The sequence below is a fragment of the Limnohabitans sp. Jir61 genome (assembly GCF_003063545.1).
GTDB lineage: Bacteria > Pseudomonadota > Gammaproteobacteria > Burkholderiales > Burkholderiaceae_C > Limnohabitans.
This window is the reverse complement of sequence record NZ_NESD01000004.1, coordinates 1-230,686: the sequence shown is the minus strand read 5'-3', so window position 1 is coordinate 230,686 and position 230,686 is coordinate 1. Positions and strand designations below refer to the sequence as shown.

At 53.1% G+C, this 230,686-nt stretch carries 211 protein-coding genes, 4 tRNA genes, 1 other RNA gene and 3 pseudogenes (1 of these 219 cut by a window edge); 98 read left to right on the top strand and 121 right to left on the bottom strand.

Features of this window, described 5'->3' with window-relative positions; genetic code table 11:
- Together B9Z35_RS12460 and arfB are read left to right on the top strand one after the other, a co-directional pair.
- On the top strand, positions 1–820 hold the 3' portion of the coding sequence (locus B9Z35_RS12460) for an AEC family transporter (protein ID WP_108284025.1). It extends 131 nt beyond the left edge of the window; only the last 820 of its 951 coding nucleotides appear in the window; its start codon lies off the left edge, out of view; its stop codon occupies positions 818–820.
- A gap of 6 nt (positions 821–826) precedes the next feature.
- Complete coding sequence (gene arfB, locus B9Z35_RS12455) at positions 827–1,216, top strand: alternative ribosome rescue aminoacyl-tRNA hydrolase ArfB (RefSeq protein ID WP_108284024.1); 390 nt, start codon at positions 827–829, stop codon at positions 1,214–1,216.
- A 13-nt stretch (positions 1,217–1,229) separates the two neighbouring features.
- Here arfB and B9Z35_RS12450 read toward each other — a convergent pair whose 3' ends face one another.
- Together B9Z35_RS12450 and selD are read right to left on the bottom strand one after the other, a co-directional pair.
- Positions 1,230–1,571, bottom strand: coding sequence for a zinc ribbon domain-containing protein YjdM (locus tag B9Z35_RS12450; RefSeq protein ID WP_108284023.1), 342 nt, complete (start codon positions 1,569–1,571; stop codon positions 1,230–1,232).
- Between the two features lie 46 nt (positions 1,572–1,617).
- Positions 1,618–2,679: a selenide, water dikinase SelD gene (selD, locus tag B9Z35_RS12445; RefSeq protein WP_108284022.1), complete on the bottom strand. Its 1,062-nt coding sequence runs from the start codon at positions 2,677–2,679 to the stop codon at positions 1,618–1,620.
- Positions 2,680–2,878: 199 nt separating this feature from the next.
- On the opposite strand from selD, the gene B9Z35_RS12440 reads away from it, so the two are divergent.
- On the top strand, positions 2,879–4,711 hold the full coding sequence (locus B9Z35_RS12440) for a M14 family zinc carboxypeptidase (RefSeq protein WP_158268152.1): 1,833 nt from the start codon (positions 2,879–2,881) through the stop codon (positions 4,709–4,711).
- 35 nt (positions 4,712–4,746) lie between these two features.
- Here B9Z35_RS12440 and B9Z35_RS12435 read toward each other — a convergent pair whose 3' ends face one another.
- The 7 genes from B9Z35_RS12435 to B9Z35_RS12410 form a co-directional block, all read right to left on the bottom strand.
- Positions 4,747–5,322 (bottom strand): NTP transferase domain-containing protein, encoded by a 576-nt coding sequence (locus tag B9Z35_RS12435; RefSeq protein WP_108284020.1) that lies wholly within the window; start codon positions 5,320–5,322, stop codon positions 4,747–4,749.
- Complete coding sequence (locus tag B9Z35_RS12430; RefSeq protein WP_108284019.1) at positions 5,319–6,308, bottom strand: XdhC family protein; 990 nt, start codon at positions 6,306–6,308, stop codon at positions 5,319–5,321. The genes B9Z35_RS12435 and B9Z35_RS12430 overlap by 4 nt, the downstream gene beginning before the upstream one ends.
- Positions 6,309–6,316: 8 nt before the next feature.
- Positions 6,317–8,467, bottom strand: a complete 2,151-nt coding sequence (locus B9Z35_RS12425; RefSeq protein WP_108284018.1) for a xanthine dehydrogenase family protein molybdopterin-binding subunit — start codon at positions 8,465–8,467, stop codon at positions 6,317–6,319.
- Positions 8,468–8,484: 17 nt separating this feature from the next.
- A complete protein-coding gene (locus B9Z35_RS12420) occupies positions 8,485–8,949 on the bottom strand; it encodes a (2Fe-2S)-binding protein (RefSeq protein WP_108284017.1) in 465 nt (154 codons plus the stop codon).
- A 145-nt stretch (positions 8,950–9,094) separates the two neighbouring features.
- A complete protein-coding gene (locus B9Z35_RS13055; RefSeq protein WP_233246577.1) occupies positions 9,095–9,415 on the bottom strand; it encodes a molybdopterin cofactor-binding domain-containing protein in 321 nt (106 codons plus the stop codon).
- Positions 9,412–11,337 carry a molybdopterin cofactor-binding domain-containing protein gene (locus B9Z35_RS12415; protein ID WP_199219826.1) on the bottom strand — a complete coding sequence of 642 codons (1,926 nt, stop codon included), beginning with the start codon at positions 11,335–11,337 and terminating at the stop codon, positions 9,412–9,414. Before B9Z35_RS12415 ends, B9Z35_RS13055 begins: the two co-directional genes overlap by 4 nt.
- A gap of 2 nt (positions 11,338–11,339) precedes the next feature.
- Positions 11,340–11,795: a (2Fe-2S)-binding protein gene (locus B9Z35_RS12410; protein ID WP_108284085.1), complete on the bottom strand. Its 456-nt coding sequence runs from the start codon at positions 11,793–11,795 to the stop codon at positions 11,340–11,342.
- A 195-nt stretch (positions 11,796–11,990) separates the two neighbouring features.
- On the opposite strand from B9Z35_RS12410, the gene B9Z35_RS12405 reads away from it, so the two are divergent.
- The gene (locus B9Z35_RS12405) at positions 11,991–13,190 is read left to right on the top strand and encodes an alpha/beta fold hydrolase (protein WP_158268151.1); all 1,200 of its coding nucleotides are present in this window, start codon (positions 11,991–11,993) and stop codon (positions 13,188–13,190) included.
- Positions 13,191–13,197: 7 nt separating this feature from the next.
- Here the strand turns inward: B9Z35_RS12405 and B9Z35_RS12400 are convergent, their stop codons facing one another.
- Positions 13,198–14,094 carry a LysR family transcriptional regulator gene (locus B9Z35_RS12400; protein WP_108284015.1) on the bottom strand — a complete coding sequence of 299 codons (897 nt, stop codon included), beginning with the start codon at positions 14,092–14,094 and terminating at the stop codon, positions 13,198–13,200.
- Between the two features lie 94 nt (positions 14,095–14,188).
- On the opposite strand from B9Z35_RS12400, the gene B9Z35_RS12395 reads away from it, so the two are divergent.
- From B9Z35_RS12395 to B9Z35_RS12355, 9 genes are all read left to right on the top strand, one after another.
- Positions 14,189–14,986: an SDR family NAD(P)-dependent oxidoreductase gene (locus B9Z35_RS12395; RefSeq protein WP_108284014.1), complete on the top strand. Its 798-nt coding sequence runs from the start codon at positions 14,189–14,191 to the stop codon at positions 14,984–14,986.
- A 103-nt stretch (positions 14,987–15,089) separates the two neighbouring features.
- Positions 15,090–15,974, top strand: coding sequence for a tripartite tricarboxylate transporter substrate binding protein (locus B9Z35_RS12390; RefSeq protein WP_233246576.1), 885 nt, complete (start codon positions 15,090–15,092; stop codon positions 15,972–15,974).
- On the top strand, positions 15,971–16,498 hold the full coding sequence (locus B9Z35_RS12385; protein ID WP_199219825.1) for a carboxymuconolactone decarboxylase family protein: 528 nt from the start codon (positions 15,971–15,973) through the stop codon (positions 16,496–16,498). Before B9Z35_RS12390 ends, B9Z35_RS12385 begins: the two co-directional genes overlap by 4 nt.
- A 10-nt stretch (positions 16,499–16,508) precedes the next feature.
- Complete coding sequence (locus tag B9Z35_RS12380) at positions 16,509–17,006, top strand: DUF4286 family protein (RefSeq protein WP_146178997.1); 498 nt, start codon at positions 16,509–16,511, stop codon at positions 17,004–17,006.
- A gap of 8 nt (positions 17,007–17,014) precedes the next feature.
- Positions 17,015–17,731, top strand: coding sequence for a 3-oxoacid CoA-transferase subunit A (locus B9Z35_RS12375; protein ID WP_108284011.1), 717 nt, complete (start codon positions 17,015–17,017; stop codon positions 17,729–17,731).
- A gap of 8 nt (positions 17,732–17,739) precedes the next feature.
- Complete coding sequence (locus B9Z35_RS12370) at positions 17,740–18,396, top strand: 3-oxoacid CoA-transferase subunit B (protein WP_108284010.1); 657 nt, start codon at positions 17,740–17,742, stop codon at positions 18,394–18,396.
- 2 nt (positions 18,397–18,398) lie between these two features.
- On the top strand, positions 18,399–19,292 hold the full coding sequence (locus B9Z35_RS12365) for an amidohydrolase (protein ID WP_108284009.1): 894 nt from the start codon (positions 18,399–18,401) through the stop codon (positions 19,290–19,292).
- Between the two features lie 147 nt (positions 19,293–19,439).
- Positions 19,440–19,940 (top strand): (2Fe-2S)-binding protein, encoded by a 501-nt coding sequence (locus B9Z35_RS12360; RefSeq protein ID WP_108284008.1) that lies wholly within the window; start codon positions 19,440–19,442, stop codon positions 19,938–19,940.
- Between the two features lie 9 nt (positions 19,941–19,949).
- Positions 19,950–22,148, top strand: a complete 2,199-nt coding sequence (locus tag B9Z35_RS12355; protein WP_108284007.1) for a xanthine dehydrogenase family protein molybdopterin-binding subunit — start codon at positions 19,950–19,952, stop codon at positions 22,146–22,148.
- A 53-nt stretch (positions 22,149–22,201) separates the two neighbouring features.
- On the opposite strand, the gene soxA is transcribed toward B9Z35_RS12355, so the two are convergent.
- The 5 genes from soxA to B9Z35_RS12330 form a co-directional block, all read right to left on the bottom strand.
- On the bottom strand, positions 22,202–22,969 hold the full coding sequence (gene soxA, locus B9Z35_RS12350; RefSeq protein ID WP_108284006.1) for a sulfur oxidation c-type cytochrome SoxA: 768 nt from the start codon (positions 22,967–22,969) through the stop codon (positions 22,202–22,204).
- A gap of 5 nt (positions 22,970–22,974) precedes the next feature.
- Positions 22,975–23,313 carry a thiosulfate oxidation carrier complex protein SoxZ gene (locus tag B9Z35_RS12345; protein ID WP_108284005.1) on the bottom strand — a complete coding sequence of 113 codons (339 nt, stop codon included), beginning with the start codon at positions 23,311–23,313 and terminating at the stop codon, positions 22,975–22,977.
- A 4-nt stretch (positions 23,314–23,317) separates the two neighbouring features.
- Positions 23,318–23,707, bottom strand: coding sequence for a thiosulfate oxidation carrier protein SoxY (locus B9Z35_RS12340; RefSeq protein WP_158268150.1), 390 nt, complete (start codon positions 23,705–23,707; stop codon positions 23,318–23,320).
- Between the two features lie 74 nt (positions 23,708–23,781).
- Positions 23,782–24,186 (bottom strand): c-type cytochrome, encoded by a 405-nt coding sequence (locus tag B9Z35_RS12335; RefSeq protein ID WP_158268149.1) that lies wholly within the window; start codon positions 24,184–24,186, stop codon positions 23,782–23,784.
- A gap of 25 nt (positions 24,187–24,211) precedes the next feature.
- On the bottom strand, positions 24,212–25,207 hold the full coding sequence (locus B9Z35_RS12330; protein ID WP_108284002.1) for a tripartite tricarboxylate transporter substrate binding protein: 996 nt from the start codon (positions 25,205–25,207) through the stop codon (positions 24,212–24,214).
- Positions 25,208–25,340: 133 nt separating this feature from the next.
- Between B9Z35_RS12330 and B9Z35_RS12325 the strand changes: the two genes are divergently transcribed.
- Genes B9Z35_RS12325 through B9Z35_RS12310 form a run of 4 tightly spaced genes read left to right on the top strand, consistent with a single transcriptional unit; the run spans position 25,341 to position 29,173 of the window.
- Entirely contained in the window at positions 25,341–26,186 is an 846-nt protein-coding gene (locus B9Z35_RS12325; RefSeq protein ID WP_158268148.1) for an oxaloacetate decarboxylase, read from the top strand.
- A gap of 16 nt (positions 26,187–26,202) precedes the next feature.
- Entirely contained in the window at positions 26,203–27,597 is a 1,395-nt protein-coding gene (locus B9Z35_RS12320; RefSeq protein WP_108284000.1) for a 3-isopropylmalate dehydratase large subunit, read from the top strand.
- Positions 27,594–28,193, top strand: a complete 600-nt coding sequence (gene leuD, locus B9Z35_RS12315; RefSeq protein ID WP_108283999.1) for a 3-isopropylmalate dehydratase small subunit — start codon at positions 27,594–27,596, stop codon at positions 28,191–28,193. The genes B9Z35_RS12320 and leuD overlap by 4 nt, the downstream gene beginning before the upstream one ends.
- Positions 28,190–29,173 (top strand): tripartite tricarboxylate transporter substrate binding protein, encoded by a 984-nt coding sequence (locus tag B9Z35_RS12310; protein WP_108283998.1) that lies wholly within the window; start codon positions 28,190–28,192, stop codon positions 29,171–29,173. Before leuD ends, B9Z35_RS12310 begins: the two co-directional genes overlap by 4 nt.
- A 67-nt stretch (positions 29,174–29,240) precedes the next feature.
- Here the strand turns inward: B9Z35_RS12310 and B9Z35_RS12305 are convergent.
- The 10 genes from B9Z35_RS12305 to B9Z35_RS12260 form a co-directional block, all read right to left on the bottom strand.
- Positions 29,241–29,316: transfer RNA gene (locus tag B9Z35_RS12305), tRNA-Asn, on the bottom strand.
- Positions 29,317–29,594: 278 nt separating this feature from the next.
- Entirely contained in the window at positions 29,595–31,799 is a 2,205-nt protein-coding gene (locus B9Z35_RS12300) for a TonB-dependent siderophore receptor (protein WP_108283997.1), read from the bottom strand.
- A 237-nt stretch (positions 31,800–32,036) separates the two neighbouring features.
- Positions 32,037–33,080 (bottom strand): NAD(P)/FAD-dependent oxidoreductase, encoded by a 1,044-nt coding sequence (locus B9Z35_RS12295; RefSeq protein ID WP_108283996.1) that lies wholly within the window; start codon positions 33,078–33,080, stop codon positions 32,037–32,039.
- Positions 33,081–33,110: 30 nt separating this feature from the next.
- Positions 33,111–33,437 (bottom strand): ferredoxin FdxA, encoded by a 327-nt coding sequence (gene fdxA, locus B9Z35_RS12290; protein ID WP_108283995.1) that lies wholly within the window; start codon positions 33,435–33,437, stop codon positions 33,111–33,113.
- A 99-nt stretch (positions 33,438–33,536) separates the two neighbouring features.
- Positions 33,537–34,823: a sulfate adenylyltransferase subunit 1 gene (locus B9Z35_RS12285; protein WP_108283994.1), complete on the bottom strand. Its 1,287-nt coding sequence runs from the start codon at positions 34,821–34,823 to the stop codon at positions 33,537–33,539.
- A gap of 13 nt (positions 34,824–34,836) precedes the next feature.
- A complete protein-coding gene (gene cysD / locus B9Z35_RS12280; protein WP_108284083.1) occupies positions 34,837–35,766 on the bottom strand; it encodes a sulfate adenylyltransferase subunit CysD in 930 nt (309 codons plus the stop codon).
- An 88-nt stretch (positions 35,767–35,854) separates the two neighbouring features.
- Entirely contained in the window at positions 35,855–36,619 is a 765-nt protein-coding gene (locus tag B9Z35_RS12275; RefSeq protein ID WP_108283993.1) for a phosphoadenylyl-sulfate reductase, read from the bottom strand.
- A gap of 13 nt (positions 36,620–36,632) precedes the next feature.
- Entirely contained in the window at positions 36,633–37,004 is a 372-nt protein-coding gene (locus tag B9Z35_RS12270; RefSeq protein WP_108283992.1) for a DUF934 domain-containing protein, read from the bottom strand.
- A 25-nt stretch (positions 37,005–37,029) separates the two neighbouring features.
- Positions 37,030–38,829 (bottom strand): nitrite/sulfite reductase, encoded by a 1,800-nt coding sequence (locus B9Z35_RS12265; protein ID WP_108283991.1) that lies wholly within the window; start codon positions 38,827–38,829, stop codon positions 37,030–37,032.
- A gap of 21 nt (positions 38,830–38,850) precedes the next feature.
- A complete protein-coding gene (locus B9Z35_RS12260) occupies positions 38,851–39,642 on the bottom strand; it encodes a sulfite exporter TauE/SafE family protein (RefSeq protein ID WP_108283990.1) in 792 nt (263 codons plus the stop codon).
- A 230-nt stretch (positions 39,643–39,872) separates the two neighbouring features.
- On the opposite strand from B9Z35_RS12260, the gene B9Z35_RS12255 reads away from it, so the two are divergent.
- Entirely contained in the window at positions 39,873–42,104 is a 2,232-nt protein-coding gene (locus B9Z35_RS12255) for an NADP-dependent isocitrate dehydrogenase (RefSeq protein ID WP_108283989.1), read from the top strand.
- A gap of 21 nt (positions 42,105–42,125) precedes the next feature.
- Here the strand turns inward: B9Z35_RS12255 and B9Z35_RS12250 are convergent, their stop codons facing one another.
- The 7 genes from B9Z35_RS12250 to B9Z35_RS12220 are packed head-to-tail and all read right to left on the bottom strand — an operon-like array spanning position 42,126 to position 46,915.
- Entirely contained in the window at positions 42,126–43,745 is a 1,620-nt protein-coding gene (locus B9Z35_RS12250; protein WP_233246575.1) for a cryptochrome/photolyase family protein, read from the bottom strand.
- Entirely contained in the window at positions 43,711–43,875 is a 165-nt protein-coding gene (locus B9Z35_RS12245; protein ID WP_108283988.1) for a DUF2256 domain-containing protein, read from the bottom strand. The genes B9Z35_RS12250 and B9Z35_RS12245 overlap by 35 nt, the downstream gene beginning before the upstream one ends.
- Positions 43,876–43,899: 24 nt before the next feature.
- Entirely contained in the window at positions 43,900–44,445 is a 546-nt protein-coding gene (locus B9Z35_RS12240; RefSeq protein WP_108284081.1) for a DUF3833 domain-containing protein, read from the bottom strand.
- Positions 44,445–44,969, bottom strand: a complete 525-nt coding sequence (locus B9Z35_RS12235; RefSeq protein WP_108283987.1) for a DUF2878 domain-containing protein — start codon at positions 44,967–44,969, stop codon at positions 44,445–44,447. The genes B9Z35_RS12240 and B9Z35_RS12235 overlap by 1 nt, the downstream gene beginning before the upstream one ends.
- A 51-nt stretch (positions 44,970–45,020) precedes the next feature.
- Complete coding sequence (gene arsB, locus B9Z35_RS12230; protein WP_108283986.1) at positions 45,021–46,040, bottom strand: ACR3 family arsenite efflux transporter; 1,020 nt, start codon at positions 46,038–46,040, stop codon at positions 45,021–45,023.
- A complete protein-coding gene (locus B9Z35_RS12225; RefSeq protein WP_108283985.1) occupies positions 46,037–46,549 on the bottom strand; it encodes an arsenate reductase ArsC in 513 nt (170 codons plus the stop codon). Before B9Z35_RS12225 ends, arsB begins: the two co-directional genes overlap by 4 nt.
- 24 nt (positions 46,550–46,573) lie before the next feature.
- The gene (locus B9Z35_RS12220) at positions 46,574–46,915 is read right to left on the bottom strand and encodes a helix-turn-helix transcriptional regulator (RefSeq protein WP_108283984.1); all 342 of its coding nucleotides are present in this window, start codon (positions 46,913–46,915) and stop codon (positions 46,574–46,576) included.
- A 106-nt stretch (positions 46,916–47,021) separates the two neighbouring features.
- On the opposite strand from B9Z35_RS12220, the gene pstS reads away from it, so the two are divergent.
- From pstS to phoR, 7 genes are all read left to right on the top strand, one after another.
- Complete coding sequence (gene pstS / locus B9Z35_RS12215) at positions 47,022–48,053, top strand: phosphate ABC transporter substrate-binding protein PstS (protein WP_108283983.1); 1,032 nt, start codon at positions 47,022–47,024, stop codon at positions 48,051–48,053.
- 95 nt (positions 48,054–48,148) lie between these two features.
- Positions 48,149–49,141: a phosphate ABC transporter permease subunit PstC gene (gene pstC / locus B9Z35_RS12210; protein WP_199219824.1), complete on the top strand. Its 993-nt coding sequence runs from the start codon at positions 48,149–48,151 to the stop codon at positions 49,139–49,141.
- A gap of 10 nt (positions 49,142–49,151) precedes the next feature.
- Positions 49,152–50,006 carry a phosphate ABC transporter permease PstA gene (gene pstA / locus B9Z35_RS12205; RefSeq protein ID WP_108283981.1) on the top strand — a complete coding sequence of 285 codons (855 nt, stop codon included), beginning with the start codon at positions 49,152–49,154 and terminating at the stop codon, positions 50,004–50,006.
- Between the two features lie 20 nt (positions 50,007–50,026).
- Positions 50,027–50,803, top strand: a complete 777-nt coding sequence (pstB, locus tag B9Z35_RS12200; RefSeq protein ID WP_108283980.1) for a phosphate ABC transporter ATP-binding protein PstB — start codon at positions 50,027–50,029, stop codon at positions 50,801–50,803.
- 12 nt (positions 50,804–50,815) lie between these two features.
- On the top strand, positions 50,816–51,517 hold the full coding sequence (gene phoU / locus B9Z35_RS12195; protein ID WP_108283979.1) for a phosphate signaling complex protein PhoU: 702 nt from the start codon (positions 50,816–50,818) through the stop codon (positions 51,515–51,517).
- A gap of 17 nt (positions 51,518–51,534) precedes the next feature.
- A complete protein-coding gene (phoB, locus tag B9Z35_RS12190) occupies positions 51,535–52,221 on the top strand; it encodes a phosphate regulon transcriptional regulator PhoB (protein WP_108283978.1) in 687 nt (228 codons plus the stop codon).
- Between the two features lie 85 nt (positions 52,222–52,306).
- Positions 52,307–53,587, top strand: a complete 1,281-nt coding sequence (gene phoR / locus B9Z35_RS12185; protein WP_233246574.1) for a phosphate regulon sensor histidine kinase PhoR — start codon at positions 52,307–52,309, stop codon at positions 53,585–53,587.
- 222 nt (positions 53,588–53,809) lie between these two features.
- Here phoR and B9Z35_RS12180 read toward each other — a convergent pair whose 3' ends face one another.
- The 3 genes from B9Z35_RS12180 to ppk2 form a co-directional block, all read right to left on the bottom strand.
- Positions 53,810–55,114: a CorA family divalent cation transporter gene (locus B9Z35_RS12180; RefSeq protein ID WP_108283977.1), complete on the bottom strand. Its 1,305-nt coding sequence runs from the start codon at positions 55,112–55,114 to the stop codon at positions 53,810–53,812.
- Positions 55,115–55,241: 127 nt separating this feature from the next.
- Positions 55,242–55,637, bottom strand: coding sequence for a diacylglycerol kinase (locus tag B9Z35_RS12175; RefSeq protein WP_108283976.1), 396 nt, complete (start codon positions 55,635–55,637; stop codon positions 55,242–55,244).
- Positions 55,638–55,686: 49 nt separating this feature from the next.
- Positions 55,687–56,568 carry a polyphosphate kinase 2 gene (ppk2, locus tag B9Z35_RS12170; protein WP_108284079.1) on the bottom strand — a complete coding sequence of 294 codons (882 nt, stop codon included), beginning with the start codon at positions 56,566–56,568 and terminating at the stop codon, positions 55,687–55,689.
- Positions 56,569–56,805: 237 nt separating this feature from the next.
- Between ppk2 and B9Z35_RS12165 the strand changes: the two genes are divergently transcribed.
- Genes B9Z35_RS12165 through B9Z35_RS12155 form a run of 3 tightly spaced genes read left to right on the top strand, consistent with a single transcriptional unit; the run spans position 56,806 to position 60,407 of the window.
- A complete protein-coding gene (locus tag B9Z35_RS12165; protein WP_108283975.1) occupies positions 56,806–57,573 on the top strand; it encodes a TRAP transporter TatT component family protein in 768 nt (255 codons plus the stop codon).
- A gap of 9 nt (positions 57,574–57,582) precedes the next feature.
- The gene (gene dctP / locus B9Z35_RS12160; protein WP_108283974.1) at positions 57,583–58,605 is read left to right on the top strand and encodes a TRAP transporter substrate-binding protein DctP; all 1,023 of its coding nucleotides are present in this window, start codon (positions 57,583–57,585) and stop codon (positions 58,603–58,605) included.
- Entirely contained in the window at positions 58,605–60,407 is a 1,803-nt protein-coding gene (locus B9Z35_RS12155; RefSeq protein WP_108283973.1) for a TRAP transporter large permease subunit, read from the top strand. The genes dctP and B9Z35_RS12155 overlap by 1 nt, the downstream gene beginning before the upstream one ends.
- On the opposite strand, the gene B9Z35_RS12150 is transcribed toward B9Z35_RS12155, so the two are convergent.
- Positions 60,397–61,140, bottom strand: coding sequence for a 1-acyl-sn-glycerol-3-phosphate acyltransferase (locus tag B9Z35_RS12150; RefSeq protein WP_108283972.1), 744 nt, complete (start codon positions 61,138–61,140; stop codon positions 60,397–60,399). The two genes, B9Z35_RS12155 and B9Z35_RS12150, sit on opposite strands and share 11 nt — an antisense overlap.
- A gap of 142 nt (positions 61,141–61,282) precedes the next feature.
- On the opposite strand from B9Z35_RS12150, the gene B9Z35_RS12145 reads away from it, so the two are divergent.
- The 6 genes from B9Z35_RS12145 to lplT all read left to right on the top strand — a co-directional run bounded on the left by B9Z35_RS12145 (position 61,283) and on the right by lplT (position 67,123).
- Entirely contained in the window at positions 61,283–62,131 is an 849-nt protein-coding gene (locus tag B9Z35_RS12145) for a GNAT family N-acetyltransferase (protein WP_108283971.1), read from the top strand.
- On the top strand, positions 62,131–62,901 hold the full coding sequence (locus B9Z35_RS12140) for a UDP-2,3-diacylglucosamine diphosphatase (RefSeq protein WP_108283970.1): 771 nt from the start codon (positions 62,131–62,133) through the stop codon (positions 62,899–62,901). Before B9Z35_RS12145 ends, B9Z35_RS12140 begins: the two co-directional genes overlap by 1 nt.
- Positions 62,898–63,965 carry a glycosyltransferase family 1 protein gene (locus tag B9Z35_RS12135; RefSeq protein ID WP_108283969.1) on the top strand — a complete coding sequence of 356 codons (1,068 nt, stop codon included), beginning with the start codon at positions 62,898–62,900 and terminating at the stop codon, positions 63,963–63,965. The genes B9Z35_RS12140 and B9Z35_RS12135 overlap by 4 nt, the downstream gene beginning before the upstream one ends.
- A 74-nt stretch (positions 63,966–64,039) precedes the next feature.
- A complete protein-coding gene (locus B9Z35_RS12130; RefSeq protein WP_108283968.1) occupies positions 64,040–64,345 on the top strand; it encodes a hypothetical protein in 306 nt (101 codons plus the stop codon).
- A gap of 128 nt (positions 64,346–64,473) precedes the next feature.
- Positions 64,474–65,895 (top strand): UDP-glucose/GDP-mannose dehydrogenase family protein, encoded by a 1,422-nt coding sequence (locus tag B9Z35_RS12125; protein WP_108283967.1) that lies wholly within the window; start codon positions 64,474–64,476, stop codon positions 65,893–65,895.
- Positions 65,888–67,123, top strand: coding sequence for a lysophospholipid transporter LplT (gene lplT, locus B9Z35_RS12120; protein WP_108283966.1), 1,236 nt, complete (start codon positions 65,888–65,890; stop codon positions 67,121–67,123). Before B9Z35_RS12125 ends, lplT begins: the two co-directional genes overlap by 8 nt.
- A gap of 39 nt (positions 67,124–67,162) precedes the next feature.
- Here the strand turns inward: lplT and B9Z35_RS12115 are convergent, their stop codons facing one another.
- On the bottom strand, positions 67,163–68,356 hold the full coding sequence (locus B9Z35_RS12115) for a glycosyltransferase family 1 protein (protein WP_108284078.1): 1,194 nt from the start codon (positions 68,354–68,356) through the stop codon (positions 67,163–67,165).
- A gap of 150 nt (positions 68,357–68,506) precedes the next feature.
- Here B9Z35_RS12115 and B9Z35_RS12110 point away from each other — a divergent pair, with 150 nt between their 5' ends.
- Complete coding sequence (locus B9Z35_RS12110) at positions 68,507–69,121, top strand: hypothetical protein (RefSeq protein ID WP_108283965.1); 615 nt, start codon at positions 68,507–68,509, stop codon at positions 69,119–69,121.
- A gap of 54 nt (positions 69,122–69,175) precedes the next feature.
- Here B9Z35_RS12110 and B9Z35_RS12105 read toward each other — a convergent pair whose 3' ends face one another.
- Positions 69,176–70,807, bottom strand: a complete 1,632-nt coding sequence (locus B9Z35_RS12105; protein WP_233246573.1) for an aminotransferase class III-fold pyridoxal phosphate-dependent enzyme — start codon at positions 70,805–70,807, stop codon at positions 69,176–69,178.
- A 53-nt stretch (positions 70,808–70,860) separates the two neighbouring features.
- On the opposite strand from B9Z35_RS12105, the gene asd reads away from it, so the two are divergent.
- From asd to B9Z35_RS12085, 4 genes are all read left to right on the top strand, one after another.
- A complete protein-coding gene (gene asd, locus B9Z35_RS12100) occupies positions 70,861–71,739 on the top strand; it encodes an archaetidylserine decarboxylase (protein ID WP_233246572.1) in 879 nt (292 codons plus the stop codon).
- 113 nt (positions 71,740–71,852) lie between these two features.
- Positions 71,853–72,233: an MAPEG family protein gene (locus B9Z35_RS12095; protein WP_108283963.1), complete on the top strand. Its 381-nt coding sequence runs from the start codon at positions 71,853–71,855 to the stop codon at positions 72,231–72,233.
- Positions 72,234–72,315: 82 nt separating this feature from the next.
- Positions 72,316–74,445 carry a polyphosphate kinase 1 gene (gene ppk1 / locus B9Z35_RS12090; protein WP_108283962.1) on the top strand — a complete coding sequence of 710 codons (2,130 nt, stop codon included), beginning with the start codon at positions 72,316–72,318 and terminating at the stop codon, positions 74,443–74,445.
- Between the two features lie 7 nt (positions 74,446–74,452).
- On the top strand, positions 74,453–74,953 hold the full coding sequence (locus tag B9Z35_RS12085; RefSeq protein WP_108283961.1) for a histidine phosphatase family protein: 501 nt from the start codon (positions 74,453–74,455) through the stop codon (positions 74,951–74,953).
- Here the strand turns inward: B9Z35_RS12085 and B9Z35_RS12080 are convergent.
- Both B9Z35_RS12080 and ppx read right to left on the bottom strand, forming a co-directional pair.
- On the bottom strand, positions 74,922–75,404 hold the full coding sequence (locus tag B9Z35_RS12080) for a hypothetical protein (RefSeq protein WP_108283960.1): 483 nt from the start codon (positions 75,402–75,404) through the stop codon (positions 74,922–74,924). The two genes, B9Z35_RS12085 and B9Z35_RS12080, sit on opposite strands and share 32 nt — an antisense overlap.
- Before the next feature lie 74 nt (positions 75,405–75,478).
- Positions 75,479–76,984, bottom strand: a complete 1,506-nt coding sequence (ppx, locus tag B9Z35_RS12075; RefSeq protein ID WP_108283959.1) for an exopolyphosphatase — start codon at positions 76,982–76,984, stop codon at positions 75,479–75,481.
- A 93-nt stretch (positions 76,985–77,077) separates the two neighbouring features.
- Here ppx and B9Z35_RS12070 point away from each other — a divergent pair, with 93 nt between their 5' ends.
- Together B9Z35_RS12070 and B9Z35_RS12065 are read left to right on the top strand one after the other, a co-directional pair.
- Complete coding sequence (locus B9Z35_RS12070) at positions 77,078–78,652, top strand: alkaline phosphatase (RefSeq protein WP_108284076.1); 1,575 nt, start codon at positions 77,078–77,080, stop codon at positions 78,650–78,652.
- A gap of 2 nt (positions 78,653–78,654) precedes the next feature.
- Positions 78,655–79,410 (top strand): hypothetical protein, encoded by a 756-nt coding sequence (locus B9Z35_RS12065; RefSeq protein ID WP_108283958.1) that lies wholly within the window; start codon positions 78,655–78,657, stop codon positions 79,408–79,410.
- Positions 79,411–79,428: 18 nt separating this feature from the next.
- Here the strand turns inward: B9Z35_RS12065 and B9Z35_RS12060 are convergent, their stop codons facing one another.
- The 6 genes and pseudogenes from B9Z35_RS12060 to B9Z35_RS13050 form a co-directional block, all read right to left on the bottom strand.
- Positions 79,429–80,754, bottom strand: a complete 1,326-nt coding sequence (locus B9Z35_RS12060) for a leucine-rich repeat-containing protein kinase family protein (protein WP_108283957.1) — start codon at positions 80,752–80,754, stop codon at positions 79,429–79,431.
- A gap of 2 nt (positions 80,755–80,756) precedes the next feature.
- Entirely contained in the window at positions 80,757–82,133 is a 1,377-nt protein-coding gene (gene chrA / locus B9Z35_RS12055; RefSeq protein ID WP_108284075.1) for a chromate efflux transporter, read from the bottom strand.
- A 49-nt stretch (positions 82,134–82,182) separates the two neighbouring features.
- Entirely contained in the window at positions 82,183–83,760 is a 1,578-nt protein-coding gene (gene mnmC / locus B9Z35_RS12050; protein WP_108283956.1) for an FAD-dependent 5-carboxymethylaminomethyl-2-thiouridine(34) oxidoreductase MnmC, read from the bottom strand.
- Positions 83,761–83,766: 6 nt separating this feature from the next.
- Complete coding sequence (locus B9Z35_RS12045; RefSeq protein ID WP_108283955.1) at positions 83,767–84,039, bottom strand: oxidative damage protection protein; 273 nt, start codon at positions 84,037–84,039, stop codon at positions 83,767–83,769.
- Positions 84,040–84,094: 55 nt separating this feature from the next.
- Positions 84,095–85,711 (bottom strand): rhodanese-like domain-containing protein, encoded by a 1,617-nt coding sequence (locus B9Z35_RS12040; protein WP_199219831.1) that lies wholly within the window; start codon positions 85,709–85,711, stop codon positions 84,095–84,097.
- Positions 85,712–85,804: 93 nt separating this feature from the next.
- Positions 85,805–86,287 (bottom strand): annotated as a pseudogene (locus B9Z35_RS13050) (cysteine dioxygenase); the annotation flags it as partial.
- A gap of 140 nt (positions 86,288–86,427) precedes the next feature.
- Between B9Z35_RS13050 and B9Z35_RS12035 the strand changes: the two are divergent.
- Positions 86,428–86,961 (top strand): disulfide bond formation protein B, encoded by a 534-nt coding sequence (locus B9Z35_RS12035; RefSeq protein ID WP_233246584.1) that lies wholly within the window; start codon positions 86,428–86,430, stop codon positions 86,959–86,961.
- Positions 86,962–86,993: 32 nt separating this feature from the next.
- Here B9Z35_RS12035 and argA read toward each other — a convergent pair whose 3' ends face one another.
- Entirely contained in the window at positions 86,994–88,340 is a 1,347-nt protein-coding gene (gene argA / locus B9Z35_RS12030) for an amino-acid N-acetyltransferase (RefSeq protein ID WP_108283952.1), read from the bottom strand.
- Between the two features lie 134 nt (positions 88,341–88,474).
- Here argA and hrpA point away from each other — a divergent pair, with 134 nt between their 5' ends.
- On the top strand, positions 88,475–92,449 hold the full coding sequence (gene hrpA / locus B9Z35_RS12025) for an ATP-dependent RNA helicase HrpA (protein WP_370444133.1): 3,975 nt from the start codon (positions 88,475–88,477) through the stop codon (positions 92,447–92,449).
- Between the two features lies 1 nt (position 92,450).
- On the opposite strand, the gene B9Z35_RS12020 is transcribed toward hrpA, so the two are convergent.
- The 6 genes from B9Z35_RS12020 to lptF form a co-directional block, all read right to left on the bottom strand.
- Positions 92,451–93,077 (bottom strand): ParA family protein, encoded by a 627-nt coding sequence (locus B9Z35_RS12020; protein ID WP_108284073.1) that lies wholly within the window; start codon positions 93,075–93,077, stop codon positions 92,451–92,453.
- A gap of 10 nt (positions 93,078–93,087) precedes the next feature.
- Entirely contained in the window at positions 93,088–94,251 is a 1,164-nt protein-coding gene (locus B9Z35_RS12015) for a pyridoxal phosphate-dependent aminotransferase (RefSeq protein WP_108283951.1), read from the bottom strand.
- Positions 94,252–94,259: 8 nt separating this feature from the next.
- Positions 94,260–95,201, bottom strand: a complete 942-nt coding sequence (locus B9Z35_RS12010; protein ID WP_108283950.1) for a CysB family HTH-type transcriptional regulator — start codon at positions 95,199–95,201, stop codon at positions 94,260–94,262.
- A gap of 100 nt (positions 95,202–95,301) precedes the next feature.
- Positions 95,302–95,676, bottom strand: coding sequence for a sirohydrochlorin chelatase (locus B9Z35_RS12005; protein WP_108283949.1), 375 nt, complete (start codon positions 95,674–95,676; stop codon positions 95,302–95,304).
- A gap of 6 nt (positions 95,677–95,682) precedes the next feature.
- Positions 95,683–96,783 carry an LPS export ABC transporter permease LptG gene (lptG, locus tag B9Z35_RS12000; protein WP_108283948.1) on the bottom strand — a complete coding sequence of 367 codons (1,101 nt, stop codon included), beginning with the start codon at positions 96,781–96,783 and terminating at the stop codon, positions 95,683–95,685.
- Positions 96,780–97,877, bottom strand: a complete 1,098-nt coding sequence (lptF, locus tag B9Z35_RS11995) for an LPS export ABC transporter permease LptF (protein WP_108283947.1) — start codon at positions 97,875–97,877, stop codon at positions 96,780–96,782. The genes lptG and lptF overlap by 4 nt, the downstream gene beginning before the upstream one ends.
- Before the next feature lie 24 nt (positions 97,878–97,901).
- On the opposite strand from lptF, the gene B9Z35_RS11990 reads away from it, so the two are divergent.
- The 6 genes from B9Z35_RS11990 (at position 97,902) to B9Z35_RS11970 (ending at position 103,254) form a co-directional block, all read left to right on the top strand.
- Positions 97,902–99,395 (top strand): leucyl aminopeptidase, encoded by a 1,494-nt coding sequence (locus tag B9Z35_RS11990; protein WP_108283946.1) that lies wholly within the window; start codon positions 97,902–97,904, stop codon positions 99,393–99,395.
- 8 nt (positions 99,396–99,403) lie between these two features.
- Positions 99,404–99,850: a DNA polymerase III subunit chi gene (locus B9Z35_RS11985; protein ID WP_108283945.1), complete on the top strand. Its 447-nt coding sequence runs from the start codon at positions 99,404–99,406 to the stop codon at positions 99,848–99,850.
- A gap of 39 nt (positions 99,851–99,889) precedes the next feature.
- A complete protein-coding gene (locus tag B9Z35_RS11980; RefSeq protein ID WP_108283944.1) occupies positions 99,890–101,032 on the top strand; it encodes a branched-chain amino acid ABC transporter substrate-binding protein in 1,143 nt (380 codons plus the stop codon).
- A gap of 185 nt (positions 101,033–101,217) precedes the next feature.
- Entirely contained in the window at positions 101,218–101,409 is a 192-nt protein-coding gene (locus B9Z35_RS12935) for a hypothetical protein (RefSeq protein ID WP_146178996.1), read from the top strand.
- Between the two features lie 166 nt (positions 101,410–101,575).
- The gene (locus B9Z35_RS11975) at positions 101,576–102,619 is read left to right on the top strand and encodes a rod shape-determining protein (protein ID WP_233246571.1); all 1,044 of its coding nucleotides are present in this window, start codon (positions 101,576–101,578) and stop codon (positions 102,617–102,619) included.
- A gap of 50 nt (positions 102,620–102,669) precedes the next feature.
- The gene (locus tag B9Z35_RS11970) at positions 102,670–103,254 is read left to right on the top strand and encodes a hypothetical protein (RefSeq protein WP_146178995.1); all 585 of its coding nucleotides are present in this window, start codon (positions 102,670–102,672) and stop codon (positions 103,252–103,254) included.
- Between the two features lie 2 nt (positions 103,255–103,256).
- On the opposite strand, the gene B9Z35_RS11965 is transcribed toward B9Z35_RS11970, so the two are convergent.
- The 5 genes from B9Z35_RS11965 to B9Z35_RS11945 form a co-directional block, all read right to left on the bottom strand.
- Positions 103,257–103,937 carry a DUF1345 domain-containing protein gene (locus B9Z35_RS11965; RefSeq protein ID WP_108283942.1) on the bottom strand — a complete coding sequence of 227 codons (681 nt, stop codon included), beginning with the start codon at positions 103,935–103,937 and terminating at the stop codon, positions 103,257–103,259.
- A gap of 4 nt (positions 103,938–103,941) precedes the next feature.
- Positions 103,942–104,397 carry a RidA family protein gene (locus B9Z35_RS11960; protein ID WP_108283941.1) on the bottom strand — a complete coding sequence of 152 codons (456 nt, stop codon included), beginning with the start codon at positions 104,395–104,397 and terminating at the stop codon, positions 103,942–103,944.
- Between the two features lie 63 nt (positions 104,398–104,460).
- On the bottom strand, positions 104,461–105,426 hold the full coding sequence (locus B9Z35_RS11955) for a transglutaminase family protein (protein ID WP_108283940.1): 966 nt from the start codon (positions 105,424–105,426) through the stop codon (positions 104,461–104,463).
- A 2-nt stretch (positions 105,427–105,428) separates the two neighbouring features.
- Entirely contained in the window at positions 105,429–108,056 is a 2,628-nt protein-coding gene (locus tag B9Z35_RS11950; protein ID WP_199219830.1) for a circularly permuted type 2 ATP-grasp protein, read from the bottom strand.
- Between the two features lie 276 nt (positions 108,057–108,332).
- On the bottom strand, positions 108,333–111,827 hold the full coding sequence (locus tag B9Z35_RS11945) for a DUF2126 domain-containing protein (RefSeq protein ID WP_108283939.1): 3,495 nt from the start codon (positions 111,825–111,827) through the stop codon (positions 108,333–108,335).
- Between the two features lie 113 nt (positions 111,828–111,940).
- Between B9Z35_RS11945 and B9Z35_RS11940 the strand changes: the two genes are divergently transcribed.
- From B9Z35_RS11940 to B9Z35_RS11920, 6 genes are all read left to right on the top strand, one after another.
- A complete protein-coding gene (locus B9Z35_RS11940; RefSeq protein WP_108283938.1) occupies positions 111,941–112,402 on the top strand; it encodes a surface-adhesin E family protein in 462 nt (153 codons plus the stop codon).
- A 67-nt stretch (positions 112,403–112,469) separates the two neighbouring features.
- A complete protein-coding gene (locus tag B9Z35_RS11935) occupies positions 112,470–114,548 on the top strand; it encodes a DNA internalization-related competence protein ComEC/Rec2 (protein WP_370444132.1) in 2,079 nt (692 codons plus the stop codon).
- Entirely contained in the window at positions 114,508–115,059 is a 552-nt protein-coding gene (locus B9Z35_RS13170) for a ComEC/Rec2 family competence protein (RefSeq protein ID WP_370444131.1), read from the top strand. The genes B9Z35_RS11935 and B9Z35_RS13170 overlap by 41 nt, the downstream gene beginning before the upstream one ends.
- Before the next feature lie 44 nt (positions 115,060–115,103).
- On the top strand, positions 115,104–116,549 hold the full coding sequence (locus B9Z35_RS11930; RefSeq protein ID WP_108283937.1) for a circularly permuted type 2 ATP-grasp protein: 1,446 nt from the start codon (positions 115,104–115,106) through the stop codon (positions 116,547–116,549).
- A 2-nt stretch (positions 116,550–116,551) separates the two neighbouring features.
- Positions 116,552–117,505, top strand: coding sequence for an alpha-E domain-containing protein (locus tag B9Z35_RS11925; RefSeq protein WP_108283936.1), 954 nt, complete (start codon positions 116,552–116,554; stop codon positions 117,503–117,505).
- An 84-nt stretch (positions 117,506–117,589) separates the two neighbouring features.
- Complete coding sequence (locus B9Z35_RS11920; protein WP_108283935.1) at positions 117,590–119,464, top strand: caspase domain-containing protein; 1,875 nt, start codon at positions 117,590–117,592, stop codon at positions 119,462–119,464.
- Between the two features lie 68 nt (positions 119,465–119,532).
- Here B9Z35_RS11920 and rho read toward each other — a convergent pair whose 3' ends face one another.
- Entirely contained in the window at positions 119,533–120,795 is a 1,263-nt protein-coding gene (gene rho, locus B9Z35_RS11915; protein ID WP_108283934.1) for a transcription termination factor Rho, read from the bottom strand.
- 207 nt (positions 120,796–121,002) lie between these two features.
- Positions 121,003–121,335 (bottom strand): thioredoxin TrxA, encoded by a 333-nt coding sequence (gene trxA / locus B9Z35_RS11910; protein WP_108283933.1) that lies wholly within the window; start codon positions 121,333–121,335, stop codon positions 121,003–121,005.
- Here trxA and B9Z35_RS11905 point away from each other — a divergent pair.
- Entirely contained in the window at positions 121,310–122,059 is a 750-nt protein-coding gene (locus B9Z35_RS11905; protein ID WP_108283932.1) for a DsbA family oxidoreductase, read from the top strand. The two genes, trxA and B9Z35_RS11905, sit on opposite strands and share 26 nt — an antisense overlap.
- Here the strand turns inward: B9Z35_RS11905 and B9Z35_RS11900 are convergent.
- Positions 122,056–122,907, bottom strand: a complete 852-nt coding sequence (locus B9Z35_RS11900; RefSeq protein WP_108283931.1) for a formate/nitrite transporter family protein — start codon at positions 122,905–122,907, stop codon at positions 122,056–122,058. The genes B9Z35_RS11905 and B9Z35_RS11900 overlap by 4 nt on opposite strands.
- Positions 122,908–122,992: 85 nt before the next feature.
- Between B9Z35_RS11900 and B9Z35_RS11895 the strand changes: the two genes are divergently transcribed.
- Entirely contained in the window at positions 122,993–123,292 is a 300-nt protein-coding gene (locus B9Z35_RS11895; protein WP_146178994.1) for a hypothetical protein, read from the top strand.
- Here the strand turns inward: B9Z35_RS11895 and B9Z35_RS11890 are convergent.
- From B9Z35_RS11890 to B9Z35_RS11870, 5 genes are all read right to left on the bottom strand, one after another.
- Positions 123,270–123,857 carry a hypothetical protein gene (locus tag B9Z35_RS11890; RefSeq protein ID WP_108283929.1) on the bottom strand — a complete coding sequence of 196 codons (588 nt, stop codon included), beginning with the start codon at positions 123,855–123,857 and terminating at the stop codon, positions 123,270–123,272. The two genes, B9Z35_RS11895 and B9Z35_RS11890, sit on opposite strands and share 23 nt — an antisense overlap.
- An 86-nt stretch (positions 123,858–123,943) precedes the next feature.
- Positions 123,944–124,942 (bottom strand): heme A synthase, encoded by a 999-nt coding sequence (locus tag B9Z35_RS11885; protein ID WP_108283928.1) that lies wholly within the window; start codon positions 124,940–124,942, stop codon positions 123,944–123,946.
- Between the two features lie 93 nt (positions 124,943–125,035).
- On the bottom strand, positions 125,036–125,467 hold the full coding sequence (locus B9Z35_RS11880) for a hypothetical protein (RefSeq protein ID WP_108283927.1): 432 nt from the start codon (positions 125,465–125,467) through the stop codon (positions 125,036–125,038).
- Position 125,468: 1 nt separating this feature from the next.
- Positions 125,469–126,164 carry a hypothetical protein gene (locus tag B9Z35_RS11875; protein WP_108283926.1) on the bottom strand — a complete coding sequence of 232 codons (696 nt, stop codon included), beginning with the start codon at positions 126,162–126,164 and terminating at the stop codon, positions 125,469–125,471.
- The gene (locus tag B9Z35_RS11870) at positions 126,139–126,912 is read right to left on the bottom strand and encodes an SURF1 family protein (protein ID WP_108283925.1); all 774 of its coding nucleotides are present in this window, start codon (positions 126,910–126,912) and stop codon (positions 126,139–126,141) included. Before B9Z35_RS11870 ends, B9Z35_RS11875 begins: the two co-directional genes overlap by 26 nt.
- 49 nt (positions 126,913–126,961) lie before the next feature.
- Between B9Z35_RS11870 and B9Z35_RS11865 the strand changes: the two genes are divergently transcribed.
- The gene (locus B9Z35_RS11865) at positions 126,962–127,186 is read left to right on the top strand and encodes a twin transmembrane helix small protein (protein WP_199219821.1); all 225 of its coding nucleotides are present in this window, start codon (positions 126,962–126,964) and stop codon (positions 127,184–127,186) included.
- A 63-nt stretch (positions 127,187–127,249) separates the two neighbouring features.
- On the opposite strand, the gene B9Z35_RS11860 is transcribed toward B9Z35_RS11865, so the two are convergent.
- The 7 genes and pseudogenes from B9Z35_RS11860 to B9Z35_RS11835 all read right to left on the bottom strand — a co-directional run bounded on the left by B9Z35_RS11860 (position 127,250) and on the right by B9Z35_RS11835 (position 132,266).
- Positions 127,250–128,134 (bottom strand): cytochrome c oxidase subunit 3, encoded by an 885-nt coding sequence (locus tag B9Z35_RS11860; RefSeq protein ID WP_108283923.1) that lies wholly within the window; start codon positions 128,132–128,134, stop codon positions 127,250–127,252.
- Positions 128,135–128,153: 19 nt separating this feature from the next.
- Positions 128,154–128,363 carry a DUF2970 domain-containing protein gene (locus B9Z35_RS11855; protein ID WP_108283922.1) on the bottom strand — a complete coding sequence of 70 codons (210 nt, stop codon included), beginning with the start codon at positions 128,361–128,363 and terminating at the stop codon, positions 128,154–128,156.
- Positions 128,353–128,952, bottom strand: coding sequence for a cytochrome c oxidase assembly protein (locus B9Z35_RS11850; RefSeq protein ID WP_108283921.1), 600 nt, complete (start codon positions 128,950–128,952; stop codon positions 128,353–128,355). Before B9Z35_RS11850 ends, B9Z35_RS11855 begins: the two co-directional genes overlap by 11 nt.
- Positions 128,949–129,065 carry a cytochrome oxidase small assembly protein gene (locus B9Z35_RS13120; protein ID WP_370444130.1) on the bottom strand — a complete coding sequence of 39 codons (117 nt, stop codon included), beginning with the start codon at positions 129,063–129,065 and terminating at the stop codon, positions 128,949–128,951. The genes B9Z35_RS11850 and B9Z35_RS13120 overlap by 4 nt, the downstream gene beginning before the upstream one ends.
- A 10-nt stretch (positions 129,066–129,075) precedes the next feature.
- Entirely contained in the window at positions 129,076–130,704 is a 1,629-nt protein-coding gene (gene ctaD / locus B9Z35_RS11845) for a cytochrome c oxidase subunit I (protein WP_108283920.1), read from the bottom strand.
- 68 nt (positions 130,705–130,772) lie between these two features.
- A pseudogene (gene coxB / locus B9Z35_RS11840) lies at positions 130,773–131,612 on the bottom strand (cytochrome c oxidase subunit II); the annotation flags it as partial.
- Positions 131,613–131,651: 39 nt separating this feature from the next.
- Positions 131,652–132,266: a cytochrome c gene (locus B9Z35_RS11835; RefSeq protein WP_233246568.1), complete on the bottom strand. Its 615-nt coding sequence runs from the start codon at positions 132,264–132,266 to the stop codon at positions 131,652–131,654.
- 154 nt (positions 132,267–132,420) lie between these two features.
- On the opposite strand from B9Z35_RS11835, the gene cyoE reads away from it, so the two are divergent.
- Positions 132,421–133,305, top strand: coding sequence for a heme o synthase (gene cyoE / locus B9Z35_RS11830; protein WP_108283917.1), 885 nt, complete (start codon positions 132,421–132,423; stop codon positions 133,303–133,305).
- A 1-nt stretch (position 133,306) separates the two neighbouring features.
- Here cyoE and B9Z35_RS11825 read toward each other — a convergent pair whose 3' ends face one another.
- The 3 genes from B9Z35_RS11825 to ffs all read right to left on the bottom strand — a co-directional run bounded on the left by B9Z35_RS11825 (position 133,307) and on the right by ffs (position 134,323).
- On the bottom strand, positions 133,307–133,552 hold the full coding sequence (locus B9Z35_RS11825; protein ID WP_146178993.1) for a hypothetical protein: 246 nt from the start codon (positions 133,550–133,552) through the stop codon (positions 133,307–133,309).
- A 175-nt stretch (positions 133,553–133,727) separates the two neighbouring features.
- Positions 133,728–134,117 carry a hypothetical protein gene (locus tag B9Z35_RS11820; RefSeq protein ID WP_146178992.1) on the bottom strand — a complete coding sequence of 130 codons (390 nt, stop codon included), beginning with the start codon at positions 134,115–134,117 and terminating at the stop codon, positions 133,728–133,730.
- A gap of 109 nt (positions 134,118–134,226) precedes the next feature.
- An RNA gene (gene ffs, locus B9Z35_RS11815) (signal recognition particle sRNA small type) lies at positions 134,227–134,323 on the bottom strand.
- A 35-nt stretch (positions 134,324–134,358) separates the two neighbouring features.
- Between ffs and dnaX the strand changes: the two genes are divergently transcribed.
- Genes dnaX through recR form a run of 3 tightly spaced genes read left to right on the top strand, consistent with a single transcriptional unit; the run spans position 134,359 to position 137,273 of the window.
- Positions 134,359–136,311: a DNA polymerase III subunit gamma/tau gene (dnaX, locus tag B9Z35_RS11810; RefSeq protein WP_108283914.1), complete on the top strand. Its 1,953-nt coding sequence runs from the start codon at positions 134,359–134,361 to the stop codon at positions 136,309–136,311.
- Positions 136,312–136,352: 41 nt separating this feature from the next.
- Positions 136,353–136,676: a YbaB/EbfC family nucleoid-associated protein gene (locus B9Z35_RS11805; RefSeq protein ID WP_108283913.1), complete on the top strand. Its 324-nt coding sequence runs from the start codon at positions 136,353–136,355 to the stop codon at positions 136,674–136,676.
- Complete coding sequence (gene recR, locus B9Z35_RS11800) at positions 136,677–137,273, top strand: recombination mediator RecR (protein ID WP_108283912.1); 597 nt, start codon at positions 136,677–136,679, stop codon at positions 137,271–137,273.
- Positions 137,274–137,279: 6 nt separating this feature from the next.
- Here recR and B9Z35_RS11795 read toward each other — a convergent pair whose 3' ends face one another.
- Both B9Z35_RS11795 and gloB read right to left on the bottom strand, forming a co-directional pair.
- Positions 137,280–138,614, bottom strand: a complete 1,335-nt coding sequence (locus B9Z35_RS11795; protein WP_108283911.1) for a transglycosylase SLT domain-containing protein — start codon at positions 138,612–138,614, stop codon at positions 137,280–137,282.
- The gene (gloB, locus tag B9Z35_RS11790) at positions 138,611–139,393 is read right to left on the bottom strand and encodes a hydroxyacylglutathione hydrolase (protein WP_108283910.1); all 783 of its coding nucleotides are present in this window, start codon (positions 139,391–139,393) and stop codon (positions 138,611–138,613) included. The genes B9Z35_RS11795 and gloB overlap by 4 nt, the downstream gene beginning before the upstream one ends.
- On the opposite strand from gloB, the gene B9Z35_RS11785 reads away from it, so the two are divergent.
- The 4 genes from B9Z35_RS11785 (at position 139,392) to B9Z35_RS11770 (ending at position 145,027) form a co-directional block, all read left to right on the top strand.
- Complete coding sequence (locus B9Z35_RS11785) at positions 139,392–140,156, top strand: class I SAM-dependent methyltransferase (protein ID WP_199219820.1); 765 nt, start codon at positions 139,392–139,394, stop codon at positions 140,154–140,156. The two genes, gloB and B9Z35_RS11785, sit on opposite strands and share 2 nt — an antisense overlap.
- A complete protein-coding gene (gene rnhA / locus B9Z35_RS11780; RefSeq protein ID WP_108283909.1) occupies positions 140,153–140,605 on the top strand; it encodes a ribonuclease HI in 453 nt (150 codons plus the stop codon). Before B9Z35_RS11785 ends, rnhA begins: the two co-directional genes overlap by 4 nt.
- A 130-nt stretch (positions 140,606–140,735) precedes the next feature.
- Positions 140,736–141,932 carry an efflux RND transporter periplasmic adaptor subunit gene (locus B9Z35_RS11775; protein WP_108283908.1) on the top strand — a complete coding sequence of 399 codons (1,197 nt, stop codon included), beginning with the start codon at positions 140,736–140,738 and terminating at the stop codon, positions 141,930–141,932.
- Entirely contained in the window at positions 141,929–145,027 is a 3,099-nt protein-coding gene (locus B9Z35_RS11770; RefSeq protein ID WP_108283907.1) for an efflux RND transporter permease subunit, read from the top strand. Before B9Z35_RS11775 ends, B9Z35_RS11770 begins: the two co-directional genes overlap by 4 nt.
- Positions 145,028–145,046: 19 nt before the next feature.
- On the opposite strand, the gene glp is transcribed toward B9Z35_RS11770, so the two are convergent.
- From glp to moaA, 3 genes are read right to left on the bottom strand one after another with little or no spacing between them, the layout of a single operon-like run.
- A complete protein-coding gene (gene glp, locus B9Z35_RS11765; protein ID WP_108283906.1) occupies positions 145,047–146,330 on the bottom strand; it encodes a gephyrin-like molybdotransferase Glp in 1,284 nt (427 codons plus the stop codon).
- Complete coding sequence (gene mobA, locus B9Z35_RS11760) at positions 146,327–146,965, bottom strand: molybdenum cofactor guanylyltransferase MobA (protein ID WP_108283905.1); 639 nt, start codon at positions 146,963–146,965, stop codon at positions 146,327–146,329. Before mobA ends, glp begins: the two co-directional genes overlap by 4 nt.
- A gap of 38 nt (positions 146,966–147,003) precedes the next feature.
- Positions 147,004–148,179, bottom strand: coding sequence for a GTP 3',8-cyclase MoaA (gene moaA / locus B9Z35_RS11755; protein WP_108283904.1), 1,176 nt, complete (start codon positions 148,177–148,179; stop codon positions 147,004–147,006).
- Positions 148,180–148,302: 123 nt separating this feature from the next.
- Between moaA and B9Z35_RS11750 the strand changes: the two genes are divergently transcribed.
- Positions 148,303–148,446, top strand: coding sequence for a DUF3149 domain-containing protein (locus B9Z35_RS11750; protein WP_108283903.1), 144 nt, complete (start codon positions 148,303–148,305; stop codon positions 148,444–148,446).
- Positions 148,447–148,540: 94 nt separating this feature from the next.
- On the top strand, positions 148,541–149,068 hold the full coding sequence (gene ppa / locus B9Z35_RS11745) for an inorganic diphosphatase (protein WP_104797324.1): 528 nt from the start codon (positions 148,541–148,543) through the stop codon (positions 149,066–149,068).
- 42 nt (positions 149,069–149,110) lie between these two features.
- Here ppa and B9Z35_RS11740 read toward each other — a convergent pair whose 3' ends face one another.
- Positions 149,111–150,286 carry a GNAT family N-acetyltransferase gene (locus B9Z35_RS11740; RefSeq protein WP_108284069.1) on the bottom strand — a complete coding sequence of 392 codons (1,176 nt, stop codon included), beginning with the start codon at positions 150,284–150,286 and terminating at the stop codon, positions 149,111–149,113.
- A gap of 45 nt (positions 150,287–150,331) precedes the next feature.
- Here B9Z35_RS11740 and B9Z35_RS11735 point away from each other — a divergent pair, with 45 nt between their 5' ends.
- Positions 150,332–152,062, top strand: coding sequence for an NAD+ synthase (locus tag B9Z35_RS11735; protein ID WP_108284068.1), 1,731 nt, complete (start codon positions 150,332–150,334; stop codon positions 152,060–152,062).
- 37 nt (positions 152,063–152,099) lie between these two features.
- On the top strand, positions 152,100–152,438 hold the full coding sequence (locus B9Z35_RS11730) for a P-II family nitrogen regulator (RefSeq protein WP_108283902.1): 339 nt from the start codon (positions 152,100–152,102) through the stop codon (positions 152,436–152,438).
- Positions 152,439–152,512: 74 nt separating this feature from the next.
- Here the strand turns inward: B9Z35_RS11730 and B9Z35_RS11725 are convergent, their stop codons facing one another.
- Genes B9Z35_RS11725 through B9Z35_RS11700 form a run of 6 tightly spaced genes read right to left on the bottom strand, consistent with a single transcriptional unit; the run spans position 152,513 to position 155,687 of the window.
- A complete protein-coding gene (locus B9Z35_RS11725; protein ID WP_108283901.1) occupies positions 152,513–153,103 on the bottom strand; it encodes a TIGR00730 family Rossman fold protein in 591 nt (196 codons plus the stop codon).
- The gene (locus B9Z35_RS11720; RefSeq protein ID WP_108283900.1) at positions 153,100–153,483 is read right to left on the bottom strand and encodes a diacylglycerol kinase; all 384 of its coding nucleotides are present in this window, start codon (positions 153,481–153,483) and stop codon (positions 153,100–153,102) included. Before B9Z35_RS11720 ends, B9Z35_RS11725 begins: the two co-directional genes overlap by 4 nt.
- A gap of 10 nt (positions 153,484–153,493) precedes the next feature.
- On the bottom strand, positions 153,494–154,015 hold the full coding sequence (locus tag B9Z35_RS11715) for an RDD family protein (RefSeq protein WP_108283899.1): 522 nt from the start codon (positions 154,013–154,015) through the stop codon (positions 153,494–153,496).
- Entirely contained in the window at positions 154,012–154,677 is a 666-nt protein-coding gene (locus tag B9Z35_RS11710; protein WP_108283898.1) for a DUF3106 domain-containing protein, read from the bottom strand. Before B9Z35_RS11710 ends, B9Z35_RS11715 begins: the two co-directional genes overlap by 4 nt.
- A gap of 6 nt (positions 154,678–154,683) precedes the next feature.
- Positions 154,684–155,124 (bottom strand): DUF3619 family protein, encoded by a 441-nt coding sequence (locus B9Z35_RS11705; protein ID WP_108283897.1) that lies wholly within the window; start codon positions 155,122–155,124, stop codon positions 154,684–154,686.
- Complete coding sequence (locus tag B9Z35_RS11700) at positions 155,121–155,687, bottom strand: RNA polymerase sigma factor (protein ID WP_108283896.1); 567 nt, start codon at positions 155,685–155,687, stop codon at positions 155,121–155,123. The genes B9Z35_RS11705 and B9Z35_RS11700 overlap by 4 nt, the downstream gene beginning before the upstream one ends.
- Positions 155,688–155,946: 259 nt before the next feature.
- Here B9Z35_RS11700 and B9Z35_RS11695 point away from each other — a divergent pair, with 259 nt between their 5' ends.
- The 6 genes from B9Z35_RS11695 (at position 155,947) to B9Z35_RS11670 (ending at position 163,024) form a co-directional block, all read left to right on the top strand.
- Positions 155,947–157,719 (top strand): acetolactate synthase 3 catalytic subunit, encoded by a 1,773-nt coding sequence (locus B9Z35_RS11695; RefSeq protein WP_108283895.1) that lies wholly within the window; start codon positions 155,947–155,949, stop codon positions 157,717–157,719.
- 17 nt (positions 157,720–157,736) lie between these two features.
- Positions 157,737–158,228: an acetolactate synthase small subunit gene (gene ilvN / locus B9Z35_RS11690; RefSeq protein WP_104797333.1), complete on the top strand. Its 492-nt coding sequence runs from the start codon at positions 157,737–157,739 to the stop codon at positions 158,226–158,228.
- A 38-nt stretch (positions 158,229–158,266) separates the two neighbouring features.
- Positions 158,267–159,283, top strand: a complete 1,017-nt coding sequence (gene ilvC / locus B9Z35_RS11685) for a ketol-acid reductoisomerase (RefSeq protein ID WP_108283894.1) — start codon at positions 158,267–158,269, stop codon at positions 159,281–159,283.
- A 106-nt stretch (positions 159,284–159,389) separates the two neighbouring features.
- Positions 159,390–160,193 (top strand): CDP-diacylglycerol--serine O-phosphatidyltransferase, encoded by an 804-nt coding sequence (gene pssA / locus B9Z35_RS11680; protein ID WP_108283893.1) that lies wholly within the window; start codon positions 159,390–159,392, stop codon positions 160,191–160,193.
- A 207-nt stretch (positions 160,194–160,400) separates the two neighbouring features.
- Positions 160,401–161,939, top strand: a complete 1,539-nt coding sequence (locus B9Z35_RS11675) for a 2-isopropylmalate synthase (protein ID WP_108283892.1) — start codon at positions 160,401–160,403, stop codon at positions 161,937–161,939.
- A 119-nt stretch (positions 161,940–162,058) separates the two neighbouring features.
- On the top strand, positions 162,059–163,024 hold the full coding sequence (locus tag B9Z35_RS11670; protein ID WP_233246567.1) for a serine hydrolase: 966 nt from the start codon (positions 162,059–162,061) through the stop codon (positions 163,022–163,024).
- A 51-nt stretch (positions 163,025–163,075) separates the two neighbouring features.
- Here the strand turns inward: B9Z35_RS11670 and B9Z35_RS11665 are convergent, their stop codons facing one another.
- The 3 genes from B9Z35_RS11665 to aat are packed head-to-tail and all read right to left on the bottom strand — an operon-like array spanning position 163,076 to position 165,369.
- On the bottom strand, positions 163,076–163,855 hold the full coding sequence (locus tag B9Z35_RS11665; RefSeq protein ID WP_108283890.1) for an IclR family transcriptional regulator: 780 nt from the start codon (positions 163,853–163,855) through the stop codon (positions 163,076–163,078).
- Between the two features lie 27 nt (positions 163,856–163,882).
- Complete coding sequence (locus tag B9Z35_RS11660; protein WP_108283889.1) at positions 163,883–164,611, bottom strand: arginyltransferase; 729 nt, start codon at positions 164,609–164,611, stop codon at positions 163,883–163,885.
- Entirely contained in the window at positions 164,608–165,369 is a 762-nt protein-coding gene (aat, locus tag B9Z35_RS11655; protein WP_108283888.1) for a leucyl/phenylalanyl-tRNA--protein transferase, read from the bottom strand. Before aat ends, B9Z35_RS11660 begins: the two co-directional genes overlap by 4 nt.
- A 187-nt stretch (positions 165,370–165,556) precedes the next feature.
- Here aat and B9Z35_RS11650 point away from each other — a divergent pair, with 187 nt between their 5' ends.
- Together B9Z35_RS11650 and B9Z35_RS11645 are read left to right on the top strand one after the other, a co-directional pair.
- The gene (locus tag B9Z35_RS11650) at positions 165,557–166,492 is read left to right on the top strand and encodes a M23 family metallopeptidase (protein ID WP_108283887.1); all 936 of its coding nucleotides are present in this window, start codon (positions 165,557–165,559) and stop codon (positions 166,490–166,492) included.
- A 15-nt stretch (positions 166,493–166,507) separates the two neighbouring features.
- Positions 166,508–166,951 (top strand): polymer-forming cytoskeletal protein, encoded by a 444-nt coding sequence (locus B9Z35_RS11645; protein WP_108283886.1) that lies wholly within the window; start codon positions 166,508–166,510, stop codon positions 166,949–166,951.
- A 62-nt stretch (positions 166,952–167,013) separates the two neighbouring features.
- Here B9Z35_RS11645 and B9Z35_RS11640 read toward each other — a convergent pair.
- Positions 167,014–167,104 (bottom strand) — tRNA-Ser (locus tag B9Z35_RS11640).
- 79 nt (positions 167,105–167,183) lie between these two features.
- Here B9Z35_RS11640 and B9Z35_RS11635 point away from each other — a divergent pair.
- Positions 167,184–169,448, top strand: a complete 2,265-nt coding sequence (locus tag B9Z35_RS11635; protein WP_108283885.1) for an arginine/lysine/ornithine decarboxylase — start codon at positions 167,184–167,186, stop codon at positions 169,446–169,448.
- A 15-nt stretch (positions 169,449–169,463) separates the two neighbouring features.
- Here B9Z35_RS11635 and B9Z35_RS11630 read toward each other — a convergent pair whose 3' ends face one another.
- Together B9Z35_RS11630 and fabI are read right to left on the bottom strand one after the other, a co-directional pair.
- Positions 169,464–170,321, bottom strand: coding sequence for a DNA ligase (locus B9Z35_RS11630; protein ID WP_108283884.1), 858 nt, complete (start codon positions 170,319–170,321; stop codon positions 169,464–169,466).
- A 62-nt stretch (positions 170,322–170,383) separates the two neighbouring features.
- Positions 170,384–171,196 (bottom strand): enoyl-ACP reductase FabI, encoded by an 813-nt coding sequence (fabI, locus tag B9Z35_RS11625; RefSeq protein ID WP_108283883.1) that lies wholly within the window; start codon positions 171,194–171,196, stop codon positions 170,384–170,386.
- A gap of 36 nt (positions 171,197–171,232) precedes the next feature.
- Between fabI and B9Z35_RS11620 the strand changes: the two genes are divergently transcribed.
- The 11 genes from B9Z35_RS11620 to B9Z35_RS11570 all read left to right on the top strand — a co-directional run bounded on the left by B9Z35_RS11620 (position 171,233) and on the right by B9Z35_RS11570 (position 186,339).
- On the top strand, positions 171,233–173,095 hold the full coding sequence (locus B9Z35_RS11620; RefSeq protein WP_108283882.1) for an extracellular solute-binding protein: 1,863 nt from the start codon (positions 171,233–171,235) through the stop codon (positions 173,093–173,095).
- Positions 173,092–174,126: a microcin C ABC transporter permease YejB gene (locus B9Z35_RS11615; protein ID WP_108283881.1), complete on the top strand. Its 1,035-nt coding sequence runs from the start codon at positions 173,092–173,094 to the stop codon at positions 174,124–174,126. Before B9Z35_RS11620 ends, B9Z35_RS11615 begins: the two co-directional genes overlap by 4 nt.
- Positions 174,092–175,153, top strand: coding sequence for an ABC transporter permease (locus B9Z35_RS11610; protein WP_108283880.1), 1,062 nt, complete (start codon positions 174,092–174,094; stop codon positions 175,151–175,153). The genes B9Z35_RS11615 and B9Z35_RS11610 overlap by 35 nt, the downstream gene beginning before the upstream one ends.
- The gene (locus tag B9Z35_RS11605; RefSeq protein WP_108283879.1) at positions 175,150–176,784 is read left to right on the top strand and encodes an ABC transporter ATP-binding protein; all 1,635 of its coding nucleotides are present in this window, start codon (positions 175,150–175,152) and stop codon (positions 176,782–176,784) included. The genes B9Z35_RS11610 and B9Z35_RS11605 overlap by 4 nt, the downstream gene beginning before the upstream one ends.
- A gap of 136 nt (positions 176,785–176,920) precedes the next feature.
- Positions 176,921–177,481, top strand: coding sequence for a ribosome maturation factor RimP (rimP, locus tag B9Z35_RS11600; RefSeq protein WP_108283878.1), 561 nt, complete (start codon positions 176,921–176,923; stop codon positions 177,479–177,481).
- A gap of 28 nt (positions 177,482–177,509) precedes the next feature.
- Positions 177,510–178,994 carry a transcription termination factor NusA gene (nusA, locus tag B9Z35_RS11595; protein WP_108283877.1) on the top strand — a complete coding sequence of 495 codons (1,485 nt, stop codon included), beginning with the start codon at positions 177,510–177,512 and terminating at the stop codon, positions 178,992–178,994.
- A gap of 24 nt (positions 178,995–179,018) precedes the next feature.
- On the top strand, positions 179,019–181,856 hold the full coding sequence (infB, locus tag B9Z35_RS11590; RefSeq protein ID WP_108283876.1) for a translation initiation factor IF-2: 2,838 nt from the start codon (positions 179,019–179,021) through the stop codon (positions 181,854–181,856).
- A 19-nt stretch (positions 181,857–181,875) separates the two neighbouring features.
- Entirely contained in the window at positions 181,876–182,247 is a 372-nt protein-coding gene (gene rbfA, locus B9Z35_RS11585) for a 30S ribosome-binding factor RbfA (RefSeq protein ID WP_108283875.1), read from the top strand.
- A 2-nt stretch (positions 182,248–182,249) separates the two neighbouring features.
- Entirely contained in the window at positions 182,250–183,230 is a 981-nt protein-coding gene (gene truB / locus B9Z35_RS11580; protein WP_108283874.1) for a tRNA pseudouridine(55) synthase TruB, read from the top strand.
- 14 nt (positions 183,231–183,244) lie between these two features.
- Positions 183,245–185,062, top strand: coding sequence for a translational GTPase TypA (gene typA / locus B9Z35_RS11575; protein ID WP_108283873.1), 1,818 nt, complete (start codon positions 183,245–183,247; stop codon positions 185,060–185,062).
- A 143-nt stretch (positions 185,063–185,205) separates the two neighbouring features.
- Entirely contained in the window at positions 185,206–186,339 is a 1,134-nt protein-coding gene (locus B9Z35_RS11570) for an enoyl-CoA hydratase/isomerase family protein (RefSeq protein ID WP_108283872.1), read from the top strand.
- A 42-nt stretch (positions 186,340–186,381) separates the two neighbouring features.
- On the opposite strand, the gene B9Z35_RS11565 is transcribed toward B9Z35_RS11570, so the two are convergent.
- The 6 genes from B9Z35_RS11565 to B9Z35_RS11540 are packed head-to-tail and all read right to left on the bottom strand — an operon-like array spanning position 186,382 to position 192,696.
- Positions 186,382–187,299: a CoA transferase gene (locus tag B9Z35_RS11565; RefSeq protein WP_108283871.1), complete on the bottom strand. Its 918-nt coding sequence runs from the start codon at positions 187,297–187,299 to the stop codon at positions 186,382–186,384.
- A 7-nt stretch (positions 187,300–187,306) separates the two neighbouring features.
- Positions 187,307–188,098, bottom strand: a complete 792-nt coding sequence (gene modA / locus B9Z35_RS11560; protein WP_108283870.1) for a molybdate ABC transporter substrate-binding protein — start codon at positions 188,096–188,098, stop codon at positions 187,307–187,309.
- A gap of 21 nt (positions 188,099–188,119) precedes the next feature.
- On the bottom strand, positions 188,120–189,094 hold the full coding sequence (locus B9Z35_RS11555) for a tripartite tricarboxylate transporter substrate binding protein (RefSeq protein ID WP_108283869.1): 975 nt from the start codon (positions 189,092–189,094) through the stop codon (positions 188,120–188,122).
- A gap of 16 nt (positions 189,095–189,110) precedes the next feature.
- Positions 189,111–190,283, bottom strand: coding sequence for a tricarballylate utilization 4Fe-4S protein TcuB (tcuB, locus tag B9Z35_RS11550; RefSeq protein ID WP_108283868.1), 1,173 nt, complete (start codon positions 190,281–190,283; stop codon positions 189,111–189,113).
- On the bottom strand, positions 190,270–191,712 hold the full coding sequence (gene tcuA / locus B9Z35_RS11545; RefSeq protein ID WP_304481760.1) for an FAD-dependent tricarballylate dehydrogenase TcuA: 1,443 nt from the start codon (positions 191,710–191,712) through the stop codon (positions 190,270–190,272). Before tcuA ends, tcuB begins: the two co-directional genes overlap by 14 nt.
- Before the next feature lie 54 nt (positions 191,713–191,766).
- Entirely contained in the window at positions 191,767–192,696 is a 930-nt protein-coding gene (locus tag B9Z35_RS11540; RefSeq protein ID WP_108283866.1) for a LysR family transcriptional regulator, read from the bottom strand.
- Between the two features lie 86 nt (positions 192,697–192,782).
- Between B9Z35_RS11540 and B9Z35_RS11535 the strand changes: the two genes are divergently transcribed.
- Both B9Z35_RS11535 and B9Z35_RS11530 read left to right on the top strand, forming a co-directional pair.
- Positions 192,783–192,859: transfer RNA gene (locus tag B9Z35_RS11535), tRNA-Pro, on the top strand.
- A gap of 43 nt (positions 192,860–192,902) precedes the next feature.
- A tRNA-Arg gene (locus B9Z35_RS11530) sits at positions 192,903–192,979 on the top strand.
- Positions 192,980–192,995: 16 nt separating this feature from the next.
- On the opposite strand, the gene B9Z35_RS11525 is transcribed toward B9Z35_RS11530, so the two are convergent.
- Both B9Z35_RS11525 and B9Z35_RS11520 read right to left on the bottom strand, forming a co-directional pair.
- Positions 192,996–193,976, bottom strand: a complete 981-nt coding sequence (locus B9Z35_RS11525) for a hypothetical protein (protein WP_108283865.1) — start codon at positions 193,974–193,976, stop codon at positions 192,996–192,998.
- A 98-nt stretch (positions 193,977–194,074) separates the two neighbouring features.
- Complete coding sequence (locus tag B9Z35_RS11520; protein WP_146178991.1) at positions 194,075–194,635, bottom strand: hypothetical protein; 561 nt, start codon at positions 194,633–194,635, stop codon at positions 194,075–194,077.
- Between the two features lie 102 nt (positions 194,636–194,737).
- On the opposite strand from B9Z35_RS11520, the gene B9Z35_RS11515 reads away from it, so the two are divergent.
- Complete coding sequence (locus B9Z35_RS11515) at positions 194,738–196,000, top strand: VCBS repeat-containing protein (protein WP_108283863.1); 1,263 nt, start codon at positions 194,738–194,740, stop codon at positions 195,998–196,000.
- Here the strand turns inward: B9Z35_RS11515 and B9Z35_RS11510 are convergent.
- The 9 genes and pseudogenes from B9Z35_RS11510 to lexA form a co-directional block, all read right to left on the bottom strand.
- Positions 195,997–196,701, bottom strand: a complete 705-nt coding sequence (locus B9Z35_RS11510) for a glutathione binding-like protein (protein WP_108283862.1) — start codon at positions 196,699–196,701, stop codon at positions 195,997–195,999. The two genes, B9Z35_RS11515 and B9Z35_RS11510, sit on opposite strands and share 4 nt — an antisense overlap.
- A gap of 9 nt (positions 196,702–196,710) precedes the next feature.
- Positions 196,711–197,973 carry an acyl-CoA dehydrogenase family protein gene (locus B9Z35_RS11505; protein ID WP_108283861.1) on the bottom strand — a complete coding sequence of 421 codons (1,263 nt, stop codon included), beginning with the start codon at positions 197,971–197,973 and terminating at the stop codon, positions 196,711–196,713.
- 26 nt (positions 197,974–197,999) lie between these two features.
- The gene (locus B9Z35_RS11500; RefSeq protein ID WP_108283860.1) at positions 198,000–199,082 is read right to left on the bottom strand and encodes a phosphotransferase; all 1,083 of its coding nucleotides are present in this window, start codon (positions 199,080–199,082) and stop codon (positions 198,000–198,002) included.
- Positions 199,083–199,095: 13 nt separating this feature from the next.
- On the bottom strand, positions 199,096–199,815 hold the full coding sequence (locus B9Z35_RS11495; RefSeq protein WP_108283859.1) for a Crp/Fnr family transcriptional regulator: 720 nt from the start codon (positions 199,813–199,815) through the stop codon (positions 199,096–199,098).
- Between the two features lie 79 nt (positions 199,816–199,894).
- The gene (locus tag B9Z35_RS11490) at positions 199,895–200,674 is read right to left on the bottom strand and encodes an oxepin-CoA hydrolase, alternative type (RefSeq protein ID WP_108283858.1); all 780 of its coding nucleotides are present in this window, start codon (positions 200,672–200,674) and stop codon (positions 199,895–199,897) included.
- Positions 200,675–200,680: 6 nt separating this feature from the next.
- Positions 200,681–201,613 (bottom strand): annotated as a pseudogene (locus tag B9Z35_RS11485) (3-hydroxyacyl-CoA dehydrogenase family protein); the annotation flags it as partial.
- 52 nt (positions 201,614–201,665) lie between these two features.
- Positions 201,666–202,673 (bottom strand): D-2-hydroxyacid dehydrogenase family protein, encoded by a 1,008-nt coding sequence (locus tag B9Z35_RS11480; protein ID WP_108283856.1) that lies wholly within the window; start codon positions 202,671–202,673, stop codon positions 201,666–201,668.
- Between the two features lie 61 nt (positions 202,674–202,734).
- Positions 202,735–202,971 carry a hypothetical protein gene (locus B9Z35_RS11475; protein WP_108283855.1) on the bottom strand — a complete coding sequence of 79 codons (237 nt, stop codon included), beginning with the start codon at positions 202,969–202,971 and terminating at the stop codon, positions 202,735–202,737.
- 15 nt (positions 202,972–202,986) lie between these two features.
- On the bottom strand, positions 202,987–203,643 hold the full coding sequence (gene lexA / locus B9Z35_RS11470; RefSeq protein WP_104797367.1) for a transcriptional repressor LexA: 657 nt from the start codon (positions 203,641–203,643) through the stop codon (positions 202,987–202,989).
- 95 nt (positions 203,644–203,738) lie between these two features.
- Between lexA and B9Z35_RS11465 the strand changes: the two genes are divergently transcribed.
- The gene (locus B9Z35_RS11465; RefSeq protein WP_108283854.1) at positions 203,739–204,644 is read left to right on the top strand and encodes an asparaginase; all 906 of its coding nucleotides are present in this window, start codon (positions 203,739–203,741) and stop codon (positions 204,642–204,644) included.
- Between the two features lie 77 nt (positions 204,645–204,721).
- Here the strand turns inward: B9Z35_RS11465 and adk are convergent, their stop codons facing one another.
- The 6 genes from adk to B9Z35_RS11435 form a co-directional block, all read right to left on the bottom strand.
- Complete coding sequence (adk, locus tag B9Z35_RS11460; RefSeq protein ID WP_108283853.1) at positions 204,722–205,378, bottom strand: adenylate kinase; 657 nt, start codon at positions 205,376–205,378, stop codon at positions 204,722–204,724.
- Between the two features lie 75 nt (positions 205,379–205,453).
- Positions 205,454–206,197, bottom strand: coding sequence for a 3-deoxy-manno-octulosonate cytidylyltransferase (kdsB, locus tag B9Z35_RS11455; protein ID WP_108283852.1), 744 nt, complete (start codon positions 206,195–206,197; stop codon positions 205,454–205,456).
- On the bottom strand, positions 206,198–206,380 hold the full coding sequence (locus tag B9Z35_RS11450; RefSeq protein ID WP_108283851.1) for a Trm112 family protein: 183 nt from the start codon (positions 206,378–206,380) through the stop codon (positions 206,198–206,200). It lies immediately after the preceding gene.
- Positions 206,361–207,449: a tetraacyldisaccharide 4'-kinase gene (gene lpxK / locus B9Z35_RS11445; RefSeq protein ID WP_108283850.1), complete on the bottom strand. Its 1,089-nt coding sequence runs from the start codon at positions 207,447–207,449 to the stop codon at positions 206,361–206,363. Before lpxK ends, B9Z35_RS11450 begins: the two co-directional genes overlap by 20 nt.
- 5 nt (positions 207,450–207,454) lie before the next feature.
- A complete protein-coding gene (locus tag B9Z35_RS11440; protein ID WP_199219819.1) occupies positions 207,455–207,880 on the bottom strand; it encodes a biopolymer transporter ExbD in 426 nt (141 codons plus the stop codon).
- Between the two features lie 18 nt (positions 207,881–207,898).
- Positions 207,899–208,525: a MotA/TolQ/ExbB proton channel family protein gene (locus tag B9Z35_RS11435; RefSeq protein WP_108284067.1), complete on the bottom strand. Its 627-nt coding sequence runs from the start codon at positions 208,523–208,525 to the stop codon at positions 207,899–207,901.
- A 254-nt stretch (positions 208,526–208,779) separates the two neighbouring features.
- On the opposite strand from B9Z35_RS11435, the gene xseA reads away from it, so the two are divergent.
- Together xseA and B9Z35_RS11425 are read left to right on the top strand one after the other, a co-directional pair.
- Positions 208,780–210,063 (top strand): exodeoxyribonuclease VII large subunit, encoded by a 1,284-nt coding sequence (xseA, locus tag B9Z35_RS11430; protein ID WP_108283848.1) that lies wholly within the window; start codon positions 208,780–208,782, stop codon positions 210,061–210,063.
- Positions 210,064–210,098: 35 nt separating this feature from the next.
- Entirely contained in the window at positions 210,099–210,680 is a 582-nt protein-coding gene (locus B9Z35_RS11425) for a Fe-Mn family superoxide dismutase (RefSeq protein ID WP_108283847.1), read from the top strand.
- An 87-nt stretch (positions 210,681–210,767) separates the two neighbouring features.
- Here the strand turns inward: B9Z35_RS11425 and B9Z35_RS11420 are convergent, their stop codons facing one another.
- Positions 210,768–211,211 (bottom strand): DUF192 domain-containing protein, encoded by a 444-nt coding sequence (locus tag B9Z35_RS11420; protein WP_108283846.1) that lies wholly within the window; start codon positions 211,209–211,211, stop codon positions 210,768–210,770.
- A 117-nt stretch (positions 211,212–211,328) separates the two neighbouring features.
- On the opposite strand from B9Z35_RS11420, the gene icd reads away from it, so the two are divergent.
- The gene (gene icd / locus B9Z35_RS11415; RefSeq protein ID WP_108283845.1) at positions 211,329–212,585 is read left to right on the top strand and encodes an NADP-dependent isocitrate dehydrogenase; all 1,257 of its coding nucleotides are present in this window, start codon (positions 211,329–211,331) and stop codon (positions 212,583–212,585) included.
- 5 nt (positions 212,586–212,590) lie between these two features.
- Here icd and B9Z35_RS11410 read toward each other — a convergent pair whose 3' ends face one another.
- The 3 genes from B9Z35_RS11410 to B9Z35_RS11400 are packed head-to-tail and all read right to left on the bottom strand — an operon-like array spanning position 212,591 to position 215,556.
- Entirely contained in the window at positions 212,591–213,241 is a 651-nt protein-coding gene (locus B9Z35_RS11410) for a response regulator transcription factor (RefSeq protein ID WP_108283844.1), read from the bottom strand.
- Positions 213,242–213,248: 7 nt separating this feature from the next.
- Positions 213,249–214,814, bottom strand: coding sequence for a sensor histidine kinase (locus B9Z35_RS11405; RefSeq protein ID WP_108283843.1), 1,566 nt, complete (start codon positions 214,812–214,814; stop codon positions 213,249–213,251).
- A 19-nt stretch (positions 214,815–214,833) separates the two neighbouring features.
- Positions 214,834–215,556 carry a hypothetical protein gene (locus B9Z35_RS11400; protein ID WP_146178990.1) on the bottom strand — a complete coding sequence of 241 codons (723 nt, stop codon included), beginning with the start codon at positions 215,554–215,556 and terminating at the stop codon, positions 214,834–214,836.
- Positions 215,557–215,894: 338 nt separating this feature from the next.
- Here B9Z35_RS11400 and B9Z35_RS11395 point away from each other — a divergent pair.
- Positions 215,895–230,686, top strand: a 14,792-nt coding sequence (locus B9Z35_RS11395; RefSeq protein ID WP_146178989.1) for a hypothetical protein, incomplete at its 3' end; no start/stop codon positions are given.

Genomic DNA, 230,686 nt, shown 5'->3' with positions numbered 1-230,686 from the left:
GCCTGCGATGTTGTTCAATGCGCTGTCACAACGCAATTTTGCTGAAGTGATGAATCTTGATTACCTCTTGGCCTATGGTCTAGGTTCGTTGTGTGCCTTTGCGATTGGCTTTGGAGCTTGGCGATGGATGAAAAAAAAGTCATTGGCTGAGAGCGCCATGGTGGCCATGGGTGTGTGCTCTTCCAACAGTGGTTACATGGGCTACCCAATTTTGTTGCAGTTCCTCGGCCCCGCTGCAGGTGTTGGGTTTGCATTGACCTTGTTGGTGGAAAACTTATTGACGATCCCTCTTGCGCTAGCTATTGCTGACAGTGGCGAAGGCAAGCACTTGTCGTGGCAGCAGCTGGTGATGCAAAGCTTGATGCGATTGGCCAAGATGCCCTTGATGCAAGCCATGGCGCTGGGCTTTGGTTGCTCGTTGTTGAATTGGCATTTGCCCGAAGTTTTATCAAAAACCATCAATTTGTTTGCAGCTTCCGCTGCGGCCATCGCTTTGTTTGTGAATGGCGGCTCGTTGGTTGGTTTGCGTATTGCTGGCATGTGGCAAAAAGTTCGTTGGGTCGCAGTGGGCAAACTGGTGCTGCATCCTTTGTCTGTAGGTTTGATGTTGCTGGTGGTCGGGCCGATGCCGGCGAGCTTGAAAGTTTCAGCTGTCTTGTTAGCTAGCATGCCCATGCTCGGTATTTATCCATTGCTAGCGCAACGACACGGCCAAGAAGGCTTTTGTGCCGCAGCCCTGTTAGTGACAACTGTGGCATCGTTCTTCAGCATCAGTCTTATTTTGTGGGCTATGGGCGAGTTGCCAGGCTGGCACGTTTAAGCGTGTATGCAAATCAAAGAATCCGAAGTTGAGGTAACTGCCATCCGCGCGCAAGGTGCGGGTGGGCAAAACGTCAATAAGGTGTCTAGCGCCATTCATCTTCGCTTTGATGTCATGGCGTCTTCGTTGCCCGAGGGTGTGAAAGAACGCTTGCTGTGTTTGGCAGATCACCGCATTACCCAAGAGGGCGTGGTAGTTATCAAGTCGCAAGAGCATCGCAGTCAAGACATGAACCGTATCGAAGCATTTGCGCGTTTGCATGATCTAGTGCAAAGCGTGGCTAAGCCACCCAAGAAGCGCAAACCTACCAAGCCCACTTATGCGTCGAAGCTACGCCGTTTAGACAGCAAAAAAAAGACCTCGGCGATTAAGTCGAACCGAGGTCGGGTACTTTAAAAGCGGCGCTTTTTTAGGCTTTGCGCAAGAAGCAAGCTTTGAGCATGTAATTACCCACATCCATTTTGCAATCCACCTCGTGGTCGCCACCGACCAAACGAATGCTCTTGACCTTAGTGCCCATTTTCAGCGTGGTGGATGAGCCTTTGACTTTGAGATCTTTGATGAGCACCACGGCATCTCCGTCCTTGAGCACTGTGCCGTTAGCGTCTTTTACTACGGCTTCGTCTTCGTCATCTGCTGCGGCACTCGCCACCATCGGCCACTCATGCGCGCAATCGGCGCACACATAGTTGTCACCATCTTGATAGGTATTTTCTTGGGCACATTGGGGGCAGGCTGGAATGGTGGACATGGTGTTCGTTTTCTTTGAAAGATGAGCAGTGTAGTTTTGAAGGGTTTCAGCGAACTTGCAGCTTGATGTCGTCGGCCGCCGCCGCCGAGATTTCGCCCACTTCACAGGCTTGTTCGAAACCGTGTTGATGAAACACCGTCAGCACCTCAGCCACAGTTTCTGGTGTGCAGGCCACCAGTAAGCCACCGCTGGTTTGCGGGTCGCTCAGCAGTGCTTGGTCGATGGCGTTCAGTGAGGAAGCCATTTCAATCTCGTTGCCATAGGCTGACCAGTTGCGGCTCGATGCACCTGTGAGAAGGCCTTGCTGGGCGAGCTCGCGTACGCCGTGCAACAAAGGTACTTGGCTCATGTTGAGTTGCACAGTGAGCTGGCATCCGCGAGCCATCTCAAGCGCGTGGCCTGCCAAGCCAAAGCCTGTTACGTCGGTCATGGCGTGCACACCTGTCAAAGCCGACAGTGCTGCGCCTGGTGTGTTGAGCTTGGTAGTGTTGGCAATCATTTGTGCGTAACCCTCGGGGCTAAGCGCATTTTTTTTCAGCGCCGCAGACAACACGCCCACGCCCAGTGGCTTGCCCAAAATCAAACGGTCGCCCACACGTGCATCAGCATTGCGTTTGATGCGTTTGGGGTGCACGAGGCCCAATACCACTAGGCCGTAAATCGGTTCCACTGAGTCAATTGTGTGGCCGCCTGCGATGGGAATGCCTGCCTCCCGGCAAACGCTTTGGCCACCGTCCAAAATTTTGCCAATCGTCTCGGCCGACAGTACGTTGATGGGCATGCCAACCAAAGCCAAGGCCATGATGGGCGTGCCACCCATGGCGTACACATCGCTAATCGCGTTGGTGGCAGCGATACGACCAAAATCAAATGGGTCATCCACAATGGGCATGAAGAAGTCTGTCGTAGCAATCAGCGCTTGCTCGTCGTTAAGCTGGTACACCGCCGCATCATCTGCGGTTTCAATGCCCACCAGCAACTGAGGCGGGATGGGCATGGCACTGGTGCTTTTGAGAATCTCGCTCAGCACGCCCGGCGCAATCTTGCAGCCGCAGCCACCGCCGTGTGAGAGGCTGGTGAGACGAGGTGCTGACGAAGGTGTATTCATAACCAAAGTATCCTTTTGTATGTCAGGATGTTAACGGTTTGTCACTTCATGAAGTTTGTAACGCGGACGTAAAGCGCGCAACTGGCCAATCAGACTGGATAGACTTATCCACTTATCCACTTATACACAGAGTGAAGTGCATACCGTAATGGCTGGGTTAATGAATCAAAGAAATTTTTTGTACTGCCTGCTCGCTTTGATGGCGATAACCTTTGATGCATTCGCGCAGACAAAGTCTGATGGCGCTGAGTTATTGCTGGCTGAGAGTAGTCAATTCCGTCGTACTGGTTCATATGCCGAGGTCGAGGCTGTATGCCAAAACTTGGCAAAAAAATACTCTGAATTTGTGCGTTGCCTGACCATTGGCAACACAGCAGAGGGGCGTCCAATTGTGGCTTTGGCCGTGAGTCGCACGGGCGCATTGACGCCTGTGCAAGCCAAGCGTGCAGGTATTCCCGTGGTGCTCGCCATCGGCGGTACGCACGCGGGAGAAATAGATGGCAAAGATGCAGGTTTGATTTTGATTCGTGACATGCTTAAGAAATCACCTGCTAAGGATCCGCTAAAGCATCAAGTATTTTTGTTTGTGCCTGTTTTCAATGTAGATGGTCATGAGCGACCGAGCCCATTCAATCGTCCCAATCAAAATGGGCCAAGCCTGCAAGGCGAGCGCGTGACGGCGCAGCGCATCAACCTCAACCGTGACTGGATGCTCGGTCAAACCTCAGAGATGAATGCGATGCTGCAGTTCATTTCGCAGTGGGACCCTTTGGTGACATTGGATTTGCATGTGACAGACGGTGTTCGTTTCCGTCACGATGTGTCGTTGTCCATGTCCCCGATGTTTGGCGCAGATGACGTGCTTCAAGAAGTGTCTGACAAATTTTCTGTGGACATGATTGAACGCATTCAAGCCAAGGGCCACCACCCCTTGGATTTCACGCCTGTGCTGTTGGACTTTGAAAATCCACGCGCAGGCATCATGCGCGATGCCGATGCACCGCGTTTCTCGCATGTGTATGCGGTGCTGCGCAATCGAATTGGGGTGTTGGTGGAGGACCATGCATGGGATCCCTACGCACACCGCGTGCAAACCAGCAAAGATGTGTTGTCCGCTGCCCTTGAATTGGTGGCTTCACAAGGCAAGCATTTATTAAAGGTTGCCCAACAGGCCGATGACAACATCGAAAAAATGCACAGTGAAGTGGTTGCACTCGATTGGCAAAATATGTTGGAGTTGGGCTTGGATATACCAACGGGTCAAGCCGAACTGTTGGGGTATGAATACACCACCCATGCAAGCGCGCCAGTGGTAGGTGGTCGGCACATCACGTATCACATTGACCAACCTGTTGTTTGGCATACGCCGGTCTATAGCGACATTCAACCTGTGAATGAAGCCATTGTGAATTTGCCCCTTGGTGGTTACATCATTCCTGTAGGGTGGACTTCGGTGGTGTTGCCCTATTTGCAAAAGCATGGTGTCACTTACCATGTCCTGCAGCAATCAATCAAGGGCTTGGCGGTGGAAGAGCTGCATGTCGATGAAGACAGCATCAGCTTTGAAACACGTACCTTTCAGGGGCGCATTCGTACCAGCTTGACTGGCGATTGGCTCCGTACCCAAATGGATATTGCGCAGGGCTCGATTTATGTGCCGATTCGCCAAGCACGTGCGTTGCTTGCTGCGCATTTGCTTGAACCTGTGTCGCCAGACTCTTTGTCACGCTGGGGTCTGTTTAATACAGCCTATGAGATTACGGATCACATCTCTAATCACCGCCAATTGCAAATTGCGCAATGGATGTTTGGGCAGGATAAGAAAATCCGTGAGGGCTATGGCGCAAGCTTGCACCGTAAGCTGCCTGATTTGAAGAAGGAATACCAGACCCGCATGGACAGGGATGATCGCTTCAGAGAAGATCCAGAGCAGCGTATGGATTTTTGGATTCGTCAAATCCCGTACCACGACCCTACGTTCAACAAATATCCCATTATCCGTACCGACCGTTTGATCGCTGTTCAACCTTGATCGTGCTCGCTAGCAAGGCACAGACGCATCACAACTTATCGAGTTCGACCCAATTGAAAATGTGGATTCTGCATGTGTGCTCGGGCTTCTTCTAAAAGTTCAAGCGTATCTACGTCACAAACAACGCCTTGATCTTCCACTTCTAAAGCTAGATAGGTGTGTGCAGCGACGACTGAACGTGCGCCTTCGTCGCCCCTGAGTTGAACCAATGCATCCTTGAAGGACGCTTGAAAACCAACAGGATGGCCTTTTTTTCCTCGATAGTAGGGGACGACGATTGAATGAGCCGCCAAAGCCTCAGCGACTTTGTGCAAAGTCTGTGGCTGAATCAGTGGCAAGTCTGCAGGCAAGATCAACCAACCCTTTGCGCTGAGCGTTGCCTGGATGCCGCATGCAATGCTGTCAGCCATGCCAGGGTTCGCGAGGTGTTGGATATGTTCGCGTTCAACTGTATGAAAAGGTAAACCACTTGCGTGCACGGCCGCGAGTACATGGTCCCGCACACGTCGGCCGCATAAGTCGGCATTGAGCTTGTCTTCGTGTGCCCCTGAAGCAATAAATCTCTCACCTTTGCCTGCGGCGAGTACGATGACTGTTGGTAAAAGGATCAAGCTTTTTCGCAGGAAGATGCTGTAGATAAAGGCGCTATCGCTGCTGCATTTTTCACTTCAATGATTTGCGCAACGATGGAGACCGCAATTTCAGCAGGTGTTTTCGCGCCAATTGCCAAACCCACAGGGCCATGCAAACGCTCAAGTGCCTCAGCACTGAGGTCAAAGTGTTCCATCAAACGCTGCTTGCGGGTGGCTTGGTTGCGACGCGAGCCTAAGGCACCCACATAAAACGCGTCAGAATTCAAGGCCTCCATCAAGGCCATGTCATCCAGTTTGGAGTCGTGCGTTAGCGCTACGACGGCAGTGTGCGCATCGGGTTTGAGTTCAAGCACCACATCATCGGGCATGCCCATGACTCGGGTCACTCCTTCGAGTCCAAGCGTGGCTGCGTATTCTTCGCGTGGGTCACACACCAGCACTTCAAAGTCCAGCAGCTTGGCCATGTGCGCCACGGCTTGGCTGAGCTGGCCTGCGCCAATCAGCAACAAGCGCCAGCGTGGGCCAAACAAAGTGGTGAGCGTGATGCCATCGAATACCAACGCATCGGTGCGCGCGGCTTCGCGTAGCGTGACCTCGCCGGTGGAGAGCTTGACCGTGCGCGCCACCAATTGGTGTGACGAGGTGCGTTGCAACACCTCTTCAATCCACGCCACATCTTTGACAGGCTCTTGCACCAAACGCAAGGTACCGCCACAGGGCAAGCCAAAGCGTACGGCTTCTTCCTTGCTCACGCCATAAGCCACCATGGAGGGATGCGAGAGCGCGTCGTATTCACCAGCTTTAATGCGGGCAATCAAGTCGTCTTCCACACAACCACCCGACACCGAACCGCTGACCACGCCATCGTCTCGCACCGCGAGCAAAGCCCCGGGTGGGCGTGGGGCGCTGCCCCACGTTTCCACCACCGTGACCAAGGTGACGCGCCGCCCAGCTTGACGCCAAGCCAGCACGTCACCCAACACACGCAGGTCTAAGCTCTCCATGGCAGGCCTTAAGCGACGGCGGTTTGTTTGAGCGCCTCAGCCGTGATGGGCAACCGACGCACACGTTTACCTGTGAGCTTAGCCACAGCGTTAGCAATAGCAGGAGCGACCACCGCTGTGGCTGGCTCGCCGATACCGCCGGGCTTCTCTGTGCTCTTGACCAACACGATGTCAATCTTGGGCGCCTCGTTCATACGCACGGGCTGGAAGTTGTGATAGTTGGTCTCTTGCACACGGCCATTGGTCATGGTGATTTGGTGCTTGAGCGCCGCGCCCATGCCAAAGATGATGCTGGATTGCAACTGGGCTTCCACTGTGTCGGGGTTGACCATATGGCCCAAGTCAGCCGCCACTGTCACGCGATGCACTTGCACCTCGCCGCTGTCGTTCAGGCTCACCTCAGCCACTTGAGCCATGTAGGTGTCGTAGCCTTCCATCAGCGCAATACCCAAGGCACGGCCTTTGGCCAATGGCTTGCCCCAGCCTGCTTTGTCAGCAGCCAACTTGAGCACATTGGCAAAGCGTGGCTTACCGGCGAGCAAGCTCATGCGGTATTCGTAAGGGTCTTTGCCTGCGGCTTTGGCCAACTCGTCCATAAAGCTCTCGTTGGCAAAGGCGTTCATGTTGTGGCTCACGGCACGCCAGTAGCCGACGCGAATCCCGGTGTCATGAATCACCAAGTCGTGTTGGGTGTTGGCAATGTTGTAGCCCGTCACCGCGGCTTCGGCCATGAAAGGATCCATCGTGTCTTTGGGTAAACCAAAAGCGCGTTGCGTCACTGACTGAGAAGCGACTTTGAAGTGCATCGCCACAGGCTTGCCTGATGCATCCAAACCGGCCTTGATTTGGTTCACACCAACTGGACGGTAGAAGTCGTGCGTCATGTCGTCTTCGCGGGTCCACAGCAATTTGACGGGCTTGTTCACAGCCTTGGAGATTTGCGCAGCTTGCACGATGAAGTCGAGCTCCAAACGTCGACCAAAGCCACCGCCCAAGAAGGTGGTTTGCAGTGTGACGTCTTCAGGCTTCAAGCCCAAAGCGCCAGCCACGGCACCTTGTGCGCCTTGTTGGAACTGGGTAGGGCCAATCAGCAAAGCCTTGTTGCCTTGCACATGGGCCGTGAAGTTCATGGGTTCCAGTGGGGCGTGCGCTTGCATCGGAATAACGTATTCAGCTTCCAGCACTTTGGCCGCGCCTTTGAGTGCTGCCGCCACATCACCTTGGGGCTTGGTAATTTCCAACACCTTGCCAGTTTTCAAAGCTTGGCGTGTGCCATCAATCACGCTGGCATCGCTCAAGGCTGCGCCTGCACCCTCGTCCCACTGAATGCTCAGCAGGTCGCGTGCCTTCTTAGCTTGCCACCAGCTGCTGGCCACCACGGCCACGCCGTCGTTGATTTGCACCACGTCAATCACGCCAGCAGAAGCTTTCGCTTTTGCGCCGTCAAAGCTCTTGACCTTGCCGCCAATCACGGGGCATTGAGCCAGCGAGGCGTACACCATGCCTGGCAATTTCACGTCAATGCCAAACTCTGCTGTGCCGTTGACTTTGGCGGGCGTGTCCACGCGCTTGGTGCGCTTGCCAACGATTTTGAAATCTTTAGGGTCTTTGATGGGGGGCTTCTCAGGCACAGGCATGCGTGCTGCAGCTTCGGCCAACTCGCCATAGGTGGACTTTAAGCCCTTAGGACCATAAACCATGCCTTTGTCGGCACGGACCAAATCACGATCCACTGTCCATCGAGCCGCAGCCGCCGTGATCAGCATTTCGCGAACTTGTGCACCCGCCACGCGCAGCTTTAGCCAGCCCTCACGCACAGACGTTGACCCACCTGTGAGTTGCCCGCCCAACAATGCGTTGATGTAGATCTCACCAGGAGGTGCAGCAGCCACTTTGATTTGACTGATGTCCACGTTGAGCTCTTCGGCAATCAACATAGGCATAGAGGTGTAAACACCTTGGCCCATTTCAGAACGAGCAGACAGCAAGGTGATGACGTTGTTGTCGGCAATGTGCACCCAAGCGTTAGGCGTGTGCACTGTACCTGCGGCCATGGCTTCGCCAGGCGTGCCGGGCAGGTTAAAACCGAGCATCAAGCCGCCAGTGACGGCAGCAGATGTTTTGAGGAATGAGCGACGTGATGTTTGTGTGTGTGTCATGGTGTGTCTCCGGCGATTCAAGCTTTGCGCATCATGGCAGCGGCATCTTTGACGGCAGCGCGCACACGGACATAAGTGCCACAGCGGCAGAGGTTGGCGCTCATAGCTTGGTCAATTTCAGCGTCGCTGGGGTTCTTGTTTTTGGCGAGCAATGCAGCAGCGCTCATCAACTGGCCCGATTGACAGTAGCCGCACTGAGGCACATCGTGCTTGATCCACGCCACTTGCAGTGGGTGGCTGTTGTCTTTGGAGAGGCTTTCAACCGTGGCGACCTTCTTGCCAGCGACGCTAGAGAGCGGCGTTTGGCATGATCGCGTCGGTTGTCCATCCACGTGCACCGTGCAAGCGCCGCATAACGCCGCACCGCAACCAAACTTGGTTCCGGTGAGGCCTAACTCATCACGAATCACCCATAACAAAGGCGTGTCTGTTTCGGCGTTGGCCTTGGCGGCTTTGCCGTTGATTGAAAAGTCAACAGTCATCGATGTCTCCAATAAATTGAAATGAAATTTGGCTTTAGCTTACTTGCAGTTTGTGTACTATAAAGGTCGGTGGAATCATCTATGAAAAAATTTGCATAAGTGTCTTTACTAGCACTCGCCTGCTAATTTTTAGAGTGAAAACAATTTAGGCTTTGTTTTTGTCCTCCAAGCCTTGCTTCACGCGTTCAGGTGTCAGTGGAAGTCTGCGAAAGCGAACGCTTGTCGCATCGAATACCGCATTCGCCAATGCGGCGCTGGTTGGCCCTTGAGAGGCCTCGCCTGTGCCCAAGAAGGGCATACCGGTCCGATTGACCAAAACCACATCGACGGGTGGAATCTCTGAGAAGGTGAGGATTGGGTAGCTGCTCCAGTCGGTTGACAAAATTTGCGTGTCGTCGAACTTGACTTCTTCTTTGAGAGACCAACTGAGTGACTGAATTAAGCCGCCTTCAATTTGATTGCTCACGCCATCAGGGTTAACGATATGGCCTGAGTCAGCGGCTGCCACCGCGCGCAAGACCCGGATGCACCGTTGCGAGGGTTGACTTCGACTTCTAAGGCCACTGCACAATACCCCGCGATATTTTTGTAACGGGCAAAACCGATGCCACGTCCGCGGTTTGGTGTTTTTTTCCAGCTGACCCAGCCAAACTTTTCAGCGGCCTTTTGTAAGACATCTCGAGCACGTTCATCTTTTAAATAACGTAAACGGTAGGTGAGTGGGTCTGTGTTGGCAGCGAATGCCAATTCATCCATGAAGGACTCAATGGCAAAGACATTGGCATACGCACCTAAGCCGCGTGTGGAAGATACACGCACCGGCATATCGGTGATGAAATGAGTCAATACCTTGTGTCCTGCAAAGTCATACAAAGCAATGCCGTTGCGGTCAGCGGCGTAATTTGGGGGGCCACCGTTGGTGGGTACGGGCTGTGTGAATGGTTTCTCTAAATAGCGCGCCGACAGCAAATTGCCGGGCTCTCCGCCAGGACGCGTGCCGTGCGGCGTAGACCAAATTTGTAGATCCCAATCCAGCACGTTGCCGTTGGCATCGACGCCAGCTTTGGTTTGAATGACCATGGCTGAACCATATGGTTCCCATTTGTGTTCTTGTTCACGTGTGTATTGCAAGCGCACAGGTTGACCTGGCACTGTCATGGCCAACAGCGCGGCATCAGCTGCTGCGTCATCAGCCATGTTGTGTCCATAGCAGCCGGCACCTTGCATGTGTTGGCATCGTACTTTGCTGGGCTCTAGTCCCAGCATCTTGGCGATGGCGGTGCTTGTTTCAAACACAGACTGACTGTGTGTTTGGATTAGCATGACACCATCAGCTCCCATCGTGGCGATGGCGGCTGACGTGCCGATAGATGCATGCATGTGATAGGGCCGATAGTAAGTTGCTTCAATTGTTTTGGCAGCAGTTTCAGTGCTGGCGCGGGGCTGCACTTTCGTCTCAATGATGCGGTTGGGTTTTGTCTTGCGCAACCAATCAAATATTCCTTCATGCCTAGGGAGTTTTTTTTCAACCTCCCATTTGGTCGATGCATTCAAAGCGTTGGCTGCGGCAAGGGCTTGTTCTTCGCGTTTTGCGATTACCCCAAGAAAACTGCCGTTGCGTACCACCTTGACCACTCCAGGCATTTTTTGTGCAGAAGCCAGATTGACGGCCACAAGCTTGGCTGCATACGTAGGTGGTCGCACCAAGTGACCGTAAAGCATGCCGATTGGTCGATATTCTTGAAGAAATTTGGATTCCCCCAATATCTTGGGTGTCAGGTCAAGACGATGAATGGGTTGACCAATGTATTGGTGTTGGTTGGCAGGTTTGGGTTTGACAGTGCCCGTGGCGTCTCTGTCGAGTGATTCGCCGAGTATCAAGTCCCAATAGGTGATGCTCTGGCCGTTGTTGCTTGAGATCTTGCCGTCTTGAACCGATAAATTGGTCATGGGTTGATTGAGCTTTTCAGTCGCTAGGCCAAGCAATATGGCGCGCACCTCAGCAGATGCAGACTGCACCGCAGTGGCGCAATAAGGCATAGAAAAGGAACCAGCCGTAACCCCTTCGTTAGGCACCAAGGCGGTATCGCCAGAAATAATATGGACCCGTTTGATATCTATATCTAACTCGTCAGCGCAAATTTGCGACACGGCAGTCAATATGCCTTGACCCAATTCAACCTTACCAACCAATAGCGTCACAGTTTGATTGGCGTTGATGCGCAGCCATGCACTGAGCTTGCGGTTGGTTTGCAAATCTCCAGGTAATCGCGGTTTTGAGTCGGTGGCCTGTGAAAACGCGTTGTCGAGTGGAATGGCAAAAGCTAGCGATAGGTAACTACTGGCCTTGAGAAAAGTGCGGCGGTTGGTTGGCATGGATGCAAACATGATCACAACTCCTTCGCGGCACGAAGCACTGCACGAACAATGCGATTGTGTGCGCCGCATCGGCATAAATTGCCATCGAGCGCAGTACGGACCTCCGAATCAGTCGGACTGGGATTGCGATCAAGCAGGGCTTGAGCTTGAATGATCATGCCTGAGGTGCAGTAGCCGCATTGAGCTGCCTGTTCGTCGATGAACGCTTGTTGTAAAAGGCTGGGTTGATCGCCATTTTTCATTCCAACCAGTGTGATGACGTCTCGTCCAGCGACTGCGGAGACGGGCGCCACACATGATTTGACGGGGTTGCCATCGATCAGCACCAAACAAGCGCTGCACTGGGCTTTTCCGCAACCAAACTTGCAGCCATTGATTTGAAAATCGTTCGCTAAGACGTTCAAAAGTGGCGTTGCGTGTGAGACGTTACTTCGGACTGTTTGGCCATTGAGTTTGAACTGAACCATGCGTTGCTCCTGCAAATTGGTGTGATCATCGTATCGGTCGTGGCCAGCGAATGGAGTCACCTGAGCTACAGCTAAACAAAGATAAAGACGTGACACCTAGGTGTCAGTTTTTTCTCGCATTGGCGGGATTTACCCCTAGCTATTCGAGCTTGACTTGGATAAGGTGCAGACTAATTCAACCTAATGGGGAGCGCGATGCGAAAATTTTTAACCGCCATATCATTTGCATTGACCGTTCTTAGTGTGACGGCGCAAGCGCAGCTGACAGAGAGAACCATCGACGAAATCAAAGCCGAGTCGATGGCGCGCGCGCAACGTGGCGCTTATCCTCTTGGTGGTCTTGACCCCAAAGATGTGGCACAAGCATTGAGTTTGATTCATACACGCGACCGTGATGAATGGGCCAAAGGTTGGAGCCAAGTCGCTGAAAATTACATGGCTCAGGGCCGTAAGTCGGCAACGCCTCAAGAGGCAGCCGTTTTTTATAAAAAAGCTTGGCGTCTGTATTACTTTGCCCAGTGGCCTGTGCCGAATAGCAAAGGTAAACAACTTGCCTATGACGATGCAGTCAAAGCGTATCTGAAATACGCAGAGGCTATGAATCCGCCAATGGAGGTGGTAAAGATTCCGTTTGAAGGAAAAACGATCACGGGTTATTTACGCTTTCCTTCAGGCGCATCAGGGCAAAAGTTCCCCATGATTTTGGCAATCAGTGGTTTGGATAGTCGCAAAGAAACCGTGGCGGACAGCTATGAACAAATTCTTTCGCAAGGTGTAGGTTTCCTTGCCGTGGATAGTCCTGGTACGGGGCAGGCGCCTATCAAGGTGAGTGCGAATGCGGAGCGCATGTTTTCCAAAGTGTTGGATTATTTGAATGCACATCCTCGCGTTGACTCAAAACGAATTGTTGTATCGGGTGTGAGCTTTGGTGGTTATTGGGCTGCAAAATTGGCCATCACGGAAAAAGAACGGTTGCTTGGTTCTGTTGCTCAATCTCCACCTGTGGATGAGTTCTTCTCTGAGAAGTTTTTGCGTGAAGGCACAATGGGAAATCGAGAGTATTTGTTTGACTTAGCGCCAGCTTTCATCAATGTGTTTGAAGGCGCCCATACTGTGGATGACTTGGCGCGCTTGATGCCCGCCATGTCGTTGAAAGCTCAAAATTTATTGAGCAAGCCCACAACGCCTATGTTGGTGGTGACGGGCGTGAGAGACACGCAAGTGCCTATTTCAGATATCGAACTTTTGATGCGCTCGGGCGACGTTCCCAAAGAGTCTTGGATCAATCCATTGGGTGGACATTTAGGGCGAGAGCCTAAGGGCTGGACTGATCCGGTGATTTTTTCAAAAGTCATCATTCCCTGGGAATTGAGGTTAATTGCTCAATCACGGTAAATACTTTTCAGTTTTGATTTGGCATACCTAAGTCAAGTTCTCGCAATAGTTGGATGGTTTCTAGCGTCAAGCGATTGATTGGGCGAGCAGCAGGAATTGCCAATATCAATTGGTTCCACATGGCAGGTGGGCCAATGGGTGCAAAGGTGACATTTCGGCTCTTGCTACTGAGATGAAGTGCTCCTTCCGGAAGGATTGAGCATGCCATTGATGTTTCTACGAGTGCGAGAGCTGAATGCACAGCACCAACTTCAGCCACGATATTCAAGTCAATTTTTCTCGGTAGTAAAACAGCATCTACAAGGTTTCGAATTGGATTAGGGCTACTGGGTAGGACCATAGGAAACTCTTTGAGCATCTGAAGACTGACTTGTTTGGGCAGCTTGGTCGCGCTTGGAGCGACCAAAATCAAGCGCTCTCGCAGCAACGTTTCATACTTCAGCAGAGGCGTGGTTGGTGGATCAAACAACAAACCAACATCAATACGTCCATTGATCAGACTATCTCTCAATGACAAGCTCAATCCCTCTACGACAGAAATCAGTGCATTGGGCAGTTTCTTTCGAAAATGCTTGATCAGAGGCACACATAATTCCATGGCTAACCGATGGGGCAGCCCGACCACGACTTTGCCAGTCGGGTCATTTCGCATTTCTTTGATTTGAAATTTAGCTTGTTCGGCTGAATTCAGCATGACTTTGGCGTGCGACAGCAGGGCGGCGCCCGCTTCTGTGATGGAAACGCCGCGCCCTGTGCGTTCTAAAAGACGGTGCCCAAGCTCGGCTTCCAGTAGTGCGATTTGACGACTTAAGCTGGGCTGCGCTAAGTTAAGTGAAATGGCCGCTTTGCTGAAGCTGCCGCGTTCTACCACCGTGACGAAATATTCCAACTGCTTAAGATCCATAGCTAAAAGATATATCTGATATAGAAGCTATGTAGTTTAACTTTATGAGTAAATGCAACACACTTGACTCATACAACTTTTTTCTTGGGAATTCATGACTCGTTTCAATTCAAAAGTCGCCATCGTCACGGGCGCGGGATGTGTCGGATCCGGATGGGGTAATGGTCGTGCAATAGCTGTGCGCTTGGCGCAAGAAGGCGCAAAGGTGTTTGCTGTGGACCGTGACCCCGAGCGCTTAGCAGAGACGCTGGCGCTTGCGGGTGATGACAGTCGTTCGATTCAAGCCTATGCATGTGATGTCACCAACTCGCAGAGTATTCAGGAGATGGTGCAAGCTTGCTTGGATCAGTTTGGCACGATTGACATCCTGATCAACAACGTGGGGGGCTCTGCTGCAGGTGGGCCTGTGGAAATGAGTGAAGACGTTTGGGATTCTCAAATCAATGTAAATTTGAAGAGTGTTTTCTTGACTTGCAAATATGTATTGCCCACCATGATTGCGAAGCAAAGTGGGGCAATTGTCAATGTGGCTTCCACTTCAGGTACGCGATGGACGGGGAGTGCTCAAGTTGCCTATGCTGCGACCAAGGCGGGCGTCATTCAATTGTCTAAAGTCGTGGCTGTGCAACATGCACCCATGGGCATCCGTGTGAACACAGTAGTACCAGGCCAGTTGCACACGCCCATGGTTGAAGTGCGTTTGGCCAAACAGCGGACGGGGGGTGATGTGGATGCATTGCTTGCTTCACGTGTTAAGCGTATTCCCCTTGGTTTTATGGGAGACGGTCGAGATACTGCGAATGCAGTACTTTTCTTGGCAAGTGATGAAGCCCGATTCATCACTGGCACTGAAATCGTGGTGGACGGCGGTATGACCGCGCGGTGTGATTAAATAAATTCAGCGGAGACAAACTATGAAAAAAAGATCACTACTTTTGGCGATTTGTGCCTTGTTCGCAAGCACTTGGGCTCTTGGACAATCATCCAATAAACCTGTGCGAATCATTGTGGCTTTTGCACCGGGTGGCCCCGTGGATGCAATGGCGCGCACGATTTCTGAACCATTGGGGCGGAGCTTAGGTCGTACGGTCATCGTTGAAAACAAGCCCGGAGCCAGCGGGGCTATTGGCGCGAACGAGGTGCTCAAGGCAGAAGCTGACGGCAGCACCTTGTGGCTAACCAGTGTGGGTGCTGCTGCCATCAATCCGGCTTTGTATCCCAAGCTGTCTTACAACATGCAAAAAGACTTTGTTCCAGTTTCATTAGTAGCCAATAACAACGAGGTTTTTGTAGCCAATGTGAATCATGCATCAAAGGATGCTGCTGAGTTCATGGCGGTGGCAAGATCTAAAAAAGACCCAGTGCCGATTGGCTCATCAGGCAAAGGCAGCATTCCGCATCTGGCACTCTTGCAGTTGGAGCAATCGACAGGGGTTGACCTATTGCATGTGCCGTACAACGGAATGGCACCTGCATTGAATGATTTGTTGGGTGGTCAAGTGGCTGGTTTTTTTGCAGATGTGCCAGCGGTGATGGCGCAACTTAAAGGGGGGCGCTTGAAGGCTTTGGGCATGGCATCGGCCAAGCGCCATCCACTCCTGCCGGATGTCAAAACATTTGAAGAACAGGGCTTTAAGTCAGTTGATACCAACAATTGGTACGGACTGTTTGCCTCCGCCAAGACGTCTCCCGAAGTACTGAAAGCTTTGAACAAAGCAGTGCAACAAGCTGTGGCAGATCCAGTGGCCAACGCAAAAATGACGCAGTCGGGGGCTGAGCCTAAATCGTCTTCGCCTGAGGAGTTGGGTGTAATGCTTAAGGTAGATACGGATAAATGGGCGCAGCTCATCAAATCGCGCAACATCACGGGTGACGAATGAGTTCCGATCACATCCGTGTTCCTTTGGTTGTTCAAGGAACTAGGCCTGAACTGAAGGACATCGAAGCCCGCATCCTTCAAGAGCGTGGCCGCATTTCGCTGCTTTACCAAGTGCTACTCAACAGTGCACCCATAGCAAAAGGCTGGGAAAGCATGTTGACGGCCGTGCGCAATCGAACCGCAGTCCCTGCGAATTTACGCGAGTTAATGATTTTGCGTGTAGCAGTGCTTAACAAGGCTAGTTTTGAATTTGAAGCACACATCCCGCACGCTCTAAAGGCAGGCGTTGCACAAGAAAAAATTGATGACATCAAGCAACTTGAGCTTTCAGATCGTTTCAGCCCACAAGAAAAGTTAATTCTCAAGATGACTGATCACATGACGCGTGACATTGAAGTGCCATCGGATGTGATGGCTGAAGTCACTCGCCAATACGATGCAAGTCTTGTGGTGGAGCTTGTCGCTACCGTTGCTGCATACAACATGGTTTCTCGTTTTTTGATAGCACTCAATATTGTTCATTGATTGGATTTCGATGTCTGCGGTTTACTTACTCACTTGTTCTGACGATCAACCTGTACAAATCGATACAGATTTAAATGCAAAACCTCTGACTTGGTGGAAATCCGTTAATGCAGAAGCTTGGCGTTGCTATTTCGAAGGCGTCAAGCCCGTATTCAGTGAGTGCACTGAGCTCAAGTTGTTAAGTCATTTGAATGGTGCAAGCCACCAAGAGCTCGGCGGTTTTCATTACGTCGTTGAAACAGATGTATCCGAAGCAAATGATGAGGAATTTAACGCTTGGTATGACACAGAGCATTTGCCAGGTTTAGCGAAAGTCCCTGGGGCCATCAGCGCCAAGCGATTGATTCGTTTGAGCGGCGGCCCGCGATACATTGCTTGCTATGACTTGGTTTCACCTGCGGTGATGGAGAGTGAAGCATGGCTATCCATTCGCCACACTGCGTGGAGTTCTCGGATTCGCCCTATGTTTTTTAATACAACGCGTACACTTTTTGTTCGGCATGCATAGGCTATTTAATGATTAATAAAATTGCAGATTCGGTGTCGATCGCGCTCAATGGCGTGCAGGATGGATCGACTGTTTTGATCGGTGGATTTGGTACAGCGGGTATTCCTAACGAGCTGATTCAGGGGTTGATCGATCACGGCGCACGTGACCTCACCGTGGTGAACAACAACGCAGGCAATGGCGATACAGGGTTGGCGGCATTGTTGAATACGGGTCGCGTCAGGAAAATTATTTGTAGTTTTCCACGGCAAGCTGATTCGCATGTGTTTGATGCTTTGTATCGCAGCAAAAAGATCGAACTTGAGCTGGTGCCTCAAGGTAACTTGGCCGAGCGTATCCGTGCCGCAGGTGCCGGTGTCGGGGCTTTCTTTACGCCAACGGGTTACGGCACGGAAATGGCATTGAATGCTGACGGCAGTGCAAAAGAAACGCGATTGATTGATGGGAAACATCATGTTTTGGAATACCCCATCCATGGTGATTTGGCACTCATCAAAGCTGAAGCGGGAGACCGTTGGGGCAATTTAATTTATAGAAAAGCAGCGCGTAATTTCGGCCCCATCATGGCCATGGCCGCCAAGCGAACGGTTGCCTCTGTTCACGAAATTGTTGAACTCGGCCAACTTGACCCAGAGGCGGTTGTGACGCCGGGCATATTTGTCAGTCATGTCGTTCGAATCGAGCATAAAGCGACGTTGGGTGGCGGCTTTAAGAAAGCTGTCTAAGGAAATATATGAGTGCAATCAAGCGTCGAAGCAAAGAAGAATTGGCACGCCGTGTGGCAATGGATATTCCTGAGGGTGCTTATGTCAATTTGGGCATAGGTCAACCCACACTCGTCGCGAACTTCATTCCGAAGGAGCGCGAAGTCATTTTGCAGAGTGAAAACGGCATCTTGGGCATGGGGCCAGCCCCTGCTTCTGGAGATGAAGATTTTGATTTGATCAATGCCGGGAAACAACCGGTGACCTTGTTAAACGGTGGTGCATTTTTTCACCATGCAGACAGTTTTGCGATGATGCGCGGCGGCCATTTAGACATCTGTGTCTTGGGCGCCTTTCAGGTTTCAGCCACAGGCGACTTGGCTAATTGGAGCACGGGGGAGAAGGGGGCAATCCCAGCAGTTGGCGGTGCGATGGATTTGGCCGTTGGCGCCAAACAGACTTGGGTCATGATGGATTTAATGACCAAGACTGGGGATAGCAAGCTGGTTGCTACTTGTACTTATCCTTTGACCGGTGTTGCATGCGTGAGCCGTATCTATTCAGATTTGGCGACTCTGTCTTGCGGCTCAGGAGGTTTGACGTTGATTGATCTTGTGGAAGGCCTTGATGTGGCAAGTCTTTCGACGCTCATAGGTTTGCCAATACATGTCCATGAGCGAGTGTGAACATGACTCTCATAGCCAATGAAACTGTTGTTCAAACATTTTTGGATGAACCAACGCAGCCCTGTTTGATCTTGCCCTTAAATACATGTGACAGCCATGTCCATGTGTTTGGCCCGAGATCGCGCTTTGCATATTCGCCGCTGCGCAAAAATACGCCAGCTGAAGCGCCCAAAGAAAAATTGTTTGCTTTGCATAAGAAACTGGGCATTCGGCGTTGCGTCATAGTTCAATCAATGATTCATGGCAACGACAACTCTGTGGTTGAAGATGCAATTGCCGCTGGCGGCGGTGACTACCTAGGTGTTGCCTTGACCAAGGTAGATGTTTCAGACCAAGAGTTACAACGATTAGCGAGTCGTGGCTTTCGTGCTGTTCGCTTTAACTTCATGGCCCATCTTGATGGCGGGCATGATGTTCGAGATGTGATTAAGCTAACTCCTCGTTTGGCTGCGGTGGGCATGCATTTGCAAGTGCACTTTGAAAGTGCGTTGATTCATAGTGTGGGCCAGCAGTTGCTGCAAAGTGCTGTTCCTGTAGTAATTGATCACATGGGTCGCGTAGATGCCACCAAGGGAGAGTCGCATGAAGACTTTCAGGCATTGATGAGGTTACTTGATCACCCCAAGGTTTATGTCAAAGTCAGTGGCATTGACCGAATAGAGGCCACCTCTCGCGCTGGCAGTGGTTACCCGATGGGAACGCAACTTGCTGCGCGGCTGGTTGAGTGTTTCCCTGAGCAATGTTTATGGGGCTTGGATTGGCCGCACCCCAATCACACACACATTCCAGATGATGGTGAATTGGTCGATGCGCTCATGAAAATCGCTCCCACCAAATCTTTGTTAGACGGTTTGCTGGTCAGAAATCCTCAATTGCTGTATCGCTTCCCAGAATAATGGGTGGTATGTGTCGCCAACATGCCAGACTTTGCGTTTTCATCAATGCGCAATTTCTTGATTTTCTATAAAGTGATTAACGCTTTACGTCAATAAGCCTGAGTTGCGAATCTCCTTGGGCTTACATATCACTCAAGGAGACAAGTTATGAAAATCAATGTGAATGGTGCTGTGCGTCAAGTCGATGCGGAGCCGCAAATGCCCTTGCTGTGGGCATTACGTGAAGTGTTGGGATTGACGGGCACCAAATATGGCTGCGGTGTGGCGCAATGTGGTGCATGCACGGTTCACCTGAATGGGCAGCCTGCGCGTTCTTGCTCCATTCCAGTGTCTGCTGTTGGGGAGATGAAAGTCATCACCATTGAAGGCTTATCTAAGAATGCCACGCATGCGGTGCAAAAAGCGTGGGCCGAGTTGGACGTGCCACAGTGCGGTTATTGCCAATCGGGGCAAGTCATGGCCGCAGCGGCTTTGTTGGCGCGCATCCCAAAGCCCACAGATGCAGACATTGATGAGGCGATGAGCAATATTTGTCGATGTGGCACCTACCAGCGTATTCGTGATGCCATCCATGTAGCTGCGGGTCAAATGAAATTAGGGGACGTCTTGGCGTCCTATGAGTCCGTCGATCACAACGCACAAGCCTAAGGACACACCATGACCGGCACCTCCACATTGAATACTTCACGTCGCCAATTCTTGGTGAGTTCTGCAGCCGTTGGCAGCGGTTTAGCTCTTGGCTTGAGCTTTGCGCCTGACGTTTTGGCGCAAGCCGCATACACCACTTTGACGCCCAACGAAATCAACATCTGGGTGGTGGTCAAGCCCGATGACACCGTGGTCATTCGCATTGCGCGATCAGAAATGGGCCAAGGCACACGCACAGGCCTTGCGCAGTTGGTGGCTGAAGAGCTGGATTGCGATTGGTCCAAAGTCACCACAGAAATGCCAACCCCTGGCCAAAGTCTTGCGCGCAAGCGTGCTTGGGGTGATATGTCTACAGGTGGTAGCCGTGGCATTCGCACCTCCCACGATTACGTTCGTCGCGGCGGTGCTGCCGCACGCATGATGCTCATGCAAGCAGCGGCCAATCGTTGGAATGTACCGATGGCTGAGGTCATGGCCAAAGAGGGTGTCATCACACATGCTCTTTCTGGGCGCACGCTGAGCTACGGCAAGGTAGCGGATGACGCTGCGAAATTGACAGCACCCGATCCAACCAAGATCACGCTCAAAAAACCAAGTCAGTGGCGCATTGCTGGCAAGTCTATGCGTCGCTTGGACACCGCCGATAAAGTGGATGGCCGAAAAACGTTCAGCATTGATTTGCAACTGCCGGGTATGCTCAATGCCGCAGTGATGCAAAGTCCGGTGTTTGGCGGCAAGTTGGTCAGCTACGACGAAAGCAAGATCGCCAAGATGCGTGGTGTCAAAGGCGTGGTCAAGATCAACGACAGCACCTTGGCCGTGGTGGCTGATACTTTTTGGCGTGCCAAGACCGCGTTGGCTGAACTGCCGGTGGTCTGGGACGATGGTGTGAACGGTGATAAATCAAGCGCCACCATTGATGCCATGCTGCGCGAAGGTCTGACAGCCACTGGTGATTTTTGGCAACGCAAAGAAGGCGATGCTCCAGCAGCCATTGCACAAGCCACCAAAAAAGTTGAGGCTATCTACACCAGCCCCTTTTTGGCTCACGCCACCATGGAACCCATGAATTGCACGGTGCGCATCACCGGCAACCGCGCTGAAGCCTGGGTGCCGACGCAGAGTGCAGAGGGCTCGCTGGCTGCGCTGGCTGAGGCCACAGGTTTTCCTTTGACGCAGTGTGATGTGTACAAGATGGACTTAGGTGGCGGTTTAGGTCGACGCGGTGGTCATCAAGAGTATGTCGATCAGGCTGCGCAAGTGGCCAAGAAGTTTCCAGGCAAGCCCATCAAGCTGGTCTGGAGCCGTGAAGAAGACATGACGCACGACTTTTACCGCCCCATCTCCATGGCCAAGATGTCTGCTGGCATTGACGAAAAAGGCAATATGACTGCGTTTCATGTGCGCGTGTCAGGTCAATCACTCAATGCGTTGTTGGCACCCATGGCCATTAAGAATAACAAAGACACACGTCAAATGCAGGGCTTTTGGGAAGAGGCGGGTGATGCTCAATTGGGCTACACCTTCCCCAATTTGCTGACTGAATACGTGATGCGAAACACCCACGTGCCCGTGGGACCTTGGCGTGGTGTGAACACCAATCAAAACGGCATTTATATGGAGTGCTTTTTGGAAGAGTGCGCACGCGCTGCGGGCAAAGACTCGCTGGAGTTTCGCCGCGCGCTGATGAAGAACCACCCTAAGCATTTGGGCGTGCTCAACGCTGCGGCTGAAGCTGGTGATTGGGGTAAGCCTTTGCCACCGGGAGTGTATCGAGGTATTGCGCAATTCATGGGTTACGCCAGTTACTCGGCTGCGACGGCAGAGGTGTCGGTCTCATCCAAGGGCGAGGTCAAAATCCACCGTATGGTGTTTGCCTTGAATTCAGGTCATGTGGTCAACCCCGCGCAAGTGCGTGCCCAGATCGAGGGCTCTGTGGTGATGGGCTTGTCGGGCGTCTTCTTGGGTGAAAACACGGTGGAAAAAGGGCGTATGAAAGAGCGTAACTTTGACACCTATCCACTCATGCGTCTCAAAGAAACCCCCAAGGTCGAAACTGTCTTGGTCCCCACTGGCGACTTTTGGGGCGGTGTGGGCGAACCCACCATTTGCGTGGTGGGTCCAGCCGTGCTCAACGCGATATATGCAGCGACAGGCAAGCCTCAGCGCGATTTGCCGCTGCGCAAACATGGCTTAACTTTGGTGTAAAGCTGATGGGCAGCAAGGTCTGAAATAGGCCTTGTTTGCGTTGCGTTTTTTATTTATCGCCGTATCGAGGGGCCGTCGAGTGGCATGCCCTGAGCGCGCACCTTGAGGTAGAGCTCGAGTTGTCGCAAGGGCGGACTACCAGGGGAAGGTAGGGTCGCTTGTACACCTGAATAACAGGCGCGCAAGCGACGGTCAATCGAGCCCATGTTTTGCCAATTCAACCGGTAGATCGGGAAGCCTGAAGGATGTCCTGGGCTCACCACCTCTGCACGCAGGTTTGCACCGACTTTGCCATCATGGCAATGTACGCAGGCCAAGTTCAGCCGACCTATGCGTGTGATGTAGAGCTGCGCACCTTGGGCCAACTCATCTTCCCAGCGTTTCAAGCTAGCCTGATCACTGGGCGCTTGCGCGTGAATGGGCTGCCCCTTCGCTACGCTGTGGAGTAGGGCGCTCAGGGATAAGGTGTCATCGTCTTCCAACCCCTTAGGGACTTGGCCGACGCGCTGGCGACAAGCATTGATTTGATCTTCTAGATTTACCAAGCGAGTTGTGGCGTTGCGTGTGATTAAACGCGGGTGTTCAGCGGCCGAGGTGCGTAAGCTCTCTGGCGCATGGTGGCAATTTTCACAACTGGTTCGCCATAAGGTTTGGCCTTTTTCAATCCACAGTGTGATGGGGTTGACATCGGCGTCTTGCTGCATGGCTTGCAGTTGTGGGGTTAAAAATTTGTTGCCACTAATCAGGTTTTCAGCATGCAACGATTGCCCCAGGCTGATAACCAAAGTCAGCACACTTTGCCAGAAATATCTAAGTGGCATGACGATCAGCGGTAAAGCAGTGGACGACGCATTTCACCAGTCCGACCTTGGTCATCAGCCCAGCTAACCACCATATCGCCTGCAAGGGGCGGGAGTGTGAATGAAAAAAAGAACATGGGGTTGGCTGCCATGCCAGTGCCTAACTCAGCTTCAAAAACCAATGTGTCGCCCATATGAACTTTGACGAATTGCAATATGTCTTTAGGAACTTGCACGCCAGAGCTATCGTGTCGAAAACCCGTTTCCATCACGTGTCCAAGTAATAAACGCACTTCAATCTCTGAGTCAGGACGCACTGGTCCAGAGAGGGACAGACGAACAGGAATGTCAAGTTTTTGTGCCATCTGTTCAGGTCTCGTCAAAACAAGCGGTGGCAGTTACCACGGTGTGTGCCGAGCGACCCAAGCTTTTGCCATCGCTGAGTCGAGCTAAAACCCATACTTCCTGAGTGGTTGCGAGTCGAATGCGGGTGCTGAATGTCAAACGAGATTGGGCTTGTCCCAGCTTGAACTTCAAAATGACTCGGTTTGGATTCTCTGGTGCAATGATTTCAAAGCTGATCAACTTCTTACCAGTAGGTGCTAGTAGCGTGAACTGCAAAGGAATGGCATTGCTGTTGTCTGCCAAAGGTGGCAGGGTGACGTCAATGCCAGTGCCAGATAAACCACGAGCCATCAGTTCGGCCTGTGAATTCAGCTCTGGTGCGCCCCATGCATGTGACGCACCGCAAAGGCTCATGGCTCCCACCCCCATGTGTGCGAAACAAGAGCGACGATCTAAAGTGGGCTGGCAGGGCTTCATGACGAGTCACTTTAGCGCAAAGTGGCTAAGGCTGCTGTCACCTTTTCTACTTCATCTAGGCTGAGCATGGGGCGTGAAGGGCTGGCTTGCGTCGTACCTTCTAAGGTGCCAAAGGGTGGCATCAGTGTGTTGGGTTTTAGTTGACGCGCATCGATGACCCATTGACGAAGTTGTGCCACGTTGTAACGATTGGCCACCCCGTCAAGCGTTGGGCCAAAGTCACCTTGCTTTCCAGCTGCGCCGTCTATCCCTTTGGCATCTTGCAAGACAGTGATTTGATGGCAGGTCACACAGTTGCCTTGCTGTCGATTGGCCATGATGCGAAAGCCTGGTTCAGCTTCTATCACTGCTTGTGCGTTGCATGTACTGGCTAGAAAACCGATGCAGAGTGCGATATTTTTTTGAATGTGCTTCATGTACATAGTTGCTGGCAGTGATTAATTACTTGTCTTTTTCAAATCCAATGAGCTTGGCAGTAGAAAGAATTTGTTCTCTTTCTTTTTTCAGGCTTGCAGCAAAGTCTGATGAAGTGCCAAACACAGGATCAATACCACCTGTGATGATTCGATCTTTGGTTGCAGGATTGCGCCTAGCCTCATTGGCAAGGCTTTGAGCGATTTTTTCAACCAAGGCGGGATTCATCTTTGCCGGACCAAATAATCCGTACCAAGTGGTGATGGATGCACCGGGGAAACCCAGCTCAGTCATGGTGGGTACATCTGGAAGCTGTGCAAACCGATGCGGTGTTGTAACAGCCAGCGGGATGAGGCGACCTGACTTGATGTGTTGCATGACAGCTGGAGGGGTGGAGTGTCCTAATTGAACGCGCCCAGCCAAAAGGTCTATCACCGCAGGCCCACTGCCCTTGTAAGGGATGTGGGTGAGTTTGACACCTGCTTTGCTCGCGAACATCTCCATGGCAATATGAGTCAGCCCCCCGCTTCCCCCTGAACCGTAATTCATTTCGTTAGGATGGTCTTTGGCATAGGCGATCAGCTGGGTCGCCGAGCGAATACCTGTTTGGTTGTTCGTCAGTAAAACAAGAGGCGTTGAAGCAAGAAGAGAGATCGGGGTGAAGTCCTTGGCTTGATCAAACTGGTATTTTTGTAGGAGTGTGGCGTCAATGAATTGAGAAACGCTCATAAAAGCCAAGGTGTAGCCGTCAGGTGGCGCTGCGTACAGTGCATCAAGGCCGAGCATGCCTGATGCGCCGGGCTTGTTGTCTGGAATCACGGATTGTTTCCAAGCTTCATTTGCAATTTGTGCAAAGATACGAGCCGATGTATCAGTCCCTGCGCCCGGGGATGTTGGAATGATCCAACGAACCGGCTTTTTCGGATAGTCGCCGACAGTATCTGCTGATGCAAATGGGCCTATGGCGTAAAGCATTGCCAACAGTACCAGTTGAATCATCTGCTTTAATTTTGAGTAATTCATGTGTTGTCCTTTTTGGGACTGCTTGAATGAGCAAATCCGTATAACCTTGTATCAATGTAGCCAGGATTAACCAAAATGCAAGTCTACGGAGTCACCTATGTCGCACCCAAATCACGCTGAGCTTTTGAGATCCATGCTGAATCAACGGCGACTGGTTCGTATGCCTTGTGCTTACGACGGTCTGTCTGCAAGGATCGCTCAAAGTGTGGGTTTTCCTGTCGTCGCTTTTTCAGGTAACGCGGTCTCTGCAAGTTTGCTTGGGTTGCCGGATATCGGTGTGTTGACCATGACAGAAAACCTAGAGCATGCAGGTAGGATTGCACGCAGCTTGAAGATCCCGATGATTTGCGATGCTGATACAGGCTACGGCGGCGTCATGAATGTGATGCGTACAGTGCGCGAGTTCGAAGCGGCTGGCGTTGCAGGCATCCACATTGAAGATCAAGTCACGCCCAAGCGATGTGGTTTGCTTCCTCAAGGAATTCCTGTTCTGAGCGAAGAAGACACAGTCCAAAAAATCATGGCAGCTGTTCATGCGCGCCAAGACCCTAATTTCGTGATCATTGCGCGAACCGATGCGAAGTCAATGCACGGTTTGAAAGATGCAGCCCATCGCGCCCACGCTTATGCCAAAGCTGGTGCAGATGCGGTCATTGTCATGGGTGCAAATACGGCTGAAGAACTGCGTTACGTTACTGATATTGCCCAAGCACCCTTGGTCGTAGTGGTGCAGGAAACAGGTCCAACTGCCGAGCTGACAGATGAAACTTTAGAGTCTGTCGGCTGTGTTTTTGCTTTGCATGCGGGCACAGCGCGTTATGCCGTCGTTAAAGCTTTGAAGGATTCATTTCAAGCACTTCGTCAAGATTCTCATACGCGCTCCGTTCGCGATCGCATGGCAACTTTTGATGAGTACAACCAAGTTTTAGGCATGGATGAATGGCTGGAGCTTGAACGTCAATTCGCTATGAAGGCTTGATGCATAACGGAGATTTATGGGATTGACATTATTTGAGAAAATTTGGGATAGCCATCTCGTTGGAGTCAGGGAAGATGGACGCGAATTGTTGTACATCGATCGACATGTCGTTCATGATCTGCATGCACCGCATGCGTTTAAAGAATTAGCGAGACAAAACCGTCAGGTCCGGCGCAAAGACCTCACTGTCGTCGTACAAGACCATACGGTTGCGACACGTAGCGATATTGCAATCGCATCGGAAAACATGCAAGCAACACAACAGGCTTGCAATGATCACGAGGTGGTTTTGATTGATCACCGTGGTCCGCAGCATGGCATCAGCCATATCATTTCGGTAGAGCAGGGGTGGGCACAGCCAGGAAAAACACTTGCTTGTCCTGATAGCCATGCCTCCACAGTTGGGGCTCTGGGGTGCTTGGCTTTTGGGTGCGGCACCACGGAGTTGGTTCATATTCTGGCGACTCAAACGATGGCTTTGGTTAAGCCCCAACAAATGCGAGTTTTGTTGACAGGTCATCTTCGCCCTGGTGTGAATGCCAAAGATGTAGCGTTGCATTTAATTCGAACATTGGGTGTTACTGCGGGCCGAGGTTATGCAGTCGAGTATTCAGGGCCTGTCATTCACGACATGGATTTAGAGGGGCGCATGACCCTGTGCAACATGACGATTGAGTGGGGTGGCAGAACATGCTTGATTGCACCTGACGCAAAAACAGTGGCGTGGTACGAAGCTCAAGGGCTTGACATTTCGGATGATGTTTTGAGATGTGTGATTGAACAGTCTGGACAGTTGCAATCTGATCCTGATGCAAGATTTGACGCTGAAGTCACCCTGGACTGCTCGGCTGTTCAACCTCAAATTACTTGGGGGACGGACCCATCACAAACCGTGAATATTCACGAAGAAATTCCGTTACCCCAGAACCTAGATGCGGATCAGAAGATGCGCTTGACCCAAGCATTGGACTACATGGGGTTGGAGGCCGGACAGACCTTAAAAGGATTGCCTGTGCAGCGTGTATTCATTGGTTCGTGCACCAATGCAAGGCTCTCCGATTTACGCGAAGCCGCACGTGTGGTTCAAAATCGTCATGTCGCTGACAACGTTGTGGCACTTGTGGTGCCGGGCTCATCAAAGATCAAAGCACAAGCAGAAGCAGAAGGCATTGATCGTGTTTTTATCAATGCAGGTTTTCAGTGGCATTCGTCCGGCTGTTCTATGTGCGCAGGTGCAAACGGCGAAGTAGGTCTGGCTGGTGAGCGTTGCGTGGCTACGAGCAATCGTAATTTTGAAAATCGTCAAGGTCGAGGTGTTCGAACTCATCTTGCTAGCCCAGCAACTGCAGCAGCAAGTGCGATTGCAGGATGCATCGTAGACGCTGAAAATTTAAAGGATCTACTCGCATGACGCCATTTATTGAAGTCTCAGGCGTTGCGATTCCCATGCCTGTTGATGATGTCAACACGGATCAAATCATCCCTTCAAAATACCTCAAAGACCTTCATGCAGATCTCGCCGAAGGGCTATTGGCTTTTCAAAGACGCCGCCCAGATGGCACCATTATCAAAGAATTTGTTCTAGAGCGCGCTCAGTTTAAGCGCGCGCCTATTTTGGTGGTGGGCTCGAATTTCGGCTGTGGAAGTTCTCGGGAGCACGCTGTTTGGGCTATTCAGGCATTTGGAATTCGCTGCGTGATAGGGCACAAATTGGCCGAATTTTTTATTGAAAACTGCTTTAAAAACGGCATATTGCCAATCGAGCTAGACGCGGATCAGCACCATCGACTGATGCATGAGGTGATTCGTGTCGATGGGCATTCAGCAGTACATGTCGATCTTCGTAATTGTCAAATTCATGGACCAAGCGATATGGTCACTGAATTTGAAATCAATTTGCAGCAACGTCGCATATTGCTTGAAGGTTTGGATGAAATCACCATGACCCTGCAGCACCTCACGCAGATTGAGCAATGGGAAAGCCATCATCAAGGCGTTCGCGTATGAAATCAAATGTTTCATCTGTCAAACGACTGGGGCGCAATTTTGCGGCGGCGTTGCTGCACTTTGTATTTGCATCTGTCGGCTCAGCTCAAGACTTTCCTAAGCACGCTTTAACGATGGTTGTGCCATTTTCTGTGGGAGGTGGGACTGACAGCATTGCGCGTGACATGGCTAAGCTCATGTCCGATCGTTTAGGGCAACCTGTGGTGATTGAGAACCGAGGTGGGGCAGGTGGCGCCCTAGGTGCAGATTTCGTGGCCAAAGCAAAGGCCGACGGGCACACCTTATTGTTTGCGACCTCCACTTTTGCAACCAATGCTGCGATTTCATTGCGGTTGCCGTATGACCCCATCAAAGATTTTTCACCCATTGCCATGATTGGTCGTGGCCCCTTGCTGATTGTTGGCTCTCGCCAATTGGGGGCTAGAACTTTGTCCGAGTTAATCACGCTTGGAAAGACAAAACCTGAAGGGTTGAACTATTGCTCTGCTGGCGAAGGCAGCATCAACCATTTGGCTGGAGAACTGTTCAGTCAGAAAACGGGCTTATCGATGACGCATGTGCCTTTCAAAGGGAGTGGCCCTGCAACCATCGAACTGCTAGCAGGGCGTGTGGATATGTTTGTTGCCACAGTACCCACGATCTTGACGCACGTGCATGAGAGTAAATTGCCAGTGTTGGCCGTCACTGGCGCGAAGCGATCTCCGTTATTTCCAGATGTGCCGACAATGGCGCAAGCAGGTGTTCCAGGGTTTGAGGTTACAACATGGTGGGGCATATTGGCCCCCGCGCGCACATCACCTCAAGTTATCGAAATGCTCAATCGCGTGATCAATGATGCAGCGTCATCGGAGACGATCAAAGCCCGTTTGGAGCGTGAAGGTGCTGACTCCATTCGGATGACTTCAGCAGGTTTTACCAAGGAGTTAACCCATGAGCTCAAAACATGGCAGGCGATCGCCAAGACTGCCAATTTGCATTAACCATCAAATCTTGAAGAACAAATGCGGCAAAAGAAAAACCCCCTGTATTGCTACAGGGGGTTTTATTTGGCTCCTCAACCTGGGCTCGAACCAGGGACCTACGGATTAACAGTCCGGCGCTCTACCAACTGAGCTATTGAGGAATATTGGGTGAGTAGAACACAGCTGTGTTCTGCAACGAGCAAAAGTATACCAAAAAAAACCTTACTTTTAGATGGCCCAGTTAAGCTTTTTCTGACCTGCGGAAAGTCTTGTTTCTTACTGCCTTAGTCAATGTTTATAGATTCTGGTGCAGGCTTCAATCCGGCTTCTGAAATGACTTTTGCAGCGCTTGGCGAGCCTAGAAAACCGATCAAAGATGCTGCTATCTCTGCTTGATGGGAGCTTGAAGTCACAGCTCCAGAAAAGCTAAATCATTGCGTTAAAGTCGGAATTGAACCATTGCGCGAATTGTTCGAGGTGCACCTGGGTAAAGATAATAATGTGCATACTGTTTGGGTGATTCACGCCAGTAGCGTTTGTCAGCGACGTTGTCTATACCCATTGTCCAAGTGGATGCCATATTGTTGAATTTAGTGTCGTAATGGGCAATGGCGTCAAGCGTCGTCCAAGCTGGAAGTTGAATGCTGCCATCCTCCGTAACGCGACGCTCGCCTTCATGTGACATACGAATACCTGTGCGCAGGCCAGGAACAGTGCTGTAGCGATATTCTGCTATTCCCCTGAGCACAAACTTAGGAACATTCAAAGGTGTTGATCCAACCGTTTCAGGGCTCTGCTGAACGCCTGAAATTTTGGCATTCATCCACTGCATTTGTGCACCAAGTTTCCATTGTGCAGCTTGCCATTTGGCGCCTAAGTCGAGACCTTGGTGAGTTTCTGTGCCATCTACGTATCGTGTGTTGAAGTTGCCCGCTAAATTGAAAATGTCATGTGTAAAGGGTCGGGATATTTCAAAAACTGCAACATTCCATTCGAGCTGATTAAGGGGCGGAATATTGCGTAAACCGACCTCGGTTTGGCGACTCCTACCAATACCGAGTTGGGCACCTGCAGTCGCCTCGTAACTAGCGTTATTTGGTGTTACAAACTGCTCAACACCGTGTCCGTGTGACGCATAAATCATCAGGCCATTCTGGCGTGTAGATGCGCCAATCCAAGGTACGTTAATGCTTCCACTGAAACTTTTGGGATTTGGATAACGGTTTGAGTAAGGCCAAGCGGCATTTGGGTCTGGGGCAGCGTTTTGAATGCTACTTCTGTCATAAGACACATGTCGCATGCCAGCCCAAAGGGAAGTTGCATCTGTCAAATGAACGCGGTCTTTTAAGCTGAGTTCAGTGGAATATTCGTTTCTGTTTGTATTAGGTGTGACGTATTTCGGCTCTGGCGAGACAGTGAATGGCGTAAAGACATTACCCTGACCGCTTGTGATCAAGTTATACGATTGTGTTGGTGGCATGCGATCAAGTTGTCTTTGGCGTGAAATACCAAACGTCAAATCATGGCGCATGCCGTTTAAAGTGCTTTGTCCGTTCAATTCGGTTTGAATGACGTCCATGAGTCGTCGTTCGTTTTCACTGCGGAAATCGTACAGGTCAAAACTACCATTCGTGGCATACCTGTCGCAAACGCCCGTTGTAAGTAAACAATCTGCACCTAAACCAAATACCAAACGATCATCTGTTTTCAATCGCTGAACACCATATTGTGAAGTCCACTGCCAACCTGCAGCCAGTTCTTGGCGTAGTCGAATAGATCCTGTCATTGCCTCGAAGATGGCCGGTTGACTCCAGGATTGACGTGTCAGGTTAATGCGTGGATCTACGGTTCCAGGAAGGTTGTAACTTGACTGATCACCGAGCAAGCTATATCCGTTGATACCCACTTGTTCACGATGTGACTGCTCGAATTCAATATCCAGTACGGTTCCAGGTTTTAAACGCCAATCGATAGCAAGTGCCACCAAATCTCTTTTACCGTTTGCGTTTTTAATGTACGGGTCTAAGTCTTCATGTGCCAGATTGAAACGATATCCAAACTCTGATATTTCACCAAAACGTCCACCTAAATCTGCCGCGATCAAGCGATTGTTGCCTTGGCTGATACCTGACGTGACATTGCGAATCTGTTGTTCAGCGCTTGTAGGAGCACGCTTGACCACATAGTTCACCAAGCCGCCTGGCGAGCTTGTGCCGGCCTGAATGCCGCTGGTGCCTTTAAGTAGCTCAATGCGCTCTTTGTTTTCCATGGGAATCATAGTTTCTGCGCTGATCGGCATACCTTCGCGACGGTAGTTGTAACGGTTGTCAAGTGAGAAGCCCCGCACGCTTAGCATGTCCCAGTAGGCAGGCGAGTTGTAACTGTCGCTAACAGATGCATCTAAATGCAAGGCATCGCTAGTGCGTTGCGCCCCTATATCTTGCAGAGTAGCACTGCTGAAGGTGGTGGTCGAAAAAGGCAGTTCTTGCGCAGGCACATCCCCAAAGCCGGACACGCGAGCAGGCAACTTGTCGGTGATGGTGATTTCAGTTGGGTTTTGTTGTGCCCAGGCGTTAGATGCGATGCAGATGGCCACAGCCGCAGAAATGCGAGTGGCTTTGAAAAATGGCGAATGGTTTGCCATGACGTTTCCTTCAACGTGATGGCAGGTCGGCTGACTTTGTAACGAGTGAATGCTCTTATGAGTGAAGAGCCTCGTAATAAGACCAAGCTTCCCTGCGCGAGGATTACCTCAAGTCCTTGCGGACTTTGAGACCCGCTTTAGGCGGGTCTCAACAGGTTCAAAGGGACTTTCTCAGTCGAAGTCGGTGACGGCTTCAACACCCCTAGCGAATGCGTTATTGCTAACGCGATGTGTATTTTATGCGAGTCCGAGCAGGCGATGCAGTTCAGTGGACGTTGTCGTGTATTGCAACAAGGTCTTTCGAGTGGGGTGCACGATGGCAGCCGCACCAAAGGCGGCGAGGGTGGCTTCGTGAAAGCCACACAAGATGAGTTTTTTCTTGCCTGGGTAGGTGTTGATGTCGCCCACGGCAAAGATGCCTGGCACATCGGTGGCAAAGGTTTCGGTGTTGACCACCAGTTGCTTGCGTTCTATCGCCAAGCCCCAGGTGGTGATGGGCCCGAGTTTGGGGGAGAGGCCCAAGAACGCCAACACATGCTGTGCTGTGCGCTCGATGGTTTGACCTTCGGGTGTAGCCACTTGCAAGGCGTGCAGCTGATGAGCCGTGCTTAGCAAAGCAGTGGGCTGCCCAATTTGCAGTTGCAACTTGCCACTTGCCACCGCATCACGCATGGCTTGCAACAGCATAGGCTCGGCGGTGAACACATCGCGGCGGTGCATCAGAGTCACGCTTTTCGGTGGCTGTGCTTCGAGTGTGAGTTTCAACGCGGTTGCGACGGCCGAATCTTCGCCACCCATCACCACCACATCTTGGCCCGCAAAACGCGAGGCATCGCCCAAGCGGTAATGCACATGCGTGCCTTCGAGTTCTGCTGCGCCTTCGACGGACAGTTTGCGCGCTTGAAATGCGCCCACACCCGCTGCAATGACCAGCACTTTGCAAACAAAGTGCAGGCCTGTGGAGGTGCGAACAGAGAGATGCCCATTGTCGAGTTGTTCGACTTCGGTCACTTCTTGGTTGAGATGAAACGTGGGTGCAAAGGGTTTGATTTGCGTTTGCAGCTGCGCCACCAATTCACGGCCCGTGCACACAGGGATGCCGGGAATGTCGTAAATGGGTTTGTCTGCGTACAGCTCAACGCATTGACCGCCGACGTGGGGCAGTGCGTCAATGATGTGGCTGCGAATGTCTTGTAGCCCAAGCTGGAAAGCTTGAAACAGGCCCACTGGGCCTGCGCCCACGATGACGGCGTCAGTATGAATCGTGGTTGCCGAAACCATATGTGCCGTTATGGGCTGTGTGCGCAGTGCTTAGCGCTTGAGTTCGGCGAGCTTGCCGGTTTTGTCTTTCCATGCATCCGCATCGGCCATAGGTGCTTTGCGCTTAGTGATGCTTGGCCAGCCGATGAGCGACAACTCAGCGTTGAGCTTGGTCATGTGCTCTTGGCCTTCTGGCACGTCTTCTTCTGCGTAGATGGCGTTCACAGGGCACTCGGGGATACACACCGCACAGTCGATGCACTCGTCTGGGTCGATGGTGAGGAAGTTAGGGCCTTCGCGGAAGCAGTCGACGGGACAAACGTCCACACAGTCGGTGTACTTACATTGGATACAGGCTTCGGTGACTACGTGCGTCATGTCAATTCAATCGATGGGTAAAAAAGAGGGGCAACAGCGCTCTGCCGTTGCCCAAGCCTTTGATTTTAAACGGGAATCAATTCAGGGCTTTGAGTCGGCTTAGTTCACCAACACTGCGCCCGAGGTTTTGTGCGTGGCCGTGTCCACCAACACCAGTGCGCCCAAGATGCGCGATTGGCTGAAAGGCAGTGTGACCAAAGGCTCTTGCAGGGCCAAAGTGACGTGGCCAATTGCGTTGGGAGCCAGCTCGGTGGCTTCTTCTTCGGCCAAAGTATTGACGTTCAGGCGGTGCACCACACGTTGCACTTTGGCTTTCACCCAACGGTGGCCATGCAATGCCCAGTACAGGCGGCCAGCCACCAAGGGTTCGTCGTCCATCCACGCGATGGTGGTGTTGAGCTGGCGTTGGCCTTCAGGGCTTCCTTCAGCAGCCAGCAACCAGTCGCCGCGTGAGACGTCCACTTCGCGGTCCAGCACGATGCCAGCGCTGTGGCCTGCGGCTTTGTTTTGTGGCTCGCGTGTGGCCGACAATACCTGCGAGACCACAGCCGTTTGGCCGCTAGGGAACACTTTGATGGTTTGGCCTGGCTCGATGCTGCCTGTGGCCACTCGGCCCCAGAACACGCGGCGGCCTTGGGTGGTCACGCCAGAGTCGTGGAATTTTTCCACCCATTGCACGGGGAAGCTGAACGCCACCTCGGTTTCGGCAGGCGTGTTGGGCAACTCTTCCAAAATGCTCAAAAGACTAGGGCCCGTATAGCCGCACCAGTCGGTTTGGTCATTGTTTTCGGTAGTCACCACGTTCCAGCCTTTGAGGGCGGACACAGGCACCATGGCCGTGATGGCGATGCCCGCTTCTTTGGCAAATTTGCGCAAAGCAGCTTCGATGTTTTTGTACGCCAGTGCAGGGTCTTCCACCGCATCGAGCTTGTTGATGGCAAACACGATGGAGGGCACGCGCAGCATGTTGACCAGCAACGAGTGGCGGCGGGTTTGTGGCAGTAATTCGAGTGCTGGATTTTTCCAGTCCAGCTTGATGGCATCGACCAACACCACAGCCGCATCAGCGCTAGAAGCAGCGGTCACCATGTTGCGGGTGTATTGCTCGTGGCCGGGCGCGTCACCAATGATGAACTTGCGTGCTTCGGTGTTGAAGTAGCGGTAAGCCACGTCAATCGTGATGCCTTGCTCGCGCTCGGCACTCAAGCCGTCAGTCAACAAAGCGAGGTCGGTTTCGCCCGAGCGTTGCACGCCGGCCAAGTGGTCTTGCAACACTGCTTTGGTGTCAACCAGCAAGCGGCCAATTAGCGTGCTCTTGCCGTCGTCGACGGAGCCGCAGGTGATGAACTTGAGTGCGTTTTGGTTAGTTGTATTTGTTGTCGTCATCAAATTCACCGTCTTAAAAATAGCCGTCTTTTTTGCGCTTCTCCATCGAAGCCTCAGATGTTTTGTCATCCATGCGTGTGGCACCGCGCTCGCTCACGTCTGCGGCCAACGTTTCGATGACGATTTGCTCAGGGGTGGCCGCATCGCTTTCAACGGGGCATGTGCAGGTGATGTCACCCACGGTGCGGAAACGCACGTCGCGAATCACTACCTTCTCACCGTCTTTGGGGGGTGTGAGTTCGGTCACAGGCACCAACAGACCACGGCGGTCCACCACTTCGCGTTTGTGCGTGTAGTAGATCGATGGCAGCGCGATGTTTTCGCGGGCGATGTATTGCCACACGTCAAGCTCGGTCCAGTTGGAGATGGGGAACACGCGAAAGTGTTCGCCGGGTTGCAACTTGTGGTTGAACAGGGTCCACAACTCAGGGCGTTGTGCTTTAGGCTGCCATTGGCCAAAGCTGTCGCGGTGGCTGAAGATGCGTTCTTTGGCGCGAGCTTTTTCTTCGTCACGGCGTGCGCCGCCAATGAGTGCGTCAAATCGGAATTCTTCGATCGCTTCGAGCAAGGTGACCGATTGGTGCACGTTGCGACTCTCACCGGGGTGAGCCAAACGCACCGTGCCTTTTTTCATCGAGTCTTCCACGCTACGCACGATCAACTCAGCACCGAGTTCTTTCGCGCGTGAGTCGCGGAAGTCGGTGACTTCCTTGAAGTTGTGGCCGGTGTCGATCATCAACAGTGGGTAGGGGATTCGGCCAGCTCCGAAAGCCTTCTCGGCGCACTTGAGCATGACGAGCGAATCTTTGCCGCCCGAGAACAACAGGGTGGGGCGCTCGAAGGCGGCGGCGACTTCGCGCAAGATGAAGATGGTTTCTTCTTCCAGAGCATCGAGGTGGGTGTTGCTTAAGTGGTGCAACTCGTTTTTGGTTGTAGCGTTCATAATTTTTTCTTCAATCAATTCGTCTTAGTTCCGGTTCACTTCGCTTTCAGCGAAATGAACCTGCACTGAAGCAGTGACTCGCGAGCTATCACTCGCCGTGCGGTTTGACATGCAAACCGCACTCTTTCAGGTCGCTGCTTTCCCACCACCAGCGACCCGCGCGGAACTCTTCGCCCAAGCTGATGGCGCGTGTGCAAGGGGCACAGCCCACGCTGGGAAAAAACTGGTCGTGCAGTGGGTTGTAGTCCACGTGGTTGGTGGCGATGTAGTGCCACACATCGCCCCAGGTCCACTTGGCCAAGGGGGTGAACTTGCTTAAGTTTTTGGTGGCCACTTCGCTGTCATCTTGCAACGGCACATCAGCGCGAGCAGTGGATTGCTCTTGGCGCAAACCGGTGATCCAAGCGCGTTGACCTTTGAGGGCGCGGGCGAGCGGTTCCATCTTGCGAATGCCGCAGCATGCTTTGCGCAGCTCGATGCTTTTGTACATCGCGTCTTGGCCTTCGGTGCGCACAAACTGGATGACCGATTCATGCGCAGGGCGATACACGTGGATGGGGGCGCGTGAGGTGGCCTCGGTGCGTTCGAGCAAAGCCAAAGTCTCGGTGTGCAGTGCGCCGGTTTCGAGCACGAACACAGGAATGTTGAGCTTCAAGCTGTTGATGAGGTGGGTGATCACCACGTCCTCAGCGCCAAGGCTAGAGGCTTGGGTGACAGGCGTGAAGTCTGCCGCTGCGCGTTGCAGCAAGGCTTGAGTTTCAGACAGCTTGGCTGCGAAGTCATCGCTGGCGCGGGCATTCAAGGTGGTGGCCTTGGATTGGCCGTTGGCAGATAGGAATGAACTGGTGCTCATGATGCTTGCCTGCTTAGCCCACGCGGGCAAATTTGGGTTCTGCGGTGACGGCATCGCCTTGGTAGAAAGCTTTGTAGTGCGTCAACAGTTTTTCGCCGTGTGCGGCGTCTTGGTCGTCACGCAGCACGGCACTTGAGAAACCACTGCGTTGCATCTGCAGCAGTTGGTCAATCAACACATCGCCGTGGGCGCGGATGTCGCCGCTAAAGCCACGGCGGCGCAGCACAAAAGCTTGGCTGAAAGCGCGGCCATCGGTGAACTTGGGGAAGTTCAGATCGATGCGCTCCAAGCCTTCGAGGTCGAGGGTTTGCACGTCCACGTCGTTGGCCAAAGCGCGTGCGTTGGTGCCGTCGGATGTGTGTTGGGTGATGATTTGCAGGCTCATGGTTCTTCTCGTATCGGGTTCTGGCTTAGGCAGCACGTGCGGTGGTGTTACGGGCCGAATTGGCCGCGGCTTTGAAGACATCAAAGCCCACGCGGTTCAGCGTGCGTGCAAAGGTCTCGTGGCCTTCGCGCTTGTCGCGGTAGGTGTCCAGCACGGCTTCCACCACGTCCACCACTTCGGCGGCTGCGAACGATGGGCCAACCACTTTGCCAGCTTTGGATGGACCGCTCAAGAATGAACCGTCCGAGCCACCGAGGGTGACTTGGTACCACTCTTGGCCGTCTTTATCCACGCCCAAGATGCCGATGTGGCCGCTGTGGTGGTGGCCGCAAGAGTTGATGCAACCGCTGATGTGTAAGTCAATCTCGCCCAAGTCAAACAACTCGTCGAGGTCTTGGTAACGCTCGGTGATAGCAGCAGCGATGGGCAACGAACGAGCATTGGCCAACGCGCAGTAGTCGCCGCCGGGGCAGGCGATCATGTCGGTTAACAAATGCACATTGGCACGGGCAAAGCCTGCGGCTTTGGCGGCTTGGTACAGCTCAGCCAATTGGTCAATGCGCACCCAAGGCAACACCAAGTTTTGGTCGTGGTTCACGCGCACTTCGCCTGAGCTGAATTTCTCGGCCAAGTCAGCGGCAATCGCCAGTTGGTCGGCAGTTGCATCGCCCGGGGCTTGGCCCAAACGTTTGAACGACAGGGTGACCACGCGCAGGCCAGGGTTCTGGTGGCTGGTCACGTTTTGTTGCAACCAACGGGTGAATTCTTTGTCGGCCTTGGCTTGTGCCAATAAGGCTTGTTCGGCTTTTTCTTGGGCTTCATCAGACACCACGTCTACAGGTGGCGACACAAAGCAGGCACTCACGCGGTCGAGTTCAGTTTGCGGGATGGTGTGGTGTGCACCGCTTTCCAAGATGCGGTCAAACTCTTCGTTGACTTCGTCAAAGTAGCGTTGGCCTTCGGCCTTGACCAAAATTTTGATACGCGCTTTGTAGATGTTGTCGCGACGACCCCAGTTGTTGTACACACGCACCACAGCTTCGAGGTAGTTGATGATGTGGTTCCATGGCAAGAACTCACGAATCACTTGGCCTGTCATGGGCGTTCTGCCCATGCCGCCGCCCACGTAAATCTTGAAGCCTACTTGGCCTTCGTCATCACGCAGCAAACGCAGGCCAATGTCGTGCCACTCGATGGCTGCGCGGTCTTCAGTTGCCCCAGTGATGGCGATTTTGAATTTGCGAGGCAGGTAAGCAAACTCGGGGTGCAAGGTGCTCCACTGGCGCAGCATTTCGGCGTAAGGGCGTGGGTCGACGTCTTCGTCCACCGCAATGCCGGCGCGTTCGTCGCTGGTGATGTTGCGAATGCAGTTGCCGCTGGTTTGAATGCCGTGCAGGTTGACGCTGGCCAACAAGTCCATCACGTCAGCACTTTTTTCAAGTGGAATCCAGTTGAACTGCACGTTTTGACGGGTGGTGAAGTGGCCGCAATTCGTCACAAGCTTGGGAGCATCAATTGGAACTGCAGCCGTGGCACTGATCTTGTCTTGGGTGGTTTGTGCCGTGGCGAGCACCTCAGGCTTGGGCGTGTCGTAGTCGCGCGCGATTTGTGACAAAACGCGCAGTTGTGCGCTATTCAATTCGCCGTAGGGCACAGCCACGCGCAACATAGGGGCGTAACGTTGGACATACCAGCCGTTTTGCAAACGCAAGGGGCGGAACTCGTCATCGCCCAATTTGCCAGCCAAATTGCGTTCGAGCTGATCGCGGTACTGAGCGGAACGGGCTTTGACGAATTCTGAATCGAAGGGAGTGTATTGGTACATCTAAATACTCAAGCTAAAAAATTAAGCAAAAACCAGTTTGCTGCCAGCCCATGCCAGCAACACAGAAAGAATGGAACGAATCACGCGCTCAGGCGTTTTGTGCATCAGGCGTGAACCGAGCCAAATACCGGGCAATGAGCCGGTCAACAACAAGCCCAGCAAGGACCAATCAACCGAGCCCAAAGAGGCGTGGCCCAAGCCCGCCACCATGGTCAGCGGCACGGCATACGCAATATCAGCTGCCACGATGCGTAACAAAGGCAGTTGGGGATACAGGATCATAAGCACCGTCACGCCAATGGCGCCTGCACCCACCGAGGTGAGGGTCACCAAGATACCAATGGCCGCCCCAAACAAGACAGGCAGTGACCAGTGGCGGGGCTGGGTGGCCTCAAACAGGTTTTCTTCGGCCAGCACCACCGGCGCTTGTTTGCCGCGAATAACCTTAAACAGCATGGCGCTGGCGGTCAGCAGTAGGGCAACGCCCAAGGTGAGCGTCATCACCTTTTGCACGGCAGCGTCAGACGGGCCAATGTTGTGCAACACCCAAAGTGTGGCCCCAGCCGCAGGGATGCTGCCAGCGCACAAGGAAATGACGACACGCCAAGGCACGATGCGTTGACGCGCAAAGCTGAACGTGCCGCCTGCCTTGGTGAAGGCGGCAAACAGCAAATCGGTGCCTACGGCCATGTAGGGCTTGACGCCAAAGAAGAAAATCAAAATGGGCGTCATCAGTGAGCCGCCACCGACCCCGGTCAAGCCGACGACCAAGCCCACAAAGAAACCCGCGAATACGAAACCAAAATCTTGCATGGCGTGGACTGTAGGTGTTCTTTATGCCAAAACAAACGATTTGTTTGTTCTACATATATGCCAAATTGGAATAAGGGTTTTTCTCAGGCCTGGGTCGTAAGCAAAGCGCAGGGGCGGGTCGGCTAAAGTGGTGTGGATAATGTTGGCTTTTGAGCCAGCGGTTAACCGCCGCAAAACTCAAGAAAACAGTATTTCTTTCACCCTATCCAAATAAAGAATGAGACCGAGCAATGGCTGCTGAAAAATCCCAAATCGTTTACACCCTGACTGACGAAGCCCCCTTGTTGGCAACAGCTTCGTTCCTGCCCATCATCCGTACATTTGCTGCTCCAGCTGGCATTGACGTGGTGTCTAGCGATATCTCTGTGGCTGCCCGTATCTTGGGTGAGTTCTCGGACATGTTGCCCGAAGCCCAACGTGTGACGCACAACCTGTCTGAATTGGGCAAACTGACTTTGAAGCCAGAAGCCAACATCATCAAGTTGCCAAACATCAGCGCCTCTGTGGGCCAGCTGACAGCCGCCATCAAAGAATTGCAAGCCAAAGGCTATGCATTGCCTGATTACCCAGAAGCCCCAACCACTGACGAAGACAAAGCCATCAAGGCTCGTTACGGCAAGTGCATCGGCAGCTCTGTGAACCCCGTTTTGCGCGAAGGTAACTCTGACCGCCGCGCCCCTCGCGCTGTGAAAGAGTTCGCTCGCAAGAATCCACACAGCATGGCTGAGTGGAGCCAAGCTTCTCGTTCACACGTGTCGCACATGCACCATGGCGACTTCTACCACGGCGAAAAATCCATCACCTTGGACAAAGCCCGTGACGTGAAGATGGAGCTCATCACCAAGAGCGGCAAAGCCGTGGTGTTGAAGCCAAAAGTCTCTTTGCTCGACCGTGAAGTCATCGACAGCATGTTCATGAGCAAGAAAGCCTTGGAAGAGTTCTACGCCAAGGAAATCGAAGACGCACACAAAACTGGCGTGATGTTCTCCTTGCACGTGAAAGCCACCATGATGAAGGTGTCTCACCCCATCGTGTTCGGCCACTGCGTCAAGATCTTCTACAAAGAAGCGTTCGAAAAACACGCCAAGACTTTCAAAGAACTCGGTGTGAACGTTAACAACGGCATGGCCGATCTGTACAGCAAGATCACAGCGTTGCCACAAAGCCAACAAGACGAAATCAAGCGTGACTTGCATGCTTGCCACGAGCACCGTCCAGAGTTGGCCATGGTTGACTCTGCCAAAGGCATCACCAACTTCCACTCACCTAACGATGTGATCGTCGATGCATCCATGCCCGCCATGATTCGCAACGGCGGCAAGATGTGGGGCGCTGATGGCCGCTTGAAAGACGTGAAGGCTGTGATGCCCGAATCGACTTTTGCCCGTATCTACCAAGAGATGATCAACTTCTGTAAGTGGCACGGCAACTTCGATCCCAAAACGATGGGCACTGTGCCTAACGTGGGTTTGATGGCTCAGCAAGCTGAAGAATACGGCTCACACGACAAAACTTTCGAAATCACCGAAGACGGCGTGGCCAACATCACCGACCTGGAGACAGGCGAAGTCTTGCTCAGCCAAGACGTGGAAGCTGGCGACATCTGGCGCATGTGCCAAGTGAAAGACGCCGCCATCCGCGATTGGGTGAAATTGGCTGTGACACGTGCCCGCAACTCTGGCATGCCCGTGGTGTTCTGGTTGGACTCTTACCGTCCACACGAAGCCCAATTGATCCGCAAAGTGAAGATGTACTTGCACGAGCACGACATCAATGGTTTGGACATCCAAATCATGAGCCAAGTGCGTGCGATGCGTTACACCCTCGAGCGCGTGGTGCGCGGTTTGGACACCATCAGCGCAACAGGCAACATCTTGCGCGACTACTTGACCGATTTGTTCCCGATCATGGAGTTGGGTACCTCGGCCAAGATGTTGTCTGTGGTGCCTTTGATGGCCGGTGGCGGCATGTACGAAACTGGCGCGGGCGGTTCTGCACCTAAGCACGTGCAACAGTTGGTGGAAGAAAACCACTTGCGTTGGGATTCACTGGGTGAGTTCTTGGCCTTGGCTGTGTCATTCGAAGACATGGGCTTGAAAAACAACAACGCCAAAGCGGTGGTGTTAGCTAAGACTTTGGATGCAGCGACCGGCAAATTGTTGGACACCAACAAAAACCCATCGCCCAAAACAGGTCAGCTCGACAACCGTGGCAGCCAGTTCTACTTGGCCATGTACTGGGCCCAAGAGTTGGCAGCGCAAACCGAAGACAAAGACTTGGCTGCCAAGTTCGCTCCTTTGGCTAAGAGTTTGACTGAGAACGAGAAGAAGATCGTGGACGAGCTCAATGCCGTTCAAGGCAAGCCAGTGGACATCGGCGGTTACTACCTGCCAGATGCCAAGAAGCTCGAAGCTGTGATGCGTCCAAGCGCCACGTTCAACGCAGCATTGGCTAGCGTCTAAGCCTTCCAGTCGCTTGACGACTCAGAGCCCTTCAAGCCGCAAGGCTTGGGGGGCTTTTTTATGGGCATGAAGTTGTGCACGATGTGTTTGTGCTTGCGTGGTAATCGCTTCGCGCTGTTCGGGTGAGAGCCGGTTGAGGTTCTTCAGTTGCATCAACATGCGCGGGTTTTTAGCCAGCATGTCGGCGTGTCGGCCTAGGTAATCCCAATACAGCGTCGTGAACGGGCAGGCGGTCTCGCCCGTGGATTCGGCAGGGTTGAAGCGGCAGCCTTTGCAATGGTTGCTCATGCGGTCGATGTATTTGCCACTGGCGACATAGGGCTTGCTGGCCATCAGGCCGCCATCGGCGAACTGGCTCATACCGAGCGTGTTGGGTAGCTCTACCCATTCCACCGCATCCGCATACACGCCCAAGTACCACTGGTGCACTTGTTTCGGCGCCACGCCCAGTAGCAAGGCGTAAAGGCCGGTCACCATCAAGCGTTGAATGTGGTGTGCATAGCCGTGTTGCAGGGTTTGCGTGATGGCATCGCGCAAGCAGGCCATGTCGGTGTTGCCGGTCCAGTAAAACTCGGGCAGCGGTTCGTGCGCTTGTTGGGCGTTACCCTCAGCGTACTCGGGCATGTGCGTCCAATAAATGCCACGCACGTATTCACGCCAACCCAAGATTTGCCGCACAAAACCTTCGACAGCTTCTAGTGGGGCATGGCCCTTGTGAAACGCTGCCTCGGCCGCAGCCAACACCTCGCGTGGGTTGATCAGCTTCAAGTTCAAAGCGCATGAAAGCTGCGAGTGATAGAGCCACACTTCGCCTTCCCACATCGCATCTTGGTAAAGCCCAAAGCTGGGCAAGCGGTGTGTGATGAATTCATCCAAGGCCACCAGCGCTTGTGCACGCGTGACGGGCCAACCAAACTGCGCGATCGATCCGGGGTGGTGAGCCAGCTTGTCGTTGACCAAACGCATCACGTCTTGGGTGATGGCATCGGGTGCGACGCGTGTGGGTGGGGGCAACATGCCGGGCCCTTGTTTGCCAAAGCTACCCCGGTTGTCAGCATCAAAGTTCCATTGGCCGCCTATGGGTTTTTTGCCTTCCATCAAGATGCCATTTTTCTGGCGCAGCTCTCGGTAGAAATACTCCAAACGCAACTGCTTGCGGTCTTTGGCATGATCTGCAAAGTCGCGCACAGTACTGAAAAAGTGCGTGTCGTCACGAATCTCTAGCGGAACATCATGTTGCTTGGCCACAGAGCGCAAACTTTGCAACACTCGCCAGTCCCCAGGTGCTGTCATGACAAGTTGTTGAGGTCGTATTTGAGCAATGGCTTTGCTCAGTTCACCAGCCAAAGTGCCTGTGTTGTTCGGGTCATCAAGTTGGCTGTAAATCAGCGGCCAACCGCGCGCTTTGAGTTGCTCAGCAAAGTGCCGCATGGCACTTAAGAAAACAGTGGTGCGTTGTTTCGATGATGGGATGTGTGTGGACTCTTCCGTTACCTCGGCCATCCATAGGGTATCGTGCTCGGCGTTGAAATCGCTCAGTCCTGTTGCATCATCGTTGAGTTGGTCGCCAAGGATGAGTATGAGGCGTTTGGGGGTGGGCATGGTTTTATGCCAGCCCAGCTTTGTTTTTGCGGCACGCATCTGAACAGTACAGGACCTGATCCCAATTCTTCGCCCAAGCTTTGCGCCACGTCATGTCCCGCCCACACGCTTTGCAGGGTTTGCTAGGCAGGCTCTGTTTGTTGCCTTTGAATGTTTTGGTGTTGCTCATGGTGCGCAAAGTTTGTGAAGACGTTTAAGCTCTGCGCGTGAACGACAAGGTGACATCGCCCAGATGCACACCCAGCTTGGTCATGCGAGCTTTGTTGAGCATCATGCGGTCATTCATCAGATACATCCAGTCATCCATCTGAACATTGAGGATGCTGCCGTCGACGGGCAGTGCGAGGGTGTATCGCCAGTTGAATGCATTGCCTTTGGTTTGACCTTCAGCCGTGCCCACCACATCGCCTGCAGTGCCCACATAGTTACCGTTACCTTTGTCAGTGAGTTTCCAGATGCGCTTTTCTTTAGTTCCGTCAGAGTAGACAAAGTCTTCGTCCAAGATGCCTTGGTCGTTTTGCCATTGGCATTTCATCTCCACAGTAAAACGCTTCACCACTTTGCCGTTGCGGTCAGTGAAGATGCCCCAAGCATCGACCACACCATTGAAGTAGGTGCGCAAGTCGAGCGCGGGTTTTTGGCCTGCATAGTCCTCAACGGTTGGACTGGCACAGCCACTCAAATTGGCAGCCATTGCCGTGCTGGCCATGCCGCTGAGTAAAAGCATTCGACGGTTCATCATGGTTGACCTTTGGTGTGTGTGAAGAGTTGTTGGGCCATGTAGACCAAGAAGGGCAGTGCAATCATCCAAACCAATGCGAGTGCTGCGGTGTGAATGAAGGAGCCGTCAAAGTAGGCGGCACCCAGTTGCGCACCAGCATAGTAGGTCAGCGGCCCAAACACCAGCCCAGCCAATGCTGAGAGCCACAAGGGTTTTGTTTGCAAGAAAGATAACGATGCATTCAAGGTCATCGCAAACAAGACCCAAAGCAACCAAAGCCAAAACGGGCTGAAGAAGGCCAGTGACCAGCCGTAAAAGTCAATGACAGATGCGGCTTGCAAAACGGTGTCAATGGCCACGCCTATTGCTAACGCCACGGCTGCAAGTTTGATTTCTTGCGATGGTTTTGGGGCGTATGCCGTATGCAGGCCAGCCAGCGTCAGTCCATAGAGCAGGGCCGGTATTTCCAGCCCATGTCCTAAGCCTGCGATGCAGGCCCACCAAGCGGTTTGAAATCCAAGGGCATTCAGAAAAAGACGCATATCTCATTCTAAAAACTCAGGGCAACCTTTGGACTTCGATGGTCATTGCGCTTATTTGTGCTCGTACCAGCCTTTGCTGCGGTTCACCACGTTCACCACGAGCAGCATCACCGGCACTTCAATGAGTACGCCCACGACTGTGGCCAGTGCAGCTCCCGACTCAAAGCCAAAGAGGCTGATGGCAGCAGCCACCGCCAGTTCAAAGAAGTTGGAAGCACCAATCAAGGCAGAAGGGCAGGCCACGCTGTGCGCCTCGCCCAACGCACGGTTGAGCAAGTAAGCCAAAGCAGAATTGAACAACACCTGAATCAGGATAGGCACGGCAAGCAGGGCAATGACCAAAGGCTGTTTCAAAATCGCTTCGCCTTGAAATGCGAACAACAACACCAGCGTGGCGAGCAACGCTGTGATTGACCAAGGGCCAATGCGTGCCATGACGGCTTCAAATTTAGCCTCGCCTTGAGCGAGCAAAGCTTTGCGAATCAACTGCGCCAACACCACGGGCACGATGATGTACAAAACCACCGAGGTGATGAGCGTGTCCCAAGGCACGATGATGGCCGAGAGGCAGAGTAAGAACGCCACCAGCGGCGCAAATGCCACCATCATGATGGCGTCATTCAACGCCACTTGCGAGAGCGTGAACAAAGGGTGGCCGTTGGTCAGGCGGCTCCACACAAACACCATCGCCGTGCAGGGCGCAGCAGCTAGCAAAATGAGGCCTGCGATGTAGCTGTCAATTTGCTCAGCAGGCAATAGCGGCGCAAACAAATAGCGAATAAAAAACCAGCCCAACAATGCCATCGAAAACGGCTTGACCAACCAGTTCACAAACAACGTGATGCCAATGCCTTTGATGTGCTGACGCACTTCGTGTAGCGCGCCAAAGTCCACTTTCACCAGCATGGGAATGATCATCACCCAAATCAGCAAGCCCACAGGCAAGTTGACTTGTGCGTATTCCATGCTGCCAATGGCTTGAAACAGTTCAGGCTGCCATTGGCCTAGCGCTATGCCCACGACGATGCACAGGCCTACCCACGCGGTCAGGTAGCGTTCAAAGAAGTTCATGCGTGGCTCCCGCTCAGCTCTTTGGCTGTGTGTTGCAACATGGTTTTTTGCAGCTTGTCTGCAGGCAAGTCCACCAACAGTTGCAAGCGCTTGTGAATCAGGTGCAAGGTCGCGCGAAAAGCTTCTAGTCGATCTTCATCACTGCCCTCTATCGCAGATGGGTCGGCATAGCCCCAATGCGCGGTGGCGGGCTGGCCTGGCCAATAGGGGCACACCTCGCCCGCCGCGTTGTCGCACACGGTGATGACCAAGTCCATGTGCGGTGCATCGGGCTTGGCAAACTCGTCCCAGCTTTTGCTGCTGAGGTACGAGGTGTCAATGCCAGCGGCTTTCAGCACTTGCAGTCCCAGTGGGTTGGGTTGTTGGTTTTCGCGCGGGCTGCTGCCAGCAGAGAAAGCTTTGAAGCGTGTGCCGCTCGCGCCTGAAGCCATGTGGTTGAGCAAAGCTTCAGACAAGATGCTGCGCGCTGAATTGTGTGTGCACAAAAAGAGAACGTTGAGTGTGGTCATGTGAAGTCTCGTGAGGTCAATGAATCAGCAGCAAGCTTTTACGGTTTCTGGCACCACTGCGCACGATTGGCCTTGGCAGCAGTCTTGGGTCAGGTAGGTGAGCAAATCGTTCATGCGAGCGAACTCGGCTCGGTAAATCAAGTTGCGGCCACTGGCCTCGGCGCTCACCAAACCAGCGTGGCTGAGTGCTTTGAGGTGAAACGACAAAGCGCTGGGCGCAATTTGCAACAAGGCGGCGAGGGTACTGGGGGTCAAACCCTCGGCACCGGCCACCACCAAGGCGCGGAAGGCACGTAAGCGTTGGCTTTGTGCCAGCGCGGCTAAGGCTTCGACGACTTGCGATTCAGAGTGGTTGTTTTGGCTCATATTTCAATGATACTTGAATCGTTGAAATAAAACTGTCATATGTGTCACAGTACCGTCACAATGGCTAGATAAAGTCACATCTGTTCTAACCAATTGAAGGAATCTCATGAACACGAAGCGCACTTTCATCAAATCTGTGGCCGCTGCTGCTATGGCAACTTTGGCGATGGGTTCTGCATTCGCGGCTGACATCACAGGTGCCGGCGCGACATTCCCTTTCCCTATGTACGCCAAGTGGGCTGAGGGCTACAAAGCTGCCACCGGCAATGGCTTGAATTACCAATCCATCGGTTCATCTGGTGGTATTCGTCAAATTAAGGCCAAGACCGTGACGTTCGGTGCCACTGACGCGCCTCTGTCTGGTGAAGATCTCGAAAAAGAAGGCTTGGTCCAGTTTCCCGCCATCATCGGCGGCACAGTGCCTGTGGTGAACTTGGAAGGCTTCAAGCCAGGCGAATTGCGCATCACTGGCCCCGTGTTGGCCGACATGTTCTTGGGCAAGATCACCAAGTGGAACGACGCCAAAATCGCCGCTTTGAACCCAGGCAAAAAATTGCCTGAGCAAGAAATCACCATCGTTCACCGCGCTGATGGTTCTGGCACCACCTTTAACTTCACCGACTACCTCACTGCTGTGAGCAAGGACTGGTCTGACAAAGTGGGCAAGGGCGCTGCTGTCAAGTGGCCCGCTGCTTCTTCTGTGGGTGGCAAGGGCAACGAAGGTGTTGCTGCCAACGTGAACCGCGTCAAAGGCGCATTGGGTTACGTGGAATACGCCTACGTTAAAAAGAACAACATGACTTACATGCAGTTGCAAAACGCCGATGGCAAGTATGTGGCACCTGATGATTTGACATTTGCTGCTGCAGCCGCAGGCGCTGATTGGATGAGCGTTCCAGGTATGGGCGTATCCATGGTCAATGCCAAAGGTGCTACCAGCTGGCCCATCAGCACGGCTTCATTCATCTTGATGTACAAGCAACCCACAGACAAAGCGGCAGCAGCTGAAGCCATCAAGTTCTTTGACTGGGCTTTCTTGAATGGCAAAAAGATGGCGCAAGACCTCGACTACGTGGCCTTGCCTGATGCATTGACCACACAAATCCGCGCCAAAGTGTGGACACAAATTCAAAAGTAATTTGAATGAATCAAAAATTCCGTCGGCCCTATGTAGCGTGCCGACGGATTTTTAGTTTTAAAAAGCAAGGTGTTCCAATGAGTTTAGGGTCTGTCATGAGCACAACCAATCTATCGCAGCATGAAACCAGCCAAGTCGTCAGCAACGACATGGTGGCCATTGCCAAGAAGCAGCGCGTGCAAGACTTCTTTTTCCACCGCATCACACAAGCGTTTTCTTTGTTGGTGTTGGTGGCCTTGTTGGGCATCATTCTTTCGTTGTTTGTGAATGCATGGCCAACGTTCCAACGCTTTGGCTTTAACTTTTTGTGGCACATCGAGTGGGACATCATCAACGAAGACTTTGGCGCTGCCATTGCCATCGTGGGTACCGTGTCGAGTGCCAGCATTGCTTTGCTAATCGCCGTGCCACTGGCCTTTGGCGTGGCTGTGTTTTTGACCGAGACCTGTCCTGTGTGGCTGCGTCGCCCGCTGGGCACAGCCATTGAATTGTTGGCTGCTGTGCCATCCATCATTTATGGCATGTTTGGTTTGTTTGTTTTCGCGCCTTTGTTTGCCGACTACGTTCAAATGCCCTTGCAACAAGTGTTAGGCGGCATGCCTTTGGTAGGTTTCTTGTTTGGTGGCGCGACCAATGGCATGGGCATTTTGGCGGCAGGTGTTGTGCTGGCTTTCATGGTGCTGCCATTTGTGGCAGCGGTGATGCGTGATGTGTTTGAAATCACGCCTGCCATCTTGCGTGAGTCTGCGTATGGTTTGGGTTGCACCACATGGGAAGTGGTGCGCCAAGTGGTGTTGCCCTACACACAAAAAGGTGTGATCGGCGGCATCATGCTGGGTCTAGGTCGCGCCTTGGGTGAAACCATGGCGGTGACCTTTGTGATTGGCAATGCCAACCGCATGCCCACCTCGTTGTTCTCACCCGGCACCTCTATTGCGTCAGTGCTAGCCAATGAATTTGGCGAGGCCGAGGCCTTGCATTTCTCCACCTTGTTTGCTCTGGGCTTCTTGCTGTTCGTCATCACCTTTGTGGTGTTGGCCTTGGCTAAGAACATGATTCAGCGCGCCGAAAAAGCCAAAGGCAACTAAGAGGTTATCTATGGAAATGAACCAACAGCTCTACACCAAGCGTCGCATCACCAGCATGCTGGGTTTGGCGTTCTCTATGTCTGCCATGGCCATCGGCTTGGCCGTGTTGCTCTGGATTTTGTATGTCTTGTTCTCCAATGGTTTGTCTGCCTTGGATGCCAACTTGCTCACCCACGACACGCCTGCACCAGGCACCGAAGGCGGTGGCTTGCGCAATGCGATCGTGGGCAGCTTGATGATTGTGGGCTTGACCGTGTTGGTGTCTACCCCCGTGGGCATCTTGGCCGGTATCTACCTCACCGAATACGGTGATGAAAGCAAAACTGCCGAGCTCACACGCTTTGTAACAGACATCATGTTGTCCGCACCTTCGATCGTGCTGGGCTTGTTTGTGTATGCCATCGCAGTGGCCACGGTGGGTAACTTCTCTGGCTACGCGGGTAGCTTGGCTTTGTCACTCATTGCCGTGCCCGTGATCATGCGAACCACCGAAAACATGTTGCGCTTGGTGCCTGGCAGCTTGCGCGAAGCAGCTTTTGCCCTTGGCGCCCCACGTTGGAAGGTGTCTACCTTCATCACCTTGCGTGCGGCCAAGAGTGGTGTGATGACGGGTTTGTTGTTGGCAGTGGCCCGTATCAGTGGTGAGACCGCACCTTTGCTCTTCACCGCCTTGAACAACCAGTTCTTCAGCACCAACATGGGCGCGCCCATGGCCAATTTGCCTGTCGTGATCTTCCAATTTGCCATGAGCCCCTATGAAAACTGGGTGCGTCTGGCTTGGGCTGGTGCACTCTTGATTACTTTGACCGTGCTCGCGCTCAACATCTTGGCTCGTGTGTTCTTCCGCGATAAAGCCGGCTCCTAATTTCACAGTGGAATTCAAAAATGTCTGAAACAACACCAGCAACAAAAAACGCCTTGGAAGTTCGTGACCTGAACTTCTTCTACGGCAAGTTCCAAGGCCTGCGTAACGTCACCATGGACATTGCCGAGCGCAAGGTCACTGCGTTCATCGGACCATCGGGTTGTGGCAAGTCCACCTTGTTGCGCACCTTGAACCGCATGTACAGCTTGTATCCAGGCCAGCGTGCAGAGGGCGAAATCAACTTCTACGGCCAAAACATTTTGGATCCCAAGCAAGACTTGAACTTGCTGCGCGCCCGCATCGGCATGGTGTTTCAAAAGCCCACCCCGTTCCCCATGACGATTTACGACAACATCGCTTTTGGCGTTCGCCTGTATGAAGACCTCAGCCGCACCGAGATGGATGAGCGGGTGGAGTGGGCCTTGACCAAGGCAGCGTTGTGGACCGAAGTCAAAGACAAACTCGGCCAAAACGGCTTGTCACTCTCCGGTGGTCAGCAGCAACGTTTGTGCATTGCACGCAGCGTGGCAGTGAAGCCCTCTGTGTTGCTGTTGGATGAACCCACCTCAGCGTTGGACCCTATCTCTACAGGCAAGGTGGAAGAGTTGGTGCACGAGCTCAAGGCCGACTACACCATCGCCATCGTGACCCACAACATGCAACAAGCTGCACGTTGTAGCGACTACACCGCTTACATGTATTTGGGCGAATTGGTGGAGTTTGGCGAAACAGAGCAAATCTTCTTCAAGCCCAAGCAAACCGCCACAGAAGACTACATCACAGGCCGTTTCGGCTAATAGGAGAACACCATGCCAGATAAACACCTGTCCTCACAGTTTGATTCCGATCTCAACAACATCTCCTCACACGTGATGGAGTTGGGCGGTTTGGTCGAATCACAAATTCGCCAAGCAGTCTATGCCTTGTCTCAGTTCAGCCCAGAAGCCGCTGACGATGTGCTCGTCACGGAAAACAAAGTCAACTCCTTTGAAGTTGAAATTGACCGCGAAATCGCCTCCGTCATTGGTCGTCGCCAACCGACAGCACGTGACTTGCGCTTGCTCATGGCCATGTCCAAAACCACAGCCAACTTGGAGCGTGTGGGTGACGAGGCTGCCAAGATTGCCCGCATGGTCAAGTCCATCATCGAAAGCTCAGCACCACGCTCATTGCCTTCGGGAGATTTGCGTGTGTCGGCTGAAATGGCCTCAGGTTTGTTGCGCAAAGCGCTTGATTCATTTGCGCGTTTGGATGTACCCATGGCTGTGACCATTTTGCGTGAAGACGATGCGATTGACAAAGAGTTCGACGGTTTTGTGCGCAAGCTCATCACATACATGATGGAAGACCCACGCACCATCTCGGCCAGCTTGGATTTGTTGTTTGTGGCCAAAGCCATCGAGCGCATTGGTGATCATTCCAAAAACATTGCTGAGTTTGTCATCTACATCGTCAAGGGTGAAGACGTACGTCACACCCCCTTGGCGGATGTTGAGTCATCCATGGGCTAATTGAAGGTATTTCAAAAATGAAAGTTGCACGCGTCTTGGTGGTTGAAGATGAGTCGGCGATTGCTGAACTCATTGCGATCAATTTGCGACACAACGGCATGCTGCCCTTGCTGGCATCCGATGGCGTTGCAGCTCAAAAGCACATCGACGAAGTGCTACCTGATGTGATCTTGTTGGATTGGATGTTGCCTGGTCAAAGTGGCATTGAGTTGGCACGTCGTTGGCGTGCGGATCCACGTACCAAGACCACGCCGATTCTCATGCTCACCGCTCGCGGCGACGAGCCAGACAAAATTGCTGGCTTGGATGCGGGTGCGGATGACTACATCACCAAACCTTTCTCCACGCAAGAGTTGTTAGCCCGTATTCGCGCAGTGCTGCGCCGCCGTGCGCCTGAGCAAGCCAGTGATGTGGTCACCATCGGTGCTTTGAAGCTGGATGGCTCAACACACCGTGTGAGCTTCAACGACCAAGGCATCAAATTGGGCCCCACAGAATTCAAGCTGCTCAACTATTTGATGCACCACGCCGAACGCGTGCACAGCCGTAGCCAGTTGCTTGACCGTGTATGGGGTGACCATGTGTTCATTGAAGAGCGCACGGTGGATGTGCATGTCAAACGCCTGCGCGAGGCCTTGGGCGATGCGGGAAGCATGGTAGAAACTGTTCGTGGCGTAGGATACAGAATCACCCACCAGTCCTAAATCACGTAAGGTTCATGTGATTAGTCGATTTCTTTCTTTTTTCTCTCTGCTAGCGTTTGGCGCCGCGATTGGTTTTTCGTGGGCCGTGATCAGCGACAGGCAACCTCCATCGCTTTACTTGTTGAGTGGTGCGCTATTGGCAGGCTTGGCTTGGGCCTTAGTCGATGCTTGGCGGGGTTACCGTGTGCGCTCATGGTTGCGCCACGGTGATTTAGGTTTGGCACCTCACATGTCGGGTTGGTGGGGCATTGTTTTAGATCGTGCACGCAAGCTTTTGCGTGAGCGTGAGCGGACCATTGCAGCCAGTGAGCAGCGCTTGAAAGATTTTTTGTTGGCCATTCAAACCTCACCCAATGGTGTGGTGATGTTAGATGCGCGATCGCAAATCGAATGGTGTAACAAAACTGCTGCATCGCATTTAGGTATTCATCCAGAACGAGATGTGATGCAACGTGTCGGTAATTTGTTGCGTGATCCTGTATTTACGGAATACATGGCAGTGGAGCAGCCGATTGAGCCTGTGGTGATTGCAGGCCACAAAAACCGCATTGAACGACCTGTTCGTATTTCGTTGCAGCGCCATCGCTATGGTGAGGGTAAGCAACTTTTGCTCACGCGTGACGTCACATTGATTGAGCAAGCAGAAGCCATGCGCCGTGATTTTGTGGCCAATGTTTCCCATGAAATACGTACGCCATTGACGGTCATGTCCGGTTTTGTGGAGACTCTGCAAACTCTCGATTTGAATGAAGAAGAAAAAAAACGCTATTTAGGCCTGATGGCTGTGCAAGCTGAACGTATGCAAGGCTTGGTTGAAGACTTATTAACGTTGTCTCGTTTAGAGGGAAGTCCTATCCCTAGCGTTTTGAGTACGTTGCCGTTGAAGCAATTGATTGACTCTTGCGAACAAGAGGCAAAAGGTTTGTCAAACACCATCACACATGGCGTGAATCCTCATGCCATTCAATTCAAGGTAGAGCCCACACTTAGCGCGGCAACTTTGATGGGTGAATCGCGAGAATTGCAAAGTGCCTTGTCAAACTTGGTGAGCAACGCAGTTCGTTACACGCCTGGGGGTGGAAGTATTAACGTATCGGTTGATCAAGGTATCGATGGCAGCTTATTGATCGATGTGCGAGATACGGGGGCAGGCATAGCCGCAGAACACTTGCCACGTTTGACTGAACGTTTTTATCGGGTCGACAGAAGTCGCTCGCGTGAGTCTGGTGGTACGGGTCTTGGTCTAGCCATTGTTAAACATGTGATGCAACGTCATGGTGGAAGCCTCTCCATTACCAGTGAGCTGGGTCATGGCTCGTGCTTTAGATTGATTTTCCCAGCCAATCGTTGGCACGCCAACCACTAACTCTGCACGGGTACGGCGCGGCAATCACCACAGAAAAAATGGTTGGCATTTAAGAAGCGTCGAAATGACCCTGTAGATCTTGGCTTGTGTTTGCTGCATTTGATGCAACTCATCATTTCACCTGTTCTTCCTGTGCCCTCGAAGGGAGAACCGTTTTTCTTGCTGCTATAGCGCAAGCCGTCGGATTTAATTTGCGTTGTTTCGTGTTTATGGTGGCTCATATCAGGCACTTAAAGTTTTTCTGAGACGTTTTTTTTCTGCATGCTTTAAAAGCACATAGGTGATTAATCCAATGAATGCAGATCCAACAACAAATCCACCATAGGCCACTGGCCATGGCGTTCCCTCGGTCATCATGGAGAACTCAGACATGCCACCCACACCCGCCAAAATATTGATAGGCATGAACACCACGCTGAAGACGGTGAGTTGATTCACGCGCTTGTTTTGGTTGATGTTGATGAAACCAATCGTCGCATCCATCAAGAAATTGATCTTGTCGAACAAGAAGGCTGTGTGGCTGTTTAAAGAATCGATGTTGCGAAGAATTTGCTTCGAATCTGATATTTGATCTTGTGTAAGCAAACGCCCGCGCATCAAGAAACTCAGGGCGCGTTGAGTATCCAAGATGTTGCTTCGGATTCGACCATTTTGATCTTCCTCTTCTGCAATGTCTGCCAAGATGCCAGCAGCTTCTTGGTCAGTGATGGCTTCACTCAAGACGTGACGGCCAACAACACCTAATTTGGCGTAGATGTTTTCTAGTGAATCAGCTGATACTTCTACATCAGCGCCATAAAGGTCGAGTAAGAGATCTACGCAATCTGTGACATAACCTGGCTGTGTCAATGCGCGACGACGTTGATGCCTAAATACCGATAGTTCTTCATTTCTTAGAGAAAACAAAATGCCGCCATGCAAAATAAATGCGACTGGAATACTTTTAGATTTGCCTTCGCGATCTAGCAGGAAGTTTGAATGCAGATGAATGTCGTCGTTTTCTTCGACATGAAAACGTGCACTGACCTCTAGGTCGGTAGCTTCAATCGGATCAGGTAGTTCAACACCAAAATGCGAACCTACAAAAATACGTTCGGCTTTTGACGAATTGATCAAGTCCACCCAAATTGGTTTAGCACCTTCTAAGTCTTTACGGCCTGCAATGGGTATATTTTTTAAGCGCCCGTCTACCAGCTCATAAACGTTAATCTTGCTCGATTCAAAGTCTGGCTGCCTTTCGCCAGCGATCGCGATACGACGTTCATCGGAGATCTCCCACAGCACGTCGTTTTCTCTTTCATTTGGAATCTTGCTCCATAACTTCAGGGCATCATCCAAGGGGAGGGCGTCTAAATAGCTTCCTAATTCGGTAGCGCTTTGTTTGGCAATGAAGTTGTGCAATTCTGCGTCGTGCTGTTTTTGTAAAAGAGTTTCTACAAAATCGTGTTTGTGCATTTGCTGACTATGAACCATGCCATCGACTAATTTTTGCTTGTTCAACATTTCGATCAAATTTTTAAGAGACATGGATTGGCCAAACTGTCGACGCTAGTTGAATATTAAAAAATTAATGATGCACTACCTTTTTGTAATTTATTAAATTTTTATGACTGGCGTGTGACGGCACACACATATTTCACACGAGATATCAGGGTTAGATATGTTGTGAGAACTTAATGATCAGCGCGGATAGCCAAATTCCCATGCATAACAAAATGCTCAGCAAGACTGCTGCGCTGCCTAAATCTTTGCAACGTTTAGAAAGATCGTGCCACTGTGGGCCAACACGATCGATGGCGGACTCGAGGCCCGTGTTTAAGAGTTCAACAATCAACACAAAAATGACCGATCCAGAAAGAAGTGAAATCTCAATCCAGTTGTTGCCTAAACAAAACGACAACGGAATCAAAGCGAACGCTAGGTATGCCTCTTGTTTGAAGGCAGTTTCATGCATGGCTGCTTGCAAGCCCTGCAATGAGTATCCAAAAGCATGAATAACTCGGTTGAGTCCAGTTCTTTGCTTTTGTAGGTTTTCATGAATTTCATTCATCGCATACAACTATAAGTATGGTTTATGACGTTGTTATGAAATAGCCATCTCAATAGTGTTCTGGCACGATCATGTCATCTGGCACTGGGTGGCGAATGTAATCAGGATTGCGAACCCGCTTGGGTAGTTGAACTTCTGGGTGTTCAATCTCGTGGTATTCGAAATGGTTCAGCAAGTGATGAATACAGTTGAGGCGCGCACTTTTTTTATCGACTGCTTGCACCACCCACCAAGGCGCTTCTGGAATGTGTGTGCGCTCAATCATGGTTTCTTTAGCCACGGTGTAGTCTTCCCAGCGACGACGGCTTTCTAAGTCCATTGGGCTGAGTTTCCATTGCTTGAGCGGATCGTGAATGCGACCCAAGAAGCGGGCGTGTTGCTCATCATCTGTGATCGAGAACCAATACTTGATCAGAGTGATGCCGCTACGCGCCAACATTTTTTCAAACTCGGGCACGGTGCGGAAAAATTCTTCGTATTCGTCGTCATTACAAAACCCCATGACGCGTTCCACACCTGCGCGGTTGTACCAACTGCGGTCAAACAACACAATTTCACCCGCTGCAGGCAAATGCGCTACGTAGCGCTGGAAATACCATTGTGTGCGTTCACGGTCATTCGGTGCTGGTAAGGCTGCAACGCGGCACACGCGTGGATTGAGGCGTTGTGTGATGCGCTTGATCACGCCACCTTTGCCTGCCGCATCACGACCTTCAAACAAGATCACTACTTTTTGTTTGGTAGCGACCACCCAGTCTTGCAACTTAACCAACTCGCCTTGCAAGCGCAGCAGTTCACGAAAGTATTTGACGCGATCGGTGTTGTCACCATCTTCGTCAATCGACATTTCTAACTCTTCATCCAGCGTATCTAGGATGTCATCGCGTAGGCGTTGAATTTGCTCTTCGTTGAGTTTGTGTTGATCTGTCATGGTCATTCCCTTTGGCATGAATCATCGTGTTGGACTGTTTCAACTTGATGACGGATGTCACTGAATATTCACATTACCCACTTATATTTTTTGAATTCCTTGGACTAGATACTCTCAAGAGGTGTTCTTATTACTTATCGTTTTGTTTCCTGTTTGGCACTTCTGGTTGTCTTGTCTGGTTGCGCCGTTCGTCCATTTGTGATCGATCAAACGGCTCAGGCTTTGTCAGGGCAGGGGATGTCAAGTGAAGATGATTTGCAACTTGCACGTGAGGCCAGTGCTTTTTATTTGAAATTTTCAGAGTCGGTACTCAAAGAAACGCCAGGTCATCTGAAGTTGGCTGAATCGGTATCAGCAGGTTTTGTGCAATATGCCTATGCCTTCGTGGCGTTTGATGCAGAAAAGATAGATGGCAAAAATCCAAAGGCTGCAGCTGAAATGCGTGAACGCGCTGCTCGCTTGTATGCGCGCGCGCATCGTCACGCCATGACGTCTCTCGAAAAAAGCGCACCCGGATTTAGCGAGGCTTTGAAGCAGGCCGATAGCAAGAAGCATCCCAAACTTCAAGCTAATCAAGTACCACTGGCTTATTGGGCGGCAGCATCCTTGGGCGGTTGGATATCCATGTCCAAGGATGACCCAGATTTAGTCGCTGACTTGCCGTTGTCTATGCGCTTGGCCGAACTTGCATGGCAAGTTCAACCCGATTACGGTCAAGGTGCTTTGGCTAGTCTGATGGGCACCTTAGAGGGTGCAAAAGTGGGTGGTTCTCGTCAAAAAGCGCAAGCCTACTTCGATCAAGCGATTGCGCTTGGAGATGGCCGCGAAGCAGGGCCATTTGTGGCCAAGGCAGAAGGTGTGGCCTTGCCAGCAGAGGATCGAAAGCAGTTTGAGTTGTTGCTCAAGCAAGCTATTGACATCAGTCAAAAGCATCGCAGTTTGCAAAACGAAGTGATGCGCGAGCGTGCGCAGTGGTTGCTCTCATCCGTAGATGAACTTTTTTGAAAGCATTGAATGTCTAAATTTTTGAAATCATGTTTGCAAGTGTGCGTGGGACTGGGTTTGTTGTGTGCTCAGACAGCGTCTTGGTCTGCGGACAAACAATTACGCTTTGGCACTTTGGCTCCAAAGAACTCGCTTTATCACCGTCAACTCATGGAGATTGGTGAGGCTTGGCGCACCGCACAAGGAGGCGCATCGAAGTTTGTGGTGTATCCAGATGGCAGCCAAGGCGGTGAGACCGAGATGGCACGTCGGATGCGCATTGGTCAATTGCAAGGTGCTTTACTTTCAGTGGTGGGTTTGCGTGAAATTGAGCCCTCTATTGCTGCATTGCAATCTATGCCCTTGTTGTTTAAGTCGTGGGAGGAGGTGGACTACGTTCGCGAAAAAATGCGTCCTGCGATGGAGAAAAAATTCCTAGATAAAGGTTTTGTGGTTTTGGCATGGGGCGATGCAGGTTGGGTGCGCTTCTTTTCCAAAGAGCCTGCCTTCAAACCAGATGACTATCAAAAGATGAAGTTTTTTGCATGGGGAGGCGAAGCCGACCAGCAAGAGATCATGAAGAGCATGGGCTATACACCTGTGCCACTAGAAACCAGCGATATCCTGCCATCCGTGCAAACCGGCATGATCAATGTGGTGCCATCTACGCCTTACTTTGCCTTGGCCAGTCAGATTTACACCATGTCGCCAAATATGTTGGAAATCAACTGGGCGCCCATTGTTGGCGCTTTGGTAGTGACCAAAAAGTCTTGGGACGAAATGACACCTGAAACGCAAGTTGCCGTACGTGCAGCCAGCGACAAAGCAGGCGTACAAATTCGTATCAAAGCCCGCCAAGAAGTTGAAGAGGCTGTAGAGGCCATGAAAAAACGCGGTTTGGTGGTGAATAAGCCTAACGCAGAACAAATGCGCGCATGGAACGACTTGGCTGACAAACTCTACCCACGTATTCGCGGCACATTGGTGCCCGCTGATACCTTTGATGAGGTGTTCCGTCACCTCAAGGCTTATCGCACAGGTAAGGGTAAGTGATGGGGCGTTTTCTCAAAGGCTTGATGCAGGCCGATACATCGTTGGCCTCGCTCGCACTGGTCTTCATGGCCTTGATTCCGTTGGTCGAAATTTTGTCACGTCCCATGATGGGTAAAGGCATTGAAAACGCCCCAGTGGTGGTCCAGCATTTGGGTTTGCTCATGGCTATGGCAGGTGCCATAGCAGCGGAGCGTTTTGGTCATCTCACCAGCTTGGGTGTTTTGGTGCCTCGCTTTTATGCTGTGGGGCAGTATGGCGCTGCAGTAGTGTGTGGTGTGTTGACCTGGGCGAGTGGACAACTGGTGCTCAGCGAAATGTCTGCTGAACAAATGCTGGCTTACGGCATGCCTGTGTGGTGGTTTGAAGCTGCCATGCCGATTGGCTTTGCATGCTTAGCGATGAAGCTAGGTGCGCGATGCGCACAACATATAGGCGTCAAGTTAGCGTGTGCTGTGACCGCTCCTATGTTGGGTATGTGGTTGGCCTTTAGATTTGATGGTGAAGCTTTGCCGCTGTTGCCTTGGGTCTTGGTTTTGGCATTGCTGTTGTCTTTTGGTGCCCCCATATTTGCCGTGTTAGGTGGTCTTGCTTTGGCCTTGTTTTGGCAAGAAGGCTTGCCGCTGGCTTCGATTGCCTTGTCGCATTACCAAATCACGGTCAACCCATCATTACCTGCGTTGCCCTTGTTCACCTTGGCTGGTTTGATTTTTGCAGGCACCGGCGCTGCGAAGCGTTTGGGTGCTGTATTTGTGGCCTTGTTCGGTGGTGGCAAAACTGGCACTGTGATCGCTGCAACTGTTCTGTGCTCTTGTTTTACTGCATTCACGGGTGGCAGCGGTGTGACGATTTTGGCCTTGGGCGGTTTGCTATTGCCTTTGCTGCAAGGCGTGGGCTATCCAGACCGTAAAGGCATCAGCTTGGTGACCAGTGCCAGTGCCTTGGGCGTGTTGTTGGCCCCATCAGTGCCACTCATCATGTACGCCATCATTGCGCGTGTACCCATCAACACCATGTTCATGGCAGGGGTGGTCCCCGCTGTGGTCATGGTGGTGTGTTTATTGATCTTTGGTGGCTATTTACGCCATGACAAAGCTGAGCAGGTGCCGCAAGCAAAGCCCTCATTCAGCAAGACGGCGCTGCGTGATGCCGCGTGGCACGCCAAATGGGAGCTGTTGGCACCTGTAGTGGCCATTGGGTCGCTCGGCAGTGGGTTTGCCACGCCAACGGAAAGCGCAGCACTTACCGCCATTTACGCTGTTGCGACCCAAGCCTTTGCGCATCGAGAATTAGATGCCAAAAAATTGGGTGAGTGTTTGTCACAGTGCGCCCAAATCATTGGTGGTGTGATGTTGATCTTGGGGATGGCTTTGGGATTGACCAACTACTTGGTTGATGCGGGCATCCCAGACTTGGCGACCGAATGGGTGCAAAGCGTCACGCAAAATAAATGGGTGTTCTTGCTGGCCTTGAACGTGTTCTTATTTGCTGCTGGTGCATTGATGGAAATCTATGCGGCCATTGTTGTGTTGGTGCCGTTGTTATTGCCACTTGCCACGAGCTATGGCATTGATCCTGTGCACTTTGGCATCATCTTTTTGGCGAATATGGAGATGGGATTTTTATGCCCTCCCGCAGGCATGAACATTTACTTTGCATCAGCCGTGTTCAAGCAACCCATACGCACCGTGGCAGCTTCGGTTGCTCCAGCTTTGGTCGCTATTTTTGTGGGCACCTTATTAATTTCGTGGCTACCAATACTCGCCACAGGTTTGCCCAGTTTGGTAGCGTCTTTTATGCGTTGAGCAGTTCAAGCTGGCTGCTGACGCTGCGATGAGACAAATGCGCCAAGGTCCTGCGTGAATGGCCGAGCGGCGATAGCAATTCACCAGCGTGCACCTTGGCATGAATACCCGTTGATGTCATCACTTGGTGCAATGATTGAACGAAACCAATTTCACCAATGAAAGCAGCCTTCAAACATAAATCACCAGTTTGAGGGTTGGTGTAACGAATCGCTAATGGTTGTACCTGAATGTGATGATTGATGGCCGCTTCAAATAAGTTGGCATGAAACAAGCTGACGGTGCTGCCTTCGCTGCTGGTGCCTTCAGGAAAACCTGCAACGCAGTAGCCGTTGTGTAGCGCACTCGATAAATCATCCACCATGCGTCGTGCCGAGCTAGGTGAGCCACGATCAACAAACACCACGCCGCACCCTGTGGCAATGCTGCCAACGATAGGCCAACTTCGCACCTCTGACTTCGCGACAAAGATGCTGGGCTGAATGGATTGAATGATCAACGCATCAACCCATGACACATGATTTGCCACCAACATGAGAGGCGAGGGCGATGTTTCGATTTGGGTGAGGGATGTTTCGTAAGTCACTCGTATGCCAAGAATTTCTAATGTGTGTCGAGACCACATTTTGATTTCTTCGAGTTTTCGCTCGCGGCTCAAGCGAGGAAATTTGATCCACAAAATCCAGAAGGCGCGGCCAAAGGCGTGTACGAGTCGTAGGTATTTGATCAGCATGATTGGCTAAGAAGGATAGAGGTGGTGTGTGACAAATTGGTGAAGGTTTTGCGTAATTTGTCACGAATATTTCATGCAATCTTCGCGGTTAATTCACATGCATTGATAAGAATTCTCGGCATTGATTCACTAAGGACCGACCATGAAAGAACTGCCAAACCCAACCATGCCTTTGTCGTTCATCGATGTACCTCGGGGGTCGCTTCATCGAAACGATCTTGACAATCAAAAAGTTTCTGTCTCCTTGCAAAAAACTGAAAGTCGCCCAGCCCTGATCGTTGAATGGGCCAAGCACCAAGACGAAGTACGGGAAGCACAGCGTCTACGCTATGACGTGTTTGCCACTGAAATGGGGGCACGTTTGAAAGACAGCATTCCAGGACATGACATCGATTTGTTTGATGACTTCTGTGAGCACTTGGTCATTCGCGACGATGTGACAGAGCAAGTCATCGGTACCTATCGCGTGTTGACACCGGCTCAAGCCAAACGCATTGGCAGTACCTATTCAGACTTGGAATTTGATCTGACCCGTTTGCGCCAATATCGCGAACGTATGGTTGAGTTGGGTCGCAGCTGCGTGCACCCTGAGCACCGCCACGGCGGCGTCATCATGGCCTTGTGGGGCGCACTGGCTGAGTTCATGGTGCGTAACAAGCTGGATGTGATGATCGGCTGTGCCAGTATCCCGATGCTGCACCAAGGTGTTGTCAGTGGTGAAGTGGCGGCCAGTATTTGGCACCAACTCAAGAAAACACATTTGGCTGGCATTGAAAACCAAGTCACGCCGCGTCTGGCTTTGCCCGTGGAGCAGTGGGAAGTGAACCCTGCGTTTGAGCCGCCTGCATTGATCAAAGGTTATTTGCGCTTAGGCGCAAAAGTGCTGGGTGCTCCTGCATGGGATCCCGACTTCAACACGGCTGACCTGCCCATGCTGATGAAGATCAATGACATGCCACCGCGTTACCGCAAACACTTCTTGGGTGCTTGATGCATTACAGAGCCATCTTCATTTCTGACCTGCATTTGGGTACTCCCGGCTGTCAAGCTGACGCTTTGTTGGACTTTTTGAAAGAGCACACCAGCGACTACTTGTACCTTGTAGGCGACATCATCGATGGTTGGCAATTACGTCGTCGTTGGTATTGGCCGCAAGCGCACAACGATGTGATTCAAAAATTGTTGCGTAAAGCACGCAAAGGCACACGTGTGATTTATGTGCCTGGCAACCACGATGAGTTTGCGCGTCACTTCTTAGACCACCATTTTGGGGGGATTGAAGTGGTAGATCAAGCTGTTCACAAAACTGCGGATGGTCGTCAGTTGTGGGTGATTCATGGCGACTATTTTGATGCCGTAGTGCAGCAAGCGAAATGGCTTGCCTATGTGGGTGACTATTTGTATGAGTTCACACTCAAGCTCAACCGCTACCTAAACAACATGCGTGGTCGTTTGGGTTTGCCTTATTGGTCTTTGTCTGCTTACCTCAAGCACAAGGTAAAGAAAGCGCTGAACTACGTCACTGACTTTGAGAATGCCGTGGCGCACGAAGCTGCGAAGCATGGTTATCAAGGTGTGGTGTGTGGCCACATTCATCGAGCAGAAATTCGCGATGTGAATGGCGTGTTGTATTGCAACGATGGTGATTGGGTAGAGAGTCGCAGTGCCTTGGTAGAAAACGAACAAGGTGAGTTGTCTTTGCTGTACTGGCAAACCGACCCCATCGTTGTAGAAAAACCAGAACTGGCAAAAGTAGCATGAAAATTGCACTGATCACAGACGCGTGGCGTCCTCAAATCAATGGTGTTGTGACCACTTTGGTTGAGCTGGTGGATCAGCTCAATGCCAAAGGTCATCTGGTGGAAGTGATTCATCCAGACCTGTTTAAAACACGTCCTTGTCCTGGTTATGCAGGCATTGATTTGGCCGTGAAGCCTTATTCGCAGTTGGCAAAACAGTTAGATGCGTTTCAACCTGATGTGATTCATGTGGCGACCGAGGGGCCATTAGGCTGGGCTGCACGCAAATATTGTTTGAAATATGAATTGCCGTTCACAACGGCATTTCATACGCGATTTCCTGAAGTACTCAAAGCGGCCTTGCACATTCCACTGTGGATTGGCTATGCGATATTTCGTCACTTTCACAAACCTTCGGCTGGCGTGATGGTGCCGACGCAAGGTGTGATGCGCTTGCTCGATGGTTGGGGCTTTAAAAATTTACGCAGTTGGACGCATGGTGTCGACATGCATTTGTTTGGCTATGCTGAAACTGTCACAAATCATCCGGATTTAGATGATTTGCCTCGCCCCATTGCTTTGTATGTTGGGCGTGTGTCCTATGAAAAAAATATTGATAGCTTTTTAGCTATGCCCTGGCACGGCAGCAAAGTGGTGTGTGGTGTTGGGCCACTCGAAAATGAGCTAAGAGACAAGTTTCACCATGTTCGCTGGTTGGGGGTGTTGCCTCGTGATGAATTAGCCCGTGTTTATGCGAGTGCCGATGTGTTCACTTTCCCGAGTCGCAATGAAACCTTTGGCTTGGTGATGCTCGAGGCGATGGCATGCGGTACACCTGTGGCTGCCTATCCAGTAGATGGTCCGCTTGAAGTTTTGCGGCCAGATGCAGAGTATCCGCATCACCGCAAAGGGGGCGTACTCCATGAAGACTTGGCTTATGCGAGTCTGGAAGCAGTGAAAATTTCTCGCTCAGAAGCACGAGCACAAGCGTTGACATTCAGTTGGGACGAATCAACGCGATTGTTCGAGCAACACTTGGTGCCAATTGAGCGTGCGATTCAAATAGGCGAAGAGGTTCATCCTTGAGTGCGCTGCATTTTTTATCCAATAGCCTCAGTGATCCAAGTTTTGAGGCCTACATGCGAGATACACATCGCTTCATGGATTACCTTGATGTCAAGGATGATTTGTTACCGAAATTGATTGAATCATTCAAAGAGTTCTCTAGCCTGCGTCACATACGATTCAACTGCAGCAATCGGTTCGAGGGAAGATACCCGGCCATTCGTATTCAATGCCCAGTCGGTTTTGTGCCTGATGTCATTGCAATCGAATTTCCGCACCGTCACGAGTCTTTCATCGTTAGGTTTGCCGAACAAGAAACGACAATTCAAGGGCTTGAAAATTTAGCCATGCATTTGCGCGTGATACTGACCATGGGTCTTGCACATTGGCAACCAACTTAGATTTATTTTTATAAATACTGATGACTCTTAGAGTCATTTTTTTTGCCTGAACGTCATTGAATTGACTTTTTTTCTTCTTATTCCTTTCATCATCTTCTGTAACGATGACCGCATTCAGGAGGAAATTTATGCGAGTCACAGTCATCGGTTCAGGTTATGTGGGTTTGGTCACAGGCGCTTGTTTGTCTGATCTTGGTTTCAAAGTGGTATGTCTTGACAAAGACGAAAACAAAGTCAAGATGTTGCAAGAGGGTGAGGTGCCTATCTATGAGCCGGGCTTGAAAGAACTTCTCTCACGCAACCGCTTGGATGGCAGAATTCGTTTCACTTCCGATGCGCAAGATGCGATAGATCACGGCGATATTTTGTTCATCGCAGTAGGTACTCCTGCACAAGAAGATGGCTCGGCCGATTTGGGTCATGTTCTGTCCGTCGCTGCCATGATTGGGCGTAACCTCAAAGATTTCAAACTCATTGTGAACAAATCAACTGTTCCCGTGGGCACGGCTGATCGGGTCCGTGATGCTGTCAAGCACGAGTTAATGCAACGAGGCATGGCAACAGAAATGTTTGATGTGGTGTCTAACCCAGAGTTCTTGAAAGAAGGCGCTGCGATTGACGACTTCATGCGCCCTGATCGAATCGTGGTGGGTGTCGATGCTGGTATTCATCATGAAAAAAGCCAGCGCATGATGGGTGACTTGTATGCCAGTTTTAACCGTCATCATTCGCGCACAGTTTGGATGGATGTGCGCAGTGCTGAACTCACCAAGTACGCAGCCAATGCTATGTTGGCCACACGTATTTCATTCATGAATGAAATTGCCAACTTAGCGGATGCCTTAGGTGCTGATGTAGATCAAATTCGTCGCGGCATAGGTGCTGACAAGCGCATTGGTTACAGTTTTTTATATGCAGGTTGTGGGTACGGTGGTAGCTGCTTTCCAAAAGACACACAAGCCTTGGTCAGTACGGCCATGGCGCATGGCCAGGAAATGCAAGTGGTTGCAGCAACTGAGCAAGTCAATGAGCGTCAAAAGACGTTGCTGGTTGATCGTTTGGTCGCGCGTTTAGGTAAGGATCTCACCGGTCGAAAAATTGCGATTTGGGGTTTGGCATTTAAACCCAATACCGATGACATGCGTGAAGCACCTAGCCGCGCGGTGATCAAAAGCTTGCTGCAGCATGGTGCCAAAGTCACAGCTTATGACCCTGTTGCAGGCCACGAGGCCATGGCTGCACTCAAGATCGATTTCGAAGGCCAAGAAGCACTGTTGAAGAATTTCACGCTTGTTGCCCATGACATGGATGCGTTGAAGGGCGTCGATGCTTTGTTGATCCTGACAGAGTGGAAGAATTTCCATAACCCAGATTTCCAAGCCATGAAGCTCAGCATGCGTACGCCGTACATCTTGGATGGTCGTAACTTGTATAACCCAGATGCTTTGGCAGACCTTGGCATCGCCTATCAAGGCATTGGCCGTCGCAACGAACTGATCAACCTCGCGGTAGATCCGATTTCTGAAAACGTGTTATCGCTGGATGCCTAAGGGTTTTTATTTCCTCATTGGTGCTCAGTTTGCTTCGGCACTTGCGGACAATGCACTGCTCATTTTAGGAATCTTTTTTTTAAAAGAGCAGGGATACCCTGGTTGGTGGGCACCACTGTTGAAGTTCTCTTTGACCTTGGCATATGTTGTTCTGGCATCTGTGGTGGGGCCTGTGGCCGATGCATTTCAAAAAAACCGTTTGATGGCCTATATGAATGCGCTCAAGATTTTGGGCGTGTTCGTCTTGTTGTCTGGCTTGCATCCTGTTTTTGCTTTTGCACTGATTGGTCTGGGTGCATCGGTGTATGCGCCTTCTAAATATGGGTTGGTCACAGAGTCAGTGCCACCGAGGTTGTTAGTTCGTGCAAATGCATGGCTTGAGGTCTCGGTAGTGCTCTCGGTAATTTTTGGCATTGCGTTAGGCGGTGCTTTGACAGGCTTGACCGAGGCTGGCACTTTGAAAGAGCTGACATTTGTTTTGTCATCGGTTGCATCCTTTGGGGTGCAGACTGAGACGCTCCCAGCATTGGTTGCGATCGTGGGTGTTTATGTAACGGCAGCAGTGCTGAACTTTGGGTTAAAGCCCATGGGTCAAAACGTGCGGCTATCACCCCTGTCATTGCACGCCATGAAGTTCACAACATTTTGGAAATCGAACCGTAAACTATGGCGAGACCCACTGGGTGGTGTGTCTTTGTATGTCACCACTCTGTATTGGGGGGTAGGCGCAGTGATGCAGTTTGCTGTTCTAGTGTGGGCCCAGCAAACACTTGGCATGACATTGAAAACTGGAGCTTACCTTCAAGCTTTGGTTGCAGTAGGCGTGATCGCAGGGGCTTTTTTCGCAGGCAGAAATTTCAAACTGCATTCAGCCCGTCAAGCGTTACCTTGGGGTTTGCTACTCGCGGTTTTGTTACCAGTGATCGTGATGGTCACTGACCTGTGGGTAGCAGTGCTGTTATTGCTGTGTATTGGCGTGTCGGGCGGCATGCTGCTTGTGCCCATGAATGCCTTGCTTCAACACCGTGGCATGCAAGTGCTCAGTGCAGGACGATCCATTGCTGTGCAAGGTTTTAATGAAAACTTGTGCGTGTTGTTGATGCTGACCGCCTACACCACCTTATTGGCTTTTGGGGTGCCCTTGGGCTTCATCATGCTGTTGGTGGCGACGTTGCTGGTGGCAGGCATTGCACCCTTGTGCCTGTTACTGTGGCGACAATTTCGATGATCTCAACACAGCATCCGTTGATGCTCTGTTGACTTCGGTTCAGTTCAGTTCAATGGCACGTTGAAAGATGGTTTCTACTTGGCAGGCAATTTCGTCCCAGCCTAAGTGTTCAATGCTGCTGCGGGTGTATTCGCGTGCTTGCTTCAGAATTGATGAATTTTTCGTGATTTCTAAGGCGCATTGGATGTAGCCTTGGCGATCATCGCAATGAGCCAGCCATCCATTGGTGTTATGCGTGATGAATTCACCTGCAGCTGCACAATCAAATGCCAGAACAGGCGTTGCACATGCCAGTGACTCCAGTGTGACGTTGCCAAAGGTTTCTGTCAGACTGGGAAAGAGTAAAAGGTCTGCACTGGCGTAGAGCGTGGCCAGTTGTTCGTGTGTACACATACCGACAAACAATGCATCGGGGCATTTGACTTCTGTGCTAGCGCGCATAGGGCCATCACCTGCAAAAACCATCTTTACATCACGACCTGCAGCTTTGAGTGCTTGGTAAGTTTGGATGCTCAGGTCTAGGTTCTTCTCGGCTGCTAAGCGCCCAACCGACAACAGCACCATGGTTTCGGGTTTGACGTGCCAGCTTTGACGCATGACGTCGCTGCGCTTATTGGGATGAAAGAGTTGTGTGTCGATACCGCGTGCCACCACTTTCAGGTTTTTAAAGCCCATGCCTTCGAGCTGATTTTTCATCTCAGTGGTGGGCACCATGGTGAATGCTGTGCGGTTGTGAAACTTGCGCAAATAAGCCACGATGGGTTTGGTCAACCACCCCACACCATAGTGTTGGCAATAGCTGTGAAAGTTGGTTCTGAAATCTGATGTGACTGGCAAGCGAAGCACGTGTGCAGCTTGCAAGGCAGACCAGCTCAGTGGTCCTTCGGTAGCGATATGTACCAAATCGGGGCGCCGCGTGCTCCATGCTTTGATGAGTGCTTTTTTGCTAGGTAGACCTAGCTTGAGTTGCGGATATCTTGGGATCGGTAAGCCACGCAACAGTAACTCAGTCCAGTTTGTTTCTTCAAGCCCCTCATCTTGTTTGTTTTGACGCGGACGAATGAGCTGAATCGAATGGTGACGATTGCCTAAATGATGAATAAGTTTAGACAGCGTGACGGCCACTCCGTTGACTTCTGGAGGCCATGTTTCTGTCACAACCGCAATCCTTAGCGATTGGTGCGCAGGTTCAAAATGTTCAACGGTGATGTCTGTGTTGCTGAGTGCTTCCATGGTTGACATGGTGTCGCTTGAATTTAACAACTTGATGACAAATTGAATTTTGATGGTTTTATTTCAAGCGCGTTTCTTTTTTGTTTTGTCACTAATTTTTAACATCCTGCACTCATGATTGCAATGTTTTGAAACACATGAGGAAACAACGTGAAAAACTTTTTAGAAGCATTGCGTATTCAACGTTGGGATGACCATCGCTACTACCACCACTGCCGTATCAATCAATCATTGCATTTGCTCAGTGCCATTTGCTTTTTGATTTCCTATGCGCTGTTGTTTGTCAACCCAGCATGGGCGGCCTTATTGGCATGGATGGTGTCGATGGTGGCGCGTCAATCCGGTCATTTCTTTTTTGAACCTTTGGGCTACGACCATGTGAACGAAGCCAGTAATGAATTTAAAGAAGAAATCAAAGTGGGCTATAACTTGCGTCGCAAAGTGGTGTTGTTGAGCCTGTGGGTGTTGTTGCCTTTGGTGATCTACTATTTCCCAGGTATGTTGGACGTAGTCCCCACGCATGAAACTTGGGTGGAGTTTTCAGAGGCTGTTGGCTACTCTTGGTTGGCTTTGGGGGTAGGTGGTTTGATTTTTCGTACCGTTCACTTGTGCTTCATCAAGGATGTGCAAACGGGCTTGGTGTGGATGACCAAAATCTTGACCGATCCATTCCATGACGTGTACCTGTATCACAAAGCACCGCTTCAGCTGCTGCGTGGTCAGCGTTTTGACGAAGAGTTCTTGAAGGCCGGTCACTCAGCCTAAACAGAACTCCACAAATAAGAGCGTTCAGGTTTGAAAGCCTGAACGCTTTTTGCTTTAACGGAAGAAAGTTTCCTTCAAGATGCTGCGTCGGATGCTCTTGTTGGTGAGCTCGGGTGCGTGCCACCACCATCCGTCGTGCTTCATTTGTGTAGCAGCCAATACAAAGCGTTGTAAGACAGCTTCAAAGTCGGCATCGCTGTAGTTCAAACTGAAGATCATGCGTCCTGTGCCTACCCAGCTCAATGCCAAACCTTGAATCCGCAGGTAGTACTGCAGCATCCAGTTGTAGCGACTTGGCTGTGTGTAAAACACGGTCCAAACACTTGACATATTGGCAGCTTGAACTGGCAGATCGTTAGCTTTCATTGTGTCGTTGAACAACTTGCAGCGTGCGTTCCAGCGCTCATCGTTACCTTCGTACATCGCTTTGATCTCCGGGGTATCCAGTTGATCCAAGAAGGCCGACATGGCACCCATCACGGCAGGGTGTTCTTTGAAGGTGCCACGAGCGAAGCAAATGTCAGCAGGGCGGTTTGCGTGAAAGCGGTGCATCCATTCTTTTTTCCCGCACACCACACCCACTGGAAAACCGCCCCCCAGTGTTTTGCCGTAAGTCACCAGATCGGCTTTCACGCCGAAATATTCTTGCGCACCGCCTTGGGCCAAACGGAAGCCTAAAAACACTTCATCAAAAATCAACACCACACCGTTGTCGGTGCAGGCTTGGCGTAATTTATGTAGCCACTCGGTGTAAGCCGCACGGTCATAGGCGGCTTTGCGGCTGCTGTCGACCAGGGTGGTGTCACCGGGGGCGTTGACGTTAGGGTGCAGGGCTTGGAGTGGGTTGACCAACACGCATGCAATGTCTTTGCGGGTGCGAATCACCTCTAGGCTGCGCTCGCTCATGTCGCTCAGCGTATAGGTTTCGCGTGGAGGCATGGGGTTGCCTGGACCTGGTTGGACGTCTTCCCACCAACCGTGATACGCGCCACAAAAACGTACCAAGTTTTTACGTTTGGTGTGGTAGCGCGCTAAGCGTACAGCTTGCATCACAGCCTCAGTGCCTGACATGTGGAAGGACACCTCGTCCATCCCAGAAATCTTTTTTAGTCGCTCAGCATTGCTTGCGACGCAAGGGTGATAGACCCCTAGCGTAGGCCCTAGGCTTTGTGTTTTGGCCATCCCTTCAGACATTGTTTTTTTGTAAAAGTCTGCGCCAAACACGTTTACGCCATAGGAGCCGGTAAGGTCGTAGAACGATTGGCCATCCAAGTCGGTCACGTGCACGCCAGCAGCTGACTGCAAGAACGAACCTACCTTGAGGTGTTCTTGCACCAAGGGGCTGAATTGGAACGGTACACGGTAGGCAGCAATGAATTGCATGTCCGTGATGGTTTCTCTTGCCGCTGCGCTGGCTTGAATGCTTAGTGGGTGACGTGCTTTAAGCACTTCTGCAATTTTAAAAAACGCGTCACGACGTGAATTTTGTATCTCAAAAGGTGCGTTGTCACATTTAAAGAACATTTGCTCATCAAAATGGTAGCCGGGTAACAAGCGAGCCAAACGTTTGGCCATGCGTGAGTGCCCTGCCAGTGAGCGGTGTTTGGCGCGAGAAAGTTGAAGTCGTCGATAGACAGATGGCGCCAACGTAGCCAATGCGCCCAAACTCATCCAAGTGGTGTTCACAGTCTGTTTCCTTGTGTAAGAGATGCTCCTTTGTATTTAAATTAAGTGACAAGATGATGAAGATTCGAAGCAAGTTTCAAACATGGCTCTTACAAGAAGACCTGAACTTTTTATTGACCAACCGTATTCCGCGTATCACGCTCACGCGATTTATGGGATGGTGGAGCCAGTTGCGTCATCCCTGGATCGTCAAGGGGTCGATTGCCGTATGGCGTTGGTTCAGTGATTTGGATTTGAGTGAATCCAAGCAGCAAAGCTTTGGCAGCTTGCATGAGTGCTTCACACGAGAACTTCGCCCTGGCTTGCGTCCCATCGACACCAATCCAGATGTACTGAGTTCACCATGCGACTGCATCGTGGGTGCGTGCGGTGAAATTCGTGATGGCATGGTCTTCCAAGCCAAGGGCTTTCCATACACCTTACAAAGCCTTTTGAGCTCGTCTGAATTGACTAAGAGTTGGCCCAGCTTGCTAGAGGGCGGTACGTTTGTCACCATGCGCTTGACCAGTAGCATGTACCACCGTTTTCACGCTCCCTGTGATGCACACCTGAGCCATGTGACCTACATCTCGGGTGATACGTGGAACGTCAACCCCATTGCCTTGACGCGAGTGAAAGAGTTGTTTTGTAAAAACGAGCGCGCTGTTTTGCAAATGCAAACGCCAGAGGGTTTTCCATTTTTGATCGTGCCCGTGGCCGCGGTGCTGGTGGCTAGCATGCGCTTCCATGCGGTGGATGTGATGCTGAACTTACGTTACAAAGGCCCCAACGAAATTGCCTGTGATGCTGATTACGTCAAAGGTCAAGAGATGGGGTGGTTTGAGCATGGCTCCACCATTTTGTTGTTTGTGCCACGTGGTTATGAATTAGCCAACTCCATTGAGTCGGGCAAGATTATTCGGATGGGAGAAGCGTTACTTCAGAGGCATTGAAATTTTCACGTGTGTTGATTTTTTTCAGCGCAGTATTCGTGGGTAGTGCTGATTCACAACTTGGTCACAAATTTTGGTTCAACTCGCAATTATTTAGTTGTTGTGGGGGATATATGTTGATCGTTACCGCTGTTTTTTCGGGCTTGCTGAGTTTATTCTTCATCAGACTTTCGTTAAAGGTCATCCAACTCCGAAAATTGCATCAAATCTCTTTTGGGTCTGGCGGTGTAAATGAATTGGAAAGCGCCATTCAGGCACACGCTAACTTTGTGGAATATGTGCCACTGTGTTTGCTGCTCATGGCATCGTTAGAACTTAATGGTGTGCCACTGATTTTGGTTGCTTTGCTTGGATGCCCTGTTGTGATTGGGCGATATGTGCATGCCAAGGGAATGCAGTTCACATTTTTTGCTTTGGCTACGTTGGCCTTGTCAAACATCATATGGATGGCGTATATGTTTGTTGCATCCGCGCAATTTGCCGCTATTCATTGATGAATCGCAAGATTGTCATAAATGTCACGTATTTGTCACGAAAAGTTGACACACTATCATCACAATTAGATAGGTATCGCATATGACAACAGGGACACAAGCGAAGGAACAGCTCGCACAGAAGAATCAAAAGACGCAATGGCTGGATCGCGACCAAAGCCTCTTGGCATTCAACGCGCGTGTGCTGGATTGGGCCAAGCGTCCCGAGGTTCCGCTGTTAGAGCGTTTGCGCTACCTGTGCATCGTGTCATCCAACTTGGATGAGTTCTTTGAAGTGCGTGCAGCCTTGTACGCCAGCCTAGACAAGCCACTCGCGCCATTGGATGCAGCAGGCATGCTTGCACAAGACTCGTTGAGCAAAGTGGCGCATGCCTTGGTGGAAGAGCAATATGCGCTTTACAACGATGTATTGATGCCGGCGTTTGCCAAAGAAGGTGTGCGCATCTTGTCGCACAGCGAGCGTAACTTAGCCCAGCATCAATGGGTCAAGTCATTCTTTGAACGCGAAGTGCGCCCCTTGCTCTTGCCGGTAGGGCTTGACCCAGCTCATCCATTCCCGCAAGTGGCTAACAAGTCGCTTAACTTCATTGTTCGCATGTCGGGCAAAGATGCATTTGGACGCGACAACGAAATCGCGATTGTCAAAGTGCCACGTAGCTTGCCGCGGTTGATTGCGCTGCCCGAAAAGCTCTGTGGCAAACGCCAGTTGTTCGTGTCGATCTCCAGTGTGATTCGCGCGCATTTGAAAGACTTGTTCCCAGGTCGAGATGTGGGGCAGTTTTCGCAGTTCCGTGTGACGCGCCACTCTGACTTGTCGGTAGACGAAGAAGACGTGAAGAACTTGCGTACCGCCTTGCGCCAAGGTTTGGTACATCGCAACTACGGACAAGCCGTTCGCCTAGAGGTGTCGTCGGGTTGTTCTGAATATCTGTCAGAGTTTTTGCTGAAGCAGTTTGAGTTGCCCACCTCGGCCCTGTACCGTGTGCATGGCCCTGTGAACTTGGTGCGTTTGAACCAACTCATTGATTTGGTGGACAACCCCAAGTGGTTGTTCCCCCGTTACACCGCCAGCTATCCTGAGCAGATGGTGACGAACGGTTCCATCTTCGAGCGCTTGCAAGCTGGCGATGTACTGATTCACCAGCCCTATGAGAGTTTTGATGGGGTGTTGTCATTCTTGCGCGAAGCTGTGCGCGACCCACATGTGTTGGCGATTAAGCAAACCATTTATCGCACGGGTGCAGATTCGTCCTTGATGGAGCTGCTGCGTGAAGCGGTGCAGCGTGGCAAAGAGGTAACGGTGGTGGTCGAGCTCAAAGCGCGTTTTGACGAGGAAGCCAACATCAACTGGGCTGAGAAGCTGGAATACATTGGCGCCCAAGTGGTGTACGGGGTGGTGGGTTTGAAGACCCACGCCAAGATGCTGCTGGTATCACGCAGGGAAGGGCGCAGCATTCGCCGCTATGCGCATTTGTCCACGGGCAACTACAACCCGCGCACGGCCAAGCTCTATACCGATTTGAGCCACATCACCTGCGACCCCAAGATCACGCAAGACGCAGACAATGTGTTTAACTTGTTGGCGAATCAAAGCAAGATTCCACGCTTGAACAAGATGATGATTGCGCCATTCCACTTGCAGCGTAGCCTGATCGACAAGGTCGAAAAAACAGCCCTTGCCGCCAAGCAAGGCGTGGCAGGTCGCATCATCTTGAAGATGAACACGCTCACGGATGAGAAGCTCATGGAAGCGTTGGTGCAAGCTGGGCAGGCGGGAGTACAGATTGATTTGATCATTCGCGGTGCTTGCATGTTGCCCGCGCAGCGTGCGGGCTTGACCGACAACATCCGCGTGCGCTCCATCATTGGCCGGTTCTTAGAACACTCGCGTGTGTTTTATTTCCGATCTGGCAACGACGAATCTTTGTATTTGTCGAGTGCTGACTGGATGAATCGCAATATGCTGCGCCGAGTTGAGTTGGCGTGGCCGATAGAAGATGCCGCTTTGCGTCAGCGCATCATCGATGAGTGCTTGGTGGCCTATTTGCAAGACGACTTAGATGCGTGGGTGATGGATGCCAATGGCCAATACACCCGGGCGCAACCAGCCAAGCCTAAGCGCACATCGGCCAAAGCCCGCGCATTGACAACGCCTGTGCAAGCGCATGGCGCACAAGCTGCGCTCATGGCGTTGCACGCTGCCAAGATGTGAGGTTCACATGGATTTGATTTTGTGGCGACATGCGGAGGCCGAAGTTGCACCAGAAGGTGGCGATGATTTATCACGCGAGCTGACCAAGAAGGGTGAACGTCAGGCGGCTCGGATGGCCGCTTGGTTAGACCGCCATTTGCCTGAAGGTGCGCGTGTGCTGGTGAGTCCGGCCGCTCGCACTCAGCAAACGGTGGCGCCTTTAGCACGCAAATTCAAACTGCGCGATGAACTGGTGCCTGAGACATCTGTTGAAGATGTGCTGACATTGCTGAAGTGGGATCCTGAGGCTGGACCTCAATTGAAAGGATCCGTATTGCTGGTAGGACATCAGCCTTACTTGGGTCAGCTGGTGGCCAAGCTGCTGGGTATGAAAGAGGACGCATGCCCTGTGCGCAAGGGCAGCGTGTGGTGGCTGCGCACCCGAGTACGCGACGGCCAAGTGCAAACTGTATTGCTGACCGTCGCGAATCCAGAACTTACTTCGAGTTCTTGGGACGACCGGTCTTGATGGTCGGTACGTTGCTCAAGGCAGCTTTGAACTGAATATCGCTCATGGCAGCGAGGGCTTTGACACCTGCACGTAGCAATTCGCTTTTCTTGATCGACTGACCGAGCTTGCCAGCGCGAACCTTGAGTGCGTCGATAACGACGTATTCGTCCTTAGGAATGGTGAAGCTGTCGCGCACGAGCTTTGGCTTTTTCACTTTCGCAGGCTTAGCAACTTTGACAGGCTTGGCCACCTGGGTGGTCACTGGTTTCACGGCAGCTTTTTTGACTGCAGTTTTTCTCACAGACTTGGTTGCTGCTTTTTTTACAACTGGCTTTTTAGCGGCTGGTTTGACTGCGGTGGTTTTCTTGACGGCTGGCTTTTTGACAGCTGGTTTTTTAGCGGCTGCGCGTTTGGTGGCAGGGGCTTTGGCGGTGGTACGAGTGGTGGTCTTTTTTGCAGTTGCGTTCACTTGATGGTTCCTTTTTTATTGAAATGAATAAACAGTTTATATTGTTTAAATCAAATTACCAACTGTCATATATGTCATGGATTTGTCACGAATTCGAATGACCACGGCGATTTTTGCCATGATGCAGCTTCGAGTTTGAGCAGATGGGTGGACTGTGGAAATGCATTCACCCACGCCCCATTGGCGGTGAGGGTGATGCGTTGCTTGTGCTCATCGCAGCGCAGTGCCAGCACTTCATGCTCTGGATCTTTGCGTGCGTGGCAAAGAATCAAGCTCAGGCGCAAGGCCATGAGCATTTTGGCAAAGTCGTTTTCTTCTAATTCAATCTCAAGCTTCTTGAGCTTGCCGCGCTGTCCCAGTACCAGCAAGCCTAAGCGGTGCAGCTCGGGCATGCTGAAGCCTACGAGGTCAGCATTGTCCAAAATATAGGCGCCATGCTTGTGGTAATCGCTGTGTGAAATGGCCACGCCCACTTCGTGTAGCTGCGCCGCCCAATTCAATTTACGACGCAGGCGTGCGAGGTGCGTGTCATCTTCTTTGGTGTCGGGGTGCATGGCGTCGAGCCAATGCAGCGCCACTTCGCTTACCCGATGGGCTTGCTGCGCATCGACGGCAAACTTCACGGCCAAGCGTTGCACGGACAGGTCGCGCGTGTCGGTGCTGTGGTCTTCACGTTCAACCATTTCAAACAACACGCCGTGGCGCAACGCACCTTGCGCAACATGCAAGGTGTCGATTTTCAGCAAGCTCATCAGCGCACGCAAAATGCTCACGCCACCACCAATCACTGCACGGCGATCGTCTTTCAAGCCCTCAAGTTGTACACGGCTTGCGTTACCCGAGCGGATGAGGCATTTCATCAGCCAGTTCAAACCGTCCATGGTGATTTCGCCTTCAGGAAAACCTGCAAAGGCCAAAATTTCCGCCACGGCACCCACAGTGCCTGAAGCGCCATAAGCTTTTTTCCAATGGGTGCGAGGGTATGCCGTGATGGCTTCTTCCAACACCGCTTGTGCAGCAATTTCTGCACGATAAAACGTTTGTTCTGAAAATTCGCCTGCGGGAAAGTACTTCATCGACCACGCCACGCTGCCCACGCGGAACGAGGCAGTTTCGGTGGCCTCTAAGCCTTGGCCCAACACCAGTTCGGTGGAGCGGCCACCAATGTCGATGACTAAACGCTTGTCGTTGTCGCTGGGTAGAAGGTGGGCCACGCCTTGGTAAATCAAACGAGCCTCTTCGGTGCCTGCAATCACCTCGATGGGGAAACCCAAAATTTCGCAGCCACGCTTGACGAACGCATCACGGTTTTTGGCTTCGCGCAAGGTTTGGGTGGCGACCACACGCACTTGCGACTTTTTGAAACCTGCCAAACGTTCGGCAAAGCGAGCCAAGCATTCCCAGCCCCGCTGCATGGCTTCAGGGGTGAGGTTGCGATCGGCGTCGAGGCCGTTGCCTTGGCGAACTGTTTCTTTCAGGTAGGCTACGCGTTGAATTTGCCCGTGGTCGTAGCGACCGATTTCAAGGCGAAAGCTGTTGGAGCCCAGGTCAATCGCTGCCAGGAGTGTGCCGTGTTTCATAAAAACAATAATATCGTTTTTTCGTGACAAATATGTGTCACATCCTTGTCATTCAAGATCAGCAAAATCAGCCACTTTGTGAAAGGACTCCCCATGAATCGCTTCTACGTTTCTGCTGTTTCGCTGGCTGTGAGCCTGCTTGTCCACGTCTCTGCACACGCGCAGGTCGCGCCGGTGGTGCAAGGGCCTGAAGCTGTGGCGGATTGGTTCCATGCAGGGCAGTCTTTTGTTCAGCAGGGCAAGGCATTGCACGACAACAACCGCCGTGCCAAAAACGTGATTTTGTTTGTGGGCGACGGCATGGGTATCAGCACCATCACAGCCGCCCGCATCTTAGAAGGCCAACTCAAGAACAAACCGGGCGAGGAAAACCGTTTGTCCTTTGATCGTTTCCCTTACACCGCGTTTTCAAAAACCTATTCGTGGGACCAACAAACCTCCGACTCCGCGCCGACGATGACCGCCATTGCCACGGGCTACAAAGCACGTGAAGGCATGCTGTCGGTCAACCACACCACGTCCCGTGGCGAATGCAATGCAGCGGTGATTGAATCTAAAAAAGTGCGGAGCGTGTTGGAGCATGCGGCTGACATGGGCAAGTCCACGGGCATCGTGTCAACAGCACGCATCACACACGCCACACCTGCGGCTTTGTATGCCCACACCGCCATGCGTGATTGGGAGGCTGATTCCAACTTGCCCAAGACCGACATCAACACCGGGGCACCTTGCCAAGGGGCAGACCACGCTGTGAAAGACATTGCCCGTCAAATGATTGAGGTGTCGCCCCAAGTGCGCAAAAGCATGAAGGTGGCCTTGGGCGGTGGCCGCACATACTTCATGCCCAACTCGGTGATGGACCCCGAATATCCCAAAGACAAAGGTCGTCGTTTAGATGGCCGCGATTTGACGCAAGAGTGGGTGACTTCGCGCAGCCCTTATGGCCGTGCAGCCTATGCTTGGAACAAAGCACAGTTTGATGCGTTTGAACTCGCGAACAACAGCTACTTGCTGGGTTTGTTCGAGCCCTCGCATGCGCAATACGAAGCCGACCGCGCCAATGACCCAGCTGGCGAGCCCTCATTGACTGAGATGACCGACAAAGCCCTGCGCGTGTTGATGAAAGACCCCAAGGGCTTCTTCTTGCACGTTGAGGGTGGCCGCATTGACCACGCTCACCACGCAGGCAATGCCCACCGTGCCTTGGTGGACACCATTGAGTTTTCGAATGCCATTCAGCGCACGGTGGATGTGTTGAAAGCTGCGGGCACCTTGGAAGACACGCTCATCATCGTCACCGCTGACCACAGCCACACCTTCACCATTGCGGGTTACCCCAGTCGAGGCAACAACATCTTGGGCTTGGTGCGTGAAGTGCCGGCCAAAGACGGCGCGCCTTTGAAAAACAGCTTGGACACGAATGGCCGCCCGTTCACCACCTTGGGCTATGCCAACGGACCGGGTGTGCGTGCAGGTGGACGCCCAGACTTAACGAATGTGGACACCACCGATGTGAACTTCTTGCAAGAGGCGGTCGTGCCTTTGGCCTCAGAAACCCATGCAGGTGAAGATGTGGCAATTTACGCACGTGGCCCCAAAGCCCATTTGGTGCGGGGCTCGATGGAGCAAAACTGGATCTTCCATGTGATGATGGAAGCGTTGAAGTAATCTTGAAAACACGTCCATTTCAATTTTTGCTGGTGTTTGCTGCGGCGGGTTTGCTTGCCACCGCCGCATTTGCACACGAGGCTGCCGCTAGGGCTGTTCTGGTGGTGAATGCATCGACAGAAGCTGCGCCAATGGCAGCACGCTATGTGGTGACCATCGAGCGCGCATCTTCAGGTCAGCGCCGCGACAAGCCCCAAAGTCACACCTGGTACTTCTACAGAGATGCAGAGCGCGTGGCCTTGCTCAAAGGCAATATGGACGAGGTGTGGTACCGGGATGCACACGACCGCATCAGCTTTGAGCGTGTGTTTCATGATGATGCGCGTGTGGTCGGCTACAGCACTGGCGAGTTGGCCACGTTGCAGGTGAATGCCGATTGGGCCGCGCTCTCTCGCTTTGTGGATCCGGCAGAACTGGCGCAACTCAAGTTGGTGTCCAAGCAGGGTAGGGGGCGTGAAGCCCAATGGCATTTGCGTGGACGCGTTGGCAAAGAACAGTTGAACGTGGTTTGGTTGCCAGCGCTTGAATTGCCGCAGCGATTGACACGCCATGTCGCAGGTGCATCCACTGTGCAGATGCAACTGGTGGCAACGGCCAAAAGCCCTCAGCCTGATTGGCCAGTGGTGGGCGAGAAGTCAGCCAACTACTTGCACATAGATGCTGCTGACTTTGGGGACATGGACTATGACCCTGTGGTGCGCAAGTCCGAGGCCTTGGACATGCGTTTAGGCTGGCGTGCCTCGCACAAGCACGATTGATGCGCTGATTTGAAGCACTTAAGCTTGAAGCGCCTTTAGTGCGTCCCACACTTGCGCCAAGCGAGGGCGCTGAGCTGGCTCATCACCCATGCACGCTTGTGCGAGTTGGGTCAAGGCGTGGTGGAGATGTGCTTCGTGCGCTGTGGCATCACATTGGGTCGCCAATTCCTCTAGCAAGCAACCCAATGCACGCACTTCGAGTTGTTCTAAACCTTTTGCCTGTGCAGTGTTGTTCACATCGAAAAATGCGGCTGCACCAAAGTCGCTCAGCAGTGCATCTCCCTCAGCCGTGTGCAAGATGTTGTGCGCATACAAGTCACCATGCAAGATGCCGCGTGCATGCAAGTGCCAAGTGGCCGATGCCATGCCACGCGCGATGCGCAGCGTCGTGGGCCAGTCAAAGCGTTTGTCTTGTGCGTACACATCGCGTGTGCAACTCTCTAGGCTTGGGGGGCTGGCGAGGTTGGCAAACTCTGGCGCAATCAAGGGCATGACCAAAGCTTGTTGGTTGTCGGGATGATCGCTCACACGTGCGAGGGCCGACACCAAATGTGGATGCGCACCCGCATGCATACAAGCTGCCATTTCGCAGTCGGGCAAGCCGTCGCTGGTGACGGCTCCTTTGAATAGTTTGACAGCCACCGCTTGCTCGCCTGAGTCTGTATGCAGCACGGCTTGGCGAATCACGCCCGATGCGCCTTCGCCAAGTTGATGCTGTAGTTGCAAGCGTTGCCATGCCAAGCGTGGCGTCGGTGCGTTGGCCAAGGCCTGTGCCTCGAGGTCGTGTGTAAATGGGTTGCCCGCAAACGCCAGCCAAGTGAGGCGTGGCATGTGCAGCAGCCACTGGGGCAACTCGGTGAGTTGGTTAGCCGAAATGCGCAGCAGCTCTAGTCGAGTGCAGTGGGCCAGTTCAGGTGGCAAGCTGCGCAGCTGATTGCCAGCCAGCATGAGCTTTTGCATGTGGGTGCATTGCCCAATTTCAGTGGGCAGTGATGTGAGTGCGTTGTCGGTCAAGATGAGCCAGCGCAACAGCGGTGGCAAAGCCCTAGGCGACACATGCGTGATGCGGTTGGCTTTGAAACCCACCATGCTCAGCTGTTGGCATTGGCCCAAAACTTCAGGCAATTCAGTGAACGGGTTGTCCGAACAAAAAATCACGCGCAGCTTGTGTAAACGTGGCAAGTCATCGGGCAGGGCGCTGAGTTGGTTGCCCGATAAATCTAAGATTTCTAACGAGTCGGCAAGGTCAAAAATTTCGCGTGGAAATTCGGTCAAGCCACAGCGCAGTTGTAAGCGTGTAATGCCTGCCAGTTCGCCGCTTCGCAGTTGTTCAAGGGTGTGCATTTTTAAAGAGGAATGAGTTTGACAGTCAGGCCCACCAAAGCGCACAAGCCAATGACTTCCATCACACTGCGTTTGAATTTGAAAAGCATCAGTGTTGCACCTGTTGCAATGAGTGCCGAACGCACATCAAACGCGCCTGCAAAACCCTCGGGCCACAACAGGTGATAACCAAAGAACAAGGCGAGGTTGAGCACCACGCCCACCACGGCTGCTGTGATGGCGGTGAGTGGGGCTGTGAATTTGAGGTTGCGGTGTGTGCTCTCGACCAAGGGGCCGCCTGCCAAGATGAAAATGAACGAGGGTAAGAACGTGAACCACGTCACAAGGCACGCGGCCAGTGCGCCTGCAGCGAACAAACTCTCTGTGCCCAAAAGCGCTTTGACATAGCCACCAATGAACGCCACAAACGCCACCACCATGATGAGTGGACCAGGCGTGGTTTCGCCCAAAGCCAAACCGTCCATCATTTGCGTGGGTGTGACCCAGCCAAACTGGCTGACTGCACCTTGGTACACATAGGGCAGCACGGCATACGCGCCACCGAAGGTGAGCAAGGCCGCTTTGGTGAAGAACCAACCCATATGTGTGAAGCTGTGATCCCAGCCAAACACCACACACAACACGCCCATGGGCACAGCCCACAACACGGCACCGGCCAACAACACCTGCGCTAAGCCTGCGTAACTGAAGTGTGCGTGTGCAGGTGTGGGCGTGTGGTCGTCAATTAATGCAGGGCCATACGAAGCGTTGGAAGCACCATGCCCACCACCGGTTTGAAAGGTGTGAGGCGACACGCGGCCACCCACATAACCCACGGCAGCCGCCACACCCACGATGAGCGGGAAGGGCACATCGAGTGCAAAGATGGCCACAAACGATGCCGCGGCGATGGCCCACAAAACGTTGTTCTTCAATGCACGTGAACCAATGCGATGTGCCGCTTGCACCACGATGGCCGTGACGGCAGGCTTGATGCCAAAGAACAAGCCAGCAATCCACGGTACATCACCAAATGCGATGTACATCCACGACAGTGCAATGAGGATGGCCAGAGATGGCAACACAAACAGTGCACCCGCCACCACACCGCCCCAGCGCTTGTGCATGAGCCAACCGATGTAGGTCACTAACTGTTGTGCTTCAGGACCTGGCAACACCATGCAGTAGTTGAGCGCGTGCAAGAAGCGTTGCTCAGACAACCAACGGCGGCGCTCCACCAGCTCTTGATGCAGGATGGCAATTTGCCCCGCAGGCCCGCCAAAGCTGATGAAGCCGAGCTTGAGCCAAAACCAAAAGGCTTCTGTCATGCTCACAGCATTAGGTGCTACTTGTGTAGTTACATCCTCTGTTGCCAGTGCGTTGTGTGAAGTTTGAGTCATGTCTCTGGTGCGCTTTGGGTGCGTCGTTGTGTGTGTGCAATGCGTCAGTTCAAGCTTTTGGCTTGAACCGCGTGGCATCTAAAAATTTAGCCAATCGTGCTTCGATGGGCAGCGGCTCGCCATGCCATTGTGCGGCCAGCAATTCACCGCACAACAGACCCAACGTCAAACCACGAGAGCCCATGGCTGCATTCATGTACAAGCCTTCGGGTGCGTTGGGCACGCGGCCCGTCATGGGCAAGCGGTCGTGCACGCCGCAGCGCACACCGGCCCAGCCGTGCACGCGTGGTGCGTCTGTGCCCACAGTGGCAAACAAGGGCGCAAGTGCGCTCGCTGTTTCTGGCTCTAATGCTTTCAAGCGTTCTAAGTTTTCGGCATGGTCGACATCGAGCAAACGGGCATCACCATTGATGCGGTCATAGGTTGCTCCTGTGTACCAAGCAGGACCGTCGGGTGATGTGATGTTGTGTACAAAGCTGCCATTGCCGTTCACCGGTGTGGCGGGCATGTGTGCGCCCTTAGGCACATCGGCCATCAAGCCCCAAGAAATTTGCCCGCGCAGTGGGTTGATGCGCGGGGCGCTGCCGTCTTCTGTGGCGGTGGCGATGAGTGCCGCAGAGCCAGGGCCAGCGGCCAAGACCATGCGCGATGATTCAGCCAGTACCTTACCGTTTTGAAGTGCTTGCCATGTTGAAGCGCTTGCTTTTTCAGCGTGTGTGATGCATTTCAGCGTATCAATCTTCGCATGACCTTGCCAACGAATATTGGGGTGGTTGAGTAAGGCACGTATCAACTGCACCGGTCGTAGCCATGCGCCGCGTGGGTGCCAATAGGCGTCATCTGGTGCAGGCGGTGGTGCTTTGCGTGTCCAGTCGTACGCGGTGTGGGTGAGTTCGTTCAGCCAACTCAGTGGTACGCCACCTCGCCGTGTTTTGCCAGGCAGACGGCGCTCGCGCACGCCTGTGCAGCCCCAGTCCAACCCTTCGGTCAGCAACAAGCGCATCGTTTGCTCCATGAAGCGCAAGCCTGCGCGAGAGAGGCGCGACACGCCACTGTCGTCGTGCGAGGTGTGCGGCGCGACCACACCCACAGGCAAGCCTGATGCACCCGATGCGGGTTCGTTTCCGGCTTCGAGTACCGTCACTTGCCAGCCGCGTTCTGCGAGTGCACGTGCCGTACCTGCGCCTGCAATGCCTGAACCAATGATGGTCACGGTGCGCTCATCCAAACCAGGTGCATCCATCGGTGTGACGCACGGACCGGTTGGGTGCGCACGCATCACATCGGCAAACTCGGGCCAATCAATAGGTTCGCCAACGCATAGGGTGAGGACTACACGGTAGTCGCCATGTAAAGCAAACCGCAATCGGTGCATGCCGGGTAACAAGCCCCAGCATTGCTCAGCCAGTTGTTGGGCATGAGGAATGAGTTCGGGGTGTGAGGCCGCGGCGCTCAGCAGCGCTTCTACTTGCAACGGCTGCGTTGTATGCGCCACCACTTGTAAGTGGGTAGGGCGTGCATCATCATCCGCCCAGTCGTGCCACAGACGAAGAAAAGCCAGCTCGTCAAAGCTGGCTTGGGTGTGGCACCAGCTGCTGTAGCCGTGCCATGCGTGCTGTCCCGTCACGCAGGTTTATGCATTGGGAGGTACGTAGCCTTGCACGGCGTCAGCACCGTCACCAAAGAAATGTTTTTCCATTTGACGCTTGAGGTATTCACGGGCGCGGAGGTCAGCCAAGTTCAAACGGTTTTCGTTGACCAGCATGGTTTGTTGCTTGATCCAATCAGCCCAGGCTTGCTTGCTGACGCTTTCCCAAATGCGCTTGCCCAACTCGCCTGGGTACGGTGGCAAATCGAGGCCCTCTGCTTCGGTGCCGAGTTTGATGCATTGAACGGTGCGTGACATGTGTTGAGCTTCTCTGAAATGAGGGTTAATAACTAAAACAAGACTGTAGCAATTTTTAAATCACCTTGAAGTGGTGTGTGCCATCGCGTGCGAGCTGTTCGACCAAACCAAATTCCCAGTCGAGGTAGCCTTGCATGGCTTCTACGGGGTTGTTAGTGCCTTCATAGGGGCGGCGATAACGGTCCACGCGTTCCACCGCCATTTGGTGGTCGCCAGTTTGCAGCTTGCCACCTGCGGCCAGCCAAGCGGCGTTGCCGCCTTCTAGCCAAACCACCTCGATGCCTGCTTTGACGGCAGCTTGCACTTCGGGCACAGCAAAGCGAGACACGCCGCCGTTTTGGCAGGTGAGTACATAGCGGTGGCCTTTGTGCGCGGCAGTGAGCGAGTCTTTGAGCTGCGTGCGCAGCACCCACCATGCACTGTGGATGTGGCCTTGTATGTATTGCGCGCTGGTGCTGAAGTCGAGCACCACGGTGTGACTGTTGCGGTCGGCCAGCCAAGCTTTGACTTTGCCCACATCAACGGCGGGCACTTTGCCTTGCGGTTCGGGCAAGCGCAAAGGCGGCACGTCTGTGTGTTTGAAGTCTTCAGCGGTGAGGCCTGCTACCACATAAACCTCCCAGCCCATTTGGGCCAGCCATGAGGCACTCATGTTGGCGCGTGTGCCATCTGTGTCGCACAGCACCAAGCGCGCGCCGCGCACGGCGGCTTGGTGGTCTGTCTCTTGCACCAGCTGGCCGCCGGGAGCGCTGCGTGCACCGGCCACATGGCCTGCTGCATATTCTTGAGGGGTACGCACATCAAAGAAATAGGTGGTGCGTGTGTTGTCGGCCAGCCAAGTGTTGAGCTCATCCATGCGTACGCGCTTCACACCGGCGCGCGTGGCAACGGCAAACGCGCTGGCGGCGGCTTTGGTGCGGGTGGCATCGTCCACTTCTGGAAAATGTTCTTTCGCACCTTTGATCAGTTCTTGACCTGCAAGAGTCCAGCCAATCGTGCCATTGCGCAAGGCGCTCACAGGGTTGGGGATGCCGGAGTTGATGAGTGACTGCGTACCAATGATGCTGCGTGTACGGCCTGCGCAGTTGACGATGATGCGTGTGGTGGCACTCGGTGCCAATGCACGTGCGCGCAACACCAGTTCTGCGCCTGGCACGCTGATGCCGCTGGGAATGCTCATGGTTTGGTATTCGTCAAAACGGCGTGCATCCATCACGACCACATCTGCTTTTGAGTCGATGAGAGCTTTGACTTCTTGTGCTGACAGCGAGGGCGTGTGACGCTTGGACTCGACCAACTCACCAAATGATTTGCTGGGCACGTTGACATCGCGAAACACTTCGCCGCCCGCGTCTTGCCAACCTTGAAGGCCACCAGCGAGCAAATGCACGTTGGTGTAGCCCATACGCTTGAGGGTGCGGGCAGCGGGCAGGGCGAGGTTATCGCCATTGAATGATGTGCCGTACACCACGATGAAGGTGTCGAGGCGAGGGATGCGTGTCCATGCATCGGCTTCAATGCGGCCCAATGGCAAGTTGGCTGCAAACAGCGGATGGCACTGGGCGAAGGGGTCTTCTTCACGCACGTCGAGGATGGCGATTTCTTGGCGTTGCAAGAGGGTTTCGCGAATGCGGGCGTAAGCGGCGAGGGGGAATTCAAGTGGGGCTTCCACCTTGGCATTGCTGTAGCCAGAAATGAAATCTTTCACCGTGCCATCTTCATGGAACACATGACGGCTGACCTTGCCAATGTTCGCACCGTACACATGCACGCTAATGGAGACTTGGTCGCTATACGCGTTCCATACGCGGTGCACATCACCAATGGTCGGCGACACGGCCTCTACGTCGCCTGCTTCAAGTCGGCTTTGTTCTCCGTTTGGCTGCCACTGACCTTGTGGCGTTTTAGCAAAGTGCTGGCACAGCTCAGCACCGCGCAGCATGCCAATCATGCCCCACACGGTGTGGTCGTGAATCGGGGTGGCTTGGCCTGGGCCCCATACAAAGCTCACTACCGAAAAACGGTCATCGGGGTCGGCATAGAGCAAGAACTGTTGGTAACGCTCGGGGTTGGGCTGGGCGTATTCTTCAGGCAGCCAATCGTCTTGTGCCACCAGTTCGGCCAGAAGCGGTTTGCCACTCGCCAAAATGGCGGCTTCGTCGCTGGTGCCTTTGAGCAAGGCATCGAGCTGGGTGACGAAGTTGTGTAAACGAGGCGTGTCTGCGAGCGGTGGTGTACGTAAAGTCATGGCTTGTCTCTGGTTTTTTGGCTTTTAGGCCAATGTCGTCATTGTTTCACAGCGACAATCGAACTCAGCCCCTTTGGAGACATTTTGTGCTTGTAAATCTTTTGGATCATCCCCGCCGTATTTGGCTGTTCATCTTGCTGATGTGTGCTGGCCTGTTGTCGTTTGGCATGTATTTGCAGCATGTGGTGGGCTTGGTTCCTTGCCCCATGTGCATTGTGCAGCGCTACGCCATGGTGCTGATGGCGTTGGTGGCGGTGATGGGTGCTGGGTTGCCTGGTCGTAAAACCGCGCTGATTGCAGGCAGCTGGCTGGTGTTGTTGGCCGGTGGTGGTGCGTATGTGGCGGCTCGCCAAACATGGCTGCAGTGGTACCCGCCTGAAGTGGTGTCGTGTGGCCGCGACTTTTACGGCATGATTGAAACCTTCCCGCTGCAACGCGCCATTCCCATGATTTTCAAAGGTGGTGGCGATTGCTCAAAAGTGGACTGGACTTTCTTAGGCGGGTCGATTGCCAATTGGTCGTTTGTGGCGTTTGTCGGCTTGGGTTTGTTGGCTTTGGCGACGGTGGTGCGTGTGTTGCAAAAGCCCGTGTCGGACGATGTCGATTTGGATGATGAGCCAACCGCTGATGCAGTGCCAGAAGCCAAAAAAGACGATCGCTTTCTAGGCGCTTAAAAAGAAACGGGGCTTTTCAGCCCCGTTTGTCATTACAGCTTCTTTACCAAAACCAAGCTCTTGCGATCGGTGTTGTATTTGCGCTTGCGGGCTTCGGGCAGCCAGTCTGGGTCGACCTGCACAAAGCCGCGTTTCAAGAACCAGTGCTTGGTGCGTGTGGTCAGCACAAAAATGCTCTTGAGGCCTTTGTTGCGTGCGCGGTGCTCGATGCGCTTCAAGACCTTCTCGCCGTCGCCTTGGCCTTGTGATTGGGGTGACACGGTAAGCGCTGCCATCTCGCCCGTTTGTGCTTCGGGGTAGGGGTAGAGCGCCGCACAGGCAAATATCACGCCGTCATGGTCGATGACGGTGTATTGGCCCACATCGCGTTCAATCTCGTTGCGGTCACGCTTTACCAGCGTGCCGTCGTTCTCAAACGGCTCAATCAGTTGCAAGATGCCGCCCACATCTTCGTGCGTTGCTTCGCGCAGTTCTTCCAGCTTCTCGTCCACCACCATGGTGCCAATGCCGTCATGCATGTACACCTCTAGCAGTAACGAGCCGTCCACAGCGAACGGCAAAATATGGCTACGCTCCACGCCCGTCTCGCAAGCCTTCACGCAATGCTGCAAGTAAAACGCAATGTCGGATGGGTTGGTCGTGTGGGGCAGGGTCGCCAGCAGCTTTTTGGCAGCGTCCAAGGGTAGCTCGGTGTCGATGGGGTTATCTTCACTGGCAGGCTCTGCAGGGTTGATACGAATGCCCGGTGTTTCGGTAACAAAAATCAACTTATCAGCTTGCAAGGCAGTGGCAACTGATGTGGCTACTTCTTCCATGGTTAAGTTAAACGCTTCGCCGGTGGGCGAGAAGCCAAAGGGAGAGAGCAACACCATTGAACCCGCTGCAAGTGTTTGGGTGATCCCGGCCACGTCCACCTTACGCACCAAGCCTGAGTGCTGAAAGTCGACTCCGTCCAAGATGCCCACGGGGCGTGCCGTGATGAAGTTGCCAGAAATCACACGCACTGTGGCGCCGGCCATGGGTGTGTTGGGCAGGGCTTGGCTGAAGGCGGCTTCAATCTCGTAGCGCAGTTGACCTGCGGCTTCTTGTGCGCAGTCAAGGGCCACACCGTCAGTGATACGCATGCCGTGTGAATACTGAGGCACATGGCCTTTTGCTGCCAGTTGCTCGTTTACCTGTGGACGAAAGCCGTGGACCAACACAATCCGCACGCCCATGCTTTGGATCAGCGCCAAATCTTGCGCCAAGTTGGGTAGCTTGCCTGCTTCAATGGCCTCGCCTGCGATACCGACGACAAAGGTCTTGCCGCGGTGCATGTGAATGTAGGGCGCGACCGAGCGGAACCAAGGCACAAAGGTGAAGTCAAAAACGGCGGACATGTGGGCTGGTTTGTGGCGGGTAAAAGGTTGAACGTTCTCGGTGTGAGCCGGACGGGGATAATTGCGGATTGTCTATCAAGTTAGTGCCTGATTTGTCTACGTCCGTTCCCTTCCAGATTGAATTTCCAGAATCGTTGCCCGTATCGGGCAGGCGCGAGGAAATCATGGCTGCCATCGATGTCCATCAAGTGGTCATCGTGTGTGGCGAAACAGGCTCAGGCAAAACCACGCAGTTGCCCAAAATGGCGCTGGCTCTGGGCAGAGGACAAGGGCGCGAGCTGGGGCCCAACCCCAAGCCTGGACAACGCAAACAAATCATCGGCCACACCCAGCCACGCCGCATTGCCGCCAGCTCGGTGGCCAAGCGCATTGCTGAAGAGCTCAAAACACCGCTTGGCGATGTGGTGGGTTTCAAGGTGCGCTTCCAAGACCGGCTGAGCAAAGACGCTTCCGTCAAGCTGATGACCGACGGTATTTTGTTGGCCGAAACGCAAAACGACCCACTTCTCAAAGCCTACGACACCATCATCATTGACGAGGCCCACGAGCGCAGCCTGAACATTGACTTTCTTCTTGGCTACTTGCGCGAAATCTTGCCGCGCAGGCCTGACCTAAAGATCATCGTGACCTCGGCCACGATTGATGCTGACCGCTTTGCGCAGCACTTTGCATCCGCCAAGGGCCCTGCGCCTGTGTTGATGGTGTCGGGCCGTACCTTTCCCGTAGAGATGCGCTACCGCCCGTTTGAAGAAAAGCGTGACTACGACCTGAACAACGCCATTGCCGACGGCGTGGACGAGTTGTGGAGCAACCCATCGCAGCAGGGCGACATCTTGGTGTTCTTGCCGGGTGAGCGTGAAATTCGCGAAGCAGCCGACCACTTGCGTGCCCACCTGAGCCACAGCCCCGTCATGCGCAGCGCTGAGGTGCTGCCGTTGTTTGCGCGGCTTTCAACTGCCGAGCAAGACCGCGTGTTCGATACGCATGGTGGCCGCCGCATCGTGCTGGCCACCAACGTGGCCGAAACCTCACTCACCGTACCCGGCATTCGCTATGTAATTGATGCAGGCACGGCGCGCGTCAAGCGCTACAGCTGGCGCAGCAAGGTGGAACAGTTGATGGTCGAGCCCATCAGCCAAGCCGCATCCAACCAACGTGCAGGCCGTTGTGGCCGTGTGGCCAACGGCATTTGCATCCGCTTGTATGACGAGGTGGATTTCAACGGTCGAACGAAATTCACCGACCCCGAAATTTTGCGCAGCTCGCTCGCTGGCGTGATTTTGCGCATGAAGTCGCTGCACCTCGGTAACGTGGAGCAGTTTCCGTTTCTCGAAGCGCCGCGCCCCAAAGCAATTGCCGATGGCTACCAATTGCTGAGCGAACTCGGCGCAGTGGATGACGACAACGAGCTGACGAACGTGGGCCGTGAACTGGCCAAACTGCCACTCGACCCCCGAGTGGGCCGCATGATTTTGGAAGCACGTGAACGCAACGCTTTGGATGAAGTGCTCATCATTGCCTCGGCCCTGAGCGTGCAAGATGTGCGTGACCGACCGATGGAAGCGCAAGCAGCGGCTGACCAAGCTCATGCCAAGTTTGACGACGACCGCAGCGAGTTCAGTGGCTACCTCAACCTGTGGAAGTGGCTCGAAAACTCGCGCGGTGGTAAGCCTCATTTGCCCGCCAGCATGAAGCAGCAAATTGCGGTCAAGCAGCCGCAAAGCAAGCAAGGCGCGGTGAAGGTGGGAACGACCGGCGTGCCCACTGAGCACAAGCTGAGCAACCGCCAATACGAAGCCTTGCTGCGCCAAAACTTCATCAACGTGCGCCGCGTGCGCGAGTGGCGCGACACGCACACCCAGCTGTTGACGGTGGTGACCGAGCACAAATGGCGCATCAACACCTTGCCCGCCAGCTACGAGCAATTGCACTTGTCGATGTTGGCGGGTTTGCTGGGCAACGTGGGTTGCAAGCTCGAAGACGATGAGGCGTATTTGGGTGCACGGGGCATCAAGTTTTACCGTCACCCCGGCGCGCACTTGCGCAAGAAGCCGGGCCGCTGGATTGTGGTGGCCGAGCTGGTGGAAACCACGCGCTTGTTTGGCCGAGGCATTGCTGCGATGGAGCCACAGTGGCTAGAGCAGGTGGGCGGCCATCTGCTGAAAAAACAATTGCTCGACCCGCATTGGGAAAAGAAAGCGGGTGAGGTCAAAGCGCTAGAACGCGCCACGCTGTACGGTTTGGTGGTCTACAACGGCCGCCGTGTGAGCTATAGCAAAGTGGACATGGTAGGCGCGCGCGAAATCTTTATTCGCGAAGGGTTGGTGGCGGGCGAGCTAGACACCAAGCTGCCGTTTCTCGCGGCCAACCAAAAGCTCATCGCACAAGTGGAAGAGCTAGAACACAAATCGCGTCGTCAAGACGTGCTGGTGGACGATGCACTCATCTACGCCTTTTACGACCAGCAGCTGCCCGCCGATGTGTGCAGCTTGGTCACGCTGGAGCATTGGTATCGCGAAGAAGTCAAACGTCAGCCTAAGTTGTTGTGCCTGAGCCGCGAAGAGCTGATGCGCCACCAAGCAGCAGGCATCACCACGCAAGCATTCCCCAAAACATTGCGCATGGGCGGTGTGGACTGCACGGCCGACTACCTGCACGAACCCGGCGACGCCAAAGACGGCTTGACTGTGACCGTGCCCTTGTTTGTGTTGAACCAAGTCAGCGAAGAACGCGCCGAGTGGTTGGTGCCGGGCATGCTGAACCAAAAAATTCATGCCTTGCTTAAAACCTTGCACCAGCGGCCTCGCTCGCGTCTCGTGCCGTTGCCTGAGAGCGCGGCACGGTTGACCGAGGCTTTGTCTGCTGACACGGTGTTTGGCTCTGGTCCTTTGGTGGATGCTTTGCTCAAGCTGGTGCGCGACGCCACCCAAGTGGATGTGAAGCGTGCAGATTTCAAAGTCGATATGTTGCCGCCGCACCTGTTCATGAACTTCCGCGTGGTGGATGAGCATGGGCGGCAGTTGGGGCATGGGCGCAACTTGGGGGCTTTGAAGGCTGAGTTGGGGAGTCAGGCTCGGGGGGCGTTTCAGGCTTTGGCGGCTTTGAAAGGTGTGGGCACTCTGAGTGTGGGAGCTGGCGTTGACGATGCTGCGGCGTCGAACGATGCGGGGCAGCGGGCTCCTCATGCCTATCAGAAATCGTCACCCGCTGCCCCTCATCGCTCGACGCCTTCTGGTAGTGCTGCCGCGTCCGCGCCTGCGGAGCAGCGTTACACCAGCTGGACTTTTGGTGAGCTACCTGAGCTGATGGAAATCACCAAAGGCAAACAAACCCTCATTGGTTTTCCGGCATTGGTGGATATGGGCGATGCCGTGTGCATTGAAGTGTTTGACGAGCCCGAAGTAGCGGCCACCAAGCACCGTGCGGGCTTGCGTCGTTTGTTTGCCATTCAAATCAAAGACGCGCTCAAGTACCTTGAGAAGAACTTGCCCGACTTGCAAAAAATGTCGGTGGCGTACATGAGTTTGGGCACGGCGGACGAACTCAAACAGCAAATATTGGATGTGGCTTTGGACCGCGCTTTCTTGCTCGACCCATTGCCTACGAGCGAGGTCGACTTCAAACGCCGCCTAGATGAAGGCCGTGGCCGACTGACGCTGATTGCCAACGAGATAGCCCGCTTGGCTAGCAACGTTCTGACCGAGTTTGCAGCGGCCAGCCGCAAAGTGAAAGACACCAAAATCAGCCCCGACAGCGTGGCCGACGCCGCGCAACAGTTGCAGCGCTTGGTGGGAAAACGCTTCATCGCCGACACGCCCTACACTCAGCTGCAGCACTTTGCGCGTTACCTCAAAGCCGTGGTGCTGCGCCTAGACAAACTGCGCGCCGATGCTGCACGTGACGCCACCAAACTGGCTGAACTTAAACCGCTGGATCAAAAGTATTGGCGCTTGGTGGCCGAGCGCAAAGGCGTGACAGATGCACGCATGCAAGAGTTCAGGTGGCTACTGGAAGAGCTGCGCGTGAGCTTCTTCGCGCAAGAGCTGCGCACACCGCAGCCGGTAAGTGTGAAGCGGTTGGATAAGGCTTGGCAGCAGTTGAGTTATTGATTCAGTCTTGATCTAGCCACTGACAAATCGGCTGCCACTGCTCCAAATCTTTTTGTACTTTGGACGGCGTGATATCAAACAACGACAAACCGTGTGCAGCCATGTGAAGGTAGTACTGCGTGTCGCGCAAATAGCTGAGCACTTGCACGTCGAGTGACTCTACAAATTTGCGCAGATTCGATGCCGAGATGGTGCGCGCATCCACGCGGTTACCAATCACACGCACATCAGTGGGGATGTCTTTGGTGATCTCTACCAGTTGCTTTAAAAAGTCTTGCGTGGCGTGCATGTCAAACATGCTTGGCATGACAGGGACGATGACTTTGTCTGCGCGACGAATCACTTCCTTAAGCCGCCAGCCATGAATGCCGCCAGGCGTGTCGATCACCACATGGGTGGTGCCTGCGGGAGGTTTGGCTGTGAGCACAAGGTCGGCCTCATATTCCCAAGTCGAAATTTGGGGAAGAACTTCGGGGCGCTGTTGCAGCCAGAGTTTGGAGGACTGCTGAGTGTCGGCATCGCCCAGCATGACGCGGTGGCCTTGGCTCGCAAAGTAGCCCGCGATATTGGTGGACAAGGTGGATTTGCCAGCGCCCCCTTTGGGGTTGGCAACGACGATGACTTTCATAGGTGCATCATCACAAACGAGCCAATCGGCCAAGCGCAAGCTTCAAGGTTTCGTCTTTTTTGGCAAAGCAAAAACGCACCACGCGTTGGTCAAAACCATCTGCATAAAAGGCCGACAGAGGAATGGCGGCCACACCAATTTCAGTAGTGAGCCATTTGCAGAAGTCGGCTTCGCTCAGGTCTTTCTCGGGCACGCCTAATTTGTCGATGCGCACGCATTGAAAGTAGCTGCCTTCAGACGGCAGCAGCTCAAACTTGGTTTGGCTCAAGCCTTGGCGAAACAGATCGCGCTTGGCGGCGTAGAAAGCGGGTAGTTGTAAATAAGGTTGTGGGTCTTTGAGGAAGACAGCCAAGCCATGTTGCACAGGTGTGTTGACTGTAAACACGTTGAACTGATGCACCTTGCGGAACTCGGCGCTGTAGGACGCAGGTGCTGCGACGTAGCCAATTTTCCAGCCGGTGACGTGAAAGGTTTTGCCAAAGCTCGACACGATGAACGCGCGATCAGCCAAGCCGGGAAAGCTAGACGCACTGAGGTGCTTCAGCGGGGCGTAGACCATGTGTTCGTAGACCTCGTCACTGATGAGCACGATGTTGGTGTGGGCGAGCAGCTCTTGAAGCTTGAGCATTTCCTCGCGGGTCCACACCATGGCGCTGGGGTTGTGCGGGCTGTTGACGATGATGGCGCGGGTCTTGGGTGTGATGGCCGCGGCGATTTTGTCGAAGTCAGGTCGGAAGGTGCCGGGGGTGAGCGGCACGCGCACGGCCACGCCGCCCGCCATGTCGATGTTGGGGATGTAGCTGTCGTAGCAGGGTTCGAGCACGATCACCTCATCACCTGCACGCACCACGGCCAAGATGATGCTGAGGATGGCTTGCGTCGCGCCCGCTGTGATGGTGATTTCGCTGGTGGGGTCGTAGCGGTGCTGATACAGCGACTCAATCTTGTCGGCCACAGCTTCGCGAAGCGCAGGCACGCCGGTCATGGGCGGGTATTGGTTGAGGCCGTGGGTCATGGCGTCGTTCACGCAGGCCACGAGTTTTGGGTCGCAGTCAAAGTCGGGGAAGCCTTGGCCGAGGTTGACGGCGTTCTTCTCGGTGGCCAAAGCCGACATGACCGTGAAGATGGTGGTGCCGATTTTGGGGAACTTGGTGTCGAGGTGTGGTGTAGTCATCACGGGGCTCACATATTGAAATCAGTCGGATGGCCATCGAGGGCCTTCATGATCAGGTTGCGGTCGAGGCGGTCGCTCAAGAGTGCTGCAAAGTCATACACAAAGTGGCGAATGTAGGCGCTGCGTTTGAACGCAATACGCGCCACATTTTTGCCAAACAGTTGAGAGGCTGGGCGTGCGACTAGGTCGTCGTCCAAGCCATCTTTCACTGCCATCTCGGCCACGATGCCCACGCCTAACCCCAAGCGCACATAGGTCTTGATCACGTCAGAGTCAATCGCTTCAAGCGCAATGCGTGGTGTGAGGTTCTTCGCAGCAAACGCTTTGTCAATGCGGGTGCGGCCAGTAAATGATGGGTGGTAGGTGATGATGGGTTCAGCGGCCAAGTCTTCGAGCGTGATGCGCACTTTGCCTGCGAGCGGGTGCGACTTGGGGATGACCAACATGTGTTCCCATTCGTAGCAGGGCAGGGTCACCAGTTCGGGGTATTCAGACAGCGATTCGGTAGCGATGCCAATCTCGGCCACTTCGTCCATCACCATTTGAGCCACTTGGGCTGGTGCGCCTTGGTGCAGGCTGATGTTCACATTGGGGTAGGCCTCGCGCAGCTTGGCCACGGGCACGGGCAGCACATAACGGGCTTGGGTGTGGGTGGTGGCGATGGACAAAGTGCCGCTGTCTTCGGCGCTGAATTGTTCGCCAATGCGTTTGAGGTTGCCCACTTCGCGCAAGATGACTTCGATGCTGCGCAGCACATGCTGGCCGGGCTCAGTCACGCGCTTGAGACGCTTGCCGTGGCGAGAGAAGATCTCGATGCCCAACTCTTCTTCCAGCTCAATGATGGCTTTAGAGACGCCGGGCTGGGAGGTGTGGAGCGACTTCGCCACCTCGGTGAGGTTGAGGTTGCGGCGGACGGCTTCTTGGACGAAACGGAATTGATGTAGGTTCATGACATGGCTTGGTAATTTGCCAATCATTATGCCTTGAGCATCTAACTATTGCTTTCTTTATACCCTTGCATTCACAGGCTTTGCGCTCGATTGGGCTTGTTTACGTCACATTATTGGCGCGGCCCAACGCGATGTCCGCGAGTAAATCGAGCAAGCTGCTTTGCTCGCCCACAGCGGGTTGGCAGCTTACGTCAACCGATGGGTGTGTGGCCTTCAACGCAGTGATGAGTTCTGGCAAGTCTTCGCGCGCATGGCGGCCCACGCCTAAGAACATGGGCACCACACACAGGCTGGTCGCGCCCTCGGCGACCAAGGTGTTGGCCACATGAGGCAAGTCGGGCTCGGTCAACTCAAGATAGGCGCAACGCACCACCGTGCCGGGCGAACGCTGTGCAATGCGTTCAGCCACCGCTTGAATGGGCTTGTGCCACAGTGGGTCGCGAGAGCCATGGGCAAACAAAATGATGGCGTGCATAAAACCTTATTGACGCAGCACCAGCCAGCCAAAGGCGGCCAGAGAGGCGAGTGAGTAGAGCATGCCGGGCGCGGCCGCGGCAAACCACGGGGACCAGCTGTTGATGTTGCCAACGTAGCTGAACACGTTGTTCAGTAAGAAGAAGCTGATGCCGGCCAATACACCACCAAACACATGGCTGGCAATGTTGCCACTGCGGAAATGCAAATACGCAAATGGCAGGGCCAAGACCACCATCACCAAACAGCTCAGGGGGTAGAACACTTTTTTCCAGAACTCGATTTCAAAGCGCTGGGTGGTTTGCCCGTTTTCACTGAGATGGCGGATGTATTGGAATAAGTCCAAGGTGCCCATGCGCTCTGGTTTGAGCAGAGCGACAGAAATCATTTCAGAGGTGATGCCAGTGGCCCAGCGTTCACTGTCGATGTATTTGCGAGCCAAGGTCGATTGACCATTGACTTGGGCGAGTTGGTTGCGTTCAACCTCTTTCAAATCCCAGGCTTCCTCATTGGCAATCAGGCCGACCTGTGCTTTGGTGAGTGACACCCATTGCCCTGCTTTGTTGAATTCAAAAATTCGTATGCCTTTGGGGTTTCCCTCGGGTGTGAGCGTAGTGACGTTCACCGCGAAACTTCGGTCTTCTTGGCGCTCGCGCAACCATGCCCCCGTTTGACCGACCGTGATTTGACCGAGATAGCGCGACTTGAGCAGTTGGGCATATCGATCACAAAACGGTGAGAGGTAGTCGCCCACGGCGAAGGTCAACAACACAAATGCGAGACCCAAGCCCATGAGGTTACGCAGCGCTAAGGTGGGTCCAAGACCGCTGGTTCGCAGAATGGTGAATTCAGAGCTTTGCGCCAAACGCGCCATCACGAAAATAGTGCCGATCAACACGGAGATGGGTAGCAACTCGTACATATGGCTCGGAACCAGCAACAGCACATAAGTAAATGCATGGCTCACTTGGTAGATACCACCGTTTTTCCCTACGTTTTGTAGCTCGTCTACAAAGTCGAAGAAAAAGAAAAGCGCTAAAAACGCAACCGTGACAAAAGCAACAGCGATGAGCACTTCGCCATAAATCAAACGACGCAGGGTTTTCATACAGAAGCTTCCTTGCGCGCGGGTAATAGCTGACGCCAGTTCCAGTTGTTGTGGCGCACAGCCAACCAGCTCATTGCTAATGCGAAAACGCCGCCGTGCAGGGCAATCAGATAGGGAATGAACTGCACTTTGCCAGCGCTGATCCAGCTTTGACCGAGGTTGATGAAGTTGTAATAAACCACAAAAATGAACAAAGCCAACGCCAAGTTGCCGCCTCGGCCCACGCGGTGATTGGCGCTGGTGATCGCTGTGGCGATGATCAATAAATTGAAGGCAGCCAAGGCCAAGCCGATGCGCCAAGCTAGCTCACCTAAATTGCTAGGCGTGGGCAGCAGCAAGAGTTGCAATGAGTGGATGGTTTTAGTGGGTTGGACGGCTGCGGCCTTGACGTCTTGGCTGATACGCGTGCCGTAGACCTTGAAATCGCTGACTTTGATTTCTGTCTCACCATTGGTTTGTTCAACGCGTTGGCCAATGTCCAAAACTAGAAAACGGTCTTCGCCGATGGTTTCGACGTGACCTTGGCGTGACGAGGTCATTGCTTGTTTGCCGCGCTCATTTGAAGAAATGAAAACGTTTTTGCCTTGTTTGTTTTCGACGCTTTCTTTGTCCACAAAAAAAACGCGCAGGCCATTGGCAGATTCTTGAAACTGCCCCGGCGAGACACGTTCTAAGTCGCCCCGCTGCTCAAAACGTTCTTTCAAATCATTGATTTGTTGGTTGGACCAAGGCCAAACCACTAGGACTAAAACACTGACAGCAATCAGCATAGGCCAAGCAAAACGAATGATGGGGGTGAGCAGCGAGCGCAAACCTCGACCGCTGACCAGCCAAATGACCATTTCGCTTTCAAGGTACATGCGTGACAAGGTGCCGACTGTGGCGATGAATAAGCTCATGGTCAGCACAGTGGGCAAGTGCCCCAGCATGGTGTAACCCATGATCAAGCTGATTTCGGTTGGGTTGACACTGCCGCTGGAGGCTTGGCCGAGCGTGCGGATGAGCATCATGGTCATCACGATGGTGACCAAGACGATCAAGGTGGCGCCAAAACTGCGCGCTAGCTCTTTACGAATGGAGGAATGGAATAACATCAGCGACAGAGGAAAACCGCAATTATGAACTTCGAGCTCAAGACCCTAGATTTACACGCAGCAGCCACGCATAAAACCGATGCGCTGATTATCTTGGTATCTGCCAAGGACAAGCCCACCAAAAGTGTTTTGGCGCAACTTATTTCTGAAGCACGCAAAAGCGGTGATTTAGATGAATCACCAGCCAAACTGTTGAGTGTGTGGCGCCCACAAGGCGTGACCGCACCGCGTTTGGTGCTGGTGTCGAGTGGAGATGGCAGTGCGCGCGTGGTGCGCCAGGCCGTCACGGCCGCAGTGGCCTCGCTCAAAGCCGTCAAGCCCGCGCACATCACGGTTTGTTTGGCTGAGGCCAGCGATCACCGCTTGCAAGCTGCAGCCCAAGCTGTGGCAGACACCAGCTATGTGTACACCGCCACCAAGCCTTCGGCCAAAGCCTCTGGCTTAAAGCGTGTGGTGCTGGCTTTGCCCACCGACGAGAAAACCAAGGCAGCCAAACACGAGTTTGACTTAGCCCGTGCTCAAGTGGCCGGTGTGGCCTTGGCCAAAGAGTGGGGCAACCGTCCTGCCAACCACGCCACGCCCACGCACTTGGCGGGTGTGGCCAAAGAGTTGGGCAAAAAGGCTGGCATTCATTGCCAGGTGTTGGGCCCCAAAGAAATCGAAAAGCTTGGCATGGGCTCGTTTGCTGCAGTGGCGCGTGGCTCTGTCGAGCCTTTGCGTTTCATTGTGTTGCAGTACACCGGCGCAGCCAAATCTGAAGCACCGACCGTCTTGGTGGGCAAGGGCATCACGTTTGATACAGGCGGTATCTCGCTTAAGCCCGGATCCGGCATGGATGAGATGAAGTTCGACATGTGTGGCGCTGCCAGCGTGCTGGGCACGTTTGAGGCGCTGGCGCACTTGAAGCCAGCCATCAACGTAGTGGGCCTGATTCCCACTTGTGAAAACATGCCGGACGGTACAGCCCTCAAACCCGGTGACGTGATCACTAGTATGAGCGGCCAAACCATTGAGGTGCTCAATACCGACGCAGAAGGCCGCTTGATTTTGTGCGACGCCTTGACTTACGCCACCCGATTCAAGCCTCGCGCGGTGATTGACATTGCCACACTCACTGGCGCTTGCGTGATTTCGCTGGGCCATGTGCGCAGCGGTTTGTTCTCTCCATCAGACGACTTGGCCAATGCCTTGTTCGCCGCAGGCGAAGCCGCGCTCGATCCTTGTTGGCGCTTGCCTTTGGATGAGGAGTACGCCGAAGGGCTCAAGTCCAACTTTGCCGATGTGGCCAACGTGGCAGGGCGCGATGGTGGGTCCATCACAGCCGCCAAGTTCTTGCAGCGTTTTGCCAAAGACTATCCATGGGCGCATTTGGACATCGCGGGTTCCGCATGGAAGAGCGGCGGTGCCAAAGGTGCCACCGGGCGCCCAGTGGGCTTGTTGCTCCAATATTTGTTGGGCACCGCCAAACCGGCGACCAAGCCAAAGACTGCAGTCAAAAAATCCACGGCTAAAGCCTGAGTCCGTCAATGACAGAGATAGCCTTTCACTTCAACGCGCCCGACAAACTGGCCTACGCCTGCCGCTTGCTGCGTAAGGCCGTGTCCAGTGGTGCACGCGTGGTGGTGACGGGTGCACCGGCCTCGTTGCAGGCCTTAGACACGATGCTGTGGACGTTTTCGCCACTCGAGTTTGTTGCGCATTGCCGCGCAGGTAGCCCAGCAGAGCAATTGATGGCATCACCTGTGGTGTTGGCTGCCAAGCTTGATGGTGGGCCAGAGTTGCCGCACCATCAAGTGCTGTTGAATTTGGGTGCAGAAGTCGCGCCCGGCTATGAGCGTTTTGAGCGCACCATTGAGGTAGTAACACTTGATGACGAAGACCGCCAGCAGGCGCGCCAACGCTGGAAGCACTATGCCGATCGCGGGTATTCCATCACGCGTCATGATCTCAAATTGAAGGAAACTTCAGCCTGATTTTTTGTGTCCTTTCTTTTAGCATTTAGGAGTTCTTGCATGCATTTCTCTTTCAAATTAACCGCTATTGCGACCTTCGCCGCTTTGAGTAGCTTAGCGATAGCTCAAGAGCAAGTGATCAAGATCGGTCATGTGGGCCCAACCAGTGGGCCGATTGCTCACTTGGGTAAAGACAACGAATACGGCGCACGTTTGGCTGTTGAGGATCTCAATGCCAAAGGCGTGAGCATCAACGGCAAAAAAGTCAAGTTTGAACTCGTGGCTGAAGATGACGCGTCAGACCCCAAACAAGGTACAGCCGCCGCACAAAAGCTGGTGGATGCCAAAGTCAGTGGCGTGATTGGTCACTTGAACTCAGGTACGACCATCCCTGCTTCTAAGATCTACAGCGATGCGGGCATTCCACAAATTTCCCCTTCTGCTACCAATCCGAAGTACACCCGTCAAGGATTTAAGACAGCCTTCCGTCTGGTGGCTGACGATGTGCATTTAGGCGGCACATTAGGGCGTTACGCGGTGAAAGATCTCAAAGGTAAATCGATCGCAGTCATTGACGACCGCACAGCCTACGGCCAAGGCGTAGCTGAAGAATTTGAGAAAGCAGTTAAAGCCGCAGGTGGTAATGTGGTGGGCCATGAGTTCACCACCGACAAGGCCACGGACTTCATGCCAATCTTGACTACTCTCAAAGGCAAGAAGCCAGACATCATCTTCTTTGGCGGCATGGACGCTGTTGGCGGCCCCATGCTCAAGCAAATGAAGTCATTGGGTATTCAAGCTAAGTTCATGGGTGGCGATGGCATTTGCACCACGGAGTTAGCCAAATTGGCCGGCGATGCAATGGCGGATGGACAAGTCGTTTGTGCTGAGGCGGGTGGCGTCGATGGGACCCTGAAAAAGGGCATGGATGACTTTGGTGTGAAGTTCAAGAAACGTTTCAACGACGATGTGAAACTCTATTCCCCCTATGTTTACGATGCTGTCAATGTGATGGTGGATGCCATGCAACGCGCCAAGTCCAGTGATCCAGCCAAGTACTTGCCTGAGTTGGCCAAGACTTCGGGGTACAAGGGCGTGACTGGCATGATCTCATTTGACGCCAAAGGCGACATTAAAAACGGCGCTTTAACCATCTACACCTATAAGGCCGGCAAACGCGATCCAATTGCTGTTGTTCGCTGATAGCGATCATTCGGCGCGAAAAACCACCTTCGGGTGGTTTTTTTACGCTGCATCAAAATATTTATTCCATATAAAACAATGACTTAGATGAAAATTTCGTTTTGATATGTAAATAATTACAAAATGCTGTCCACCAAATGAAACACTGAGGCGTTGATTTCTGACTAAGTTCTCAGGAGCCTAAATTGGATAAATCAGTTGTTCAGACCGAATCGCCAAATGTTGCCGTGGAGCGCCGCTTCAAAATCGTGTCATGCGAGAAGACCGGTATCAAGGCTACATTCGATCGAATTCGTGCACAGCTTGCACAAGAAGCCGAACAGAGAAGCCGTCCTGCTTCCCGTATGTACTCAGGGTTTCGCGCTGTTAAAGCCTAATCCCTACCTACTTTTAAAGAGCGCCATCTTGGCGCTCTTTTTATTTGCGCACTAATTGGTTAATTCTCTTTGTAAATCAAGGGTTTATACGCTCTCAGGCGTATAGACTCTTGCGATTGGGATGATGATAATTTTGCGCGGGCACCAGGCCCGATGCGAGGTTATTTTGTTTTCATCATTTTCTAGATTTTTCTCGACTGACATTGCCATCGATTTAGGCACTGCCAACACACTTATCTATACCAAAGAGCAGGGGATCGTTTTAGATGAACCGTCTGTTGTCGTGATCAAGAAAGATGGAAAGACGCATGGCAAGACGTCGGTCTTGGCAGTTGGAAACGAAGCCAAGGCCATGTTGGGTCGCGTGCCGGCAGGTATCGAGTGCATCCGTCCTATGAAAGACGGTGTGATTGCAGACTTCACAGTGACCGAGGTGATGCTCAAACACTTCATCAAGTTGGCACATCCGCACATGCTGTTCAAGCCCAGCCCACGCATTGTCATATGCGTGCCTTGTGGCTCTACTCAGGTCGAGCGCCGAGCCATTCGTGAGTCAGCCTTGGGTGCTGGCGCTTCAGAGGTCTATCTGATTGAAGAACCCATGGCTGCTGCCATCGGCGCTGGATTGCCTGTGACCGAACCTTGTGGCTCTATGGTGGTGGATATTGGTGGTGGCACGACCGAAGTGGGCATTGTGTCCTTGGGCGGTATGGTTTACAAGAACAGTGCGCGTATTGGTGGCGATAAGTTTGACGAAGCGATCGTGAACTACATCCGTCGCAACTTTGGCATGTTGATTGGTGAGCAAACTGCTGAAAAGTTGAAAAAAGAAATCGCCACGGCATTTCCAACGGGTGAGGTGATGGAAATGGAAATCACGGGACGTAACTTAAGTCAAGGTGTGCCACAGAGTTTCGTCATCAGCTCAACAGAGCTTTTGGAAGCTTTAACCGATGCCCTCAATAACTTGGTCTCTACCGTCAAGATTGCTTTAGAGCGCACGCCACCTGAGTTAAGTTCGGATATTGCTGAGCGCGGCATCATGCTTACTGGTGGGGGGGCCTTGCTGCGCGATTTAGACCGTTTAATTTCAGAAGAAACTGGATTGCCCGTGTTGATCGCGGAAGATCCATTGACCTGTGTGGCGCGTGGTTGCGGTTTGGCTCTAGAGCAGTTACATAGCGTGAGCGGTATCTTTACCGCAGACTGATGATGGCGTCTAAAAAAATGCTGGGCCATTTTGGCCTTGCATGGTGCTGCGTGATTGTGTTGGCTTGGAATTCTGGTCACGCGTTGGCTCAACATAACCGTCATGCTGCGGTTGATGCGGGCGGGGCAATCTCGCGTATGGAATTCAAGGAAGGTAAAAAGAATCCCAAAGAACCGAGTTGCAAACTCACGCTGATGCATATTTACACCAGCAAGTTCAATAAAAAGCACACGCAATTTGCATTCACAGGTTCAGTTGTAGCCAAACGTGAAAAAGGCAAAGAGATGGTGCTGTCTGTGATTGGCCAAAACCATCAAATGAGCCCCACAGGTAAAGAGATCAAACCATTTGATCTGCCTCGCATTGAGCTTGGTATTGAAGACGCGAGTGTCCGCCGCTACTCAGAACATAAGCAAAAATGCAAAAAAGGGTATGTCTGTGCTGAATACAAAGACACCAAGAAGCGCGAGCTACAAACTTGGATCAGCGATGACAAAAAATCTCTCAATTTATTGTTCCCTTTAGTAACTAAGCAGCCGTCTGTTGTGATCGATTTGTCTAAATTTGCGCCACCTGGTAAAGATGACATTACTCCCTTGGCGCAGTTCAAAGCCTGTACGGCGCATTTGAAATAGGCTTAAAAAAGGCCCGATGCAATGTTGATGGTCAATGCAATGACCATGGTGTTGAAAAAGAAAGACAACACACTGTGTACCAAGCCCACGCGGCGTTGCGTACGGCTCGTAAAGCTCACATCGGCAGGTTGCCCTGACGTGCCGATGACGCAAGCGGCATACAAAAAATCGCCGTAGTCCGGCGCATGATCGCCAGGAAAGTGCAGACCACCTGTTTTGTTGAACGACTCGGCCAAGTAGTAGTCATGCGCGTAGTGCAATGCAAACATGACTTGCGTGAATGTCCATGAGGAAACAATGGTCAGTGCAGCCAACGCGATATGCTCATAGCGAATTGACCCTTGCGTGGTTTTGGCAATTGCGAGTTCAGCCACGATAGCCCCTAAACACGTGATGGCAGAGAACACCACCATTGCAAGTAAGACCAATCTGCCATCGTCTTCTCGTACCGCACGGTTGCACATGCGTTCGTGTGAGCTGCCAAACATCATATGAACTGCGAGTGCCAGATACAGCAAAGCCCCCACGTTCCATCCCATGGTCCATTGCGTCACGCTTGGCCAGTTCCACGTTTGGGGAATGGCTGCGATGCTCAGTAAACCAACCACGATGCTGATTAATAGACGTGGTCGCGTTTTTATAGCGTTGAACAGCGCGTGAATAGAAAAAGGGTGGTGTGACATGCGTTCAAGCTAACTCAGCAATCAACTCAATTTCCACGCAAGCACCCAACGGTATTTGAGCCACGCCAAACGCGCTACGTGCATGCGTACCTTTGTCGCCAAACACTTGGCCAATGAGTTCGCTGCAACCGTTGGTCACCAAGTGGTGCTCGGTGTAGTCAGGGCTCGAATTGACCAAGCTCATTACTTTGACGATGCGCTTGACTTTGTTCAGGTCGCCCACAGCGGCGTGCAAGGTACCCAACAAATCAATAGCGACTGAGCGTGCCGCTTGTGCGCCTTCGGCGGTTTGCATGGTCTTGCCCAATTGGCCTGTCCACACTTTGCCGTCTTTTTTGGCAATATGGCCACTCAAAAACACCAAGTTGCCTGTTTGCACAAACGGCAGATAAACCGCAGCGGGCGTAGCAACGGGGGGCAGGGTGATGTTCAGGGCTTGAAGTTTGTCGTAAACGCTCATGTTGGATTCCTTGTTTGAATCCTGCAATTTTAAGAGCGCTTAATTTTGATTTTGCGTTTACGTTTATACAGACGCTGCCCCCAACTCAGAAGCCGGCTGAACTGTGACGGCCACTTCCAACGTGTGGCTAGCCCCGCCATGAATCACACCACGCACGGGTGACACATCTGCGTAGTCGCGGCCAATGGCCAAGGTCACGTAGTCGATGCCGGGGGAGCTTAAGCCCCAGCGGTTGTTAGTCGGGTCAAGGTCAAACCACTGGCCGTGGGTGGCAAGTGAGCCTGTCTTGGCGGTCTCGGCCGCATCGTCTAAGTCGTTGGGCACATAAACCGACACCCATGCATGTGAGGCATCGCTACCTATCAAACGGGTTTGACCTTCTGCAACTTCGGTCACCAAATAGCCGCTCACATAACGCGCGGCCAAACCCTGTGTGCGCAAGCAGCCGATGAGAATGTGCGCAAAGTCTTGACACACGCCTTTGCGACTTTTAAGGGCTTCAAGCGCAGGCGTGTTGATGTCTGTGCTGGCCGTCTCGTAGGTGAACTCTTGGTGAATGCGCGTCATCAAATCGCATGCGGCTGCCAATACTGGGCGGGCGGGCACAAAGCTGGCGCGTGCGTATTCAGCAAAGTCTGGGTGCGGCTGCACGTATGGCGAGGCAAACACGTATTCGGTAGCCGCGTCCCACGCGGCGCCCGAGTGGTACACAAAGTGTGCACGCACGTTTTCCCACGCAGGCGTGGTCAAGGCTTGTTCGGGTGGGTAGGGAATGAAGTGGGTATCGACCGTGCTCTTGGCCGTGATGCTGAGTGTGTCGTGCACCATGGGCAACGAGAAGAAAGTACGGTTGTTGCCAAACACATCCACATGCGTGCTGGTGGCCGCTGGTGTGGGCGTGATGTGCAGCTCGGCATGTTGCACAGTTTGTGCAGCATCGCTGCGCGGCAGCAAGTGCGCCATGTGCTGCGCGGTGTTGACCTGCGGCACATAGTGGTAGGTCGTGGTGTGGGTGATGTACAGCAGCATGCTTAGGCGCCCACGCTGTCGGCGTCGTCGGTGTGGCTGAAGTAGTGCGCTGTGATGGCGTCCGACACTTGCCAAGCGGCTTGCATGCACTCGGTCAGGCAAGCACGCAGGTTGGGGTGGTGGCCTGCGTCGTTGGAGGCGCAGAGCTGTTCTAAATCGGTGTTTTTCAAAGTGGGTACCAAGCGGGCCAGTGCATCGGGTTCGCCCATTGGCGTTTTGGCCAACTTCGACAAACGCCCGCGCAGTGCACGCGCCACCCAAGCCAGCGAGCGTGGGTTGTCGTTGTCTTGCACCAAAAGCTCAATGAGCGGGGGCAGTTCACGGCTTTGTTGGTACTGCGCTTGAAAGGTGATGGTGCTGTCAAACAGCGACAACAGCGCCGCATAGTGTGAGCTGTTTTCGTCTGCGCTGTGCGCTTCGTCAGGCGCACCTTCAAACGCGCCCACTTCCACCGCCAAGTCGAGCGCTGCCGACAAAAACCCAAGGCGTTCCACATGGCGGCCAATGCTCAGGAGCTGCCAACCGTCGTCGCGTGTCATGCGGTCGGTTTGTGCACCAGTGATGGCGGCTAGTGCCGAGCTGGCTGCATCCAGTGCTTGCATGGCTTGCACCGCAGAGAAGGCATGGGGTGAACCGGCTAGTGCGCAGTCAGCGCTGAACTGATTCACACAATGCACGATGGCGTTCCAGTGCTCGGGTGACAAACGCTCGCGCAGCGATGAGGCTGCTTGATGCAAGGCACGCAAGTTGTAGCCCACGCTGGTGCTATGGTCGTCTTGGTCAAGGCAGGCAATGAGTGTGCGTTCAAACACGCGGCGGCGTGCACCCATGCTGGGTGTGCTGGTGTGGCGGTCTTCTGTAGCCGCATGGGCTGACGGCACACCCGCAGGCACGAGGCCTTGGCGTTGGGTAAGTAACTGCAGCCATGCCCACAAGCTGCGTGAGGCAGGGTCTTCGCCGTTCAAGGCTTCAATGCACAGTCGCACCAAGCGCACCATGTTCTCGCTGCGCTCGGTGTACCGGCCGAGCCAATACAAGTTTTCAGCAGCGCGGCTGGTCACCATGCGCTCGCGGTGTTTAAAGCCTGAGGTCGCGTTGTATTTGGGTAGCAAGCTGCTGCGGTCAATGTCGGCATGGGTTTGCACCCACACATCGGCGCTGCTGCCACCGCGCTGCATGGAGGCAATGGGCGCATTGGGCGCTGCGATGCGGGCCAAGCCGCCGGGCAACACACGCCATGCATCTGGGCCATCGCCAGTGCAGTTGCGCAAGGCAAACACACGCAGCATGACCGAGCGTTGCACCACGCCATCGTTGGTGTTTTTCCACGTGGGCATTTGCGACAGTGGTGAGTAGGCTTGTAAGGTGTAACGGTCGGGTTGGCGGGTAATACGGCCCACCCACTCGTCGCGTTGCGCTTGGGTGAGAGTGCGACCAAGCGTTGCATCAAAGGTACCGTGGGTGGCGGAGCCCGGGTAGGTGGGTTTGATGGCCATGTGTTCGAGTTGAGGCAGAACAGAGGCCAGAGCCGCGCGTTCGCCGCACCACCACGTGTCGAGTGCAGGTAGCTGCAGCTCTTCACCCAGCAGCTGTTCGCTCAGTCCAGGCAGGAATCCTAACAAAGCGGGCGATTCTAAAAACGCCGAGCCTGGCGCATTGGCCACCACCACATTGCCCGCGCGCACCGCTTGCAGCAAACCGGGAATGCCCAAGGTGGAGTCAGAGCGCAATTCGAGCGGGTCTAAGAACTCATCGTCCAAACGCTTAAGCAGAACATGCACGGGCTCTAGCCCGCGAAGCGTGCGCAGGAAAACACGTTCATCACGCACGGTCAGGTCATGGCCCTCGACGAGGGTGAGGCCTAGGTAACGCGCTAGGTAGGCGTGCTCGAAATAGGTTTCGTTGTAGGGCCCTGGCGTGAGCAAGGCCACGTGTGCGTTTGAACCTTCAGGGCTGTGCGCTTTGAGGGACTCCACCCACACACGGTAGGTGGCTGCGAGACGCTGAATGCTCATGGCTTCAAACGCTTGCGGAAACTGGCGCGAAATAAGCAAGCGGTTTTCTAGCAAGTAGCCCAGGCCCGAAGGCGCTTGCGTGCGCTGCGACACCACGGCCCAGTTGCCATCGGGTCCACGCGCAAGGTCGAACGCGGCAATGTGCAGATGTGTGCCGCCCACAGGGGCAACGCCATGCATGGCACGCATGTAGCCGGGGTGGCCTTGCACCAAGGCGGGCGGAATCATGGCTTCGCGAATCAGCTGCTGAGGGCCATACACATCGGCCAACACGCGTTCGAGCAAACGTGCGCGTTGCTTCACGCCTACTTCAATCTGCTGCCAGCTGTCAGGCGTGATGATGAGAGGAAAGAGATCCAAAGCCCAAGGCCTCTGTGGCCCACCTTGGCTGGCGTACACGTTGTAGGTGATGCCGTTGTCGCGCACTTGGCGCGCGAGGGTTTGTGTGCGGCGGTCAAGGTCGTCTAGGCCGGTGCTGCCGAGCTGGTCAAAAAAGGTTTGCCATGCAGGGCTTAAATCGGGTTCGGCTTCTGGTGCAGGTTTGGCTTCGGGCTCGGCCACTGGCTGCATGGGCGCGAGCGCTGTCATGCCAGACATGGGGGCCAGCGGTGCCATGGCCTTTGCACCTTGCGAGGCTGAGCTTTGGCTTTGCGACTGCGTTTGTGTTTGTGTTTGTGTTTGTGTTTGTGTTTGTGTTAACACCTCAGTTGCTGGTGAACACTTGCCTTGCAGCTCATCAAAGTGCCCGCTGTCGGCGGAATGTGCGAGGCCTTTCACCACGTCAACCAAACGTGGCGAGCTAACAGACGCTGAAGGGGGCGAGGAGGGCTTTTGCACAGTGGCTGCATTGTCTCACCGCCTTCAGGTTTTGCCATGGTGTGAATCGTATGTTTAGACGCGTCGCAAATCCAGCGTGAACGGGAACTCCTTGCTGGCAGGCACCCCCACGGTGGCTTGCGGCACATCCAATTTGCCCGGCGTGTGGCCCAGCGGGAAAAAGCGCGACAAGCGTCGGCTTTCAGCCTCATACGCGTTGACGGGAAAGCTGTCGTAGTTGCGCCCACCTGGATGCGCCACGTGGTACTGGCAGCCGCCCACCGAGCGTTTCATCCACGTGTCCACAATGTCAAAGGTCAGCGGCACATGCACGCCAATGGTGGGGTGCAAGGCCGACGAGGGCGCCCATGCGCGGTAGCGCACACCGGCCACGTATTCGCCCACGGTGCCCGTGGGTTGTAAAGGCAAGGGCGTGCCATTGACCGTGATGGTGTGGCGGCTGGGGTTGAGGCCAGCCACATGCACCTCGATGCGTTCGAGTGACGAATCCACATAGCGCACCGTGCCGCCGCTAGAGCCTTCTTCGCCCATGACATGCCAAGGCTCCAACGCGTTGCGCAACGTGAGGTTAATGCCGAGTGTTTGCAAATCGCCCACGCGTGGGAAGCGGAATTCAAAGTGCGGTGCAAACCATGCGGGGTCGAACTGAAAACCGCAGTCGCCCAGCTCGGTCAGCACATCGTCAAAGTCGGCTTTGACGAAATGCGGCAACAAGAAGCGGTCGTGTAGCTCGGTGCCCCAACGCGTGGCCGGGGCTTGGTATGGTGTTTCCCAAAAACGCGCCACCAGCGCACGCAACAAGAGCTGCTGCACGATGCTCATGCGCTCGTGAGGTGGCATCTCAAAGGCACGGAGTTCGAGCAGCCCCAAGCGTCCGGTGGACGAATCGGGCGAGTAGAGCTTGTCAATGCAAAACTCGCTGCGGTGCGTGTTACCTGTGACGTCAATCAGCAAGTTGCGCAATGTGCGGTCCACGATCCACGGCGGCATATCAGCGCCAAACTTTTCGCGGTTCTTTTGAATTTCTGCCAGCGCGATTTCGAGTTCGTAAATTTGGTCATTACGCGCTTCGTCCACACGTGGTGCTTGGCTGGTGGGGCCAATGAACATGCCGCTGAACAAGTAGCTGAGCGAGGGATGGTTGTGCCAATACAAGATGAGCGATGCCAACAGTTCGGGCTTGCGCAAAAACGGGCTGTCCGCAGGCGTAGCGCCACCCATCACGATGTGGTTGCCGCCGCCTGTGCCAGTGTGGCGGCCATCGGTCATGAACTTCTCGGCAGACAGGCGCGATTCAAACGCGGCCTTGTACAAGAACTCGGTGTGGTCCACGATTTCCAGCCAGTTGTGGGCGGGGTGGATGTTGACTTCAATCACACCAGGGTCAGGCGTGACTTGCAGCACTTTCAGTCGCACATCGCGTGGGGGCGGATAGCCTTCCAACACAATGCGCACGCCTAAGTGTTCGGCGGTGGCTTCGATGGCGCTTAGCAGTTCTAAGTAATCCTCAAGGTTGCCGAGTGGCGGCATGAAGACGTAAATCAAACCTTGTGGGTTCTCCATCGCCTTCAACTCAACGGCGGGGCCGTTGGCACGTGATGGGTCGCGCACTTCCACGCAAATGGCGGTGCGGGTAATCCAATGTGCGGATTGGTCTTTGGCTGGTACAGGGTGCGGCGTGCCCGGCACAAAGCCGTCTTGGCCCATGCCTGTTTGCAAGCCCACGGTGCCGCCTTGGGCCAAGCCACCACCCGCCACATGCGTGTTGATGTGGTGGCCAATGTTGTGGTCGTAGTGCGTGTGGCGTGCATGGTGCGAGTACTGCGCACGCAAGGCCGCAGCGTGCGGCAGGGGCTTGCGCTCGGCAAAGTGGTCTTGCTCAATCGCGTAGGGGTAGTCGGCTTGGCTGACCCACGGCAGTGAGTCGAGCGGTAAGCGCAGGCCCATGGGTGAGTCGCCGGGCACGAGGTACATGCGCTCGTCGCGCAAGAACCAAGGGCCAGTGCCCCAACGTGGGCCGCCAGCCACTTCGCCCGCTTTGAGGGGCAGCACATAGCCCACGGTTTTGTCGAGGCCTTGGCTGAACACGCGGCGCAGGCGCACGCGTTCCATCTCGTCGTTGAGCTTGGCATCAAACGGGTCCACGTTCACGGGCAAGCGGCGCTCGCGCCACAGGTAGTACCACGTGTCTTCATAGCCGGGGGTGATGTATTGGTCGTCCAGCCCCAGTTTGTGCGCGAGGGTTTGCGTGAAGCGTTGTGCGTCTTCGGTGGTGTATTGGCTGGGCACGCGTTCATCGGCAAACAAATCGGGGTTGTGCCAGCAAGGGTGGCCGTCGGTGCGCCAGTAAATGCCCAGTGCCCAGCGCGGCAACTGCTCGCCCGGGTACCACTTGCCTTGGCCGAAATGCAAGAAGCCGCCATCTCCATATTCGGCCCGCAGCTTGTGCACCAATTCGGTGGCAAAGCCGCGTTTGGTCGGGCCTAGTGCATCGGTGTTCCATTCTGGTGCGTCGCGGTCATGCACGGTGACGAACGTGGGCTCGCCACCCATGGTCAGTCGCACATCGCCCTCGACCAAGCGGCGGTCCACCTCGTCGCCCAAGGCCAGCACTTCTGTCCATTCGTCTTCGGTGTAGGGCTTGGTCACGCGGGGCGATTCAAGCACGCGGGTGACCTTCATCTCGTGGCCAAACTCCACCTCGGCTTCGTCCACCAAGCCTTCAATCGGTGCGGCACTCGATGGCTGGGGTGTGCAAGCCAGCGGAATGTGGCCTTCGCCAGCCAGCAAGCCCGATGTGGGGTCAAGCCCAATCCAGCCTGCGCCGGGCAGGTACACCTCGCACCAAGCGTGAAGGTCTGTGAAGTCCACTTCGGTGCCGCTGGGGCCGTCGAGCGACTTCACATCGGGGGCGAGTTGAATCAAATAGCCAGACGCAAAGCGGGCTGCCAAACCGCAGTGGCGTAGCAAGTTGACCAGCAGCCACGCGCTGTCGCGGCACGAGCCGCTGCGCAGCGTCAGCGTTTCTTCTGGCGTTTGCACGCCGGGCTCCATGCGGATGGTGTACGCGATGTCTTCGTGCAGCTTGCGGTTGATTTCCACCAAAAAGTCGATGGTGCGTATGGGCTCGCGCTTGAGCGCCTTGAAGTCGATGCTCTTGAAATAGTGCTTGAAGTTGGGTGTGAAGCGGTTGGTTACCAAGTAGGGGGCCAGCTCTTGGGCCGAGGTCACGCCATAGGCGAAGGGGAACTTTTCGGCGTGCGGCTCCAAGAAGAAGTCGAACGGGTTGTACACCGCCATCTCCACCACCAAGTCCACCGTGACCTTGAACTCGCGCGTCTTCTCGGGAAACACCAAGCGGGCTTGGTAGTTGGCGAAGGGGTCTTGCTGCCAGTTGATGAAGTGCTCGGGCTCGACCTTGAGCGAATACGAAATCACGTTGCTGCGGCAGTGCGGGGCAGGGCGCAGGCGAATGACCTGTGGGCCTAACTCAACCAGTCGGTCGTAGCTGTAATGGGTGACGTGGTGGAGTGCTGCATGGATAGACATGTACTTAGACTAGCAAAACACGCGCCATACCTGATGCGCCAAAGCGGTGCACATTTTGGAAATAAGTTGGCTCAAGTTCGGGCTCAAGTTTCTGCCAGCCCCGCCGATACCCTATGCAAGTCAGTTTTATCTTTGATACCACCATGCGTCCTAGCCGTTTTTCAGTTGTTGCTTTCGTGCTCACCAGCCTTATGGCTTGGGCTGCGCCTGCGTCAGCCGAGTGGAGCGAATTGGTCAAGGAAGAAGAAGCTACCTATTACTTCGACAAAGAAGCCGTCATGCCCGTGCACGTGTCGCGCTACGCCTGGGTGTTGACCGATTTGCCCAAGGGCGAAAAGACACCCACCGGCGAAAACTACAAGTCAATGATGTTGCGCGTGCGCATGTACTGCAAGAACGACACCGTTGTGCGCCTGTCTGTGAGCTACTTTGACAAGCAAATGGGCAAAGGCAAAGAAGTGGCTTCGGACGATGTGCACGAATGGCGTCCACGCGAATACCCGATTCGCCCCAACACTTACCTTGCAGCTTTGAAGAAAGAAGTGTGCGGCGGCTCTAAAGCTGCTTCGGGCTAAACCCTAGCTGACAACCCCTTGGATGTATCAAGCCCCTGCCGAACGGTCGGGGCTTTTTAACTTGTGAGTGGGCATCGCCCACGTGCCGCAAGGTTGGGTCGAACATGCGGCCATGTTTTCTGTCATCACACCTTTGGCCTTGGGCTGGATTGCGGGCACGGCTTTGCAGTTACAGCAGGCGCAGTTGTGGGCGGGTGAGGTGTATTGGGGCTTAGCTGCGGTTGCTCTGATGTCGGGATATATCGCAACGCGCATCGATATTTCGCGCTTCGCTTGGGTTCGCAGTGCCTCAACTTTGCTCTCGCATGCGTCGGCTGGCGCACGCGTGCAAGCCGCTGTTTGGTTGGCATTGGTGGGCTTGTTATCGGGTGTGTTGGCTTTTGCGCAAGCAGGCGCACGCGCCAGCCACTATGCGCAAAGCGCTTTGAACCCAATGCTTGAAGGCCGCACTTTGCAAGTGGTAGGCATCGTGGCCAACTTGCCGCAGCGCATGGAAGACAGTGCGCGGTTTCGCTTCGAGGTGGAGTCGGCCCGCGACGGCAATGGTGCACGTGTGCAGCTACCGCCGCAGTTGCTGTTGGGTTGGTATGGCAACCGATTGAATGGCAGCGATGACAAAGTGCAAGCGCCGCCCGCAGACTTGCGCCCCGGCGACCGTTGGCAATTGGCCGTACGCCTGAAAGCACCGCACGGCCACATCAACCCACACGGTTTTGATTACGAGCTGTGGCTGTGGGAGCAGGACTTGCAAGCCACGGGCTATGTACGCAATGGGGCCAAAGACGCAGCGCCTCAATGGCTAGGCAGCACTTGGGCGCATCCGGTGGAGCGGCTGCGTCAGCGTGTGCGCAGCGCCATTGATGCGCGGGTGGCAGACCGCGCAGTGGCCGGCATTGTGGCGGCCTTGTTGGTGGGTGACCAAGCGGCGATTGAGCGTGTGGATTGGGATGTGTTTCGTGCCACGGGCGTGGCGCACCTCATGGCCATTTCAGGCTTGCACATTACCGGCCTTGCGTGGCTGGCGGCATTGTGTGTGGGCTGGCTGTGGCGGCGCAGCGATGTGTGGTCGCCTGACAAGCCTTGGAGCTTGTGGCTGCCTGCACCTCTTGCCGCTAGTGCCTGTGCCGCAATGGTGGCGCTGGCGTATGCGGTGTTCACCGGCTGGGGTGTGCCCGCACAGCGCACGGTGTGGATGCTGGGCGTGGTCACACTGCTACGTGTGTATGGCTTGCGTTGGCCCTTGATGCAGGTGTGGCTGACCGTGTTCGCGGTGGTGCTTGCGCTAGACCCGTGGGCGCTGATGCAAGCAGGGTTTTGGCTCAGCTTTGTGGCAGTGGGTGTGTTGTTTGCCTCGGGCTCGCATGCGCCTGTGGAGACGGCGGCTCACTCTGATGCGCTGAATGTTTTTGACGCGACGACAGAGCAAAGTAGTCAGCCGAATAGGCGAGGGCGCTTGCTGGCAAATGCATGGGCGTCTGCGCGGCACATGTGGCGCGAGCAGTGGTTGATGAGTGTGTGTTTGGCCCCGCTCACCTTGCTGCTGTTTCACCAAGTGTCTGTCGTGGGTTTGTTTGCCAACTTGTTGGCCGTGCCGTGGGTGACCTTGGTGGTTACGCCGCTGTGTTTGTTGGGGCTGGTGTTGCCATTCGCTTGGAACGTGGCGGCAGAGGCTTTGCAGTGGTTGGTGTGGCTGCTCAAAGCGTGCGCGGGTGTATCGTGGGCGCAATGGTCTGCGCCCGCTGCGCCATTGTGGGTGGGGGCGGTCGCGTTGGTGGGTATGGGCACGTGGGCCATGCGCGTGCCCATGTGGCTGCGTTGGTTTGGTGTGGCCTTGGTGCTGCCCGTGCTCAGCTGGCAAACACCACGCCCAGCACACGGCACGTTTGAATTGGTGGCGGCCGATATGGGGCAGGGCCATGCCGTGTTGGTGCGCACCGCCACGCACAGCTTGCTGTACGACACAGGGCCGCGCTACTCGGCCGAGACCGATGCTGGCCAGCGCGTGCTGGTGCCCTTGCTGCGTGCGTGGGGCGAGCGGCTAGACCGCATCGTCATCAGCCACCAAGACAGCGACCCTCAGTGGCGGCGCACCCGCGGTGATGGCCATGCAGCCGCAAGCCGATGTGTTGACGTCGATTGCGACTGAACACCCGCTGCAACAGTTGGGCGCGATGCAGCGCTGCGAACGTGGGCAATCGTGGGTGTGGGATGGTGTGCGGTTTGAAATGCTGCATCCAAGTGCAAGTGACTACGAGCGCAAGCTCAAACCCAATGCGCTGAGTTGTGTGTTGCGCGTGACGGCAGCCGATACATCTGCGCTGCTGGCCGGTGACATCGAAGCCGCCCAAGAACAAGAGTTGCTGCAAAGTGGCCAAGCCCTGCAAGCCGATTGGCTGCTGGTGCCCCATCACGGCAGCGCCACTTCGTCTACACAAGCCTTTCTGGATGCAGTGCAGCCTAGAGTGGCCATCGTGCAAGCGGGCTACCGCAACCGATTTGGTCACCCAAAGCCCGATGTAATGCTGCGCTACAGCGATTTAGGGGTGCTTGTGGTGCAGACGCCTCGTTGTGGTGCATCGTCATGGCGCAGCGAGCAACCCAAGTTGGTGCAGTGTGAGCGAAATCAAAGACAACGATACTGGCAACACGTATTCTGAGAGCTGGCACTCAATTTGCGTAAGAAGTACCAGGAGTTCCTAAGATGCACAAGTTTGATGAAATGTACGCCCAGCTGCCGTTTGTGGACAGTGCGGTGCGCCCCCACTACCGGAACTACTTGGATTGGCTCAAGCGCCAAGATCCGCAGACCATGCGCGACAGACGCGAAGAAGCCGAGATGATTTTCCGTCGCGTCGGCATCACCTTTGCGGTGTACGGCGATAAAGACGAAGACGGTGCAGGCACCGAGCGACTCATTCCTTTTGATTTGATCCCTCGCATCATCCCCGCCCACGAGTGGACGAGCATGCAAAAGGGCTTGGTGCAGCGCGTGAATGCGCTCAACATGTTCATTCACGACGTGTATCACGAGCAAGGCATTCTCCAAGCCGGCATCATCCCCAGCGAACAGATTTTGAACAACGCGCAGTACCGCCCTGAGATGCGTTGGGTCGATGTGCCGCACAAGGTGTATTCGCAAATCAGCGGCATCGACATCGTGCGTGCGCCCGATGCACAAGGCAACGGCGAGTACTACGTGCTGGAAGACAACTTGCGCGTGCCCAGCGGCGTGAGCTACATGTTGGAAGACCGCAAGATGATGATGCGACTCTTCCCCGAGTTGTTCAGCCAACACCGCGTGGCCCCTGTGGCGCATTACCCCGACTTGTTGCTAGAGACTTTGCGTGCCAGCAGCCCATCCACTACCGACGACCCGACCGTGGTAGTGCTGACACCCGGCATGTACAACAGCGCCTACTTTGAGCATGCGTTCTTGGCGCAGCAAATGGGTGTGGAATTGGTCGAAGGCCAAGACCTGTTTGTGAAAGACGGCTTTGTTTACATGCGCACCACACGCGGGCCTAAACGCGTGGACGTGATTTACCGCCGTGTGGATGATGACTTCTTAGACCCTAGTGTGTTCCGCGCCACATCGACGTTGGGCTGCGCCGGTTTGATGGATGTTTACAAGGCAGGCCATGTGAACATTTGCAACGCGGTGGGCACAGGCATTGCCGATGACAAATCCATCTACCCCTATGTGCCGCAAATGATTGAGTTCTATTTGGGCGAAAAGCCCATCTTGAATAACGTGCCTACATTTCAATGCCGCAAGAAAGAAGATCTCGACTACACGCTGGCGCATTTGAGCGAGCTGGTGGTGAAGGAAGTGCACGGCGCTGGCGGCTACGGCATGTTGGTCGGGCCTGCGGCGACCAAGGCTGAGATTGAAGAGTTCCGTCAAGTGTTGCTGGCCAAGCCTGATGGCTATATTTCGCAGCCCACGCTGAGCTTATCGAGCTGCCCCACTTATGTGGAGAGTGGCGTTGCGCCACGTCACATTGATTTGCGCCCCTTCGTGTTGAGCGGCAAGACCGTGCAAATGGTGCCCGGCGGCTTGACCCGCGTGGCGCTAAAAGAAGGCTCACTGGTGGTGAACTCGTCCCAAGGCGGCGGCACCAAAGACACATGGATTCTTGAGGTTTAACAATGCTGAGCCGTACCGCTGACCACCTGTTTTGGATGTCTCGCTATACCGAGCGGGCCGAGAACACCGCACGCCTGCTGGACGTGAACTACCAAACCTCTTTGCTGCCACAGTCTGCCGAAGTGGCGCTGCTTGGCTGGGAAGGCTTGCTGTCCATCAGCGAGTTGTTGCCTGCCTATCAAGCGCGCCACGGTGACATCACGCCACAACGCGTGATGGAGTTCATGGTCAAAGACGAAAGCAACCCGTCTTCCATCATCTCGTGCCTGCGCGCTGCGCGTGAGAACGCACGTGCTGTGCGCGGTAGCCTCACCACTGAAGTGTGGGAAACGCAAAACCAAACGTGGTTGGAGTTGAACCGTTTGCTCAAGAGTGGTTTGCTCGAGAGCGACCCCGGTGAGTTTTTTGAATGGGTCAAATTCCGCTCACACCTCTCACGCGGCGTGACCGTGGGCACCATGTTGATGGACGAAGCCTTGCACTTCATGCGCTTGGGCACGTTCCTAGAGCGCGCCGACAACACCGCACGCTTGGTGGATGTGAAGTTCCATGCCGTGCATGGCGACTTGTTTGCCGATGGCAGCGAGAAAACGCAGCAACACGACTTCTACCACTGGAGCGCGATTTTGCGCAGCGTGTCTGGCTTTGAGATTTACCGCAAGGTCTATCGTGATGTGATTCACCCCGAGCGCGTGGCCGAGTTGCTCATCCTTCGTGCCGATATGCCGCGTTCGCTCCATGCGTGCTTGAACGAAGTGGTGAACAACATCTCGATGGTGTCGGACGACCGCTCGTTAGAGAGCTATCGCCGGGCGGGCAAGCTGTGCGCCGAAATGGAGTTTAGCCGCATTGAAGAAATTTTGGCCAATGGCTTACACGCCTACCTCACACAGTTCTTGGACCGTGTGAATGAGATTGGCGCGAGCATCAGTCGGGAGTTTTTGGTGCCGAATTGACAAACGTAGTTTTCTTCTCCTAGATTTGATGTCCCCAATTGGTTTGCTGGTTGGGGATTTTTCTTTGTGATTTATCATTTAATAATGAATATTGCCAAATTTAAAATCATTGCCTTTGCAGCGGCCTGTGTTTCATTCAGCACGATTGCGCAAGCCCCTTTAGACATTAGAGTAGCTTTAGTAATTGGGAATGCAGCTTATAAAAACGTTCCGGCGCTAGGGAATTCAATGAACGATGCCAAATCGATGGCCTTGGTGTTACGTAAATTAGGTTTCAATGTGGTTGAGGTATTGGATGGCAGCAAAGATCAAATGGGTAAAGCAATTGATCAAATGCAAAGTTTGCTTAAAGGTAAACAGGCTGTTGGGATGCTTTATTACGCTGGGCATGGATTACAACTAGATTGGCATAACTACATGGTTCCTGTGGATGCAAAGTTGAATCAGGCCAGCGATGTACCAAAGCAGACCATTGATATCGAGAATGTTATTGAAACATTTAAAAAATCAGCAACGCGAATGAACATCATTGTGTTGGATGCATGTCGTGACAATCCTTTCGCTGGTAAGGCAAGCGGCAAAGGGCTGGCTCAGCTGGATGCACCACCAGGTACTTATTTAGCATTTGCAACATCTCCTGGAAACGTTGCAGAAGATGGAGACGAGAGTTCAGGTAATGGACTCTTCACACAGTATTTGCTGAAGGAGTTGCAAAAGCCCGCTCGGATTGAGGACGTATTCAAGCGAGTGCGTTTGCAGGTTCGTCAAAAGAGCCAAGGTCGGCAAATTCCGTGGGATTCCAGTAGTTTGGAAGATGACTTTGCGTTTAACGATGGCGTCAAGCACACCTTTAATCCTGATGACTTGATCAAAGAAGCGCAGCAGGCCAAAGAGCGTGAAATCAAACTGAAGTTAGAGGCTGAAGCTGCGATTCAGCGTGAAAAGAAAATTGCAGAGCAGCAAGCCTTAGAGAAAATCAAATTAGTTGAAGCTCAAAAAATACAAGAGGTCAGCGCAAGACAAAAGGCAGAGGCAGAAGCTAAAGAGCGTGAGCGGCAGTTGCTATTAGCTGCAGAACTGGAACGGCAAAAAGCTCGATTGGCTGCACAGGCCTTGGAAAAGGCCAAGGCGGAAGAAAGTGAAAGAGTTAGAGATTTGGAGCTTGCGAAGGCTCAAGCATCAGAGGAGGCGCGTCGTAATAAATTGTCACGCGAAGAAGCTAAAGAAATTCAGTTTGCACAAGAGAAGGCTGAATGGGACAAAATTAAAAACAGTAGCAACAAAGAAGAACTTTATGCATTCTTGAATAAATACCCAAACGGTCTTGTGAGTGAGCTAGCTACTGCGAAATTAGAACGTCTGGATAAAGCTCAAATTAAGCCACAGGCAGATAAACAAGGTATGACACAAACTTATTTCACTCGACGCTATGTGTCAGGTGAGCAATACGAGTTTGTCGTTAAAGATGGATATACAGACATCGAAAAAGGTTGGTGGATTTATCGCGTAAACAAAGTTGATGATGAAGGCGCAGATGTTGCCGCATCAGTGAGTTGGCGCACTGGGTGGACAACAAGGGCTATGCATGATGGATCGATCGGGAGTGATGGATGGGGTTCATATGACCCGCCATATATTGCTATGCCTGCAGGTATCGTTCAAGTTGGTAAGAAGTGGGCGTTACGTTCAACTTTCACTGATGAAAAAACTAAGGTGGTGAGTTGGGTAGAAATGGAAGGTAAGGTCATTTCTAAAGAAGCGGTGACAGTGCCTGCGGGTACTTTTGATACGTTTCAAATTAAGTTGGAATTTATTTATCAATCAGGTTTGAGACGAATCAATTACTTGTGGTTTGACCCTAGCATGGGTCCTGCTGTCAAGTTTAGAGAGGAAGCTATTTTTCGGTCAGGGCCTAAAAATATTACCCTTCGAGAACTGACTAAAAAAACGCAAAACTAAGAGCTCCAAAATAAAAGGGCGTATGCGAAAACCGCATACGCCCTTTGTCTTTGTAGCGCAGATAGGTGTTAACCGCCGCGACGCATCATGTCGAAGAACTCGACGTTGGATTTTGTCGCCTTCATGCTCTTCAAAACCATTTCCATGGATTCGATTTCGTCCATGTTGTACATGAACTGGCGCAGGATGCGGGTCTTTGACAAGATCTCGGGTGGCAGCAACAGTTCTTCGCGGCGTGTGCCGCTGCGATTGAGTTGAATGGCTGGGAACACGCGCTTTTCGTATAAGCGGCGGTCAAGGTGAATTTCGCAGTTACCTGTGCCTTTGAATTCTTCAAAAATCACTTCGTCCATGCGGCTGCCGGTGTCGACCAAGGCGGTGGCGATGATGGTGAGTGAGCCGCCTTCTTCCACTTTGCGGGCTGCACCAAAGAAGCGCTTGGGGCGCTGCAAGGCGTTGGAGTCCACACCACCTGACAACACTTTGCCGGATGAGGGAACCACGTTGTTGTATGCGCGGGCGAGGCGGGTGATGGAGTCAAGCAAGATGACCACATCTTTTTTCAGTTCGACCAAACGCTTGGCGCGTTCGATCACCATTTCGGCCACGTGCACGTGGCGTGCGGCGGGTTCGTCAAAGGTAGACGCAATCACTTCGGCTTTGACCGAGCGCTGCATTTCTGTCACTTCTTCAGGGCGCTCATCGACGAGCAACACCATCATGTGTGCGTCAGGGTAGTTGGCCGAAATCGCGTGAGCGATGTGCTGCATCATCACGGTCTTACCGCTCTTGGGCGGGGCGACGACCAAGGCGCGTTGGCCTTTGCCGATGGGCGCAATGATGTCGATGATGCGGCCGGTGATGTTTTCTTCACCTTTGATGTCGCGTTCCAACTTCATCTGTTCGCGGGGGAACAGGGGGGTCAAGTTCTCGAACATGACCTTGTGCTTGTTGTTCTCAGGCAGGTCGTCGTTGACCTTGTCGAGCTTGGTCAATGCAAAGTAACGCTCGCCATCTTTGGGGATGCGCACTTCGCCTTCGATCATGTCGCCGGTGTGCAGGTTAAAGCGGCGCACTTGGCTGGGGCTGATGTAAATGTCGTCTGTCGAGGCGGTGTAGCTGGTGTCGGGGCTACGCAAGAAGCCAAAGCCGTCGGGCAAGATTTCGAGCACACCGTCGGCAAACACCTGTTCACCTGCTTTAGCGCGTTTTTTGATGATGGCAAACATCAGCTCTTGCTTGCGCATGCGGCCGGTGTTTTCGATTTCGAGGGCTTCGGCTTGTTTCAGCACTTCAGACACGTGCAGTGCCTTGAGTTCGTTCAGATGCATCTTGGGACTCCAGAGGGGAGTTCGTTAAAAAATTGGGGGGAGGGTCGGAGCGAGGAGAGAAATACCTCTGGACCGGAATTCAAGCCCTGATGGGGAGCCGAGTAGCCTCATGGGCCGCAAGGTGAATTCGAAACGGATTATGGCAGGAAAAAAGCCCGCAGACTGAAGAATCTGCGGGCTTTCTAGAACTAGGCGTTTGGCGCTGAATTAGGCCAGTTGCTGGTTGATGAAGTCGGTCAGTTGGGCTTTGCTCATGGCGCCCACTTTGGTGGCTGCCAATTGGCCGCCTTTGAACACCATCAGGGTAGGAATGCCACGAATGCCCAATTTACCTGGGATGTCGCGGTTTTCGTCCACATTCATTTTGGCGATTTGCAGCTTGCCTTCGTAGGCTGTGGCCACTTCGTCCAAGATGGGGGCAATCATTTTGCAAGGACCGCACCACTCAGCCCAATAGTCCACCAAGACGGGCTTGTCCGCTTGCAAGACGTCTGCTTCAAAGCTGGAGTCGGTGATGTGTTTGATCAAATCGCTGGCCATGGTTTTATTTCCTCTTTCAATTGGCGATAGAGCTACAGTTGGGGCATTGTGGCAGAAACCAAGTACCCCCATGAAAACTCTCACCATTGATGTTGTTTCGGATGTTGTCTGTCCCTGGTGCTATATCGGCAAAAGGCGTTTAGAGCGTGCTTTGGCACTTTTATCAATTCAGCACCCAGATGTCGACCCAGAGGTGCACTGGCACACCTTTCAGCTCAACCCAGACATGGCGCCCGAAGGTATGGCACGCGCGGACTATGTGTCAAACAAGTTTGGTGACGAAGCTACCGCAATTTACGATCGGGTGGCTGGCGTCGGCAAAGAGGTGGGTATTCCATTCGCTTTTGACAAAATCAGCCGCCAACCCAACACCGTCGTGGCGCACAGCCTGATAGCGGTGTCTGAGCCTGGCATGCAACAAGACGCCATGGTGGAAGCCTTTTTCAAGGCCTACTTTTTAGAAGGCAAGGATTTGACCGAGGCGTCTGTCTTGATGGACATTGCCGAGTCCGCCGGCATGGACCGTGCAGTGGCTGAGGCACATTTGCAAAATTCAGCCCTGCACAGCCAAACCATAGATAGTGACAAGGCCGCACGTGAAATGGGCATCACGGGTGTGCCGTTTTTCATCTTCAACCGTCAAGTGGGACTGTCAGGCGCGCATGAGGCCGAAACCCTGCTGCAAGGCATGGAAGAAGCGATGAACGCAGCCACCGACGATTAATTCTTTTCGATCAGCGGCGTTGTAGTGGGCTGCGCTGCAGCCGCCACGCGGTAGATGAGGTGGTAGGTCAAGCCCACAAACACGCTGCCGCCCACCAGGTTGCCCAAAATCACGGGCACCAAGTTGCCAAACATGCCGGCCACAGTCAGAGCGTTACCCGCTGTCGCAGGTTCGAAGTATTGAATGATCAGCGCAAGCTGCATGAAATACATATTGGCAATGCTGTGCTCAAACCCCGCCGCCACAAAGGCGGTGATGGGGAAGACGATGGCAATTACCTTGTCCATCACACTGCGACCCGCCATGGCCATCCACACAGCCATGCATACCAATACATTGCATAGCACGCCTCTGAAAAACGCTTCGTGCCACACCAAGTTTTGTTTGTTCAGAGCAATTTTCAATACCGTGGCACCAATTGCACCACCATTGGCGTGGGTGTGACCGCTCAAGTACACCAAGAGTGCAAGGCCCGTGGTACCCACAAAGTTGGCCGCGCACACCCACAACCAGTTGCGCAACACTTCGCGTGTGGTGATTTGCCTATCGGCCCAAGCCATGGCCAGCAGGTTGTTGCCCGTGAAGAGCTCTGCTCCAGCAATGATCACCAAAATTAGACCTAAGCAAAATACAAAGCCGCCCAAGAGCTGACTGACGGCAAAGCTCAAACTGGCATCAGACTTGACGATGACAAAGAACAACCCACCCAAACCGATGAATGTGCCCGCCAACAAGCCAAGCATGACTAAGGGCAGGGTGGCCATGTGCGCTTTGGCCACGCCCACAGTTTCGACTTTGAGAGCAATTTCTTTGGGGGAGTAGGCGTCAGAGCCAAACAGTTCGGGCATGGTGTGTTTCGTTGCTGTTGATTTGCTTAATTTACTACTTCAAATGGCAGAATTGGTGCACTCTTTGTTTTTTCGGAGCTCATTCATGCCTGACACATCTTCCAACATGGTTCGCGCCTTGGTTTTGCGAGAGCTTGAAGCTGGCAAGCGCGACGATGGGCTTTGGCTGCAAGCCATGGCGGAATCAAAGATGGATAAAAGTAAAGCGCAGGTACGCTATGTGGCGCTTCGCACACAAGCCATGCAGGGCGATGTAAAGGGTTTGTTGATCAAACAAATCCGTGGTGCGGTGGCTAAAGACAGTGGCAGCTCTGGTGTGCGTTTGAGCAATGCGGGGTTGGCCGATTATTTGGCCGCAAAAACTACTTCTTCAGGGAATAAGTAGGTCGCAAGTTAGGTGGCATCAGCAATACGGGGCGACGCTTTTTGGGTTTGATTTGTGACTGCTTGATCGACTCAAACAAGGTGGTTTGGGCTGATGGCACAGGCAGCTTGAACTCGTCATAAATTTTGATGCGTGTTGCCGCAGCTTTACGCTGAACGAGTTGCGATGTCATCAAGTGGACGTAGGCATCGCGGGCGCTTTCTTCCCAAACATCCCATTCTTCGCGGAAAGTCTTGATATGACCGCGCAAAAACGTATCTAGTTCTTCGCTTGCCACTTCGTGCTGAATCGTTTCGCCTGCTTTGTCTAAGTATGGTTGAAGGAGGTCGGGCTCATCAGATTCAGACTCGGTTGAGGCTTCAGCCGATGGCGCAGCATTGGCAGCCGTTTCAGGTGCGCTGGGTACTGGTGCCCCTTGTTGCGGGTTCTCTGTCAAGGGCGAAGGCGCATCAGTTCCAGGCGCAGCCTCAAGCTGCTCGCTGGTTTCAGCGGGCGCAGCGACCTGAGGCGGTACATTTGCAGTGCCCGCTAGGTCTGGAGTTACTTGGGTCGTTTCTTCAGCCATCTCATGCATATCGGCACGAGTTAAGGGGTACTTTAGCGCGGGTTCTGAATATTTTTCTTCAGCCTATGGGTAACGGGTCTAAAAAATTAGATCGTGAAGGGTTTATCAGCGCGATGTATTTGAATTGCTGTGAATACTGATATCCCAAGCAAGATGGCTGCGCCAGTGTTGTGCAGAACAGCCATGCCCAATGGCCATTGAAGCCAAACATTGCCGATACCAATCAATACCTGAGCAATCACAGCGACCAGCATGGCATTGCCCATGGGGCGAGTTTCAGTCTGTTTTCTTAATTGAATGGCAAAAGCTATGCACGCGCACATCACCACTAAGGCGAAATTTCGATGGGTCCAATGAATGGCCGTCAATGTTTGCAAACTGAGCATTTGTCCATCGGTGGTTTGTCCCAGTTCTCGGTTGAAGACAAACGCATGTGACCACTCTAAATTAGATGGCATCCACTGACCTTGACACAGAGGGTAGTCAGAACACGCCATGGCTGCGTAATTGGTGCTTGTCCAACCACCTAAAGCGATCTGTGTCAGGACGAGGGCCGTCACGGCCCAAGCTGATACTTTGATGGCTGGTGTGCTGAATTCAACCCACGCCAAAGTTTGTTTGGCATACATGCCAACGAGGGTTGCAAGTATGAGCATGCCGCCCAACAAGTGAAGTGTCACGATGACGGGTTTGAGAAGCCATGTCACGGTCAACATACCAAGCGCGGCTTGCACGCCTACCAAACCGACCAAGAAGAGGGAGGGCACGATCAAGGTCGAATGGCGACGTGGCCAAATGGAGAGCACAGCAAGTGCTGCAATGAGCAAACCCAAAATACCTGCCAAGTAGCGATGGATCATTTCTTTCCAGGCCTTGCCTGCTTCGACAGGCGCATGAGGGAAAGCAGTTTCTGCATGGCTGATTTCCTTGTGACTGTCGGGAACGCCTAAGAGCTTTCCATAGCAACCTGGCCAATCAGGACAGCCCAAACCCGCATCCGAGAGGCGCACATAGGCCCCAAGACTGACGACGCACAGTGTTAAAACAATGCAAAGGGTAAGGAGTTTGTGGCGAGCAGTGAACAAAATCGAAACTCCAAAATTTCAAGGTTAGAAAGTTGTCTCAAATCTTAATTGCATTCAATTTCAGTTGCATTGAATGGGGGTATGCCTTGTCGGCTAAGCAATGGGTAGCGTTGATTCAAAGTAGCGCTGAAAACTGTATGCCAATCCCGATAGCATGGCGGCTGTACCAATGAGAAGGCTCAAGACAATCGCTCCGATGGTGGCCCATTGCGTTTGTCCGGCTTGATGCAAGTGGTCTGCGCTGGGATTGAATTTTTGATTCCACTCCTCGGTTCGCATGAGTCCAAATACGATCGCGTTTAAACAGGTGGCAGCTACCAAGAAACCAAACATGGGAAGGAGCCACCAGCTGATGACATCATCCAAACCATATTGCTGCACACGTAAGAATCCGTAGATTCCTAGGGCTGTTGGAATTGGAAGCATCCAACCTAACGTATCTCCCCAACCAAAGAGGTAGAACCGATGAAAGCCCAAGGGGCCGAATAATAATGTCATCCAAGCAGCCAGTGTTTTATTTTTCATTTCAGCGTCCAGGTTGGTCCCATGAGTTGGCAGCGCGAAGCAGGCGTTCTAAATCGCGTTTGATTTTTGTAGGGGCATCTCCAACATCTGCATGACTTGGAAAGCGCATCATCCAACGGCCCATGGGATCTACCAAATACAAATGGTCTTTCAGTTGTCCACCATTAGCCGGATAGAGCCACTGAGAAAGTTCGTTCGTATCAACTCTTAAAACGGTAGCCCCTTGCAGCGCTTCAACCAAGGACGCGTCCACAGGTTCTGAGTTGGAGATCAACCACAACCGATCTAGCTTGTCTTGTTGCTTGCCCAAGCTTTTGTGGAGTTGTCGTTGTACATAAAGCAGTTTCTCGCATGCTTGTTCACACTTGCCATTTGAGACTGCAATAAACAGCCATTGATCACGCAGGCTTTTCAGTTGAACGGGTTGCCCCTTGAGGTCTTTAGCCACGATTGCGGGAAGATCGCGCTGTGGCTCGATGAGTTCCCCATACGAAGCGCTTCCTTGGGGGCGGATGACGTAGTAAGTCAGATACGAAAACAAAATGGGCGCTGCACAAATTGCAAAGACCAGCAACATACGAATGCGACCAGTTCGGGTGCGCGCCTCATCCTCCATGGCAACTTGCACGGGTGACGGTAAATCGTAAACAGTCAATCCAATAGGTTCGGATTTAGAGTTTGGTGGTACTTGGGTCATTTTTTAACTTTAGATAGATCTGAAACCAACCAAACAATCCGATGCTCAAGAAAGCGAGTGCAAACCATTGCAGCGCATAAGCTCGGTTTTTGTCGGCGCCTGATAGGCTAGCTGGCCAGTCGCGAATAAGTCCCTCAGATGCTGAGCCAGTTTGCAATACATTGGCCACAAAAGTAAGCCCAGTCTCTTGCGAGAACTCTTCAATATCGATATTTTGCCTGAGAGGGTTTAGCCGTGGGGTGTCAGATGGCTTTGCATGGGTAGGTGAGAGTTCCATCATCTTCGAAGGTGCATGCACCCATCGGCCCTCCACACGAACGACGCCAGAAGGCGTTTCAATTGTCGGCAGTTTGTCACTTTGCACCAAATCCCGAGCAACCCAGCCTCGTTGAACCAATAAGACTTGGTTGGGTGCGATTTGCAAAGGTGTGAGCACCCAAAAGCCAGGCTTTCCTTGCAAGGCTCTATTTTCTAGATAGACTGTCCATTGATGCAGCCATTGGCCTTGCACGTCGATGCGTCGTTGAAGATTTTCAGACCTAGAAGGTGAGTTCGAAAAATCTTGAGCCGTTAAGGGCGGAAGTTTTGCCTGCGCTTGTTCTATTGAATAAAGAGACTCCTTGAACTGAGCTCTTCCGAGTTGCCAGTACCCTAATCGGACGGTGATGCCCGCGACGATTGCAGTCGCCGTAAGTAAGACCCACCAATGACGTGAGAACAAGGCTTGAGAGGTGAATCGAAATCGCATTGGTTAGTCCAACAGTCTTTATTGCAAATAAAAAGACATAATTAGTGGCATGAAAATCATCATCGGCATTGCATTCTTGGGCATCCTCATCAGTCTTGGCGCAGCTGGTCTTTTTATGTTGCGTCGCCCCGACCCAGAAAAACCAAAAAACAAAAGCATGGTGAATGCCTTGACCTTACGCATTGGTCTCTCGGTCGCTTTGTTTTTAATGATTCTTTTGCTATGGGCTTTTGGCTATATTGAGCCAACAGGCATTATCCCTGGGCAGCAGTAAAGCTATCTATTTCATTTATAAAAAAGGCCGTCAATCGACGGCCTTTTTTTTGTTCTAAATTAATTAGAGCCAGTAAACCAACACGTAAAGGCCCAGCCAGACCACGTCTACAAAATGCCAGTACCAAGCAACACCTTCGAATCCAAAGTGTTTCTCAGCTGTGAAGTGGCCCTTTTGCAGACGCAGGGTGATGATGAGCAACATCAGCGTACCCAAGAAAACATGGAAGCCGTGGAAGCCTGTCAACATGAAGAAGGTGGATCCAAAAATGCCAGAAGACAATTTGAGGTTCAACTCTGCGTAGGCATGGTGATATTCATAGCCTTGTAATACCAAGAAACATGCACCGAGTAAGACTGTCATCCACATAAAGAGGATGGTTTTGCTTCGATCGCTTTCACGCAGTGCATGATGTGCAATGGTGATGGTTACACCAGAACTCAGCAGCAATGCTGTATTGATGGTAGGCAGCCACAGTGGTGACATCGTCACAAATGGCTCAATGGTTTGAGCGGGAGATGCAGTGACGCCTTCAGCAACGCTAGGCCAAATGGCTTTGAAATCTGGCCACAACAACGCGAAATTGTCTGCCTCACCTAAATTCGGGACAGAGTGTGCACGAGCCCACCAAAGCGCACCGAAAAACGCAGCGAAAAACATCACTTCAGAAAAGATAAACCAGCTCATGCTCCAGCGAAAAGAAGCATCGATGTTGTCACCGTAAACGCCTGTTTCACTTTCATGAATAGCATCCCCAAACCATTGATAAAGCACAGTCAAGAGAATAGCCATACCGAGGAGTAGGGAGTATTGACCCCAGCTTGAGTCGTTGACCCACTGACTTGCACCTAAGATGACAAAAAACAAGCCTAGGGCAGCCATCGCTGGATGGCGCGATGGCTCAGGCACGAAATAGTGTGGAACGGAACCGTGCGAATTGGCACTCATGCTTCTCTCCTGAATAAACCTAGACAACTAAATTGACCACGACGATCAATCCAATGACAAAAAACAAGCCCGACACAAGTCCCACAAAAATGAGTTGTGCAGGTTTTACTTGGGACAAATCTTTTTGAGACTCGCTGCGTTTACGAATTCCTAAAAAAGACCATGCGACCGACTGAAAGGCACGCAGTGTGGAGCGCCAAAGAGGAACTGCTGGTGAATCAAGACTCATCCGTCCCTCCAATCATCACAGGTCGGATGGAGGCCGATGGCACGCCCGACCCCACTTCGAAGAAGGTGTAGGACAGCGTGATGGTTTTCACGTCTTTAGACAGTTTCGGTGACACGTAGAAAACGACGGGCCAAGACTTCTTTTCGCCTGGCGCGAGTGTGTACTCTTTGAAGCAAAAACATTCCAATTTGTTGAAATGGGATTGCGCTTCACGAGGTGCATAACTGGGAATCGCTTGTGCCGACATGGTTCGATCCTGCACATTTTGAAAATCGAACATGACTGTAATTAGCTCCCCAGGATGTACTTGAACAGAACGCTTTTCAGGCGTGAATTGCCAAGGACCACGCACATTGGTATCGAATTCAACTGTGAGAGTGCGTGAGGTATCTACCTGGGTATTGGTCAAACCTGCGCGTCCATTCATTGAGCCACTGGCTTCGCGCTCGCTCAGGGCCAAAATGTTGACCCCTGTCCATTCACAAAAAGCTTTGTACATCGGGACGAGCAAATAACCAAAGGCAAACATGACAAGCGTGACTGCAAAGAGCTTGCTCATCAAGCTGAAATTTTTGTTCAATCCAGTCATGCCTTGCCCAGCAAAGTCATCTTGATGATGAACCCGCAGAAAAAGACGGCAACCACGCTCGCCAAAATTAGGGCGAGGCGCAGATTACTTTTCTTTTGTTGAGTGTTCATCATCTTTGTTCTGTTAGCCAATGACTTTGGTCGCTTCGTCGTTCAGCTTTGGAGGGACTTCAAATGTGTGGAATGGTGCAGGTGAGGGAACTTCCCACTCCAAACCTTCCGCACCTTCCCAAGGACGTTGAGGGGCTATTTCACCTTGACCACGCATACAAGGAAGGATGACCATCACAAAGAAGTAGACCTGAGCGATACCAAAGGCGAAAGCGCCCACAGATGCCAATGCGTTGAAATCAGCGAACTGCATTGGGTAGTCGGCATAGCGACGAGGCATACCGGCCAAGCCCAAGAAGTGCATGGGGAAGAAGGTCACGTTGAAAGAAATCAAGGTCCACCAGAAATGCAGTTTGCCACGTGATTCTTTGTACATCACACCTGTCCACTTAGGAAGCCAGTAATAGATGCCAGAGAACATGGCAAACAAAGAGCCAGCAACCAGCACATAGTGGAAGTGGGCCACCACGTAGTAGCCGTCTTGCAGTTGCAAATCAATTGGCGCCATCGACAAAATGAGGCCTGTGAAACCACCCATGGTGAACACAAAGATGAAACCCACTGCAAAAAGCATAGGGGTTTCAAAAGTCATCGAGCCGCGCCACATGGTGGCGATCCAGTTGAAAACTTTCACGCCCGTAGGAACGGAAATCAACATGGTGGCGTACATGAAAAAGAGCTGACCTGTCACTGGCATGCCAGTGGTGTACATGTGGTGAGCCCAAACAATGAACGACAAAATCGCAATCGATGCAGTGGCGTAAACCATCGATGAATAGCCAAACAGTTTTTTGCGCGCAAACGCTGGAACCACCTGACTGACGATGCCGAAAGCCGGCAAGATCATGATGTACACCTCGGGGTGACCGAAGAACCAGAAAATGTGCTGAAACATGATCGGGTCGCCACCACCTGCAGGGTTGAAGAAGGTGGTGCCGAAGTGGCGATCAGTGAGGGTCATGGTGATTGCGCCGGCCAACACTGGCATCACGGCAATCAAAAGGTAAGCAGTGATCAGCCAAGTCCAAACAAACATTGGCATCTTCATGAGCGTCATGCCGGGTGCACGCATGTTCAAGATGGTGACCACAATATTGATGGAGCCCATGATCGACGAAGCACCCAAGATGTGCATGGCAAAAATAGCCACATCCATCGAAGGGCCCATCTGCATGGTGAGGGGTGCATACATGGTCCAGCCTGTGGCTGGAGCGCCGCCGGGCATGAAAAAGGTACTGCCCAGCATGGAGGCTGCAGGGATCATCAGCCAAAAGCTGAAGTTGTTCATGCGAGCAAAAGCCATGTCAGGCGCGCCGATTTGTAATGGGATCATCCAATTCGCAAAACCAACGAATGCGGGCATGATGGCGCCAAACACCATGATCAGTCCATGCATTGTGGTGAGCTGGTTGAACAACTCAGGGTTTACGATTTGCAAACCTGGTTGGAACAGCTCGGCGCGGATCAGCAGCGCCAAAATGCCGCCAAAAATCAGCATCGTGAAGGCGAACAGCAAATACAAGGTGCCAATGTCCTTGTGGTTGGTGGCAAACACCCAACGGCGCCAGCCTTCAGGTGCGTGATGATGCTCGTGATCGTGATGGCCAGCTACGTGACCGTGCGAATCGATTACTGCGCTCATGAGATAACCTCTTTTGTAACTAATTATTTAACGACGCTGGCTTGAGCAACTAGCTGTGCGGGAGTTGCTTGAGAGCTTTTGCTAGGTTGTTGGGTCTTGACCCATGCTGTGTAATCAGCTTCGCTGAGTACTTTGACATGGATGGGCATGTAAGCATGTTCTTTACCGCACAGCTCTTGGCATTGGCCATAAAAGTCGCCGGTTTGTTCAGCCTTAAACCAAGTGTCACGCACGAAGCCAGGAATTGCATCTTGTTTGATGCCGAAAGCCGGAACAGCAAATGCATGAATCACGTCAGTGCTGGTGGTGATGATGCGTACTTTTTTGTTGACAGGCACAACCAAGGGGTTGTCGACTTTGAGCAAGTAGTTGTCTATGTTTGCGCCTACAGCGCCTGAATTCGAAAGCACACGTTGCTCGTTGTCCAAAGAGGAGATGAACGAAATGCCATCACCTTCGCCTTTGAGGTAATCGTAGCCCCAACGCCATTGGTGACCAGTGGCCTTGATGGTGATGTCAGCGTTGGAAGTGTCTTTACCCGCAACGACAGCTTTTGTGGCTGGAATGGCCATGATCACCACAATGATCAAAGGCACGATCGTCCAAGCAATTTCAACTTTGATGGACTCATGAAAGTGCGCAGGTTGGTGGCCAACCGATTTGCGATGCTTCCAAATGGAATAAAACATCACACCAAATACCGCCACGAAGATCACCATACAGATCACCATCATCATCCAATGCAATGCGTGCTGTTCAGCAGCAATTTTGGTGACGGGGGGATGCATATTGAGTTGATGTACTGCTGGGCCGCCAGGTAAATCGTTGACTGCGTGAGCTGCAGTTGCTGCCCAAGCCCCAACCCAAATCAGGCCCGATGCAAAAGTCTTGGTCATAGTGTTCGTCATTTTGTTATCTAGGTGTAATTGATGAGGAATTCAAGCGGATCAGCGGAACTTGGCTTGAGGTACGACCTGCAATTCGCCGGGTTGCTTGCCAATGTAGTTGGCTAATTCTCTGAGCTCAGCATTCGTGAACTGCTTGGCGACACCGCCCATGATGGCATTGCCTCTACCCCATGTGGAGTTGCCTTCCGATTTATACGACTTGAGGGCAACGAACAAATAATCGCGGTGTTGTCCAGCAATCTTTGGAAAGCTTGGGTCTAAGGGTTTGCTGAAGTTCGCACCGTGGCAGGAGTTACAGGCACCTTTGGTCAGCAATTCGTTGACTTGTGCGGATGGTGCACCAGGTTGATCAGGAACGGTTGTAGCCGAACCGTGCGACTCATAATATGCAGCAATGTCTGCCATGTCTTGATCGGTAAGACCTTTGGCTACGCTTCGCATCGTTGGATGCTTGCGCTCACCACTTTTGTAGGCATTGAGGGCATTGACGATGTAGCGGCTGCCTTGTCGCGAAATCATGGGGACTTTATAAACCTCAGGGAAGCTGGATTGATATCCAACAATGCCATGACAGCCAATACACATAGCGATTTTGTTTTCGCCGTTGGCGGCATTGCCAACTAAGTCATCGGCATGTGCAGGGTTAAGTGACATCAGCAACAAAGAAAATGTTGCTGTTAAAAATCCCAGTTTAGAACTTTGCATTTTTTGGTGAAGGAGTTTTTAATATACGGAAATACTATAAGGCACATTGATCTACATCAAAGGTAAGGGTAAACCCGTCAATTGATTTTGAGATCATCGCTACATGTCTATTCACTACGCCAACGTCATTCATCAATACAACGCGCTCACCAAGCCGCGTGTGATCCAACTAATCGTGTTTTGCGCACTCATTGGCATGGTGCTCGCCATACCCGGTTGGCCTTCCCAAGATGCTTGGATTCATATCTTGTTGGCTTGCCTCGGAATTTGGTTGGTTGCAGGGGCTGCTGCTGCTTTCAATTGCTTGGTTGAAAAAACGCTCGATGCCAAAATGCGTCGCACGGCATGGCGGCCTACCGCAAGGGGAGAGCTATCAGATGCCCAAGCCTTATGTTTTTCTGCTGTTTTGTGCTCACTTGGATCACTGATTCTTTACGTGTTTGTTAATCCTTTGACCATGTGGCTGACCTTTGCCACTTTCATCGGCTATGCCGTTGTTTACACCCTCATTCTCAAACCTTTAACGCCTCAAAATATTGTGATCGGTGGTGCCTCTGGCGCCATGCCGCCTCTGTTGGGTTGGGCTGCTATCACCGGCGATGTGGGTTCGCCGGCTTTGATTTTGTTTTTGATTATTTTTCTGTGGACACCTCCACATTTTTGGGCATTGGCGCTATACCGCGTAGAGGACTATCGCAAGTCCGGTTTACCTATGTTGCCTGTTACGCATGGCAACCAATTCACTAGGGTGCAAATTCTGTTGTACACAATCCTGTTGATGGCGGCTTGTTTGATGCCATTTGTGATTGGCATGAGTTCGTGGTTGTATCTGGTTGTCGCCTTGGTCTTGAGCGCTGGATTTATTGGCTACGCCATTGCACTTTTGCGGAATTATTCAGATGAGCTGGCTCGAAAAACATTCCGTTTTTCTTTGATTCATTTATCCGCGCTTTTTGCAGCCCTTTTAGTAGACCACTATCTGTTTTGAATTAGATTGGCGCGTACTTATTGGTAACGGGTTGGGCGAGGAACAGCGTCAGCGTGCAAGCAAAGCTGATAGCCGCCCAGAAAATAAAAAAAGCCAAGCTGTACACGCCTTGTGTGGAAACCACCCCCATGGCATGGGCAATACTTGGTATTTCCGTTGGGTCAATTACCGAGAAAACCAACATCTCCATCAAGGCAGCACCAAGAGCAGATGGCCAAACGATCAAGAAAAATCGATGAAACTTCATAGCCGTCCCCTTTATTTATTTTCAGTTTAGGGGTATTAACTGGTTTGTAAAGCTAGGGTTTTCGAGGGTTTTGATAGATTTGCTGAAGATCTACACGCCAAGCGTGATTGAATTAAAAAATTTACGTCCCCAGACTACACATTCAGATTAATTCAACGAGGTGGAGTCAAGGTGATCAATTCGTTGGCTCTAGCTCAAGGTCAACCTTGATGCCTTGGAATCTAGGTAGGTAGCCAACCAGCTTGGCTCCCTCTTTCTTTCCAACAAAAACCAACTTGCCGCAGCCTTTGTTGATATTTTCATCACTTGACCAACGAAAGTTTCCATTCGCCAAATTGGAGCCACTCAATTGAACGCCGTTCCATGGGCAATGTTTTGCTCCGTAGAAATTCTTAATTTCACCAGAAATAGATCCGCTATCTGTGAAGTTAAGGTCAACGACAAAACTGAAATTTGTATTTGGGCCACCGAAGCTTCCAGGCGCCACGAATTCGGCTTTGTATAGGTCCGCGAATACACCGCTACAAGTCACTACTGCAAAGATGAAAGTTGTAATTTTTTTCACGATGTATCCTTTCAAGTGTGAGACGTGCACGTTGACTAGAAACTAATTCATCAGGTTTATTTTTTTTGCGAATTCAATGCCATCTTGCATGTTCGAAGTTGGCGAATAAGGTGACGGGCCCGACCCTCAGCACTGGCTCCACAGTTAGGGCTGCTTGGTTCCCCACCTGACCCGGTTGGCCGCTTCACCATGTGAGGAGGCCCGTCGAGGACTATTGTAGGTCACATAGAATGCTTGGCTTATGTCGTACCTCGTGCTCGCTCGCAAATATCGTCCCAGAACCTTCACGGAGATGGTGGGGCAAGAGCACGTCGTGCAGGCGCTGACGAACGCGCTGACGACTCAACGTTTGCACCATGCTTATTTGTTTACCGGCACACGCGGGGTGGGCAAGACCACCGTGTCACGCGTATTGGCCAAATCGCTCAATTGCCAAGGTCTGGATGGCACAGGCGGCATCACCGCCAACCCCTGCGGCGTGTGCCAAGCGTGTACTGATATTGATGCGGGCCGCTTTGTCGATTACACCGAATTGGACGCGGCGTCTAACCGCGGCGTAGACGAAGTGCAGAGCCTGCTGGAGCAGGCCGTTTACAAGCCTGTGCAAGGCCGCTTCAAAGTCTTCATGATTGACGAGGTGCACATGCTCACCAACACCGCGTTCAACGCGATGTTGAAGACGCTCGAAGAACCGCCTGAATATTTGAAATTTGTGCTCGCCACGACCGACCCGCAAAAAGTGCCGGTTACTGTGTTGTCGCGCTGCTTGCAGTTCAACCTGCGCCCCATGGCCCCCGAGACGGTGCTGGAGCACTTGGGCCATGTGTTGGGCCAAGAAAACATTGAGTCTGAGCCCCAAGCCTTGCGCCTGTTGGCCCGTGCCGCGCGTGGCTCGATGCGTGATGCGCTGAGCCTGACCGACCAAGCCATTGCCTACGGCGGTGGCCAATTACAAGAAGCCGCTGTGCGCCAAATGTTGGGCAGTGCCGACCGCTCGCATGTGTTCCGCTTGATCGAAGCTTTGGCGCATGATGACGGTAAATCGGTGGTGGAAACCTCAGAAGCTTTGCGCCTCAATGGCCTGAGCGCTGCGGCCACGCTAGAAGACATGTCGATGGTGTTGCAGCGCATGGCCGTGTTGCAGGCTGTGCCCGACATGGCTGAGGCTGATGCCTCAGACCCCGAAGCCGCCGAGATGGCGCGCTTGGCTGGCGTGATGCCCCCTGATGAAACCCAGCTGCTCTACAGCTTGAGTTTGCATGGCCGCCAAGAGCTTGGGTTGGCCCCAGATGAATACGCAGCACTGACGATGGTGCTGTTGCGATTGTTGGCGTTCAAACCCCAAGCTGCAAACTCTGCTTCGGCCTCGGCTGAAAAAAAAACTCTAATTAATCCGCAACGCGCCACTTCGGCGCCTGTATCAGCTGCGGCCCAGCCTGTTGCGCAGCCGGTGAGTCAAGTGTCTGCTGCGCCAGTTCAAGTCGCACAGCCTCACATTGCGACAACGCCAACTCCCAGAGCTACGCCTGTACAACCGGCTGCAGTGCAAGCACCGCCAGTCGTTGCACAACGCCAACCCGAGCCCCAACCCGCAGCCCCCGTGCAAGCCTTGCCCGTGCGCGACATGCAGCCGCGTGAAGTGGCCCCGTGGGAAGACGACCCCAGCTTCGACCCCGATGGCAGCGACAGTCCGAGTTACGACCACGACTCAGACGCCGCTGTGGTGGCCATGCCCGTGCGCCAACAAGCCGAACCTAGCGCCGTGCTTGAGCCACAAATGCCCACCACCGAAGTGCCGCAAATCGTGGCCACGCCCGAAGGTGAGTTTTGGCACAAGCTGGTTATGGAAATGTCGGCTGCCGAAACCATCAACGCATTGGTGCGCGAGCTGGGCTTGCAGTCGCAACTGGTGGCACGTGACACCGACACATGGATGTTGCGCGTCGAGCGCGAGTCGCTCAATAGCACCACCAGCCGCGAGCGTTTGCAAAAAGCGCTCGAAACTGCGGGCTATCCCGTGCGCCTGACGGTGGAAGTGGGCCGCGTGCAAGATAGCCCCGCCAAACGCAACGCAGCCGCTGCCGCGCAGCGTCAAGCAGGGGCCGAGGTCATCATCCTCAACGACTCTTATGTTCAAAGTTTGATGCGTGACTACGGTGCCAAGATCGTGCCGGGCAGCATCAAGCCACTTTAAGTCCAACCGCTTTATTTTTTAGTTTGTAAAAGGGAAACACCATGTTCAACAAAGGACAACTCTCGGGCCTCATGAAGCAAGCCCAAGCCATGCAAGAAAACCTGAAAAAGGCACAAGACGAATTGGCGTTCGTTGAAGTGACAGGCGAATCAGGCTCTGGCTTGGTCAAAGTGTTGATGACTTGCAAGCACGACGTCAAACGCATCACCATCGACCCAAGCCTGTTGGCCGATGACAAAGACATGCTCGAAGACTTGGTGGCTGCCGCCTTCAACGACGCCGTGCGTAAAGCCGCTGAAACGAGCGAAGCCAAGATGAGCAAGCTCACTGCTGGTTTGCCGCCTGGCCTGAAACTGCCGTTCTAAATGAGCGACACGTCCGTGCTGGAAGGCCTGATTCAGGCCCTGCGCCGTTTGCCCGGCGTGGGGGTGAAATCGGCCTCGCGCATGGCGTACCACCTGCTGCAACATGACCGCGAAGGGGCTGAGATGATTTCTCAGGCCCTGCACCAAGCTGCAGCCCAAGTGCAGCACTGCGAACGCTGCCACACCTTCACCACCCAGCCCGTGTGTGACACCTGCTTGGATGAGGGGCGAGATACCACCCGTTTGTGCGTGGTCGAAACACCTGCTGACCAATCGGCAGTCGAGCGCACAGCCGCTTACAAGGGCCAGTACTTTGTGCTGATGGGGCGCATCAGCCCTTTGGATGGTTTTGGCCCCAAAGACATTGGCTTGCAAAAACTCATCGAGCGCGCCAGCGATGGTGTGGTGAAAGAGGTCATCTTGGCTACTAACTTCACCGCAGAGGGAGAAGCCACAGCTCATGTGCTGGGCGAAGCCCTCAAGAAGCGTGGTGTGCAAGTCACACGCCTAGCCCGGGGCGTGCCCGTGGGCAGCGAGCTGGAATATGTGGACTTGGGCACCATTGCCCACGCGTTGGTGGATAGGCGAGACGCTTAAAGCAATTTATTTTTTGGCGACCTTGGTGTCGCCTTTTTTATCGCCTTTAGCAGACGCTTGCTTTTTGCCAGCGCCTTTGCTGTCTTTAGATGACGCCAGCTTAGTTCCTTTGGCGTTCTTGCCACCTTTGGCTGCCGCTTTGCGTTTGGCCACTGCTTCGGGGGATAAATCTAAGTGACCGTTGTCGGCCACTTGTGCTGTCACATCGCCCAGCATGTTGGCACCGCGTGGCACCAACAGGGCAGAGCCCGCTTTGATGATCATGCGCGGTGGAATGTTGTTGATGGCGCGGAAGTCGGCCTCGCTCATGTTCACGCGCTTGGCAGCGTCTGCCACTTTCATGGTGGTCGGGGCGACCCAAGCGGTCCATGTGGCCATGCGGCCCAAGGTGGAGGCTTCGTAGTTGCGTTGAAACACTTCGGCGTTGTCCCAAGGCAGCAAGATGTTGGGTGAGCCTGCAGCCAGCAACACAGGGCGGTGAGCGGAAGGGTTCAATGCTTTGAAGTCTTCTAGCGGAATTTCAGCCAGCTTCGCGGCCACGCTCACGTCCATGTCGCGAGGCAAAGGCACGCTTTGGAAATAGGGGTGATTGGGAATGCTGGGCAGGCTAATGCCGTAGGCAGGTGGGTTACCCACGATGTTTTTCATGGCCTGCAACTTGGGCACGTACATGCGTGTTTCCATCGGCATGTTCAGGTCTGTGTAGCCAGTGGGCAATCCAGCACGCTGGTTACGGTTGATGGCTTTGCGCACATTGCCTTCGCCCCAGTTGTAGGCCGCCAAGGCCAAGTGCCAGTCGCCAAACATTTTGTGCAGACGTTCTAGGTAGTCGAGCGCGGCGCGGGTCGAGGCTTGCACATCGCGGCGGTCGTCGCGAAACACGTTTTGTTTGAGGTCAAAACTTTTGCCGGTGGCAGGCATGAATTGCCACATGCCGCTGGCACGCGCGCCTGACACGGCTTGCGGATTGAAAGCGCTTTCAATAAAGGGGAGTAAGGCTAACTCGGTGGGCATCTTGCGTGCTTCGAGTTCTTCAACGATGTGATGCAGGTATTTGTTCGAGCGTTCGGTCATACGCTGCAAATAGTCGGGCTTGCTGGCGTACCACTGGGTGCGATCATTGGCCAAGTCACCTTCCAAGTCTGGCATTTGGTATCCCTTGCGGATGCGCTCCCACAGATCATTGGGCAAGTTCAGCTGTGCCACGCCATCGCGCTTGACGCTACCTTTGGCGATGGGGCTCAGGCCACCTATGTCGGTGGTTGTTCCTGGTGCAGTGAGGTTGGCGCAGCCCGTCAATAGGGCAAGGCTCAGGCTTAAAACAGCGAGTAGAAATCTCATTTGAAATCGTTCTTCCATTCACGAAGGGCTGCAAAGACAGCCACGTCGTCGGTTTGTTCGAGCGCTGAGAGTCCAGCGTGCTGTGCAACAGCGTGTCGCACATGGGGGTGTCGAGCCCGTAAAAACGGGTTGATATGCAATTCAGTGGCCAACTGGGCGGGTAGGGTGGGAACACCTTGAGCCCTGAGTTGTTGGCAGTGTGCTGCGTAGGTTTGCAAGTCGGTGTTGCTGGGTTCTACGGCTAGCGCAAATCGCAAGTTAGACAGAGTGTACTCGTGGGCGCAGCACACCCGAGTGGAGGCGGGAAGTGAGGCTAAAAGGTCTAATGAGGCCAGCATTTGTGCGGGGGTGCCTTCAAAAATACGGCCGCACCCAGCCGAAAACAAGGTGTCACCACAAAACAGCACAGGGCTTGGTGTGGCCTTGGGTAAAAAGTAAGCCACGTGGCCAGCGGTGTGGCCGGGCACGTCTAGCACTTGCACGGTTTGGCCTAGCAGTTCGAGTGAGTCGCCTTGCATGACGGGCGTGAAGGGCGCAGGCATATCTTCGCGCGCAGGGCCATAGACTTGGGCGCCTGTGGCGAGGTTCAATTCACGCACGCCGCCTACATGGTCGGCGTGGTGGTGGGTGACTAGAATCGCGGCCAATGTGAGACCATGATCGGCCAGCGCTTGCAACACAGGCACAGCGTCACCAGGGTCGACCACCACGGCCATTTGGTCTTGTTGCCACAACCATAAGTAGTTGTCAGAGAACGCGGGCAGTGCAATCAGCTTCATGTCATTCACACCTTTAAAAAACGATAGTTTGCCTGACTGGCTAGCATCACCCGCAGGCCAGTATTTGTGCGCGTGGGAGCAAACCTATTTAGACCGCGCGGTGGCGGATGTGTTTGGGTTTCATGCCTTGCAATTAGGCTTTTCCGCGCTCGACGCCTTGCAAGCCAACCGCATGCCGCACCGTTGGCTAGCCTGTGACGCAAACCCCGAACCCTGGCCGTTGGGTCGCGAGGTGCTTCTAACTAATTACGAGGCACTGCCATTTCCTAGTGCCAGCTTGGATTTGCTGGTGCTGCCTCACACGTTAGAGCTGAGCTACGACCCGCATGCAACATTGCGCGAAGTCGAGCGGGTGCTGGTACCTGAAGGGCGCGTGGTGATTTGTGGCTTCAACCCCAATAGTCTTTGGGGGGTTAGCAAGAGCTGCAAACATGGCTTCTCCGAGGTTGGCGACTTCATTGGCCAACGTCGCTTGCGCGACTGGTTGCAGCTGCTGAGTTTTGAGGTGGAGTCCACCAGCTTTGGCTGCTATCGACCGGCTGTGAAAACTGAGCGCTGGTTGCAGCGATTGAATTGGATGGACGAGGCGGGCGTACGCTGGTGGCCCATCTTGGGCGCGGTGTATGGCATGGTTGCTGTGAAGCGCGTGCAAGGCATGCGGCTGATGTCCCCTGCATGGAAAAAATCGGTGCCGCGTGCAGCGGTGGTTGCCACCACAGCTTCAAGCACTGCGAACAACACGGCATCAAAAGGAATTAAATGAACACGGTAGAAATTTACACTGACGGTGCATGTAAGGGCAATCCAGGCCCAGGCGGCTGGGGGGCTTTGCTTCGCTCCCCCTCAGGCCAAGAAAAAGAGTTGTTTGGTGGCGAGCTAGACACCACCAACAACCGCATGGAGCTGTTGGCAGTTATCGAGGCGCTACGTGCCCTAAAGCGCCCATGCGTAGTGGCTTTGTATTTGGACAGCGAATACGTTCGCAAAGGCATTACCGAGTGGATCCACGGCTGGAAAGCTCGCAACTGGCGCACCGCAGCCAAGCAGCCCGTGAAGAACGCCGACCTATGGCAGCAGCTAGACGCACTGACCCACCAAGGCGATCACGACATCGTTTGGCACTGGGTCAAGGGCCATGCCGGTCATGTGGACAACGAGCGCGCGGATGGATTGGCTAACCGAGGCGTGGAATTGGTTCTGTCTGCTAAGTGACAACGCGTGTGAAGCTGTTGTAAAGGTTTCTCTTTTTGGCGCTATCTTGTTGGGCGCAGGCGCTTAAAGTGGGTGTAACTGGTACATTGCAAGTTGTTCTCAAAATACGCCAATAAAGATTTTTTCCGCTATGAAATATAAGTCTCAAAAAGTCACAAAAAAGAATTTGATTTGGATTGCTCTGGCGCTTGCCATAGGCGGTGGTGCAGCCAAATATTTCTGGCCGACGGACAATGCGCAAGCCAAATCAGTAGTGCAAACTGTCACTACATTTATTACAGAACAACGCGACTTTCCCGTGGTCTTAGACGCGACTGGCACAACAGTGGCAGCCAACATCGTTGACATTCGTCCACAAGTGACCAACGTAGTGGCTATGGTTCATATCAAAGATGGGCAAAAGGTCAAGGCGGGAGATATGCTGATCAGTTTGGATGACCGTGCGGATCGCGCCAATTACGAAAAGGCGAAAGCCACCGCAGACGACGCTCAGCGTCAATTGACTCGAGCTGAAGAACTGTTGCGTCAGCAGTTTGTGGCGCAAGGTGCGGTCGACACTGCACGCGCCAATGCCCAATCGGCTCAAGCCGCCGCACGTGCCGCACAAGCGGCATTGAGCTACGACAACATTCGATCACCCATTACGGGTAGGGCGGGCATCATCAACGTGTTTCCTGGTGCACTGGTGCAGCCTGGAAACACTGTATCGACCACGACCACAGCAACCACCACCACCACCCAAGGCGCGATGGTCACCATCACGCAGCTCGACCCGATTAACGTTCAGTTCACCGTGCCTGAAAGTGCATTGCCTGCTTTGTTTGCGGCACAAAAAGCGGGGCAAACACCGACCATCACTTTTCAAATGGCTGATGGCAAAAAGCGCGAAGGCAAAGTGTTTGTGATCGACAACCAAGTGGATCAAGCCATTGGTGCTGTGAAGGTGAAGGCGGTTGTCGATAACGCAGACCACACCTTGATTCCAGGTCAATTCGTTCGCTTGCAAGTGCAAGCTGGTAATTTCAAAGATGTGCTGGTTGTGCCTTCGCAAGCGGTGGTCACCAATGCTCGTGGTGATCAAGTGTTCGTGGTAGACGCTGAAAACACCGTGAGCATGAAACCTGTCAAAGTGCAAACGCAAAGCCAAGGATTTGCTGTGATCACTGGCATCGGCGCAGGTGACAAAGTGGTCGTCGAAGGCAAACAAAACTTGCGGCCCAACAGTAAAGTGAAAGAGGCGCCTACTAAAGGCGAGGCCAAGCCAGAGGGGAAGTCAGAAGTTAAGCCCGAGGCCAAGCAAGAACCCAAAGCCGAAGCTCAAAAATGACGATTTCAGAACTCTGCATTCGTCGTCCTGTGATGACGATCCTGCTGTCTATGGCGACAGTGGTGGCTGGTGTCATTGCGTACACCAAAATTCCCGTTGCGGCGCTGCCTAGTTTTAACAGTCCCGTGATTCAAGTGTCGGCCACCTTGTCGGGTGCTAGTCCAGAAAACATGGCGGCTTCGGTCGCCTTGCCTTTAGAGAAAGAGTTTTCCACGATTGATGGCATCAACGTCATCAGCTCGACGAATTTCTTGAGTACCACCAGCATCACGCTGGAATTCAACAATGACCGTGACATTGACAAAGCCGCTGTAGACGTTCAAGCCGCTTTGCTGCGAGCGCAGCGTCGTTTACCGATTGAAATGACCACGCCCCCGTCATACCGCAAGGTCAACCCTGCGGATGCGCCTGTGTTGTTCATGACGCTGAATTCGCCAGCCATGGATTTGTTTGAAGTCAGTGACTATGCCGAGAACCTGATTTCCCCCAACTTGTCCACCATCGATGGCGTGGCGCAGGTCTTGGTTTATGGCCAAAAACGTTATGCCGTGCGCGTGCGAGCGAACCCCGCCAAACTGGCACTGAATAACTTGACGATGGACGATGTGGCCCAAGCGGTGAACAAAGCCAACTCCAATGCGCCCGTGGGAGTATTAGATGGCCCCCGCCAAGCGTTGACCATCTACGCCAATCCGCAGTTGGTGCGTGCGCGTGAGTTTGCCAATTTGTTGATTGCTCAGCGCAATGGCTTGCCTATTCGTTTGGCAGATGTGGCTACGGTGAGCGAGAGCTATGAGCAGGTGAAAACCAGTGGTTCCTTCATGGGCGAACGCTCCGTCATCATTGCCGTGTTGCGTCAACCCAGTGCCAATACAGTGAAAGTGGTCGATGGCATTCGTCGCATGATTCCGCAGTTCGAAAAGCAGATGCCTGCCTCCATGCAGATCAACTTGCTCAACGACCGCTCGATGTCAATCCGCGAGTCCATCCACGACGTGAACTACACCTTGGCCTTGACCATTGTGTTGGTTGTGTTGGTGATCTTCTTGTTCTTGAAACACGCAGCAGCCACCATCATTCCAGCTTTGAGTTTGCCGGTCTCGTTGATTGGTGCGTTCTTCTTGATGTACTGGCTGGGCTTTAGCTTAGACAACGTGTCGTTGCTCGGTATCACGCTGGCTGTGGGTTTGGTGGTGGATGATTCGATTGTGGTGCTTGAGAACATCATGCGTTATGTCGAAGAGGGTATGCATCCGCTTAAAGCTGCTTTGAAGGGTAGTCAAGAGGTCGGGTTCACCATCATCTCGATTTCGATTTCATTGGTGGCGGTGTTCATTCCCATCTTCTTCATGCCAGGACCGATTGGCTTGCTGTTCCGCGAGTTCGCGGTGGTGGTGTCGCTGTCTATTCTGGTGTCGGCCATCGTGTCGCTCACTTTGGTACCCATGCTGTGTAGCCGCTTTTTGCCTAAGCATGGCGAAGAGCCTAAGGACTACTGGATCACCGTCAAGTTTGATGAGATCTTTCATGCGGTTTTGCGCAAATACGAATCCACACTCGACTGGTGTTTGGCTCATCAACGTCACGTTTTAGCTGTGGCGATTGGCACATTTGTGGTGACCATCGCAATGTACATCTGGGTGCCCAAGGGTTTCTTCCCTGAAGAAGATTTGAGTCAAATACAACTGACGACAGAAGCCGCGGAAGATATTTCATTTGGCGCCATGCTCAAGCTGCAAGATCAAGCCGCTGAGATGGTGAAAAACGACCCCAACGTATTGAGCATGGTGTCTTTTGTAGGCGGCGGTGGCAATAACGGCAACTTGCCTAACAACGGTCGTATGTTCCTGAACCTCAAGCCCAAGAGCGAGCGGGCACCCATGCAAAAGGTGTTGGAAGGTTTGCGTGCCAAATTCCGCACCTTGCCAGGTTTGAACGTGTACATGCGTCCGGTTCAAAACTTGCAACTTGGCGGTAAGGTGAGCAAGAGCCGCTACCAGTTCATCTTGCAAAGTGTGGGCTTTGATGGTGTGAACGAGTGGTCTGAAAAAATGGTGCGACAAATGCGTGCCGATCCGATCTTCCGAGACGTCACCACTGATTCACAGCTCAAAGGCTTGAACGTGCTGGTGGATATCGACCGTGACAAAGCTGCCAGCTCCGGTGTGACCATGTCAGACATTCGCACTGCTTTGTATTCTTCTTATGGCGAAAAGCAAATCTCCACTATTTACACGCCCGTGAACACTTACCAAGTGATCATGGAGTCCTTAGAGGAGAGTCGCCAATTCGAAGCTGGGCTTAACGATGTCTACGTGCGAGGTCGCGCCACTGATCGTTTGGTTCCACTGTCGAGCGTCGCGACCTTCAAGCGATTCATTGGCCCAACGGCGGTGAACCATCAGGGGCAAATTCCTGCTGTCACGATATCGTTCAACTTGGCGCCTGATGTACCACTGGGTGATGCCACTGAAAAGATAGACCAGTTCACCAAAGACATTGAACTCCCAGCCACCATCATCACCAGCTATGGCGGCGATGCGGCGGTGTTCCAAAGCGGCCAATCTGGACAAATCATCTTGTTGGTCAGTGCGCTGTTCGTCATTTATGTGCTGCTGGGCGTGCTCTATGAAAGCTACATCCATCCGCTGACTATTTTGGCGGGGTTGCCTTCAGCAGCGATTGGAGCGCTTTTGTTCCTGCGATTGTTTGGCATGGAGCTCACCATCATTGCCACCATTGGTATCTTGTTGCTGATTGGTATCGTGAAGAAGAATGCGATTTTGATGATTGACTTCGCGCTCGAAGCCCAACGCCAGCACAACATGACGCCGCGTGAAGCCATTCGCACGGCGTGCTTGACGCGGTTCCGCCCCATTTTGATGACCACACTCGCGGCCATGATGGGTGCTTTGCCCATCGCGTTGGGGCTGGGTGCAGGCGCTGAGTTGCGCATGCCTTTGGGCATTGTGGTGGTCGGTGGTTTGGCGTTCTCGCAAGTGATCACGCTCTACATCACGCCCGTGATTTACATCTACCTTGAAAAGTACAGCGGCAAAGGTCCAATGGAAATTCCTGCGGAGATGATGCCTTAACGCACAAGGCAGACGGAACCTAAATGGCTCCGTCAAACATCATCACATCCACCTCGTCACCAAAAGCGACATTGCCTTGCGCGTGATGCAGCACGATAAGGCCGTTGCCTTGCACCATCGAGCTCAATACGCCTGAGCCTTGGTTGCCTGTGGTGCGCACTTGCAGCGTGCCGTCAGGCGCGCTGCTGACAAAGCCTCGTTGGTATTCGGTGCGGCCTGCTTTTTTGCGCAGTGGCTCAAGGCTCTTGGCGCGCAAAAATGGCGTAGGTTGCGCGGTGCTGCCCATCATGCGCAGCAGAGCGGGGCGCACAAAGGCAAGAAAGGTCACCATCACTGCCACGGGGTTGCCAGGCAAACCAAACAAAACCGACTTGCCAATGCGACCCACTGCCATGGGGCGGCCTGGTCGCATGGCAATTTTCCAAAACGCCACGTCGCCTAACTTTTTCATCATGGCTTTGGTGAAGTCAGCTTCGCCCACGCTCACACCACCGCTGGTGATAATGGCGTCGGCCTCAAGGGCTGCTTTGGCAAAGGCTGCTTCTAGCAAAGCAGGGTCATCACGCACCACGCCCATGTCGATCACTTCGCAGCCCATGCGTGTGAGCAGGCCGAACACGGTGTAGCGGTTGCTGTCATAAACAGCGCCTTCGCGTGGTGCTTCGCCCAAGCTGAGCACTTCGTCACCAGTTGAGAAATAAGCCACGCGCAAGCGGCGGTGCACGCGCACATCCGGCAGGCCAAGGCTAGCAACCAGCCCCAAGGCTGCGGGTGTGAGGTGTTGGCCTGATGTCAAAGCAGGTTGCCCTTGCATCAAGTCTTCGCCTAATAAGCGGCGGTTGTCACTGGCTTTTAAAATGTTGGGTGGTATGGTGACGGTGGTCACATCGTGTGTGCTGTCGATGCGACAGAACTCTTGCGGCGCGACTGTGTCTAGGCCGTCGGGCAAGATGGCGCCGGTCATGATCTTCAGGCACTCGCCCGCATTCACTTTGCCTTGCCATGCTTTACCAGCCAGTGCCGTGCCTACCACTCGCAGCGTGAGCGTTTGATCGGCTTGCAGCTGCGACGCATCAAACGCAAAACCATCCATGGCCGAGTTGTTGTGTGCGGGTACGCTGATGGGGGAGATGACGTCTTGCGCTAACACGCGACCCAATGCGTCAAACAAAAAGACGTCTTGCGAATCGTCGGCAGACAAGGGCTGTACCAGTTCACGCAAAAACGCGTTGACTTGGTCGACGCTCAAGGATTGCGCGTCATAGCCTTGAAGGGCTGCGGCGATGTTATCGATTCTTTTCATGGCGCAGCGTTTTCTAAGGCTTGCAGTTCTGTCAAGGTGTTGACGTTGGCAAAAGCTAGTGGATCGTCGCTGAGTGCACCAAAGGGTACGACGACGGTTTTGTGTTGCGCTGTCCATGCATCAATCTTGCGACCATTGCTGTGGGTGAACTTGACCAAGCTTTCAGACAGCTCAATTTTCATGAGGCAAAACACGGGCTGTGTGCGAACTTGGGTGTTGCCTTGCGCATCGGTTTCTGGCGCTGCGGCCATGGCGATGTCGGCATCTTCGCGGACCAAGGCTTCGGCTAAGCGTTCTGCCAAATCAAGCGGCAGGCGAGGGGTGTCGCAGGGCACGGTCAGCACATAGGGTGTTTCAGCACGTTCTAAGCCCACCAGAAAGCCCGACAAGGGGCCAGCGAAATCAGCGGATGCATCGGGCCAGACAGAGGCTCCAAACGACTCGTAGGCCGAGAGGTTGCGGTTGGCATTGACCATCACGCTTTCCACTTGGGGGCCGAGTCGCATGAGAGCATGCAAAGCCAGTGGGATTCCGTTGAAGTTTTGCAAACCTTTGTCCACCCCACCCATACGACTGCCTCGGCCGCCAGCCAAAATGAGGCCGGTGATGTCTTGGGGATCTATGGTGTGTGTCATGGGTATCTGAGTTCGGTTTTGTATGGGGGCGTGGTGGCTTAGCCGCCGATGTAGCTCATTTCAACGCGGCGTGCAGTCGATGAACTGTTGGGGGAGCTGTCAGCAGGCATGGAAGCACGGAGTTCTGAATAGCGGTCATCGCGTTTGTGCCATATGTGCCCAATGGCCGATGCAATATCGGCATCTGAGGCTTGCGATCCACGCATCAGACTACGCAAGTCATAGCCTTGCGTCGCAAACAAGCAGAGATAGAGCTTGCCCTCCGTAGAGAGTCGAGCGCGGTTGCAGTCGCGACAAAACGCTTGTGTCACGCTGCTGATGACGCCTACTTCGCCCAAGGCTGGGTCAAACACACCGTTGGCATTTGCATAGCCCCAGCGCTGAGCCGTTTCGCCGGGGGCGCTGGCTTCTAGGGCTACGAGCGGAAATTCTTGTTGGATGTGCTGGATCACTTCTGCCGAAGGCAGTACATCGTCCATGCACCAGCCGTTTGTCGCGCCCACATCCATGTACTCGATGAAGCGCAGTGTGATGCCGCTGCCTCTGAAGTGGCGGGCCATGGGTAAGATTTGGTCTACGTTGGTAGTGCGCTTGACCACCATGTTGACTTTGAGGCCAGTTAACTGACCATTGGCATCCAGCCCCAAGCCCGCGTCTTTGGCGGCGGCAATGCCGTCCAGCACATCGGCTACAGGGAAGTCCACATCGTTCATGGCGCGGAATACTGCGTCATCCAAGCCGTCAAGGCTAACCGTCACGCGGTTCAGCCCCGCGTCTTTGAGCGACTTGGCTTTGCGGGCCAAGAGCGAGCCGTTGGTGGTGAGGGTGAGGTCTAGTGGCGTGCCATCAGGGGTTTGGATATTGGCCAGCTGGTCGATCAAAATTTCAAGGTTCTTACGAAGCAGCGGCTCGCCCCCGGTGAGGCGAATCTTGCGAACGCCATGGGCAACGAATACTTTGGCAAGGCGCGTGATTTCTTCAAAGTTCAGCAACTCGCTGTGCGGCAGGTAGGCGTAGTCTTTGTTGAACACCTCTTTGGGCATGCAGTAGTTACAGCGAAAGTTGCAGCGGTCGGTCACGCTGATGCGCAAGTCGCTCAAGGGGCGGCCCAAGCTATCGCTCAGCAGGCCCGTTGCCGCGATGGGTAGGGCGGGTACGGTGGCCGCGAGGGCACGCAGCCTTTGGTCGACAAGGGGGATCACGCGTTCAGACATAGGCCATGATTTTGCCTGAGTGAGGTCGTTTGCTAGGGAATCCCGTATGAATTGACGTAGATCAGTGTCCATTACGAGAAAAGCGTGCAAAGTAGGGGCATTGCAATTGATAGGAGTAACCCCATGAAAGCTTGGATCGACCTTTTTTCTACTGACTACGGTCTCATGAGCGTGGCCGTGATTGCGTTTATTTTGGGCATGTGCGTGTACTTTTACCGTGTTTTCACCGGTTTGATGGACGAAACAGGCAAAAGCACCAAAGACTAAGAGCTTCAAAGACAGCACAGAGACGCAAGCCCCGTGAAAGTAAAATCGAGGTTAATCCTCTGTGTTTCTTTTTTAACTTTTATAACAAGACACCATGTCCCTGAATAAAGTCACCCCCGGTAGCAAAGTTCCTGAAGCCTTCAACGTGATCATCGAAATTCCGATGAACTCGGATCCAGTGAAGTACGAAGTCGACAAAGAGTCTGGCGCTCTGTTCGTGGACCGCTTCATGGGTACGGCGATGCATTACCCCACCAACTACGGTTATGTGCCTCAAACGATCGCTGGAGACGGCGATCCTGTGGACGTGTTGGTCATGACACCTTTCCCATTGCCACCAGGCGTAGTGGTCCCTTGCCGTGCATTGGGTATTTTGTTGATGGAAGATGAAGGCGGCGTGGACGGCAAAGTGTTGGCTGTGCCTACTGAAAAAATCTTGGCTCGCTACAGCAACATCAAGTCTTTGGACGATATCCATGAGTTGCAATTGCAACAAATCGCACACTTCTTTGAACACTACAAAGACCTCGAAAAAGGCAAGTGGGTCAAGGTCAAAGGTTGGGAAGGCATTGAGTCTGCCCACAAAGAAATCTTGGATGGTATGGCCAACTACAAGAAGTAATTCTTGGTTGTGTTTACCGAAAGCCCGCTTTGGCGGGCTTTTTTATTGCTGCTCTTGGCGTTTGAATGGACTGCGCTCAGCCAAGTGGTCGAGGTAGTTGTCGACCCCCGCCGTTTCGCGTTCAAGAAATCGTTCCACCGCATCGGCAAACGCGGGGTGTGCCAGCCAATGCGCGCTGTAGGTGGCCACGGGCATGAGTGCGCGGGCCATTTTGTGTTCACCTTGAGCGCCGCCCTCAAAGCGTTGCACGCCGTTGGCAATGCACCAACTCAATGGCTGGTAGTAGCAGGCCTCAAAGTGCAGGCAGTCCACGCGTTCTAATGCGCCCCAGTAGCGGCCGTAGGTTACGGCTTCTGACGTGCCTAGGCCTTGCACAGACACAAGGCTGCTGGCAATGGGGCGGCCTTCGCGCTCGGCCACAAATAGCACCCAGTTGTGCGGCATGTCGCGTTGCATCTGCTCAAAGAAAGCTCGACTGAGGTAGGGGGCGTTGCCATATTCGAGGTAGGTGCGTTCGTAGCACTGGTAGAAAAAATCCCAATCCGTCGTGCTGATGTCTTCACCCACCGAGGTGCGAAATGTCACGCCTGCATCGACCACACGGCGGCGTTCTTGTTTGATTTTTTTACGTTTCTCTTGGGACAGGCTCGCTAAGAAGGCGTCGAAGCTTTCAAAGCGTTGACCTTGCAGATCGACGTTGTGCCAATGGAATTGCACGGTTTGGCGTTGCATCAAGCCCAATGCATTGCAAGCGGCGCGGTCGTCGGGGCTTGTGAAGAGTAAGTGCAGTGATGAGAGTTGGTGCTCTTTTGCCACATCCAGCATGGCTTGGAGAAGTGCTTGACGTGCTGGCGCATCGATGGCCAATAAACGTGAGCCAGGTACGGGCGTGAAGGGCACGGCGCAAGTGGCTTTGGGGAAGTAGCTGAGGCCATGGTTGGCATAGGCGTTGGCCCATGCCCAGTCAAACACATATTCGCCGTAGGAGTGGTCTTTGATGTAGAGCGCACAGGCGGCGGCTAAGGTTTCACCGAGCCAGAGCGACACAAATTGTGGCGTCCAGCCAGTGTCGGGTGTTGCGCTGCCGCTGGTGTGCAAAGCAGCCAGATAGGCGTGCTGCATGAAGGGCGAGGGCGCGTCTTGCTGTGCCAGCAAAGCATCCCACGCTTGAGCGGGGATATCGAGCGGGCTCGCGTGTACGCGGATGACATAATCCATTTGCTGTTTATTGACCTGTTTTACTTCGGACACGTGCCTGTTGCCATGACTCTCAAAATTTGTGTTGCTCAATTGAATTTCGTGGTGGGCGACATGGCGGGTAACGCCCAGAAAATCATCGACTGCGCCAATGCTGCTTACCAAGACGGCGCTCGTTTAGTGCTCACGCCCGAGCTGTCGCTGTGTGGCTACGCGGCAGAAGATTTATTCCTTCGCCCCTCATTCATCCAAGCTTGCGATGATGCCTTGAAAACGGTGTCCGCTGCCTTGAGCGGGTTAAAGGGCTTGCATGTGGTGGTGGGGCATCCTTCGGGCGGTGACGAGCGCACACGTTCGGTGTCGGTGCAGCGCCGCTTCAACATGGCAAGCGTGGTGTGTGAGGGCCAAGTTGTAGCCTCTTACGCCAAACGCGAGCTGCCCAACTACCAAGTGTTTGATGAGCGCCGCTACTTTGTGGTCGGCGATAAGCCTTGTGTGTTTGAGGTGGCTGGCACAAAAGTGGGCTTATTGATTTGTGAAGACGCTTGGTTTGATGCACCTGCGGCTGACGCTAAAGCGGCAGGGGCTGAGCTGTTGGCCGTGATCAATGCTTCTCCATTCCATGTGGGCAAAGGCGACGAGCGCGAGCAGGCCATGCGCTCTCGCGTGCAAGCTACGGGCTTACCTTTGATTTACGCGCATTTGGTGGGCGGTCAAGACGAGGTGGTGTTTGAAGGTCGTTCGTTCGCACTCAATGCCGATGGTGCGTTGGCCGCGCGTGCGCCTAGCTTTGAAGCGACTTCATTTGTGGTGACTGTGGCGCGAGGTAATGATTTGCCACAGGGGCAGGAGGTTGCACCTGTGCAGATCGGACAAACTTCCTCAAGCCGATCAGCCTTCAATCTTCACCTGACGGGCAAAGTCGCCGAAGATGGGTCGCTCGAAGCCGACCTCTGGCACGCCCTTGTCTTGGGCGTACGCGACTACATCGGCAAAAACGGTTTTCCCAGCGTGCTGCTGGGCTTGTCTGGCGGCATTGATTCGGCCTTGGTGCTTGCCATTGCGGTGGATGCCTTGGGGGCAGACAAGGTGCGCACCGTGATGATGCCGTCGCCCTACACAGCCGAAATCAGCTGGGTGGATGCGCGTGACATGGCCCAACGCATGGGCGTGCGTTACGACGAGGTGTCCATCGTGGCGGAGTTTGAGGCTTTCTTGCGCTCGCTCAAGGCCGACTTTGAAGGCACGCAGCTCGACACCACCGAAGAGAACATCCAAGCCCGCATTCGCGGCACGCTGCTGATGGCTTTGTCCAACAAGTTTGGTTCCATCGTGCTGACCACAGGCAACAAGAGCGAAATGGCCACAGGCTATTGCACGCTTTATGGCGATATGGCCGGTGGCTTTGCCGTCATCAAAGACGTGGCTAAGACCTTGGTGTTCAAGCTGGCGCGTTGGCGCAATGCCCACGACCCATACGGCACGGGTAGCCAGCCCATCCCTGAACGCATCATCACGCGCCCGCCCAGCGCTGAGCTGCGCCCCGACCAAACCGATCAAGACAGCTTGCCGCCTTATGAGGTGCTGGACGAGATCGTGTCGCGCTTCATGGAGAACGACCAAAGTTCAGAAGACATCATTGGCGCAGGCTTTGCGCGTGCCGATGTAGAGAAGGTCACCCGTTTGATTCGCATCAACGAGTACAAACGCCGGCAATCTCCAGTGGGAATTCGCGTGACCCACCGCAGTTTTGGCAAGGATTGGCGTTATCCTATAACCAATAAGTTTCGTGCCTGAACACAGGCCTTTTCATTGAACCCCAAGGACTCCAACCATGAAGCAAATCACAGCCGTTATCAAACCATTCAAATTAGAAGAAGTGCGCGAAGCATTGGCTGAGTGTGGTGTGACGGGTTTGACCGTGACAGAAGTCAAAGGCTTTGGTCGTCAAAAAGGCCACACCGAGTTGTACCGTGGTGCTGAATACGTGGTTGACTTCTTGCCTAAAGTAAAAATCGAAGTGACCGTGAAAGCCGCCGATGTGGACAACTGCGTGGATGCCATCGTGCGTGCAGCACGCACCGGCAAGATCGGTGACGGCAAGATTTTTATCACCGCCGTGGAACGCGTGGTCCGTATCCGTACAGGCGAGTTGGACGAGACAGCGATCTAAGTTCGAAACGTCGTTACCAAATACAAAAGCCGCAGTCTGTGAAGGTCTGCGGCTTTTTTTGTTGGGCTATTGCCTCAGAGGCCAGTTAGTTTAGGTTCAGGCGAGAAGCCAGCTGCTTGCACCAGCTCTTGAAGCAAGGCTGTGGGCTCTGAGCCGCTGCGAATTAAGTCCATTTGCCAATCGTTCAAGAAGCCTTGTTGCACGCTGTTTTGTGCAAACTGCAGCAGGCCGTCGTAATAGCCTTGGGTGTTGACCAGTCCGATAGGTTTGTCGTGGTAGCCCAGCTGACGCCAAGTCCACACTTCAAAGAACTCTTCAAAGGTGCCAATGCCGCCGGGTAGGGCCAAGAACACATCGGCGCGTTCGGCCATCATGTGTTTGCGTTCGTGCATGGTATCGACCACATGCAGCTCGGTGCAGGCTGTGCGGGTGTTCTCTTTGGTTTGAAGTGCTTTGGGAATGATGCCCACCACGCGACCGCCTGCATCGGCTGTGGCTTTTGCCACGAGGCCCATCAAGCCGTTGTTGCCGCCACCGTAAACCAACTGGCCGTTGTGTTGGCCAATCCATGCACCCACTTGACGCGCCACTTCTGCATATTCAGGTTGAGCGCCGTTGCGTGAGCCGCAATAGACACACACAGAAAAAGCAGGGGTTGACGTCATACGCTGAGAACGTTGATCCAAATCGCGGCAGCCCAAATACCTATACAAAGCAAAAGGCTCAGGAGCACAGCGGCACTGCCGATGTCTTTGGCACGTTTGGCCAGCTCATGCCATTCAGGTCCAATACGATCGATCGCGGATTCGATGCCCGTGTTAAGCAGCTCGACCACCATCACGAGTACGACACTGCAAATGAGCAACGCGATTTCAGTCCATGACTTGCCTAAGTAAAAAGCCAAGGGAAGCATGAAGAAGGAAGCAACGGCTTCTTGACGAAAGGCTTTTTCGTGCCACGCAGCACTAAGTCCACTCAGTGAATAACCGAATGCATGCCATACCCGGTTTAAGCCGGTACGTTGTTTTTGTGGGTTGACTTCCATGTCGAATACTTTAAGTGCCAACAGGCTCTGAGTTGATCAATCGGGTGCCAGCTAATGCGTCATGCCAAAACTGTTGTTGGGAGTGAAAGCGGCTGAGCAGAGCCCAAAAGCAGACCCAGCCGATGAACAAAACAGCGATTTCGCCAGCGCTCAGGTTGTAGGGCGCAAGCATGGCTAGTGGGGGGATAAACCATACCCAGCTAACCACATAACGCAACAGGGCACGTTGTTGTGTGAGTGCTTGGCCTGAGCGGTCTACCACGCGGATGTGCCAAGTTTTCATGGCCAAAGTTTGACCCTTATGCCCGAACCATGTGAAATAAATACCGACCACCAAGAATAAGAAAGCTTGCAAACCGTGGCGATTGTCAAGCGCATGACGTGACTGACTCAGCGCGCTGAAAAGATAGCTTGAAATAAAAAGCACACCGAACAGCAAGAGACCTTCGTAGGTCCAACACGCCATGCGTCGCCATAAGCTTGGAGCGATCAGCTCTGTAACGCTGATCTGTACCTCAGCAACAGATGTCATTGGGGACTAGCCGAACCTTCAGCAGGCGAGCTGACGGGCGTAATACTGATCGTGACATTGTTAGGCAGCAGGGTCGTGGGGGCTGCTTGATCCGTGGCTATGCGAGGCAGAGCTTTGTTGGTGCTTGCTGCAGGGGCGGGGGTCAGTTTTTGAGCAGCCACGGGTTTCACGGCAGGGGCTGCGCCAACGAGGGGTTTTGCTTGCTGTGCAGCGAGTTTTTGCTTGGCTTCAGGCGACAGAGCTTGGTAGGCTTCCCATTTTGCTTTTTTGTCCTCCTGCAAGAGTTGCTGTGCATCAGCGTAGTTCAAGCGCGCAACCGCGCGTTGCTGTGGGGTGAGTGCGGCCCAATCTCGCATACGACCTTGGACAGTACTTTGTTCGTCTGTCGAGAGCTGTGCAAAATTTTGTGAAACAGCAAGCCACTTGCGCTTATGTGGCTCAGTCATGGTAGGCCATTGCTGAGCCAACGGTGCCAATGCTTGTTGCTGCGCTTCGGTCAAGTCCATCCACAGCGGGCGCCCGGGTAGGCTGGGCGCAGGCTTGGCAGTCGAGGGCGTCACGGCCGCTGTTTGAGCGCAGACGAGTTCACCAGCAAACAACACAGCAACGCCCATTACAAGTTGGGCGGTGATGTTTGCAGTTGTCGAACGCGTCAATGTCATAAGAACTTATTCTTTGTTTTCGCTTGTCAAGATTGGGTTCTTCAGGAATTGAAGAAAACCAGGGTCAGCGTAGGCGGCCGGAGGTAAGTCATCGATGAGGAGGGCGGAATCCACCTCGGCCAATTCGTTGGCTCGGTCGTCATCCATGAAGTTTTGAATGATGGCCAAGCCAGCCACCAAAGCAATGAGGGGGAGCAGGGATGCCAGACGGCTCCAAATGTTCAAACCCTCATCGCCGCCAAAGTTCAACAGGGCGGCACCGTTTTGGTGAATCACGGCCGTGTTGGTTTGCAGGCGGGTTTGTGGCTTCAAGCGTGCAGCAACCGCGCGGGTGCGCGCAGCGCGTAAACGCTCAGAAATGTCATGTGGTAAGTCAAGGCTGGCTGAATTCAGGCGTGCAGCAATGCGCAAGCCAAATTCGTCTTGGGTGTTTGCGGTATGTGTCATGGTTGAATTCCTTTTCCTTTGAGCGCTTTGCTGAGTGCTAAAACAGCCCTAGAGCAGTGTGTTTTGACGCTTCCCTCTGAGCAACCCATAGCTGCAGCTGTCTCAGAAACATCAAGATCCTCCCAATAACGCAGCAGGAAGGCTTCTCGTTGACGTGCTGGCAAATTATGTATTTCTGCTTCAATATCGTGGACTTTGGCAATGCTGGCAAAGTTGTCCTCGGCGCTTTGGGTGGTTTGACTGTCGTTATCAACGGCCAAGGCCTCCAAAAGGTCAAATTCGCCATCGTCTTTGTCTGAATCGAAGTCGCTGAAGTTGCTAAACAGCGCTTTGCGTGTTTTGTTGCGGCGAAACCAATCCAGCGTGGTATTGGACAAGATCCGATGAAACAGCATGGGCAGCTCTTCGGCGGGCTTGTCGCCATAGTGCTCGGCGAGCTTCATCATGCTATCTTGGACGATATCGAGGGCTGCTTCCTCATCGCGAACGTGGTAGAACGAACGTTTGAAGGCTCGCTTCTCAACGCTTTTCAGAAAGTCTGACAGTTCTTGTTCGGTGGCCACTGAGGGAGAGTTCAAGTTTGAATCGGGCGCGATTATGGCACTTGCCAAGGGTTTTTGTGAGCTAAAGACTGAATATGTTTAAGGATAGTGTCATAATCTAAGGCTGCAATTCGACAAAAAAGGCAAACGGGTCTGGGTCCGGCGCGAACCATGCGTCTATGGCTGAAGGTCCAAAGTTTCGATGCTGCCCCACAAGGGTTCGCCAAGAAGCACCCAAGGTTTTTCGTTGACGAAATTCACTCAGGTTAAAAGGTACAAAATGGATAACACAAAGTCGGAATCGCATTCCGCAACCGCCGCTGGCGGTCATGCACAAGAACTGATGGGCGCCGAAATTTTGGTCAAAGCCCTGCAAGCTGAAAATGTCAAGCACATCTGGGGCTATCCCGGCGGTTCAGTTCTCTATATTTACGACGCGCTGTACAACCAAAACACGATTCAACACGTGCTGGTTCGTCACGAGCAAGCGGCGGTTCACGCGGCTGACGGCTATGCCCGTGCCACGGGCGATGTGGGTGTGGCCTTGGTCACTTCTGGCCCCGGTGCAACGAACGCCGTGACGGGTATTGCTACAGCCTACATGGATAGCATTCCCATGGTGATCATCACCGGTCAAGTGCCCACGCACGCGATTGGTTTGGATGCATTTCAAGAATGCGACACCATTGGCATCACGCGACCCATCGTCAAACATAATTTCTTGGTCAAAGACGTTCGCGACTTGGCCTTGACCATGAAAAAAGCATTCCACATCGCACGCAGCGGCCGCCCCGGCCCAGTGGTGGTGGACATTCCCAAAGACGTGTCTTTCAAGAAGACCACGTACGAAGGTTATCCAGCTGAAGTGCAAATGCGCTCTTACAACCCCGTGCGCAAAGGCCATGGCGGTCAAATCCGCAAGGCTTTGCAACTGTTGATGGCGGCTAAGCGCCCGTACATCTACACCGGTGGTGGTGTCTTGTTGGGTAATGCTTCGCAAGAGCTACGCACCTTGGTTGACATGTTGGGTTATCCCGTGACCAATACTTTGATGGGCTTGGGTGCTTATCCAGCCAGTGCACCGAAGTTTTTGGGCATGTTGGGCATGCACGGCACGATGGAAGCTAACAACGCTATGCAAAACTGCGACGTCTTGCTGGCCGTTGGCGCACGTTTTGATGACCGCGTGATTGGCAACCCCAAGCACTTTGCACAAAACGAACGCAAGATCATCCACATCGACATCGACCCTTCCAGCATCTCTAAGCGTGTGAAGGTCGACATTCCAATCGTGGGCGATGTCAAAGACGTGTTGGTCGAGATGATCGACATGATCAAAGAATCTGGCTTGAAACCAGATGCAGGCGCATTGGCTGGCTGGTGGGAAACCATCGAAGCTTGGCGCAAGCGTGATTGCTTGAAGTATGACCGTGGCAATGGCGACGTCATCAAGCCACAGTTCGTTATTGAGACCTTGCACAATATGACCAAGGGTACTGACACCTACATCACTTCTGATGTGGGGCAGCACCAAATGTGGGCTGCGCAGTACTACGGCTTTGATGAGCCACGCCGCTGGATCAACTCTGGTGGCTTGGGCACCATGGGTGTGGGTATTCCTTATGCCATGGGTATCAAGTTGGCCAAGCCTGACAGCGAAGTGTTTTGTGTGACAGGCGAGGGCTCGGTACAAATGTGTATCCAGGAACTCTCCACCTGCTTTCAGTACAACACCCCCATCAAGGTTTTGGCGTTGAACAACCGATTCCTCGGCATGGTGCGTCAGTGGCAAGAAATCGAATACGAAGGTCGCTACAGCAGCAGCTATATGGATGCATTGCCTGACTTTGTGAAGTTGGCCGAAGCCTATGGCCATGTGGGCATGTTGATTGAGCGCCCTGAGGATGTCGAGCCTGCATTGCGTGAAGCTCGCCGTCTCAAAGACCGCACGGTGTTCATTGACTTCCGTACCGATCCCACCGAGAACGTGTTCCCGATGGTCAAAGCCGGCAAGGGCATCACCGAAATGCTGCTTGGCAGCGAAGACCTGTGAACGGGAAGGATGACAACATGAAACACATCATTTCCCTGATGCTCGAAAACGAACCCGGCGCTTTGTCGCGCGTGGTGGGTTTGTTCTCTGCCCGTGGCTACAACATTGAATCTCTGACGGTGGCGCCTACCGAAGATGCCAGCCTGTCACGCATGACCATCCAAACACATGGTTCAGACGAGGTGATTGAACAAATCACCAAGCACTTGAACCGTTTGATTGAAGTGGTCAAGGTCGTTGACCTGACTGAAGGTGCTTATACCGAACGCGAGCTGATGCTTGTTAAAGTACGTGCCGTTGGCAAAGAGCGTGAAGAGATGAAACGCATGGCCGATATCTTCCGTGGTCGCATCATTGATGTGACCGAGAAGAGCTACACCATTGAGTTGACGGGTGACCTGTCTAAGAACGATGCGTTCTTAGAGGCGATTGACCGCAGCGCAATCCTTGAAACTGTTCGCACTGGCGCTTGTGGCATTGGCCGCGGTGAGCGCATCTTGCGCGTTTAAATTCCAACCCTTTTCAAAGTATTTTTTAGGAGAACCCTGTGAAAGTTTTTTACGACAAAGATTGTGATCTGTCCCTGATCAAAGGCAAAACAGTGGCCATCATCGGCTACGGCTCACAAGGCCATGCACACGCACAAAACTTGAACGAAAGCGGCGTCAAAGTCGTGGTCGGTTTGCGTAAAGGAGGCGCTTCATGGGACAAAGTGGCCAAAGCCGGTTTGACCGTGATGGAAGTCAACGACGCAGTGAAAGCCGCTGACTTGGTCATGATCTTGTTGCCTGACGAAAACATCCCTGAGGTGTACAACAACAACGTCGCCCCCAACATGAAGCAAGGTGCTACTTTGGCGTTTGCTCACGGTTTCAACGTGCATTACAACCAAGTCGTGCCACGCGCTGACTTGGACGTGATCATGGTCGCACCAAAAGGCCCAGGCCACACTGTGCGCTCTGAGTACCTCAAAGGCGGCGGCGTGCCATCTTTGATCGCTGTGTACCAAGACAAGTCTGGCAAAGCCCGTGACTTGGCTTTGAGCTACGCCATGGCCAACGGTGGCGGCAAAGGCGGCATCATCGAAACCAACTTCAAAGAAGAAACAGAAACTGACTTGTTCGGTGAGCAAGCTGTGTTGTGCGGTGGTGCTGTTGAACTCGTGAAGATGGGCTTCGAGACTTTGACTGAAGCTGGCTACGCACCTGAAATGGCTTACTTCGAGTGCTTGCACGAGTTGAAGTTGATCGTTGATTTGATGTACGAAGGCGGCATCGCCAACATGAACTACTCCATCTCGAACAACGCCGAATACGGCGAGTACGTGACCGGTACGGAAGTCATCAACGAGCAATCACGCGAAGCTATGCGTAATGCATTGAAGCGCATCCAAACCGGTGAGTACGCCAAGATGTTCATCTTGGAAGGTAAGACCAACTACCCAAGCATGACTGCACGTCGTCGTTTGAATGCTGAGCACTCTATCGAAATCGTGGGTGAAAAATTGCGCGCCATGATGCCTTGGATTTCCAAGAACAAACTGGTTGACCAAACCCGCAACTAAGCACACGCTTTTTGCACAGACAAAGGCCACCTCGGTGGCCTTTTCTGTTTTTGGCGCTGTTTGACGCAGCGCTTACACTCTAGGTCTACTTTTCGGAGCTTTACGAATGTCAGAACATCAAGATCAAACAGAGGAATTTGTGCCTCGTAAACCTAGCAAGGGCGTGTATGTGCTGCCTAACTTGTTTACCTTGGCCGCTTTGTTTGGCGGTTTTTACGCCATTGTGATGGCCATGAATGACCGTTTTGAATTGGCCGCGATCGGTGTGTTTTGCGCCATGGTGCTCGATAGTTTGGATGGCCGTGTTGCCCGTATGACCAACACTCAGAGTGCGTTTGGTGAGCAAATGGACTCTCTGGCTGATATGGTTTCTTTCGGTGCGGCGCCTGCCTTGATCTCTTATGAGTGGGCGCTGAAAGGCTTGGGCCGCTGGGGCTGGGTGGCTGCATTCGTTTACATCTCTTGTGCAGCATTGCGACTGGCTCGTTTCAACGTCAACACGGCAGTGGTGGATAAGCGCTTCTTTCAAGGTTTGCCTTCACCAGCTGCTGCTGCATTGGTGATGGGTTTTATGTGGTTAATGACCGAGATGGGGATCACTGGCCCTGAGGTGGCATGGCCCATGTTCGCTTGGTGCTTGTATTCCGGTTTGACCATGGTCACCAATGTGCCCTTTTATAGCTTCAAAGATGTGCAAATGAAGCAAAGCGTCCCGTTTGTGGTGATTGTGTTGTTGGCGTTGACCATTGCCGTGATCACCATTCATCCGCCCATCGTGCTTTTTGCCTTGTTCATGTTTTATGGCTTGAGTGGCTATGTTTTGTATGCTTGGCGTCGAGCCAAAGGCATCCAAACGAGTCTGATTAGCACCTCGACAGATGAGCCTGATGAAGCCGGCTTGCACAAATGAGACACATCACAGCGCAAAGTGCTTCTCTTTGTGCTAAATTCGAGCCATGACAAATTTTTCGCTGGCCCTACTGCTTCTATCCCCCAACGGGCGGAGTTGGTAGCGCACGCGCAAACCCCACAAGGCCCGTATGCACTCGCAGCGGGCCTTTTGCTTTGGGGCTAAACCAAACGTTGCAAGTTTTTTAGGAATCTAGGAGTCCTGACCATGACCGACAAGCTCATCATTTTTGACACCACCTTGCGTGACGGCGAACAGTCGCCCGGCGCTTCCATGACGCGCGACGAGAAACTGCGCATTGCCCGTCAGTTGGAGCGATTGAAGGTCGACGTGATTGAAGCCGGCTTTGCCGCCAGCTCGAATGGTGACTTTGAAGCGGTGCAAAGCATTGCTAATGCCATCAAAGACTCCACTATTTGCTCTTTGTCACGCGCCAATGACCGTGACATCAGCCGTGCGGCAGAGGCGCTCAAAGGCGCAAACAGCGCGCGTATTCACACCTTCATCGCCACGTCGCCCTTGCACATGGAGAAGAAGTTGCGCATGTCGCCCGAGCAGGTACTTGAGCAAGCCAAGCAGTCCGTGCGTTTCGCCCGTAACTTGGTGGGTGACATTGAGTTCAGCGCAGAAGACGGCTACCGCAGTGAGATGGACTTTTTGTGCCGCGTGGTAGAGGCTGTCATTGCAGAGGGTGCCACCACCATCAACATTCCTGACACAGTGGGCTACGCCATTCCAGAGCTGTACGGCAACTTCATCAAGACCTTGCGTGAACGTGTGCCTAACTCAGATAAAGCCATTTGGTCTGTGCATTGCCATAACGATTTGGGTATGGCTGTGGCCAACTCATTAGCAGGTGTGAAGATTGGTGGCGCACGTCAGGTGGAGTGCACCATCAACGGTTTGGGCGAACGCGCAGGCAACTGTTCGCTGGAAGAGGTGGTCATGGCCATCAAAACCCGTCGCGATTATTTTGACCTCAGCATGAACATCGATGCCAAGCAAATCGTGGCCGCCAGCCGTATGGTGAGTCAGACCACAGGTTTTGTGGTGCAACCCAACAAGGCAGTTGTGGGAGCTAACGCGTTTGCGCACGCGTCCGGCATTCACCAAGACGGCGTGCTCAAAGCGCGTGACACCTATGAAATCATGCGTGCAGAAGACGTGGGCTGGAGCGCTAACAAAATCGTGTTGGGTAAGCTCAGTGGCCGCAATGCGTTCAAGCAACGCTTAGAAGACTTGGGCGTGCAAATGGAAAGCGAAGCCGACATCAACACTGCCTTTGCCAAGTTCAAAGAACTTGCAGACCGCAAGAGCGAGATTTTTGACGAAGACATCTTGGCCTTGGTGAGCGAAGAGTCGGTGACCAGTGCCAGCGAACAGTTTGCCTTTGTTTCTTTGTCGCAACACAGTGAAACTGGCGAGCGTCCTCACGCTAGCGTGGTTTTCACGGTGGCAGGCAAAGAAGTGAAGGGTGATTCGGATGGCAATGGCCCAGTCGATGCCTCACTCAAAGCCATTGAGTCACACGTCAAGAGTGGGGCAGAAATGGTGCTGTACTCCGTCAACGCCATCAGCGGCTCGACCGAGAGCCAAGGCGAGGTGACGGTGCGCTTGCAAAACAGTGGCCGTGTGGTCAACGGTGTGGGTTCTGACCCTGATATTGTCGTGGCCTCTGCCAAAGCGTATTTGAGTGCTTTGAACAAGCTTCAAAGCAAATCAGACCGAGTGGCCGCACAAGGTTAAATTACAAAAACTGATACATCGTATCAATTTTGTCAAATAAGTCGCGCAAGTCCTTGATCTTGCGTGACTTTTCTTGGTAGACTAGCTTTAATGTGTTTTTCAAGCTTAAGGAACGCCACTTGAAACGACTGCTGATTGCTACTTCGCTCGGTTTGCTGACTTCTTTGTGCACCATGCACGTCCAAGCCTCGACAAACCAGAAAAAACCAACGGTTCAAAAAACCAAGGCTTCTGTGATCAAGACGCATGTGCGCCAGTCTAAAGCGTTTAAGGCGGCGCCTGTTATCCCTTCATTTGGTCAAAAAGCTGGCTTGCACGCGACCAGCGACATGCTGGATTTGAAGTCCAGCGTGGCCTATGTGATCGACCAAGATACTCACGAAGTTTTGCTCAGTAAAAACGATCAAGCCGTTTTGCCAATTGCTTCTATCACCAAGTTGATGACAGGTCTCATCATCAGTGAGGCCAAGTTGCCCATGGATGAGTCCATCACGATCACACAAGATGATGTGGATACCGAGAAGGGCAGCAGTTCACGTCTGCGTGTTGGTGCGACTTTGACGCGTGGTGAGTTATTGCACTTGGCACTGATGGCTAGCGAAAACCGTGCTGCACATGCTTTAGGTCGTACCTACCCAGGTGGCATGTCTACCTTTGTTGGTTTGATGAATGGCAAAGCTGCTCAGTTAGGCATGCGTGACACGCGCTACATCGAGCCCACAGGCCTTTCCAGCCAAAACCAATCAAGTGCAAAAGATTTGGCTACTTTGGTGGGTAATGCTTACCATGACGCAACATTACGTGAGTTGTCTACATCGCCTAGTCATAGCGTTGAAGTGGGTAACCGCACATTGCAATACAACACAACTAATCGTTTGGTAAAGAATCCGAATTGGGAAATTGGTTTGCAAAAAACGGGTTACATCTCGGAAGCGGGCCAATGTTTGGTCATGCAAGCTAAAGTTGCTGGCCGCAAGTTAATTATGGTCTTCCTAGATTCTGCTGGAAAACTTAGCCGCATTGGTGATGCAGAACGTGTTCGTAAATGGGTTGAGACGAATCACGCCACACGTCCACAAACTTAATCAGAGACAGCTTTGCACAATAAGAAAGCCAGCTTAAGCTGGCTTTCTTATTTATGGTTGTTCATTCTTATGACCCAATGCATGTGAAATGATTTGGGTCGTGGCTTGTAATTTTGGAAGCCAACTTTCATCCAGTCGGTCGGCGGGGGCCGAAATGGAAAGGCCAGCTACAAGCTTACCTTGATCATCGTAGATGCCAGAGGCCATGCAACGCACACCAAGTTCAAGCTCTTCGTTATCTCTGGCAACGCCATATTGACGCGCTTTAGAAAGTTCACGTTCTAATATGGGTAGTTGGGTAATGCTGTTGCGCGTCTGACCGCTTAATCCTGTACGCGTTGCGTAGGCGCGGACACGTTGGGCGTCATCCATGGCTAAAAAAAGCTTTCCAACTGATGTTAAATGAAGGAGTGCTCGCCCGCCGATAGCTCGTACCACTTGCATGCCAGAGCGTTCGCTGAAAGCGCGTTCTACATACACGATCTCATCGCCTTGGCGCACACTCAAATTCACTGGTTGTTGGATGAGTTTGTGTAATTCACGCATAGGTTGGAATGCGACGTCGCGAACGTTTAACCTGCCTTTGACCAAATTACCCAGCTCAAGCAAACGCATGCCTAATCGGTAGCTGCCTGCTTCTGGCCTGTCCACAAAGCGTCCAACGGCTAAGTCATTCAAGATACGGTGCGTAGTGGACGGGTGAAGGCCTGTGCGCTCGCTGATTTCTTTGAGCGAAATGGCTTCTTCGCGAGAAGCCAGCACATCAATGAGCGTGAACATACGCTCGATAACTTGTATATTTGGTGTGGCAGGTACAGTGGATTTACGCATAAGCTATTTTATCATGTGAAATTAAAATCACCTCCATTCGCCATCAATCAAGCATTGATTAGGCTTGAAACCAGCTTTGTAATTCATTTTTTGACTGTTTTCTATCCAGTAGCCTAAGTAGGCATAAGCCATATCCATTTTCCGAGCTTGCTCGATTTGCCACATCACGTTGTATGTGCCATAACTGGTGTTGGGCTCTGGTTCGTAAAATGTATAAACAGCAGACAACCCATCATTTAGAACGTCAATGATGGAGATCATTTTCAGCGTTCCTAATTCCTTATCCTGAGTTGGTTCACGAAATTCCACTAGTCTTGTATGGACGCGACTTTGCAGCAAAAACTGTGAGTATTGTTCGATGCTATCTTCATCCATGCCACCACCTGCATGACGCATGGTTTGATAGCGTAGGTAGAGGGCGTAATGCTCTGGATCAAAGGCGAGATCTAATACACGAACGCTTAAATGTTGATGGCGCATCCAAGCACGGCGCTGACTACGTGTTGGTGTGTAAGAGAGGGTGCTGACACGCAATGGTATGCAGGCGTTGCAGCTGTCGCAATACGGTCTGTAAGTAAACATACCGCTGCGGCGAAAGCCTTCTTTGACTAAGTCAGAATAGACATCATTGTGAATCAGATGGCTTGGTGAAGCGACTTGTGATCTTGCAGTTTTATTTTTTAAATAACTGCATGAGTAGGGGGCGGTGGCATAAAACTGCACCTTTTGTAGAGGTAAATCACCAGCATGAGTCATGAAGCAATTTTCGAAGGCAAGATTTTTGACCAATATGTGGAATTAAATTCCCATTTGGGAGCTGGTTGTGTGACGTACTCGCGAACATTTTGCAAAAAGATCTCGCGAGAAATTTCCTTTGCACCTACAGATGCTAAATGCCGTGTGTTTTGTTGGCAGTCGATCCAAGGCAGTTGATTGGCCCGACAAATTGCTACCAGTGCACACAGCGCTATTTTTGATGCGTCGGTTTGATGAGAAAACATCGACTCGCCAAAAATTGCGCCACCTATGCAAATGCAATAAAGTCCACCGACTTGCTGCCCATCGACCCATGTCTCCACGCTGTGAGCAAAACCAGCTGCGTAAAGTAACTTGTAAGCTTCAATCATCTCGTCAACAATCCATGTGCTAGGTTGCCCTTTGCGTGCAGTTTGAGCGCATTGTTGAATGACTTGTTCAAAGTCAAAATCGATCTTAATTTCGCAGTAGGGTTTAGCAACGAATGCTTGCAGAGTTTTCCGTAATGACCTGTGGAGTTTAAATTCATCGGTTTTCAGAACCATTCTTGGATCGGGTGACCACCAAAGTACTGGCTGTTCCTTGCTGAACCATGGGAATATGCCTTGTGCATAGGCTTCTAGTAGGCGATTGACTGAAAGCCCACCGCCCGCTGCAATCAATCCGGCCAGTTCGGTGCCTTTTTTTTGTGCAGTTTCGGGCGGGGGTAAGGGTGCTGCATCATCAATCCAAGGGATGTGAGTTGCCTGTTTTTTCATCAAAGTAAAGCTTACAAGTTGATTTTTGAGTTGATTGGGATTAACTTCCTAGAAAGAAGAATTCTTTGGCATTGAACATTCATGACGTCTGAAAATTAACTGGCTCTGACTGGAAGAATTCCCTACAATTCTCCTCTTATCTGTGAAGAAATTTGCAGCAATCTCGATAAGTTTTCCGGAGCAAACTATGCAATTGATGTGGGTATCTGGACCCACCGCATCTGTGCGGACCATTTCAATCACAGCACAAAAGGTGCTGGTTGGCGTGTGCGTGTCTGCGTTTGTGTTGGTGCTTTTCGGTGTTTTGCTGCACTTTATTGGTTTTCGCATTGCCATTGAGATGAGCCCAAGTTTGGCTCGTAGCATGGGAGGCGTCACAACAGAAGCCGAACAGCAAAAAGTTGAGGCTGTTTACCGTGAGCGTTTAGACAGTTTGCGTCAGACTTTGGGTACAACTGTTCAAGAGATTCGCCAACTTGAAAGTCTTAAAAACCGATTCATGGAAGTGGCAACGCCCGTCAATTTACGAGACAAATACACAAAAAAGGACGAAGGACGTGGCGGGCCTTGGGTTGCACCTCGCTTTCAAAACGCGTCGTCAAAGGATTTAGCTCAAGAATTTTCGATTGCCCAAGATGAATTCACTCAAACGCAAGCAGCTGTTAAAAACTTGACCCAAAATTGGTCTGCTCAGTTGAGCTGGCTGCATGCTTTGCCTACTGGTATCCCAATGGGTAAAGACTATCGTGTAACCAGCGGTTTTGGCATTCGTAATGACCCATTCACAGGTCAACTGGCGATGCACGAAGGCTTAGATTTTGTAGCAGAAGTTGGTGCGCCAATCATTGCAACTGCTGCAGGAACAGTGACTCGTTCGGGATGGGATGGTTCATATGGCAATGTGGTCGAGGTGTCTCATATAGAAGGTTTCACAACGCGTTATGCCCATTTGAGCAAGCGCTTGGTTGAGGTCGGTCAAAAAGTGCAGCGTGGTGACACCATTGCGCAGCTGGGCAATACAGGCCGTTCAACAGGGCCGCATCTTCACTATGAAGTGATGCGTAATGATCGCGTTTTAAATCCAACGCAAATGTTGCTGCAAACAACTGCTAGCGCACAATAAATACAAAAGGCCGTTATGTTTGAAAAACTTAAAGACAAATCACTGTCCCCATCACAGGAGCGTTTCGACACCATCATTGGCCGAACAACACAAATTTATGGCCGGTTGGTATTGCTCGACAGTGTGCGCATTGACGGAAAAGTTGTTGGCAATATTGAAACCACTAAAGACAACAAGGTTACGGTTGCGATTGGTAAAACGGGTGAAGTCTCTGGAGATATCACCGCACATCGCGTTATGGTTGCTGGCAAGGTCGAAGGCAATATCTATGCTGCGGAGCGTGTTGAGTTCCATAAGGACTCCGTGGTGCAGGGCGATATTTCGTATGGCTCAATTGCCGTCGAGCACGGTGCGCGTCTCTTGGGCTTGGTCATTCAAAACCCCATCAGTTCAGCTGCTGCCAATAGCACGGCTGATGCAAAGAGCGTTATCAAGAAAGCGCAAGAAAGCAGTAGCTAAGTATTGTTCAATCTTATTAACAATAAAAAAGCGCCTACTAGGCGCTTTTTTATTTGGTTTTTTGGCGGAGCAAGCGGGATTCGAACCCGCGGTGGGCTATTAACCCACACACGCTTTCCAGGCGTGCGACTTAAACCACTCATCCATCGCTCCGAAGCCATAGATTGTAACAGCGGGCGAGTACACTTCGGCGCTACTGTTTTGTTCTAGCTTGAAACGCTCGGAGACCCGCATGAAATTTCGCTTTCCCATTGTCATCATCGACGAGGATTTTCGTTCTGAAAATACCTCTGGCTTAGGCATTCGTGCATTGGCCGAGGCGATTGAGGGTGAGGGCTATGAGGTCATGGGCGCAACGAGCTACGGTGACCTGAGTCAGTTCGCGCAACAACAGTCTCGCGCCAGTGCTTTCATTTTGTCGATTGACGATGAAGAGTTCACACCGGGCCCCGACCTAGATCCTGCGGTTTTGAATCTGCGTACCTTCATTGAAGAGGTGCGTCGCAAGAATGCCGACGTGCCGATTTATGTGTACGGCGAAACCAAAACTTCGCGTCATTTGCCTAATGACATCTTGCGCGAGTTGCACGGCTTCATTCATATGTTTGAAGACACGCCTGAGTTCGTGGCGCGTCACATCATCCGTGAGGCCAAGAGTTATTTAGAAAGCGTGCAGCCGCCATTCTTCAAAGCTTTGCTGGATTACGCCGAGGACGGTTCGTACTCGTGGCATTGCCCCGGTCACTCGGGTGGCGTGGCGTTCTTGAAGAGCCCAGTAGGCCAGATGTACCACCAGTTTTATGGTGAAAACATGCTGCGTGCCGACGTGTGTAACGCTGTGGAAGAGTTGGGCCAATTACTGGATCACAACGGCGCGATTGGCGAGAGCGAGCGTAACGCCGCACGTATCTTCAATGCTGACCATTGCTTCTTCGTGACCAACGGCACGAGCACTTCGAACAAAATTGTTTGGCACCACACCGTGGCTCCTGATGATGTGGTGGTGGTCGACCGCAACTGCCACAAGTCGGTGTTGCACTCCATCATCATGACCGGCGCTGTGCCTGTGTTCTTGAAGCCCACGCGTAACCACTACGGCATCATTGGCCCGATTCCTCAAAGCGAGTTTGAGCCCGCCAACATTCAAGCCAAGATCAAGGCCAACCCCTTGCTCAAAGGGGTGGATGCCAAGAAGGTCAAGCCCCGCGTGTTGACCCTCACACAGTCCACTTACGACGGCGTGTTGTACAACACCGAAACCATCAAGAACATGCTCGATGGCTATGTGGCCAACTTGCACTTTGACGAAGCTTGGTTGCCCCACGCGGCGTTCAATCCCTTTTACGGCACCTACCACGCCATGGGCAAAAAGCGCGAGCGCCCCATGCATTCAGTGGTGTACGCCACGCAGTCCATTCACAAGCTGTTGGCCGGTATCAGCCAAGCCAGCCATGTGTTGGTGCAAGACTCGCAAAAAACCAAGTTGGACCGTCACTTGTTCAACGAAGCGTATTTGATGCACACCAGCACCAGTCCTCAATACAGCATCATCGCCAGTTGTGACGTGGCCGCTGCCATGATGGAGCCACCCGGTGGCACCGCCTTGGTGGAAGAAAGTATTGCCGAAGCTTTGGATTTCCGCCGCGCGATGCGCAAGGTGGACGACGAGTACGGCAAAGACTGGTGGTTCAAGGTCTGGGGTCCAGATGAACTGGTGGAAGACGGCATTGGCCGCGCCGACAGCTGGATCATCAAAGGCAAGGGCAAGTCGTCTAAGTGGCATGGCTTTGGCAACTTGGCCGATGGCTTCAACATGTTGGACCCGATCAAGGCCACCATCGTCACGCCCGGTTTGGATTTGAACGGTAAGTTCGACAAGACAGGTATTCCTGCCAGCATCGTGACCAAGTTCTTGGCCGAGCACGGTGTGATTGTGGAGAAGACCGGCTTGTACAGCTTCTTCATCATGTTCACCATCGGCATCACCAAGGGCCGTTGGAATTCGTTGCTCACGGCTTTGCAACAGTTCAAAGACGACTATGACCGCAACCAACCGATGTGGCGCATCTTGCCCGAGTTCTGCCAAAAGCATCGCGCTTACGAGCGCATGGGCTTGCGTGACTTGTGTCAACACGTTCACACGCTTTACGCCAAATACGACATCGCACGTTTGACCACTGAGATGTACCTGAGCGACCTGACGCCCGCCATGAAGCCCAGCGATGCCTATGCACAAATTGCGCACCGCAACACCGAGCGCGTGCCTGTGGACGACTTGCTTGGCCGCATCACCACCAGCTTGGTCACGCCATACCCACCCGGTATTCCGTTGCTCATTCCGGGTGAAGTGTTCAACAAGAAGATCGTGGACTACCTCAAGTTCGCCCGCGAATTCAACTTGCAGTGCCCCGGCTTTGAGACCGATATCCACGGTTTGGTGGAGGTGGTGGGTGACGATGGCGTCAAGCGCTATTACGCCGATTGCGTCAAAGCCTAACGCTGGCTGCCGGCCTTAGCGTTCAACTGCAGGCCTGATACGTACAAAACTGGCAAAGCGCGGCACGCCTTTGTCAGTCAAACCACGATAGCTATAAGTGACCCACTGGCCCACGGCTGGTGGGTTTTCTCTTTGGGCGTCTGTGAATCCGGTGCCGAGTTTGAAGCGCATCCCTTGCGGTGTTTCGACCATCAATGCGCCTAGACGTTGGGCGTGCTTGCCTTGGCCGGATTCAAGGGCAATCACCTTGGCTTCCGCATCCTCGTGGGATTTGAATTTCAGGACATCTGAGTTGCGCCCACTTTGGTACAAGCTGCTGCCACGATGCAGCACCAAGCCTTCACCATCGGCTTGCACGGTTTTGCTCAAAATGGCCTTCAATGCTGCATGTGATGGCACTTTGCTTTGCGGCACAGCTTGAACCCAAGGTTTGCCAATCTGCTTGACGAGGCTTTGATAGCGCACGATGCGATCTGTGAACGCTTGAGGGGATGTGTTGGCGTCAAACACCATGAATCGCATGGCGCGCCATGAGCTGTCCGGCGCTTGTTTTTGTTGAATGACAGAAGCCGCTTGCTCAAACTGGCCGAGTCCCGCCCAAAGCTCGCCTTCGAAAGGCTGCTTAGGCCAAGCTTGTACAAACCAGGTGGGTGGGTTGAGTGTTTTACCGCTTCGACTCAAAAGTTGGCGGCCATCCCAGTAGCCTCGTATGCCATCGAATTTTTCACTCACCCAATAGTCGGAAAGTTCTTCATTCCCTTGATATGGGTTGGCCAGCCACAGCGCGGGCGGCTGTGTGGCCAGTGCAGGTAAGGAGGCTAGGCTGCCGAAGCAACCCAAGGAGAAGTGAGATAGCAAATCTCGGCGTTGCATGATCGTCTCCTTGGGGCATTCAGCCCACATTTGTGGCCACCCGCGTGGCCAGGAGCGCCAGCTTACTCGGCTACAGGCTCGGCAATGCCACCTACAACTTGGCTAAATCCGCCGTCCACATAGGTGATTTCGGCGGTCACGCCTGCGGCCAAGTTGGACATCAAGAACGCAGCCACGTTGCCCACGTCTTCGATGGTCACGTTGCGGCGAATTGGAGAGGCTTCAGCCACCACGCTCAAAATCTTGCCAAAGCCTTTGATGCCGCTGGCAGCCAGGGTTTTGATGGGGCCGGCGCTGATGCCGTTGGCGCGCAGGTTGCGACCTTTGGCACCCAAAGATTCGGCCAAGTAGCGCACAGACGCCTCGAGCGAGGCTTTGGCCAAGCCCATGGTGTTGTAGTTGGGCACGGTACGGATGGCGCCCAAATACGACAGGGTCAACACGGCTGAGTTGTCGTTGAGGTAGGGCAGAGCGGCTTTGGCCATCGCTGGGAAGCTGTATGCGCTGATGTCGTGGGCAATTTGAAAACCTTCGCGTGACAAACCTTCCAAGAAATCACCTGCAATGGCTTCGCGTGGGGCGTAGCCGATGGAGTGCACAAAGCCGTCAAACGTAGGCCAGTGGGCCGACAGGTCTTTGAACATTTGGGTGATTTGTTCGTCGCTGCTCACGTCGCAGTCGAAAATGAGTTTAGAGTCGAAGTCAGCCGCGAATTCGGTGATACGGTCTTTGAAGCGTTCGCCCACGTAGCTAAAGGCCAACTCGGCACCTTGGTCGTGACAAGCTTTGGCGATGCCATAAGCGATCGATCGGTTAGACAGCACGCCCGTGATCAGAAGTTTTTTGCCAGACAGGAAACCCGTTTTTGTACTCATGTAAATCTCTCCAAAAAAATCTTGCAGAATTGTCGCATGCGTAGCTTCCTCATTTTGTTGGCGTTTTTCTGTTCAGGCCCCACGTGGGCGGGGCACGCGTACGCTCAATTTGGAGATATCAAATATCCAGCTAGCTTTAAAAACTTCGACTATGCCAACCCACTGGCTCCCAAAGGTGGTGAGCTCGTGCTGGTCCCGCCTTCGCGTTTGTCGAGCTTTGACAAGTACAACCCTTTCACCCTCAAAGGCAATGCGGCGCCCGGCTTGATGGCTTTGGTGTTTGAATCCTTGCTCACAGGCACGATGGACGAACCCACCACCTCTTATGGTCTGTTGGCTGAGGATGTGAACGTGGCAGCTGACCGGCGATCAGTCACTTTCAAATTGCGTCCACAAGCCCGCTTTCACAACGGCGATGCTGTGATGGCAGAGGATGTGAAATATTCGTTCGAACAACTCATCAGCAAGCAAGCGGCGCCGCAGTTTCGTTCGCTCTATGCCGAGGTCTCGGGTGTCACGGTGGTCGATCCTCGCACCATTCGCTTTGACTTCAAGCGCGTGAACCCCGAGCTGCCTTTGATCGTGGGCGGTATGCCAGTGTTCAGTCGGCACTGGGGTGAAGAAGATGGTCGAACCAAACCGTTCGACAAAATTGTCACTGACACGCCCATTGGCAGCGGGCCCTACAAAATTGGCCGCGTGGTGTTTGGCCGCGATGTGAGCTACGAACGCGACAACAACTACTGGGCGCGTGATTTGAATGTGCGCAAGGGGTTGTTTAACTTTGACCGCATCACCTATCGCCTCTACAAAGACAACACCGCGCAGCTTGAAGGCTTCAAGGCCGGCGAATTTGACTTGGTGCAATCTTTCATTGCGCGTGATTGGGCGAGGGGCTACACGGGTAAACAGTTTGCGACGCGCCAATTGATGAAGAGCGAGTTCAAGCACAGCAATGCGGGAGACTTTCAGGGCTTCATGTTCAACACCCGTTTGCCTAAATTCAAAGATGCACGTGTGCGTGAAGCCATCGCCTTGGCGATGGACTTTGAATGGATGAACCGTCAGCTCTTTTACGGTGCCTACCAGCGCGTGCGAGGTTACTTCGTGGCGAGTGATTTCGAGGCCACTGGCATGCCAGATGCGGCGGAGCTGGCCTTGCTCACACCGTTGCGTGACAAGCTCTCGCCCCATGTGTTCAAAGATGCCGTGCCTTTGCCGCCGCGCACCTCCTTAGACCCCAAGTCTGGCGATACCTTGCGCGACCATTTGCGTCGCGCCAAGGCTTTGTTGGCCGAGGCGGGGTGGACATACCGCGATGGCGCTCTGCGCAACGCCAAGGGCGAGCCCTTCACCATTGAGTTTTTGGATAACTCAGGCGCATTGGGTCGAGTCATCACGCCGTACAGCAAAAATTTAGAGAAGCTTGGCTTTCAGGTGAACCACAAAATCATTGACTTTGCGATTTTGCAAAAGCGTCTTGACGTGTTTGATTTTGAAATCATCAGCAACCGCATTGTGGGCAGCGAGTCACCAGGCACGGAGCTGATGGAGCGCTTTGGCTCCAAAGCTGCGACCACCGAAGGTTCTGGTAACTTCATTGGCATTCAAGATCCTGCCGTCGATGCTTTGCTAGAAAACGTCACATCCGCCAAAACGCGGCCTCAGCTCATCACCGCTGTACGTGCCTTAGACCGTGTGCTGCGTCATGGCCACTACAGCGTGCCGCATTGGTACGGCGCTGTGCACCGTGTGGCTTGGCGCAATGGTCGCTTCGAGCTACCCGCCGTCATGCCGCGCTACTACCAGCCTGAAACGTGGGCATCCTCCACTTGGTGGGCCACCATCGACAACCGTGCCACTTTGGCCGCAACCAAACGATCGGAGCGTGCACCATGAGTTCGTACATCCTGCGTCGTTTGTTATTGATGATTCCTACCTTGTTTGGCGTGTTGCTGATGACCTTTGTGGTGATTCAGTTTGTGCCGGGCGGACCGGTGGAGCAAATGGTGTCGCAGTTGCAAGGCCGCGACAGCGGAGGCGAGGGCGCTGTTGTGGCGGGTGCGGGCTATCGTGGTCGTCAAGGTGTAGACGCTGCACGCATTGAAGAAATTCGCCAACAGTATGGCTTTGACAAACCGCCGACTGAACGTTTCTTGCAAATGCTTCAGCAGTTCGCCGTGTTCGATTTGGGCAAAAGCTTTTTTTATCCCAAAACCGTTTGGGAGTTGGTGAAAGAAAAAATGCCAGTCTCTATCAGTCTGGGCCTGTGGACGTTCTTGTTGAGTTACCTCATCTCAGTTCCTTTAGGTGTGGCCAAAGCCGTGCGTGCGGGCTCAACATTTGATTTGGTCAGTAGCTTGGTGGTTTTGATTGGCTTTGCGGTTCCTGGCTTTGTCCTCGGCGTGGCGTTGCTGGTGGTGTTTGGTGGTCAGCTGCAGTGGTTCCCGCTGCGTGGTTTGACCTCGGCCAACTGGGAGCAGCTCACATGGGGTGCGCGCATCACCGATTACTTGTGGCACATCGTGCTACCCGTGACTTCAAGTGTGTTGGGCGCCTTTGCGGTGACCACGCTGCTCACCAAAAACGCCATGTTGGAAGAAATTCGCAAGCAATATGTGCTCACCGCACGCGCCAAAGGTTTGTCCGAGCGGCGTGTGATTTGGAACCATGTGTTTCGCAATGCACTCATTCCATTGGTCACAGGTTTTCCTGCGGCTTTTATTGGTGCGTTCTTCACTGGGTCGTTGTTGATCGAAACCTTGTTCTCATTGGATGGTTTGGGTCTGCTGAGCTATGAAAGCGTCATGCGCCGCGACTATCCTGTGGTACTCGGGACTTTGTATTTGTTCACGTTGATTGGCTTGGTCACCAAGCTCATCAGCGACCTTTGCTATGTATGGGTGGATCCGCGTGTCAAATTTGACTGAAGCCACTTTGTCGCCCACGCAGCGTGCTTGGTTGCGCTTTAGGAATAATCGCCTAGGCTTTTACAGCTTGGTGTTGTTTGTGTTCTTCTTCGCCTTGAGCTTGTTTGCTGAAGTGCTGTGTAACGACAAGCCCTTGCTGGCTCGCTACAACGGCAGTTTTTACATGCCCATCGTTTACAACCAACCTGAGACAACGTTTGGCGGCGACTTTGAGACACCCACAGATTTCTTAGACCCTTTCATTCAGTCGCAGTTCGACAAACCTGGTAACTGGGCCTTGTATCCGCCCATTCCTTTCCACCACACCACGCTCAATTACTTTGCTGCCACGCCCAATCCTGCGCCACCTTCATGGGAAAACTGGTTTGGCACAGACGACCGCGGTCGTGATGTGCTGGCACGCTTGCTGTATGGCTTTCGAATCTCGGTGTTGTTTGCTTTGGCGCTCACCATGTTTGGCACCGTCATAGGCATTTTGACGGGGGCATTGCAAGGTTTTTTTGGTGGAAAGACTGACCTTGCGATGCAACGTTTCATTGAGGTGTGGAGCGCCATGCCTGAGCTGTACTTGCTCATCATCTTCTCGGCGGTGTTCGACCCGAGCATCACCTTGCTCTTGATTTTGTTGGGCCTCTTCGGCTGGATGGGGCTGTCCGACTATGTGCGCGCCGAGTTCTTGCGTAATCGCCAACTCGACTACGTGCGTGCTGCTCGTGCGTTGGGGCTGTCCGATGCGCAAATCATGTGGCGTCATGTATTGCCTAACAGCTTGACGCCAGTGGTGACCTTTTTGCCGTTTCGCATGAGCGCGGCCATCTTGTCGCTGACCTCGCTCGATTTTCTAGGCTTGGGCGTGCCACCCGGAACGCCTAGCTTGGGTGAGTTGTTGGCACAAGGCAAAAACAACATTGATGCGTGGTGGATTTCTCTTTTCACCTTTGCCGTGTTGGTCGTGACCTTGATGTTGCTCACTTTCATGGGTGACGCGTTGCGCGATGCACTAGACCCCAGAAAGGCACGCTCATGAGACTGCCTTTGCTTCAGGTGCGCGATTTGCGCATTGGTTTCCAATCAGAAGATGTTGTTAAAGGCATCAGCTTCAACTTAGACCTTGGCGAAAAGCTCGCTTTGGTGGGCGAGTCAGGCTCTGGCAAAAGCGTGACCGCGCTGAGCTTTGTCAAACTGCTTGAAGGCGCACGTGTGTCAGGGCGCGTGTTGTGGACTGCCCAAGATGCGGACACGCTTGCGCCAGAGGCCACGGACGCGCCGCATACGCATGACTTGGTCAAACTCAGCGAGCGTGAGTTGGTCAACATTCGCGGCCAAGACATTGCCTTTGTGTTTCAAGAGCCCATGACGGCTTTGAACCCTTTGATGATGGTGGGCGATCAAATTGCCGAGGTGCTTGAGCTCAAACGTGGCATGACCAAGGCAGAGGCTTGGCACGAGGCCGTGGAGTTGCTTAACCTCACAGGTATTCCCGAGCCGGTACGCCGCGCCAGTGCTTATCCGCATCAGCTCTCAGGCGGCCAACGCCAGCGCGTGATGATTGCCATGGCTTTGGCTTGCCGACCCCGCCTGTTGGTGGCCGATGAGCCGACCACGGCGTTGGATGTGTCTTTGCGAGCGCAAATTTTGGATTTGCTCAGCGACTTGCAAAAACGCTTCGGCATGGCGGTGTTACTCATTACGCATGATTTGAATACTGTGCGCTACTTTGCTGACCAAGTGTTGGTGATGGAAAAAGGCGTGGTGGTCGAATCGGGTGCGGTGGATGTGGTGTTGACTTACCCAGAGCACCCATACACCCAAAAACTGATCAATAGCCAACCACCGCGCGAGGTCGTCGAAGCTAAAAGCAATGCGCCAACGGTGATGCAGGCAAGAGCTCTGCGGGTGAGTTATCCCATTCGCCGTGCTGGATGGTTGGGGTGGTTCAGAGGTGCTAAGTTTGTCGCCGTCGAGGGGGCGAGCTTTGATTTGCGTGCGGGGCAAACCCTTGGCGTGATTGGCGAGTCGGGCTCGGGTAAAACCACCTTGGCTTTGGCGGCGCTTGGCCTGATGCCTTCTGAGGGAACGCTCACCGTTGATGGCGTGGCGTGGCAAGGCAAGGCTACCCAAGACTTGCCTTTGCGTCGCAAAGTGCAGGTGGTGTTTCAAGACCCTTTTTCATCGCTTTCACCTCGCATGAACGTCAGCGAACTGGTCTCTGAAGGGCTGACGCTGCATGCCCCTCAACTGGATGATTTGGGTAGGTTGCGCCGCATTTTGGTGACCTTGGCGGCTGTGGGTTTGACCGAAACTGAGTTTCCGGGCTTGCTGCAGCGCTACCCGCATGAGTTTTCGGGTGGCCAGCGTCAGCGCTTGGCTATTGCCCGTGCCTTGGTCATAGAGCCGCAGGTCTTGGTCTTGGACGAACCCACCAGCGCTTTGGATGCCACCACCCAGCTTCAAGTGCTGCAACTCTTGCAAAAGCTCCAGCGCGAGCGAGGTTTGAGCTATTTGCTCATCACCCATGATGTCTCGGTCATCCGTGCCATGGCGCACCATGTCATGGTCATGCAGGCAGGTAAGGTGGTGGAGGCGGGCACGTTTGAGCAAGTGCTGAACAATCCGCAAGCCCCCTATACGAAGATTTTGGTGGGGGCTGACGCCTAAAATAGCATTTATCCTTTGATAATCAAGCATTTAGGCGCTACAATAAGCGCTTCACGACCAAACGGGCGGGTAATTACCGCTCGTTTTTTTTGGTCGTTTGTTTTTTGAACATTTGATATCAAGGCTATTCGTCGACGTGAGTTTGCAGCAAACAGTAGAACAAACAGTGACCGGTTTAGGTTACGACCTGGTAGAGATTGAACGCTCCGCCGGAGGTCTCTTGCGCATCACAATTGATATGCCTTGGACGGCTGGCGAACCTGTACAGCCCGTCAATGTCGAAGATTGCGAGCGCGTCACACGCCAATTGCAATTTGCACTTGAAGTGGATGGCGCGGACTACGCCCGCCTTGAGGTGTCGTCACCGGGCATTGATCGTCCCTTGCGTCACCAAGCTGATTTCGAGCGCTTTGTGGGCGAAGAGGTGGACCTCACGCTCAAGGCTCCCATTGGCGCAGCCGCTGCAGGCCAAGTGGCTGCAACCCGCAAAAAATTCCGTGGCACTTTAGAGTGCACCGACGATGGTGCGGGATGGCAAATCACGTGGCGTGATGAAGTCAAGGCCAAGCCTGGTCAAAAAGTGAGCCCCAAAAGATTAGCCGAAATGCCAGTGCATGCACTGGGTTTCACGCTGGACGAGCTGCGAGAAGCACGTCTGGCTCCGATTGTGGATTTCAAGGGCAAAAAGCCCCGTTGAACATAGGTAAGAGAAGGAGTAACCGATCATGAACCGCGAAATGTTGATGCTGGTCGAGGCAATCTCGCGCGAGAAAAACGTCGAACGCGATGTGGTGTTTGGCGCCGTCGAGTTGGCGCTGGCCCAAGCCACGAAGAAGTTGTACGAAGGTGAAGTGGACATTCGCGTGGCGATGAACCGCGACACTGGCGAGTACGAAACGTTCCGCCGTTGGTTGGTTGTGCCTGATGAAGCAGGTTTGCAAAACCCAGAAGCCGAAGAAATGTTGATGGACGCCCGCGAGCGCGTGGCCGACGTCGAAGAAGGCGAATACATCGAAGAGGGCGTCGAGTCCTTGCCCATCGGCCGTATCGGCGCGATGGCTGCCAAGCAAGTGATCTTGCAAAAGATCCGTGATGCTGAACGCGAAATGTTGCTCAACGATTTCATGTCGCGCGGCGACAAGATCTTCGTGGGTACCGTCAAGCGAATGGACAAGGGCGATTTGATTGTTGAATCCGGTCGCGTTGAAGGCCGTCTGCGTCGCAGCGAAATGATCCCTAAGGAAAACTTCCGCAGCGGTGACCGTGTGCGCGCCATGATCATGGATGTAGACCTCACTTTGCGCGGCGCTCCCATCATCTTGTCTCGTTCAGCCCCTGAATTCATGGTCGAGTTGTTCCGCCATGAAGTGCCAGAAATCGAACAAGGCATGCTCGAGATCAAATCTTGCGCCCGTGACGCTGGTTCACGCGCCAAGATCGCTGTGATTTCTCACGACAAGCGCGTGGACCCTATCGGTACATGTGTGGGCGTGCGTGGTACTCGCGTGAATGCCGTGACCACTGAGCTCGCTGGCGAGCGCGTGGACATCGTGTTGTGGAGTGAAGACCCAGCTCAGTTTGTGATTGGCGCTTTGGCACCTGCCAACGTGAGCTCCATCGTGGTGGACGAAGAGCGTCACGCCATGGATGTGGTGGTGGACGAAGAAAACCTCGCCATCGCCATTGGTCGCGGTGGCCAAAACGTGCGTTTGGCAGCTGAATTGACCGGCTGGAAAATCAACATCATGGATGCTGCTGAGTCTGCTCAGAAACAAGCTGACGAAACTTTCAGCATCCGCGAATTGTTCATGGCCAAGTTGGACGTGGACCAAGAAGTGGCTGACATCTTGATTGAAGAAGGTTTCACCAGTCTCGAAGAAGTGGCGTATGTGCCATTGCAAGAGATGTTGGAAATCGAAAGCTTTGATGAAGACACCATCAATGAGTTGCGCACACGTGCCAAGGATGCGCTGCTCACCATGGAAATTGCACGCGAAGAGAGCGTCGAAGAAGTTTCGCAAGATTTGCGCGACCTCGAAGGATTGAATGCGGAGTTCTTGCCCATGTTGGCTGAGAGCGGCGTACACACCCGTGACGATTTGGCCGATTTGGCCGTGGACGAGCTCACAGCCATCACCGGCCAAAGCGAAGAAGATGCCAAAGCCCTGATCTTGAAGGCACGTGAACATTGGTTCACGGGTCAAGAGTAACGGTCATGGAGAGGAATACCAGAGATGACCAGTACGACCGTAGCCGAGTTTGCCAGCGAACTCAAAAAACCAACCGACACCCTGCTTGACCAGCTCAAAGCAGCCGGTGTCGCAAAATCTTCGGCAGCCGATGTGCTGACCGAAGGTGACAAACAAAAGCTCTTGAGCCATTTGCAAGCCAGCCATGGCACGGCTTCTCCTGAGCGCAAGAAAATCACCTTGGTTAAGAAATCGACCACCGAGATCAAACAAGCTGACGCCACAGGCAAAGCCCGCACCATCCAAGTTGAAGTGCGTAAAAAACGCACCTTCGTCAAGCGTGATGAGGATGAGGCGACTGAGGTGCAAGCTGCACCAGCGCCCGCTACCGTTGAAGCGCCTGCCGCACCTTTGATCGACCACGCTGAATTGGCTCGTCGTGAAGAAGAAGCGCGCCGCCAAGCTGAGCTGATTCGTCGCCAAGAAGAAGAGCTGGCCGAAAAACGCCGCCTGCGCGAAGAGCAAGAAGCCAAAGATCAAGCCAAGGCTGAAGCCGCTAAAGCCAAGGCGCAAGCCGAAGCCGCTGAGGTCTCTGACACAGCAGCCTCAGAAGCTAAAGCAGATGCTGCGGAGCCTGTGGTCGACGTCAAAGCACAAGCTGCTGAAGCTGCTCGTGTGGAAGCTGCCGCTGCCTCTAAAGCACGTGCAGACGAAGACACAGCTCGCGCTGTGGATTTGGACGCCCGTCGTCGCAAAGCTTTGGCCGAAGCCGAAGCCATTCGCTTGATGATGAGCACGCCTCAAAAGCAAATGGTGGCTAAGAAGCCTGAACCAGCGCCTGAAAAAGCCATCAAAGGCACATTGCACAAGCCCGCCGGTACACCTGGTGCTGGTGCACGTCCTGGCGCACCTGCTGCACCTGGTACAGCAGCGCCTGGCAACAAAGAAGTCAAGAGCGCCAAGCTGTCTTCCAGCTGGGCCGACGAACAAGCCAAAAAGAAAGCCATCAAAACACGCGGTGACGCGAGTGGTGGTGTGGGCCGCAACAGCTGGCGTGGAGGCCCCAAAGGCCGCCGTGACCGCGACCGTGACGATGACCGCGCTCCACAAGCCCCGGTCGAAGCACGCGTGCTCGAAGTGCACGTGCCCGAAACCATCACTGTGGGCGAATTGGCTCACAAGATGGCGGTCAAAGCCTCTGAAGTCATCAAGCAGTTGATGAAACTCGGCCAAATGGCCACCATCAACCAGCCTTTGGACCAAGACACAGCGATGATCGTGGTGGAAGAAATGGGTCACAAGGCGGTGATTGCTGCTTTGGACGATCCAGAAGCCTTTACCGAAGAAGAAGCATCTGGCCACCAAGCAGAGTCCATCACGCGTGCCCCTGTGGTCACAGTCATGGGCCACGTGGACCACGGTAAAACTTCTTTGCTGGACTACATCCGTCGCGCCAAAGTCGCGTCGGGCGAAGCTGGCGGCATTACCCAACACATTGGCGCTTACCACGTGGAAACACCACGCGGCATGATTTCCTTCTTGGATACGCCCGGTCACGAGGCCTTCACGGCCATGCGTGCTCGCGGTGCGAAAGCCACCGACATCGTCATCTTGGTGGTGGCGGCGGACGACGGCGTGATGCCGCAAACCAAAGAGGCCATCAAGCACGCAAAAGCGGCTGGTGTGCCTATCGTGGTGGCGGTCAACAAGATTGACAAACCCGGTGCTAACCCAGAACGCGTCAAAGGCGAACTGGTGGCTGAAGAAGTGGTGCCTGAAGAGTTCGGTGGTGATTCACCGTTCTGTGAGGTCTCTGCCAAAACCGGTGCAGGCATTGACGAGTTGCTGGAGCAAGTGCTCTTGCAAGCTGAAGTGCTCGAACTCAAAGCGCCTGTCGACGCCATGGCCAAAGGCTTGGTGATCGAAGCGCGTTTGGACAAAGGTCGCGGTCCTGTGGCCACGGTACTGGTTCAGTCCGGTACGCTCAATGTGGGCGACGTGGTCTTGGGTGGTCAAACCTATGGCCGCGTGCGCGCCATGTTGGACGAGAACGGCAAGCCGATCAAGTCTGCAGGCCCATCGATTCCTGTTGAGATTCAAGGTCTCACCGAAGTGCCGCAAGCGGGCGACGAATTTATGGTCATGACCGACGAGCGTCGTGCCCGCGAAATTGCGACCTATCGTGCAGGCAAGGTGCGCAACACCAAGTTGGCCAAGCAGCAAGCGTCCAAGCTGGAGAACATGTTCTCCGACATGACGTCTGGCGAAGTCAAGTTGTTGCCCATCATCGTCAAGGCCGACGTGCAGGGTTCACAAGAAGCTTTGGCTGCGTCGTTGCTCAAGTTGTCGACCGCAGAAGTCAAAGTTCAGTTGGTGTACGCCGCAGTGGGCGGTATCAGCGAGAGCGATGTCAACTTGTCGATCGCGTCCAAGGCCGTGATCATTGGTTTCAACACACGTGCTGATGCTGGTGCGCGCAAGTTGGCCGAGAGCAATGGCGTGGACATTCGTTACTACAACATCATTTATGACGCTGTGGACGAACTCAAAGCAGCCATGTCGGGCATGCTCACACCCGACAAGAAAGAAGAAGTCATCGGTACAGCCGAGATTCGCCAAGTGCTGCGCGTCAGCAAGATTGGTGCGATCGCGGGTTGTATGGTCACCTCCGGTTTGGTACGCCGCAATGCGAAGTTGCGTTTGTTGCGCAACAACGTGGTGGTCTTCACTGGCGAACTCGACAGCTTGAAGCGTTTCAAAGACGATGCCAAAGAAGTGAAAGAAAACTTCGAGTGCGGTTTGACCATCAAGAACTACAACGACATCGTCGAAGGCGATGTGTTGGAATTCTTCGAGATCAAAGAGGTGGCACGTACGCTGTAAAGCGTGAGTTGCAAGAAGCATGGCACGTAAACCGAGCAGCACCCCCAACCGCAGCTACCAAGTGGCCGACCAGATCCAACGCGATCTGGCCGAGTTGATCGCGCGTGAGTTGAAAGACCCACGCGTGGGCATGGTCACACTGCAAGGCGTGGAAGTGACGCCCGATTACGCCCATGCCAAAGTGCATTTCAGTGTGTTGAATGGCGACCCTGTGAAAACAGGGGAGGGCTTGAACCAAGCCGCAGGTTTCCTGCGCAACGGCTTATTCAAGCGCTTGCACATCCACACCGTACCTACCTTGCACTTTGTGTATGACCGCACGCCTGAGCATGCGTCAGACATGAATGCGCTGATTGCAAAAGCAGTTGCTTCCAAAGCGAAGGACGATTGAGCATGAACGCGCCCCGTACCAGGGTGCAGCGTCGCCCTGTACACGGGGTGCTGCTGCTAGACAAACCCATTGGCCTTTCCAGCAATGACGCTTTGCAAAAAGCCAAATGGCTGCTGCGCGCTGAAAAAGCAGGGCACACCGGTACGCTCGACCCATTGGCCACAGGCGTGTTGCCATTGTGTTTTGGGGCAGCTACCAAATTCAGTCAGCTCCATTTGGATGCTGACAAAACCTATGAAACCACAGTGCGCTTAGGCCTCAAAACCAGCACTGCGGATGCCGAAGGTGAGGTGATTCAACAGCGTCCTGTCACTTGTACCGTGGGTCAAGTGGTGGAAGTTCTGGACCGTTTCATGGGCCCGATCACGCAAGTGCCACCCATGTACAGCGCCTTGAAAAAGGACGGCAAAGCTTTGTACGAATATGCGCGAGCGGGCGAAACCGTCGAGCGCGAGCCACGTCATGTGGTGATTCACGATTTAGAGCTGCTCGACATGCAACTCGATGGCGACAAACCATTTTTGAGCTTGCGCGTGACCTGCAGCAAGGGTACTTACATCCGCACGCTTGGCGAAGATATCGCTGAAGCGTTGGGTTGCGGTGGTCATTTGAGTGCTTTGCGTCGTGTGGCCACGGGCCCATTTGAAGAGTCAGCTTGTGTGACTTTGGAAGACTTGACAGCGATGGACGAGCCGCAGCGCGAAGCGCGTTTGATGCCTGTGCAAAGCTTGTTGGCCGATCACACGGCAGTCACGTTGGATACGGAAAATGCAGGTCGCTTTTTGAGCGGCGTGCGTCGTCGCGGGGAGTGGCTTGACCATGACCGTGTGTGTGTGTTTGGAGAACAACCACCGGCTTTGCTGGGCAGTGCCCATGTGAAAGCGGGGGAACTGATTCCGGGACGATTGTTGAGTCCCCTTGAAATTCAACAAATTTTGGAAAGATCGCCTGTCAACCAGCCTTTGCTGGCTCAGCAGGCATAAAGGAAGAGAGAAGCATGAGTAAGCAAATTCGCAACATCGCCATCATCGCCCACGTTGACCACGGTAAAACCACCATGGTCGACCAATTGCTGCGTCAATCTGGCACCTTCGCCGACCACGAAAAAGTAGTCGACACCGTGATGGACAACAACGCCATCGAACGCGAACGCGGCATCACGATTCTGGCCAAGAACTGTGCTGTGAGCTGGGAAGGTACACACATCAACATCGTCGACACCCCTGGTCACGCGGACTTCGGCGGCGAAGTAGAACGTGCTTTGTCGATGGTTGACGGTGTGGTCTTGTTGATCGATGCGCAAGAAGGCCCCATGCCTCAAACCCGTTTCGTGACCAAGAAAGCTTTGGCTTTGGGCTTGAAGCCCATCGTTGTGGTGAACAAAGTGGACAAGCCTGGTGCAAACCCAGACAAAGTGGTGAACGCCGCTTTTGACTTGTTCGACAAACTCGGTGCAACCGACGAACAACTCGACTTCCCAGTGGTGTACGCCTCTGGTATCAACGGCTGGACTTCTCTCGAAGAAGGCGCACCTGGCGAGCAGTGGGGCCCAGACATGTCGGCCTTGTTCAACACTGTGTTGAAGCACGTGCCACCCCAACAAGGTGACCCTGCTGCACCGTTGCAATTGCAAATTTCTGCGCTCGACTTCTCCACCTTCGTGGGTCGTATCGGCGTGGGTCGTATCAGCCAAGGTACTGTCAAACCCATGATGGACGTGATGGTCATGGAAGGCCCTGATGGCACAGCCGTCAAAGGCCGCGTCAACCAAGTGTTGAAGTTCCAAGGTTTGGACCGTGTGCAAGCCACTGAAGCTGGCCCTGGCGACATTGTGTTGATCAACGGTATTGCTGACCTCAACATCGGTGTGACGGTGACTGACCCTGTCAACCCAGCACCTTTGCCAATGCTCAAGATTGACGAGCCAACCCTGACCATGAACTTCTGCGTGAACACCAGCCCCTTGGCTGGTCGTGAAGGCAAGTACGTGACCAGCCGTCAGCTGTGGGACCGTTTGCAAAAAGAACTGCAACACAACGTGGCTTTGCGTGTGAAAGAAACCGACGAAGAAGGCGTATTTGACGTCGCCGGTCGTGGTGAATTGCACTTGACCATCTTGTTGGAAAACATGCGCCGCGAAGGCTACGAATTGGCTGTGTCTAAGCCACGTGTGGTGTTCCGCGACATCGACGGTGTGCGTCACGAGCCAATCGAATTGGTGACGGCTGACATCGAAGAAACCCATCAAGGCGGCGTCATGCAAGCTTTGGGCGAGCGCAAAGGCGAACTCGTCAATATGGAACCCGATGGCCGTGGCCGCGTGCGCTTGGAATACCGCATTCCCGCCCGTGGTTTGATTGGTTTCACCAACGAGTTCTTGAACTTGACCCGTGGTTCCGGCTTGATCTCCAACATTTTCGACAGCTACGAGCCACACAAAGGTGACATTGGCGGCCGTAAGAACGGTGTGTTGATCTCCATGGACGACGGTGAAATCTTCACCTACGCTTTGGGCAAGTTGGACGACCGTGGCCGTATGTTTGTCAAGGCGAACGACCCCGTTTATGAAGGCATGATTGTGGGTATCCACAGCCGTGACAACGACTTGGTGGTGAACGCCACACGTACCAAGCAGCTGACCAACTTCCGCGTGTCTGGCAAAGAAGACGCGATCAAGATCACACCTCCAATCGACCTCACACTCGAATACGGTGTGGAATTCATCGAAGACGACGAGTTGGTCGAAATCACGCCTAAGAGTGTGCGTCTGCGTAAGCGCTTCTTGAAAGAGCACGAGCGCAAGCGCAACAAGTAATCCACTTGTTCACATGAAAAGCCGAGGTTTTCCTCGGCTTTTTTACGTCTCGACTTTAGAGGTGTCGCGCGGGTGCATCTCAGGTGTTTGCTGCGATATCGAATTGAAGAAAATACACATAAGTATTTGAAGAAGGAATCACCATGTCCACTTACACCACCGATGTGCACGCTGAGCGTGTGGGCCATTTGGGCCTGATCACTCTCAATCGTCCCAAGGCGCTGAACGCGCTGTCATTAGCTATGGTGCGCGAACTCAATCACGTATTGCAACAGTGGCAAGATGACGCGCAGGTGAGGGCGGTGGTCGTGCGTGGCAGCAACAAAGAAGGCCCATTCGGTGCGTTCTGTGCTGGCGGTGACATTCGTTACTTTCACCAAGCTGCATTGAGTGGCGATGTGACGCTGGAAGACTTCTTCACCGAGGAATACAGCCTCAACCATTTGATTCAAAACTATGCCAAGCCCTATGTCGCCCTGATGGACGGCATCGTCATGGGCGGCGGCATGGGCATCAGCCAAGGTGCGGCGCTGCGCGTGGTGACCGAGCGAACCAAGATGGCCATGCCTGAGACGCACATTGGTTTGTTTCCAGATGTCGGTGGTGGTTATTTCTTAGGTCGTTGTACTGGTCCTGCATGTCCAGAGTACATGGGTGAATTTTTAGCGCTCACCGGCCATGTTCTGCGTGGTGGTGAATCTCTTCAAGTGGGCTTGGCTGATGTGTGTGTGGATTCATCTGCATTGCCTGCACTGTGGGATGGTTTGCATCAGCAAGACTGGGGCAGTGGTGACGCTGTGGTGGCTTGGTTGCGTGCCCAATGTAAAGCCACAACTGAACAGGCCTTGGCTGTCACGCCTGCATGGCATAACGCGCCTATCGACCGAGTGTTTGGCTTAGCCTCGGTGGCTGAGATGGAGCAAGCTTTGCAAGGCGCTGACGACTGGTCGGTGCAGACCTTGAAGGCTTTGCAGCATCAATCACCTTTGATGCTGTGCGTCACGCTTGAGCAAATTCGTCGTGGTCGCCACATGACGCTCGCACAAGATCTGCGTATGGAGCGTGATCTGGTTCGCCATTGCTTCCAGACCGATCACCTCTCACGCAGGGGTGTGAGCAGTGAAACCGTAGAAGGCATTCGCGCTTTGGCGGTGGACAAAGATCACACACCGAAATGGCAGCCAGCATGTATTGCTGAGGTGACGCCTGCGATGGTGCAGCCGTTTTTTGAAAGCCCTTGGCCTGCATCAGCGCACCCACTTCGCCACTTGAGCTAACCTTAAGCAGTCATGCCTATGGCCAGGGTGTGATCGCTTTGACTAACGTGGCAGTGTGTGTAACGGAATGTCTTTGCTGCTGGCCAGCTTGTCGAGCTGTGCACGCGTTTGCAAGGCAAAGAATGTGGCAATGCCCTCATGTGTGCTGCGCTTGTGCATTTGCTTGGCTGCATCTTTGCCCAAGCCTGCCGCGTCGCACAGACGAGCTGCAAAGTGGGGTTCAAGAGCGGCCACGGCTACTCGGCCGTTTTTGCAGGGGTAGATCTTGTAGCCCGCATGTGCGCCGCCTACATCGCCGCTAGGCACCGTCAAACCCCATGTGCGAGGCAGTGCGAGATAGGCCGAGGCTTCACTCAAAGCCACTTCATGGAACACACCTTTGCCAAAGGTGCGGCCTGGGCGCTGACGCAACAACAACGCTTGCAGCACAGCTTCTGTGGCAAACAAAGAACCACCCATGTCTGCATACAAGCTGGGCGGCATTTCAAGACCGTTTACCAATCCGCTGTCGGCTTGATAAGTCAGGTCATGCCCAGCTTCTTCCGCGCGTTCACGAGGGGCGCCCACGATGCTCACCAAGCACAAGGCGGGGTAGCGCTTGTGAAGTTCTTTCCAAGCTAGTCCTAGCTTGATCAAAGCTGAAGGGCGGAAGGAGGTGATCAGCACATCGGTGTGCGCCAACTGTTTGTGCAGCGCCGCTTGGCCGCGCTCAGATTTCAAATCAGCGTGCATGACCTTCAAGCCCTTGTGCATTACCTCGTAGGCTGCGGGTTTGTAGATGCCCATCGGGTCCGAGGTGCTCATGCCACTAGGTGCGAGTGGTTCGAGCTTGGTGCACTTCGCGCCCATGGCCTGCAACCGCATGACAGCGGCTGGGCCTGGCAGGTTCAAAGCGAGAGTAAGAACACGCACCCCTTTGAGGGGGGCGGCAGACGATGAGGTGTGGTGTGCAGCAGTCATGCCCCCATTATCGGGCGGCTACGGGGTCTACTCCGGTTTGACGAATCGTCTCAGCCACTTCGGGGGATTGAAAGAATTTAATCAGTTGTTTAGCAGTGTCTTGCTCGCTTGAACCCTCCACCAAACCTGCGGAGAAGAAGATGGTTTGCTGCACTGACTCGGGCAGGGTGCCGATGAAGTCGAGTTCTTTGAAATAAATCAACTCGCTCACCTGTTGGAATCCAAGTTCAGCATCGCCGCGAGCTACGACAGCACCCACGCGCTCGCTCATGATTTTCTTGGCGGTGTCTTTGAGTTGCTCAGCCACACCTAGTTTGGGAAACAACTCAGTCGACAAATAGGTGCCACTGGCGCTGGCCGAGTAAGCAATGGATTTGGCATTGAGCAAGGTTTGTTTCAAAGCTTCGACGGTACTGATGTCAGGCTTTTGCGTGCCTTTGCGAACGGCCGCGCCAATTTGTGAGCGCACCAAGTCCACGCGGCTGCCTTTGATGACGTTGCCGTTTTTAACCAAGGCTTCCAAGCCACCGTCTGACAAGATGACCAAGTCAAACTTTTCACCGCGTGAGAAGCGGGTGGGGATGGAGTCTGGTGCGTTGCCGACAGAGGCGCCAAATGAGCTGATGACCTTGTGTCCAGTTTGTTTTTCAAACTCAGGCACAAGTTTTTTATACGCTTCGGTGAACGCGCCTGAGGTGATGACGCGAATCTCCGCCGCTTGCGCAATGTGCGATGCCGCTAGGAATAAACCAAGGCCAACAAGCAGTAGGCGACGAGTGATGTTGTGTGGGTATCTCATGTGTTGTCTCCGTTTGATTTTTTATTCGCCTGTGATTTTTCGTTCACGAATCACACGGCCCCACGTGGCAGACTCTTTGGCGATATATTTCGCCAATTCATCGCGTGTGCTGGGTTGCGGCGTGAGGCCGTGGCTGTTGAGTTGCTCCACCACATCGGGGGACTTCAACACTTTGACTAGTTCTGTGTTCCAACGGTCCAAGATCGGTGCAGGTACTTTGGAGGATGCGACAAACGCGTACCAGTTGGTCGCACTGAAACCAGGGTAGCCAGACTCTGCCACAGTGGGGATTTTTGGGAGTTGCTTTAAGCGTTGTGCGCCGGTGCTGGCCAGGGGAATGAGCTTGCCTGTTTCGATGTAGGCCTGTGACGTTGAATAAGTTGAGAAGTAAGCCGCAACTCGACCACCCAGCAAGTCTTGCAAAGCAGGCGCGCCGCCTTTGTAGGGTACGTGCACGGTGTCGATACCGGCCATGTCGTCTAGTAATTCACCCGCGAGGTGAGAGGCTGAGCCGGGGCCTGTGGAAGCGTAGTCTAGCTTGTTTGGGTTCTTTTTGGCGTAAGCGATGTACTCGGCAAAAGTCTTAATACCCGTGCCTGAATGCACGACCAACACGTTGGGGAAGTTCACACCCATCGTGATGGGGGAGAGGTCCTTCACAGGGTCGTAAGGTACTTTCATCATGTGCGGCGCAATGGTGAGCGGTCCCACCGACCCAAACAAAATCGTGCTGCCGTCAGTTGGGCCGTTGGCTGCAAACTGATGTGCAATGTTGCCGCCTGCACCACCGCGGTTATCGATCACCACAGAAGCGCCAATGTTGTCGCCGAGCTTTTTGGCGATGATGCGTGCTGCTGTATCAGCTGCGCCGCCCGCTGCAAAGCCCACCACCATGGTGATAGTTTTCTTAGGCGGGAACTCTTGAGCGTGCGTCGTGAGCGCAGACAGGCCCAGCGCCAGCAAGGCGGATGCGTTGATGAAATGACGTTTGTTCATGGTTGTCTCCTTCAAGTTATTCGCTACCCACACCGATGGGGTTGGGTTGTCTTTTTTCCACAGCAAAACGAAGCAAGGCTGCGGTTCTAAAAATACCGTGGGCAAATTTGCCGTAGGGCAGGGTGGCAAACAAGGCCATCACCACGCCTAAGTGAATTGCCAACAATGCCGGCATCGCTTCGCAGCCTCGACCTTGCCATAGTGCCAAGCCGGTCAAGCTGGTAAGAAACAGCAAGGCAATGAAACCCAAGTCCATTGGCTTCTGTGCGGCATCGCCGTGCATCGGGTGGCGTTGCAAATTCAGCTTGAACAAACCAGCCGTACCGAGCAACAAGCTCACACCGCCAATAGCACCCAAGACTTTAGGCAAGCTGGGTAGGTCATAAGGTGCGACCCAGCCAAATGCGTAGTGATACAACGTGGCCAAACTGGTCGCTGCAAAGCACAACATAAAACCATAGAAGGTCAGGTGGTGTGCGCGACGGCGAGATAGGGTAAATGCATCGTCTTCGTTATTGCAGCCTTCACCGTGACCACCATCCAAATATTTCAAACGCAACACGTCATGAGTGGCTTCACTGGTTGCAGGCGCGCTGAGTGCAGCACCGCTGGTGGCTGGTGTGATGTCACGCCAGAAACGTCGCACACCCAATGTGAGCGCCAAAGCCGCAAACAAGAACACAGGGGCGAACAAACTCACCAGCAAATTGTGCGGGAACAAGTTATAGAAGTTGCCGCTCAAGTTGTTTGACAACAAGGTGCCGTTGAGCTGCAAGGCCAGCAATAAAAACAGCGACAAGCCTAAAGCCAATGCCAACGACACTGTGAGGCCGTTGCGCTTGTAAAGCGCGCCAAAGGAGGGTGGCCACGCATAGTCGGCATAGGTTTGTCCGCGCACTTGTGCCAGCGCTTGGGGGACGTTCACCGCAAACTCATGTGGCGGGGCGTATTGGCAAGCATGTAAACAAGCGCCGCAGTTGTGGCACAGGTTGGCGAGGTAATGGATGTCAGCTTTGCCAAATTCCAAGCGTCGGGTCATGGCCGGAAACATCGCGCAAAAGCCTTCGCAGTAGCGGCAGGCATTACAAATTTGCAGCTGTCGCGCCACTTCGGTCTCAGGGCCAGACAATACAACTTCGCCGTTAGCCAATGCGAGTGCATCGCGGGTGAGGGCATCAAGCATTTGCATGTGCGGCCTCCTTGGGAGCTAGAGCAGCTTGGGCAGCTTTGGCTGCTTGCGTGCCTGCAATGCGGCCAAATGCGGTGCCAATCGACATACCGACACCTGCGGTGTAGCCCTTGCCCAGTACGTTGCCAGACATCATTTCGCCCGCCACAAAGAGGTTGTTGCTCGGCACATCATTGAATCGCACAGCGGCTGTTTCATCAGTCTTGAGGCCTAGGTAGGTGAATGTGATGCCGGGGCGCAAGGCATAGCCGTAGAACGGCCCCGTGTCTATGGGGCGAGCCCAGTGAGTCTTTGCCGGGTTCACGCCTTCGGTGTGGCAATCATCCAAGCTGGTGTGGTCGAACGTGCCGATACGGCACGCATGGTTGTAATCGTTGAGCGTTTGCATGAAGGTGTCTACGGGCAAGCCGAGTTTTTGAGCCAGCTCTGGCAAGGTGTTGGCTTGCACCCCGGGGAAAACGGGGGGCATGAAGCGACCGATCGCCTTGGCATCGATGATCGAGTAGCCAATTTGCCCTGGCTGCTGCGCTACCAAACGGCCCCAAATGGCATACCGCTTGGGCCAGAAGTCTTCGCCTTCGTCGTAGAAGCGTTGGCCGTTTCGGTTGACCACCACACCCAGAGATACGCAGTCAATGCGTGTGCAAATGCCCCCGTCATACAACGGGGCTCGTGCATCAATCGCCACCATGTGGGCTTGCGTGGCGTCACCAATGCTGTCTGCGCCGTGCGCGAGCATATGCTTGAGCAACACACCTTGGTTGAATTGCGTGCCACGAATCAGGAAGTTGTCGGCAGGCCATTCGCCGCGCTCGTTTTGGCCCCATGCTTCGCGCAGCCATTCGCGGTTGGACTCGAAGCCGCCGGCTGCCAGCACACAAGTTTTGGCCGTGACGCGTTCGTTGCCTACATAGGCGGCAAAGAATTGGCCATTGTCAATCTCGAGTTTGTCGACGGGCGAGTTGTAGCGAATCTGTACCCCTAGCTTTTCGGCACTGCGGTAATACGCGTTGACCAAAGCTTTGCCACCACCCATGAAAAACGCATTGGTGCGTGCCACATGTAAGGCACCTGAGAGTGGGGGTTGGAAGTGCACACCATGCTTGCGCATCCAATCGCGGCAAGTGGCAGAGGCACGAATGACCAAGCGGGCGAGCTTTTCGTTGGTGATGCCGCCTGTGACCTTGAGCAAGTCTTGCCAATACTCTTCTTCTGGGTAGGCATCGACCAGCACGTCTTGCGGTGCATCGTGCATGCAGCGCAGGTTGCGGGTGTGGCCAGAGTTGCCACCACGCCATTCGCGTGGGGCTGATTCGAGCATCAAAACCGAGGCGCCGGCTTCAGCTGCCATCAGTGCGGCGCACAGGGCAGCATTGCCGCCACCAATCACCAGCACATCAGGCTGTTTCATACTTGCTTGGTTTGTCATGCCCAAGAGTGTCGGATGAAACAGTTATATTGAGAAGTGAAATATATGCGCTGATTATTTCGTTTTACGCATTAATTGGGTTTTCGATGTCTTGGTTTTGAGGTGCGCTTTTTGAATCAACTCATAAAAGGCTTGCGCCGCAGGCGATAGGCTGGTGTTTTTATGGTGCAGCAAAGCCACTTTGCGTTTGACCACAGGGCCAGTCAACGTGATTTTTCGCACATGAGAGCGATCGCCCTCTAGCAAAGTGGAGGAGGGCAAAATGGCGCAACCCACGCCTGCTGCAACTAAGTTGATCGCTGTGGCATGGTGCTGCACCTCATAGCTGCCATTGAGACGAATCCCGTGTTTAGCCAGCTGGTAGTCCATGAACACGCGCGTGGCCATGAAGTTACTCACCACAATCAAATCGGCATCGCGCATGTCAGCCCAAGTCACTGAGTCTTTGCCCTGGAGCGGGTGGGTGTCACGGCATATGAACACCAAAGGATCGTCAAATAGCGGCGTTTCAACCAAATCAGGGTGTGTTTCACCATTGACCGCAATGCCAATTTCAGCTTGATGGTTGAGCACGGCTTGGCGCACCTCGTAAGAGGCAGCATCTAACAGACGAATGCGGTTGCCTGGGCATACGTCGGCATATTGGCGAATCAACTGCGGCAGCATGTGTGCGGCCATGCTGGGCACGCAGGCGAGAGTGAAGTTGCCTTTGGCGTGTTGAGACATGTCTTTGAGACGTCCCACGGCTGAGGTCATCTCATTCACGATGGCGCGTGCTTGGGGCAAAAAGTCACGACCAACCGCGGTCATCTCGACGCGCCGTGTGGTGCGGTCGAGTAGTTTTAAGCCCAGATAGGCTTCGAGTTTTTGCACGCGGCGTGTCAGTGCGGTCTGCGTGATGTGCAGTTGTTCGGCGGCTTTGTTAAAGCCACCGAGCTCAGCGGTCACCACGAAGGCTTGGATGCCATCAAAGTCAATTTTCACGGTTCAATTGTGAATGAAGACGGTCACAAGATTTTCCTAGTGGTGGATTCAGAAAACGGGCGATTTGCGGGTTACAATAGCTGTATCGGGGCGTAGCGCAGCCTGGTAGCGCATCTGGTTTGGGACCAGAGGGTCGTAGGTTCGAATCCTATCGCCCCGACCATAAAAGTAAAAAAGGCCTCGTTTTTCGAGGCCTTTTTTCATTTCTGTCCGTAGCTCAGTTGGATAGAGCAACAACCTTCTAAGTTGTGGGTCACAGGTTCGATTCCTGTCGGACAGGCCATTTTTACAAGCAGCTGTTAATTGAACAGCCAGTCCGGGTGTAGCGCGACATAGCAATGCTTTTCACCCAAGAACTGCCCATCTGGGCTCACACAGAAGTTGGCACGGCGAAACTTCTTTTCGTCTGTCAGCACGTATGAGCGGTACAGGTCTTTGCTGTGTAAGCCCGTTTTGTCCTTGGGAAACAGCATCAAAAGGCGTGTTGAGCCACATTCGCCCATCTTGATGCATTCTTTTTCCGCTTTGACATCCGTGTAAAACTCGATGTAGACCGCACCTGGGAACTTGGTGTTGGCCTTGGCAATCTTGATCATGCAGGGCATGTCTTGCGCATGTGGCAAGCCCATGCGGTCGGCAAAGGTGTTCATCTCGGCCAAGACTGTTTCTTTGAACTTGGTCTTGATGGTTTTGTGGCACACAAAGTAGTCTGCAAACTTGTTCGTGAACATGACCGGTGTGAGGGGGCGGTTATTGCCATCGAGCTTGATGATGGCGGGGTCATAGACCGCGCTAACCGCAGGGACTACAGGTTTTTTAGCGTCTTTGCCATGGCCTCCGCCATGTCCCCCTCCATGTCCATCATCCTTTTTAGCGTCCTTTTTTGGGTCGCCGTGGCCGTCGTCTTTTTTCTTTTCTTCTTTTTTAGGTGGGGCACCGTGGCCATCATCCTTTTTTTCTTCTTTCTTAGGCGCACCATGGCCATCGTCTTTTTTTCCATGGTCGTCGGGCTTGCCATGGTCATCAGGCTTGCCATGCTCGTCTTTTTTCCCGTGGGCGTCTTTGGCCTCGGGCTTATGCGCTTCTTTAGGTTCTGCTTTAGGAACTTCTTTGGGCTCCTCAAACTTTGGTTTGGCGACCCGCTTGTAGATGTAGCCGCCACGACCTAACTCGCCTTCTTCTTCGACATAGTCGAATTTAGGCTTCGGCGGTTCTTCTTTTGCCGCAGGTTTTTTAGGAGGGTCGTTCGCCAGCGCTGGCGTGCCGATAAGGCTTGCCAAAACAAGAGCTGTAGCGAGAAGTGTGGAGGAAGAAAAACGCATATCCCTAGAAGATCGACTGTTCAAGGGGAGGCTTTAGCCTCGCGGGCAAAAAAGCCTCAGGGAACGGAGTAGCAAGTTGTATCAGGGTACAACTTACCTTTGTCAGTGACGCATTGCTGAGAAATCAGCTTTCGTGACATATCCGATAAGAAGTACGAGCGGTAAAGCACTTTGTCTTTAGGGATCAGGCTAATGCTGCGAAATACAGGGCATTGCTCATTACGAATGCATGCGGTCAAACGCTGTTGGTTGACATAGAGATGAATGTTGATGCGGCCTGGTGTCAGGCTTCGGTCCGTGCCAATACTCACGACACAGGCATCACCTTTGACAAACGGCAGATCAGATAACTCAGCGAAGTAATTCATTTCAGCAACCACCAACTCGCGAAACCAAGGTGCAACGATGCCATTGCAGTCAAAGTAATCAAGTTTGGTGGTGTGCACCATGATCTCGGTATAGGGGCGGTTTTTGGGGCCTAGCTGAAGCATAGGCTCTGCACCAGACTGCGGAGGGCGGGCCAATAAGGCGCGTGATGCTGTTGGCTTATCTTGCGCAAGCACGCCTGTCCAGACCGACAGGAGTAAACAGGCGAGCAGGAAAAACTTTTTAAACATGACGTCTTTGTATTCGGTTGCAACAGGGGTAACTTTATCAGTTTGTTCTGCGTCGTTTTTATGGGTCAAGTAAAGCGATCTTAGGTCGATACAAAAGGCAGGATGAAGAACATACTTTTAGCGCTGATGCTGTCATTCACCGCAACCTTGATAGGCTGCGGTGGGGGTGGCTCCGGCTCAGGTTCTTCGGTTGTTAGCAGTGGGCCCCAGCTCGTGGACTCATGGCCAATTTATGCCGCGCTCTCTGTGAATGGGACGTCCTATGAAAATAAAAACGATGCACGTCTTGATAGAACGCAATTAGACAAGTTTGTTTCCAATATCAGTCCGATCTCCGTGACATTTGGTGATTTTTTCCAAGAAGGTCAGTTTTCAGCCTTCGTGGTTTTCAACAATTCATCTGGACAAGCGGGTGAAGTCCATTTTCTGAGATGGAAGTCTTCGGAGTCTCGTTGGGTGGATGACAGTGACCGAATTCTGAGTCGTGCCAACAACAATGGCAGTGCCTGTGTGTCCAGTCAATATGCAATCACGACAGATTTCAATTTGGACGGAAAACCCGATGTCTACTTAGCTTGCGCGAAGACATCGCAGCCAGTTGAACAATTGCTATTTTTGAGTCAACCCAACGGGTCTTACGTCCGTCAAACATCGGGATTCATGGTGGATGGCAAATCTGCAGCAGCTTTGGATATCAATGCAGATGGCTATATGGATCTTATCGTTAGCAATTCAACCTCTAGTTCAAGTCTGCCGTATTCTGTCGGCGGAGAGCCCGAGGTTTATCTAGGCAGCGTCTCCAATGGGCATGTGACGTTCCCTGTGCAGCGCAACACAAGCAAGTTGATAGCGCGCAACCTGAATAACAATTGCACCGGCAACAATGTGCTAAGTGCGATTCCTGCCGTTGTGAACTATGTGGGAGTTGTACCGACAACAAATAACCGCAAAGATTTGATTCTGGGGTCGGATAGCTCTTTGGCTTGGTTGATGGATCTAGGTCCTGGCAGTTCTCCGCGCTATTCCGTCTGCCAAGCTAAATTGTTTGAAGGCATCATTGATGTTGCAACATTGACGGATGTTTATTCAAGCGTTGATGCTGGAGTCGCACATTTTTATCTTGCGCGTAAGTCAAGCCCACTTTCGATGCGCATCTCGAGGTTCACTCTGAACGAGAGTAGCAATCCAACAATTTTCCACGTCAAACAAGAACCGCAGCCCCAATCTGCACTGATTAGTGCGTCTTCATCAGACGGTGTGCCAGATTTATTTAAGTTAACTTCTGGCTATTTCAGAGCATATGACGCAGGTTGTACGGGTAATCGATGCAACGCCTTAAGCGTTGCGTTATCGACAATTCATTAGCGCTTTTGGTATTGCCCTGAACCAAACAAAACCTCTTTCGCTTTGTCGTCCTGCAAAGGTTTGCGCAAATCAGCTAAAACCTGTACACCACGCTGCACGGCTGGTCGAGCAGCAATCAAATCAAACCAAGCTTTGAGGTGAGGGTAGTCGGTCCAATCAATGCCTTGGTTTTGCCAGCTTCGAAGCCATGGAAAGATGGCGATGTCGGCAATGCTGTAGCTATTGCCGCCAATGAATTTACTGGTCTGCAAACGCTTATCCATCACGCCATACAAGCGTTTGGCTTCATTGGTATAGCGGTTGTAAGCGTAGTCGATCTTCTCAGGGGCGTAGATGCGAAAGTGGTGAGCTTGGCCCAGCATGGGGCCAACTCCACCCATTTGAAACATCAACCATTGCAGCACTTCAAATTTAGCGTGGTCGCTCTTGGGTAGCAGCTTGCCCGTCTTGGAAGCGAGGTACAACAAAATGGCGCCTGATTCAAACAGACTGATGGGTTTGCCACCGGGGCCGTGTGGATCGACGAGGGCCGGAATTTTGTTGTTGGGGCTGATCTTCAAAAACTCCGGCTTGAACTGGTCACCTTGACCAATGTTGACGGGGTGTGCGAGCCAGTCGCGTCCCAATCGAAAGCCACACTCCTCGAGCATGATGTGAACTTTGTGTCCATTAGGCGTAGGCCATGAATAAACGTCGATCATCTGTGTTCCTTAGCTGCCGCGTGTGATGGGCATGTCTACATGCTGTGGTGCAGTGGCGATGTGCCGCGCGAGTTCGAGTTTAGCGATGGACTGGCGGTGCACTTCATCTGGACCATCTGCCAAGCGCAACCAGCGTTGTGTGCAATAGGCGTAGGCCAATGGGAAGTCATCCGAGATGCCTGCCGCGCCATGTGCTTGAATCGCCCAATCAATGATTTGGCTGGCCATGTTGGGGGCAATCACCTTAATCATGGCAATCTCTGCGCGAGCTTCTTTGTTACCCACGGTGTCCATCATGTAAGCCGCTTTGAGGGTGAGCAAGCGCGCTTGTTCAATCTTGATGCGTGATTCTGCAATGCGCTCATGCCACACACCCTGCGCTGACAAAGGTTTGCCAAATGCAACGCGGCTGTTGAGGCGTTTGCACATCAATTCCAACGCGCGCTCTGCTGCGCCTATCGAGCGCATGCAGTGGTGAATGCGGCCTGGGCCTAAGCGGCCTTGGGCAATTTCAAAACCACGGCCTTCACCCAGCAACAGGTTTTCAACTGGCACACGCACGTTGGTGAGGGTGACTTCCATGTGGCCGTGGGGTGCGTCGTCATAGCCAAATACGCTCAAGGGGCGAATCACTTTCACGCCCGGTGTGTTGGCAGGCACAACCACCATGCTTTGTTGCGCGTGCTTAGGCGCAGTGGGGTCTGTCTTGCCCATCACGATGTAAACGGCACAGCGTGGATCTCCTGCGCCTGAGCTCCACCACTTGGTTCCGTTGATGACGTATTCATTACCTTCGCGCACGATGCTGCATTGGATGTTCGTGGCGTCTGAAGATGCTACGGCTGGTTCGGTCATCAAAAAGGCAGAGCGAATATCGCCGCGCAGCAAAGGCTCAAGCCATTGCACCTTCAGTGCTTCGCTGGCATAGCGCTCGAAGGTTTCCATGTTGCCCGTATCGGGAGCGGAGGAGTTGAACACTTCGGCGGCAAAAGGTACTCGACCCATGATTTCGCACAAGGGGGCGTATTCCAAGTTGCTCAAACCATCGGGTACGCGTGGGCTGTGTGGGATGAATAAATTCCACAAACCTGCGGCACGCGCTTTGGGCTTGAGTTCTTCCACCAACTCGGTGGGAATCCATGCATTTCCCTTGGCACGGTTGGCGGCAATTTCTTCAAAAAAGCGTTGTTCGTTGGGGTAGACGTGTTCATCCATGAAGGCCAGCAAGCGTGCTTGGAGACCTTTGACTTTGTCGCTGTAGTCGAAGTTCATTTTTATTTTCCTTGTCTTTTTTGTTTTTAGGCTCGTTGTGCAAATTTCCACGCCAACTCGGCCATGGGGCGCGCACCAGCGCCGTTGACTTTGGCTTGTTCGCTAGAGGCGGTCCCAGCTTCGACGCGCTTGGCAATGCCTTGCAAGATGGCTGCGATGCGGAACATGTTGTAGGCGAGGTAAAAGTTCCAGTCGGCTTTCAGGTCAGCGGGTGTAGCTAGGCCAGTACGGTCGCAATAGCGGTGGATGTTTTCACTTTCGCTAGGAATGCCCAGTGCGGTTATGTCCACACCGCCAATGCCCCTGAAGGTGCCTGGCGGAATATGCCAGCCCATGCACAGGTAGCTGAAGTCGGCCAGCGGGTGGCCCAGTGTGGACAGCTCCCAGTCGAGCACCGCCAGTACGCGTGGTTCGGTGGGATGAAACATCAAGTTGTCGAGGCGATAGTCGCCATGCACGATGCTCACTTTGCTGGCATCGCGTGCGCTTGCTGGCATGTGGGCCGGTAGCCAAGCCATGAGCTGGTCCATCTCGTCGATGGGCTGTGTGATGGAAGCGACGTATTGCTTGCTCCAGCGACCAATTTGACGCTCAAAGTAATTGCCGGGGCGGCCGTAGTTCTCGAGTCCTCGCTCTGCAAACTTGACTGTGTGCAAAGCGGCGATGACGCGATTCATTTCGTCATAGATCGCCGAGCGCTCGGTGTTCGCCATACTGGGTAAGGTTTGATCCCAAAGCACACGGCCTTGCACATACTCCATCACGTAGAAAGCGCGGCCAATGATGGACTCGTCTTCGCAGATGACATGCATTTGCGGTACAGGTACTTCTGTGCCGTGCAAGCCTTGCATCACTTTGAACTCGCGCTCGATAGCGTGAGCCGATGGCAGCAACTTGGTGACTGGGCCAGGTTTGGTACGCATCACATAGCTCTTGCGAGGCGTGATGAGTTGGTAAGTGGGGTTGGATTGCCCGCCCTTGAACACCTCGAGCGATATGGGACCTTCAAAGCCAGGCAGATGCTGGCTAAGCCATGCTGTGAGTGCCGCGGTGTCTAAGCTGTGAGCTATTGGCATGGGCTGGGCGTTGTGTGTGTCATCCCGGCTCATGCTTGGGCGCCTATCAGTGGTCGGCTTCGCTGATTTCTAGCAAAGCGTCGCGGTTGCGAATGACCAAGCCACCCGGCTCGATGCGAATGGCTTCTTCTCGCTCCATGGCTTTGAGTTCTTGGTTCACACGTTGGCGTGATGCACCCAAGAGTTGCGCTAATTCTTCTTGTGCTAAGTGCAAGCCAATGCGTACTTCTTGTGCATTGGTCAAGCTCTGTACGCCATAGCTGCGTGCCAAGTGCAAAAGTTGTTTGGCCAAACGCGAACGCAAGGGAAGTGTGTTGAGATCTTCCACCAAACCAAACAGCTGACGAATGCGACGGGCTTGCAAACGCAGCATGGCTTCGTAGAACTCTACGTGTTGGCTGAGAATTTTTTGAAAGTCTGCTTTGGCCACGCAAAGAATGGTGGTGTCGCCATGCGCGTAAACATCGTGTGTGCGACGGTCCCCGTCCAAAATCGCCACGTCGCCAAACCAAATGCCCGGCTCCACATAGGTGAAGGTGATTTGCTTGCCCGACAAAGAGGTAGAGCTCACGCGAACTGCGCCACGCGCACACGCCATCCACTCTTCGGCTGGATCGCCGCGAGCTGCAATCAAGTCGCTGTCTTTGCATCGTTTGACGTATGCGCATCGAAGAATGTCGTGTCTTAGTGAAGGTGAAAGAGAAGAGAACCAACGTCCTGCGTTGATTGCCTCGCGTTCTTCAATGTTAAGAATAGGATCGTCCATAGCCTGTCTTTTGTGTGACCTGAAAGTAAGAATTTGTCACTCTGGAGACCCACAGTCTGTGCAGGTCTTGAGTGGATGTTTATTTGTAGTGTGGAAATTCTTTGTTGATGAAGGCTTGGATGCCAATGCCTGCGTTCGTGTGGTGCAAGTTTTTCACAAACTGATTTCGTTCTTGTGCCAACTGCTCAGTCAGACTCTGTGTGCTGGCATCGTTGACGAGTTCTTTGATGCTGTTCATCACATTGGGCGCTTGTGCATTGATGCGCTCAGCCAGAGCCAACGCTTGTGGCAGAGCATGACCACTGTCCACCATGCTGTTGACCACACCCAGTTCATGTAAGCGCTGTGCACTGATGCGGTCACCCAAGAGCAGCAACTCTGCGGCCAATTGACGGGGCAGTGCGTGTGTCAAGCTCCAGCTCGCACCTGCATCAGGTGACAAACCTAAATTGCTGTAAGCCATCGCAAACACACTGTTATTTGCGGCGATGATGAGGTCGCACATCAAAGCCAATGAAAAACCAGTGCCTACCGCAGCACCTTCAACCGCCGCAATGACGGGTTTGGGGAAGGTGCGAATGGCTTCTATCCAGTTGTGCAGGCTTTCAATTTCTTGGGCATGGGTCTCTGCGGGGTGCTCACGGTTGGCTTTGAGTCGATGCACATCGCTGCCAGCACAAAAGTGTGCACCCTCGCCCGTGATGACCACGCTGCGAATGTCGGGGTTGGTCTCAGCCACATTGAGCGCTTCAATCCCGGCGGCATACATGGCAGGCCCCATCGCGTTGCGCAGTGTCGGGTCTGACAGGGTCAAGATGAGGGTCTGACCATGGTTGGTGCTTTTGAGTTGAGCGCTCATGGTGCTTTAGCTTTCGATGTGCATCAAGCTCAAACCCAGCGCCCCCCGGCGGCGCAGCCAGGGGCTAGGGCGATAGCGTGTGTCGCCATACACGGTTTGCACATTGAACAGTACTTCTAAAATTTCGGTAGGGCCATATTTGTTGCCCATGGTCAACGGCCCCATGCTGTGGCCTAAATCGGCTGCACCTGTGGCTTCTAGTTCTTCAGGCGTACACAGGCCTTGTTGGCACATGTCGCAGGCAATGTTGATGATGTTGGCCACCACACGTTGCGTCACAAAACCACCGCTGTCACGAATCACCGTCACAGCTTTGCCATCACGGGCAAACAGGGCGTGTGCAGCATCGCGCATATCGGCACGAGTGGCAGGGCTGGTGGCCAGCACACGGCGGTGCGTGAGCTTGTCGTCAATCAACATGTCGATGCCTACGGTGCGAGCAGGATCTAAGCGCTCAACGATGGCCACCGTGGTCACGTCAAAGCCCAAAGGCGCGACGATGGACAAAGCTTGTGCTGAGGGGGATGCACCGGTTTCAATCTTGGCGCCTAAGTCTTTGAGCAATTGCAGCAGCTCGGGACGGCGCATGGCGCGTGTGGAGACCCACACCGGTGGCATTTCTGTCACGGTCGGAGCAATTGGCTCTGCTGACATTTGTGCTTCGCCATTCACGTAGGTGTAAAAACCTTCGCCACTCTTTTGACCCAACTTGCCTTTTGCGATGCGTTGCATCGCGATATTGCTGGGGCGATAGCGTGGTTCGCTCAGGTATTGTTGATAGACGGACGTCATGGCCTGATGTGCCACATCAATGCCTGCGATGTCGAGCAATTGGAAAGGGCCAAGCTTGAAGCCCGCTTGGTCGCGCAAGATGCGGTCAATCGTGGCAAAGTCGGCCACGCCTTCAGATGCAATCTGCAGCGCTTCTGTGGCGCCGCCCAAGATACCGATTGTTTGATGGATTGAATTCATGAAAAGAGAAAGGCAAGTCTTAACGACGCACCTGGAGTGCGCCAGGGTTAACGATGTTGGTGGGTGTGCCCTTGATGAAGTTCACCACGTTGTCAAAGGCGGTTCCGAAATACAGCTCATAGCTATCTTGCTCGACATAGCCGATATGAGGCGTGCAAATGCAGTTTTCTAAACGAAGCAAAGCATGACCCTGCATGATGGGTTCACTTTCAAACACATCAATGGCGGCCATGCCAGGACGTCCGCGGTTGAGACCTGTGATCAGTGCATCTGGTTCAATCAGTTCAGCACGAGAGGTGTTGACCAGTAAGGCTGTGGGTTTCATGCGGTTGAGGTCGGCCAACTTGACAATGCCGCGCGTTGCGTCGACCAAGCGTAGGTTCAAAGTCAGTACATCGGATTCTTCAAAGAAGGCCTCACGCGAAGCAGCCACATTGAGCCCATCTTTCGCTGCTCGATCTCTTGATGCTTCGCTGCCCCACATCAGCACACGCATGCCAAAGGCCTTGCCGAAACCTGCCAAAAGCTCACCAGTTTTGCCGTAACCCCAAATGCCTAGCGTCTTGCCACGTAAAACTTGACCAAGGCCAAAGTTGATGGGCATTGATCCGGCTTTGAGGCCTGATTGCTGCCAAGCACCGTGCTTGAGGTTGCTGATGTACTGAGGCAAGCGGCGCATGGCCGCCATGATGAGCGCCCACGTTAATTCGGCTGGGGCAACAGGTGAACCAAAGCCTTCTGCAACTGCAATGCCACGCTCGGTACAGGTCGCCATGTCTATGTGGCTACCCACTTTGCCAGTTTGTGAGATGAGTTTAAGTTTTGGTAATTTTTCCAGCAGCTGACGCGACAACTGAGTTCGCTCACGAATGAGAACCAAGACTTCAGCGTCTTTGAGTCGAACTGAGAGCTGGCCAACACCTTTGATGGTGTTGGTGTAGACCTTGGCTGGATAGGCTTCTAACTTGGACGCGCAAGACAGTTTGCGCACGACATCTTGGTAGTCGTCGAGGATGACAATATTCATTCCCCAATTGTGCCCTGACTCACGGGGCCTCATGCTTTGCAGATGAGGCCAATCGCAAATATCAGTGGCGATTTTCCAGCTCAGCTAAGCGGTCGAGCTCGGCACACACATCGGCCATGCGACCTGAGATGACCATTCGGCCAGCTTGGCTGCGGCTGTGTTGGGCTTCCATCACGCGGGCCACGCGTAATGGTAAAGGGCGACGAGTGCTTTGCAAGGCTTGCGCAGGCATGAAGCCGCGAACAACGTTTTGCAGAGGGTTCAAGAGGCGGTAGGCGCCAAAAAGTGCGAGGCTCATGGTCGTGTGCTTTCTTTACATCATCATGGTGTTACGGATCAGGCCGACGGCCAAACCCTCAATTTCAAAGGGTTCGCCTGGCTCGACCACAATTGTTTTGAAGTCGGGGTTTTCGGCGAGCAACTCGATGTGGCTGGCAGTTTTGCGAAAGCGCTTGACGGTCACGTCTTCGCCTAAGCGAGCCACCACGATTTGACCGTTCTTGGCGTCGCGGGTGGATTGCACGGCCAACAAGTCGCCGTCCATGATGCCGGCGTCGCGCATGGACATGCCGCGCACTCGAAGCAAGTAGTCTGGCTTGCGTTGGAACAAGCTGCTTTCCACAAAATAGGTTTGGTCCACATGCTCTTGTGCCAAGATGGGCGAACCTGCTGCTACGCGACCCACGAGTGGCAGAGAGAATCCTGAAGGTGAAGCGCTGAAACTGCTCTCTTGGTAGCTTCGTTGGTTGCCACCCTTGAGGCGAATGCCGCGTGATGTGCCGCTCACCAATTCGATGGCGCCTTTACGGGCCAAGGCCTGCAAATGTTCTTCAGCGGCGTTGGCTGACTTGAAACCAAGCTCAGCTGCAATTTCTGCGCGGGTAGGGGGCGAACCGGTGTTGGCAATGGCAGACTGGATAAGCTCCAGAATCTGTTGCTGACGGGCGGTAAGTTTTGGCATTTCAATCATCGGTTCGACTCCTGCACAATGTGTGTCTTAGGTGGTGTGACTGTTTGTACATCCAGTAACTGTATTTTTAACCAGCTTTTTGAGTTTGACAAGCCATGAATGCAAAAAAAACTAAAAAAATCGTTGTTTTAGCCACAGGCGGGACGATTGCGGGCTTGGCAAGCGATGCATCTAAGCCTCAAAACTACACAGCTGGCCAAGTGGGAGTGGCTGATTTGATGCTAGACGTTACTTATGACGGCGTTGAGTTGCTGGCCGAGCAAGTGGCACAAATTGACAGCAAAGACATGTCGTTTGCGGTGTGGCAAAGCCTGTTGGCTCGCTTGGTGCACTGGTTAGAACAAGACGATGTGCAAGGCGTGGTCATTACCCACGGCACAGACACGATTGAGGAAACTGCCTACTTTTTGCAAAGCGTGTTGCAGCCGACCAAGCCCGTGGCTATGACGTGCGCCATGTTGCCTGCCAATGCACCCGACAGCGATGGCCCAGGCAACCTCAAAGACGCTTTGGCATGGGTGCAACTACCAACGGCATCGGGCGTAACGGTGCTGTGCGCAGGGCAACTTCATGCAGGTAACGCTGTGCAAAAAAGCCATAGCCATCAGCGCAACCCGTTCACCTCGCACACGGGCGTGACGCATCCGGTCGCATTACGCGTGCCCAGCGTGGCGCAGGTGCTGGCTTGCACGCATTGGCCGCGTGTGGAGTTGGTGTTGAATCATGCAAGTGCAGATGGTCGTTTGGTGCGAGCCTTGTGCGCCCACGATGCGCCCGATGGTTGGGTGGTGGCTGGAACTGGCAATGGCACTTTGAATCATGCCTTAGAAGCTGCATTGCTGGACGCGCAAAAGCAGGGCGCACACGTCTTGCGGGCCTCGCGTTGCACACAAGGCGGCGTGCAGTCCCGTGAGGCGGATGTGTTGCCTCATGCAGGTGGCTTGACGGCTGTGCAAGCACGCGTGGCATTGTTGATGCATCTCTTGACGCAGCAAGCGTAACCAGGCGATTGATCTCACCCACAAAAAAGCCGCTCAAAAGAGCGGCTTTGCTTTGCAAGCGTGACGCTTGACGCGACTTAAGCTGCGAGAGCTTGGAACGCGCGTTCTTTGATTTCTTCCACAGTGCCCGTGCCGCTGATGGCGCGGTACTTCGGTGCTGCAGCGGCATCGGCCTTGGCCCAGCCAGAGTAGTAGTCCACCAATGGGCGGGTTTGGGCGCTGTACACGTCCAAACGCTTCTTGACGGTCTCTTCTTGGTCGTCGGCGCGTTGCACCAATGGCTCGCCTGTCTCGTCGTCTTTGCCTTCAACCTTTGGAGGGTTGAATTTGACGTGGTACGTACGGCCAGAAGCTGGGTGTGAGCGGCGGCCGCTCATGCGCTCGATGATGGCGTCAAAAGGCACGTCGATTTCCAACACGTAGTCCAGCTTCACGCCAGCGGCCTTCATGGCATCGGCTTGAGGAATGGTGCGTGGGAAACCGTCAAACAAGAAACCCTTGGCGCAGTCGTCTTGGGTGATGCGTTCTTTTACCAAGTTGATGATCAGGTCATCGCTGACCAAACCGCCTGCATCCATCACTTTTTTGGCTTCGATGCCCAGTGGTGTGCCAGCTTTCACAGCGGCGCGAAGCATGTCGCCAGTGGAGATTTGGGGAATGCCATATTTTTGGCAAATGAAGGTGGCCTGTGTACCTTTACCGGCACCGGGGGCGCCCAACAAAATCAGTCTCATGCTTGGTCCTAATGGTCTACGTTTTATTACTTAGTCGAGGATATCACGGGCTTCCCTTCGAAACCCTTACGCTGCTTAGCTCAGCAGGGCTCTCACGCGCGCTAAATCTTCTGGCGTGTCGACGCCGGGGCCGGGTGAATGTTCGGTGATATGCACCGCGATACGGTGGCCGTGCCACATGGCACGCAATTGTTCGAGCGACTCGGTCACTTCAATCGGCGCTTGCGCCAACTTGGGAAACTCGCGCAAAAAGCCAACGCGGTAACCATACAAGCCCACATGGCGCAGCGGTGCGGGATTGGGCAGGGCAGTGATGCCGCCATCACGCCACCAAGCAATCGGTGCGCGGCTGAAGTACAGCGCGGTGTTGCGCGCATCCAGCACCACCTTCACCACATTGGGGTTGGCAAAGTCTTCCAAGCTGTCAATCGCGTGTGCGAGGGTGCTCATGCTGCAGTCGCTGCGCGTTTGCAGCAGCTGGGCAGCGGCGTCAATCGAGGCTGGGTCAATCAGGGGCTCGTCGCCTTGCACGTTCACCACCACATCGCTGTCTTGTAGTTTCAGCAAATCGCAGGCTTCGGCCAAGCGGTCGCTGCCAGAAGGGTGGTCGGTACGGGTGAGCACGGCATCAACGCCGTGTGCCTGGCAGGCTGCCACGATGCGCGCGTCGTCAGCGGCCACCACCACGCGTGCCGCAGCAGACAACTTGGCACGTTGCGCCACGCGCACCACCATGGGTAAGCCTGCTATGTCAGCCAGTGGTTTGTCGGGCAAGCGCGATGAAGCCATGCGCGCTGGAATAAGAACGCAAAACGACATTTACGCGTCCAGCTCGGCGTCGGTCAGGGGGCGGGCTTCGTTTTCCAGCAACACAGGAATGCCATCGCGCACGGGGTAAGCCAAGCGTGCGCTGCGCGACACCAGCTCTTGCGTGTCGCGTTTAAATTCCAGAGGGCCTTTGGTCACTGGGCAGACCAAGAGTTCAAGCAGTTTGGTGTCCATGGGGTGATGATAACTTTGCGTTTTGGGCAGCCGCTAGATGCAAATCAATCGCGGCCAATAGTTCGGTGGGCAAGGTGGTGTGCAGCGGCACAGCCCATGCGTGTGGGTGATGCGCCCAAAGCTTGACCGCATCTTTTTCGGTGCACAGCACATCGCTTTGGCTTACGTCGATGTGCAAAGCTTGCAAATCGGCGTGATCGGGCAGGGCTTGGGTGTGCACCACATTCAGGCCTTGCTCGCGCAGCATGGCAAAAAATACCTCAGGCTTGGCAATGCCTGCCAAGGCTTGCACGGGTGTGTCCCACCAGCTGCTGAGCGAGCGTTTCGTGCCATCGGCTTGCAGTGCATAGTCAGCCAAATGGCGTTGCACCGCAAAGTCGTTTGGGCCAGCTTCGCCGCCTGTTTTCAGAACCAAGCACGGCACATCGGGGTTCAACGCTTTGCGTGGCCAAGCCTCGCGCAGCGGGCCTGCGGGCAGCATGTGCCCATTGCCCACGCCGCGTTCGTCAAATACGCACAGTTCTAAGTCGCGTGCCAGTGGGCCATGTTGCAAGCCATCGTCACACACCAGCACTTGCACATCACGGTGCAAACTCAGCAGCGCAAGACCTGCGTCCACACGGCTGTTGCCCACAAACACGGGCACTTGGCAGCTGCGCGCAATAAGCAAAGGCTCATCGCCCACGTTCAGCGATTGGCTTTTGGGCGACACCGCTAAGGTGCTGCTTGTTTTGCGGCCATAGCCACGTGACAACACGCCCACGCGCAAACCTTGTGCTTTCAAGTGGTTCACCAAGGCCATGGTGATGGGTGTTTTGCCCACACCACCCACCATCACATTGCCCACCACGATCACGGGCACTGGCAGGGTTTCTTGCTTGTAAATCCCGCGTCGATAAAGTTCGCGGCGAATGGCCACTGCACCAGCAAATAGCCAGCTAATGGGCAGCAACAAAGCCACCAGAAGCTGGCCCAACACATTGGGTGCATCGACACTGCGCCCATTCCACGCCATTACCAACGCCTGCAACAGCAACTGTTTGGGTGTCGTGGTGGGGTGGCCGCTCATGCGCGTCAGTCGGCCTTGCCGCCAGACGACTGGGCTGCGAAGGTGAGTTGGTTCAAACCATTGCGGCGCGCGGCTTCCATCACCATCATCACCGATTGGTGGCTGGCTTGCGCGTCGGCGCTGATGATGATCATGGGGCTGTCGATGCTTTGCGTGGCCTGTGCCAGTGCTTGACTCAGGCCTTGTACGTCACGCGTGTTCACCAAGTTGCGGTTCACACTGAATTGTCCTTCGCTGCTGATGGACACAATCACCTCATGTGGGCGCTCTTGCGGCGCAGCAGCATCGGCGACGGGTAAGTTCAGCTGTAGTTCCGTGAACTTGCTGTAGGTGGTCGAGAGCATCAAAAAGATCACCACCACCAACAAAATGTCAATGAACGGGATCAAGTTGATCTCGGGCTCAGGGCTCTTTTCGCGATGAAATTTCATGGCCATGGTGTGGCCCTGTTACTTCAAACGCGCACGCATGGCGAGCAAATGGCGTGCAAAACGCTCGGCATCCAGCTCTAACCCTAGAACATACGCATCCACACGGCCACGCAGGTAGCGCCAAAACATCAGGGCAGGAATGGCAATGATCAAACCAAACGCCGTGTTGTAAAGGGCGATCGAAATACCTTGAGCCAGCTGCACGGGGTTGCTCGTGCCTGGGGCTTGCGAGCCAAAAATATCAATCATGCCGATGACCGTGCCTAGCAAACCTAGCAGGGGCGCAGCAGAGGCGATGGTGGCCAAAGTCACCAAATATTTTTCTAGCTCATGCGCAGCCTTGCGGCCAGCCGACTCCATGCTCGATCGCAAGTCTTCGGCGCTGATGAGGGGCTCGTCTTTCATGGCGTGTAGGCCCGAAGCCAACACGCGGCCAAGCACTGAGTTGTCATGCAACTGTTGCATGGCTTCTTCAGAGGGCAGGTTGTCGTGTGAGGCTTTGAGAGCTTGGTCCAGCAAACCTTCGGGTGCGACCAAATGGCCGCGAAGGCTCATCATGCGTTCGATGACCAATGCCAAGGCCACGATAGAGCAGATCAAAAGGGGCCAAATCGGCCAACCAGCCGCTTGTATGATGGTGAACAAAGCCAACACTCCAGAGAAATTTTGTGTGGGTCAATTATGGCTCACCCGCCCATCCACATGATCTGTGGATAACTTTGGGGATAAGCCTTGATGCGATGCCTCTGAGCCCCCATTTATAGGGGGATTTGACAGAATGACCGAAAATTGAGCGCTTAAAAATACAACTAAATCAATGACTTACACCGAGCGCTCGTTGTTTTTGGTAGTTTTATGCATAAAACTAACAGTTATTTATTTTTGTGGATGAGTCATCAATGACAAGCTCAGAGTCTCTAGGTTTGACGCCCCGCATCTGGGCAGTTGGGGCGCTATGCCGCGCCGTTGCTGATGTCTTGGACAACCGATTTAACCCCGTGGCCGTTCGGGGCGAGATTTCTGGCTTCACACGTGCGGCCAGCGGCCATTGCTACTTCACCCTCAAGGACGCAAGCGGGCAGTTGCGTTGCGCCATGTTCAAGCGCGCCGCGCAAATGCTCGACTTTCGCCCTGTGGACGGCGAACTTGTCGAAATCAAAGGCCGTTTAGGTGTATACGAGCCGCGTGGCGAACTGCAAATGGTGGTCGAACACATGCGCCGTGCGGGGCAGGGCGCGTGGTTTGAGCAGTTCCTCAAACTCAAAGCCAAGCTCGAAGCCGAAGGCCTGTTTGACGCCGAGCGCAAACGCCCCGTTAAAACCATGCCGCGAGGCATTGGCGTGGTCACCTCCCTCGGCGCAGCCGCCTTGCACGACGTGGCCACTGCCTTGCAACGCCGTGTGCCGCACATTCCCGTGGTGCTTGCGCCGTCCTTGGTGCAAGGGCCCGACGCGCCGCCTACCTTGGTTCAAGCCTTGCAGCAGCTTGGGCAGCAGCCCGATATCGACGTCATACTGCTGGTGCGCGGCGGCGGCTCGATGGAAGACCTGTGGGCTTTTAATGACGAAAACCTCGCCCGCGCCATCGTGTCTAGCCCCGTGCCCATCATCTGTGGCGTCGGCCACGAGACCGACTTCACCATTGCCGACTTCTGCGCCGATCTGCGTGCCCCCACGCCCACCGCCGCTGCCGAAATGTGTGCCGTGCCGCAAGCCGAGTTGCTGTCAAACCTGCAGCTGTGGGGCAACGCCCTGCAATCAATAGCGCACCGCCAGCTCGACACCCAAGAGCAACGCCTTGACCGCGCCCAAGCTCGCTTAGGCCGCCCATCTGAAGGCCTGAGCACTGAAAAAATGCAGCTTTTGCGCCTGCAGCAGCGCCTAGGCCAAGCTGTACAAACGCGCACCCAGCGCTGTCATAACGAACTGGCCACACTCACCAGCGGCTTAGCCCGTGGTGTGCAACTTACCCCAGCCACCGCCCGCGAACGCCTTCACCGCGCCGCTTTGCGCCTAGAGTTGCTAGACCCCAAGCTCGTGCTGCAGCGCGGCTTTGCTTGGCTCAGCGATGCCGATGGCCAAGCCATCACCTCGGTGGCACAAACCACAGAAGGCCTAGCCTTGCAAGCAACCCTTGCTGACGGCGTGGTTGATCTACGTGTGGCAACATCGACCCAAATTTAGTTTTTACAATCCACGTTTTTACATAAGAGGACTTCATGGAACACACGCTCCCCGCATTGCCCTACGCCATCGACGCATTGGCCCCTCATTACAGCCAAGAAACCCTCGAGTTTCACCACGGCAAGCATCACAACGCCTACGTTGTGAACTTGAACAACCTGCAAAAAGGTACCGAGTTTGAAGGCATGGCGCTGGAAGAAATCATCAAGAAGTCCAGCGGCGGCATCTACAACAACTCTGCCCAAATCTGGAACCACACCTTTTTCTGGAACTGCATGAAGCCACAAGGCGGCGGCGAACCCACAGGTGCTTTGGCTGCAGCCATCAACGCCAAATTCGGCAGCTACGCCGCATTCAAAGAAGCCTTCGTCAAGAGCGCCGTGGGTAACTTCGGTTCAGGCTGGACATGGTTGGTCAAAAAGGCCGACGGTTCTGTGGACATCGTCAACATGGGCGCTGCTGGCACTCCGTTGACCACTGGCGACAAAGCCTTGTTGACTGTGGACGTGTGGGAACACGCCTACTACATCGACTACCGCAACATGCGTCCTAAGTTTGTTGAGACGTTCCTGGACCACCTGGTGAACTGGTCTTTCGCTGAAAGCAACTTCGCCTAAGTTAAGGTTTTTAAGCGGCCGTTTAGGCTGCTTAAACTACAAAGCCGCCTTGATAGGCGGCTTTTTTGTGGGCGAAGTTAGTTTGTTTTATGGCTTAAATGCCACCCCACTCAAGCGACTGCCAGCCTTCAAACCTTTTTTTGCAAACCAACCTTGATGCATTTCCAAAACAAAACGCACAGGCTTTTCTGAGCAATGCGAGTCGGTGGTTTGGGGCTTCATGTCGGCCAAGTTCACGATAGTTCCATCATCAGCCACAAAGGCAGCGGTGAGCGGCAGCAAGGTGTTCTTCATCCAAAAGCACTGCGTGGCGGGCTGTTCAAACACAAATAACATGCCTTCGTGCTGAGGCATTTCTTTGCGGTACATCAGGCCAATGCTGCGCTGGTCGGGCGTCTGCGCCACTTGCGTGTCGATTTGATACATGCCTGCTTGCAGCTTGATGCGGGGCAGGTTGGTTTGTGGTGTGTCTTGGGGCAAGGCCGAAAAAGCCAAGCCAGAAAAGAGGAGGGTAAGCAATGCGCGTTTCATGTAGGTGACTGTATCGCAAGGCAAAGCTAGCCAAGATGGGCTTTTCAGCGCTCTGGCTCGGTTGGCGCTGGCTAGAATCCAAAACGCAACTTCACACCACCACAGGAAACGCCGCACATGCCATACCAGCACATCCAAGTGCCCGCTGCAGGTCAAAAAATCACCGCCAATGCAGACGCCTCGCTGAGCGTGCCCGACCAGCCCATCATCCCCTTCATCATGGGCGACGGTGTGGGCCAAGACGTGACCCCCGTGATGCGCAAAGTGGTCGATGCAGCTGTCGCCAAAGCCTACGCTGGCAAGCGCCAAATTCAATGGATGGAGTTGTTTGCAGGTGAGAAAGCCACTCAGGTGTATGGCCCTGACGTTTGGCTGCCCGAAGAAACTGCTCAAGCCATGCGCGAGTACAAGGTGTCTATCAAAGGCCCACTCAATACACCCGTGGGCGGCGGCATTCGCTCGCTCAATGTGGCCTTGCGCCAAGCGCTCGACTTGTTTGTGTGCTTGCGCCCTGTGCAGTACTTCAAAGGCGTGCCTTCGCCTTTGAAAGAGCCCGAAAAAACCAACATGGTCATCTTCCGTGAGAACTCCGAAGACATCTATGCCGGCATCGAATATGCCGCGCAAAGCCCCGAGGCTAAAAAGCTGATCGCCTTCTTGCAAACCGAAATGGGGGCGACCACCATTCGCTTCCCCGACACATCTGCCATTGGTGTCAAGCCTGTTTCTATTGAAGGCACAGAGCGTTTCATCCGCAAAGCCATTCAATACGCCATCGACCACGATAAGCCCAGCGTCACCATCGTGCACAAGGGAAACATCATGAAGTACACCGAAGGTGGTTTCCGCGATTGGGCTTTGGCCTTGGCGCAAAAAGAGTTTGGTGCCACCCTCATTGACGGCGGCCCATGGTGTCGTTTAAAGAACCTAAAGACTGGCAAGAGCATCATCATCAAAGACGTCATTGCCGACGCCTTCTTGCAGCAAATTTTGATGCGTCCAGCCGAATACTCAGTGGTTGCTACGCTTAACCTCAATGGCGACTACATCTCTGATGCTGTGGCCGCGCAAGTGGGCGGCATTGGCATCGCACCCGGAGCCAATATGTCAGACACCGTAGCCTGTTTTGAAGCCACCCATGGCACAGCTCCCAAGTACGCAGGTAAAAACTATGTCAACCCAGGCTCCATGATCTTGTCTGCCGAGATGATGCTGCGCCACATCGGTTGGACAGAGGCCGCTGACATCATCATCAAATCGATGGAAGCCGCCATCGCCACCAAGCGTGTCACATATGACTTCGCGCGCCTCATGGACGGCGCTGAGCAGGTCAGCTGCTCTGCCTTTGGCGACGTGATGATTGAGCAGATGTAAGCGTTTTACGCTTGCTTAGTGAGTGCGTAGCGCTCGCTGTTTTTGGCCAAATCCAGAACTGACACGACGCCCATTTTTTTGAAAATCGACGCACGGTGAACTTCAATCGTGCGCGTACTGTTGCCTAAAGTTTCAGCAATTTCTCGGCTCGTTTGGTTTTCCAAAATCATGCTGTAAATTTTTCTCTCTTGCTCGGAGAGTTGTGCAACGCGTTGCTCGTAGGTTGCAACAAAGTCGTGTGTAGCTTTGATTTGGACAGATTTTTCGACAGCCGTCGTTAATTTTTGTGTCAACAAAAATGGGTCAAATGGTTTGGTCAAGAAGTCAAATGCGCCCATGTGCATGGCGTCTACTGCCATCGCCACATCGGCATGTCCTGTCACCAAAATCACAGGCCAAACGCAATCTGGGTGTTCTTTTCGCAGCAACGCCATCATGTCCATGCCAGAGAGTTTGGGCAAACGAATATCAGACACCACGCAGGTGGGTAAAAGTAGGGCTTGTGGGTTGCTTTTGACCGCCGCTAAAAACTCTTCCGCGCTTTTGTAATGCACACAGGTGAAGTTTGAGGCGGATAGCAGCATGAGCAAACTTTGCGCAAGCGCAATGTCATCTTCAATGAGCTGAATAGGGTGTTGATGCAGTGGTTCAGACATGCGTTGATTATGCGTTCAACAGCTTGGGTAAAAACAGCGAAAACGTAGCGCCACCTGCCGCGTTATTGCTCCAACGAATACGTCCACCATAGCTCTCCGCCACAGAGCGACACAAACTCAAGCCAATGCCCATACCTTCAGCTTTCGTCGTGAAAAACGACTCGAACACACTCGCGGCAGCTTCATCAGACACGCCATGGCCAAAGTCTTCCACATCAATGCGCACCCATACGCTGCCATTGCTCGACGTGTGCGTGTAAGCATTGATTTTGAGTTTGCGCGCTGCAGGGTCTACGTCCACCATGGCGTCAACACCATTGCGACTGAGGTTGAGCACCACTTGCTCAAGCAGCGCAGGGTCTATGCGTGCAAGTAAATGATCTTCACTTTGAATAAATAACTGGGTTTGATGTTCTTTGGCCGAGAGCATCAAAATTGGCTCAAGCTCTTTGAGCATGTCTTTGACGTCTACAGTCGCCATCACATTAGGCTTGCGTTTGAGGTAGTTGCGAATCGACTGTACCACTTCACCTGCACGCATCGCCTGCTGGCGAGCATTTTGCAAAGCATCTCTTAAAACAGGGTCTTCGTAGCCTTGGCTTTTCATGCGCATTTCACAGGCGGCGACATAGTTGGCAATGGTGGCCAGCGGTTGGTTGAGTTCATGGGCAAGTGCCGTTGATACCTCTCCCATGGTGCTGAGTTGGCTTTGTTTGACCAGTGCCATTTCTTGACGCGTTATGGTCTCTTGCGCCAGACGATTCTTCTTTGTTTCGAGTGCATAACGAATCAGCAACACACACAGCGTCAGTCCCAAAATAGCTAATGTGAGAGAAGTTAAGTCAAACTTAATCGTTGATGGCGTGGCGTAAGAAAACACGAGATGCGAATCATTGCCAGGCAACTCTAATGGGACTGCGACAGTTAAAACGGGGCCAAGACTTTCAGGGCGATGTTCGTTGTATGTCACTTGAACATCTGCTGGCAAGCTTATGCCAGAAGTGGGTGGTAGCCACTTGCTGACATCGATGCGAACGACCCATAAGTTCTTTTGGTTACGAGATGGAACCACCATCTCTGCATCACTGCGTCCGGTGGTCGAGTAGCTGTGGGCCCAATAAATTTTTTGTTGTTCACTGGCTCGTAAGAAGCTCAATAAAACCGAGGGTGGGAGCTGTTGCCTCGCTAAAAACGGCCAAACTTCTTTGGCAGATGTACTCTCGCGTTGCGCAATCAATACCCCTGTTTCGTCTCGCAACTCAATGTGCAAATAGCTTTTGTTTTCTTCGATGAGACGTTTGGCACGCTCGCCAAACGTAACAAAATTATTGGCATCATCACGACCTGCGATGTTGAGCAGTTGTTCTTCTTGATCATGAATTTTTTGTCGTAGTTGGGCTGTGTAACGCTGCGCTAAATCGTTTAGTTCATTGATTTTTCGCTGTTGCACAAAATCTGCAGACAACACAATGGCTGAACTCGTCAGCGCCACAGTCACGGCAACCAGCACAAAAAGCTTGGCGCTATCGTCCAAGCGTTTAGAAACATAGGTCAGGAATTTTGGAGGCTTCATGTGCCACCAAGGGTAGTCGTTATTTCAACAAGTCGGACAGTTGCTGTCCCGACGTTTTGAGCTTGGGCACGATATGCACCTGCTCGGCCGCCCACAATTTGTAGGCAAAGTCAGGGCGTGTGCAGCCCTTGGCTTCTAGATCCACCGCGGCTTCATAGCTTTTGAAGCGTGCCAGTGTTTCATTGAAATAGGTTTGTGATGCTTGGCTCACAGCCTGTGCAATCTCAGAGTTTTTTTGGTAGCGAATGCATTGTTCGCTGATACGCAACAGTGAGGGTAATGCTGAGCATGTATTCATGCTCAACGACTGTGCGCTTCGAAATTCGGCTATTGCCTTGTCAGCTATGGCTTGTTGTTCGTTGGCCATGGCCCGAGCCGCCACGATATCTTTGGCGATGAGTGCGCTCTTTGAGTAGAGCGGTGTAGCCGCCGTTGCAGATGGTTTCGTTTTGTTTGTGAATTCACATGTCTGCTCTAAACGTGCAAGGCCTGCGCGAATTTCGTTGTTCAAACCTGTTTCTGGCTCTAAAAACGCTTTAATTTTGGTCTGAAGTGTGCTGTTGGCGACAGCTGTTGGTTGGCTAATTGGTTGTGCACTGACAAAAGAAGCGCTATCTAACGTACACCCGACGAACAAAAGCGCAGAAAAAAACAACCTTGACTGCTTCTTAAAGGCAACGAAAACAGCCGGCATTTGGGCCGACTTTTCCTTTTTGTAGTGATAAGAATTAGCGCTTGTCAATTTTTCTTCTAAAAATGAGGTAATTACAACTAGCTACCGTTTTGATTAGCTTATTTTAAACCAAATTCCAGTCAGTCACACTCATGGATATCAACTTGATATAAATCAAATAGGTAGGTGCCGAAAAAAATATTTCGGGAACTACGTAGCAATTTGCTAAGTAATGTGATAAATTCCACACAACTGATAAATAACTGCCAAAAGAACCGAAATAAAAATTGTCCATGACAGAGAAGAAAAACAAATCTTCAAAGCTTACGAGTACCCTGAAAAAGGGCGCTCGTAAACTGCTGTCTGGAGACAAAGGACTCGCAAAATTTGGTGCAGCACTCCCGCTGTTGGCACTCTTTGTCGAAGAGGTCAGAGCCGCGCAGGCAAAGGGCTACAAGCCAACTCCTGAGTTGCTGCAGGCGCTTCCAGCTGAGGTGTTGACCGAGCTTGGTGTTGAAGTTCCACCCATTTCTGCGGATGAAAAATCTCTCCTTCAAAACGTTGCTGACGATGCAACGCTAGAGCAAAAAATTCAAAGCGCACGCGAGTCGTTGCGTGCGGTTCTTGAAGATGAAATTGCAAGCGCGCAAGCCACAGCCAGTGCGACCAAGATAGACCCATCTGCGCCAGATGCAGGTCATCAGGCTGTTCGTTCCATCCTCAATGACGAGGTCAATTACGAAGTCAGCAAAGCCCTTCAGGCCTCGCCTGATGCCGCAGAGGCATTGGCTAAATTGCCTGACCTCAATTTGCCTCAGGCCCTTGCAAACAACTTTGCTGGCTTGCCGCTAGGCGGGGCTGGTCTTGCATTAGCTGCGCTGTCAGGTGGCTCTGGTGGTGCTGGGGCGGCAATTGCACATGCAAGTGGTGTTCAGGTTGGTGGCTTTGTAATTGACGGCTACGTATCGGGTGCAACTGTTTTTGCTGACTTGAATCACAACTTGAGCTGGGACGAAGGTGAGCCGTATGCTCGCACGGATGATGCTGGTCACTACTCGTTCACAACCAAAATTGATTTAACAGACATCAAGATCGTTTCCTTGGGCGGTATTGATACAAGTACTTTGTCTCCGATACAAATGATGGTTGGTGCCCTTGGGTACAACTACATCACCCCAATTTCTACGCTCTACACCAAGGCCGGTGGTGAGTCCGCCTTGCAGGCGGCCGGATTGTCCACAAAGGACTTGACTTACGACCCGATGAGCCAGCTCACCAAGGGTGGGGCAGATGCTGCGCAAGCCGCAGAAGTGTTAAAGATAGGTCAGTCATTACTGGTCACACTTAACAACGCAACGGCGTTGGTTTCTCAAGTCGGTGGGATAAGTGCTACCTCTGCATACAACGCAGTCTTTGCTCAAATTGGTGCTGCAGTTGCACAGAACCACACCTCTGCGATTCACGATATCTTGAGTGATAGCAATGCAATGCAGGCGATGCTCAATAACGCGCTCACCAGCATTGATTTGGATCCTGCTGCTTTTGGTGCTTTGATCAACGCAGCCTCAGATCAGGTGGTAGCTGTTAACAATGCCTTGCTCAACATGAGTCAGGCTGATGTGCAAGCTGGTTTGAATTTGAGTTATGCAGCCGTAGGTCAGCAAGCTCTTTTGCAAGAAATTCAGTCCATTTCTTCTCAGTATGTTGCAGGTCAAGACAATGCAGCGCTTCTTGACGGGCTGAACTCAAAATTTGCAGCGGGTGCAATCGATAGTTTGATTGCAACGCAGGCAGCGAAGATTGCATTTAGTAAGGCAGATGCTTCTGGCATTTCCACCAAGTCAGATGTCGTCACAGTGAGTGCACCAGTTGCTGGTGGCGCGCCTGTTAAGAGTTTGGTTGATGTGTTAGCCAACGATTCTGTTCAAGGCGCGAATCTAAAGCTCGTTGGCGTTGGATTGCTTGATCCGCGTGCAATGAATGTCAAGGTGCTTGACGTTCAAGAGGGTGATTCGACTCTGCGCCTTCATATTGGTGACGGGCCAACTCCTGCTGGAAGTGCCTCCACATTTTTTGCTGGCTTGCAGTTTCAAGTCACCTCAGGTGCTGATGCAGGCAAAACGCTTGAAATATCTAACTATGAGGTTTCAGCTGATGGGAAATACATCACTGTTGCCAAGCCTCAAGGCTACATCGCTGGCGAGATGGGTTCGACTTTTTCAGCGCTTATCAGCAAAGCTTTGCCTTCAAATATCACCCTTGATATTGTTGATGGCAAGGTTCAGATTACCAACTCTGCGGATGCAAATTCAGAGATCGGCCAGCTTGACGTTATTTATGTTGCTCAAAAGGTTGTAACTACACCTTCAACGCCCGCGTCGCCGCCATCTTCGTCTGCGCCTGCAACGCCAGCAGCTGCTGCAATCGACTCAAAAGTTGGTTTGCTCACAGTCTATGTACAGCCTGCAGCTCCAAAGATCGCTGCGCACTCGGCTTCTGTTGATGAGGCTGTAGGTGTAAGTGATTTAGGTGTCTCTGCTCCTACCCTAGTAACACTTAACTTGGGTCTTGATGCTGGTGCCTTGGGTGTCAACGGATCAGTTCAACTCAAGGGGTTGCCTGACGGCTCGGTTGTGATGCTTGGAGACACGCAAGTTATCCAAAATCCCTATTCACACAGCTGGGTGCTTCAGGGCTCGCAAGCTGTGGCAGCGGATTACAGCAATTTACAAGTTCAGTTGCCTGGTGACTTCAGCGGAAATGTCACGGTTGCAGTCTCTGCGACGACTCGTTATGCGAACCTTTTCAATAGCGCTGACTCCAGCCTAACACTCACTGTTAACTCCAAAACTGATGGTTTGAATTTAGACAGCCTCGCTTCCAGTGCACGTGCGCTAGGTGAGCAGCTTGACATGGCCTTGATAGCTCAAGGACGTGAGGATGCGTCGGTTGCTTTAGTTGCAAACCCCACTGCGTTGAGTGAGTTTGTCAATACGCTTCGCAATGAGCTTATTGACAAAGTCGATCACTCCGAGCTGTTGGCTGTGAAGATGATGCTGCCAGACGGCTGGACTTATCAAGGCTTGAATGACAGTTTCAAGTATGCGCTCAGCGGTCAAGAGTTGACTGTTTTTGAAACCAAAACACAAACTCTTGTTGCTCTCTTATCCAAGCTAAGCATCCAACCTCCTGCTAACTTTGCGACACAAGATGGCGTAGCTGTTCCACAGGTGAGTTTCTTGGTGGGAAGCTTTGAAGAAACCACATTACAGACTGTTAACCACGTTAGTTCTGCTGATGTGGTTTTTGTTCCAGCTCAAGACGCATTCACCTTAAAGCACGACCTTGCCGTTACACCAGTCTCAGACACGCCTGTTGAGTCTTTATCTTTGGTTGCAGGTTGGACTCAAGAGGGAAATTGGCAGCCTTCCACTGGCACTGTCTCTGTTCAGATCGCTCCAAATCTTGTTTCTACTGATTTGGTTGGACCTTCGGAGCATCTTTACTTGCGAGTGTCTGACGCAAGTCTCTATGCAATCTCCTCTGGTTTGCGTGCTGCAACTATCTCAGCAAGTAGCGTATCGAATTTGACCTCTTTCACTGACGCCGTGGGTGCGAAGTGGTGGCAGTTCCAACTCAAGGGTGCAACTTTTACAGTTGATGTCCCTGACACGGTTAAATCAAATTTCACTTTAAGTGTGACCCCTGTCTCCTTGGATGATGGACTGGCTTTCTCTGCAACAAACATCGCTGTCGGTGCTGCTCATAGCATCACTGTGCCAATGCATGAGATGGCTTTTGCTCCTACAGTGGAAGTCAATCACCTCTCTGGTTTCCAAGAGGACATCCCAATTAACTTGGGTGAGCTGCTTTTAGTTAAGCCATACGCCGAACGCACAATTGACACGGTATCTCTCAAAATCCACTTGCCTGAGGGTTTTACCGTTGTAGCCGTCAACAACGCTACCTCGATCCTGCAAGCGGATAGGGATGGATTTGTTACGGTCGCTGCCAAGCACCTGTCTGATTTTGAAATCATCCCCAAGGCTGATTTCAATGGAAACTTCACGATTGATCAAGTCAAGGCAACGGATACGCCTGCAACTGGTTCCGCTCCAGCCGTAGAGTCTGACTCGCTCGCTGTTACAGATATCTATCTCGAGCCCGTTGCCGATCCAGTCGAGATCTTGTCCAGCACCTTGACCCATGACCTATCGAGTTTGCAGCTGGTAGCAGGCCAAGACCAGACCCTTTATGAAGCAGGTAATTCCAACTACTTGTCTTCACTTGACCAGTTCATTCAGCTTAAGACTCCATCGGAGACCTATAACGTCAAACTCGTTTTCTCACATGTTGATGCCTCCGCCGTTAGCATCAAAGTGGGTAGTGACCTTGTCTATCCTGAGGTTTTGCAAAATACGGATGGGTCCGCAACGCTGACCTACACGCTGTCTCGCACCGTTCTAACAGGTTCAGATAGTGTGACTTTGCACGCAGGCGAGGGCCTTTACGGCAAGTCTATTTCCTTGAGCGTTTACTCGCAAGATGGCGCTTCTATTTCTTCAGACACAGCTCTGCCAACGACCCAGCTCGATGTGGTGGTACCACCATCAGCACCTTCGGCCTCAGTCTCGGGTGCGATTGGTCTAGAAGATGCCACCGCAGGTGTTCGTATACCTGTTAACTTCACTGAAGATCCATTTAGGCAGCAGTTTGAAAAGGTTGGTTTTGTAGTTAGCGTTGGCGCTAGCGATCCAGTCGAGTTGCAAAACGGCTACTTCACAGCTAGTCTCAAAGGCGGTGGCGCCCCATTGAAATTCACATACAGCGCCGATGCCGGCGGAGTGGGTGTTGGCGGATGGAAAATTGTTGACACGTCTCATGCAAACTTTGATCAGCAGCTGCAAGTTGATTTTTCAACGCTGACCTATTTTTCACCGACAAACTACTCAGGCAAAGCAACTTTAGCTTTTACCTCGTTTGCACAGACAGCAAACGATACTAGCTACGCTCCTCAGTCTCCCCCCGTCTCACTAGACATCAAGCCGGTTGCTGAGTCGCTTCACTTCGCAGATCAAGCGACCTTAACAAAACTTGCCGCATCGCTGCCTGTAGCGAGTGAAAACGCGCAAGCCAAGGACCTCCTTGATTTGCATTTGGGGCGTTACTTCGAGAAGTTGGTCGCCCCTGATTCAGACGAAAGAGTCTCGATCGAGATCAGTCTGCCAAAATTCACGTCCTTGGTTAAGCTCGATTCGCAGGGTTTCCCTACCGTGATTGCGCCAACACTCATTGGCTCAGATGGCACTGCTAAATTTGTTTTGACTGTCAGTGAAGCAAATCTCTGTAACGATCTCTTGGCTTATCGCCTCAGCACCGCAACGAATTACGCCTCTAGCTCTCCTTTGGGTGATACTGTCACCATCACAGCGCGCAACTACGAGCCAACTGGCGGTTCATCCAACACGCTGACTGTGACTGGCACTGCTTCGACTTCGGTTAGTTTTAACTTCTTGATTCAACCTGTTGCGAGTACGCCTGGCTCGCCAATTGTTGTCAAGTCTGTCAGCACCACTAACGAGAGCACCGCCCAGCAAGCTTCTTGGGTCAATGTCGAGTCTATGGTTCGTCTGGCCTCTAAGGTCTCTGTCGACTCTTCAGAGCAAATTTTTGTTCGTGTCGTCGCCGATCCAAAGCTCATTGTTGCGATTCAAAACGATGATAAAACTGTTGTTCTGTTGTCCAAGTCGTCAGGACAAAACTTCTACGAAATCAAGGCTTCTGACTACTCAAAATTGATCGTTCGCGGTTCAGACTATGAAAGTGGCGCTGACTTCAAAAACTCTTTGGCAAACGTTTCCGTTCAAACGGTTTCCAAAGAGTTTTGGGCTGACAACACTGTCGCTAAGAACGCTGCTGGGCAGGAAATCATCGCACTTGGTAATGCCGCCACCGTGTCTTTGTCACTCAAGCCTATTGCCAACGGCGTAAATGATTCACTGACTGTCAATACAGTCAGTATGAAAGAAGATGCTAGCGCAGCTGTAGGCGCTACCAATCAAGCAGTTACATTGGCATCTTTGATAAAGACGCAAGCCACTGCCATCGACAGTAGCGAGACAGTGGTCTACAAAGTCGCTGTTCCAAGCGCACTGAAACTGGTTAGCACCTCAGGCTCGCCTGTCGTGGCCACATTGGTCAACGGTAAGCTTGAGTATGTAGTCTCAGGTGATCTCTCAAGTTACAAGCTTGTGCCTGCAGCTAACTTCAGTGGTCCAGTCTCAGTTGACATCACAGCAGGATCAACCGAACTATCCAATGGATCGATAGTTTTCAGCAGTGGATCTAGCTCGATCCATACGGCAACCGTTTGCGTCAGTGCCGTCGCGGATGCACCTATCTTGGTGGCGCCAGATACCGTTTCTGGTGTGATCACTTCAGGTGTTGGCCTATCAGTTCCTGTTTTGGCTAACCTCACCGATCGTGACGGTTCTGAAACGCTTTCAGTCAAGATTTCTGCCTCCAATTTACACGACGGTGATCACTTGGTCTTGAGCTTTGGTGCTAGCTCAAAATTGGATGATTTAATCATTGATAAAACCCATACTGTCACTTTGACTGGTGACTACTTGCGCTTTATTGACCAGATGCGTGTAAGCACAACCGATGACTATCGTGCTTCGGGTGCACTAAAGCTTAATGTCACGGCTACGTCTACAGAGGTAAACGCAAGAGTAGGCGCAAGCGATGCTACAAAAGACGTCACTTCAATAGTTACTCTTAACGTTTATCAAAAAATTGAAGCGCCTACGCTGCATGTAGAGGCAGATTATTTGGGTGGATTTGTCACGACCTTGCCAGTTACTTTGACACTGCCTGACCATGTGCCTGCTGGCGTTACAGAAAATAATGTTTCGTTGCTGATAACAAGTGTGCCAGACGGGGCCTACTTCCAAGTCATCAATCCAACTAGTGGTGAGCTTCATTTGGTTGGTGCCTCACTTGGTACAGGTGGTGTTTGGATGATTTCTGCGTCTGACATTACTGGCATGAAGCTCCAGTTGGTTGACCCAATGCTCGACTCGGCACAGACCACGAGCTTGGAATCGACATTGAGCTTCCAAGCCTTCATCTCTGATCCTGTTGCCGGCACCTCAAATCAGACGGCCAGCGAGTCAATGCACTTGACTTTTGACCCAACTGTTGCAGCAGCTGACCCCTTGGTTTTGAGCTTGAGCGGTGCAGCCATTTCTTCGAGCTTGGTTACTGACCTGAGCGTCAACGTTGACCTCAATCAGTCCTTGTCTGGCGTTGAGCGTCCAATTTATTGGCTCAATGGTGATGCAAACGCATTGACCGGCTTCGCGTTCTTGGTCAAGCCAGGCGCAAATACAGCTGATGGCGTGACGCTCAGTGAGCTTTACAAGGACTTTGGTGAGTTGGTTGGAGAGTTCACCGCGCAAGGTCAGACTCACATCACTGCGAACGAGTTGGTTTCACGTTATGGTGATATCAAGCTGTGGTTTGATAGCTCCGACCTTGGTAAGGTTGACAGCGGTGAGCTGATCAACCTGTCTGACCTTCCTAACTTTGCGATTGATATTCCCGAGACTGCAGCGCGTGCTGCAACTGCTGGTGGGGTTGTTCCTTTGTATGAGGCGCAAGTCACTTGGGGCGATGGAGTGCACTCGTCATTGTTTGCCGTTGCTATTCCCTATCTACCTGGGGCACTAGCGACAGTAGCGACGCACGAACACTTTACGAGTGAACCTAGTGCTACTTTGACCATTGAAGATGCCTCTGCAGTCAATGGACTCCACTCTGTTCTGGAAGACAGTCAAAACGGTGTGACTTTCAAAGTCAATCTGAAAGAAGCTGAAGCAAGTGTCAGTAATGCCACTGTTACTCACCTCATTAAGGTTTACGGTGTGCCCGACGGCGCTTCGTTGTCTGCTGGTGCCAAGATTCTCAGCTCAGATAATGTGCACACAGACTTCTGGCTTTTGACTCAAGACCAGATCAAAGGCAGCATCTCTATTCGCTTTGCGGATAACTATGTAACCGCTGAGCCTCTTAACTTGACTGTTCAGCCAGTTGCATCTTTGATCTTGCCTGGCGCAACTCCGATCGCCGAGACCTACACGGGTCAGTTCTCAAACGTCGAGTTGGTTCAAGTTGCTGGCGTTGCTGATCAGCCGATCATTTCCAGCCAAGTCGCTTCTTTGACCTTGGATGAGGGCCATTCGATTCACTTGACATCAGATGGCACCGTCGACGGTGACTCTTTGGTCAAGGTGTCGAGCCCAGATGCCAATGAGTCTTTGTTCGTTCAGTTCAAGTTAAGTAGTGTTTCTTCACAAGACTTTGTGCAATCAGTCACGCTCAATGGCGAGTCCGTTGTTGCTGTTGATGGCTACTACCAGGTCCACTCATCTGACCTGAGCTCAGTTGTTGTAGGCTTTAAGCCCTTCTTTGACCAAAGCGTTAACGTTGAGTTGCGCGGTTTGTCTCATCAGGGTGATTCACAAGCAGTCTCGGCTGCCACGGTCAATGTTCAGTTAAACATCAACCCTGTTGCTGATGGAGCGACACAGGTTGAGGCAATTGATCAATCGCAAAATGCCCAAGAGGGTGCCCTTGGTGACTTGCGTCCCCAATTGACGCTCTCAGCCGCTGCAGTGGATGCCAAAGAAGATGTCCACTTCGTGCTCAAACTTACGGGTGAAACAGCTAAAGCAGTGCAGGGCGTTGATGGCGCTTTAGAGCTGACAACCCCTGAAGATTTGCTAGCTGGTGTTCGATACTTCCAAGTCAGTGCCACAGCTAATCCTTTGGCTGATTCTGGTGATTCGCATTTCATCTCTAATGCGTTGCACTTTGATGTTGACCAGTACTTCTCGGGTTCGATTGACTACCAATACTGGGCTGTCTCTGTTGATCCTGCTGCAGGTGTTTCTAGCTCAATTGAGCAAAGCATTGCTTTAGGCGGTGACACAGGTCTTATTAATGGATCTATTGATGTCGCACCTGTTGTTGATCCAACGGCGTTCTCGACAAGTTTTATTGACCAATCTGGCGCTATCACAAGCCTGAGCCTAGACGAGGACAGCGCTTCTGACCATTGGTTTAAGCCACAGGTTTCGACTTTTGATGCTGACGGTTCGGAGTCTGCTTCCTTCGAGTTCGTTGTCAAGTACACCGGGACTCTGAACTACACAGGTGACGCCTCAGTCGATGATTTCTCAATCACAGTTGAGCAGTACTCAGGAGAAAATCCTGCATTGCAGGGCTATTACCGCCTCGTTCACACGGGTAAGACACCAAACGCTGGAGATATCCAGCTTGGCGTGAAGGTCCAACTGACGGACACTGCAAATTTCAGCGACAAGCCACCCATATCAGTGACAGCTGACTCGCAGGATGCGTCGTTTGCCCAGTTCATCGACATCACACTCAACAAAGTAGCGACACAGCCCGTCCTCACAGCGTCTGAAACTGAGCCACTCACTATCAATGATGGCCACTTGTTGGGTGGCGTCAACCTGCCAACCATAAGCGTCGACAGCCGCGGTGACGGTGAGGTAGTGGTCTACCAGCTCAAGGACGTCCCAGAGTGGTTGGTGCCATCTGCTGGCACGCTAATCACTGGGGCTGATGGCACCAAGTACTACCAATTTGCAGAGTCAGATCTTGATGGCCTGACTTGGTCCTCCGTGCGCCAGTACAACATTGACTCTCAGAGCGTCACAATGCACTGGCAGGTTGTCCAGATGGAGCCATCCAATGGCAACTCATTGGCAAGTGCTCCTGTTGATTTGAATCTGACCCTTGAGCCTTCTGCTAGCAAGACTCAAATTATTGGGCCAAGCAGTGTTGTGATCAAAGAGTCTGCGGACAGCTCTCAAAGCGCGTCAGTTTCTTTGGGTAATTTATTTGATGTCAACGCTGAAGGCGAGTGGACCGGCTCTGACCTCAACAGCACCATCAAGGTCTCAGTTGGTCTTGCTAATTCCAACATGCAAATCACCTACTTGGATGGTGCAACTGCGAAAACTTTCGTTGGTGGTAGCGGTCAAGCTCTTGAGCTCACTCGTGCTGAATTTGAGAGCGCAGTCCTTAAATCTATTGACCCTAACTACAACGGCGTAGTCGGCCTCACAGTCACAGCACAGCAAGTCTTTGCAGATAACTATTTGTCTGTTGATCCTGTTACTGCTTCTCTGACAGTTGGCATCACCAGTGTTCCAGAGAACCTGAAGTTCTCCACTACCTCTGGTGATGTCGTTATGCTTGAGGGCGACCACTACACCCTCAAAGGCTTGAGCGTCACTGGGCAGAGTACCTATAACGAAACAGAGGTGCTCACACTAACTGCATCCTCTAAGCTCAAACTTTTTATTATTAACTCTGAAGGTAATTTGAGTTTGGTTGAGCCTGCTAAGTCAGCTTCTGGGGTTTCAACTTATACATTGAGCGACGCCGCTTTGACTGATGGCAAGTACGTTGTTGAGGCGCCTTCAGTTGCGAACGGTGGCGTGGCAAGTGCAGGTCAGTACAACCTGACTCTTAAGGCCTACTCTTACGACTCGGTGACACCAAGCTTGGTTGGCTCAACCGCGACGAGCACCTTGTCTGTGACTGTTCGCTCGCCCTCAGAGCTGCCTCAGTTCAATGCTGGTCACGCAATTTCCCTCGCTGAAGGGGACTTGGTAGGTGCGCCTGATGCGATTCATGTCATTGACGCGCTCAAATTGACAAAGTCTTCGGACCCTCTCGAGACGCTCAGTTTTAAGGCTAACTCGCTCTCATTAGTTGCTGTCAGCTCAACAGGTGTGAGCCTTAATTTGACAACTGAGCAACTTGCTAAGCTCATCACCCTAGATGAGCAAACTGGCAAAGTGACCGTTGACAGCTCCAAGCTTGCTTTCTTGCAGAGTGGTGAAACGCTCACGCTTGATCTGCAGATGGCTGTGACTTCGAAGTACGGCAGCTACCCAATCAAATTCAGTGTTGACGTTGTTGGTCAAGACGGTTTGATAGTTTCTGCTTACCCAACACCTACTCAAACTGTTAATGAGTCCAACACAGTAACTACATCTGTGGCCATTGATGCAGTGGCTGGTTTGGTGGATGTTGATGCGTCACTGGTTTCTTCTTCCTTGACCGCCACTTTCAAAGGCGAGCCGATTCAGGTTTGCAAAGCAAATGGAGTTTGGCTTGATAAGTTCAACCATATCCAAGTTGACCCTCATGCATCGATCTTTGATGGTCTGTCTGAGGGGGAGTCTAGCCAGCTAAGCCTAAGCTGGCGTGTTGCTGAAGACGCCATTGGCAACATCAAGGACGTTGTTCGTTCGACCACGTTGACTATTGTTGGTACAAACGACATACCTACTGTTTCAATGCACAGTACAGAGACGTTTGATCAAAACGCATCAACCCAGACTTTTGATTTGCTCGCTGGTGCGCATGATGTTGACCAAAGCGATGTGTTGAGCTTGGCGGCAGGTTCTGGTGCTTCTGCAGTCCAGCTGAGCGTGGTTGATCAAAATGGTCACACAGTCGCATCCTTGCCTGAGGGGTCATGGAGTTTGCAGGGCAGCAGCCTAGTTGTTGACCCGAGCTACTTCACCTACCTTGGTGGCCATGAGTCTTTGACTGTCACGGCTCGTTACTCGGTGACAGACTCACATGTGGCAGTGCCAGTTGCTGACCAGTTCATCTTCACGATCCAAGGCAGCAACGACTTGCCTGTCATCAAGGGCAGTGGCATTGCATTGGACTTCACCCAAAACAGTGACTCGACAGTTGTCGATTTGCTCACTGGTGTGACTGACGCAGATAAACATGACGCATTGATTGTTCGTTCAGTTGAGTTGAGTGCGAAGAGCTCAGCGGGTGAGACGCTTTCGCTCACCAGTGAATCGGTCCAAGTGGTTGATGGACAGGTGGTGTTGAACCCTCAAAGCTTTGCTTACCTTGCTGATGGTGAGTCTGTTGAGATCAAGGTTCAGTACAACGTCTTTGATGGTACGAGTGATGTTCCTACCACGGCAACGCTCACTGTGGCTGGCTCAAATGATGCGCCGGTGGTCAACGCAGCGGTCGCCCCAGTTTCTTTTGATGAGACGAATATTTCCGGCAATGCTTCTTGGGTCTCCATTGATCTGTTGCAAGGTGTCTCTGATATTGACTCTGACTTGTCAGTTGGCGAACTTCATGTCAGCTACATGGGCCAGGAGCTGGACCTCACCCAGACCGATACTGTCATCTTGGATGGACATCTCCTCAAAATCAACTCAGCTAGCAACCTCTTTAATGACCTGTCTAAAGATCAAACCGAGTCGTTGAGCCTGAACTGGAAAGTTCAAGAAGAGTTGCCATCCGGTGCGGTGATTTCTAAGATTGAACGCAGCACTGATGTTGCTGTGCATGGCACCGATGACGCCCCAACAATCACTGCTCGCACATTCGATGCTGTTACCGAAGATGATGTGTCATTCTCGGTCAACTTGTTAGACACCAAGTATGTCTCTGACGTTGACTCAACAAATCTCTTTGTCAGCAAGTACGCTGCGCACGCATTTAATGCTAAGACAGGCCAACCGATTGAGCTTCCTGACGGTGTGCTGGACGCTGCAATCTCTGTGGCAAAAGACGGCCACACTCTGCAGATTGACCCGCACGCTTTTGATTATTTGAGCCGCGGTGAGAACGTCCAACTCAAGTTTGACTACACCATCAGCGATGGTCAATTGAGCTCCGACAGTCAGGCTGTCTTCACGGTGCAAGGCCTCAACGAGGGTCAGACTTTTACAGCGCGCATCATTGACGGCTACGTCACGGGTGCGAAGGTCTTCTATGACCTCAACGGCGATAACGTCCTTGACGGTAATGAGGCGGCCTTCAGTGTGACAACTGGTGATGATGGATTGGCCACTATCACCGTAGACAATGCGACCTTAGACGCCCTACATCTAAGTGGCGCTGTTGGCCATCTGGTGGCGCTGGGTGGTACAGACACCTTCACCGGACAAGAGCTCCACGGTGCGTTGATCGCAGCTGATGGGTTCTCTGTGGTCTCGCCCCTGACCACGTTGGTGGCGCTCGTTGCACAAGCGCAAGCGCTAAACGGCGAGACAGTTGATGTGTCAGCGATTAGCGCGAGCATTGTCAAGGCCTTGGGCTTTGAGGGACTGGATCTCGCAACATTTGATCCTGTTAAGAATATGTCTAGCAAGGACCCAGGGGTCCAACTCCTTGCAGAAAATGCATTCAAGACTCAGCAAGCCGTCTTCTCTTTGATGCAAGCGACCACCTCTGCACTGACTAAGTCTGCCGGTGCTGACGCTCAGTCAAGCATGGCGCAGTCCTTGTTCAAAACGCTCGATGCCATCTCAACCAACCCTGATTCGACCTCAGGCATGGACCTGAGTGCAAGACTCAAACTTGTGACGTCTGAGACGTTGGTCAATGCGTTGGGTACAGATGAAGTGAGTCTTGCAAAAGCCCAAGCGATCGCTCAGAGTGTGAATGCTGTGAACGACCAAATCATTGAAAAGTACACCGGTCTCGCAAATGCGCTCTCTGCTTCTAGCACGGACGTTGATGCTCAGCTGCTCTTGAGCCAGGCAAAGACTGCTGCTGGAATTTCTCAGACGACCCTCTTGCAAACAGCTGCAGAGGTCTCTAAGGCAGAGACCGTCGAGGCCGCAGCTGCTGTCAAGCCAATCACTACAGCCTCTATCAATCAGGCAATCATCGAAAACATTGCCAAGGATGAGACGCTATCCAACACAATTCATAAGGACGAGGACGGTAACAACACCCTCGACCTGAGCCTGAAGAAGCTCTCCAGTCTTGGCCTCACGGGGGCAATGATGACTGGCGTTTCGACCAATGAGTCGGGCCACGCAGCTGTTCAGGTCGGCCTGTCAGATGCCGAAGACGGCTCAGTGACCTTGTCTGGAGGTATTCCCTCGATCCTCGCTCAGGACACTCACGGCCATGTCATTGATGCTGCAAACTTAGATGTGACTTTGTCAGTTACCTCTGCCTCTCAATTCCAAGAGGTTGCTGCATTGGCTGGTCACGGCGCTGGTTATGTGGACTTTGCGGGTCAAGGCATTGATAACGTATCGCTGGATCTCACGGGTTCATCTGAACTTAGCGCTTTGTTAAGTGACCCTGCAAGTTTCCAAGGTGAGATAGAGGCCTTGCGTGCGGATGGCCTTCACGTGAACACCGTGGACCTCATGGGTAATGCCTCAGTGAGCATTGATCAAGTTGAGGCGAACGCCTTGATCCATGCTGGATTGAATTTTGCGCATGACGATCACATTGCGTTGAACGTGGACACATCGGGCACGCACGCAACGCACCTGAGCAATAGTCTGAAAGACTTGACGAAGTTGGGTGTTGATGCGGTTGCGGTGACTGGCGGACATGCTGTGAACGTGGACTTGGGCAGTGACGCGTTCAATGAAGGCGGCACGGGCGGAGCGGACTTCACGTTGTCTGGTTTGTTTGGTGGCACATCAGGTGTGGCGTTGACTAAGGCACAAGATGATGCATTGGATGTGACGTTGAACGCTTCGGTGGATGATGTGGCGGGTATAGCGCACATGGCCAACGAGTTGTCGGCGATGGGCATCGATCACATTGATTTGGGTGGTGCAGGGCAGTCGTTGTCAGTGAGCATTGATCAAGTTGAGGCGAACGCCTTGATCCATGCTGGATTGAATTTTGCGCATAACGATCACATTGCGTTGAATGTGGACACATCGGGCGCGCACTCGACACACTTGAGCAATAGTCTGAAAGACTTGACGAAGTTGGGTGTTGATGCGGTTGCGGTGACTGGCGGACATGCTGTGAACGTGGACTTGGGCAGTGACGCGTTCAATGAAGGCGGCACGGGCGGAGCGGACTTCACGTTGTCTGGTTTGTTTGGTGGCACATCAGGTGTGGCGTTGACTAAGGCACAAGATGATGCATTGGATGTGACGTTGAACGCTTCGGTGGATGATGTGGCGGGTATAGCGCACATGGCCAACGAGTTGTCGGCGATGGGCATCGATCACATTGATTTGGGTGGTGCAGGGCAGTCGTTGTCAGTGAGCATTGATCAAGTTGAGGCGAACGCCTTGATCCATGCTGGATTGAATTTTGCGCATAACGATCACATTGCGTTGAATGT

Bases quoted from the DNA above. Each gene is read 5' to 3' on its own strand.
- arfB (WP_108284024.1), top strand. From the start codon at position 827: ATGCAAATCAAAGAATCCGAAGTTGAGGTAACTGCCATCCGCGCGCAA.
- B9Z35_RS12450 (WP_108284023.1), bottom strand. From the start codon at position 1,571: ATGTCCACCATTCCAGCCTGCCCCCAATGTGCCCAAGAAAATACCTAT.
- selD (WP_108284022.1), bottom strand. From the start codon at position 2,679: ATGAATACACCTTCGTCAGCACCTCGTCTCACCAGCCTCTCACACGGC.
- B9Z35_RS12440 (WP_158268152.1), top strand. From the start codon at position 2,879: ATGGCGATAACCTTTGATGCATTCGCGCAGACAAAGTCTGATGGCGCT.
- B9Z35_RS12430 (WP_108284019.1), bottom strand. From the start codon at position 6,308: ATGGAGAGCTTAGACCTGCGTGTGTTGGGTGACGTGCTGGCTTGGCGT.
- B9Z35_RS12425 (WP_108284018.1), bottom strand. From the start codon at position 8,467: ATGACACACACACAAACATCACGTCGCTCATTCCTCAAAACATCTGCT.
- B9Z35_RS12420 (WP_108284017.1), bottom strand. From the start codon at position 8,949: ATGACTGTTGACTTTTCAATCAACGGCAAAGCCGCCAAGGCCAACGCC.
- B9Z35_RS12415 (WP_199219826.1), bottom strand. From the start codon at position 11,337: ATGTTTGCATCCATGCCAACCAACCGCCGCACTTTTCTCAAGGCCAGT.
- B9Z35_RS12410 (WP_108284085.1), bottom strand. From the start codon at position 11,795: ATGGTTCAGTTCAAACTCAATGGCCAAACAGTCCGAAGTAACGTCTCA.
- B9Z35_RS12405 (WP_158268151.1), top strand. From the start codon at position 11,991: ATGCGAAAATTTTTAACCGCCATATCATTTGCATTGACCGTTCTTAGT.
- B9Z35_RS12400 (WP_108284015.1), bottom strand. From the start codon at position 14,094: ATGGATCTTAAGCAGTTGGAATATTTCGTCACGGTGGTAGAACGCGGC.
- B9Z35_RS12395 (WP_108284014.1), top strand. From the start codon at position 14,189: ATGACTCGTTTCAATTCAAAAGTCGCCATCGTCACGGGCGCGGGATGT.
- B9Z35_RS12385 (WP_199219825.1), top strand. From the start codon at position 15,971: ATGAGTTCCGATCACATCCGTGTTCCTTTGGTTGTTCAAGGAACTAGG.
- B9Z35_RS12380 (WP_146178997.1), top strand. From the start codon at position 16,509: ATGTCTGCGGTTTACTTACTCACTTGTTCTGACGATCAACCTGTACAA.
- B9Z35_RS12375 (WP_108284011.1), top strand. From the start codon at position 17,015: ATGATTAATAAAATTGCAGATTCGGTGTCGATCGCGCTCAATGGCGTG.
- B9Z35_RS12370 (WP_108284010.1), top strand. From the start codon at position 17,740: ATGAGTGCAATCAAGCGTCGAAGCAAAGAAGAATTGGCACGCCGTGTG.
- B9Z35_RS12365 (WP_108284009.1), top strand. From the start codon at position 18,399: ATGACTCTCATAGCCAATGAAACTGTTGTTCAAACATTTTTGGATGAA.
- B9Z35_RS12360 (WP_108284008.1), top strand. From the start codon at position 19,440: ATGAAAATCAATGTGAATGGTGCTGTGCGTCAAGTCGATGCGGAGCCG.
- B9Z35_RS12355 (WP_108284007.1), top strand. From the start codon at position 19,950: ATGACCGGCACCTCCACATTGAATACTTCACGTCGCCAATTCTTGGTG.
- soxA (WP_108284006.1), bottom strand. From the start codon at position 22,969: ATGCCACTTAGATATTTCTGGCAAAGTGTGCTGACTTTGGTTATCAGC.
- B9Z35_RS12345 (WP_108284005.1), bottom strand. From the start codon at position 23,313: ATGGCACAAAAACTTGACATTCCTGTTCGTCTGTCCCTCTCTGGACCA.
- B9Z35_RS12340 (WP_158268150.1), bottom strand. From the start codon at position 23,707: ATGAGCCTTTGCGGTGCGTCACATGCATGGGGCGCACCAGAGCTGAAT.
- B9Z35_RS12335 (WP_158268149.1), bottom strand. From the start codon at position 24,186: ATGAAGCACATTCAAAAAAATATCGCACTCTGCATCGGTTTTCTAGCC.
- B9Z35_RS12330 (WP_108284002.1), bottom strand. From the start codon at position 25,207: ATGAATTACTCAAAATTAAAGCAGATGATTCAACTGGTACTGTTGGCA.
- B9Z35_RS12325 (WP_158268148.1), top strand. From the start codon at position 25,341: ATGCTGAATCAACGGCGACTGGTTCGTATGCCTTGTGCTTACGACGGT.
- B9Z35_RS12320 (WP_108284000.1), top strand. From the start codon at position 26,203: ATGGGATTGACATTATTTGAGAAAATTTGGGATAGCCATCTCGTTGGA.
- leuD (WP_108283999.1), top strand. From the start codon at position 27,594: ATGACGCCATTTATTGAAGTCTCAGGCGTTGCGATTCCCATGCCTGTT.
- B9Z35_RS12310 (WP_108283998.1), top strand. From the start codon at position 28,190: ATGAAATCAAATGTTTCATCTGTCAAACGACTGGGGCGCAATTTTGCG.
- B9Z35_RS12300 (WP_108283997.1), bottom strand. From the start codon at position 31,799: ATGGCAAACCATTCGCCATTTTTCAAAGCCACTCGCATTTCTGCGGCT.
- B9Z35_RS12295 (WP_108283996.1), bottom strand. From the start codon at position 33,080: ATGGTTTCGGCAACCACGATTCATACTGACGCCGTCATCGTGGGCGCA.
- fdxA (WP_108283995.1), bottom strand. From the start codon at position 33,437: ATGACGCACGTAGTCACCGAAGCCTGTATCCAATGTAAGTACACCGAC.
- B9Z35_RS12285 (WP_108283994.1), bottom strand. From the start codon at position 34,823: ATGACGACAACAAATACAACTAACCAAAACGCACTCAAGTTCATCACC.
- cysD (WP_108284083.1), bottom strand. From the start codon at position 35,766: ATGAACGCTACAACCAAAAACGAGTTGCACCACTTAAGCAACACCCAC.
- B9Z35_RS12275 (WP_108283993.1), bottom strand. From the start codon at position 36,619: ATGAGCACCAGTTCATTCCTATCTGCCAACGGCCAATCCAAGGCCACC.
- B9Z35_RS12270 (WP_108283992.1), bottom strand. From the start codon at position 37,004: ATGAGCCTGCAAATCATCACCCAACACACATCCGACGGCACCAACGCA.
- B9Z35_RS12265 (WP_108283991.1), bottom strand. From the start codon at position 38,829: ATGTACCAATACACTCCCTTCGATTCAGAATTCGTCAAAGCCCGTTCC.
- B9Z35_RS12260 (WP_108283990.1), bottom strand. From the start codon at position 39,642: ATGCAAGATTTTGGTTTCGTATTCGCGGGTTTCTTTGTGGGCTTGGTC.
- B9Z35_RS12255 (WP_108283989.1), top strand. From the start codon at position 39,873: ATGGCTGCTGAAAAATCCCAAATCGTTTACACCCTGACTGACGAAGCC.
- B9Z35_RS12250 (WP_233246575.1), bottom strand. From the start codon at position 43,745: ATGCGTGCCGCAAAAACAAAGCTGGGCTGGCATAAAACCATGCCCACC.
- B9Z35_RS12245 (WP_108283988.1), bottom strand. From the start codon at position 43,875: ATGAGCAACACCAAAACATTCAAAGGCAACAAACAGAGCCTGCCTAGC.
- B9Z35_RS12240 (WP_108284081.1), bottom strand. From the start codon at position 44,445: ATGAACCGTCGAATGCTTTTACTCAGCGGCATGGCCAGCACGGCAATG.
- B9Z35_RS12235 (WP_108283987.1), bottom strand. From the start codon at position 44,969: ATGCGTCTTTTTCTGAATGCCCTTGGATTTCAAACCGCTTGGTGGGCC.
- arsB (WP_108283986.1), bottom strand. From the start codon at position 46,040: ATGAACTTCTTTGAACGCTACCTGACCGCGTGGGTAGGCCTGTGCATC.
- B9Z35_RS12225 (WP_108283985.1), bottom strand. From the start codon at position 46,549: ATGACCACACTCAACGTTCTCTTTTTGTGCACACACAATTCAGCGCGC.
- B9Z35_RS12220 (WP_108283984.1), bottom strand. From the start codon at position 46,915: ATGAGCCAAAACAACCACTCTGAATCGCAAGTCGTCGAAGCCTTAGCC.
- pstS (WP_108283983.1), top strand. From the start codon at position 47,022: ATGAACACGAAGCGCACTTTCATCAAATCTGTGGCCGCTGCTGCTATG.
- pstC (WP_199219824.1), top strand. From the start codon at position 48,149: ATGAGCACAACCAATCTATCGCAGCATGAAACCAGCCAAGTCGTCAGC.
- pstA (WP_108283981.1), top strand. From the start codon at position 49,152: ATGGAAATGAACCAACAGCTCTACACCAAGCGTCGCATCACCAGCATG.
- pstB (WP_108283980.1), top strand. From the start codon at position 50,027: ATGTCTGAAACAACACCAGCAACAAAAAACGCCTTGGAAGTTCGTGAC.
- phoU (WP_108283979.1), top strand. From the start codon at position 50,816: ATGCCAGATAAACACCTGTCCTCACAGTTTGATTCCGATCTCAACAAC.
- phoB (WP_108283978.1), top strand. From the start codon at position 51,535: ATGAAAGTTGCACGCGTCTTGGTGGTTGAAGATGAGTCGGCGATTGCT.
- B9Z35_RS12180 (WP_108283977.1), bottom strand. From the start codon at position 55,114: ATGTCTCTTAAAAATTTGATCGAAATGTTGAACAAGCAAAAATTAGTC.
- B9Z35_RS12175 (WP_108283976.1), bottom strand. From the start codon at position 55,637: ATGAATGAAATTCATGAAAACCTACAAAAGCAAAGAACTGGACTCAAC.
- ppk2 (WP_108284079.1), bottom strand. From the start codon at position 56,568: ATGACAGATCAACACAAACTCAACGAAGAGCAAATTCAACGCCTACGC.
- B9Z35_RS12165 (WP_108283975.1), top strand. From the start codon at position 56,806: ATGTCAAGTGAAGATGATTTGCAACTTGCACGTGAGGCCAGTGCTTTT.
- dctP (WP_108283974.1), top strand. From the start codon at position 57,583: ATGTCTAAATTTTTGAAATCATGTTTGCAAGTGTGCGTGGGACTGGGT.
- B9Z35_RS12155 (WP_108283973.1), top strand. From the start codon at position 58,605: ATGGGGCGTTTTCTCAAAGGCTTGATGCAGGCCGATACATCGTTGGCC.
- B9Z35_RS12150 (WP_108283972.1), bottom strand. From the start codon at position 61,140: ATGCTGATCAAATACCTACGACTCGTACACGCCTTTGGCCGCGCCTTC.
- B9Z35_RS12145 (WP_108283971.1), top strand. From the start codon at position 61,283: ATGAAAGAACTGCCAAACCCAACCATGCCTTTGTCGTTCATCGATGTA.
- B9Z35_RS12140 (WP_108283970.1), top strand. From the start codon at position 62,131: ATGCATTACAGAGCCATCTTCATTTCTGACCTGCATTTGGGTACTCCC.
- B9Z35_RS12135 (WP_108283969.1), top strand. From the start codon at position 62,898: ATGAAAATTGCACTGATCACAGACGCGTGGCGTCCTCAAATCAATGGT.
- B9Z35_RS12130 (WP_108283968.1), top strand. From the start codon at position 64,040: ATGGATTACCTTGATGTCAAGGATGATTTGTTACCGAAATTGATTGAA.
- B9Z35_RS12125 (WP_108283967.1), top strand. From the start codon at position 64,474: ATGCGAGTCACAGTCATCGGTTCAGGTTATGTGGGTTTGGTCACAGGC.
- lplT (WP_108283966.1), top strand. From the start codon at position 65,888: ATGCCTAAGGGTTTTTATTTCCTCATTGGTGCTCAGTTTGCTTCGGCA.
- B9Z35_RS12115 (WP_108284078.1), bottom strand. From the start codon at position 68,356: ATGGAAGCACTCAGCAACACAGACATCACCGTTGAACATTTTGAACCT.
- asd (WP_233246572.1), top strand. From the start codon at position 70,861: ATGATGAAGATTCGAAGCAAGTTTCAAACATGGCTCTTACAAGAAGAC.
- B9Z35_RS12095 (WP_108283963.1), top strand. From the start codon at position 71,853: ATGTTGATCGTTACCGCTGTTTTTTCGGGCTTGCTGAGTTTATTCTTC.
- ppk1 (WP_108283962.1), top strand. From the start codon at position 72,316: ATGACAACAGGGACACAAGCGAAGGAACAGCTCGCACAGAAGAATCAA.
- B9Z35_RS12085 (WP_108283961.1), top strand. From the start codon at position 74,453: ATGGATTTGATTTTGTGGCGACATGCGGAGGCCGAAGTTGCACCAGAA.
- ppx (WP_108283959.1), bottom strand. From the start codon at position 76,984: ATGAAACACGGCACACTCCTGGCAGCGATTGACCTGGGCTCCAACAGC.
- B9Z35_RS12070 (WP_108284076.1), top strand. From the start codon at position 77,078: ATGAATCGCTTCTACGTTTCTGCTGTTTCGCTGGCTGTGAGCCTGCTT.
- B9Z35_RS12060 (WP_108283957.1), bottom strand. From the start codon at position 80,754: ATGCACACCCTTGAACAACTGCGAAGCGGCGAACTGGCAGGCATTACA.
- chrA (WP_108284075.1), bottom strand. From the start codon at position 82,133: ATGACTCAAACTTCACACAACGCACTGGCAACAGAGGATGTAACTACA.
- B9Z35_RS12045 (WP_108283955.1), bottom strand. From the start codon at position 84,039: ATGTCACGCACCGTTCAATGCATCAAACTCGGCACCGAAGCAGAGGGC.
- B9Z35_RS12035 (WP_233246584.1), top strand. From the start codon at position 86,428: ATGTGTGCTGGCCTGTTGTCGTTTGGCATGTATTTGCAGCATGTGGTG.
- argA (WP_108283952.1), bottom strand. From the start codon at position 88,340: ATGTCCGCCGTTTTTGACTTCACCTTTGTGCCTTGGTTCCGCTCGGTC.
- B9Z35_RS12020 (WP_108284073.1), bottom strand. From the start codon at position 93,077: ATGAAAGTCATCGTCGTTGCCAACCCCAAAGGGGGCGCTGGCAAATCC.
- B9Z35_RS12015 (WP_108283951.1), bottom strand. From the start codon at position 94,251: ATGACTACACCACACCTCGACACCAAGTTCCCCAAAATCGGCACCACC.
- B9Z35_RS12010 (WP_108283950.1), bottom strand. From the start codon at position 95,201: ATGAACCTACATCAATTCCGTTTCGTCCAAGAAGCCGTCCGCCGCAAC.
- B9Z35_RS12005 (WP_108283949.1), bottom strand. From the start codon at position 95,676: ATGCACGCCATCATTTTGTTTGCCCATGGCTCTCGCGACCCACTGTGG.
- lptG (WP_108283948.1), bottom strand. From the start codon at position 96,783: ATGAAAACCCTGCGTCGTTTGATTTATGGCGAAGTGCTCATCGCTGTT.
- lptF (WP_108283947.1), bottom strand. From the start codon at position 97,877: ATGTTATTCCATTCCTCCATTCGTAAAGAGCTAGCGCGCAGTTTTGGC.
- B9Z35_RS11990 (WP_108283946.1), top strand. From the start codon at position 97,902: ATGAACTTCGAGCTCAAGACCCTAGATTTACACGCAGCAGCCACGCAT.
- B9Z35_RS11985 (WP_108283945.1), top strand. From the start codon at position 99,404: ATGACAGAGATAGCCTTTCACTTCAACGCGCCCGACAAACTGGCCTAC.
- B9Z35_RS11980 (WP_108283944.1), top strand. From the start codon at position 99,890: ATGCATTTCTCTTTCAAATTAACCGCTATTGCGACCTTCGCCGCTTTG.
- B9Z35_RS11965 (WP_108283942.1), bottom strand. From the start codon at position 103,937: ATGTCACACCACCCTTTTTCTATTCACGCGCTGTTCAACGCTATAAAA.
- B9Z35_RS11960 (WP_108283941.1), bottom strand. From the start codon at position 104,397: ATGAGCGTTTACGACAAACTTCAAGCCCTGAACATCACCCTGCCCCCC.
- B9Z35_RS11955 (WP_108283940.1), bottom strand. From the start codon at position 105,426: ATGCTGCTGTACATCACCCACACCACGACCTACCACTATGTGCCGCAG.
- B9Z35_RS11950 (WP_199219830.1), bottom strand. From the start codon at position 108,056: ATGGCACCGCTGGCCCCCATGTCTGGCATGACAGCGCTCGCGCCCATG.
- B9Z35_RS11945 (WP_108283939.1), bottom strand. From the start codon at position 111,827: ATGTCTATCCATGCAGCACTCCACCACGTCACCCATTACAGCTACGAC.
- B9Z35_RS11940 (WP_108283938.1), top strand. From the start codon at position 111,941: ATGCAAGTCAGTTTTATCTTTGATACCACCATGCGTCCTAGCCGTTTT.
- B9Z35_RS13170 (WP_370444131.1), top strand. From the start codon at position 114,508: ATGCAGCCGCAAGCCGATGTGTTGACGTCGATTGCGACTGAACACCCG.
- B9Z35_RS11930 (WP_108283937.1), top strand. From the start codon at position 115,104: ATGCACAAGTTTGATGAAATGTACGCCCAGCTGCCGTTTGTGGACAGT.
- B9Z35_RS11925 (WP_108283936.1), top strand. From the start codon at position 116,552: ATGCTGAGCCGTACCGCTGACCACCTGTTTTGGATGTCTCGCTATACC.
- B9Z35_RS11920 (WP_108283935.1), top strand. From the start codon at position 117,590: ATGAATATTGCCAAATTTAAAATCATTGCCTTTGCAGCGGCCTGTGTT.
- rho (WP_108283934.1), bottom strand. From the start codon at position 120,795: ATGCATCTGAACGAACTCAAGGCACTGCACGTGTCTGAAGTGCTGAAA.
- B9Z35_RS11905 (WP_108283932.1), top strand. From the start codon at position 121,310: ATGTGTTTGATCAAATCGCTGGCCATGGTTTTATTTCCTCTTTCAATT.
- trxA (WP_108283933.1), bottom strand. From the start codon at position 121,335: ATGGCCAGCGATTTGATCAAACACATCACCGACTCCAGCTTTGAAGCA.
- B9Z35_RS11900 (WP_108283931.1), bottom strand. From the start codon at position 122,907: ATGCCCGAACTGTTTGGCTCTGACGCCTACTCCCCCAAAGAAATTGCT.
- B9Z35_RS11895 (WP_146178994.1), top strand. From the start codon at position 122,993: ATGCCTGACACATCTTCCAACATGGTTCGCGCCTTGGTTTTGCGAGAG.
- B9Z35_RS11890 (WP_108283929.1), bottom strand. From the start codon at position 123,857: ATGGCTGAAGAAACGACCCAAGTAACTCCAGACCTAGCGGGCACTGCA.
- B9Z35_RS11880 (WP_108283927.1), bottom strand. From the start codon at position 125,467: ATGAAAAATAAAACACTGGCTGCTTGGATGACATTATTATTCGGCCCC.
- B9Z35_RS11875 (WP_108283926.1), bottom strand. From the start codon at position 126,164: ATGACCCAAGTACCACCAAACTCTAAATCCGAACCTATTGGATTGACT.
- B9Z35_RS11870 (WP_108283925.1), bottom strand. From the start codon at position 126,912: ATGCGATTTCGATTCACCTCTCAAGCCTTGTTCTCACGTCATTGGTGG.
- B9Z35_RS11865 (WP_199219821.1), top strand. From the start codon at position 126,962: ATGAAAATCATCATCGGCATTGCATTCTTGGGCATCCTCATCAGTCTT.
- B9Z35_RS11860 (WP_108283923.1), bottom strand. From the start codon at position 128,134: ATGAGTGCCAATTCGCACGGTTCCGTTCCACACTATTTCGTGCCTGAG.
- B9Z35_RS11855 (WP_108283922.1), bottom strand. From the start codon at position 128,363: ATGAGTCTTGATTCACCAGCAGTTCCTCTTTGGCGCTCCACACTGCGT.
- B9Z35_RS11850 (WP_108283921.1), bottom strand. From the start codon at position 128,952: ATGACTGGATTGAACAAAAATTTCAGCTTGATGAGCAAGCTCTTTGCA.
- B9Z35_RS13120 (WP_370444130.1), bottom strand. From the start codon at position 129,065: ATGATGAACACTCAACAAAAGAAAAGTAATCTGCGCCTCGCCCTAATT.
- ctaD (WP_108283920.1), bottom strand. From the start codon at position 130,704: ATGAGCGCAGTAATCGATTCGCACGGTCACGTAGCTGGCCATCACGAT.
- B9Z35_RS11835 (WP_233246568.1), bottom strand. From the start codon at position 132,266: ATGTCACTTAACCCTGCACATGCCGATGACTTAGTTGGCAATGCCGCC.
- cyoE (WP_108283917.1), top strand. From the start codon at position 132,421: ATGTCTATTCACTACGCCAACGTCATTCATCAATACAACGCGCTCACC.
- B9Z35_RS11825 (WP_146178993.1), bottom strand. From the start codon at position 133,552: ATGAAGTTTCATCGATTTTTCTTGATCGTTTGGCCATCTGCTCTTGGT.
- dnaX (WP_108283914.1), top strand. From the start codon at position 134,359: ATGTCGTACCTCGTGCTCGCTCGCAAATATCGTCCCAGAACCTTCACG.
- B9Z35_RS11805 (WP_108283913.1), top strand. From the start codon at position 136,353: ATGTTCAACAAAGGACAACTCTCGGGCCTCATGAAGCAAGCCCAAGCC.
- recR (WP_108283912.1), top strand. From the start codon at position 136,677: ATGAGCGACACGTCCGTGCTGGAAGGCCTGATTCAGGCCCTGCGCCGT.
- B9Z35_RS11795 (WP_108283911.1), bottom strand. From the start codon at position 138,614: ATGAGATTTCTACTCGCTGTTTTAAGCCTGAGCCTTGCCCTATTGACG.
- B9Z35_RS11785 (WP_199219820.1), top strand. From the start codon at position 139,392: ATGTCATTCACACCTTTAAAAAACGATAGTTTGCCTGACTGGCTAGCA.
- gloB (WP_108283910.1), bottom strand. From the start codon at position 139,393: ATGAAGCTGATTGCACTGCCCGCGTTCTCTGACAACTACTTATGGTTG.
- rnhA (WP_108283909.1), top strand. From the start codon at position 140,153: ATGAACACGGTAGAAATTTACACTGACGGTGCATGTAAGGGCAATCCA.
- B9Z35_RS11775 (WP_108283908.1), top strand. From the start codon at position 140,736: ATGAAATATAAGTCTCAAAAAGTCACAAAAAAGAATTTGATTTGGATT.
- B9Z35_RS11770 (WP_108283907.1), top strand. From the start codon at position 141,929: ATGACGATTTCAGAACTCTGCATTCGTCGTCCTGTGATGACGATCCTG.
- glp (WP_108283906.1), bottom strand. From the start codon at position 146,330: ATGAAAAGAATCGATAACATCGCCGCAGCCCTTCAAGGCTATGACGCG.
- mobA (WP_108283905.1), bottom strand. From the start codon at position 146,965: ATGACACACACCATAGATCCCCAAGACATCACCGGCCTCATTTTGGCT.
- moaA (WP_108283904.1), bottom strand. From the start codon at position 148,179: ATGTCTGAACGCGTGATCCCCCTTGTCGACCAAAGGCTGCGTGCCCTC.
- B9Z35_RS11750 (WP_108283903.1), top strand. From the start codon at position 148,303: ATGAAAGCTTGGATCGACCTTTTTTCTACTGACTACGGTCTCATGAGC.
- ppa (WP_104797324.1), top strand. From the start codon at position 148,541: ATGTCCCTGAATAAAGTCACCCCCGGTAGCAAAGTTCCTGAAGCCTTC.
- B9Z35_RS11740 (WP_108284069.1), bottom strand. From the start codon at position 150,286: ATGGATTATGTCATCCGCGTACACGCGAGCCCGCTCGATATCCCCGCT.
- B9Z35_RS11735 (WP_108284068.1), top strand. From the start codon at position 150,332: ATGACTCTCAAAATTTGTGTTGCTCAATTGAATTTCGTGGTGGGCGAC.
- B9Z35_RS11730 (WP_108283902.1), top strand. From the start codon at position 152,100: ATGAAGCAAATCACAGCCGTTATCAAACCATTCAAATTAGAAGAAGTG.
- B9Z35_RS11725 (WP_108283901.1), bottom strand. From the start codon at position 153,103: ATGACGTCAACCCCTGCTTTTTCTGTGTGTGTCTATTGCGGCTCACGC.
- B9Z35_RS11720 (WP_108283900.1), bottom strand. From the start codon at position 153,483: ATGGAAGTCAACCCACAAAAACAACGTACCGGCTTAAACCGGGTATGG.
- B9Z35_RS11715 (WP_108283899.1), bottom strand. From the start codon at position 154,015: ATGACATCTGTTGCTGAGGTACAGATCAGCGTTACAGAGCTGATCGCT.
- B9Z35_RS11710 (WP_108283898.1), bottom strand. From the start codon at position 154,677: ATGACATTGACGCGTTCGACAACTGCAAACATCACCGCCCAACTTGTA.
- B9Z35_RS11705 (WP_108283897.1), bottom strand. From the start codon at position 155,124: ATGACACATACCGCAAACACCCAAGACGAATTTGGCTTGCGCATTGCT.
- B9Z35_RS11695 (WP_108283895.1), top strand. From the start codon at position 155,947: ATGGATAACACAAAGTCGGAATCGCATTCCGCAACCGCCGCTGGCGGT.
- ilvN (WP_104797333.1), top strand. From the start codon at position 157,737: ATGAAACACATCATTTCCCTGATGCTCGAAAACGAACCCGGCGCTTTG.
- pssA (WP_108283893.1), top strand. From the start codon at position 159,390: ATGTCAGAACATCAAGATCAAACAGAGGAATTTGTGCCTCGTAAACCT.
- B9Z35_RS11675 (WP_108283892.1), top strand. From the start codon at position 160,401: ATGACCGACAAGCTCATCATTTTTGACACCACCTTGCGTGACGGCGAA.
- B9Z35_RS11665 (WP_108283890.1), bottom strand. From the start codon at position 163,855: ATGCGTAAATCCACTGTACCTGCCACACCAAATATACAAGTTATCGAG.
- B9Z35_RS11660 (WP_108283889.1), bottom strand. From the start codon at position 164,611: ATGACTCATGCTGGTGATTTACCTCTACAAAAGGTGCAGTTTTATGCC.
- aat (WP_108283888.1), bottom strand. From the start codon at position 165,369: ATGAAAAAACAGGCAACTCACATCCCTTGGATTGATGATGCAGCACCC.
- B9Z35_RS11650 (WP_108283887.1), top strand. From the start codon at position 165,557: ATGCAATTGATGTGGGTATCTGGACCCACCGCATCTGTGCGGACCATT.
- B9Z35_RS11645 (WP_108283886.1), top strand. From the start codon at position 166,508: ATGTTTGAAAAACTTAAAGACAAATCACTGTCCCCATCACAGGAGCGT.
- B9Z35_RS11635 (WP_108283885.1), top strand. From the start codon at position 167,184: ATGAAATTTCGCTTTCCCATTGTCATCATCGACGAGGATTTTCGTTCT.
- B9Z35_RS11630 (WP_108283884.1), bottom strand. From the start codon at position 170,321: ATGCAACGCCGAGATTTGCTATCTCACTTCTCCTTGGGTTGCTTCGGC.
- fabI (WP_108283883.1), bottom strand. From the start codon at position 171,196: ATGAGTACAAAAACGGGTTTCCTGTCTGGCAAAAAACTTCTGATCACG.
- B9Z35_RS11620 (WP_108283882.1), top strand. From the start codon at position 171,233: ATGCGTAGCTTCCTCATTTTGTTGGCGTTTTTCTGTTCAGGCCCCACG.
- B9Z35_RS11615 (WP_108283881.1), top strand. From the start codon at position 173,092: ATGAGTTCGTACATCCTGCGTCGTTTGTTATTGATGATTCCTACCTTG.
- B9Z35_RS11610 (WP_108283880.1), top strand. From the start codon at position 174,092: ATGTATGGGTGGATCCGCGTGTCAAATTTGACTGAAGCCACTTTGTCG.
- B9Z35_RS11605 (WP_108283879.1), top strand. From the start codon at position 175,150: ATGAGACTGCCTTTGCTTCAGGTGCGCGATTTGCGCATTGGTTTCCAA.
- nusA (WP_108283877.1), top strand. From the start codon at position 177,510: ATGAACCGCGAAATGTTGATGCTGGTCGAGGCAATCTCGCGCGAGAAA.
- infB (WP_108283876.1), top strand. From the start codon at position 179,019: ATGACCAGTACGACCGTAGCCGAGTTTGCCAGCGAACTCAAAAAACCA.
- rbfA (WP_108283875.1), top strand. From the start codon at position 181,876: ATGGCACGTAAACCGAGCAGCACCCCCAACCGCAGCTACCAAGTGGCC.
- truB (WP_108283874.1), top strand. From the start codon at position 182,250: ATGAACGCGCCCCGTACCAGGGTGCAGCGTCGCCCTGTACACGGGGTG.
- typA (WP_108283873.1), top strand. From the start codon at position 183,245: ATGAGTAAGCAAATTCGCAACATCGCCATCATCGCCCACGTTGACCAC.
- B9Z35_RS11570 (WP_108283872.1), top strand. From the start codon at position 185,206: ATGTCCACTTACACCACCGATGTGCACGCTGAGCGTGTGGGCCATTTG.
- B9Z35_RS11565 (WP_108283871.1), bottom strand. From the start codon at position 187,299: ATGACTGCTGCACACCACACCTCATCGTCTGCCGCCCCCCTCAAAGGG.
- modA (WP_108283870.1), bottom strand. From the start codon at position 188,098: ATGAGATACCCACACAACATCACTCGTCGCCTACTGCTTGTTGGCCTT.
- B9Z35_RS11555 (WP_108283869.1), bottom strand. From the start codon at position 189,094: ATGAACAAACGTCATTTCATCAACGCATCCGCCTTGCTGGCGCTGGGC.
- tcuB (WP_108283868.1), bottom strand. From the start codon at position 190,283: ATGCAAATGCTTGATGCCCTCACCCGCGATGCACTCGCATTGGCTAAC.
- tcuA (WP_304481760.1), bottom strand. From the start codon at position 191,712: ATGACAAACCAAGCAAGTATGAAACAGCCTGATGTGCTGGTGATTGGT.
- B9Z35_RS11520 (WP_146178991.1), bottom strand. From the start codon at position 194,635: ATGTTTAAAAAGTTTTTCCTGCTCGCCTGTTTACTCCTGTCGGTCTGG.
- B9Z35_RS11515 (WP_108283863.1), top strand. From the start codon at position 194,738: ATGAAGAACATACTTTTAGCGCTGATGCTGTCATTCACCGCAACCTTG.
- B9Z35_RS11510 (WP_108283862.1), bottom strand. From the start codon at position 196,701: ATGATCGACGTTTATTCATGGCCTACGCCTAATGGACACAAAGTTCAC.
- B9Z35_RS11505 (WP_108283861.1), bottom strand. From the start codon at position 197,973: ATGAACTTCGACTACAGCGACAAAGTCAAAGGTCTCCAAGCACGCTTG.
- B9Z35_RS11500 (WP_108283860.1), bottom strand. From the start codon at position 199,082: ATGAGCCGGGATGACACACACAACGCCCAGCCCATGCCAATAGCTCAC.
- B9Z35_RS11495 (WP_108283859.1), bottom strand. From the start codon at position 199,815: ATGGACGATCCTATTCTTAACATTGAAGAACGCGAGGCAATCAACGCA.
- B9Z35_RS11490 (WP_108283858.1), bottom strand. From the start codon at position 200,674: ATGAGCGCTCAACTCAAAAGCACCAACCATGGTCAGACCCTCATCTTG.
- B9Z35_RS11480 (WP_108283856.1), bottom strand. From the start codon at position 202,673: ATGAATATTGTCATCCTCGACGACTACCAAGATGTCGTGCGCAAACTG.
- B9Z35_RS11475 (WP_108283855.1), bottom strand. From the start codon at position 202,971: ATGAGCCTCGCACTTTTTGGCGCCTACCGCCTCTTGAACCCTCTGCAA.
- lexA (WP_104797367.1), bottom strand. From the start codon at position 203,643: ATGATTGAAATGCCAAAACTTACCGCCCGTCAGCAACAGATTCTGGAG.
- B9Z35_RS11465 (WP_108283854.1), top strand. From the start codon at position 203,739: ATGAATGCAAAAAAAACTAAAAAAATCGTTGTTTTAGCCACAGGCGGG.
- adk (WP_108283853.1), bottom strand. From the start codon at position 205,378: ATGAGACTGATTTTGTTGGGCGCCCCCGGTGCCGGTAAAGGTACACAG.
- kdsB (WP_108283852.1), bottom strand. From the start codon at position 206,197: ATGTCGTTTTGCGTTCTTATTCCAGCGCGCATGGCTTCATCGCGCTTG.
- B9Z35_RS11450 (WP_108283851.1), bottom strand. From the start codon at position 206,380: ATGGACACCAAACTGCTTGAACTCTTGGTCTGCCCAGTGACCAAAGGC.
- lpxK (WP_108283850.1), bottom strand. From the start codon at position 207,449: ATGAGCGGCCACCCCACCACGACACCCAAACAGTTGCTGTTGCAGGCG.
- B9Z35_RS11440 (WP_199219819.1), bottom strand. From the start codon at position 207,880: ATGAAATTTCATCGCGAAAAGAGCCCTGAGCCCGAGATCAACTTGATC.
- xseA (WP_108283848.1), top strand. From the start codon at position 208,780: ATGACAAGCTCAGAGTCTCTAGGTTTGACGCCCCGCATCTGGGCAGTT.
- B9Z35_RS11425 (WP_108283847.1), top strand. From the start codon at position 210,099: ATGGAACACACGCTCCCCGCATTGCCCTACGCCATCGACGCATTGGCC.
- B9Z35_RS11420 (WP_108283846.1), bottom strand. From the start codon at position 211,211: ATGAAACGCGCATTGCTTACCCTCCTCTTTTCTGGCTTGGCTTTTTCG.
- icd (WP_108283845.1), top strand. From the start codon at position 211,329: ATGCCATACCAGCACATCCAAGTGCCCGCTGCAGGTCAAAAAATCACC.
- B9Z35_RS11410 (WP_108283844.1), bottom strand. From the start codon at position 213,241: ATGTCTGAACCACTGCATCAACACCCTATTCAGCTCATTGAAGATGAC.
- B9Z35_RS11405 (WP_108283843.1), bottom strand. From the start codon at position 214,814: ATGAAGCCTCCAAAATTCCTGACCTATGTTTCTAAACGCTTGGACGAT.